This window comes from Halobacteriovorax sp. (genome assembly GCF_048381875.1).
GTDB classification, from domain to species: domain Bacteria; phylum Bdellovibrionota; class Bacteriovoracia; order Bacteriovoracales; family Bacteriovoracaceae; genus Halobacteriovorax_A; species Halobacteriovorax_A vibrionivorans.
The window spans coordinates 517,075-747,760 of sequence record NZ_JBLXBP010000003.1 but is presented as its reverse complement, the minus strand read 5'-3'; the positions used below and the strand labels follow the sequence as shown (position 1 = coordinate 747,760).

Below are 230,686 nucleotides of genomic sequence, written 5' to 3'. Positions count from 1 at the left end.
TTACAGTCTTAGAAAAGATGGAGATATTAAAGTTATAAATACGTGTCGTGTTGGTTCTCCTGATGGTGAATACAAAGAAGCTGAAGCAAGAGCTTGGGTTGTTGATGAAGAAACAAATGCAAAGTTAAAAGTACAATTCTTTTTAAGAGGGATTAAGCTTCCTATTTTTGCAGGTAATTACTGGATTCTTGAACTTGATGAAGACTATCAATATGCAATGGTTGGAGACAAGTCGAGAAAATACCTATGGATTCTTTCACGTACTAAAGAGTTAGATGAGAAAATCTATCTTGAACTAGTAGCAAAAGCGAAAGATCTACACTTTGATGTTAGTAAACTTTTAAAGACTCAACAATAAGGTTGAGATTGGATAAATTATGAAACGACAAAAACCTCTCATTGCTATAAGCTCATGCCTTTTAGGTGAAAATATTCGCTACAATGGTGGCCATTGTCGTGAGAATTGGATTTATTCAGAATTATCTAAATTTGTTGATTTTCACCCAGTCTGTCCAGAACTTGCGATGGGACTGGGTGTTCCAAGAGAAGAAATTCATCTCTTTCGCACCACTAGAAAAGATAATGAAGTAAAGCTGCGCTCAAAGTTCACAAAAGAAGAGCTTACTCAGACAGCTTATATTACATATGAGTCAATCGAAGATGATTTAAAGAACTTAGATATCGACGGCCATATATTTACGAGGAAGTCTCCTACTTGCGGCCCAGATAACGTAAAGACCATTACATTAGATGATCCAAATTATGTGAATAAATCAACTGGTTTATATGCAGGATTCATTATGGATCAATTCCCTAACCTTCCTTATATCGATAATGGAAGAATTAAAAATATTGAACTACGAGAAAACTTTGTAAAAAAGATATTTTCACACTTTCGTTTTAAACAACTAAATGGAACGATGAGGGACTTACAATTATTTCATCAGATGCATAAATATGCCATCATGGAACATAATCAAGAGAATATGAGAACTCTCGGTCGTATTGCTGCTAACCATGAAGGTTTACCAGCACAAAAAGTTTACCAAATATACTTTAAGTTATTTATGGAAACGATTTCAATTCTTCCAACTCGTAAGAATAGACTAAATGCTTGCTATCATGTCTTTGGATATTTTAAGAATGATTTAGGAGCAGGAGAAAAGAAAGCCTTGTTAAACTTAATGGAAGATTATCAAAATGGTGTTTCAAATTACCTCACAATAAACTCGTTTCTAAACGTATTAACAGAGGCACATCAAAAGGCATATTTACAAGACCAATATATCTTTGAACCGTACCCAAAAGAATTAAAGCTATTAAAAGATATTGCATAATATGAGTTCTAAGAAAGTTAATATATTCTGGTTTCGTCGAGACCTTCGATTAAAAGATAATCGCGGCCTTCTTCATGCACTACAATCACAGAAAGAAGTCCTGCCTATATTTATCTTTGATACAAATATTTTGTCGAAGTTAGAAGATGAAAATGATCTTAGAGTAAGTTTCATTCATGATGCAATAACTGACCTCAAAGAAGAATTAAACAATCTTGGAAGTGACCTACTTGTCTTAACGGGTGATCCCCTTACTGAATACAAAAAGCTTATAAAAGAATATAATATCGAAGAAGTCTATACAAATGAAGACTACGAACCATATGCGATTAAAAGAGACAAAGCAATTGCTTCTTTTTTAGAAAAAGAAAACATTAGTTTTCACCAATATAAAGATCACTGTATTTTTGCTAAAGACGATATTTTAAAAGATGATGGCAAACCATATGTAGTCTACACTCCTTACAAAAATAAATGGCTAGCAGAATTAAGGCCAAAAGACATTGCGACCCTTGAGACTCATAAATACTTTGATAATTTTAAGAACTTTAAGGCAGAAACCTTACCAACGTTAGAAGATCTTGGTTTTATCTATAATGAGAAAGCTGATGAACAAGTAAAAACGATTAAAGGTCGAATAATTGATGACTATGATAAGAACCGTGATATTCCAGCTCTCGATGCGACATCAAAACTAGGTATCCATTTAAGATTTGGAACCATATCTCCTCGTAAATGTGCACAAGTAGGATATAAGAAAAATGATACATGGTTAAGTGAACTAATCTGGCGAGAGTTTTTCATTCAAATCCTCTATCACTTCCCTCATGTCGAGAATGCTCCATTTAGAGAGAAATATAAAAGTATAAAATGGAAGAATAATAAAAAAGAATTCAAGAAGTGGTGTGAAGGAAAAACAGGTTTCCCAATAGTTGATGCTGGGATGAGAGAATTAAATGAGACAGGCTATATGCATAACCGAGTTCGTATGATTGCAGCTTCTTTTTTAGTTAAGGATCTTCTCATTGACTGGCGCTGGGGCGAGAAATACTTTGCTCGCAAATTAAATGACTTTGAACTTGCTTCTAATAATGGAAATTGGCAATGGGTGGCAGGAACTGGTTGTGATGCTGCCCCATACTTTCGAATTTTTAATCCCTATACACAGCAAAAGAAATTTGATCCAGATTTTGAATATATAAAGAAATGGATTCCAGAATACGGAACTGATAAATACCCTGATGAAATAGTCGATCACAAAATTGCATATCACGAAACCATCAGGGTATATAAAGAATGTAATTAATCAATCTTACAACTGATATTACTCATCACTTTCTTGTACTTAGGTTATAGGAAGACAAATTAAGCTAAATATAATTATCCTGACATTCTGACTTTTTATAAGTCAGACCAATTAAAATTTAATAAGTATTGGAAAATATAAAAGAAAAGGCCCAATAAATGGGCCTAAAAGTTATTTGAGAATTTCTAATTTTTAAGACATGTCTCAATCTTACGAGTTACAGTGAAGTCTGACCCGTAGTCATCGCTTAGGTTATATGTCGTTTCAATATAGTCTTTTAAACGATAATCATCTTGAACCTTTACTTCACAGCTAAGTAATTCAATACGATCATGAGCTCCTTGATAATAACGGCCATTCATATCAAAAGAAGCTTGCTCAATTTGAGCACATACTTCATTTACATTACCGACAAAGCAAAATTGTCTTTCTCTCTTTGTATCGTTTACATCATAATTGAAGCTAGAATCACTGAAACCAATAACTGTCCCTAATTGAGCATCATTAGTGATAATAAAAGTTGATTGTGGCTGATGTGCAAATACAGAAAAAGCACTCAGTAGAATAATAGATTTTAAGATATTCATATTAAGCTCCCTAATATTACAAAATATTTAGCCTATCAGTAACACAGCATGCCTAAGAATAAAATAATATAAATGAAACCCTAAAAATTTATCACGAATGTGGTATTTTCTGAATCTTCCTCAACCAGAAGTTGATATCCTGAGTTTTCAATGATTTGCTTTGTGATGGCCAAGCCTACACCAAAGCCTGAGCCGTCCTTCTTTGTAGTCTTACCCATTTCAAAGATATTCTTTAACTGATCCCTTGGAATCCCATTTCCAGAGTCTACAATCTTAATAAACCGCTGACTTGATGAAGTAATGACCTTTATCCAAGGTGTATCTGTTGTTTTTATCTCTTCAAGTGAGTTCTTTATCAAGTTAACTAAACACAAGCTTAGCTCTGTTTCATTGCCATCTATATCAAAATCATCAATCTCAAGCTCTACTTTCACCTTATCCTTATCAATCTTTTCTTGTACGAGATCAATTGCTTCCATTGTGACATCTGAGATTTTGATTCTCTCTTTGTGAGAATCATAATTCTTCTTAAAGATATTCATGTAGAGGTCAGTAACTTCCAGAATCTTTGCAATATGTTTACGGAGTTTTTCTGTATATCGGCGTTGATCTTCTAATAATTCTTTTTCTAGACGATTATTTGCCGTATTTAAGACAAAGAGATGATTTCTAATATCATGAGCAATACTAGCTGAGGCAAAGCCAAATTGGGCAACTTTAGAGAGCTTAACCATATCTTTTTCAAGGTTATACATCTTTGTAAAAGCCAAATCCTGGTAATAAATATTAAATCGCATGGATTCAAAAACGTAGCCCAGATAATAGATAGGAACGAGATAACCAATTGTTTCTGTCCCTATAGATGTATCCCATATCGATGCAAATAAAGTAACAATTAATCCCATTTTAAAAAGATACTCGTCCTTGTTTCGTCTATTTAATTCCTTCCAAACGACGATAGTAGAATAGAGAATAACGACTAATCCCATAACACCTGTTAGAACAACTAAAAGACTGGGATAGATTTGTAGATTTAATGCTTTTGTAAAAAGTGTTGATGGTGGAATTTCCCGAGGCTTAAATATCAAATCAACAGAAGTGAAGAGGTAGAGAAAACCTCCAATGACAACATAGACCGAATGGGCCACACAAAAGAACTTAGAGAACCACAGCTTTTTAAGATCATATCCAAAAAAACCCTCTATCGCCTTTAGGTAACAATAATAAGTCCAATATGCGAAGAACCAATACGTAATTAAGAGGAAATTAGAAAGTTTAGGATCTGAGACATGAGTATTTACAGCAATTAAAACGGCATAAGCTCCGGCCGAAAGACACATAAGAATAGGCCAGAAAGCCTTCACATTTAGGTGTTTCCGATAAGTATAGGCACCAATTGATGCTTGGTATAGGAAATATGAAAATGCGAAGATAGTTACATACCGAGTAACTACTATATATTCATCAACACTCATAATATAAAATATACATTATTTAGACTAATTAAACACTTAAAATATAGAAATACTTTAAAAAATTCTCTGAAGCTTAACTAATTTAACAAAAAAGGGAGCTTATACGCTCCCTTAATTACCTAAAAAATTTTACTAAATTTTATAGCTTACAAGTGAAACTAAAGTCGTATTTTTTGAATAAAAAGCAGCGAAATGTCTCTCTAATAGTGACTGAACCTCCATTTAGAGTTATTGTTTTCTTGTAACCACTTTCTCCTCCATAACTTCCACAAGCATCACCTCCTGGGCGATTAGAGTCCTCAGAAACAAGTAGCGTGTTAGCATCGACAAGCTCAGCTGAATCAGAAAAAGCATGGGCCACAGGGGTAAAATAATATCCAGTGTTTCTAAAATAAATACTTGTTGATTGAGTATCTTTTAGAATTTCAATTTGGCATTCACCTGTTCCTCTTTCATTTGTATTAGAAGATACTCGTCCTTCTTGTCCGTCAAGCTTTTCGAGGCTCTTAAGGAAACTTGAGACATTACCGGCTGCGAATAAATTAGACGAAGCCATAACTAGAATTAGGGGTAAAACAAATGATTTCATATAGTGCTCCTGAGTGATTTTTGAATTTAATAGTCAATACAAGAAACTTCATGAGATTGCACGAAGGTATGTAATTACTTTAGGACCACAACATTAAAATAAGACCTCAAAAGTAGTATTCTTAGAATCTTTTAATAGACCTAATTGAAATCCAGAACGCATAAGAAGTGCCTTTGTGATAGCAAGCCCAACCCCATGTCCACCAACACCCTTCTTAGTAGAATATCCAAAATTAAATATTTCGGAAGCAATTTCATTAGAAATTCCTTGACCACAATCAGTAACACAAATACTTCTCTTGCTTGCGTAGGCATGAACTTGGACCCATGGAGACTGATACTTATCAACACAAGAGACTTCTTCAAGGGCATTCTTTAATAAATTCACTATACTAATAGTGATCTCCGTTTCATTACAATAAATTGAAAAGTCTTCGATATCTACAATTAGCTCAACATTAGAATTTTTGTACTTTGGAGCTACGAGCTCAATGGCCTCATCAACGATCTTCTTTACAGAGACGTTATTCTTTTCATTTGCATTATTCTTATTAAAAACATTCATATAAAGATCTGTGATCTCTGAAACTTTATTAATGTGTTTATTTAAAGATTTATAATTCTGCTGTGGGTCCTCCTCCCTTCCTTTAATAAGTTTATCAATTCCTATTTTAAGAACAAATATATGATTTCTAATATCATGAGCGATACTTGCAGCAGCAAATCCAAATTGAGCAATTCGAGAGAGTCTTACAACTTCATTCTCTAGGTTGAATAATTTACGATACACCTTTCTTTGAAAATATAGATTAAAACGTACTGCTTCAAATGCATTACCGAAATAATACAGAGGAAGAATTGCACCTGAGATTTCAAGTCCCAATGCAGTATCATTTAAAACAGCGAGAAAAGTTACAATAATTCCAAGCTTTAGTAGAACTTCATTTCTTTTTAATCGATTTAATTCAATCCAAATGACAATACATGTATAGAGAACAACTAAAGCACCGAGACCTCCTAATATTTTACCATATATATTTGGAGAAACATTAAAGTGCATTGTCTGAGCAAAGAGATTGGACTTGACGTAGTTGTGCTCATCAAAAAGAAAGTTGTGATTAAAAAGCAGTGTCGATATGGCACAAACAATCTGAACACTAACTAGAAACACACAATATAGCTTCGCAAACTCAAGCTTCTTTATACGTCTTTTTAAATAAACTTCTATGGTTCTTATGTAACTGTAAAAAGACGAATAAGCACAAACCCAGAAGATCATTAAAAGAAAATCTGATAACTTTTGGTTGATGAAATGAGTATTGAAAGCAAAAACAAAGCAATATGCCGCAGTCGTCAAACACATGACCATTGGCCATAAAGCTTCTCTTTCTTTGAGCTGTGTATAATTAACTAAACTTGCAAAAAGTTGGTAGATAAAAAACGAAAACACAAAAGTCGTTAAGTAACGCGTGAATGCGATATATAGGTCTAGCTCCACCGACCTTCTCCAAAGATTAATTAATAAAGTTGATAAATAGCTTATATCGATACACTCTAATAAAGCAAAGAGTAAACTATCTTAACAAATAAATATTTTCAGACACTTATCTAATTAATTTTAAAAATTATCTCAACAATTGATAGAGAACGTCGTATTTTTACAACCTTTCTCAAGTTTTAAAGAAAAACCAGAGCGCTGCAACAATTCATTTGTTATGGCCAGCCCTACTCCATGACCTCCAGATTTCTTTCCTGTATAGCCAAACTTGAAGATTTGTTCTGCTTGCTTTTGATCGACCCCATCGCCACTATCGACTACAAGTATCTTATTTTTTTCAATATCACTTTTAAGCAAAACCCAAGGATTGTCCTTCTTTTCTTTAACCTCTTCTAAAGAGTTTTTTATAAGATTAACGAGGCAAATTACCATTTCTGCTTTATTACAAAATATTTTAAAATTTTTAGTTTCTTCTAAAAATCGAACATTAGTATTTTCAAACTTTGGTAAGATTAGTCCCCTAACATCTTTTAAAATCTCATTAAAGTCTAATTCTTCTTTTTGAGAACTAATATTATTCTTAAAAATATTCATATATAGATCGGTGATTTCTAATATACCCTCATTATACTTTTTTAAATCTTCATAAACCTTATCAGTTGTCGAATATCGTCCTTTTATTAGTTTATCAATTTTAACTTTCATTACGAAAACATGGTTCTTGATATCATGTGCAATACTAGCCGCTGCATATCCAAACTGAGCGACTTTAGATAAGTGAACTACTTCTGACTCGAGGTTGTACATCTTACGATGGGCCTTTTTAAGAAAGTGTAAATTAAACCGTAGAGCCTCAAAGGCATTAGCAAAATAATAAATAGGAATCAAGCTTCCTGAAACTTCTAAGCTTATAAAAGTATCATTCAATACAACGAGAATATTAAATATAACACCTATTCTCAGTAAGTATTCCTCAAGATTTCGTTTCGAAATTTCTCTCCAAATAACAAAACTAACATAAAAAACGCAAAGAGCTGCACTGCCTCCGACTAGGTTTCCGATCAAATTTGGTGAGATTGCGATATTCGTCGATTGATAAAAGAGGCTATCTTTTATTTGTGACTGCGGTGAAAACATAAAGCTATAATCAAAAAAAGCGTAAGAAATAAGAGAAAGAATCTGAAAGATGCCCAGAGATAGGATATACACTTTGATATATTTTATCATCTTAGTGGAGCTTCCAAAAAAAGCCTCTATAGCATGCATATAGGCGTAAAAAGCACAAAAAGCAAAAATCCAAAGACTATTTAAAATAATGTTTGAGTTTTTTATGTCTAGTACATGAGTATTTACAGTAAAGAAAAGGCAGTAAAAGGCTGAAGCAACTGACATCAAAGTATACCATAAAGTCGAGCGGTCTTTTAAATTGTAATAATTTAAAAAGCCATTTATTGAGTGGTAAACAAAGAATGAAAAGAAGAAAATCGTAGTATAACGAGTTATATTCGTATACGTTATAATATCCACAACATACCTTTTTCTAATTTAGTTAAATGTCCATTATGATAAAAACACTATCATACGACAAATAAATACTATTTCGAATGTATAACTGTAGCTTAAAACAACTGTAAATGCCTAATATTACAGGCTTAATTTTTGTATACTTTGTAAAATCCTTCTTAAGACTGTCCAATTTTTGATCTGCAATGTGAATATTACATAAATGAACATATTTTAACCGTTTTCTCTATATTAGAAGTTATGAAAACATTAAAAATAAAAGTAACAAAAAGTTTAATTCTATCAACCCTTCTCATGGGGCAATTTGCTCAAGCAGATAAGCTTAATGATGAGATTTTTTTTCAAAAAGACAAATATCAAACTGTCTATGAAAGTGATTGTGAATGGCGCTATGAAGGTTGTGTCACAGTTGATGAAAACGAGTTAGATCTTCGCTCAAATGCCAAGCATATGCTTGATGAAATCTATAGTTGTAAGAATACGATACAAGGCTGTAGTGAAGAAGAACAAAAGAATATCGATAGAATGGAAGGAATTAAGGGACGAATTGGAAACAAGGCCATTTATGGTGGAATGTCCCCACAAGAGTTCTCAAATTACCTTCGTAAATTTGATTCATCTAATAATAAGAAAGGATATTTCATACCACTAGGTTTAAGTGATAAAGAGCTCCTAATGCTAGCAGCTTCCACTTCACTTGGACTTGTTATGTTTGGCTCTGACCAAGAAACAATGGACTTTGTCCAAGATCATAAGAATGGCTTTACAGAAAAACTCGTCTACCCAACAAATAATCACGACAAAATGATTCTTGGAGGAGCAGCCGCCGGATCATACTTTTTAGGTGTTGTTATAAAAGATGGAAAACTTAAAAAGGCAGGACTCTATGTTTTAACAAGTCAAATTGCTACTCAGATTGTAACGGAAGCATTTAAGAAAGGCTTTGGGCGACAAAGACCAAATGCTGACCAAGGGCCATATGCTTTTGGAACAACTGGAAAATCATTCTTTTCAGGTCATTCTTCAGGAGCTTGGTCATTTGCAACAGTTTTTGCAGAAATTTATAAAGATAATAAAGTTGTTCCATATCTTGCCTATGGAGTTGCAGCACTAACTTCATACGGACGCCTTCATGATAGAAAACATTGGCTATCTGATGTCTTTGCCGGTGCAATTGCTGGACATCTAATAACTAAGCTTGTTATTAGAATGCATGAAGGCGATGATTCAAATGGAGGACTAATGGTCTTTCCTTCTTGGAATCGTGAAACTGGAACTTTCATGGTCAACTTTGAATGGAGACCTAGAAATAATACAAAAACTGAATTCAAATGTAAGAAGTTACCTGAGGGTAAAGATAGAATTCGTGCTTGTATATATGAAGCATTTTTAAGATCGCAATAAAATAAAATTGGAGAAATCTATGAAACTCAAATCCCTTGCACTTATTCTCTTAATGGGAGTTAGTGCACACTCTCAAGCAGCTCGTCTCTGGGCCTCAATCCCCTTTATAAGAGGAGCAGACTTGTGTGCATACAAACAAGCTTATTCTCAAACACGTTCTGAGTATATGCGTGAAATGACAGGATTAGCATCTCAGCTCATGCAATCTGGAGCAAAGGGAGATGAAGCCTTGGATCTTCTTGTTACTTTCGATGCTCTATATGACAAGAATGTGCGCCTTGCTACACAATATAAGTATATGGATGTAACTCTAGAAAATACTCTTAAGGCATATTTTGATAGCTATTATCGTAATTTTCCAGTGGTTAATCGTAAGCTAGAATTCGTCCATATGAATAATATTCGCTACATTATGGACTCTATAAATAATGGGCAACGTCCAGGATGGATTCCAAATAATGCAGGAGCTTTAGTAGACTATATGGCATATGGATCTTATTCATATGCACCTAATTGCCGTGGTGGAATTCAGGTCACACTTACTCTAGTAAGTTCTGATGGGTCGACGAAAACATATCAAGGACAAGGACAACCATCTGTTGTTATGTCTCAAATTGCCTCTACAATGTTTGAAGATTTTCAAAGAACAAAGTTTCCAGCAACGGTACAAATAGGACGTCGCAATCTTACAATTGTAGGAACACATAACGGATCAGTAGGTCAAGCGACTTCAATGAGACAAGCAGAAAGAGCTTGTGACAATATTTATGCAAGACTTCCTAATGCAAATGAACTAGAAGCTATTGATGCTTATGGTGATTGGAATGGAGGTGTTTCAATTGGACAAACGGTTTGGGCCATTAGTGGTGGAAAAGTTTATCATCCAGGTCTTATGAATCCGACACCAGTAAGAAACCCATGGTCAGTAAATACTAAGGTGTATTCTTATTATTGTGTACGCTAAATTTTAAATAACTTCTTAATATCTGCGTCGGGCCTAATCTGTCCGGCGCGATAATCCATGACCTTTTTTCTCTTCTCATTAAAATAGTGGTGTAAATGAATCAATACACCAAACTTATCATCTAGCTCCATTTTTGAAATTAAAAAGCCAGCTTTAAGTTTAGGTATAATAACAGAATTATTCGTAGCACAGTGGCGAGAATAGACCATTTGAAATCCTTCCGCTTCTAGAATTGCCAGACACTTGTCTAAAATGGCCCCATAAATACCTTGTCTTCGATATTGTGGAAGTACTGCTGAATTACACATATAAAATGTTGTACTACTTTCTTGATATCCCCAACTCCAGCCAAGGAAGTTTCCTTCTTTATCAAAGGCGGCCAAACATAACTTAAAAGGTTCTCCTAAATTTTCTTGGAGTCTTTTTACATTTGAAAGTTCTGTTTCTGACAGAATATCCCATAGTACATAACTATGATCATCTTCAAAAACATCGTTCTTATACTTATAATAGTATTTATTAAAGTCTTGCGAATTTAAGATTTGAATATCTATTTCTTTCATAGAAATAGTTTAGCTCTTAGAAATAAAAGGACAAGTTAAAAAAGAGAAGGTGGCCAAGTGTTATGGCCACCCTTCAAGAAACTAGAATCTAAAACCAATACCGATCCCTACAAGTAAAGGGTCGATATCAACTTCAGCATTCACAACACCAGATCCTGTATCAACAGTTGCATCAGCTTGTAAGTAAAGCTTTTTCACATCAAGGTTGAGATATAAATTCTGAGCAACTTTGATATCAGTTCCTAGTTGTAAGGCATATCCAAATGCATCATCATACTTTGTCGAGACCATATCTCCCGGTACCTCTCCATAAAAGATTGTATAGTTGATACCAGCACCTACATATGGTTTGAAGTCTCCAAATTCCATATGGTATTGCGCTAATAAAGTTGGAGGTAGTAAAGAAACGCTACCAAGGCTTCCTGTTCCATTGAGGTTTACATCATGAGTTGCTGTTGCAAGAATTAACTCAAGTGCAAAGTTTTGATTGAAGAAGTAAGAGAAGTCGATCTCTGGAACTGATTCATTATTAATTGCAATATTACCACCGATATTGTCTGAAACATCAGGGCTTACGCTTAAGGCCCTTACACGAACCATTGAATTTCCCTCTGCAAATGAGAGAGAACTAAACATTAGAAAAAATAAAATTGAAACGATTGATGTTTTTTTCACAAAAACTCCTTTGAAATTTCTATGAATTAAAAATATCAAAGGAGATTTTAAAATATTATGAGTTAGATCAGAGTAATAAAAAAAGCCTACAAAGTAGGCTTAATTTTATTTTAGTAGTGGAATCCCCACTTTTTCATAAAGTCATGGTCGCTTTCATCAAAGAATGGCCACCAACCTTGTGAACCTAAGTGCTCACCTGTTTCGAAATCAATAGTGTGGTTAATCCAACCAGTTGGCTCTGGGCCAACGAAACGACGAAGAACAATTCGACCATCTACAATGTAGTCTGAACGATGGTAAGTAACAGTAAAAACTGAGCCATCATCTTTCTTTCTAAAAAATCTAATAACTTCACGGTCTGTTAAGTCATCACTAAGAAGCCACATAACAGTTGTATCACCAAAGTCTTTGGCCTTATACCAACCACCAACTAGGTAATCGTGTTCCATATTTGATACCATTGAGCGAAACTCTTGGTATTCATTCATAAGAGTCTTAGCGTCTGGGTTACTATAACCAAAAACTAAAACTGGTAACATCGCCAGCATTAAAACGATTGATTTCATTAAATTCTCCTTAAAAATTAGCGAAAAACATATTCGCAATAAAAACCATCGATGACAAGAATTTGCAAGTTAAAAAAGTCAAAAAGTCGTCAATTATAGAGTAAAACTTATAGGAATATGCGTAAATAGCTGTAAATCACCTTAAAGACTGCTATACCTGCCTTATGCAAGTAAACGTTAGATACCTCGATAATTTAAAGATTGAAGCCAGTTTTGATGACTTTAAGATCATCTCAGATCAGCCTGTTCGCTACAAAGGTGACGGGACAGCTCCTGGACCTTATGACTATTTCCTGGCCTCTTCGGCCATGTGTGCTGCTTATTTTGCAAAGGTCTATTGTAAAAGCAGAGATATCCCTACAGAGGATATTCGTATAAGTCAGCAAAATATAGTGGACCCTGATAATCGTTACAAGCAATCATTTGTTATACATGCCGAGCTTCCAGCTTCAATATCTGAAAAAGATAAGAAAGGAATACTTGCTTCAATGAATCGATGTACTGTTAAGCGAGTTATTCAAAATGAAATTGATTTTAAGATAGAAGCAAAAGAAATACTTGGTAACGATGTCAAACTTGACTACGAAGTAAATGAAACCAAGACGATGATTCCAGGTAAAGATTGTTCTTTAGAAGAAACAATAAAGAATATGACAGGACTTCTAGCAAATCTGGGAATTCAAATTGAAATTGCATCATGGAGAAACCAAGTTCCTCATGTTTGGTCAGTTCACATTCGCGATGCTGACTCTCCGATGTGCTTTACAAATGGAAAAGGTGCCACAAAAGATGCGGCCCTTGCTTCTGCTCTAGGAGAATATCTAGAGCGTATTAGCACGAATTACTTCTACAGCGATTACTACCTTGGTGAAGATATCGCTAATGCAGAATTTGTTCATTACCCAAATGAGAAATGGTTTGAGATTCCAAATGATGAGTCTATTCCGACTGGATTAATGGATGAGACACTTCTTAATGCTTACGATAACGGTGGCGAGCTTAGGGCCTCAAATTTAATTGATACAAACTCAGGAAATAAAGAGCGTGGAATCTGTGCTCTACCTTTTGAGCGTCAATCTGATGGCCAAACGGTTTACATACCGGCCAATCTCATTGCGAATTTATTTGTAAGTAATGGAATGAGTGCTGGAAATACAAAATATGAAGCTCGCGTGCAATGTCTATCAGAAATTTTTGAAAGAGCTGTAAAAAATCAAATTATTACAGAAGAGATCACACTACCAGATGTTCCAAAAAATGTTTTAGAAAAATATCCTACGATACTGGAAGGTATTAATAAACTTGAAGAAGCGGGCTTTCCAATTGTTGTAAAAGATGCATCTCTTGGCGGGAAATTTCCAGTGATGTGTGTCACTTTGATGAACCCAAGAAATGGTGGTGTATTTGCATCCTTTGGAGCACATCCACGTTTTGAGGTTGCTTTAGAGAGAAGTCTTACAGAGCTACTACAAGGTCGAAGCTTTGAAGGGATGAATGACACATTCCCTCCAACATTTAATGAATTTGCTATTCGTGAACACAATAATATTGTTGATCACTTTATTGATTCAACAGGAGTTATCTCTTGGCGCTTCTTTGGTGCTAGACCACAATACGAATTTAACGAGTGGAATTTCTCAGGCTCAACTCAAGAAGAATACCAATATCTAATGGGAATCTTAGAAGAGCTAGGTAAAGAAGTTTATATAGCAGATTATAACGAGCTAGGAGCAAGTGCTTGTCGTATTCTTGTTCCAGAATACTCAGAAATTTATCAACCAGAAGATCTGATTTGGGACAACCATAATCAAGCACTAGACTTCAGAGAAGATATTTTAAATCTCCACTCTTTAAACAATGAAGACCTAAGTTCACTAATTGAGCGACTTGAAGACAGTGAGCTTGATAATTACATGCCAATTTCTGAATTAATCGGAGTTGCATTTGATGAAAGTACTGTATGGGGACAATTAGTTATTGGAGAACTCAAGGCACTTGGTTATCTTGCTCTACAAAATTATGAAGAAGCTAAGCATCTCGTCGAAATGCTTGGTACATTCAACGATAATACAATAGAAAGAAGACGCTTTTATCAGGCTCTCAATAATGCACTTGATATAGAACTGGCAGATGATCTTGAAATAGCGGATTATCTTGAAAGCTTCACTAAGATGTATGGCCCTGAATTAATGGAGCGAGTAACTAAGACATTAACCCTAGAGAATCGCTTTGATGGCCTAACTCAGACAAATTCTAGTCTTGTAGGTATTGATAAGCATCTAAAGTTAATTGAAAGTTATAAAAAGCTACAATTGGCACGCCACAACTTTTCTAAATAAATCTTTATGGTAACCTCTATTAGTTAAAACTATGGAGGTTATCACATGAGTACAAATATAAATGAAATTAAATTTAAAGATGGAAAAGGCCTAGATAAAACAATTAAGGACTTTGATGCTAAAGCATATCTTGTAGTCAATGTTGCTTCAAAATGTGGACTTACACCACAATACGAAGGGCTACAAAAACTATATTCTGAATACAAAGATAAAGGACTTGAAATTCTTGCTTTTCCAGCAAATGAGTTCTTACAACAAGAGCCAGGTACTAATGAAGAAATTCAAAACTTCTGTTCAATGGAGTACAACGTAACATTTCCAGTGAATGAAAAGATTGTTGTTAAAGGAGAAGGTCAACACCCACTCTATCAAGCTTTAACAGAAGGGAAAAAAGAAGCCGTAAGAAATGACAAACCAGACTTTGAGCAATTACTTACAAGCAAAGGTCTAATCTCAGGACAAGCTCATGATATACATTGGAACTTTGAAAAATTCCTTTTAAACGAAAATGGAGAAATTGTTGAAAGATACTTTCCTGACATTGATCCAAGAGATGAAAAAATCACTTCAAAAATCAAAGAACTTATTTAATAAGAAAGGACCTGCTTTAGGCAGGTCCTATATTTATTACCAATCTAGTGAACTTCTATCACAAGTTACAATATAGCCTGTAGTCCCAACTTGATGAGTCGGCCCAAAAATAATCTGTACTCCGTTAAAGTCTTGTTGTGAAGAAACCTGAATCCCTTGATCTTTATAATTTGTTGTAAAAGATGCTTGTGGACCAGAAGCTTTATCGACAAGAGCAACTTTAAATTCAATATTATCTACAACAGTACTCATTAGATTGTAACGACTAGAATTGTCTCTTTTTATTTCAAATTCTTCACCAAAAACAGTGTCATCTGAGTACTTTGAAACGTTACAAGTGTAATCTGGAAAATCAACATTTGAAGCAAATGCAGAATAAGAAATTAAAGTGGCAATTAAAATTAGAATGTTTTTCATATATCCCCCTAGTTAAGATGAAATTAAATCATCATTAAGATTAACTTTTATTTTTTCTTGGGGAGTAATTGTTGAGAGTCATTTATATCAAGAATTAGATTAATTAGTAGATATCAAGTATATTTTATAGAGTACTGTTAAGTTTTTGATCAAAAAAAAAGTGAGTTAATAATGAAAAAACTAGTATTTTTTGTTCCTGTAGATGACGCACAAGAAGTAAAAGAGGTCATCTTTAATGCCGGTGCTGGAACCATTGGAAACTATGACAAATGTTCATTTGAGACAGAAGGTATCGGTCAATTTCGTCCAAATAATCAAGCAAATCCCCATATTGGCGAATCCGGAATTATTGAAAAAGTAAGAGAACTTAAGGTGGAAACGATTTGTCCTGATGATAAAGTTAAAGAAGTAATTAAGGCGTTAAGAACGGCCCATCCCTATGAGGAGCCAGCAATCGACCTTTATGAACTCGTAAATTTTTAGGAGGAAATATGACTTCATTGAAAGAGAAAACATGTATACCTTGCCAAGGAGGAGTACCTCCCCTACCTCTTGAGGAAAAACTAAGCCTTAAAGAGCAAATCGACAAACGTTGGAGCTTCACCAATGATAAAACAAGGCTGACTCTTGAAGTTGATTGCGAAAAGTTTGACCAACCAATGAAAATTGCAAATGAAATCGCAAAGGTTGCAGATGAGCAATGGCACCATCCTGATCTACACGTAAGCTTTGGTAAGCTGAAAGTTGATCTTTGGACACATAAAATTGATGACTTAGTGGAAAGTGATTTTATATTTGCAGCAAAAGTAGACGATATCTTAAAGTCTAATAATCTATAAAAAATTCAAAACATCTATTATTTAGGGAGAAGTATCGCTATAAGTAAGACATGAAATCTAAAGCTTTACTCTCCCTCTTTCTAACATTGTATTGTTTAACAACTTCGGCAAAAGTATTCAATGTCATGGCCCCTTTAATCATAGGTGATCCAAATAACTTGTCGTCTGAATATTCAAAAGCTGAGTTACGAAAATTTCAAGATCAATTAAAGGAAATAAAGTCCCTAGGAGCAACAGGAGTTAGTACTGATATCTGGTGGGGACTAATAGAAAAAGAAGATAATAAATTCAATTGGCAATACTATCAAGTGTTAAGTGATCTTATTATAGACGCTGGCCTAAAGTGGGTTCCGATTCTATCATTCCATCAATGTGGTGGAAACGTTGGTGATACATGTGATGTACCAATCCCAAATTGGTTATGGCAAAAGTATGGTGCGAGTGCCATGTCTAAAAGTGAGCAAGGAAACTTTTCAAAAGAATATCTATCTGTTTGGTCTACCCACAAAGCGATCAATGAGTTTTATGAGGTCATGGACTCATTTAAAATGAACTTTTCACATAAGATGAAAGATATATATGAAATTAATGTAAGCCTTGGCCCTGCAGGTGAGCTTCGTTATCCTTCATATAATTCACACGATAATGGATCAGGTTATCCAACACGTGGAGCGCTTCAAGCCTACTCTGAGCTAGCAGTAGAAAGCTTTAGAAACTACGTTAGAAATAAGTATTCTAATATTGATACTGTAAACTTCATGTGGGGCTTTAATCTATCTTCTTTCAAAGAAGTTGCACCTCCTAATCCTTTCTTCTTTTTTCCAGCTCAAGAACAACATACTAATTATGGTAAGGACTTTTATAATTGGTATTCTAAAAGTTTACGAGAGCACGGAAAGAGAATTCTTGGAGCGGCCATTGATACCTTTAGATCAGAGGCCCATATTCAATTAGGCTTTAAAGTACCAGGAATACACTGGCGAGTTGCACCAGGTGCTGATCGATTGGCAGAGCTTAATGCAGGACTGATATCAACTGATCAAGATATCTTTAGTGATAAAACAGGTCATGGTTATAATAGAATCATCGGTATTATCAATGAGCTTAGAAGAGAGAAGGACTTTCATCAATTAAATTTTCATTTCACTTGTTTAGAAATGAATAATCTTGAAGGTCCAACAAATGCTCAAAGCTATGCGAAGGCATTAGTATTCTGGGTTGCTCAAGAAGCACAAAGACAAGGCGTACGTATCTTAGGAGAAAATGCTTTAGCAGGTACACTCTACTCCCACAAATCTTGGGATAATATTGCAGATGCACTCTACTTTGGAAACTATGATGGAGTTACTTTTTTACGAATGGGTACGATCCTAAGCAGTCAGCTAGCAAAAGATAGATTTAGACAAATGACAAAACAATAATTACAAGTACTTATATAGAAACCACTCACCAGAAAGGTAATTTTACCGCATTTAATGGTCCTTGGAGTATTTGGTAATTAAGGTAAAATAATTTAGGAACAAGTGAGGGGTTTATGAAGAGTTTAAAGATTGTAGCTTTGTTAAGCTTAATAATTTCATGTCAAAATCAAAAGAGTGAACGACAAGTTGCCTCAGTCAATGCACTTCAACCAAAAGTAGAACAAGGTGAAGTCTGGGGACAAGATGAAGTAGCAAATATGAGTCGTGTCGGTGAGATTTTCAAAGAAACACTAATCGAAGCGACAGGAAATAATAAAATCATGAAAAGGGATGCTCATCCAAAACATCATGGCTGTGTAAAGTCAGAACTTACAATTGATAATTCTAAACTACCTCAGAAACTAAGAGTTGGCCTATTTGAAGAAAATAGAAAATATCAAAGTATTATTCGCTTCTCTAATGGAGACCCTGATCCTTCAAAAGCAGATATCGAAAAAGATATTCGAGGTATGGCCGTAAAAATAATCGGCGTTCCCTATCAAAACTATCTTCAAGATATAGGTCTTGAAGGAAATAAGAATATCCACGATCTAGTTATGATGAATGCTGATAGTTTCTTTATTGCAAATCCTAAAAAGTATGAAAAATTTATGGAAGCAACACAAGGACGATTTGGTGTTATTGGATACTTACTGACTCATTGGGGATCACTTAAGAGAATAATGAAGGCACGAGTTGAAGTCTCAAATCCACTTGATATCGACTACTCTTCAGCAACACCTTACAAACTAGGTAGTACCAGCATGAAAATGAGCTTTAAATCATGTCGTAAGAACAAGGATACGATTCCAGACAATCCTAGTCATGATTACTTAGGAGAGCGCTTAGCAAGAACTCTTAAGAGTGAACAAGGTTGTTTTGACTTCTATATTCAACCAAATAAAGATCCAAAAAAGAATAATATCGAAAATGCAATGCTATCGTGGGATGAGAAGAAATCACCACAAATTAAGGTTGGACGTCTAATCGTAAATAGGCAGCATCGAGTTCGTGACGAAATGAGAATGTCAGCATGTGAGAATATGACCTTTAATCCATGGCGAGCACCACAAGTTAATCGACCATTAGGAGGCGTAAATAGAATTCGTCTTGAGGTCTATTTGAATCAGTCAAAATTAAGACATGACTATAACGGGATATAGGATTCTATATCCCCTTTTAAATCCCATCATAGAAACGTGAGACCCTTGCCATTTTTGCCCATTCAGAAAGAGTCATTTGAACGGCCATCTCGACATCTTCTTTTTCAAAGGACTCACCTTTTCTTTTCATCTCTATTAATTCACGATCAATTTTTCCCATTTCATCAATAAAGTACTGTCTTGCTTCAACGATTTGTTTCTTATCTTCTGAAGTAAGCTCTCTAAATGTCCCTCTTTGATAATCAAAGTAGCGCCCCTCTTCAAATCGATTTAGAGCGATCGATGCTGTTACAACATCAGACTTCAATCGATTTAAGAAAGGATCGCTAACAATCCCCTTAAGGTCATTGTCGATCATATCTTCATTTACACGAACGATAGGCATATTTGAACGAGTCACTTCGTTTGGTAAGCTTTCCCATTTAAACTCTTGCACTGTCGTTGTAATTTTTCTCATATGATCACCGAGAATATCCAACTTACGCGTTGAATCTCTAAGTTCAAGACCAATCTTAGTATGATTTTCTATTGGTGATTTACCGTAGAGATCTCCACGAATCCCCATTGAAAAGAATTTATGACTTTGTAATGAAATACTAGATAGAGATGACGGCAAAGTATTATTAACACTAGCACGTGCTCGTTTGGGAGCATCTGAGTCAAAATGAGCAACACTTGTTAAATAGTTCCCATGAAGTCCTTCTTCCATTCCTTTTAAGTATAAATAATCATTTGCTTGTTTTGACCATAACTGAAAACGGTCAAAATGTTTATAATCTTTAGGCATATCAAATACAACATGAGTATGAAATGAATGTCTTTCACCTGTAAATTTCGAAACTTCAGAAACTTCATCAAGAGTACGTTCTAAATTAATTTCATATTTCTTATTAGTTATTTCCCAAGTATAGCTCTTGTCAGAGGAATCATGCCCTAACTCTTGTGAATAACCACCAATGTATTTAGGCTTAAACTCTGTTCCAGTTATACGGTTTTCAGATACTGAATCTTTCTTAACATTAGTAGCTTCTTTTATTCTTTTTAATCTTTCGTCACTCGGTATCTGAAGCCATTCCTCATCACTAATGCCAGTTGTCTTAAACCATAAAGTAATATCTTCAATATTACTTTCTTTTTCAAACGAGAATGTAACGAGAGTTCCAGGTGGTCCCCTAATTGGTCTTACATTTTTAAAATATTTATTTCGGGCCATGAGGTAGCGAAGAGAATCGCTATTCTTTTCAACACCATCTTTTAACAAGAAGTCATATAAATAGAGAGCATGCGCATCTGATTTAACCCACTGATCAAACTTCTTAAACTTTTGTGCACTACTTGATGACTTAACGATATTTGAATAAAGAGATAGAACATCACTATATGCATCCCCATCATTGAGTGAAGAGACTAATGAGCGAGGATTTCTAATGTCAGAAATATCTTCCCCAAGTCTTTGTGCATATGCTTTAAATTTCTGTTGCTCGTCTTTATTAAGGCCATTGATCATTTGTCCTAATTGATTTTTTTGAGATTCATTGAGCTCTTGTGTCCCCTTTATCCTAAGTGAATTGTAATATGAATCATCTTGAAAATTAAAACGTCTTCCATTTAAACGATCTATTGCCGCAATTGTTCTTTTACGATCTACATTATTTATACTCTCGTTAATAATCTTACCTGTATCTATATCTAGATATGAAATTGATAATTCATTTCCATTATCTGATTTGATAACAGGGTTAGCGAACTTACGAATTTTATTTTCTTTAGAGCGAATAGCAACTAATTGTATTCCTTGACCGATTTGAGGAGCAGAAAGAAAATCATGTTTTTCTTCTTTTATAATCTCTTCTAACTTAGCTGATATAGCTCTTGTATTTGAGTTCTGGGCCTCTTCTGGACTTAGGGCCCTAGCGGTTTTCTTTTTCGCTAGATCTTCATCCGATACAATTGATGATTGTGGTTTTTTTGTATGTTCTGAAACGACCTCTTTAAGTCGTTTCACCATCTTTGGACCTTTAAAGATCAGCGCAACAGCAGCGGCAGGAGGCATAATTACCTCGCCAACGATCTCACATACTCTTGCCTGTCTTGCTTTTTGATTATAACAACCTAATGTATAGTAGGTATCTTTAATCATATTAGAGATGGCATCCATCCCCATCTTCATAATATCTTTAGCAACAAGAAGTGATGCATCCACATCATCGCCTGTTTCTTCATAAGCTTTATCAAATTCAATAGCTAAGTAATTCTTAAAAGAATCATAGTATTCACCGAGGGCCTCATTCTTTTCTTGTCGTAATTCAGAATCAAACACATAACCAAGGCTTCCCTTTATCATTTCAACAACAAATTCAAAAAGGTTCACGAGTGAGCGCCAAAGTCCTCGAAAACAATTATATATGAAAGAAAAATTTGTAATATCGATTTCATTTTCATCGATACTTTCACAAGTTATCTTCTCGTCTTCTTCAACATCCTTACACGCATCGCTATTTTTAACGACCTCACAAAAACTTTTAAATGTATCTTCAGACAAAGGTCCTTTAACTGAGTTTTTAGAACTACAACTAATATAGTCATAAGTATCTGTTACTGAGCCAAAAGATCTAAATTGATCAATTATGTCACTATTACTAAATGCTAGGACATTAAAACTTAGAAAAAGAATAATAATAGAAGTTAATAGTTTTCTCATTTACGACTCTCCCACTTAAGAGTCGATTGAAAAAAGCTACTTATTACTTCTTTGTTTAACTTGTCTTTATCAAGAGAAGTAATGAGACTAATAACACGTTTATCATTTAAAAAAGTGTGTCTTTCATAAAAATAATTTTTAAGACCTTTACGATCAATATAATAACCAGAAATTGTTAACTCATCATTCTGCCACTTATATTCAAAAGCATTCCAATCACTAATCCCTAAAAACTTCATTCCATTTCGCTTTTTCTTTTCAAGTGACTTAACAAATTTGTCACGCTTATCCATATTAGCTAAAAATGATTTTGATGATTTTAAAACTTGAGTTGATCCTCTAATACTTTTTGTTTGGGTACTCTTCCAAATCGTCGTATTTCCAATTTCACGCTTTGGTTGCCATATAATTTTTGAAGCAAACGTCTGAAATAGAATGAAAAATAATAATAAGAACTTAGGGAATCTCATACCTATCTCGTCGGCTATCATGAGTTAATACTTGAGGAATATTAAGGCCTTATCTCTAGAACAACATCTCGATCGAGGTCTTTTACTCGATTAAAACTGATACCACGTTTTTTTAGAATTCTCTCATATAAACGCTCATGGGCCTTTGATGTGAATATATAAATTCCATCCAGAGAATCATCTGCATCCATTGAAGTGATTAATTGGCCTAGTAATTCTTCGCTTAATTTGCGATCTCCTTTTTTATCATCAACAGTAAAACGAACCGCTTCTGCAACCTTTCGCCCAGGACGACGATCGACCTTTACCCCTGTTGCTTTTTCAAAGGGCATTAATTCATCAGCTTTTGAAGATGTTACAAAGGCCAGTCCACCTCTCATGGAATCAGCTGCCCCTTTTTCTGTACTAATAATCAAAGTGGTTCGATCTTCCATTTGTCGACTACTTTGAATGAAGTCTTTTACTTCATTTTCAGAGAGGTTTAATCTTCGCTGATAAGTATCTGAAACAAAATTCCAATAATTTGAACTCATTGTCCTAACTTCTTTATTTGAACTATTAAGATTTAGAACATAATAATCACCCTTCTCAATAGAAAGCTTATATCCTGCATCTCCAAATACTTCATTATCGATTGGCTTCTTTCCAAGATAAAAGCTAAGCTCATCCATTGTCTTAACATGGAAAAGACGGGAATTTGGATCATATTTCTTTGATAATTCAAAGGCCTGCTTAATTGGACCTAAAGATGAAAGACCACTTAGAGCTGTACTCACGGAAGTTAAGAGAATCTCTTGGCTTAGCTCCTCAGAACACTCTGTATATTTTTGATAATAAGTATGTTGCTTAGACTTTATAAAATTACTTAATAGAGATTCACATTGTTCTTTTTTCTCTGGGATTGCAACGAGATCTTTTGCAAAAAAAGTTGCACTAGAGAGTCCTGTCGTTGCTTTTGTAATTGAAGCATAGATTTCTTCTCTCATTCCCCACTTTGCTAATCCTAGGCCACGAAGCCCCCAAACACTTAATCTAAAGGCAGGGCCTGCAACAAAAGGAGCAACAAACATTCCAATCTCAAGGCCTAATTCCTTTATTTTCTGATCAGTTAAGTAACTTTTATTCCTCTCATAAAGACTGCACGCTAGACTTGGCTCTTTCATAACTTCTTTTCGCCAATCTAATGTTGATAAAATAGAGGAAGTTGTATCATCAACGACATCATTGCCATTTATAATATCAAAGAGGACTTTAATTCTCTCTTTTTGTAATTCCTCATTAACTTCTTCGTTGATAGCAAAGTCATATTGTCTTTGCTCAGGAGAAAATCGCGTATTAATCTCCCTTATTTGATCTTGAGCACCAGATAAATAATCAGAGTATGTTTTGACCAGTGCGGATTTAAGATCTCCCTCATCTTTACTTTTAATGATATTTTCAATTTCTGGCCCTGCTAAAATGGGGCGTTTAGAAAGTAGTAAAATCTTTAGCTTTTGAAGTTTTTTTAAATGCTCTTCATTTTCAATTCGCATCTTTGGACTACAGACTCTAAAGCAGATATTTAATTTATCTGAGACGATTTCAATTTGCTTGGTAATTTCTTTTAACTTTAAATAATCACTTTCAATATCTTTGAATTCATTTATATACCATTGCCTACTTTCATCCTCTTCGACAAAGTCATTACGTAAAAAGCGCAACATCCCTTTGTTATTGTCTATTTCAGCTTGAAGAAGGTCTTTTTTCTCTTCTACTTTTTCAATAATCCAATGCCAACGACGTAATGAATTTTCACTAATCTCTTTAGGAAGGATTGATTTGGGAATTTCAAGAGTTGAACAACTTGGATCTTCTAAACGAAGAGAATTACATAATTCCTCAATAGACTCTGCCCTAGTTACGATACTCGCAACAAGAGCAATAAAAATGATAACCCCCTCTAATCTCATAGGGTTCTTATCGGTTATATTGAAAATAAATCAAGAGAATATATAGAAGGATTCTTTGCGCGCCACATATTTTCGATAGCTTACATTATCTAGTTATTTATAAATCAACCTCTTCTTTGTCAGGCGAATAAGGCGATAAAGAGAAGTAAACTTCTCTTTTCCCTTACGCTGGCAAAGCTGATCATCACTTGAAGCAATTTCTACGACTGCTCTTCTAACCTGCTCATAAGAAAAATCAGTATTTTTATATTTACGATTAACTCTTTCAACAAAAGTATTAAAAAGATTTTCTTCTCGCTTATATTTATTTTCTTGAAGTTGAAGAACTTCTTCTTCTATCTTTGAATCAATATCCTGATTTGCAAATTCATGCTCTTCTACTTCAGACATCTTTAAAACAATATAAGCACCTATAATTCCCTTTTCGTTCTTTAAAAGATCGAAGAAGGCGGCCACAGTTGATATAGATAAGACAACAGGAATGGAGCCTGGAACGAAAGCAACAATAAAAGCCGCAGCAGGTTTACCAATGACTTTAGATAGCCAATAAAAACCCTTAAGTTTGTATACCCAGCCTTCATCATTTTCCACAGACTCTTTAGGATAAAATGTCTCTATTTTATCTTGGTACTGCTTTATACACTTATACTCAGTACTTGCTTGTACAGGTACACTTAGCATAAAGACGCTTAATAATATTATTGAAATAACCTTTCTCATTGAAAATAATCTAGCATATCAAATCGTATTACTTAGATATACTCGCGATTTCATGAAATTATTATGTGAAAAATATTTAGACACCAAGCTTGAGTATTTCACTAAAAAACTAAGAAACTTAAGCTAAGCCTTTGTTTTTAATTAACTTAGCTAACTACACTTCTAAACCGAAGATTAGCTCGTGGTACAAAAAATTAACTTAGATATTCTTCTTGAAAGTATCGATGGCATAGCCTACCGGTGTCGCAATGATAAATATTGGACTATGGAGTTCATTACCTCTGGTATTGAAAGAATCACTGGCTATACACAAGATGAAATCTTAAACAATGCCAAGATTTCCTTTGATGATATTACTCTTAAAGAAGATAAACTAATCGTTAGACAGACTGTTGATGAGGCCCTTGAAGCTCATAATTACTACACAACAGAATATAGAGTTAGACACAAGGATGGGAGGATTATCTACTTATGGGAGCAAGGTGTTGGCGTTTATGACGGTGATAAAATTATTGCTCTAGAAGGATATATCTGTGATATCACAGCACAAAAGCAGACAGAAATAGAACTTAAAGAAAAAGTACAACAACAGGCAATGGAGCTATTAAGAGAAAAAGAAAAGGAGATTGAGCGCACTAATTACTTAAGAATATTAGAGTTAATAAAGTCAATGGCACATGAATTAAGAAACCCTTTGAACCTCTCAATAAATTCAACTCATTTACTTCAAGAAGAAATTAAAAAGATAAGCCCAGATAATACAAAAGCACAACGCATTCTATCAATATTAGAGGGTTCAAATAATCGAATCAATGAAATTGTTGAAACCATAGAGCTGACTTTTCGATCAGCAACACACAAGAGAGGAAAGCAAGAGCTTTATGATTTAATCATACAAAGCACATCTCATTTTCATAAAAAGATAAAAAAACATGGAATTCAAATAGAGATTGATGAAGGTGTAAAAGATTATATGATATTGGCAACAAAGGAAAACTTCATACAATCATTGAAAAATATAATTAAAAACTCGATTTCTGCAGTTAAAAAAAATAATGATAAATCTCGCAAGAAAATAGAGATATATGCCAGTATAGGTTCTAAAAACAATCTGCGATTAACAATAAAAGACTTTGGTATCGGTATATCTAAAGAGTACTTAGAAATGATAACACTCCCCTTCATATCAACAATAACAAGGAGTAAAGGAAGTGGACTAGGACTTAGTGCTGCAAAATATCTTCTACAAGATGATAATCTTGAACTAAGTTTTAACAGCAAAGAAAATGCATGGACAGAAGCCTATATAAATATACCAGAGAATAGCTGGGCCAAGATATAAACTATTCGACTTTTAAAAGAAGAAGGTTACTACTTACATTCTTCATAATATCTAATGAGACACTTCCAATTGATAAGTGCTCAAACGTATAGTGCTGAGGCTTTATAATCACCAGATCAGAGTTTTCTTTTTGCACAATTTCTTCTACACGCTTAGCTGCATCTTCGTTTAGTACCATCTCCAAAGAATACGAACACTCGATATTGGCATCCTTCATAATTTTGTGTGCTTTCTGTAATTCTTTTTCTGCTTTACTGCGCAAATCAGATAATTCGCTTGTTAAAATTTCTCGAGGATAAGGCTCATTGGAAAAAAGCTCTAGACTATATCCCACAAAGTTAATTGGGACGACACAATCCATATGGACCTTTGCTTCATTACATTTAGCGATGTGAATAACTTTTGCTAAATCGTCTTCATCTAAAGGTGTATAAGGTATTAAATAAGTAAGGTGAGAATAATTTTCTACGGCCTTCTTACTTACGAGAACATCTTTTTTTACATGAAATAAAGACTTCTCTGCAAATGTATTTAAAAAGAAGCGATGAAAGACACCATGATGAGTAATTCCTATTGCCATCATCTCTAGATCAACATGCTCTGTTAGATGCTCAATTCCTTCATTGATTGTGCCTTCAAAGTTTTCAAAATCAACCTTTTCTTTTTCAATCCCTACTCTTGCTAAAGCCTTATTGGCCATATCTAGAACTGTCGCTTCAATATCTTTATTCCAAATAGGATCTTTGATATAGCGAGGCTTAACAGTAAGAGGATGAAATTGTTTATTTAACTGAGGAGTCATTGTATCGATATGATAAATTTTGGGTTTAAGACCGAGACTACTCGCAAAGGAGTATCCAGACTTAAGGTTATTATCTGAGCCTTCATAGAGATCTGAACAGATTAGCATTTCTTTCATATTTCCTCCGAAGAATATAACATACTCATTTTATTTTCATCGAAGAATTTAAGATACTTAATTTAAGTTAGCTTATAGAGTTTGATAGATATTTACGACTCGACCTTCTTGCTTATGACTGTCATTACCTTCAACAAGCTTTAGTCCATCAAGTTCATTTAATGCCGAAAGCATGATTTCATCCCAACCAGAAATAAAGAATAAATAAAACTTATGGCCATCATCAATAAGGTTCTTAAAATGTCCGATTAAATGAGGAACATTTTCAGTACCAACAGAGTCATAAAGATAATAAGCATCGTATCCGTGGAACGCTTGCGGATCCTTTAAAAAGTCACAAGTTTGAAATCTTACATTATCCAAAGAGAAGTATTTTGAGATTTCATTAGTAAACTTGACCCTTTCATCAACTAATTCTAATCCAAGATAATTTAATTCCTTCTTAACCTTCATGGCCAGGTAAAACAGAGCTCTTCCAGAGCCGGAACCAAGATCACATAGGTTGCTAATACCATCAGTTGAATTAATGAAATTTACGAGAATATCCAGATCATCATAACAGGCAGTATAGACATGGTAGTTTTCGCCGAAGATTACATTGTCATCATCGCCGTTACATTCATTACCATCTTCATAGTCTTCAGGATAAAGCTCCTCAATACCAATGACTCTTAGAAGGCGATCTAAAATGAGATCACGAAAGCTTGGATCAAACTCCCCGGCAGCGATAACTTTTTGAACAAGCTCAACAACTTCCCCAACTAATGGGAAACTCAGTCCATCAAAATATCTCTCATTAAGAATAAGTGCATCTCTTCGATTAACTTTACAGATCTTGTTAAGAAACTTTGACTGCTTTTCAAATGGTTGTGACAGTACCTTAGTCCACTTTTTTTCAGGCTTTTGAAACATAAGTACTCATACCATCTAAAATGCCTTGATGCACCATTTAAATTTGCTCTTTCTAAATCCTATCTATTATAAGGCCTTTAAATAGTTATTTAGTGTTCCTAAATTATAGGCTCCACTATAAACAAGCCAGTGATAGATATTAGTTGGAGAAATATCCGGCTCCTTATCATTTACATCATAACAATAGACCTTAAGTTTTCGCCCATTATCATCAATTACTTCTCTTTGGATTCGAGTGTAATTATTCATACTACACTCTATTTCATCTAAAGTTGCTAGGTCATGATCATTTAAGCGATAGACAGCACCCCACATAGTCTTTCCAGGGGCTTCATACATATCAGCAACGCCACCCTTTCTAACTTCAGAATAGGTTGTATAGCGCAACTCATAGCCGTCTAATCTGGCCCTTGTTACAAATGAAGAACTAGGACATCTCTTTCTAATTTGAGAAATATCCATATTAGAACCAAATCCAAAAACAAGATGCTCTCCTTCATCAGGGGCCTTACCAAAGCCTCCTCCACCAGGAGTACAAACCATAAGTCGATCCATCTTCTGAACTTTAGTTTGAAAGCATTCTTCTAACTCAATAACTTCTCCGTTCTTTCTCTCTAGAATATTCTTCCCTCTTAGGCCATCTTCCCCACCATTTATTCCAGTAGGAGAACTAAGCCTTCTTTGCGAGATCATACTTAAGTCACTGTCTTGTAGAAATAAGAGATGGCGGTAGATTCCACTTCCTCCACGGAACTCTCCAATTCCACCACTTCCTTGTCTAATTCCCATCAATTCGATACGAACAGGTAAGCGACTCTCAAAGACTTCGGGATCAGTAAGAAGAGAATTAGTCATTCCTACTTGAATAGCACTTGCACCATCTCCACTAGAACTTGCACCGGCCCCGCCACCAAGAGTTTCGTAATATTGGTATTCTTCGTTACCAAAACTTAAATTATTCATTGTCCCTTGCCCATGGGCCTTAACACCAAGAGATTCAAAAATAAGATCACAAATAACTTGAGATGTTTCGACGTTACCTGCAACAACAGCACTTTCAATACTTGGATTTAGTAAAGAGCCCTTAGGAATCTTTATGTCTAAGTATCTAGCAATTCCATCATTAAGAGGAATCTCTTCTTTTATAAGACAACGTAGAGCAAATAAAATCGATGCTTTCACTACTGGCAGTGGCGTATTAAAGTTATGATCTCCGCAAGGAGATGTTCCAGAAAAATCAATCACTAACTTATCTTCATGGTGATTTGTCATTTTAACAGTAATTGATCTCTCATTAGTTATATTTGTATTAGAAGTACCTTCTTTAAATTTTTTAAGCACTTCAATAATCTTCTTATGTGAATAAGCTAAGATCGCTTCGGCCATTGCTAGAGTTTTTGTAGCACCATAAGAATCAACTAAAGAGTGAAGCTCTGTGCGTGCTTTTTGATTTGCCGCAAATTGGGCCTTAATATCATGTATATTTTGAATTGGTATTCGAGCAGGAAATTGTCCTTCTTTTAAAATATTAGAAAGTTTCTCTTCTAAGAAGCGTCCTTTTTCAATAATTCTCTCAGGAGCAATAACAACACCTTCTTGAGACAATTTTGTGCTCTTTCCGGGCATTGATCCAGGACTTATTCCTCCGATATCAGCATGGTGTCCTCGGCTGGCCACATACATTGATAGCTTCCCTTCAAAGAAGATCGGTGTAATAGCAGTAATGTCTGGCAAATGTGTACCGCCATAATTAGGATCATTACAAATAAATCCATCACCTTCATTGATATCATCGTTAAATTTTTCAGCGATGGCCTTAACAGCATCCCCCATAGATCCTAAATGAACTGGGATATGGGGCGCATTTGCTAATAGCTCTGCCTCTTTTGTAAAAAGCGCACAAGAAAAGTCATTACGTTCTTTAATCGTTATACTATGTGCCAAGTTTTGTAGAGTATGCCCCATTTGTTCGGCTATCGATTGAAATCTTTGATAGTAAATCTCTAGCTCTACTTTGGCGTCACGCTCTGAAGTTTCATCTTGCTTTACATCTTCTTCTTTCGTAAGAATCCATTCACCATACTTATTTTTAGAACCTCTCCATCCTTCATCAAAGACCAAGCAGGTATTATTTACGCTTAGAAGAGCTGGGCCTTCAATGTCATTAAGTGCCTCATCCTTTATTAACTCTTCACTATGTCCAGAAAGCCTCTCTCCAGTTGAGACGAGACTAACAACTTCTGCCTCTCCTTCAAACTCAACACCGAAGAGCTTTTCATAGGCCTTTGAGAATTCGTTAGAGATAGCATTAAACTTTTCTGCTGATACATTAATTTCGTAATCACTACCCTTTGCACGCATCAGTAGCTCATTTGTAAAACGATCAACATTATTTAAATTTTCTTCAATCTCTTTATGTAGCTCAGTGAATTTCTCTTTAATCTCTTCTTCATTTATCTTAGAAAAGTTTTTAGTATAAGCTTTCATGACACGAAAACTTTCATTTGCTGTCCCTATTCCATAAGCTGATAAAACACTTGAAAATGGATGAACAAAAATTTTCTTAATACCAATAGCGTCTGCAACTTTACATGCCATTTGCCCCGCAGCTCCACCAAAGCTCACCATTGTGAAATCTGCTGGATCTTCACCCTTTTCAACTGAAACTTTTTTAATTGCACGTGCCATTGTTGAAGCGGCAACATCAAGAAATCCCTCTGCAACCTCTTTAGCATCCATTCCAGCTTCTTTAGCTAGCTTATTAAACTTCTCACTAACGATCTCTTCATCAAGAGCTTGATTGCGATTAGGTCCAAAAATCTTTGGAAACTTATCCGCTTCAAGTCGTCCCAAAAAGAGGTTTGCATCGGTTACAGTTAATGGTCCTCCATTTCGATAACAAGCAGGCCCTGGAAATGCCCCTGCAGACTCAGGCCCGACAGCAAATCGTCCTCCATCAAATTTTAATATTGATCCACCACCTGCTGCAACGGTATGAATATCAAGCATAGGTGCTAAAAGCTTTATTCCTAGAAAGTCTGGTTCATTATCAAGTCTGATCTCACCATCATAGATAGCAACATCAGTTGAAGTACCACCCATATCAAAAGTGATGATCTTATTGATATCTCTCTTTACACTGCTTTTGATAGCACCGATTAGACCACCAGCAGGCCCTGAAAGAAGAGTATTTTGTCCTTTTAAAGTCTTAGCATCACATAATCCACCATTTGATTGCATGTAAACAATATCAACACCGCCTAAGTCATCTTCTAACTCTTTTGTATAGATATCTAAAAGAGGAGTCAAATATGCATCCACGACAGATGTCTCAGCACGATATACATACTTTGAAATAGGGCTCGTTTGATGTGATAGACTTATATATTCAAAGCCAATATTTTTTGCGATCTGGGCAACTTTTAATTCGTGCTCGGGATTTATACATGAATGCATAAGTGCAATAGCAACTGAGCGAAGACCTTGCTCGTATAATCTCATTAATTCGAAATAGGCAATTTCCTCATCGAGTTTAGTAATGATATTTCCACTTGCATCTATTCTCTCTTTAATATTTACAACTGTTTTATAAAGAGGTTTTGCTTTTTTAATATCTAAGTCAAATAGGCGTGGACGATTTTGTCTTCTTATTTCAAGAAGATCTCTAAAGCCAAGAGTTGTAACAAGTGCACAATCAATACCGTCTCTTTCTAGGAATGCATTTGTTGCGACAGTAGTACCAAGTCTAACTTTATTAATTATTTTTGGTGAAAAATCATCTCCGAGAAGATTCTTTATACCTTGAACGACAGAAGATTTATAATGAGGAGATTTTGTGAGTAGTTTTTCCGTTTGGTAAGAGCCATTAGTATCGATGGCCACAATATCAGTGAAGGTTCCACCACAATCAATCCAAAAATCCCATTTATTATTTGTATCCATTCGTTTTAGCCTCCCGCTTTACATCATTGTGCAGAAGGCTTAACGAGATTGCAAATTACTCACTATAGACGTTGTGCTTTATGTCAGCATTGTACTTACCACTATTTAAATTAATAAGAACAAAGACCGAATCCACACCATACCCACTGTGATACTCAGACTGAATACTAATATTATACGCGGCACAATCTTTGGTTTCTAAGCAGCTTCTAATTTCCTGAATCTCAGACTTATCAAGGTCTTGCTCAAATACACGATCTAAATATGAACTAAAAGAACTCTGTGATAACTTAGAGAAGTTTGAACTAACATTTTGATATCCCGCTCTCCAAAGATACTTTCTTTCAACTTTTGCAATAAAAGAAACAATCTCTTCTTGCGCTGCCTGATCAAGAGCAGCCGAAGCAAAAACGAAGCTATTTAGCGCAATGGCCAATAATAAAAATACATTTTTCATAATTAACTCCTATTTTGTTAACCTTTTTGTTAACTACATTGACTTTTTATCAAGCAAAGACCGTTCTGAATATTAGAATAAAGACATGAGTCCTATACAATTATTATTAATCGCTATTGTTTACCAAAAGTTAACAAAGCTTTAACGAGTACCCTATTTATTCAAATCAATAGATGCGTAATAATGTCATTCATATAAACCCATAAACAATTGGAGTAACAATGAAAACAGTAGGATACGCAGCACATTCACCAACATCGGGATTAGAACCTTATGAGTTTTCAAGAAGAGAACTAAGAGGCAACGATGTTGCCATTGAAATACTTTATAGTGGAATATGTCACTCTGATCTTCACACAGTACATGGAGACTGGGGAGAGCAACCCTACCCTCTTATTCCAGGACATGAAATTATTGGGAAAGTCATAGACGTAGGCCCAGAAGTAAAAAAATATAAAGTAGGCGATAGCGTCGGTGTCGGTTGCATGGTTGATAGTTGCCAAACTTGTGACCAATGCCACAATCATGAAGAGCAATATTGTCGTGAAGGTATGACTGCAACTTATGGCTCAGAAGATCGTATAACAGGAGAAATCACACAAGGTGGTTACTCAAAGCATATTGTTGCACGTGAAGAATTTGTTCTTAAAATCTCAGATAAACTCGATATCTCAAAAGCTGCACCAATTTTATGTGCAGGTATTACAACTTACTCGCCTTTAAAAACATGGAATGTAAAAAAAGGAACTAGAGTTGGTGTAATTGGTCTTGGAGGACTTGGGCACATGGCCGTAAAACTTGCATCAGCAATGGGTGCAGAAGTTACAGTTATTAGTCGATCTACAGATAAAGAAAAAGAAGCAAAGGCAATAGGTGGAAAAGCAATCCTATCATCTCGAGATGAAAGTGCACTCGAAGCAGCTGCTTCTTCTTTTGACTTAATTATCGATACAGTTCCTGTAAAACACGACTTTGATACATACACACCTCTACTTGATATCGATGGTACTCATGTGATCGTAGGTCAGGTAGGTGAAATGGATGAGCCCGTTACTGCGCCACTTATAATGGGAAGACGTCGTATTGCAGGTTCATTAATTGGTGGGATTAAAGAAACACAAGAGGTTTTGGATTTCTGTGCTGAACATAATATTCATCCAGACTGTGAGGTTATAAAGCCAGAGCAAATAAATGAAGCGTGGGATAAACTACAAAAAGAAAATCCATCTCATCGATATGTCATCGACATGACTAATTTAAAAGTATCGTAGAATAAAAAAGGGCCATTAATTGGCCCTTTTCTATATTTAATTTCTTTCACAAGAATAAAGAGAGAATTCTCCAGACCCATCAGAGCCATACATTTCAGTGATGAAGATTTCACCTTCATTTGAACGACGATACTGATAAGTTGCTCCATTAAAATCGCAGTCTTCACAAGTATCAACATAGAAGCCTAAACCACTTTGATTCCATTCATCATTTCTAATCGTTGTTGTACGAGCACCAGGAGTTACATATGTCCACTCTTCTCCAATATCATCATTATCTTCATGATTTTGGTTCATTGTTCCATCAATTATAACTTCTGTTCCTACAATTTCTTTTAGAGAATAAGGAAGTCCACGAGAATCATCTATTGCCTGAAACTCAACACTCATATTTATATAGACACCTTCACCATATACAAGCTCACAATTTAAACTAGCTGCTGAAAACGTGTAAGTTGATAATAATACAGTCATTACTGCAATAACTGACTTCATAGAGATCTCCTTAAGGTATTTGTTTTAAATCTAAATACTTATAAAAAGGTGTCTTTAAAAGATAAAATAAGAAATGTGTAAAAAAGAAAATAAATAAGAAGTTATTACTTACTGAAATTACTTACTTTGAAGATTTTTTGAAATCGTAACCTTAGTTCCGTTACCTAATGAAGATTCAAATTTAACTTTGAAATCCAATTCACGGCATACTTTCCTAATAATAAATAGTCCTAGGCCACGTCCTGTTTCACCATGTGTTCCTATTGTGCTTTGAAATAGCTTTTCAGAATTGCGATTAATATCATTAACAAGACTTCTTTCTATGCCTACTCCACTGTCTTCACATGAAATCTTTAATAAATCTTTTTCCACAGAAGCACTAATTTTAACTTCAGAATTTGCTTTTGAAAATTTAATCGCATTTTGAAGAATATTACCTAAAACACTCGCCTTCAGTGCTTCTTTATTTGTTCTAAAATGATAATTATCTTCACACTCTAGATTGAGAGAAATATTTACATCTTTGTTATTTGCTTGGTCTTGATATTCAAAGACCAACTCTTCAAGCAAGTTCTTTAGCGAAACATCAGCTAACATAAATGAACTTGAATGATCATCTATTACGTTACGAGTATTTTCAATGATGGCCTTAACTGACTTATAGTATATATCCAGTTTCTGATTGGCTTTTTCGATATCATTTCGCTTCATCAACCTTTTTACATGCTCTATAATCTGCATCTTATTGGCAATATCATGACTAATGATACGATTTGCTAAGAGAACATCTTTATGTGCCTCACTTATCTTCTTTTCTGCCAGCTCTAATTCGAGATTCTTTTTTTCAAGTTCATTACTATGTTGAAGATTATCAAAGATAAGCGTTTGGTAATACTTATCTAGTTTAAAGATCCTTAAAATAAAAAATTGAAAAGAAGTATAAAAAGATGGTGAGCTCATTTTCTCATCAATATGATAGATTAGAATATTTCCGTTTTGACTTGTCTTCACATCCCAAGTTAGCGAGTTTGAAATAAGTCTTGGGAGTGCTAGAAATACATCTCGATACATATCAACAAAAACAGGAAATATATCTTCCTCACTATTGAAAGTTAGTTTGATATCAAAAGTTGTTCTGCCTTTTTTAATAAGCTCAATACTAACAGCATTAGTATAAAATGTTTTAAAGGAATATTTTAAAATGAAATCGCCAACAAAACGAAAGCTAATCATACGTGAAAGAATATCAAGTACATGCTTAACAAACTTATTTGTTAAACCATGCCGAGTCATCCCTTCGTAGAATTTGTCATATTTATCATTGAGTGATTCTGTAATTACTTTGTAGTCATTCCAACTCATATATTTCTTTTCATCGCTCATGACTGAGTAGTCATAGCCTAAATTCTCAAAGAATGACTTTGGATCATCATTATTTTCAATAATGTAGTTTATATATGCATGGACTGCTTTATTACTAACGTTCAAATTCCCCTCACTTAGTAATTATAGAGACATATGGCATCCTTTTGCAAAAAAGATCAATTTATAATCTTTCTTAACCTCGTTTTAATAGAAATATCTCAGTAAAAATTGTAGAAAATGATGATTAAGGAGAACATAATGAATAGCATCATAAAAATAGTCTTAGTAATGACTCTGGGGCTTGCCTCTTCAGCAAGTACAAAGATTGAAAAAATGGAGAGCTGCTTATTCATCGCCCTAAAACTCCAACCCTTTTAGGAGTTGACCTAAATGATTATCGAGAAGACTTTCCATCCGAGCCTAATGATCCTCGCTTTACAGATGATGATGAAGACGGCAAGCCTGGAGTTACAGTCAACTTAACATTTAAACCATTTGTCGATGAAGAGTTATATATCGCTAGAAAAGAGATTTTTTCATACGATATGAAGAAAATGAAAAATGGAATTTTAGCTGGATTTGTAAGAGACCGTTCTCAGCAATATATTATTGGTGCTTCTAAGGATGATCTTGTTACAGAGAGCAACCCTATTCAAAATCCAGACCTCTCAAAAAGTCCAATATACTTAATTCCTTTAAAAGAAGACCTCGACTGTGATCAACTTAAAGAAAGAAGAGATCAGTATTTCCCAAAGAGAGACCGATCTCATAAGGGCTTCTATCGTTGGTATGAGAACTAGTAAATTGATTGCTCAGAATATGTTGTAAAGAGCTCTAAGGCCTTAATACCGGCAAGAGAATTGCCTGTTTTATCAAGACATGGAGACCATGTTGAAATGGACATCTCATTTGGAATTACACCAACAATTCCACCACCGACTCCTGACTTAGCAGGTATACCAACTCGGTAAGCGAAATCACCGACTGAATTATAAAGGCCACAAGTCATCATTATGGCATTCATGCGCTTATTCTGGCTCTTTGTTAAGATTCTCTTTCCATTCCACGGATTCTCTCCATTTGAGCTAAAAAGTCTAAATGATCTTGCAAGATCAACACATGACATTTCAATTGAGCATATAGAAGTATAGGCTTCGATTACTGTAGAGACATCATTACGAATATTACCAAAGCTTTTCATAAAATAAGTAAGAGCATAATTTCGATTAGCACATTCGAGCTCAGAGTCTCTAACTTTTTCATTAATATAAATATCTTCATTTCCGCTTAATTCACGCACAAACTTTAAGACTTCATTTATAGGATCTTCGTAGAGATCAAGAAGAATATCGACCACAACAATTGCACCAGCATTGATAAATGGATTACGAGGAATACCTTCTTCATTTTCCAATAACACGAGAGAATCAAATCTTGTTCCAGAAGGCTCTCGGCCAACACGTTCCCACAACTTTCCATCAAGCTTTGAGTAGGCCAATACTAGAGTAAATACTTTTGAAATAGATTGAATAGAAAAAGACTTTTGAGAATTTCCAATTATATACTCATGTCCACTATTGGTACAAACAGACATTCCAAATTGGTTAGGATCAACTTTACCAAGTTCAGGTATATAGTCAGCAACCTTACCTCTTGTGATTAGAGGAGATATTTCTGAATAAATTCTTTCAAGGATTTGTGTGTATTTTTCTTCCATAGCGCATTCAAATTGAAATGGCCTGCTTAGTCAATTCCAGGGTAAAAACTATATACTATTAAGTAAAAATTAAGCTTAAATTAAAATTATGAATTTGTTTTGGTGCTAAGATATCTTTAGTGCAAGTTCTTGTTGGAGAATGATCACTCTGCGTACAGTACTCCGTTGCGTGTGCGGCTTAACAAAAAGGCCCTCTCTTTTATGACAGGGCCTTTTTATTTTCTAAGTGTTTCTAAATCTCTACGATAATTGGTTTATTCTGATAGATGTATTTCTCATCGAGGCTACAAGCATTGATAAACTTAATCCCATCTTGCTCCAAGACTCCATACTCTTCATGAATGTGCCCAAAGGCATGAATCTTTGGTTTAATTTCTAAGATCTTCTCTAAGAGAATATGACAGCCATCACGCTCACCGTTGTAGCAAAGGTCCATAATATTGGCCGGTGGGCCATGAGTTAGAATGATATCCACATCATTTGGAATGAGCTCCCAATGTTTTTGTATTTCTTCTCCACGCTCTCTCATAAAGGCCCAATTATGATACATAGGAGTTATGGGAGAGCCCCATATTTTTAGGCCATCAAGCTCCACTAAAGAATCATTTAAATAAATAATACCATGCTCTTTTAGAATATTTTCTGCTTCTATTTTTCTATCATCTTCAAAAGAAAAATCGTGATTACCAGCAATGACAACCTTATATTTGAAGTCTTGCATTCCGACAAAACGAGCAAAACTTTTAACATCATCAAGACTTCCCTTTCTTGTGAAATCTCCACAATGAAAAAGAATATCCCCACTTTCTAATGGAACTTTGTCATGCTGATTATGAGTATCTGAAAAAAATACGAGTTTCATAAGGTTGAAGTTTCAACTATTGTGAAAGAGCTTTCCCCGTTTTTGGATCAACCTGAACCTCATCGACAACGTGGCCTTTTTCGTAAAAATAGCGAAGAACACCTGTCTCTTTTGTAGAAGGTCGAAAAACACGCCCATCACCTGTTGTACATGCAGATTCAGTTGCATTTGGCTCACAGAATACTTCGTGTTTGATTGAAGCAGTCATATTACCAAATTCACTTTGAACTTCACTACACTTATCATCTTTTGCTGGAACAAGATTTCCATCTTCATATCGAAAGTTACACTTATTTGAAAAGTCGACTCCATCAATTGATTGTGTGACGCTATTTACTTTTCCTTCGTTATTATAAGTAAAACGAGTTTTAATTTTGCCAATATTCTGTTCTAGAAGATAGTCACCACTTCTCCAGTTAGCAATTCGAAATTTATAATCAGGATGTACCTTACCAGAGTCAGCAACACAGCTAAAAGTGGTTGTCTTATTTGTACTATTTATTTCAGTCAATTTATAGAGATAGCCACTAGGACATTTTTGTGAATTCTTATGATGATCCACTTCGTTTCTGGCCATGGCCGTCGTTGCACTTATTAGAAGGATAAATATACTGATTCTTTTCATAAGCAACTTATCGGTTAAATTAACAAAATACCTTAGTAAAAAACTCGCACTTTTAAAGTGTTGTTATTACAAGGTTTATGAGGTTTAAAAGAGTACTTATTTCAATAATTGTCATCTACTGGCTTTCAGAGCGAAAGGAATCTCTTCCAATTTCTCTTCTTGTAATTCCTGAGTCCTCTATACTTTTTCCCACATGTCTTGAAATATCTGCCAAATCACTATCAACACGTTGATATTCAAAACCGTGACAATTTACATTACGTACACCAACTGCAAACTCAGAACACTCGGTATTGGAAGACTGAGCTTCTCGACTCTTCTTCTGTTCATCTAAATAGAATTTCGCAAATTTTGCACATTCATCTGGAGAAGTATCGTCCATATTTAGACAACGATCGTAAGCTTTCATTCCATCTTCACCTAACTCTTCATGAACTTGGGCCTTAAGTGCAAACTTATGAGAAATATCCTTACAATACTTATTATTATTTGAAGACTTCAAGCAACGATCCATTCTGAAGTCAAATGCTTCACAAGCATAGTCCGTTGAGTAAGAACACTTACCTTTTCTTGGAAGTGGCCTAGGCTTGCTTGAGACTTCGTTATTAGAAGTAGAAGAAGGAATTTCTGCTCCACACTTTATTTCACCTTCAACGATACTTCCTTCAACTCGTCCATCATTATTTCGTCCACATTTTGATTCAACTAAGTTAACTCGATACTCTAATTGACACCTACTACGATCAATAGAATTGGTTTTAGACTGGCAAGCATGTTGAATCTCTCTGGCCATTTTTATTTGTGCATCAGAGATAGCTTGAACATTTAGCGATTGAAATAGAAAGAAGGCTATGCAAATTAAAAATCGTTTCATAATGTCCCCAATTAAACGCCATTATATAAAGGCTTATCATCATGCATTTTCACCACAATTTTTATTCTAACACTCTTTATCGGTTTTTTATTTAGAAAACATTAAGTATTTAAAATGACTGAGACTCAATAAGATAATAAGACTTATCATACGGGACTATAAATATTTATATGCCAAGTTTTTGGTGGTCTCTATTAGTTTCTAAAGGATACTGTTGTAACATTTTGAATTTATTAAATTGTGGAAAAAAACATGGAAGTGCAGCTAGATATACTACACTCCTTAAGAAATTTATTTTATTAGACTTATAGCTTGAACCAATTGTCTTTACATTCAAGTAGATTATCATCCTTCAGAATACACTGAGTTGGACGCTCTTCTCCGTAGGCTCCTACGTAGAAATCAACAATAGTATATGATCCAAGTTTTGAGACCTTCGCGATTTCAACATATCCATCAAAGCGTAATGCTGACTCAAGGATCTCAACTAGTTTCACTTCAGATGTTGCTAAAGACATACTTGAAGTAAGTAAACAAATCGCCATAATAATTTTTTTCATAATATTCTCTCAATCTAATGTTTTGTTTTATATAGACCTATAGATAGCAGGATCACAAGACGAAGTACTTAAACATTATGAGATGTGTAGAATTTATAAGGTTTCTTATAAACAAATGATCATACTTACTTCGCTATAGTAGTAATCAAATAAACAGTATAAACGATGTATGAAGTCAAAAGGAAGCCTCCCTCAACTCTACTGATCTTACCTTGTTTCTTAAATCCAGATCCAAATAATAATAAGGACAAGGTAAGAATAGACATAACACCTATATCACGAAAAAAGATTTCTTTTTCAATTATTATAGGATGAATTACTCCTGAAATTCCCACAACAGCAAGGGTATTAAATAGGTTTGATCCGAGAACATTTCCAAGAGCAATGTCAGACTCACCCTTTCTAGCCGCTATAATAGAAGATGCAAGTTCAGGAAGAGAAGTCCCAACTGCAACAACTGTTAAGCCGACAATAATATCTGATACTCCTAAACCATGTGCAATTCCGACTGCTCCATAGACTAAAAGTCGTGAACTTAAAATTAGAAATATAAGTCCACCAACAAGCATTAAGTAAGACTTCTTTATTGGGATATGGGTATTACTTAATTCAATTTCTATCTCCTTGGCCAAAGCATCTTTTTTATTTCTTAAGCCTTCTCTTATCGTCCATCCTATTATTCCTATAAATGTAATGAGTAATATTACCGCATCAAACCTCGATAGATTTAAATCTATTAGTACCCCAATACTTACAACAGTTATAAAGAGAAGTATCGGTAACTCTTTTTTTAGGACTTGTGAATGCACTGAAATTGGAACAATAAGAGATGTAAGCCCAAGTATTAAAGCAATATTTGCAATATTTGAACCATAAGCATTACCAATGGCGATTCCAGGATTTCCTTGAATTGATGAAAGAGCTGAAACAACCATCTCTGGGGCAGAAGTACCAAAGCCAATTATCACCATACCAATAAGGAGTGGAGACATACCATAATATCTTGCGACACTTGATGCACCTTCTACAAACTTATCAGCACTTAAAACAAGAAATACAAGACCAACGATAACAGCAATAATAAAAGTTAACACTTAAACCTCTTTAAAATAAAAGCTCCAAAACTAGTACATATAATTTTGCATGATAAGCATCTATTTGTCTGCATAAAGTGATCTAAGTGCAACATTCTATTAAAATAAGTACCCCAGTGAAAGAGAACAAGCTCAACTCTATAAGATATAACTAACTTAAGTATTGAAATTACATAAAGAGCTGTTTCAAAGTTTTCTTTAGAATGTCCTGGCTCCATGCTTTAAAGTCTAGCCATTGAGGGTGCCAATTTAATGTCTTACGAGTCCATTCATTATTGCACATCTTACTATTAGAGTTCTGACTAGAATAATCAACACCACTGGCCTGTTCACCTAAAACGATTTTTGCAAATTCACTCTTCGTCATAGGACTTCCGTCACATCCTAGGTATCTTGTACCTTTCGATCCACTTTCAAGGGCCTTTACTGATAGCTCAGCGGCATCTTGGGTGTGGATTAAGTTAAGTAGTGAGTCTTTTGATGAGCTAAGTTTCATCTTATTTTTTAAATACAGATGAGGGCCTCTGTGTTTGTCATAGAGTCCGGCCAATCTTAAAACACAACCACCTTTATCAATAACCATCTCTTCAACTGAAAATAAGCGATGCTCAGGATTTGCCTTTGAGTTTTCATTTACAACTCCTCCATTACTTTCCAAATAAACAGAAGTCGAAGAAATAAATAGAAAATTACCAGACTCATCCCAACACTTAAAAGCTTCCTCTACGAGCTCAGAGTAGTTATCTTTTGGAGGTATTGAAAATAAAATATTTGAAACTTTCGGAAGCTTTTCGCCATAACAAAGAGGAGTGATTTCTTTTGAGCTAAGCTGCGAATGTTTTCTAGTTGTATTAGTGACACCAAATACTTCTTCACCAGGAAATCTCTCTTTCCAAAGAGTTGCAACTTTCTCTCCGAGATTGCCAGCGCCAAATACCAATAAATTATTTTTCATAGAGTCACCTAAGTAAATGAAACAAAATTCTCTGCTTCATTATGCCTTTTCCTTGAGCTTGCGTAAAGAAAAGCACCTAGTCCCTTAATTCTTCTATACCAAAGGCATAAATTTGGTGTAGAAAATGAACTATGAGTTTTAATGATCACCTGGTTCTCGCCCCGATTCGTGGTGTAACCAACTACGTTTATCGCAATGCTTTGGAGCAGACATTTTCTGGCGCTGATAGTGCCATCGCTCCTTATATTGTGACAAAGCAAACAAACGAACTCAATAAGCGCCAACTTCACGATGTTCTTCCAGAAAAGAACCTTCTTCCCACCACGGCCCAAATTCTCACAAAGGAAGTTGATCAATTCCTCTATGTGGCCAATATCTATAAAGACTTTGGTGTTAAAAAAGTGAATTTAAATATGGGCTGCCCTTACCCAATGGTTGCCAATAGGACCAAAGGCTCAGGCCTTCTTCTTCATCCAGATAAAGTGGAAAAGCTTTTAACAGGAATCAAAGAAAAGTGTCCCATCGAGTTTTCAGTTAAGATTCGCCTTGGACGTGAGGATGTCTCCGAGATCAAAGAGATCATTCCCATGATCAACAAATTAGAAATCAATGACTTCACAATTCATGCTCGCTACGGAAAACAAATTTATGTTGGTGGCGTGGATCTTGATGCCTTTGAAGAGTGCTTACCTCTATTAAATACAACTCCCTGCTATAACGGAGATATCAATACAGTAGAAGATTTCAAGGCATACAAGGCCAGATTTCCTCAGATTAATCGCTGGATGGTAGGACGCGCAGGCCTTTCAAACCCGGCCCTTATGGCCCAGATCAAGGGGTCAAAATTTAATGAACAAACCTATCTGGCAAAGTTCATTGAAATGCATAAACTTATGAGCGAAGAATACCTCTCAATGGACAATGCCAAATCAGACTACCTACAAAAAATGCGAGGTCATTGGCTCTACTTCAAAGATATCTTTGAGAATGAGCACAAAGTTTATAAGAAAGTTAAAAAGGCAAAATCCATCGAGCATTATAATGACATTGTTGAATGGGCCTTTGAGCAAGATTTGAATCCCGACTTTTTGGATTAAAACATAGTCCTTAAGTAACTGACAGACATCGAAAAAACTCGCCCCCTATGTTACAAAATGATCTCTAGTTATTTGCAATAACCACGTTTAACTAACTTACCATAAGGATAGAGAATTTTTTTGTTCCAGATGCTATTTCTTTACGCGTGGTCAACGAAAAAGCACCTATCTGGATTCAAGAAAAAGAGCTTGGAACCTTGTTTATTTCTTATATTCAGCATAATTCTTTATTACTACATCAATTGTTTTTGTATCAACATTAAAAGTGCACAATTTATATGACTCTTCAAATGGAACCTCATTAATTCCTTTCTGAATAGCCTTACGATATTTACGGTTCATCAAAACTTTAAAGTCATGAAGCTCATTAATACCTATAGCATCTTTATAATTAGAAATTTCTTTACGAACGATTTTAAATATTCTCCTACCATTTTCGATACTATAAGCAACAAATTTTGAACATGACTTAGCACTATTAATTTTTCTCCTTGCTTTAATCCAATCCTCAGGACTATCGACAGTTCCATAACCGGTTTTAGTATTTTTAAAACTTTGCAAAGATTCATTTAGTAAGTCATAACCATCATAGACTTCAGTTATTGCTTTTAATAATTGCTTATGTGAAGAAAGATATTCTTTAGTCTTTTCTCTTACTTCTAAAGCAGACTGTGTATCACCGAATGAATATTGAGCATTGGTCACAATTAGAAAATTAAATAGCACAAGACGTAATAGTAGATTCATATTATCCCTCTTAAGATATAAATGAATAATAGATAGCTACACTTCGTCACTTCTTAATCTAAACTTAATATATTCACCGAAGACAACCTCAATAATTTCAAGCACATACCAGCACTGTAACAATGAAGTGAATAACAAAATGAACACCTTACAACGCGAACCTCCACCCACTCTCAAGAGAAAAAAATTCAAAAAAAATGACCATAGTGATAAACTTCTGCCCACATAAAAAAGGAATTAAAAAGTGCCTGAGTTACCCGAAGTCGAAACCATCAAATCACAACTCTCTCACGTTCTCCCAATGGAGATCGAGGAAGTCGCATACTCTGATGTGAGTGATTCCATTGTTAAGGATAAGGACTTCAATCCTAAGGGCATGACTCTTGAGCGTGTGGAGCGCCAGGGAAAGGTTCTGCGTTTTTTCTTTGAGGATCAAGATGGGAATGAGTGGCGTGCGATTTCAGGGCTGGGAATGTCGGGGTCGTGGCGAATTGCAACGGAAGAGATTACTGAAAAGCATACTCATGTAAAACTCATTGGGACAAATGCAAAAGGGCCAATTCATCTAGGCTACATTGACCCTCGCCGCTTTGGTGTCTTTCACCTCTACTCTCCACCAAATGAGGCCACATGGCTTACACGCTTAGGCCCTGATGTATCAAAAGAAGAATTCACTCTTGATTATCTTTTGATGCTAAAAAAAGAGCGTCCCAATAAAGTGTTAAAACCATTTCTCTTAGAGCAAAACTTCTTTGCCGGTGTTGGCAATTATATGGCCAGCGAAATTTGTGCAAGAGCAGGAGTTCGTCCAACGCGAAGAATGAAGACCCTAACGAAGCTTGAGCTTGAAAAAGTTTATATGGCCGTAAAGATTGTTCTCGATGATTCCATCAGCACAGGTGGTACAACTTTTTCTGGTGGCTATCAAGATGCCTTTGGTGAAAAAGGTGAAGGTGTAAAAAACCTTGTTGTCTTTTATCAAAAGGTTTGTGGCCTATGTAAAGAGACAGAAGTTAAGAAGATCACTCTTGCTCAGCGAGGAACTTACTACTGTCCAAAGTGTCAGAAATAATCAACCTTCTTGTTGCTTCTTTTTATCTAATTCTTCTTTTAATGGACAACGAAAAATCTGTTTAACAATATCACTGTAAGGCTTACTAAAGAAAGCTAAGTAGATTTCTAAAACGACCAAAACGATTGCAATAGGAAGTCCAGATGGATCCAGCACAATATGCACAAGCAATATATTGAGAATAATTGGTGCAAGAACAACAAGGGCCAATGGAACGAAGACTCCAATCATAAGAAGAGCACCACAAGTTATTTCTGTTATTTTTAAAAGCGGAAAGAAATACTTGGCAGCAACAAGACCTCCCATAAAAGTTTGAAGATCCTTAGGCATATTCTCTGGCGGTGGAAGGAGATTAAAAAGTCCCGCTATTCCAAAAAATACAAATAAAAAACCAAGAATTAATCGCGCTATAGTTGGTAACTTCGTCTTCATCGGAATCTCCTAATTATAGTTATTAAGGAATTATTTCGGTGAAGGAAGAAAAGTTGTACTTAATTTACTTAAAGATTTACGACTAATGTACTTACTCTTTTATTAGATAAGTAAGTCTTCAGGTATCTCATAACCATTTAATTGGTTTACAAGATAGAAGCGTCTAGATTTTGTAATAATACGAAAGAAGTCATTTCCAATTTCAGGATCACGTAGCTTTTTACGTAAACGACTTAAATTCACATCAATTGTATTTTCACTAGAAGAACCAAAGAGACTTTTTGATATAATTTCTCTTTCTCCATTACCGGCACGATTAATGGCCCTAAAGAGGTCCATGTCAGTGCGTCCGATGATAGAGAATAATTTATAGATTTCTAAAGTAACGAGACGATTAAAAAGAACTTCGATAAAGTCTGAGTCATTTAAACTTTTAAAAGTAAAGAGCTCTCCACCCATATGAATAATACGCTTGTTTCGATCCCCAAAGAAGTCCCCTACTAAGTAGACAAAGTTTGCATCAATATATTGAATCTCATCAATTAATTTATCTTTAAACTCTATCGACTCATCATCTAGATCGAGAATAAGTAACTCACCAACGCCATTATACTTAGGAAATTTTTTAATATACTCAATTTTAAGGCCGCTCTTTTCTTCAATCTTATCCTCTAGATATAGTTTGTTTTCATTTGCAGTGTAGGCCATTAATCTCATTGTCATCTCAAATTATTTTTTAGTTTCATTCTTTAATAAGTGTCCTGGAATCTCATAATTAGTCAGACAACTCACAATGTAAAGTCGTCCATTTTTAGTAATGATTCTAAAGAAGTCATTTCCAACATTTGGGTCCCTTAATTTTTTTCTTAAACGACTTAAGTTGACATCAATAGTACTCTCACTTGTGGAGCCAAAAATTAATTCACTTAACTTTGACTTTTCTCCATTACCCGCTCGGTGAATAAATCTAAATAATTCAACATCAGTTGGACTCACCAAGTGTAGTAATTTAAACATTTCCTTTTGATGAATTCGTCTTATGATTTCTGAAATAAAATCTTCTTCACTTAAGCTTTTCATAATAGGGCAATTGCCCCCTAGCGAAATAAATCGGCCGATATTATCCCCTTGCAGCGTGTCAGTTAAGAATAAGAACTTAACTTTTGTGTATTGAACCTCATCCAGAAGCTCATCTGTAACTTCATCGAGCTCAACAAATAGGATTTCACCAGGCCCCAGATCATAAGGAAGCTCATCTAAATACACAAAATTGGCACTACAAATGGATTCTATTGCCGATTCTCTAAAGATTTTCTTTTGATTTGGCGTATAAGCCATTAATTTTATTGCCATAATAAACCTTACGTATTTGTAAGTAAATAATATTGCCTAAACATAATATCATTATTGAGTACCAAATAACAATTCTTGGTAATCGATAAAACTGGAGGTTAATACAATGAAAGAGAAAAGAGTTTTTGAGAACATTGCAAAATTGATTAAACAAAGAAGACGCAGCTTGTCACCTAAGGTATCTCAACAAGGTTTATCTTATCGACTAGGTTACAAGAACGGTCAATTTATCAGCAATATTGAAAGAGGACTTTGTTCTGTTCCATTAAGATCACTAAATTCTATTTGTGATGTCTTAAAAGTATCAAAAGAAGAACTAAGGGAAACTCTGCTAAAAGATTATGCAGAGACGATTGATAATTACTTCGCAGAAGCTGAGGGCGAGCAGGAAGAAAGTTCTCAGAGAGTTTCTAGCGACAATGGCAAGGAAATTAAAAGAAATTTCGAATTTGCTAGTAATTACGTAGTCTAGGGTCTAGCTAGACTACGCATTTCACCCTCGTCAATCTCTCAAGCACAACGATTCTATACTAATGAGATTGGCGGGGAACTTTTCAAGTATATAAGTTTCAGGCATAATTCGTCCAGTACAGATTTTATGACTAGGAACATATATAATGAATTCACAATCCTCACCTTTACGTAAATTAATTAATCATTTTAACAATAAAAAAGGCCAAATTTATACGGCCTCAACTTTTTCTATTCTCAATAAAATTTTCGATATTGCTCCACCACTATTAATAGGTCTTGCTGTCGATACCGTTGTTAAACAAGAGGAATCTTTTTTAGCAGAGATGGGAATTAGTGATAAGATCCATCAGATCTATATCTTGGCCATTTTAACTTTTATTATTTGGGCACTAGAATCACTCTTTGAATACCTCTTAAAAGTATGGTGGCGAGGTCTGGCGCAAGAAGTTCAACACGACCTTCGAATGGAAGCCTATGATCACCTTCAAAATCTTCATATTTCTTTTTATCAAGAACAGAATTCAGGGAATTTAACGACTGTTTTAAATGATGACATTAATCAGCTAGAGAGATTTCTTGATATTGGTGCAAATGATATTATTCAAACACTAACAACAGTTGTCTCTATTGGTGCAATCTTCTTTTACTTATCACCACAAATTGCCCTACTCTCTCTTACGCCGGTACCTTTCATTTTATGGGGAAGCTTCTACTTCCAAAGAAAAGTTCAGCCACGTTATCAAAATGTAAGAAGTGAAGCGGGCCTTCTAGCAAGTATGTTAGTAAATAATATTGCAGGTATGATGACTATTAAGTCATATGTGGCCCAAAAGTTTGAATACAATCGTCTCGAAAAACAATCAAATCGCTACGCTAGAGCAAATAAAGAGGCCATTAGAGTATCCTCTTCATTTAGCCCTATAATTCGTATGGCCGTTTTATGTGGTTTTCTTTTCACTTTAACAATAGGTGCATCTCAAGTCTTTGATGGATCATTAGAAGTGGGCTCATATTCAGTGTTAATCTTTTTAGTTCAAAGGCTTCTGTGGCCTCTAACTCGCCTGGGTGAAACTTTTGATCTCTACCAACGTTCAATGGCATCCACTTCTCGTGTCATGGACCTACTTGAAACAGAGATTAAAGTCATTGATGGAAAAGAAGAATTGGAAAGCTTTGATGGTGAAGTAAGTTTTGAAAATATCAATTTCAAATATGATGAAGAAGACAACACTGGACTTAAAGATATCACTCTTAAAATTCAAGCAGGACAAACTGTTGCTCTTGTTGGTCCAACAGGCTCGGGAAAAAGTACAATGCTAAAACTTCTTCAGCGCTTCTATGATCCTCAATCAGGCCATGTTAACTTTGATGGTAGAAACCTAAAAGAGCTAAAGCAAAACTCTCTTCGCTCTCATATTGGTTTTGTTTCACAAGACACTTACCTTTTTCACGGAACTGTTCTAGACAATATTATTTACGGATCAAATGATGCAACGGAAGTCGATGCCATGAAGGCCGCAAAATTAGCGGAGGCCCATGACTTTATTGAGCTCCTTCCCCAAGGCTATCAAACAATAGTAGGAGAAAGAGGACAAAAGCTCTCAGGAGGCCAGAGGCAGCGTATTGCAATTGCGAGGGCCATCCTAAAGGATCCAAAGCTATTTATCTTTGATGAGGCCACAAGCGCTATTGATAACGAGACAGAGGCCGCCATTCAAAGATCACTTAAGACCATCACTCAAGGTCGTACAACAGTTATGGTTGCCCACCGTCTTTCGACAATTATTCATGCAGATCAAATCTGTGTATTAAATGAAGGAAGAATTGAACAACGTGGAACTCATGAGGAGCTAATTAAACAAGATGGACTCTATCGTGCGCTATGGAATGTTCAAACTGGAAATGTTTAAGAATTAAAAAGCAAAACGAAGTGATGAATAGATGGTGTCGTTAGCTCGATAAGCTGACCAATAAGAGTTCTTCTTTGGCGACTTAATAAGCTCGGCACCTAGATTCACACTTGCACTTCCTGCCCAGAAGGCATAAGTTGCTTCGGCCTTTAAAATGATATCTTCTCTTTCAAAGTCATATTTAAGATCACCCATTACATTAATGAAGTCAGTAAAATAGTAACGCCCTCTCATCCCAAGAGCACTTGCCCACTTTGCTGTATCAGAGAAGAAGTCATCTGAACCACGCTGATTATTAGTCAGAAGATTAATATAGTTTAAAGAAAACATATAATAACCTTGATTCACATTAAATGAGATTGAGGCATAACTTTCTTTTTCATAGTTTGGCTCAATAACAAAATAGTCAGACTCAAATGTCTTATCTTCTTCACGACTAAAGTCTACAACTTTAAAGTCGTTTCCAAATGTTGCTGTAGGATCATTCATATCAATTGAAGCAACCATCTGAACATCGCCTAGTTGTTGCTTATATTGAATTCCATAAAATAAATGGTGGTTTACAAGTGGAGATGCATCAACTGCAACACGATCATTATCTTGATCAAAGCGTGCCTCAGCATTCATCTGAAGACTATTTTGTGGCTTATAGATAAAGAAGGCCGAGATCTCAGCGTTTCTTTCCTCATTTGAACCAGATAACCTAAATCCAAGAGATTTATTTTTAACAACATCATTATAGATATTAGGCATATTAATATTGTAATAAATAGGAAGAAGATTTCCTTCTAGAACTGTATACTTTGGAGGAAGTCTTACCCACTCACTTCGACTCGTAATATTTCCATCTTCAACTTCAAGACTAGGATTTAATCCAGGAACAAAGAAGTAAGAGAAGAATACTGAGAAGTTAATATTCTTATTAAACTTGTGATCGTATTGAATCCCAACTAGTCCTTCTTTCTTTTCTGATAAGAGATAGAAGCCTTGATTTGGATTTAAGGTATTTAATAACCAATAGTCTTCGTTTTCATTCCATCTTAATAACTGGCGGCCTACACTGATACGATTCTCATCATCTTTAAACTCAACATAAGCTTCAGGAGCAGAGAAATTAAAAGCTGCCTCTTTACTTACATAGGCCCTAGCTGCAAATTCACCATATACTTTTGCATTCCACATCTTTGATTCATAATTCCCTTCAATTTGGGCCCAATCGTCATATTCAGACTTCTTGGCAGGATCATTTAAGCGTTGGAACTTCTCATACGAGATGCTTCCATCTAGTTGCGCTAGCGTAGATAGGCTTGAAATTGACAAGCAAAGTAATGTAAATCTTTTGATGAAATTATTCATTAAAGATTATTAAATCAGAAAAGGTTCACAAATAGAAGAACTTAAAGCCAACCTAGTAGCCATTACCCTAGGTGTTAACAGTTTGGACACTTATCCGTCAGATTATGTGTACAAACTTAACGCACATTGCAAAAACATTACAAATTATACGGTTATTCCTTTTCATTTAACTAGAAATTTTCTAGAATTTTATCGTGAACAACATGAACAAGTACATTAACACATTGAAATTACGTAATTTCTTTGCTTTTCTAGCAATTTCTTTACTCATTTCCTCATGTGGATTTATTAATGATGACCCAGTCGACGGAGCAGATATCGCTGAGTACGACGGGATTTCAGCTAGTTGTAAAATCGACACCGATAGAATTAAGAAAATTTTTGAAGTTAATATTGAAAAAGAGCTTAATTGTGTCCAAGACACCCTAAATAAGTTCAAATATGTTGAAAGTCGTGACAAGCGCTTCTTCTTTAGAGAAGACATCGTACGCTTTGCTAGAAAGTATATGAACAACCCTCCTGGCTCTGCTGACGATATTATCGAAGGGCTTGATCTACTCTTTAAATTAAACTCTCTACTTCAAAGAGATACCCCAGGACAAATGTCTCGTTCAAAAATTGATTCATTCTTTGCTATCTTAAAAGAGATTAATCGCTCTGGTGTAAAGATTGTTGATACAGTTAAAGAGATGCAAAAAGTTGAGACTTTAAAAGAGTACGAAAAACTTTCTGCTCAAATGAGACAACAATCAAATGTTCTTGCAGATAATATCAATGTAATTCTAAGAGATATTCCAGGTCCTGCACAGGCCATCGATATTCAGGATCTAATTTTAGATATCACGAAAGACCTAAAAGACTTTAAACTTGGTAAAGAAGTTATCAACTCTCTTCTATTCGCTAAGAAGCTATTTCTTGGTGGATCGAGAATCTATATTGACTCTGATGAATTCGCCCAATTATTTACTTTTCTACCAGTATTCTTAGAGAATATTGCAGATATCTTCTTCCTAAAGAAAGAATACTATAAGGATGGTTCAGCCTACTTTAATGAGCTTGCAAATAATATTGAAGAATTAAAACTCTATGTTTACGAGCACCAGAAAGAAGAGAATATCATCACTATTGATGATATCAATAATATCATCGACGAGTTCTTTACTTCAGATGATATCATCTCAAAAATTCTGGGAACAAATGAAGAGACAAATAGAAAACTAAAAGCATTACTACGTTACGCGAAACGAGATCTAATCAGAGGTAATCCAGAAGTATTCTCATACTCTGATGTAGAACTTGCCCTTAGCTTAATTAATGTGGGGATTCGCTCATTTGAGTCGGTAAATATATTAACTGACTTAGTTAAAGAAATCGAAGATAAAGACTTTGATCGCAAGGTTGTAATCAAAAAAGAATTTCGTGCAGAAATTGGAAAGCTTAGTACTAATGCTAAGAAGCTTTTAAATGAAGACATTACAATTCCTCGTGATCACCAAATGAATATTCTGCAATTTGCAGATGATATTATTGAGTTATACGAATTAGATATTAGAGATGATTTTACAAACTCTCTTCTTGCTCTAAAAGTACTAACAACAGGTGGAACAAGAGAAGTTTTACAACTACCAGAACTCTTAACGATTCTAAGTAAGACAGATCCACTTGCTGCCCTATTCTTTGATCTTATGTATCTTTCTAAGGACTATATTGAAAAAACATCTTTAGAAAAGAATAACTTCTTCTTAGCTCAAGTTCGCTCAGTTCAGGATCTTTTACTTGATGAACTAGATAGCGACAATGTTATTACAGTAACTGATATTAATAATATTATTGAACAATTCTTTAAAAAGCCTGAAGACTTAGAAAAAGGAATCGCTCTTAAGAACCTTGTTGGAAACTACAAAGATAATATCTTACGTCTTCCACCAAGTGTTGAGCACCTTTCTTTTAAAGAGCTTAAGTCGACAGTAAATGTTGTGGCCATTGTCTATCGCTACTTAGCATTCCTAGACTTTCATATTGAGAATGTTGAAATCTTTAAAAAGATGAAAGATGGAGAGGAGACGACAAGAAGTCTTGTTTCAAAAAAAGACTATGTAAATCGATTCCTTTCAATTAAGGCAGAGCTATCAAATTACCTACTTAATAAAGACTTTGTTAATCAAGATGGTTTAATCAAGTCACTTATTTTACGCCTAGACGAATCTCAGGCCCTATTTAAGAAAGAATTTAATACAGCACTCTACTCTCAAGCAATGTCTTTAAAAGGGCTTGTACTTGGTGGTAATAACTTAATCATCAATAGAGACGACTTATATCACTTAACTGAAATGTCAGAAGGTCTAGCGGAAGTATTATATGATGCTTTCTTTACAGACTTCTCTATTGAGTCTGATTCAGTTCAAAATACGGCAACTGCTCTAAAGTTAATCCGTAAGGTGAAGTCAATCCTTCACCCAGTAACTGAAAAGAGAGACTTCTTCTCAGCAAAGGATATTCTAAGTTTTGCAAATGAAGTCTTACTAGAAGTTAATCGTCGAAAAGATAAGCCTAAAGATGAGGCCGATCTTATCAATATGAATAACTTTAAGAGAACTCTAATTGAGTTCACTCAAAGAGTTTTTGATCCAGTTCCTCGATCAGAGTTAATGTATCCAATTCCATGTAAACCAAACCCTGCATATGATCCAGATAAGCAAGGTAGTTCAAAATGGATTTGTTCTGAACTTGATCCTCCGGGAAGTGAAAACTTTGATCTCATGATCTCAAGTGATGCTATTGATCGTATTTTTGAAATCATCGATGGAGCAATTGAAGCACAATTATTCTCTGATGCGACGTTTAGATTCTTCAGTGATCGTATGCAATCTCCTGACCCAGTTTATATTGATCAGAGAGAGTTCCCAACCGAATTAGAAGTACCTGAGTACAAATTAATTACGAAAAAGTCATACGTTATCCTGACTGAGGAATTTGCAAAGGTAGCAAGGGACTTCCGTTACTTTAGAAATAAAGATGGCTTCCCTACTTATCAAGCGCAAATCGTAAGAAATAAGACAGGTTTTAACTCAATCATGCTCTTTAGAAATGTCCTTCCTTACGTACTTGAAGGGTACGCTGTTGAAGGAGACACGACTAACCCAAGAGTATCGAAAGGCCTAAGAGATAACCAACTCAATAACGCTCTAGTTGGTTTAAAGGCAGCTCTTGAAGAAATGGGACTTTGGACTGACGACTTCAAAACATTTGGTGAAAATATCCTACTTCTATCAGATCTCTTCCAAGCAACTTCTGGTGGTGACCTTTATATTAACCTTGATGAAGTAAGTGAGTTTATTGAACTAATCTTTACAGCAGCAAAGATGACTTCTCTACTTGAGGATAATCTCTACGCTGAAAATGAGTGTTCACATCGTATTGATGAGAACGGGTTCAAAGTTATGGAGTCAAAGTGTATTCGTACGAAATTCTTTGATAAACTATTTGGAGAGAATGAAGAAAACCTTTCAAAATATTTCCCACGTCTAAAGGAATACGTGGATGCAAATAGTAGAGAGCACATCGTTCAATTTATTGAAGGTGTCGAAGTATTCTCAAGAAGTGTAGAAGATATCGATAAGGTATGGTGGAGAACAAAGGACTTCACACTAGTTATCGGTGCAATGTTAAATATCGAATCAACTTATATTAGATTTGATAAAAATGCTGATAATAAGCTCGACCAAGGAGATCTTGATCGTGGTTATGAACAAGCATACAAGAATGCAATTATTAGTATTGCGAAACTTAAAGGAAAATTAAAAACCTTTGGACGTACAGCATTCTTTTATCTACTAAAATACCATAAAGACCCAGGTGTTATTAATGTTGCTTGGACTCATATTTGGTTTAAGAAGTATTTCAAAAAATTCAAGGCCAAAAGGCTTGATATTAGTGAGCTACTGAAATTCCTTGTAGATAAGAGAAAACCTGAAGATCCTTCAATTATGTTTAAAGAAGAGCTAGCAGCTTGTGCGCTTGGAAGAACAGATGTTGATGAGGACGAACTCAATGAGATCTTTAAAGGGATGTCGACTGATATGCTCGTAGAGCAAATCAGACAATGCCATGCTGACTATGTCCAATCAGACGAAAGCGAAGCATTTTATGGAAATTTTTATTAATCAAACTGTTGCTATCTTAATCGACGGTAACAATATTGAAAGAAGCATTCACAGTGTCACAAATAACCAAAATACAATGGTTAACTTCGACACTCTTATCCCAAAGTTACTAGATAACCGCGGTCTTAATCGCCTAATCTATTTTAGAGAAGGTAAGAATATCTCATCAAAGCTGACAGAGAGACTACATAACCACTACTACGGTTCAGTTATTCCTTGTCACAAAAGTGCAGATATCCCGCTTACAATTAAAGCAACTCAACTTGCCTCAAAAGTCGATACAATCATCATATTATCTGGTGACTCTGACTATATAGAGCTAGTTCGCCACCTTAGATCTGAAGGTGTGCGTGTTGAGATTGCCTCAATTCCTGAAACAACATCTGGCCTTCTTGTTGAAGAGGCCGATTACTATCATGAAATCGATGAAAGTGATTGGTTTGAGCTACCTGGACAAAGTCGTCCAAATAGAAATAACAAGAGAAAGCATAAGAAATAGAACTATTTTAAGAGGTACCTGCTAATACATAGCTCACTTAGTGAGTGATCCATGTTTTTAAGGACCTCTTTTAGCTCTGAGACAGGTTTAATCACTAATTCAATATCTTCATCAGGGTCAAAGTTTTGCTCTCCATCAGGGCGGCAATTCTTGGCCAAGAAGAAGTGAGCACTATTTGTCATAAAAGCAGGGTTGACGCTAACACGGCCAAGACTCTCCCACTCGTCACTAATATAGCCAGTTTCTTCCTCGAGCTCCCTTTTAGCTGCAACAAGAGGATCTTCCCCTCGATTGATAGCGCCGGCCGGAGTCTCAATAGTGATCTCATCCATGCCAAAGCGATATTGCTCAACAAGAACGATCTTATTATCTTCAGTGATGGCCACCACATTCACCCAGTCAGCAAGGCGAATAATATCATATGGGCCACAAGCGATGGGCTTTGTCGGATGGTGAGCATCAATTGTCTCGTAAAGAAAAATATTTCCACGATGCTCTTGCTTACGTGATTTAATAATCCATTTTTCCAAACTAGAACTCCATAAGAAGAGCAGCATCGTCTTGTTTTGTGCTCTCTAGTATTTTTTCGTTAGTACGATCTCTTAGTTCAAGGTATTTAATAAAAGCTTCTTTACCGATTTTTCTCAAAAGAAGCTCGTCATATTTCTTTTGGATTTCACGATCAAAGGCCATCTCTTCTTCTGTAGGATTATAAGTATAGTTTTCTCCATACTTCGCCTCAAGCTGATCATGCATATCTTCAAAAGCAGCAATCTTGTCGCTAAAAAGTCCTTCTCTCATATTTAGATAATCTTTGTATTCACGTTCCGTTAACTGAAGCTCATTTAAGAAAAGATCCTTCACATCACTTAGCCATTGCTCTTCAAGACGATCAAATTCCTCTTCTTTTTCTTCCAGTCTTTTATCAAGCTCTTCATCCGATTGGATCAGAAGGCCTTCTCGAGAGGAACTCACTTCATCTTCCACATCCTCAACTTTTACCGGATCAGAATCTTCATTATCTAATTTTGGTGCGGCACGGTCCTCAAATTCAACGACCATGACTTCACTTTCCTTAACACCAGCAGTGTCACTTCCTGTATTAAATTTTTGAAATAATAGATAGGCCGTAGCGATAATAGCGACGACAATAATAAATGATGCGAACTTCTTCATAAACGACTCAATTAAGGTTTAATATTCTCAAATATTATATTAGCACCTAATCGCTTTGCTGTCCGCATTTGTTCTTTTGTTCTGACAGTCCAAAAGACCAGATGGTTGAAAGTGAAACGTTTGATAATTTGCAGCTGAATTTTTGAATAAGTATCAATATCTAGACCGATGTAATTTGGCCTAATAACTGGAATAAAAGTCATATTGGCCAAGATTCTCTGTTTTAGACGACTAAGCTTTGTATCACTAAAATCTCTTGTAACTAAAAGCCCCAGCGTTAAACTTGGGTAATGCTTGCGAAGCCATTTTAATGTCATTGGATTAAATGACTGAATTGCATAATCTCCATCATAGTTATGAAGCAACTTCATAACCTCAGCTTCTAAGACACCATCGTGGTCGATAACTTTAATTTCGATAACAAGAGGAACCTTTCCTTGAACAAGATCGAGGACTTCTTTTAAAGTTGGTATTTCCTCATCTCCCTTTGCCAAGCGAAGCTCTTTTAAGCTCTTTAGGGTATATTGAGATACCTTTCCGTTGCTGCCAGTCATTCGCGTCAGGGTCTCGTCATGAAAGACCATAACATGCCCATCACTTGATAAGTGAACATCAAGCTCAATAGCATAGCCGTGGTTAACCGCTTCTTGAAAAGCGGCCAGAGAGTTCTCCGGGCATTCCGGGCATTCGTGGCAGTGAAGCCCTCTGTGAGCAATATAAGTATCGAGATAAAATTCCATTATAATGTCTTTAAAAATACTCTTAAATCGGCCTTCTGCTCTTGAGTTAATAATTCATTCCCATCGCGATCAGTGAAGATACGATAGTAATGTCCAGAATTAGAAAGACCAGGTCTTGAAGTATCAAAGAAAGCTTCTGGAATACGTCTTTCATCAGGGATATCCATTCCAACAGGAAAACCATTACACTCAAAATTGAAGTCTAAGATAGGATCATCAGATGGTATCTGATAAAACGTTTTCACTCTTTGATCTGGAGGAGTCATTAACTCACATAGGTTTGGTATCGAATTATTGTGTAAATATGGATAACGTGACCAAATCCCATCAAGCGGTGGTGGTACATATCCAACTTGTGGTTCAACGACTGTTCTCATCCACTTAGAAATTTTTAATTCATTTAAGTCATCAGCAAAATACTTCATTCCTTCGTAACGAAGTGGATCTGTTCCAACATCCTTTACAGGAGTTTCTTCATGATAAATAACCTTGCGAGTTTTGATCTGCTCACTCTTAGACATTAGACCTGAAAATGGTAGAGACCAATTTTTCTGATATTCACCGTGGCACTTTTGACAACGATCCTTATAGACGTCCTCACCTCTTTTTGCCGCTTTAATATCGATGCGAGAGATATCGAAGAAGTCATCAATACGTGGTGGCTTTGTTGCAAAAGCAGCTGCCGTTAATTCACGAATAATATCAGGATTATCCTGCATCCATTTCTCTAATTCTCTTAAGTCAGTTCCGCGACCTAATTCATTCCACAAGAAATTAGTAAAGATTGGATTTCCAGAAACGATAGAACCATCAGATAACCAACGAGTCTTATATTTTAGGTTCCACCAAACAGCAGGCTTTGAATCAGCAACTGTTGTCTCTAGTGGATTAAAACGTGGAAAGATTTGAGTTAGCTTTGATTTTGTCGCATACTCATCTGTCTTACGACGAGCAAGAGATAAGGCAACTTGAGGAAGTGAAGTATCAAGCCCTAATACCATTGGAGAAGTTGCACCAACAGCACCAATATTCTTACGAGAGCGACGAAGCATTTCAACTTCACCATCAGTTGCATGAGTTACTTTTTGAAACATTTTTGATGGAATTAAAGGAAGAAGCTTTCTTGCCTTAACAAATAACTCGTTGGCCTTAACGGCCTTATTTGTTAGCCCCATTACACTTGTTCCAAATAGGCTTGCAGAGTGGCAAGTAGCACAACTAAAAGTAAGTCCTTTCCCCCACTTTGTATCCACAATACTTGCACCCATATAGTAATCAGGTCTTTCTCCATCTGGATATGGGATACGATAAATGCCAGTTGCATTCTCATCGTTATATGGGTTTAGTCCTAACCATTGAAAAAATGATTCAACACTATCTACTCCAAATTTCTTTTCACCAAGAGTCGTTAGAACAAAGTTTACAAACTTCTCATCTTTTAATTCAAAGAAATTCTCAAAAGCATCATATGGAATATAAAGACCTGTAACATCAACAGGCCATTTAAGAGCATGCTTAATACCGTGCTCTTTTATTTCTTCTAATTCTTCATTTGAAAGTTTATATAGGTTTTCTCTATTTTCGCCTTTTTCTAATCGAACATCTCTTCCCCAGTCTGGAGCGTATGCAAAACTACTGAAACATAATACGAATAATAAAAGTGCTTTCATTCTTTCCCCTAAAATAAGATTAGTTTTTTACGAGTGTAATCTTCCATTGCATAAGCAATTCCCTCGCGACCAAGACCAGAGTCTTTAATTCCACCATATGGCATTGCATCCATACGAAATCCTGGAATATTATTGAAGATTAATCCTCCAACTTTAATTTTTCGACTTGCCTCTTTCATATTTACTAAGCTGTTTGTGAAAACACCAGCTTGTAGGCCATATTTTGAATCATTTACAAGTTCAATTGCCTCAGAAAATGAGTCATAAGGCTCTAGAATCACGACCGGACCAAAGATTTCCTCGCTTACTACCTTCATATCAGGATCAGTATTCGTTAAAACCGTAGGTGCATAGATATTATGTTCTTCATCGATAACATGGCCACCACATAGAAGATCGGCTCCTTTATTGATAGCTTCTTGTACCCAGCTATGGATGCGCTCAAGTGCTGCTGCATTGATAACAGGCCCATTTGTGATGAGCTTATCACTAGGGTCTCCTGAAGCAACCATCTCAACTTCTTCCAAGAATGCTGAAACAAAGTCCTCGTAAATCTCACTTGCAATATAAACTCTTTGAGTAGAGATACAAATTTGGCCAGCATATAAGAATGCACCATTAACAATTTTGGGAATAACTTCATCAAGTTCATCCACATCATTAACGATTACGGCCGCATTGCCACCAAGTTCAAGAAGACACTTCTTCTTTCCACAATTTGCTTTTAATTCCCAACCAACTTTCGCACTTCCTGTAAAAGAGAAAACATTGATTCGATCATCTTCTAAGAATAATTGTGCTACTTCATTTTCACAGACAACGACATTTAAAATACCTTTTGGAAAACCAACTGTTGAAAGGAGCTTGGCAAAAGCTAAAAGAGTAATTGGTGTTGACGGTGAAGGTTTAACGATAACACTGCAGCCAACAGCTAGAGCTGGGGCAATTTTATGAAGAGCTAAATTTAGTGGAAAATTAAATGGTGAAACACCAAAGACAATTCCTTCTGGCTCATGTTGAATCATGGCCATCTTATCTGCACCGGGTCCATAACTTAGATCAGGTGTCTCACTAGAATGATGACGTGCTTTTTCAGCAGCTAGTTTTATTGTTTCTAAGCAGCGGCTAATTTCAGCTTGTGCATATTTAATTGGCTTACCTGCTTCTCTACAAATTAAATCAGCAAAGTAATCTGCTTCATCCTCTAGAGCATCTCTTAATTTAAAAAGAAGATTACTTCTTTGTGCACTATCGAATTCTTGATAATTTTTAAAAGCTTTCTTAGACGAATTAACGACATGATCAAATTGCTCTTGAGATAATAAGCCGATCTCCCCTAACGTTTCTTGAGTGTACTTATCTTTAACATGAAGAGAGTCATCTGCGGACAAGAACTCGTTTGCCACAAATGAAGAATGAAATTGTGAGTATTCGCGCATAAAAAAACCACCTTGTCTAAGGTGGTATTCTATCTAGATAAAATTTGATGGGTCAAATAATAAAATCTAAAAATCAAATTCACTTCCAGCATGCTGGGTGCTTAATTCGACATTAAATGAGGGGTTTTCGCGTAAGAATGATTTCTCACCACCAATAAAAAGTTTGATGGAACATAAGTAACATAATTTAACCTTTATCTCTCTTCCGTTAAATGCAGAAAAGATTTTTGCCTTAACTAGCTTACTACGCTGCGGTCCGTTTGCGAGAGACCAATTTCTTCCAGCGGCTGAACATGCATCACACATCTCTTGAATCCTCTTCTCTTAAAGTTAATTTCCATATTAATTATTGATATCTGTCTCCATATATTTTATCGTCATTTCAGAATAAAACTTAAAAAATTTATGTTAGTTATAATTCCAAATACTTAGCGCTGACACTCTGGGCCAATTGTGCCAAAGAAAACTGTCAAAAGCCTTTGACACTGGCCGTCCTAAATAATGACTGGCCAGAAAAATTTCTCTCATGATACCTTTTATAAGTTATTGAAAATCAATGAATTCGGAGACATTAATGACGACTAAGATCAGGCCATTAAACGTTAAAAACAAATTAGCAACAGCACCAACAAAACAACCAATCTATGCAACAACAATCAAAGACCAAAACGGAAAAGAGATTACATTAGCTGATCCAAGAGCAACTCGTGCCCTTGTAGCATTAATGAATCAACATGCTGTTATTGGCGGAGCCGCTTGTCACTGGGGTGGACCAGCTGCATTTGCAGAAATGATGAGTGCCCTTCACTCAATCATGTTCTCAAGTGGAACAAATTGGTTTGAAAATTATAATTTCGTAAACGATGCAGGACATGCTGAAAACGGAATCTATGCTTTAAGAGCAAATCTAGGATTTGATGGATTAAACTTTGAGAGCCTAAGAGGATTTCGTTCAATAAACTCTAAACTAACTGGACACGGTGAAGCTCACCTAAACCCAGAAGGTGTTTTCATTTCTAATGGGCCACTTGGTTCAGGACTTCCTCAAGCACAAGGGCTTGCTCTTGCAGATAAGGCCATTGGTAATGACCGTGCAACAATTTGTGTAATTTCAGATGGTGGATGCATGGAAGGAGAGGCCCGTGAAGCAATGGCAGCAATTCCAGGCCTTGCACAGAAAGGAAAAATGAATCCATTCCTAATGATTATTAGTGATAATGATACAAAGCTTGGTGGAAGAATTACAGAAGATAGCTACGATATGAAAGGTAGCTTCCTTTCACTTCAAGAACAAGGCTGGGATCTAGTACGTGTTGAAGAAGGACACGATCTAGAAAGAGTTTATCAAGCAATTGAAGAAAATATTGCAAAAGCTAAATCAAATGATGCCAAGCCTGTTGCCCTCGTTATTAAAACAATTAAAGGTTACGGTGTTAAATCTACACAAGAAGCAAAGTCAGGTGGTCACGGCTACCCTCTTGGCGCATACGATGAAAAGCTTCCTGCTTTCCTAGAAGAGATTTATAGCGGAGATAAGTGTCCTGAAGAATTTATGAATTGGGCAAATGAAATCTTATCTTCTAAGCCAGAATCGAAGTCTTCTTCTAATTCAACACCTGTTGATAAAGTTCAACCAGGTCTAGCTAATGCAATGATTAAAGCGACAAAAGAAGGACTACCAGTCTTTTCAGTAACAGCTGACCTTGCAGGCTCGACTGGAGTTGCAGCATTTCAAAAAGAATTTCCAGCAAACTACGTTGATGTAGGTATTGCTGAATCAAATATGGTTTCAACAGCAGTTGGAATGGCAAAACAAGGATTTATTCCTGTTGTTGATACATTTGCACAATTTGGTGTAACAAAAGGAAACCTTCCTTTAATTATGTCTCAACTTTCTCAAGGTGCCGTAATTTGTCTATTCTCACACACAGGTTTTCAAGATGCTGCTGATGGAGCTTCTCACCAAGCAACAACTTATTTCTCAGCTGTAGCAGGTATTCCAAATACAAGCGTTGTTGCCCTTTCATCAAAAGATGAAGCTGAAAGCCTAATGTATCAAGCGATTAAAAACTATGAAAGTGCCGTTGAAAAAGGTGAAACCCCTGAAACAACAGTATTCTTCTTTGGACGTGAAAAGCATCCAGTTTCATACACTGAAGGTTTAGACTACACTTGGGGTAAAGCTCAAGTTCTTCGCCAAGGTAAAGATGGAATTATTGTTACACACGGCCCTCTTGTTCAAGGTGCCCTCGATGCAGCAGAAGAATTATCAGCTAAAGGAAAAGATGTAACAGTTATCAATAACCCATTCATTAATAAAATTGATCTAAAAACATTCAAGGATCAACTAGCTAAGAATGGTAATAAAATGGTAACAGTAGAAGATCATCAACTGACAGCGGGAGCAGGAGCAATGTTATGCCACGCTCTTAAGCAAGAAGGACTTGAGTTTGAAATCAAGTCTCTTGGTAATGATGGCCACTTTGGTCAGTCTTCTTATACGGCCAAAGAGCTTTATGCAAAGTTTGGTTTTGATAAAGAAGCAATTATTAATCAATTCTCATAATCATCTACATTTGAAGGCTTCAATAGTGAAGCCTTCTTTTTTTCTTAAGAATTTCTTTTCTCATTCAATTTAGATTTGCATCCGAATATTCTTCTACATTAATAGAAGGAGAATGTATGCAAAGTAAACATCTTTTAACTCCCTTACTCTTAACCCTAATCATAATTGGATGTTCAAGAGGAGGATCATACGACTTTAACAAAGAATCAAAAGGTGCCAGCAGTTTCACAAAGGAATCAAATCAAGCATTGTATTCAGAGCTTGACTTCAATGATCAGTCAGACTTTGAAGATGCAAAAAGAGGTTTCATTGCGACTGTTCAGAGTCCCATTATGTCAAAAGATGGAACAAAGGTTGTCTATGAGCCTAAAAAATTCTCACATCTAACAAAAGGTGACGCCCCTGAAACAGTAAACCCAAGTCTTTGGAGACAATCACAACTTAATTCAATCAATGGCCTATTTAAAATTAATGAATACATCTACCAAGTTCGAGGAATTGATCTTGCAAACGTATCTTTTGTTAAAGGAAGAAAAGGATGGATTGTCATTGACCCTCTTACTGCAACAGAGACATCAAGAGCAGCACTTGAGCTTATTAATAAACACGTTGAAAGAAGACCTGTTACGGCCGTTATATTCACACATTCTCATCTTGACCACTTTGGAGGAGTCTATGGTGTGGCCAATAAGAAAGATCTTAACAGTGGAAAAGTAAAAGTATATGCGCCCGTTGGCTTTACTCATGAGTCTGTTAGCGAAAATGTTATTGCTGGAGCGGCCATGAGTAGAAGAGCTGAATACATGTATGCCAGAACACTAGACTTTAATATTCAAGGCCCCATAGGAACAGGTCTAGGAAATTTTGTTGCAAACGGTGAATACGCAATAGCTAGACCGACAAAGGTAATTGATAAAGATATGAGATTAGTTGTGGATGGAGTTCCTATTGAATTTATCTACACTCCAGGAGCAGAAGCACCAACAGAGATGATGGCCTACTTCCCAAGAAGTAATGCGCTTTGTGGTGCAGAAATCATCACTCATACAATGCATAATATTCAAACATTAAGAGGCGCACAAGTACGTGATAGTTTAGCGTGGTCAAAACATATCCAACATGCGCTTGAAAAATATGGAAAAGCTGACGTTCTCTTTAGCTCACATCATTGGCCAACATTTGGTAATGAGAATGTCGTCTCTTTTATGTCAACTCAAAGAGATTTATATAAATTTATTCACGATCAAACTGTAAATCGACTTAATCAAGGAATGACTGGAACAGAGCTTGCCGATAGTATTAAATTAAATCCTAATATCGCAAAAGAATTTGGAAATCGTGGCTACTACGGAAGCTTAAGCCATAATACAAGAGCTGTTTATGATAAGTACTTAGGCTTCTTTAATGGTAACCCGGCTGAATTAAATCCCCTTCCACAAGTTGAATCAGCAAAGAAAACAATTGCCTATATGGGTGGAGATGCAAAAGTACTAGACTTAGCGGTACGAGACTTTAAAAAAGGTGAATATCGATATGTAGCAGAAGTACTAAATAAACTTGTGTATGCACAGCCTGAGAATGTTAAAGCAAAACAACTCTTAGCAGATACTTATGAACAGCTTGCCTATCAGGCGGAGAATGCCACTTGGAGAAACTTTTATGCACAAGGAGCATATGAATTAAGAAATGGCGTTGGATCTCCTGCTTCGGCCACTGCCTCACCTGCTATTCTAGCTGAAATGGATACGGAATTACTTCTTGATTACTTGGCCGTTCGAGTAAATGGTGAGAAAGCCAAGAATAAAGATATTTCAATCGAATTAAATGTAACAGATAAGAAGCAGCGATACTATATTTCCCTTAGAAATAGTGTCTTAACATATTCAAGCAAAGCACCTAGTAAAAAACAGAGAGAGCTTGCTTCTAGTAGTGATAATAAGATTGAAATTAAACATGCTCAACTTGTTGAACTAGCAATGGGTGCAGCTACATTTAAGCAACTAAATAAGAGAGATGACGTATCTTTCAATGGTGATCAAAACGCTTTAAATGAATTAAGTAGTAGTTTAGATATATTCCCTAAAACATTTAATATCGTTACACCATAAAAATAAAAAAAGCCTCTGTTATGATGACAGAGGCTTTACATATTCACTTACCATTTTATCTTCTAAGTCTTTATAGCAGAACTCATCAGGGCCAATTGGCGAAAGAACAATTACCCTCACCTTTCGGCGTTTAAGTAAATTCCATCTGATTCCTTTAAAAACACCTTTACCAGAAAAAGAATAAAAGCTTCCCCATAGACCTTTTATAACAATTGGAACAACCGTAGCATTAGTTTGTTCAACAACTTTCTTAATACCTGGCTGATAACGACGAGGTTTACCATCGCGAGTAATCCATCCCTCAGGAAAGAAGCCAACACAGCGCTCTTCTTGAAGAGTCTTATCGAGCTTAGAATACGCCTTATCTAATAGCTCAGGGTTTTCTTTACGTGTTGCAATTGGAATAAGATGACCCTGCATAAAGAATTGCTTTAGTCCCGGTATGAAATAATATCTGTGATCAATTACCCAACGTATAGGCCTTGGAGAAAGACTCATAACCACTCCCCAATCCACGAATGATGTATGGTTTGCAGCAATGACGACTTTACCATCTTTAGGGATATTTTCTTCACCTTCAACTTCGATGTCATATAAAACATTCGTTAGCATATGAAAGAAGAAGCGCCACATCTCTTCATGAAAGAAGTAATATGTAATGGCCGCATAGATGAGATTAACACCGCCAAGGATAGCAAGATTATCAAGAGCTGTTGCTCCTGATTTCTTCAGTAAAATAATTGATACAGCTGCTACAACCATAAAGATAGCATTCCATATATTATTGGCCGCAATCGTTCTTGCTAAGCGCTCAAGAGGAGCACTATGTTGCATGAATGTTAGTTGAGAAATATAGAAGTTTCCGCCAAAGATCGTAATTAAAAGCAAATCAATTATTGCTCTAATGGCCATTGGCTGCGTAAAAAATTCAGCTGGTGGCATTAATGCGCCAGTAACAGACATTGGCCACTGAGTAGAAATATAATAAAGGTCAAATACAGCTAGTGACATACCAAAGGCTGCGATTGGAACCATTCCAACCTCGATTCTCTTACCAGATAACTTCGAGCATATCCATGAGCCAAGTCCCATCCCGACTGTAAAAGTTGCCATAAAAATAGAAGCAACCATCTCACTACCAAAGAAAACATTTTTAATGATAGCTGGCATTACTGATAGAACGAATGAACCTAAGAACCAAAACCATGAAACTCCCATCATTGCACGAAAAGAATTCTTATCTTTCATCGAGTCGGCCAGGAGCTTAAAAGTTGGCTTAATAAACGTATAATCGATTTTTACATCTTCATTAATATCATTAATTTTATTTTGAAATCTTGCTGTAATAATCCCCAAGATTGCAAATCCTAGGATTGCTAAAGAAGCGACATTTGTAGCATCAGGAGCGGCAGCTGCAAGTCCCCCAATAATTGTACCGATAAGAATCGCAATAAATGTCCCACCACCAATAAGGGCAGTTCCAGTTGTTAATTCATCGTCTTTTAATATTGTTCTTAACGATGAAAATTTAACGGGAGAAAAGAATGATGATTGAGCACCCATTAAAAAGAGAGTCAACATCAATAGGCCATAACTTTCTGTTATAAAACCAATTGATCCCACAACCATAAATGCTAATTCAGTAAACTTAGTTACTTTAATAACTTGTGCTTTATCGTAATGGTCAGAGATCTGACCTGATGTTGCAGAAAATAAAACATATGGAAGAATAAATGCACCACCAGCAAAAGCAACTAATGACTCGGCACCTAAACCAAATAACGAAACATTCTTATATGTAATTAAAATAATTAACGCATTCTTAAATACATTATCGTTTGCGGCCCCCAGGAACATCGTCCAGAACAAGGGCCAAAACTTTCTCTCTTTATATAGCATTGCTAATGACATGGATTTTTCCTTAAATAATTCTTAACAATATTGTACTATTATTTACTGATACGGCATGACGCAAATACCCGAAAGGAATAAATATGAAATTATATCATTACATCCATTGTCCATTCTGTGTAAGAGTACGTATGGCACTCGGATTCTTCGATCTAGACTATGAGTCGGTGGTTTTAGACTACAATGATGAAGAGACACCACTTAAGCTTACAAATAAAAAGATGCTACCAATAATGGAAATTGATGGCGAAATAATGAACGAATCCTTAGACATAATTAAGGCTTTAGCGCAAAAAAGTGAAAAAGATCTTCATTTAGACAAATTGGATACTGAAAGTTATGAGCAACTTGAGCAATATCTCGATGCGCTTGGAAAAGATGTTCACAACCTCTGCATGCCATATTGGGCGTGGTCAAAAGAGTTCACTCCAGAAGCTCGCGAGTACTTTATAAATAAGAAATCAGCTAAGCGTGGACCTTTTAATACTCTTGCTCAAAACAAGCAGCTCTTTCTAAAAGGTTTAGAACTAAATCTCGGACAACTTCCAAGTAAGTTATTACCATTTTATGAAAGTGATAAATTTACCATTCTAGATATTCTACTGGCTTCGCATATCTGGGGAATGTATATCTTTCCAGAATATCAATTTCCTCCGCAGATCCATATTTATCTACAAAAGGTAAAGGAGCTAACAAGCTTCAACTATCACGAAGACTTTTGGAAATAGAGCTAAGATTTATCACCAAGAAATACCCAAATAGGTCCAATAAGAAGGAATTGAAGATCTTCAAAGAATGAAGGCTTCTTTCCTTCAATCTTATGACCGATAAATTGCCCTATCCATGCCACAACAAAAATTAAAACCCAAGTTATTAAGAAGTAGCTTCCTAAGAAACTCTCCAAGTAGAAATGATTTAAGAACATAAACGGAAGGACAAGACCTAAGGCAACACTAATTGCTTTAAAGCTTTTTAAAGTTAAATAAAAGAAACTTGCCAATATGACAAAGAGCCAGGACCAGTTAAAAGCACCGAAACTTTCAGGAGTAGGAATGGCCCACAACAATCCCAGTAATGACCAAGTGATCAAAGGTACACAGACCTCATGAATTCGTTGGTTAGTACGATTTTGATGGGATTGGCCATATAGTGATAACCAGGTTTCTAAACTCCTCATAACAAAGCTCTCCGATACAAAAAAGGGAGACCTAACCGTCTCCCTATATAATAACATAAGATGATTAAGTTATTTTATGAAGCTGCTTCTTCTTTTTCAGGAGCTTCTTCAGCTGCTGCTTCTGCATCAGCGTGAGTTTCAACAACCATTTCAGTTTCTTCAACTTCTGGCTCAACTTCAACTCTTGGCATTGAACAAGTAACAACTGTATCTGTTACATCGTGTACCCAAGTAAGACCTTTTGGTAGTGTGAAGTGCTCAAGAGTCCAGTTTTCATCAAGCTCAAGTCCTGATAGATCAAACTCAAGGTACTCTGGCATATCTTTTGGAAGACCTTCAACCTCAACTTCGTGGAAGTTAATGTTAACAAGACCACCCTGCTTGATACCAGCAGCTTCACCAATGAAGTGAATTGGAAGAGAAAGTGAAACTTTATCTTTTGCAGATACTTTATGGAATGAGCAATGAACAAAATCTGTTCCTAGATGCCCTCTTTGTACGTGACTAAGAGTTACAAGGTGTTTCTTCCCTGCAAATTCTACTTCAAAAACTTTCCCTGAATTATGAAGAAATTTCGCTAGGTCAACTTTAGGTACTTTAAAGTTAGCACCATCAAAATCTTTTCCAAAGATTACGCCTGGAATATATCCTTCTTTTCTCATTTGAGCTGTTGAAGCTCCTACATCTCTTTTTTCAACTTTTAGAATATCAGTTGTTGACACATTTTCCTCCTGTGTTCCGTGGATTCAGTAGATACTATTCTATCGACCGTTCATAAAAAAAAATTAGAATAAACTTGAATAAAAACGAACAATCTCCTATTTTTTCCCTATGAAAACACTAAAACACACCCCAATACTTGACTCTTTCTATATACCTTCAAGCGATATTGCTCCAACCAGTGCACAAAAAGTCATGATCCTCATGCATGGCCTTGGCGACTCACTTGAGTCTTATAAAATATTTGCTAAAGAAGTGAATGTGACTGGGCTAAGCTATCTTCTATTGAATGCTCCTAAGAAATACTATTTTGGCTACAGTTGGTATGACATTCCACCTAAGGATCCAATCCCTGGAATCGAAAATAGTGTCTCTATTATAAAAAGCCTAATCCATGACTTGGTTAAACAAAATGAACAACTTGATTATGAAGACATTTTCCTTGCTGGTTTTTCACAGGGAGGTTGCGTAAGCCTTGAAACCGCTTACCAGCTTGAGCACAAATTAGGTGGAATAGTTCTTATGTCCCCAAGGATTTATCCCGAAAGACTTCCCCAGGGCCTCAGCAAATGCCTAAGAGAAACTGATATTTTCTGTGCTCATGGTACTAATGATCCAGTCATAGATATCAATCAAACGAAGGCCGGAATTGATCATATCAACAAGCTTGGTGCAAGTTCAGAGTTTTATCAATATGAAATGGAGCATGATATCGACATCGATGAAATCATGCAATTGAGACTCTGGCTCAACGAACGTCTTTAATATTAACTACTTACCATTGGCCATTTTCAAAGCCTCTATTATTAGGTAAGATAGAGAAAATTATAAAAAAAGGAATCTTGTATGAGCGATAACCCATTTAATATCTTAGGAAAAGAATCGACACCAATTAATCAAGGTGAGGCCGTTTCAAATGTAGATAAGAACTCAGAGCTTAATGAGCAAATTAAATCATTAATTAATTCTGCAGATCTATTTCTTTTTATGAAAGGTACTCCTGACATGCCAATGTGTGGTTTCTCTGCAAATACTATTGCAATGCTAAACTCAGTTGGTAAGCCTTATAAGACTTTTAATATTCTAGAAGATATGGATATTAGAGAAGGATTAAAGGCCTATTCAAATTGGCCAACATACCCACAATTATACTACAAGGGTGAATTAGTTGGTGGTAATGACATCATTACAGAAATGTTTCAATCTGGACAACTTCAAGAAGTTTTAAAATAAGAAATTACTCACTAGGCTTAGTTGTATCTAAGCCTAGTGTTATTGAAAATGTTGTATAATTAAAGTCTTTTTCAAAATCTAAAATCATTCCATTTTCCAAAGCAAGCTTCTTTGAAATACTCAGGCCAAGCCCTGTTCCACTTCCGACATCTTTAGTGGTAAAAAATGGTGTAAAGATATCTTTTACAACTTCATTCTTTATTCCATTACCACCATCTTGAATATAAATGACATATTGATTTAAAATTGTTTTTTCTATCCAAATTTTAATCCAACAATTTTCTAAAGAGTTGAACTTTTGAACTGCTTGATAAGAGTTCATCAATAAGTTTAAAATAATCTGGTAAAACTCATTCTTCTTACATTCAATTTCAAGTTCTTTAAAATTATTTTTATAATCAATATAGATTTCGCGACCAGTTTGAGCTTGAAAGAGGCCTAGTGTATCGTTAATTAAATCATCAAGATAATGAGTCTGTTTAGAAATAGAGTTTGATGAACGAGAATAAATCTTTAAACTATTTGCTATATTTTCGATTCGATCAACTTGCTTAACAATACTATCTAGCTTTTTTAAATGAGAAGGATCGATATCATTTCTTTGACTACCAAGGCGATCTAATAATTGTTCAGCTTGAATTCTAATAATACAAAGTGGATTATTTATTTCATGGGCAATCCCAGCAGACATCTGTCCAAGAGAGCGCCATCTTTCAAACTCTTCAAATTGCTTTTCTTGAATCTTGAGTGCTAATCGATTTGAGTGTTCTTGATGAACATCTCGAATCTGTAGCATATAGCGCCCAACACCCTGAATAATCATATACGTTACACTAATACGACAATAGCGTTTTTGATTTCTATTACTTTTTCGTATTGGATGAGTGACTTTAAGGGCCACTCCATTTAGTCGTTTGGCCTGTTCAAATGTATTTAGAAAAAAGAGATAATCATCATCTCTTTCCATAATTTCAGAAAAGCTTTTACCGATATCACCATTCTTTGATGATTTATTTATATCTAAAATATATAATTCATCATTTAAGATATAAAGGTCATCATCTGTTGCAGTATAGAAGTTCTTAAATAGTGATGAAATAAAGTTTTCTGTTCCTGCATTTAAGTTACGACTAAAAACCTCTATATACTCTATCAAATTACCATCTGCTGAATATGATGGTTGTAGCCACATCTCCCACTTATCAATTTCTTCTAATCGATTTCGCGTTTCAGTGAAAAAGTGCACGATTTCACCTTTGCGTGCTTCGGCTATTTGTTTTTCGAAGAATTTTCGCTTTGCTGGAATAATAGTCTCAAGAATTGAGTCTCCAACAACAATTCCATAGCCCATATAGACTTCACTTAAATGTATATAAGTTCCATCAAAGTCGATGTGGCTGTAGAAAACATCTGAATGGAATAACTCTTTTGATAAGTTATTACTAATCTCTTTCACTTGGCGTCTCGTAAGCTTAAATACTAAATCAACAACTTCAAAAAAACAGGAATTCCCCTATAGTTAAATATAGGAGAATTCACTATTATTATTTATTTTCTGTATTACATAGATGATACAGATGATTGCTCATCACCTGAAGAACTTGCACTATGACTGTCGTCATTACTTGATGCAGATTTTTCATATGTATCAGGTATTAATGACCACTTTCCTCCACCTTCAGAGCGGATAATATAACCATAGTCGTGTAGTTTACGTCTTAAGTTATATAAGTGAACATCAACTGTTTTAGGGTGAACCGTTGTATCTCCCCATACATTATCTAAAATGTCATCACGGCTTACGATGCGATGTGGAGAATTAATAAATAGACCCAGTAGTTGTTTTTGCTTACTTGTTAAATGCTCAACTTCTTTTCCATCAAGAAGCATCGATTTATGTGCAATTGGTTGAACCATGCGACGTGGACTACCGTTAAAGACATTTTCAATCTTCACGATTAGTTCATTCTTTTTAAATGGTTTTGTTAAGTAATCTAGTGCGCCTTCCATAAAGCAGAATCTTAGAGCATCGATATCATCAATACTAGAAACGATGATAAATGGTATTACCATTAAACGTCGATCTTTAGAATGGTTTAAGTAAGTCATAAAGTTCCCATCATCTAACATTAAATCAGCAATGATTAATGCTGGGTTCTTTTCCGTTTCACTTAAAGCCTTTTGAAAATCTTCAATAGAAGTAAAAAACTTTAAGTTGTTGTAGCGATGAACTAAAGTTTGTTCATATACAAAACGACATCCCTCATCATCCTCTAAAATCCAAATTTCCTTGTCTGTTGCCATTGTCATAATTTTAACCTCACCGATAAATTGTTTTCCCCATCGAGCACATCGTATTCCCAACCCTTGGCCACAAAGTTTTCGACACCGATGTATCTTCTCAATGTTTTTTCGTTTTCGTCACCTAAGTTTAAGATGGAATCGAGGTCCTGTCTTAAGTATTTGTTTAAATCTGACTTAAGAAATATTAATTTTCTTAACCCGTCTTTAATTTCTAAGGTGATATGAATCGAATCTCTTCCCTCTTTTTTTGCTAATGTAGAAAATAGGTGGGCAAAAGCGAACAGTCCTTCACTTAAAGTGTTAGCATTCTTTGCTTCAATACTGCCATCACCAACAATAGACCAAGTTAAATCCGCAAAATGCTTCTTTAAATAAATTCGGCCTTGGCCAAATGCACGTGAAGCAATTTTACTTATTTGAACTTCTTCTTCTAAAAAATATGGAGTCGATTGCTTAAGCAAATCGAGATCTGATTGAAATCTTTCAAGACCTTGATTAAGTCTTTTAACGAATGGATTTTCTGGGTCTTGCTTTTGTAAAATCTCATCGATACAGAATCTAATGAGATGCATATGTCCAGAGTAGTCATGGGCCAAAACTCTTAGCGTTTCATTAAAGGCTTCACCTTTACTAATTTCTTTTGTCATAATACCTGCGTTGTTACTGTCTTTAATATATTTTGTTTACATACCAATAAAAATTACTTATTCAAAGTGAAATTTCACGCGGCACAATAACTATATGAAATTACAGTAGATTAGTAGGTATATTTTATAGATAAATTGGACAATGGCCGAAAGTTATTCTAATTTCGGCCCATGACAAACAAATTTATGAACAATGGCGAAGATAAGGTCTTTGCCAATAAAATTGAGAAGATCTCTGATTTTGAATTTAACCAAAATGTTGCATCAGTATTTGATGACATGGTGTCTCGTAGTATTCCAAATTACCATGAAATTCATAAGATCATTATTGATCTGACTCGTCGTTACTATAAGAGTGGAAAAGTCTTTGACCTAGGATGCTCAACAGGAACAACAATGCTTTTAATGGCAGACCACTTTAGACAAAATGATCGTCCCCTTCCAGAGTTTATCGGGATTGATACATCTAAGCCAATGCTAGAGAAAGCTTCACAAAAGCTTAATGCCCACGGACTTCAAAATAATGTCGAACTAAAAGAAGAATCTATCACAGAGACAAAGATTGAAGATGCAGGCATGGTTATCATGAATTACACTCTTCAATTTCTTCCAATGGAAGAAAGACTTGAGGTCATAAAAAATATCTATAATGGACTAAATGAGAATGGATGCTTCATTCTGGCAGAGAAAATTATTTGCCAAGATGAGCAGATCGATAATTTACTCATTGACCTCTACTATGACTTCAAAAGAAGAAATGGATATAGTGAAATGGAGATTTCTCAAAAACGAGAGGCCCTTGAAAATGTTTTAAAGCCTTTAACTCCACAACAACAGATGAAGATGTTAAATGATGCTGGCTTTGAGAAGTCTGAGATGATTTTTAGATGGTATAACTTTTCTTGTTATCTTTGTATCAAGTAGAATTAAGTAGAGAAAATGGACAATTTAGAATATTTAGAAAAATTTGGTAATCGTGTTGATATAGAGTCTTTAAGAGAGCTAAAGAAAGCAAAGCTTCATGAGTTTCGTACAAAGTACCAAAAAGAATACAAAGCAATTTTTGATCGAATTCCTTCACTCAAGCTTAACTCGACTGAGACAATTGAAACGGCCAAAGAGCTAATTCCTTGGCGCAAAGGACCATTTCAAATTGGTGAATTAGATATTGATGCTGAATGGAGATCTGATAAGAAATGGGAGCGTCTCAAGGAATCTCTTCCTGATTTAAAAGACAAGGTTGTTCTCGATGTTGGCTGTAACAATGGCTACTATATGTTTGAGATGGCCAAACAAGATCCAAAACTTGTAATTGGAATCGATCCCGTTATGCATAACCAGGCCCAATTTGATTTTATTAATCACTTTAAAGGGCATGATAATTTAAAATTTGAATTATTTGGTATTGAAGATCTTCCTAACTTTCGATCTTTCTACGATGTGATCTTTTCTATGGGTGTTCTTTATCATCACCGTCATCCTCTTGAGCAATTAATCTCAATAAGAGAGGCCCTCGTACCTGGTGGCGAAATGATTATGGAGACAATTGGTATACCTGGTGAAGACTCGACTTGCCTCTTTCCTGAAGATCGTTATTCAAAAATGAGAAATGTATGGTTCCTACCAACCCTAGCTTGTTTAAAGAATTGGATTAATCGAACAGGCTTTATAGATATTGAAGTCGTATCAGTGTCTACAACTAATTTTGAAGAGCAAAGGAAGACTCCTTGGTGTCCTCCGCCACATCAATCACTTGAAGATTTTTTAGATGATAATGATAAGAGTAAAACAGTAGAAGGATATCCAGCACCAGTGAGGTTCTGTATCAAGGCCAAGAAGAAGCCTACTTCACCTATTAAAACATTTTAATAAAAAGATATGATCAATCAAAGCAAGAGAATTATCTATTTAAGTTTTGGAATTGCATTCGTAGCCTTAGCTATAATTGGAGTCTTTTTACCTTTAATTCCAACAACACCATTCTTGCTACTAAGTGCCTACTGCTTTTCTCGAAGCAGTGAAAAGTATTACCAATGGTTACTTAATCATAAAATATTTGGTGAGATTATTACTGATTGGAATAAGTATGGCGTCGTATCAATTAAGAGTAAGATTATTGCAATCTCAATGATTATTACACTCTTTAGTTATTCACTTATATATGTTGATGTTGCCCCAACAATAAAAGTCATTATTTCACTTATTGGGCTATCTATCATTACCTTCCTACTTACTAGACCGAGTCATCGTAAATAATCTATAACTTATATTTTTGACCATTTTCAAAGATGTAACATTCTCCGTGAACATATATTTCTTCATCTGTTACAACAAGACCGCTACCATCTGGACAAGCATATATAGGAAATCGAGATAAAATTGAGTGTCTCTTCAATTCAATATCATATCGTTTAGATTTTCTATAGTGAGGAAAGAACTCGAAGTCCACTAAATTCATGGCCTTAAAGTTTCGTACATTATCTTCATTATCATCACGATCCCACGGAGGAAAGGATGCCGTCATTATATTTGGAGTTGTCATGATTGCACCGGCAGAAAGACCTGTTAGAATTCCACCATTATTTGCATATTCAATTAAACGATTAAAAATACCACTTCGTCTAAGATGCTTGATAAAGTAAAAGGTATTACCTCCTCCAAGATGAATGACATCACTTGAAAGAGCTTCTTGCATTAGTGTTGAATCAAATTCGTGGTCAACAGGAAAGTGAATAAACCTTTTAAAACCGATTTTCTTATATGCTTTAATTAAGTCGACGAAATCTAGTTCCGACTCATATGAACCGGCGGGGATAAAAGTAATACTTGGCTCTTCACTTTCACACATTTCAAAAATATGCTCATCGATTTCCTCATTATCACAGAAGTCCCCTCCACCATATAAACCAATTTTCATTTCTTAGATGCCTTCTCTATAATCTCTTACAATTTGTAGGAATTCAGTAACGATAGGTTTTAATTCTTTTTTGGTATTAGAGTTTCGCTCATGTTTTGGAACAATATTATCAGGATCAAATGTTTGATGTTCCCTAAAATCAACCATAGCTGAAAACATCGTATTAGGATCAAACTTTTTTTGTTTTTGTACAATTGATTCTACAATACGGGCAATACTATCTCCTGTAACTCGATCGAACTTATTAATGATTGAAGAACGCATTAGGACTTCAAGAAGGATATCTTTTTCATCCTTATTCTCTTTTCTCGCAATTGTTTTTATAAGAGACATATAATTCTTTTGGAAGCTATCAATTTTAGCTCCCCTGTATGAATTGATTACAAGGTCTTCTTGAGTCGCATATGTAGATTTGGCAATATCAACAAACTCTTGTCTTCCAATAGTCTCTCCGCGACTTAAAATAATTTGAGGTAATTCCCTTAGAATATCACGCATACAAAAAATTGCATCCCAACAAACGCCATCACTTACTTCATATAGTCCATAGGTTGACTTAGTCCTTTCAAAGTATGAAAAGTCCTTTGAAAAGCTTTCTATTATGTAATTATACTTCTTTATTAAGAACTCATGATACTTAGGAGCAATACCTACTTTGGATAAGAGATTAATCTTTTTTTGTTCGTCAAATAAATTGTCAAAGTTACGAAGAAAGGTTGATTGATAGAAATCACTTATTGGACGTTTTTCTTTATTCTCTAAGTAGTCAACAATTTGAATAAATGTTTGTACGATATACTTTGCTTTATCTTTTTGTTCTTTTATTGTTGTTGAAAACCTCTGAACATCATCAAAGCGATACTCGTGATGAAATAGGCCAAATTGTCTAATTGATCCATAGTCAATAATTCCACCATTCATTAGAATATTGTCACCGTCCCAATCAAGCCAACAGAATATATAATCATCCTCAAAGTTTGCTGCTAGTCTTGCAAAAACTTCAGTCTGTTTTTTTAAAAAGTATTTATATCGCCTACTCTCTGTTTTAGGGACGTTTTTCCAAGTACCATTTGTTTCTTGGCGATCAATATAGTAATTAACAATATCCTTAAGGGCATCATAATTACTTTGTTTTAAGTGATTAAACATATGAGAAGGTCGAATCAAGTTTTGATTTGCCCTTACATTTATTGAAATATTCTCTTCAAACTTAATAATGGCCAAGCATCTTTCTGTTTCATAGTTATTCTTATTCATAACTTCTGAAAACATTAAGGTTGCAAGCCCTTCATCAAACTCAGAATATCCACAACCATATGATATTGTTGGATCCCCTGTTTGAAAGAATTTGTTTTGTATATGAGTAGCAGGAGAAAGGCTCGTTGCTCCTGTTCCTTGACTTGAAATATCCCAAACCTTTCCCTTATTTTTTACAACACCATTCCAAACAGACCTTCCATCACCTGATGTTTTTCCCTGTTTATTAGGATGTTGTAATTGTAGGTAGCGTGTTGCCATGTATTTATTTGGCAAAATATCCTCTTCAGGGAACTCTATCTCATTTTCAATATCGTATTCATTAATAATAACGATTGAAAATGTCTCTAAAATCTTCTCTTCTAACTCAGGTGTTACCTCTTCAGGATGAGACATTGGAATTAGGCCCATTTCCTTAGCAAGGTCAAAATTAAAGAAAGCTAGCTTACCGCCGTGTCTGCGTCTTGCTTGATATGTAATAAAAGCGTCCTTACAAGATTTCTGTAAAGGATGCTTCCCATTAATTTGGTTAAATTTAGAATAATTTAATTTTGGTTTACTTTTAAAGTTTAATGAACCCATGGATAAATTATATCTCAGAAAATGAAGCGAATTCTTCAAAACGAAGAATTTGCTATTGCTGAACGTATAATACCCGAGCTCTTAACTACAAAATAAAGTTTAAGGGAGGACGTAAGCCTTCTTAATCACAATATTTGTGTTTGGTAAATTCTGAAATGGTCCATTCTTTCCAGTTTTTGTCTTCTTGATTCGATTAACAACGGCCATTCCACTTATGACTTTACCAAATACTGCGTATCCATATTGAGAAGGTGATTTTCCTGTATGATCAAGGAAAGTATTGTCTTTAACATTGATAAAGAATTGAGAAGTCGCCGAATTAATTACCGATGTACGTGCCATTGCAATTGTTCCAAGTACATTACTTAGGCCATTAGTCGCTTCATTCTCAATTGGCTTATTTGTTTTCTTCTTTTTAAGATTTGTATCATATCCCCCACCTTGAATCATAAAACCATCAATCACTCGATGAAAGATCGTTTCATTATAGAAGTCAGAGTTTACGTATTCGAGAAAGTTTTTTACAGTTTTTGGAGCTTTCTTATCGTAAAGTTTTAAAGTGATATCTCCAAAATTAGTCTTTAAGATTACTTTTGTATTTGCAAATACAAATGAGCTTAAAAGAAGAATTGTAAATAACTTAATTATGTTTTTCATTTTTCATCCTTAAAAAATTCTTTGAACTTTAAAAATTCTTTGTGTTGATTATAGTCTAAAAATTCTTTTTTTGCGAGGGACTCGAAATTGTGATCACCCCAATAAAAATCATCGTTAACCTCAAATGTAGGAACACCAAAAATTTTTCTTTCATACGCAGAGTTTATTAATTTCTTAAGTTCTTTTTTTAACTCTTTAGAATTTTCTAATTCTTCGTACTCAGCTTCTAGTAAGCAATCTTTAGTTATAAATGCTTTAAACCCATCGTAGTCTTCATAATCAAGTCCATCTCTCCAACCGTATTGAAAAGTCTTAACTATAAATTCTCTTTGTTTAACTTTATCTTCTTTTAAACCTAATGCCATCCTCAAGTATGGTAGAGAATTAAATGGCAAGGTTCTCGGAGAAGTCAACTCTACTTCTTGTCTATCTGCAGATCTTAAGGCTTCTTTGAAAAGATAAAGTGCTTTATTTTTCACTTGAGCTGGAGCTGATAATTCATTCAAAGCAAATAAACGTCCCACCATAACAGGCATAAACTCGATATCATAACGATCATCTAATTGGCCGTTACATATTTTCATCATACTCAGGTATGAATATGGTGATGTAAAATCAAAATAAAAATTCAATTTCTTCATAAGATACTCTCTAAAGCATAAATATATTCAAATTGTACATTTTCAAATTGATTCTATCAAAGAAAGATTAGCTGATTTTTTACAGATAGAACTTAAACAAATTCTTTTCAATAAGTATTATTAAGGCCTATAATATCTATATGTTTTTTCGCTATCAAAAATTGATTATTCTCTTTAGTTTTCTAATGATAGTTCCTTCTATTTGCGCAGCGAATGATTCAATCTATGAAATTACAAATAATACAGCTGACCTTTTAAAAAATGATAAGGTTAACATTACAAAAGCAATCTCAATAAGACGTAGTTCTAATAAAGAATTTCAAAATACTGACTTCCATACTAATAGAGCAAGCTCAATTAATATTGAATACACCAAAGACTATATCTGGTTTAAGATAACCCTTAAAAATGACAGTAGTAGTCTATTTAAAGGGGCCGTCCACTTTACATCTAGCTTTATTGATACGAGTAATCTTTTTCTTCTAAATGATGGAGTTTTAACAAAAACTCAAACATGGGAAGAATCCACATTTCGCTTATTCAATTCTTTCTACGTAAATATTCCTAGTGGAGAACAAAAGTCTTACGTTGTTAAACTAAAATCTATTCATCGATTAGACTCTGAAGTAAACCTATACAGTTTAAATAATTTCTTTAAAACAGAATATGCCCATATCATATTAAATACACTCTACTTTGGGATAATCCTATCCTTACTAATTTATAACTTTGTACTATTTTTTCTTGTACGCGAAACGGACTATTTCATATACTCAAGTTTCTTATTCTTTGTATCCTTAACAGTAATGACACTCACGGGATATCTTCAAAATATACTAGGTTTATATCTTCTAAAAAGTATTCTCGGTGTATTTAGTACATCTGCCGCATTTTTTACTTTCACCTTCGCTTATAAGCTTTTAGATTTTGAAAAAATAAATCAAAAACTTTTTCGATGCTTAAAGATCATCTCTACAATAATATGGATTATATGCTGCACACTCATTAGCCTTAATGAAGTATGGATTGGGACGATTCCAGTTGGAACAGTCATTGACTTATACATTCTGTATGTCTGTATAACTGTTCTTGGAACGACAATTTATATTAACTTTAAAAGTCCAAGCTCAGAGTCAAAGGTTTATTTACTTTCATGGCTTATTTTATATGCAAGTGCATTTGCTTATTTTGCATCCTCATATGGACTCATTGAATATAACTTCTACACACAACACTCCATTCTTTTTGGAAATATTATCGAGACTTTTGTGTTATCTATTGCACTAGGGTTAAAAATTAATCGAATCAAAAAAGAAAATGAAATTAATAAGATCAAAAATCTTGATCAACAAAAGTATATTCGACTGCTCAGAGTACTTTCTCATGATATTGCCAACTCACTATTTGTGATCTCTGGTTATGCTAGTCGATACTTAAGAAGAGGCCATGTCGATGATAAAAAAGCTTGGCCAAAGATCTATTCAGCGACAAACCATATAAAAGATATTCTCGATAATGTTAAGTCAGAACAAGCCTTAATAAATAACAAACCAGAGATGAAGGCTTTTGCGCTCAAGGAATTAATAAATAATATTGAGACAATATTTCGACCTCAATGTGATAGAAAAAATATAAAGCTTAAAATTAACCAAGATAATATAAATCAGGTTATCGTTTCTAACCTTCCAATTCTCACTCATCAAATTATTGGAAACGTCATCTCTAATGCAATTAAGTTCACACCAGAAGGTGGTTTCATAAAAATAGATTCAAAACTTAAGAACGATCACTTAGTCATTGATATTATTGACAATGGTATTGGTATCAAAAAAGAAAAAATTCAAAAAATAAAAAACCATCATGATACAGGTATAAGTATTGGTACACTTGGAGAGAAAGGATCAGGGTTTGGATACTTTATTATTCGCTCTTATTCTGAACTCTTAAACATAACCTTCATCATTGAAAACCAAAATCCTGGAACTCTTGTCTCTTTTAAAGTTCCTATTTAAAGAAGAATAATTCTCCTCTATTATTGTAATAAACACGTTTTAGAAATACACTAATAGTATAGATATAATTTAATGAGAAGAGATGAAGTTTATACCATTACAAATTACAACTATTAGTCCATCCAAGACGATCACTTTTGATCTCTATATTTATTTTAAAGAGACTTACTTAAAGTATCAGGAAGCCGGAACTCTGATTCCAACAGATAAATTAGAAAAGTTAACGAAACAGAAAGTGGCTAAATTCTATATCGATGATAAAGATATCCATATGTATCAAACATATATTCAAGAACTCATGAATGAAAAACTTGAAGATAAAGATCTTGATTTAGAGCAAAAAGTTGCTGTGGTTGAAGGAGCATGTCTAACCGCCGTAGAGCAATCATTTCAAAACCCAGATAGTGAAAAAAGTTATGAAATGACTGAAGTGGCAGCTCAAAAACTTAAGAAAATTTTAGAAACTGGTCCAGATGCTTTAAAAGAATTTTTTGAGAAGAAAACTATTGATACAGATCTTGTAATCGCACACTCTATAAATGTTGCAAGCTTGGCAACGAGATTAGCAATTCGAATGGGATGTAGTGACAAAGAAATTTCTAATATCTCGACTGCTGCTCTTTTACACGATGTAGGTTTAACAAGACTAAACAAACAAGATCAAGAGTTGTTCAAAAAACATAAAGAAGATATGAATGATGATGAGCAAAGAATATATGGCCTACATGTAAAGGACGCCATTAGTGCTCTAAAAGATCGACCTTGGGTTAAAAAAGGTGTTCTTGAGTTAATCGTCAATCACGAAGAAGTACTAACAGGGAAAGGGCCAAATAAGCTTAAGAATTTAACTTTACCGATTATGATTCTATCCCTAGTTAATACATATGATAAGCATGTAACAATATCTGGAATGAATCCAAGAGATGCTCTCATGGAAATAACAGTGAAACATATTGATGATTTCGAACATGATATTATTAATAAATTTAAGGACATTCTCATTGATGAAGGCGTTATTTAATATTTTTTTTCTTCTTAGCTTTACTGCCCTATTCTTTTCATGTGATGGAAAGAAAGTAAGCGAAGAAAGTTGCGATATCGAATCGATGAAGTGCTATCGAGGCTACCCTCACTCTTGTAAGTTTATTGAAAAGTGTAGCGAAGTTGATCATAAGTTTACAAAGAAGCTATGTTCCAAGGCCTTCAATGAATTCTTTAAAGGTGGAAATCAAAAAGTACTTTTAAAGAAATATACAAATAAAATTCTCCATTGCTTTAATGATCGAGAATTTGAGAATTTTAAAATTGATAAGAGTCTAAGACCTAAAGAGTGAATCTCTTAATCTTTTTAGAAAAGATCGATGTGTATGGATTCTCTTTCTAGATTTATTTAGATCACGTGAATTATCCATATTAAGAAATTCTTTTTCACGATTTTCAATATACATTTCAAGCTCTAGCTCTTTTTGAGCACTAGTAAAGCTCTTTCTAAGTTCACGGGCCATAGCTTCATTTTTCATAGCAACCTCACTTGCCTTTTTAACAGCAAGAGATGCTACTGTACTCTTTTGGGCCTGAGACTTTGCCTCCCATGGCCTTAATTGGTTCTGACGATTATTTTTTTCAGTGGCTTCATTATGATTCTTTAGAAGATCATTATTAATAGGAGAAGTCTTTCTTACCTCTCCTACTTTTTGAGTTGCTACTTTATTTTTAGCGGCTAAATCGCCTAGGCCAATTGCCATAGTTTAAACCCCATGTCCAAGTGACGCCCCAAGGTTGCCAAGATTGCTATTTGCAATCCCACCCATAACACGCGCTTGATGCTTCAATGATTCAGACTGATTTGATCGACGTGAATGCGACTTTTCAATTGCTTTATGAATTTGCTTAAATAGCTCAATCGTATCTTTTGCAATCGGTTTTCCACTTGCGTGTTCTGCAATTGAAAGGTTTAAGGCCATTGCTTCTTCTGCGCTAACTGATTCCTTGATTCCAATTGTCGTACAGCCTTCAACATTGGCGTAGTACCAATTAAGGATATCGTTACTTAGTTTTTTATTAGAAGAATATTTTGTTGGAACAAAAATAGATTCAAAATCTAATCTCATTTCATCTTTAAATTCTTTTAAGAAGTGTGAGAAAACTCTAAAGTTTCTAAAGTTATTAATCTTACACTCCAGAGGAGAAATTAGCGCATCACATGCTACAAGAGCATTTGTAGTTAACTTATTCCAATTTGGAGAACAGTCCATAATCACAAGGTCAAAATGTTCTTTTAAAGGATCAATAACACGTTCTTTTAACCAAAACTCACGTCGGTTAATATTATTTAAAGAATCATTTAAAGCAACTAACTCAGGTGTTTCTGGAATGATAAAGAGATTAGGTAGACCAACCTGAACAATCACATCTTCTAAAGTGGCTTCACCACTAAAGTAATCACAGAGTCCTTTTGTTTGATCTAAACGCTGAATCAGTTCACCAAGGTCTTCACCATCATCAACCTCAGAGTCATAACCTAAAGACGTTGTGACATCTCCCTGAATATCAAGACCGACAACACAAACTCTTTGTCCGTGTAATGCAGCTGTACGAGCAAGGTTTAAAGCAAGAGTTGATTTTAAAACTCCACCCTTTGTCGTAAAAACACAAACTGAAGTCGACTTTTCAAACTTTTTGAAATATCCAACCTCTTCACCTATTTGTGGAAGTAACCCAGTTGGCCAACCTTTTCTAAAGATTGCGCCACTACGGTACTTGCGGGAGCTTGGAATTTTATTTTGCGATTCTAAGTCTTGAATCGTAAATTTTAAATTTGGGTCACCATATATATCGGCCACTTTTTTAAGTGGGTAGAAATTATCCATTATTAAGTCTCCTCCATAAGTACTTTACTATTAATTTTACGCATTTACGGTATCTCATGTCAAAATATTCCGCTTTATAAGTACTAGCTCTATACTTGAAAAGAGAAGCTGTGCTATGATTTCAATGTGGAAGCAGTATCGTTAGAACATATTTACGATTTTAAAGGACATAAGGCCCTAATTCGTGAAGTTTCGGCTTCTGACAAGAAACTCATCCTTGAAGGCATCAAGGAAATGCAACCTAAATCTATTTACCATCGCTTTTTTGCTGCTAAGAAAGGCCTAACAGGCAAAGAACTTATAAGCCTGACTGAATATGATAAGAGGTTTCACTACGCAATTGGTGCAATCACAGCAACATCACCTATTCATCCTATGGGAATCGCTCGCTTTGATATTTTCCGAGAAAATCAAGAAGAAGCTGAATTCGCTATAACTATTATTGATAAATTTCAAGGAATGGGAGTTGGAAAAGAACTTCTTTCTCTACTTATAGTTGAAGCTAAAAAACGTGGCGTTAAGATTCTTAAGGGCGAGATGTTAACGACAAATAGTAATATGATTGGCCTTGCTCAATCCATGACAAAGTCTCATGGTTGTGAACTAAAACTTTCAAGTGCACATCAAGGGATTCAAACGCTAAGCCTTATCCTCCCTTAATATCTATTATTTATTACTTCTACCTTTTAGGAACTCTTTCCCACCCATATACATACGAAGTTTTTCTGGAATATAAACAGATCCATCTTCTTGTTGGTGGTTTTCAATAAATGGTACCAAGATTCTTGGAGTCGCAACCATTGTATTATTTAGAGTATAAACATGCTTTACGTTTCCATCAGCATCTCTATAACGAGTATTTGTTCTTCTTGATTGCCAGTCGTGAAGTGCAGAACATGAGTGAGTCTCACGATACTTCTCTTCACTTGGTACCCAGCATTCAATATCGAACATACGATACTTCCCTGCTCCCATATCTCCAGTACAAACTTCTAGAATTTGGTAAGGTAGCTCTAGATGCTTACAAAATTCTTCAGCTGTTTCAAGAAGGGCGTTGTGCCATTTTTCAGACTCAGCCTCTTCTCCTTTACAGATAATAAATTGTTCTGTTTTTTGGAATTGGTGAACACGGATTAAACCTTTTACATCCTTTCCATAACTTCCGGCCTCTCCTCTAAAACATGGCGAAAATCCAGCATAGAGAATTGGTAGGTCTGCTTCGCTTAGGATTTCTCCACCGTGAAGACTATTTAGTTGAACTTCAGCAGTTCCCGATAAGTAAATATCATGATCTGGAATATAGTAAGCGTCTTCTCTTCCTGTTGGAAAGTGACCTGTTCCATAGAGAGCATCTTCCCTTGCCATTGAAGGTGAAGACACAAGAGTGAATCCCTTCTCAATTAGCATATCAAGTGCCATACGGTGCATGGCCATCTCTAGAAGAACCATATCATTTCTTAAAGAGTAAGAGCGAGACCCGCAAACTTTTGCGATATTTTTAAACTCTGCCCATTCGTTCATCTCTAAAATATCAACGTGGTGTCTAGGTGTGAATGAGAAGTTTGGCTTCTCTCCTTCAACTCGAGAAATAACATTTTCAGTATCGTCTTTTCCAATTGGCGCATCTTTAGATGGAGGCATTGGAGTTAAGTACATTAACGTCTTAAATTTTTCTTCAAGTTCACTTATTTCAGGATTCATTTCCTTAAGCTGAGCGGCAATTTCTTTACCTTCAGCAATAAGTTTTGGTCTGTCTTCATTGGATGCTTTAGGAATTAGCTTTGAGTGAGCATTTCTCTTCTCTTGCAATTCTTGTTGTTTAGTTTTTAGTTCAGAGAGTTTTCCATCAATTGTTAATAATTCATCAAGATCAAGGCCAACACCTTTATTAGCAATAACCTCTTTTACTAGATCAACGTTTTCTCTGATAAATTTTATATCTAACACTATGCACTCCGGATGTTTTTTATGGTTGTTAGAATAACCCAAAAAGACTAAAATTAACACTCTAAATTGCTTTATAATCAGGGAGTTACTCATGGCATCATGTCGTTATTGTGGAAAAGAAATTACATGGATGAAAGATGGACGTAAAAATGTTCCAGTTGAGGGGGACGGTGCCGTTCACAGGTGTGATAATATGATTAATGCTCGTAAGAGTTTTAGAAAAATTACACCAACAGAAGTTGATCCTGAACTTCTAAAGCAATATGAAAATGCTATTAACGAGAAGGCAAAGAAATAATTCCTATTCCAATTAGGATCATCACTGCACAATAGAATTGCCCTACTGAGAATAAATCGAAGAAGAGACCAATTTGAGAGTCCGGTGTTCGAAAGAACTCAACGATAAAACGAGAAATTCCATAGATAATCAGAAATAGGCCAGAGTTTAGTCCTGGCCTTTTTAAATTCTTCTTACAAGCAAAGAGAATAATAAATAGGACAAGACCTTCTAGGAGAGCTTCATAAAGTTGTGAAGGATGGCGTGGACTCATATCATAGAGCTTTGGAAATATCACCGCCCAAGAGACATCAGTAACTCTCCCGGCCAGTTCTCCATTAATGAAATTTGCAATACGGCCAAGCATAATTCCAATACCTACACCAGTTACTACAATGTCTGTTAACTCTAGAAACTTCAGGCCGTGTTTCTTAGCGTAATAGAAAGTCCATAGAGCAGCACCTAGCAAGGCTCCATGAAAGCTCATTCCTCCCTGCCAAAAATAAAAAACTCTTTTTAAGTCAGCTGCATAATAGGAGAAGTTATAAAAGAGAATATAGAATATCTTCCCTCCGGCCAGCATGACGAGGAAGCCTACAAAGAGATAGTTTAAGTAATGAGTAAAACTAATATTGAGTTTTTCTTTTGTGATTAAATATTTTCCAAAATAGAGTGTCCAGAAGTAGCCAAGGAAATAGGCCAGCCAATACCATGCAATTTTTATTCCTAGAAAATCAATAGCGATTGGATTCAGATTGTGGACGTAATATTGCATTAATTGGCCGATAAATTAGTTATTAACTTTTCACATTCAATAACTAAATTATCCATATGTTTGTCTTCAATGGCAAATCGCTGTTTATCTTGGTTGAAACGCTCTTGTTTTGAAAGGTCTTTTCTTGCTTGATGAGTATCAAAGTGTTTGATCTCTTCATACATTGAAAAGATAACAGGAAAGTCTGTGTTTTCAACGAAGTCAACGCGATCAATTAGCATTCTAATTCTGATACAAGCTTCACTGGCTTCACACTGCTTTTGCACAAAGGCACGTGCAATTGTAATAAGGCTATCGCGAACAAAAGCCTGACGTTCTTTTTCTCTTGCTTCCATCTTATCGTGTTCAGCAATTCTCTTTCGAGTTTCCTCTTTTAATTTTATGTAAAAGAAGCCCACTCCAATCGAAAGTATAAAGATCAGAACAGATAGAATAATAAAAGCGATTGTGAATTGGTCTTGAGTCATTTCAAACATGAGCTTTTTATACTGCGAATTCCTACATATGTGAAGGTTTTGGTGGATAAGTTCCCACAGGAGCTTCATTGTACCACTGCTTAACTTGTTGAATTATCGTTGCCTGGTCTTGTGGCAGGCTTCCTCCAATAGGATACATATTAGAAACATGGTTAATTCGAAGTAAAATCTCACGACTTGCCTGAATTCCACTTAAAATATCGTGCATTTCACCGAGAATTTCTTTTGTCGTAAGCATCTCAAAGCCTCGTGTCACCATTCGATGATATGGCGTTCCTTCAACGGCCATAGTTGTGAGAAACGAGAGATAATCAGGAGAAATTTTAGACAGAACTTTAGCCGTCTCTACCACATGCGTTTGGGTATGCTTCTTTCCACCAAGCCCTAGCATAGCAATAACTGATAACTTCATACCAGCGGCCATTACTTTCAATGAGCCATCAATCATATCTTGGGCCGTATTGCCTTTTACGGTCATATGAAGAACTTTATCGCACCCACTCTCCATTCCGAGGTAGCAGATCCCAAGTCCAGCTTCCTTAAGAAAACGTAGCTCCTCATCTGTTTTATCCAGCATATTTTGAGCTGTGGCATAAACGCCCACTCGTATATCCCCAAATTCTTCCCTAATTGCCAGTAAACTCTTATAGATATCCTCTGTAGGAGCACCAAGAGCGTCGCCATCACATAAAAATACTTTAGACGGACGCATTTCAAAGCGGCGATAATAGGCACCGGCCTTGCGAATATCCTCCACGACCTCGGACGGGTTTCGCTCTTTATAGGTTTTTGAACGGTACATATTGCAATAAGTACATTTATTATTGGAGCAGCCAATGGTTTGTTGTATAAGAAGGGAGCGACCTTCAGAAGGTGGCCTAAAAACAGGTTCATCATATTGAATTGGAAAGTCGTAGTACATAAGATTAAATTACAATATTTGGCCATCAATTGGAAGCTAATGAAAGAATATATCATCGACTCCTATAGTGAAAAATTCATCGTGACTCTAAATGAAGAGAGTTCAGCGCAGTTTAATATCCTTTGTGATACGCGCTCAATTGCTCATCACCTTGCCCTTTCACTAAATCTAGGAACAATGCAAACTCCCCTCGAAAATCCAGACCTCTTTACTTTCATCGGTATGGTAAGAGGACTAAAAACCTATAGTCTTTCACTCGTCTCACCTAATTTGAGAGTCGATGAAGATGCGGATATTAACGATTGTTGCCAAAGTGGATGCAGCGGCTGCCCTTTTTATAATGGATAAGAAATAGATATGACTAATAAGTTTACCGTAACGGCCAAGGCCCATACAGATATGAGTGCAGTTGATCTTCTCGCATCAAAATGTGAAAAATCAAATATTGAATTATCAAAGATAAAAATTAAAAATCTTATGAAACAAGGTGCTTGTTGGATAAAGTCAGCAAAGCCAGAGCGTATTCGCAAGGCCAAGTATGAAGTAAAGCGTGGTCAAACCATCAAACTCTTTGTTGATCTCAATATTCAAGAACAAGATATGAGTGAGCTTAAATGCCTTCACGAAACTCATCACTATGGTGTTTACTACAAACCAGTTGGCGTTCTATGCCAAGGGACGAAGTATGGTGATAGTTACACAATTTTAAGAGAGCTTCATAAGCGCATGGGACGCGAGCCTTTTCTCATTCACCGCCTCGATAAAGAAACTTCAGGTGTCATGATTATTGCTTACACAAAGAAAGGAGCAAGAGCATTTTCTCAACAAATTAAAGATCATAAGATTGAAAAGACTTATCAAGCTGAAGTAAAAGGCCATCCTCCAGAGTCAAAGAGACTTGAAAGTGTTATCGATGGAAAAGAGGCCATCTTAGAATATACTGTTAAAAAGAAGCTAGAGAAAACTTCCATTGTTGAAGTAAAACTTATTACGGGACGCAAGCACCAGATTCGTATTCAATTTACTGAACTTGGTTTTCCAGTCATGGGAGATCCACGCTATGGGAAAGGAAACGGAAACGATATCGGACTGCAATTAGTTGCTAGTAAGTTAAGTTTTGATGATCCGTGGAGAAGTGGAAACTTTGTGACAGTAGAAATACCTAAGGAAAAGCAATTACTTTAGCTTCTTGTCACCTTTTTCAATCATTGACTTAGAGCTAATATGCTTCACCTTGAGATTTAATTCTTTCTCAATTGATTTTTCAACTAACTCTTTCTTATAGTCAGCAATAGGATTCTTACTTCTTCTCGTAATGGGAATTAAGTAGTGATCCTTTTCAAAAAATGCATATTTTATAGTTCCAGCCTTCATATGAGGCTAAAGTAGCATAGATCCCAGATCCATGCACACTTTTATTATGATAACTGCGTCAAGTTTTTGTAAAGTCGTTATTGAACCTTAAACTCTAAATCAACCTTATCGTGAATGACCTTGTCTCCTAACGTGCCGAGTAAAGTTGAACGGTACATAATTCCAAACTTTGTTCGATCAAAGCTGAAACTTCCACTGGCAAGCTTACCATTATAGGTCATATCAAAAGTTATAGGCTGAATCTTATTCTTTATTTTGAAGTTTCCCTTCACACGATATTTATTATCTCCAATCTTTTTTATATTTGAAGTCTCCATTGTCGCTGTTGGATATTTTGAAATCTCAAAGAAGTCGCCTGTTCTTAAGTGATTTTGCAGCTTCTCTTTCCATTCACCTTCTAAATCACGAACATCGATTGTACTCATATCAACAGTAAAGGAAGCTTTTATCGGCTCTCCTTTATCATTAGTTTGGATATTACCATCCTTAAATTTGATATGGCCCCAATGCTCTCCACCGACTTTAGTAGCGTGCCATTTAATGAAGCTCTTTTTAGTATTAATATCTCCTGCAAATGCAAGTATCGAGAGAATAATACAAAAGCCTATAATTAAGAATTTCATGATCCGCTCCCAAGAGAAATATATTCACAATATTTTATGGGAGCTTTTAATTACAGCGAAGACAAGAATTGGTTAAGTTTTTCCTAAGCTGGTAAAAGGAAAGAATTGGCCACATCAATTGATAGGGATAGTTGCTGTCCTACTTGGAAGCTACTTGCCTCATCAACTTGTACACGTAGAATTTTAGAATTTGTCGATGCCACTTCTAAAATATCAAATTCACCAAAACGGCGAATGACTTTAATACGTCCCTTTATGTCACCATCAGGAGTTACTTTCAAATGTTTAGGACGAAAAGCAAGGTAAGCAAATTGATTAGAAATACCAATATCATCAATGACCTCAAATTGACCGAAGTCATTTTTAAGAGTTAAACTCTTATCCGCTCGCCCAATAACAGGACCAGCAACGAGATTGACGAGCCCGCCAAAACGAGCAGCATCGATAGTAAGAGGTCTTCGGTAAAAATCGTAAGGGTTATTATATACCTGAAGTTTAGCTCCACTTAAGTACATCAAACGATCACTTAAAGAGTAAGCTTCTTTCAAATTATGGGTAATGAAGATTAAGGAAATCTCATTTTCTTTAAATATTTCAAATATTTCATGACATAAAGTCGCTTTTAAAAACTCATCAATATTTGAAAATGGCTCATCTAAGAGAAGTACATCTGGCGAGATAACCATTGAACGAGCAAATAAAAGCCTTTGTAATTGTCCCGCAGATAATTCATCTAAACGTTTATGGTCCTTATATTCAAGGCCAAAAATCTCAATCATATCTCTAACTCGATTAGAGTCCGCTTCAGGATTATCTAATAAGAGATGATCTTCAATATTTTCGAATACTGTCTTATCCCAATTAAGGCCATCAACACCAGAAACAATCTCAATTTTTAGGTCATGACTTTTTTTTACCTCTCCAGAAAGCGGAGTTAACCTATCGCAGAGGATATTAAATAAAGTAGTCTTTCCTGTCCCCGAAGGACCTAAAAGAGTTAAAACCTCTCCTTTATTTAAATCAAAAGAGATTTTATCAAATTGGCAGATCGACTTACGATCAAAATTATATGTTAAATCATTAACTTCTAGTATTTTCATGATGTCCTATGCTTAGCTTAGATTCTCGTATCTCATACAATCTGTAAATAATAGACTCAACTCAATCTTAAGAAAAATTAAATCATGATCATTTACTAGAGATACGATGCGCTAGCTAGATAGTAACAACAAATGGGAATTGAAAATGGTCATAAATTATCGATTTGACACACAAGCAATTAAAGAGTCCTTTTATCGTATCGAGCCTAACCTAACGAATTTCTGGCGTACATTCTTTGATAATGTCTTCATTATCGAGCCAGATATGCAAAAGCTTTTTCGTCATGTTGATTTTGAAAACCTCAATGCCCTTGCATCTCGTGCCATGACTATTGCGGTGAAAAATCTGAACCAACCTAGTTATTTGAAATACTATCTGCGAGGTCTTGGAGAATACCAATTTAAAGTTGATATTTCAGAAGTCTATTTTCCTGTTTTTGAGCAAGCTTTTCTCGAAGCTCTAGAGACATATCATTTAAATAATTGGAATCAAGAATTAGAAAATAATTGGAGAGAGTTCTTTCACTTTGCCTTTGACTTAATTTCAGACGGAATGACTGATGCAACTCTACGCAGAGAATTTGAAGAATTTATGGAGGCCCAAGAAAAACTCGATAATTATAAAAAAGCAGCTTAATTTACTTAATCTTTTTATAGTTTCGAAACTCACCTATCATATGGCCGGTATATTCTTCTACCATTAAACGAATCCAATTCTTAAAATTAGCAAAGATACGTGGGTCATTTAATTGTTCAAATGTTACATCATTATGATTTTTTTCAATCCAAGACTTGAGCAATGCAGGGTGTGTTCCTTCAAATTTTCTAAGCCCAAAGATTCGATCGTATGTATACTCTTCAGATTCATGATCTTTTCCAAAATAAAGTTTTTCAAATGCACGCTTTTTATCAGACATCGCATTCTCTCTTCTGGCCCATCCATAGTGGAAAATACGTGCACCAGTCTCTATTGCACTCGGCTTTCTGCCATCTGAAAAACGAAACCCTTGAGCATCAAGATAGCTCTCAAGCCCTATTCCAAGCCTAACAGTTCTCACTTCTTTACGATATGAATGAGGATCAAATTTATAAAGATCAGTATTTCCAAAAAAATGAGTATAATTGTAAAGAAGTCCTTCGATTTCTTTACGATCAACCATTTTTCTAATTCCTTCTTCAATTAGAGGAAGGTCATCTTCATGAATGGCCTCATCACCTTGGATATATTGGCCGATTGAGCCCTTACAAGCTTCCATTGCAATATTTGTTTGTTGAGAAAGAATAAGTCCACGACTCATTATTGATGGGTCCCACCATGACTTGATAAACTTATATCGCTCTCCTGTAAGATTATCTCTTAGGTATTCATAAGTTCCGTCATCTTTGTCACACTCAGGAGTTTCAAAACCAACATTAATAACCACCTCATCACAGAGTGGATCTATACTTTGAACACTTTCTAAAATTGGATATTCAAGAGTGAGCCCGTGCTTGATAAAGCTAAAGCCAGAAACCATATTATCTTTAATCACAAAACCTTCTTATTTAATTAATTCTAAAGATGAATTGATTACGAGAAAATCATCACCATCTTGCCATCTTTCTTCTACTTTAATTGTTTGATTATCAATTTTTGTAAAAAGTAATTGAAAGCCATCTTCTATTGAAAATATTTCTATCTCATTATCACTAATGCGACCAGAGATTTCACCTTTATAAATTAGGTCCCTTCCTTGAATCGTAAAGACAGAATATGGATACTCAGCGCTTAATCCACTACAGTTATATCCACCATCTTGAATTTTAAATTTTTCTTGAGAAAGAGAAAGTCGAAAATACACATTTTCACATGGGCTTGAAGCAGAGGTTGTCTTTGCAAAGCCTTCACCACTCCAACGGCCGTTAAAGTCGGCGTAAGATGTTGTTATCAATAAAGTACAAATAATTATCTTTTGAATCATTTTCATTCCTTAATTATGGGCCGACTAACTTCTATAGTCAAAGCGGGAAATATTAAATACAATTTATCCATGGCAAAATACTTTCAATTATTTCTATTCACCACCCTTCTTGGTTGCTCAAGCCCAGGACTCTATCTAGGAAAAGAAGAAGGGAGTATTTATAAAACTAGTGAACTTCGTCGATCACCAAGTGACAAAAAAAATGTTCGTATTCAAGGTACAATATTTAAATCTCTAAAAAATGACTTCTATTTAATACAAGATAGCTTCGGATTATTACTAGTAAAAATGAACCCAAGCTTACTTGGGGAAGATACTAGCTATAATCGCGACACAATCTTTTTAATAAGTGGTGAAACAGAGACAGAAACATCCCACTTTCATATAAAAGTTGAAGAAATAAAAAGAGTTAAATAACGGTACTATTTCTTATTATTGTTCTGAACGGCAGATATCATCGCCATATCTCGTACAATCACCACTTGTATCACGTCTTTCACAACGTTTAATACAAGTCGCATCATAACCACAATAATCCTGTCCGTAACGCATGCAATCCCCATCAAAGTTTCTTCTAGTACAATGAGGGACACATCTCCATTCACGATCTTGTGGTGGCCTTCCATCTACAGAGCAAAAGTATCTCTGGCCATCAATAGTTACAGTTACTTCTGCAAAGACGAAGCCTGCAGAAAGAATAAAAAATAGAGCTAGTATTAGTTTTTTCATATCTCTATTTGAGCGCATTAGAAACAATATGTTTAGACGGGCCGCATATAAAGTTATGAATGACACTTTAACTCAGTCATTTTATATTGAGCAAAAAGGAGATCAAAATGGTTTCAGATATTTTTGACGCAAGTGCTTGGAAAGAAGTTGAAGGTTTCGACTTCAAAGATATTACTTATCATCGTGCTGTCGACCAAGGGACAGTGAGAATTGCTTTCAATCGCCCAGAATGCCGCAACGCATTTAGACCACAAACAGTGGATGAGCTCTACCGAGCTCTTGATCACGCAAGAATGTGGAGTGATGTAGGTGTTGTACTGATTACTGGAAACGGACCTTCACCAAAAGATGGTGGATGGGCGTTCTGCTCAGGTGGAGACCAGAGAATCAGAGGTAAAGATGGTTATAAATATGTTGATGGTGATGGAACTCCTGATCCGGCCAAATTAGGTAGACTTCACATCCTTGAAGTACAAAGACTCATCCGTTTTATGCCTAAGGTTGTAGTGGCCGTAGTCCCTGGATGGGCAGTAGGTGGTGGACACTCACTTCATGTTGTTTGTGATATGACAATTGCTTCTAAAGAACATGCAATCTTTAAACAAACTGATCCAGATGTTGCTTCTTTTGATTCAGGTTATGGATCTGCTTATCTTGCACGTCAGTGTGGACAAAAGCGTGCACGAGAAATTTTCTTCTGTGGATTTAACTACAGTGCTGAAGAAGCATTCCAAATGGGAATGGTAAATAAAGTCGTTCCACATGCTGAACTTGAAAAAGTTTCACTTGAATGGGCAAAAGAGATGAATTCGAAATCTCCAACAGCAATGCGTATGCTTAAGTTTGGATTCAATCTTCTTGATGATGGTTTAGTTGGTCAGCAACTCTTTGCCGGTGAGGCAACAAGACTTGCCTACGGAACAGAAGAGGCAAAAGAAGGCCGCGATGCTTTCGTTGAAAAACGTGATCAGGACTTCTCTAGGTTTCCTTGGCATTATTAAGTTATATAAAACGAGGGCCTCCGTGCCCTCTTATTTCTCTAATTCCATGAGAACATAATTGAACGATATTCTTTAGAACGATTTAGTCCCATATCAACAGCCACAATTCCAATTTGGTAAACACCTTTTAAATCAAAAACTCTTTGTGTTTTATTAATATCGGATAATTCAAACAGAAACATTTCATCAATTAAATCAATATTACTTTTAATAAGATCAATTTTATAAAGTCTTACTTCATACCATTGAATGCCTTTTAACCAATCATGTTTAATATAATCACTACAATTGTCATCGACTTCAGAAATTTTAAATTCCGGTAACATTTTTTTAAATAAAGGTGAATAGTCGACATCTAAAACCTCAATCGGTTGCGGTGGAGTAAAGTCAAAATAAAACCCTTTCGACTCAACAATGACAGTACGATCTTTATTAGGATTTTGTACTTTTAAAAATAGCTGGACTTGACTACACTCTTCGTAACCTAATTTTACTAAATCACGTCCTCTTATAACAATATTTCTCGTCCCTCTCGGTATTTCTTTCCACTGAGCTTGTATATAACTATCTCGAGAATAAATGCCATAGTCAGTCTCATCACCAACATCTCCAGGCCCATAATTCCAATATAAAATTACATCATGATAAAGAGAGCCCCATAGAGGAGAAGGTGCTTCAATATATAATCGAGAAGGATAATTTGGGAAAATATTATAATTGATCGTAAAGAGTTGTTTCTCACTCTTTAAGTCTTCAAAAACATCTTCTTCGTATACTTCAAATACATCCTTACCCCATAAGCGACTAGATTCAAAAATAAATTGGACCTCTCCTCCAACACAGTCACTCTTCATGGTCTTACCATCTCTTGTATTGGTAATAACGACTCGTCCCTTTCTCAAACAATTACCAGTAAGTGAGATCGTAGGAGTCTCAAAGAATAAGTCTTTTTTTAATCGATTAATATCTGAAGTATCCACAAAGTTAAAATCAGTATAGAAATTATTAGTCTTGTATTTTATATAAAAGTCTCTACATTCTGCATATATCCTCTCCTCTCCTTTTAAACTGAACTCATTACTTTTAACATAAAAGCTCCCATCAAAGTTCAATGGAATTGTTTCACCACTGTTTAATATATTTGGATTTTTCGCTGTATAAAGCCTAACACTTCCTTTGAAATAGGTTTTCCCACAAGTCCCACTTACAACCAGTTTATTACGTTCACGTATATCGTAAGTACCCGTGGGAGAATAAAATCTTGGATTAGTTTCAAATAATTGATTATAGACAATGGCAATTTTTGCATTTGAGCGGGCCCCGTTAGTTTTAAGTCCCTCAACGACAACTATTCTAAACGACCTATTCTTCCCCTGCCCTACCAAGTACTTATCAAAGACGTATTTAAACCTTTTATTTTCACAAGCAACTTGCTCTCCTTCGATACTTATAAAATCAAATTCACCACAGCTACCACTTATCGATGCTTCTTCATCACCAAGTGGTATCATTTGTTCATCTAAAGTAATCGAGTTCATAATATTTTGGTATTCAACATTTATCCTTATCGGCGAGGAACTATTTCCATAAGGGTCTACTTGATACAAAGAGAAGATGATCTGACTTTCATCTGCGATACTATCTTTTAAATACACTGAAGAAATAAACACACCATTAGCACAACCAACAGTTCGAAGAACGCTATCAAGATAAGAGCTTCTTATAAAAACTTTTGCACCTGGCTCGCATCGACCTGAAAAAAAGATACTATTTCCATAACGATAGCCAGGAACTGGAGATGTTAAAATGACACGACTTGGATTTTTTGTATCAACAAAAGGGACAAGTACATCAATACTTTGATTTAAATGCCTAACCTGAACCCACATTCGTCCTTCAATATCATCTTGAAAGAAGAGCTTCTTCTCATAAAGCCCATCTTCACAATCTACTGTTTTTGAATCTCCTCTTACTAAGAACTCTGAAGAGAAAGAGACTTTTGCACCGTTTTCACACCCTCCTGATATAGTGATTCGCTTACCATTATTTCTAAGAGTTGTGATCTTTGCACTAAAGGTATGCGCTTCTCCAAGAAAGAGCTCATCAATTGAGCTTATATCTCGACGAACATCACGACAGGAGTGAATTAATAGGCTTACAAATAATAATATAAATAGCGTCAAAGACAGTTTCACAATAACTGTTTCGACGCTCTATCTAAATATTATAAGTTAAAATTGGTTAAACAATGCAGTAAGGATAAGAAGGAGGATTAAGTTGCCAAAGAATATTGCATCTCTAAAACTCATCGTCATATTTAATGCTTTAACGATTTCACTTTTTGATGGAGATTTTTTAAACTTTGATTGAAGCTGTTTAAATAGGCCTCCTTCAACGCGCTTTTTAAAATAATCATCTTTAAAGAATGCAATCCTTAACCCGATAATTAAACAAATAAAATAAAGCCACAAGTTTGAAATACCTAGCTCATCAGCAAAGTAATAAACGATAAGCATCGGTATTTGAACAACAATTAAATAGACAAGTATTGTCGTTAAGTTATTTTTTAAAGCGATAGCAACCATCAGATAAGCCTCTTAATTACTTCTAGGAAAAGTACCCAAGTTTTTTCAACTGAAGAAATTGAAACTTGCTCATCAGGAGAATGTGCACCTGTAATATTAGGTCCAAAACTAATCATATCCACATCAGGCATTGCTTTTGATAAAATACCACATTCTAGCCCAGCATGGATTGAAGAGATTTTTGGCTCACTTCCTCTTAAATCTTTATATACTTCATTTGTAATGGTTAGAATTTTTGAGTCTGGATTAGGCTTCCAACCAGGATAAGCTCCTTCAAGCTTTGCTTTTGCTTGAAGATCTTTTTGTGCATCAATCATTTCTTGAGCAAATGCATCTCTTGCACTTTCATTAGAGCTTCTAATTAGATTTGCCATCGCAAAGTTTCCATCTTCTAGCGTAATAACCCCAAGATTTGTTGATGTTTCAACAACACCCTTAAAGTTTTGATCCCAGGCTTTCACGCCATGGAAACAATTCTTTATTGCTGCGACAATTTTATTTGAATCTTCTATCGATAGGCCTTTTTTACTTTCAGCTTCAATTTTATTAACTTCAAAATTTATATTTGCTTCAATGCTAGAGTGTTTAAGATATAACTCTTCAAGCTTACCTCTTAACTTAGCGACTTCTTCTTCAGTGGCACTAAACTCAATAAATGCCTCACGAGCAATTGCATTTCGAAGTGTTCCACCTTTTATTGAAATAAGATTTAACTCAACGCTTTCCAAGGCTTGAGGAATTAATTTATTGGCACTTAATCTTTCAGTATGAATATCAATTCCAGAGTGTCCACCTTTAAGACCTTTTATAACCAATTGGTAAAGCTCAGTCTTTACTTCTTGTGTAGAGAATTCTTTTTCAAAGATAAGATCAACTCCACCAGCACAACCGATGATTAACTCATCTTCTTCCTCAGTATCAAGGTTTAGCATCACTTTACCTTCAAAGTGGTGCCCTTTTAGTCCGATCGCTCCGTGCATTCCTGCTTCTTCACAAGCCGTAAAGACACATTCTAAAGGAGGGTGTGGAAGATCTTTACTCTCAAGTAATCCCATAGCAAAAGCACAACCAATACCATTGTCAGCACCTAAAGTTGTTCCATTTGCATGTATCCAATCTCCATCGATAATTGTTGTAATTGGATCATTTTTAAAATCATGTGGGTTCCCCTCATTTTTTTGAGCAACCATATCAAGATGTCCCTGAAGAATAACAGGAGCTGATTTCTCTCCTCCATGTTGTCCAGCTTTTTTGATAATTACATTATTTACATCGTCGCGGTATGTTTCTAGGCCAAGGCTTTTTCCAAAGAGCATAAGAAGAGTTTGAACAGCTTCTTCATGATAACTTGGTCTTGGAGTATCTAATAATTTTTGAAAATTTGACCAAACTAATTTTGGCTCAATATGATCGACACGTGATTGATTCATAAACCTTCCTCATTCAAGTTTTGTTCAATCTACTATGAAGTTCAATTTTAGAAAAGTAGAATCTAGCTTAAGCGGCCTCTTCCCCATCTCCACTTTCTTGATCTTGCCTAATATCTTCTCCAAGTTGAGGGAAACGAGGATGTTTCTGTGCTTCTTCTAATAGATAGACATCAATAATATGAGGTTTCCAACTTAGATAAATACCATCTAAGGGATCTAGGCCCATGTTGTCATTGAATAATGGACTTCCTTTTACATCTAAATGAAAGATATCCAATGAGCCCTCTTTTTCAAAATAATCACTGAGATTTGAGCCACGGGATAAATAAATCTTTCGAACTGTAGCATCCTTTCCCGTACCTTCTGTATTTAGGATCATATTATAGTGGTGGTATTCAATGGCCAAGCTTATCAAGTTGTATTTGAGATCAGGCTTGTCTTCAAAAGACTTTGTATTACCAGTACTTAAATTATGGATTAATTTAACATTCTCAAGGATCGTACCACCATATTCTTGGGCGGCCCGCGATCGAGATTTGGAAATTGTAATAGAAGATCTCTTCTTATAACGAAGAAAATCAAATTCAATACCGGCCAAAAAGCCAGTGCTCATAACATCATTAAGAAGTAAGCTATAGCCAGAGTCTGAAGACATATTGACCATATTAGATAATTTAGATGCACTAATCGTTAGGTACCTCTTGTGTCCGAAAACGTTCTTTATTTCAATTAAGGCCTTTGTCCCAGCATAGATTTCAATCCAATTGATATTCTTTAGAGTATGCATGTGAAGGCTTCCAAAAATTCCCGTATCAGGACCCCCTCTTATGACTTCACAATCCAAAGACTGTCTTAATGCCTTTGCAAATTGTAAGGTGTAGGAGTTGTGAACATTGATAAACTCTAATAATTTTTCGTTAAAGAAGATTTGTTCACACAACTTTTCAATTTCTAATTCAAACTCTTGTTTTTTCATAATGAAATTATCGACCATGAAAAGATATGCAATGAGTTAAAAAAACTTAATTTACGCAGCACGCCGTAACCTCTGAAGCCACTAGCAATATGCCCATAAAAGTGATAAAAAACATTAATAATTCATATAATGTTTAAGAAAGAATTTAACTCTAAATTAAAAAAGTCGAGGATCTATGTCTAATTTTCTAGAAGAGTATCACGCACATGTTGAGGAAAGGGCCAAAGAAGGTATTCCTCCATTAGCACTTACTAAAGAACAAGCAACAGAAGTTGTAAAACTTCTTGAAACTGAGCCAACACAAGAGCTTTTAGATCTATTAAAAGATCGCATCAACCCAGGTGTTGATCCAGCAGCTCAAGTAAAAGCAAGTTTCCTTATTGGAATTACAAAGGGTGCACATACATGTTCACTTATTTCAAAAGAATATGCTGTTGAATTACTAGGAACGATGGTTGGTGGTTTCAACCTTCAAGGTCTAGTTGATATTGTTGCAGGCAGTGACGAAGCGCTTGCAAAGCTTGCAGCAAAAGAACTTAAAAACCTTCCACTTGCTGTAAACGTATTTGAAGATGTTAAGAAATTAGCAGATGGTGGTAATGCAATTGCTAAAGAGATTATTGAATCTTGGGCAAATGCTGAGTGGTTCACTAATAAGCCACAAATTGAAGAATCAATTAAAACTGTCGTTTACAAAGTAGACGGTGAAATCAATACAGATGACTTCTCACCTGCTCCATTTGCATTCACAAGAGCGGATATCCCACTTCACGCAAATGTTATGGGTGGATCTCTTTTCCCTGAAGGACCAAAGCAAATTGCAGACCTTAAAGAAAAGTTTAAGCTTCCTGTTACTTTCGTAGGTGACGTTGTTGGAACTGGTTCTTCAAGAAAGTCTGCTTGTAACTCACTTATCTGGTGTATTGGTGAAGATATTCCATACGTTCCAAATAAGAGACGTGGTGGTGTAATTATCGGTTCAACAATTGCTCCAATCTTCTTTAACACTGCTGAAGACTCAGGTGCTCTTCCAATTCAAGGAATTGATGTATCGGCACTTACTACAGGAACAATTATTGAAGTTCGCCCACTAGAAGGAAGAATTCTAGATGAAAAAGGTGAAGAGCTAGCAAAATACGATATCAGCCCTGAGACAATTCTTGATGAATATAGAGCTGGTGGACGTGTTCCATTAATCATCGGTAAAATGCTAACTGATCAAGCAAGAGCGGCCCTAGGTCAAAATACAGCTAACGAATCAGGAATTTTTGCAAAACCACATACAACTGAAGCTAAAGATGGACAAGGTTATACTCTTGCTCAAAAAATGGTTGGGAAAGCATGTGGAGTTGAAGGAATCCTTCCAGGAACTTCATGTCTTCCAAAAATGACAACAGTTGGTTCACAAGACACAACAGGGCCAATGACAAGAGATGAGATGACTGAACTTGCATGTCTTAAATTCAATGCAGACCTAGTTATGCAATCTTTCTGTCACACAGCTGCTTACCCAAAACCAAGTGATGTTATTACTCATGCTACTCTTCCAACTTATATTCAAGACAGAGAAGGTGTTGCACTTAGACCGGGTGACGGAATTATTCACTCTTGGCTAAATCGTCTTCTAATCCCAGACACAGTTGGTACTGGTGGCGATTCACATACAAGATTCCCTCTTGGGATTTCATTCCCTGCTGGTTCAGGACTTGTAGCATTTGCTGCTGCTCTTGGTGTTATGCCACTTGATATGCCAGAGTCTGTTCTAGTTAAATTCAAAGGAAAATTACAACCAGGTATCACTCTACGAGACGTTGTAAATATGATTCCTTATCAAGCAATTCAAGATGGTCTACTTACAGTAGAAAAGAAGAATAAGAAAAATATCTTTGCTGGACGTATCCTTGAAATGGAAGGTCTTCCAGATCTAAAACTTGAGCAAGCATTCGAACTTACAGATGCAACTGCAGAAAGAAGTGCTGCTGGTTCAACGATCAAGCTAGGTCGTGAAACAGTTGTTGAATACCTAAGATCAAACGTTGCTCTTATGGAATCAATGATTGCAAATGGTTTTGGGCACAAAGGTACAATCGAGAGAAGAATTAAAGAAGTTAATGATTGGATTGAAAATGGTGAGCTAATGGAAGCGGATGCAAACGCTGAATACGCTGCTGTTATTGAAATCGATCTTGATGAAATGAAAGAGCCAATCGTTGCTTGTCCAAATGACCCAGATGACGTTAAGAAAATGAGTGACGTTGCAGGTGATAAAATTGATGAAGTTTTCATCGGTTCTTGTATGACAAATATTGGACACTTTAGAGCTGCTGCAACAGTTCTTGATGGCCAAGGTCAAGCTGATGCAAGACTATGGGTGTGTCCTCCAACGAAAATGGATAAAGACCAACTGACTAAAGAAGGTTACTACTCAAAATTTGCTGCTGCTGGTGCAAGACTTGAAATGCCAGGTTGTTCACTATGTATGGGTAACCAAGCACGAGTTAAAGATGGTGTAACAGTATTCTCTACTTCAACACGTAACTTTAACAACAGACTTGGTAAAGGTGCTCAGGTTTATCTAGGTTCAGCAGAACTTGCTGCAATCTGTGCAAAACTTGGATACATTCCAAAGCAGGATGAGTATCTCTCAATGATGGAACCACTTCAAGGTAAGGACGATTCAATTTATCGTTACCTAAACTTTGATCAAATGGAAAACTTTTCAATTGATGAAGCTTAATCGCTTACTTTGATAAAAACAAAGGGAGCTTAACTGGCTCCCTTTTTTATTTCGTATTTTCTTTTATGCATATTCTTGCTTTTGGACTCAATTCACAAAGAGCTTCTCTTAACATTTTATTTTCTTCTTCAAGCTTCTTTGTGCGCGCTTCAATTGAAGCAATATCTCTTTTATTTGTATCAGTAATACCAACTAACTCTTTTACTGCTTCAATAAGTGGTGCTACAAGCTTTGCATAGGCAACACTTAAATATCCCTTCTCATCTTCTGTTACGGCTTCTGGAAAAACCTTTCTCACATCTTGGGCAATAACACCGATATCACGGCCCTTCTTAAACTGCTTCTTAGGAAAGTCCTTTTGGCGCCATTCATAGTATACACCATTTAATGATTTAAACTGATCAAGAATTGATAATTCATCAGAGATCTTAATAATATTCTTCTTATAGCGTCGATCAGAACCAGTATTAAATGTACCAGAACCCCTTACAGCTCCATTTACATCAAGTGCAAAAGAACCACTTGGAGAAGTTGTACGTATACCTACGTTTGTATTTGTAGCATTGATATGTAAAACATCAGTAAATGTTCCGTCCCCTACTGAGAAGTTAATATTACCAGCAAAGGGATTAAACCTCATTCCATTAGATGTATCTGGCCCAGTATAAAATAAGAATACATCTGACCAAGAAGCATCAGGAAAGCCTTCGCCCGAGAAATCATAAAATGAATTAAGTAAACTCATACCGGCTTCACCGCCATCAGCAAAGAAGTTAAATTGAGCTTCCGATGAAATACCAACATTTGAATCTCTCACCTTAACTTCAACATTTGCTTCATAAATATCTAAGTCTGATTGAGGTAAATTTGTACCGATCCCTACATTCCCACCAAGGTTCACGAAGAGACCTTCATCTAAACCTGAATACGAAATATAGTTATTTCCCATTGCTAAATTACTTGTTGCTGTATGGTCACCAAGATTATCTCCAGCAGCAGTTACATCACTTGGGATCCATTGTGAACTGATTGAATCCCACAAAAGGGCCTGACCGTCAGTAGGAGCTGCAGCATTTACATTTCTTCCCTGTATTGTCGTATCATCAGTTGGAATATTGAATAAGTTTGCAGCACTTAATGCTGGAAGAGACCCATCGGCTTCAAGTCTTACTAGCTCATTAGCTCCATTTGCAGTATTAATATCGACACTGTAAGAAGTTGAATTATCAACAACTGCAAAGTCACTTGTAAAGTTAAGGCCTTTAAGCTGAAGATCAACTCCATTTTTTTGATAAAATAATGAATAAGTACCACCAGCTGAACTTAACGTATTTGCTTCACCAGTACCGGTGATTCCTGTTAACTGAGAACCATCAATAGCAGGTAAACGTCCAAGTCCATCAAGTCTTACTAAGTCATTTGCAGAGTTTGAAGTATTAACGCCAATTTGCACATCATTTGCATTACTCGTTAAGCTAATATCAGCGCTTCCGGTTAAACCTTTAAACTCTAGATCACTTCCGGTCTTTTGTTTAAAAATTGCTGTTCCACCGACACTTGATGCTGTATTTGTTTCACCTGAGCCACCAGCAGAAACTGTTTGAGGCTCCCATTGTGTCGCTGTATTATTCCAAGTTAGAACTTGCCCATCAGTTGGTGCCGTCGAGGCAACATTGCGAGATTGCAGGGTTGTATCAGAAGTTGTGATTCCTGTTAATTGCGATCCATCGATTGCAGGAAGTCTTCCAAAGCCATCAAGGCGTAAAATTTCATTGGCCCCATTTGCCGTTGTTAAACCAATTTGAACATCATTTGTATTTCCTGTTAATGAAATATCACTCGTACTTGTTAATCCTTTAAAAACTAAATTCGATGATACCTTTGATTGAAATAAAGATTCACCACCGGCACTTGAAGCTGTATTGGCCTCTCCGCCTCCTCCGCCGGTTACAATAGTCGTTGGCTCCCAACGGGAATTAGAGTCATTCCAAAGTAAGGCCTGACCATTTGTTGGAGTGGCACTTGAAACAGAAAAGGATTGGATAGTTGTTGCATTACCACTTCCACCAGGAAGATTTGTCAGCAGTGAACCATCTAAAGCAGGTAGTCTTCCCGAAGCATCAAGACGTAAGAGTTGGTTAGCTCCATTTGACGTATTAATAGATAGGTCCACAGTATTTGTACTTGAAGTAATATTGAAATCACTTGAACCAAGTAACCCTTTTAGAACAAGATCAATTCCTGATTTCTGTTTAAAGATTGATTCTCCACCAGCACTTGAAACAGTATTTGCCTCTCCTGAACCGCCACCGATAAGTGGAGTTTGAGGCTCCCATCGCGTGGTCGAATTATTCCAAGTAAGAACCTGGCCATCAGTAGGGGCTGTCGTAGCAATATCTCGAGACTGTAAGGTTAAAGCATCGCCAGATCCACCAGAAACACCAACTAGTTGAGATCCATCAATTGCAGGTAATCTTCCAAAAGCATCTAGTCTTAGTAATTGACCTGCACCATTTGAAGTATTTACACCTATCTCAATATCATTTGCATTTGAAGTTAATTGAATATCTGTTGTATTTGTTAGACCTTTAAAGATTAGATCAGTACCAATTTTATTTTGAAAGATCGATTCACCACCGGCACTCGTCGCTGTATTGACTTCACCACCTGCACCGCCTGAGGTAATCGTTGTTGGCTCCCATTGTGAACTTACTGAGTTCCATAAAAGGGCTTGCCCATTTGAAGGTGCCGTAGCTGAAACATTTCGTGACTGTATCGTATTGTCACTTCCACCTGATGCGACAATTCCAGTAAGTTGAGAACCATCAATAGCAGGAAGACGACCTGACGAATCAAGTCTTAATAATTGGTTTGCACCATTGCTAGTATTTATTTGAAAGTCTACAGTATTAGTACTGCCGTTAATTGCAAAATCAGATGATCCTTGCAACCCTTTAAGTTCTAAATTTTCACCAGACTTCTGTTTAAAAATTGAGACTCCACCTGCGCTTGAAATAGTATTTGTTTCACCACTTCCACCACTAGAGATTCCAGTAAGCTGAGAACCATCGATGGCCGGTAGTCTTCCAAATGAATCTAATCTTAAAAGCTGATTAGCACCATTGGCCGTACTTATTTGTAAATCAAGACTATTAGTTTGATTATCGACAACAATATCGTTTGAGCCGTTTAAACCTTTAAATTGTAGCTGACTCCCTACTTTTTGCTTAAAGATCGAAGTACCACCTGTTGAATAAACAGTATTGGACTCTCCAGAACCTCCAGATCCACCTGATACAGTAGTTGGGACCCATGAAGAATTAGCAGAACTCCAAACGAGGGCCTGACCATCAGTTGGAGCGATATCTAAAATTGTGCGATTATGAATTGAAGTTGCATTAGCTGATGAGCCACCATTATCTGTACCGACGACCCAATTGACACCATTGAACTTGAGAACGGAACCTGTCACGGCCCCACTTGTATCGGTATCACTTAGATTATCAATACCTAATGATACAGCTCCTAATTTACCATTAACAGAAGTAACACTTGAGGTGGGCTGATTAGCAGGAACCCACTGACCTGTAATTGCATTATACTGAAGAGTTTGACCATGAGATGCACCCATATCAGGAAGAGAAGCACTTATACTGTAAGTACTTGCACCATGAGCTCCTTCTAAAGTCATTGTTAAAATTTGATTTAATGGAATAAGTGTATTTGATAATGCTTCTGCTATTAACTCTTTATTAGACTTTACACCAATTTCAAAGCTTGAAACATTTCCATCTTTATCTGTAATACGAACGTGACTAATATCGTCTAAGTTCTGGCCATCAATTCTCAATTGAGAACCATTTATTTGAATATTTTGTACGTAGAGATTGTCACGATTATTATCGCGACTTTGAATCTTTGGTACACACGATACCAAAGTAAATGTGACAATGAGTCCAAGAATGTGAAATTGCTTAAGTAAGTTCATCATTTCAGTTCTTTATCGAATGGTTCACTTAATAATCTTAATTGATTTTCACGAGAGGCAGATTATTCCTGTAACTTATTTAATAAGCTATTGAATACACAAGTGTACTAGTCAGAATTCTCTATAGTTAAGAGACTCAAATGCCAATAAAAGAAGGCTTTTGGTAACTACTTATCAAATGATTGACGAAAGTATGAACGTGGGAACTTAAGTAGTTCTAATTTAGGGATATTAAAGTCGCCTATTTTGGTGTCGGAAAGGGTTACGGCGTAGAATTCATTCTTTCCTTCTTTGCCAATTACAAATACATCAACATCTTGTCCATTCATTGAAAGCTTATGTTCACCAAATTTTCGATACTCTCCAAAATTAGTTTTTTGGTCTTCAAAAGGAATTGTCTCTGGACCAAGTGGAAGACGAAAGCGATAGCTAGAAACAAGGTTTCCGGCAACAATCATGGCATTACCACGATTTAGCTTTGTGGTGGCCTTATTTAAAAAGTAATCCATAATATATGCAATAAGATCAACATCTTTTAAATTTAAGTCATAAATCTTCTGCTCATTTCCTTCTAGTCGTGACTGCCTATTTAAGATAACTTGTGAAACAAAGACGTTCCCAGAAGGATGAAGGATGCGAACAGTATCTCCGGACTTTTTAGAGATATCCCAGGCCCACTCAGTTGTAGGAAATAATGGAGTTAAAGTAATCTTCTTATTCATAAGTGCATCCTAATCACAATCTTCAAGATAGTAAAGATCTTCAAGCGTTTCTCTCTTCCTAATTACCCTTGCATTACCATCTTCAACTAAAATCTCACATGCTCTTGGCCTTGAATTATAATTACTAGACATCGTGAACCCATAAGCACCACAAGATCGAATGGCCAAAAGTTCTCCTTCTTTAAGATCAAGTTCGCGATCTTTTGCAAGATAATCTCCAGTCTCACAAACAGGGCCGACGATATCATATTGATGGGCATCTCCTTTAATATCTAAATTGACTTTGATAACCTCTTGCCAAGCCTGATATAGAGCAGGTCTCATAAGATCATTCATTGCCGCATCAATAATGGCAAAATGCTTACCTTCATTCTCCTTTATATACTCAAGTCTAGAAACGAGAATCCCTGCGTTTGCAGCAATTGCTCGACCTGGTTCAAAGATCAGTTCAAGCTCTGGGTAGTCTTCCAAACTCTTAATGACTTCACCAAGATACTCAGAAGGATGAGGAGGAAGTTCATCTTTATATTTAACACCTAGGCCACCTCCTAAATCGAGATGCTTAAGTGAAATCCCTTTATCCTTTAAATTATTAATTAACTCTTTTAAACGCTCTAATGCTTCTAAGAATGGTACTATAGAAGTAAGCTGTGAGCCGATATGACAGTCTATCCCCTCAACTGAAATATTATTCATCTCATTTGCCATCTCATAAACCTGCGGTGCTTTTTGAAAAGAGATTCCAAATTTATTTTCTTTTAATCCTGTTGCAATATACGGATGCGTCTTGGCATCAACATCTGGATTAACACGAATCGATACAGGAGCAATAACATTTAGCTCCCCTGCCACTTCATTGATTCGTTTAAGTTCAGAAATCGATTCAACATTAAAACATTTAATTTTCTTATTTAAAGCATAGATTATTTCATCTCGGCTTTTTCCAACTCCTGAAAAAACTGTCTTAGAGGCATCTCCACCGGCCCTAAGAACTCTTTCTAACTCACCTCTTGAAACGATATCAAAACCGCTGCCAAGAGCGGCTAATTCTTTTAAAATATTTATATTTGAATTGGCCTTAACCGCATAACAGACTAAATGTTTGTGATCCTTTAAAGGGCCACTAAAGGCATTAAAATGTCTTTTAAAAGTTTTTAAAGAATAGATATAAAGAGGTGTACCATACTCTTGGACAAGTTCTTCGACTCTTATATCTTCGACGTATAATTCACGCCCCTTATAATTGAAAAAATCCATTCTAATCCTTATTATTTAAATTACATTCGAATAATATTCCTAAACCATTATTAAAGCAGATTTTAAGAAACCCTGCTCCTCGCTCTTTTTCTTTGAAGCCAAATTTTTCATGCATTCTTATTGAAGTTTTATTATTTGCATTGGCCACATAATAAGCTTTAGAAGCAACTTGTCTTATATGGTCTAAGCGCTTTCTTGTTAAAAGAGCACCAATATTTTGACCTCTAAATTGTGGGTCTATTGTTACTCCCATTAGATACCAACCGACAGGTGAAGGATAAGAATAATTTTTAATCATTAATTCACTATAATATATCGATCGTCCGTAGCCTACGATCTGATCAACTACTTGCGCGACTATAATATGAAAGCCAGAACGATTTCCACCGTGTGCAAGCTCTGAGCGCGTGCGTTTTAGAAAGTAGTTATAATCAAGACTTGGGTCATTATTATTCTCATTGATTATCCTCGCAATAGAAGCAGCATCTTCACTTCTCGCATAACGAGTTGTCACATCATTTGATAAAGGACGTGACTTATAATCCACAACAAATGGAGTATAAGAGTTATACTCTTTTTGTTGCATCTTCTGTGCTTTCATTGTTTTTGAAATAAAGTTCTTAAGCATATCACTTATCATTATAACGCATTAAGAAAGTTGCTGGTAACTTTAAAACAATTAACCAAGTTTTTATTCCCCTTGAATTTGAAGTGTGATTAAATGAACCAAACTATTTGTATTTACAATTAACCGACTAAAAAACTCATGAAAAAAAAAGTCCTTATTGGTTTTCTCCTATTCATTACATCCCTTTTTCTCATTATAGGAGTCTTACTCTTTCGAATTGACTGGACGACAAAAATTGCGATTAAACTAGCAGGTGGAGAGGTCGAAAAAGTCGAAAAAATTAGAATTGGGCATTGGGAAATTACCAATCTCTCCTTTCCAATCGATAAAGATAATAAACTTATCATTGCCCATACAGAAATTGACTTACTAGCTGTAAAAGAATCATCTTCAATTTTTCTACGCTATACTCAGGCCTTAAACTCTAAAATCAATATAAAAAGTAAGGGCGTCGAAGTCAGTGGTTTCAAGTTAAATCAGATTCAATTCTCAATAGAAAAGAAGTTTGGCGATACTTTAAAAATTGAAAATATTCATATAAGCGATTTTGGAAAACAAAATAAAGGTGAAGTCGCCATAAACCTTGTCAATTATGAAGACATAAAAATTAACTATAATAAGTTGAATCTTGACCACCTTATTAAATTCTTCGATGCCTCACTAGGACTGTCTGGATATATTAATATCGATGCAAAAATAGAGGGTAAGAATATAGATGCTCGAGTATATGGATCAAATTTAAATCTAAAAGGATTTCGAGTGGATGATGTTATCTCAAACTTTCTCGATACTAGAAGCATTGGCCTTATTGATGCGGCAGCCTTTGTGGCGCTTGGCCCTATTGGCCTACTTTATACAAGTGCGGCCAGCCTGGGGCAAACACTGGGAGGCTTTCGTGGCGGAGATACACCTTTAAAGCAAATCAATGTGGATGTTAAACTTAGAGGCGATGTGGCCACGATGAATGATGTGGCAGTTGCCACAGCAGAAAATCTCATTGTTATTGAAGGTGGAGCGGATTTAAAAGCAGAGGTATTTAAGGAGCTGGTTGTCTCAATATTGGATGAAGACTATTGTCCAGAGCTTCAACAGGCAATCGGTGGCACATTTAGTAAGCCAGAAATATCCAAAACAAAGGCCTTTCTTGATACTGCATCAGCTCTAGTTGAAAGCTTAACTAGCTCTACGTTTCAAGTGGTAGGTGTAGACACCTGCAAAAGAACATATCAAGGTCTCGTCAAGCATCCCGATGATAATTAAAAACAATTGGAGACAATTGAACATAATCATTTAATAAAAGCGTAGCTAATAATCTTTATATGACGAGTTGCACATAATGAGAAAAATCATGGATGAAAAAGCTCCTCTAAGGTATATTACATAGATAAGTATCAACCTTAAACAGGACAAAGACTATTAGCGTTATATCGGTTCTTATATTCTTATTTCTCTTTGGCATTGCCTCAATGGGATATGTGTACGCTTATCGCGGAAGCGAAAGGTATGAAAGTTTAACTTTTTATCTAAGAAAGGGATGGCCTATTTTTGCTCCCCTAAATTGCTTGCTCTATATGTTTACTAAAAAGAAAGCAGCTAAGCCTATTATGGACCTTGCTGACTTTCCTGAATTAAAACAAGTTCAAGATAATTGGGAGACAATTCGCAAAGAAGCAGTTGCCCTTCGTGAAAATGGCTACTTTGATAAGGTAAAAGATCCTACATCAGATGGACATTACGATATTGGATTTCGTACTTTTTACAAGTATGGATGGTCAAAATTTTATCTCACTTGGTATGGAACAACACTTAACTCAGCAAAGAACCTATGTCCTCAAACAGTTGAACTTGTTTCTAAAGTGCCAGGAGTTAATGGTGCAATGTTTTCAATCCTACCAGTAGGTTCAAAGCTAACCAAACACCTCGATCCCGTTGCAACATCACTGCGCTATCACCTTGGGCTCAAGACTCCAAATGATGATAAGTGCTATATCAATATTGATGGTACAGATTATTCATGGAGAGACGGAGAGGCCCTATTATTTGATGAAACCTATCTTCACTTTGCTTTTAATAACTCTGAAGATGAAAGAATCATTCTTATGCTTGAAGTCGATCGTCCAACTCACATATTTGGAAAGATTATAAACTTTGTCTTTAAACAGATTATGAGAATTACACTTGTGCCAAATATCCCAGGTGACCAAAGAGGAATAGTTAATCGTATCTTTGGTGCTGTCACGCCAGCGCTTTTAAAAGTAAGAACATTAAAACAAACAAATATCGTCTTATATAAAGTGATAAAGCATACAGTAAACTTAACACTTGTGGCCTTGGCCTTTGGACTCGTTTACTTAATTCTTAATTTTATACAGTCTCTTTTTTAGAAAAACTCGATTCAACATAAGCGGCGACGTAATCTTCAAATTCTACGTCGTCGAGTTTTTCAAACTCAACTTGCCTTTGAACAGAAGCACTCTTTTCTTCCTCTAGCTTGCCTTGAAAGATACTTTCATTACAACTTTCAAAGAGTCCACGACGATGTGAGATCGATAGCTCACGCATTGAAGAAATAAATCCCTTCTCACATGCAAGATCATACACTCTTTGAGATAGTGTATTTCTAGGATTTAACATTGAACGGTGAAAATCAATGGATTTAATAAGATCTTCTTTACGATGGCCATCATCAATGGAGTTCATTGTCTCTTCCATCATATTAAAGAATTCTTCAAGATAGTTACGGTAACTAACTTCTTGTCCATTATTTAAAATCGTCAGATTATCCTTACGGCCTTCTTTTATAATTCTTTGATTATTGTCTTCAATTTCATTATAGATTTCACGTGTACACTTTTGCGATTCAGAGAATAGGCATGTCAGAAGAAAAGCATCTAAGAAGTTTGCCTGCTCTTCAGAAATTCCATTTTCCGCAAAGGGATTGATATCCAAAAGTCTAACTTCAATATATTCAATTCCTTCACTTCTTAAAGAGGCCAAGGCACTTTTACCAGGAGGAGCAATTCTCTTTGGACGAATAATTGAATAAAACTCATTTTCAATTTGGAGAATATTTGTACTAATTTGTTGAAGTTCACCATTCTCATTTCTTAAACCAATTTCTTCAAATGGTTTGTAACTTACCTTCAGTGCATTTTCTAAACTATCACAATAGCTATCAAGCCCATTGTAGCAGATACGAATTCCATCTTGCGAAGATCCTGTATAACCAAGTCCCCCCATTCTTAGGCAGGTACCAAACTCAGTAGCATATGTTTTTCCGAAAGCTTCATCTTCATGTATAACTTTTAGATTGTGTTTCTTTCCCTTTAGAAAAGATTCATGTACTGCTACAGAGTTGCCAAATAAATAGAGTAGTACATTGGAGTACTTTCTAAAGTTACGGCACAAATTTAGGTATTCTTTATTAATAAACTTTTGTAGAGGCAGCTCACTTCCAAGAAGCTCATGCCAATTCTTCCAAAATTCATCAGTCATTGAAAAGTTATAATGAACTCCTGCAATTGATTGCATCGATCTTCCATAACGTAAAGAAAGGCCAGAGCGATAAAGAGTTTTTAAACGTCCCGAATTACTCTCACCATAATATGCAAGTTTAATATCCTTATCATCAGGCAGGATACATGGCATCGAAGATGGCCAGATCCCCTCTTTATCATCTTGCTTTAAAACATAAGTTTGAAGATTTCCAAGAGTATTAATTGTTTCTTGTGAGCTATGGGAAACAGGTGTGATGAATTCTAATAAACTTTCTGCAAAGTCTGTCGTAATCCACTTATGAAGTAATTTAGATCCAAACTTAGGGTCATGGTCAGTTTGTGCAAGTTTTGCATCCTTAAGGTTTACTCTTAGACCTTCTTTTTCAATTCCTTTATTAACACTTAGAATTGACTGACTTCCATATTTTTTTTGATACTTCTGTAAGGTATCAATATTACTTCTAACCATAACGTTTCCTTGTAGCGAATATACTACGCTTAGATAAGAAAGCTTTCAAGTCAAGCTTGTGTCAATTTAAGTATCCAATACTTACAGGCAGCTCATAATTAATTCCAAAAGCAAAATCCTCATTCTTTGTTTGCCCAAGCATCAGAGCGAAGTTGCGCACAGTTCCAGAGTAATGTTTAAATAGTGCTGGATAAAGGTTTAGTCGTACACGAAAGTCTTCAGAGCCATTGAGAAGAAGTGACGCAGCCTGTCGTCCGAGAGTCTCTAAATAATAACCATAAACGAAGCGTCCTTTTCTCTCTAGAGGATTCGTTAAAGCAAGTCCTGCAACAACTGAATGGGAAAGATCACCAACATCAAAAGTAATCCCCCCCATATTCATCATTCCTAGATATAGAAGAGGTCTCATATTTTTATAATGAAGTATTTTTGGTCGAAACACATAATTTAGGCCAACATTGAAAAAGTCTTCATGTTCGATATCGTAAACGGGCATAAAGTGCCAAGTACTCATACCTGCTTCATTGATCATAAAGTTCATAAAATCATCATTTAGCCCAAGAAAGAAACCTGCGACATCAAAGAAATAGAGATCTGCGATATGATCATAAGCAGAGACTTCAGGTTGATCTGTTTCGTTTGCTTCATTACCAAAGTGCATCGCATAGGTTACGAAGAATGAAAAAGTTTTTGCCCACTTTATTTCATAATAATCAGCGTATTCAAGAAGCTTCTTGGTTTCGTAGGCACCACCAAAAGTATGCAAGAATATATTTGGAAGTACCCTATCGCTTAAAAATTCTTCTTTGAAGAACTCACCGAAGCTTCCCTCTTTTCTAATCTCATGAAAGGGATCCTTTACTTCATTCCATACTTCTTTGTGCTTTTTCCAATAGTTTTCTTGGTTAAACCAATATGGGTTTTGAATAACGTCGAAGGAACCATTGATATACAGCTGAACCGGAGACCATATCGTATCCACGTCTTTATTAAATATCAGATACTTAGAATTTTGAGCAAATGCATTTAAGAAAACAAACGTAAGAAAAATATATTTAAAAACCTTAATCATTTAAAAACCTTAGCTCGTATTTGTGGCCAGAATGAGTATAAATTTATATAAGAAGTCATCGTGAAAAGACTATTTATATACCTTCTCCCATTTCTACTACTTCTAGGAAGTAATTCTTTAGCACAAGAAAGTTACTTCTACAAAGATCGTGAACACACCAAACAAGAAGTTTTTGAAGACCTCAGTTTTGTTTTTGGACTTTCATTAATCGCCTACCCTTTAACACAATGGGATACTGTAAAAAATGAAGGTTCTTTAGAAGTTTATCGTAAGAACTTTGGTCGTATCGTCTTTGATCGAGATGAACCTTTTTGGAACTATATGGTTCACCCTTATACTGGTTCACAAATGTTCCTATACTACCGAGCAAGAAGCTATAGCTACTCAGACTCACTGGCCTTAACTTTTGTCTCTAGTACCGTTTTTGAATTCTTCATTGAAGTGTATACAGAGCCAGCTTCTGTGCAGGATCTATATCAAACACCTGTACTTGGGGCCGTTATGGGATATGGTTTTGAAAAGCTTTCCATGGAACTGCTAAATAACGGTGGAAGTGTCTCAATTTTTTTTGGTCACTTAATTAATCCAATGACCCTTTTCTCTTCAATATTTGAAGGACGTGGAATAAAAGCTTCAGCAATGTTTGCTCCAAGCTTTGATAAGAAATCCATAGGATATTTTATACATGCAAGTTTTTAAGAGATTTCTTATATTTCTTTTAATCATCTCAGGCATAACAATATCTGCTAAGCCTTATGAGTACTATTTAAGAACAGGTTTAACACTTGAGAAAATGCTATTTAACGAGCTTGATGATGACCAGTTTGAAAATCGTTACAATATCGAAGATCGTGATGAATCGACTGCTTTTGGAATATATACCCAATTTTCATATCGCTATGAAAGAGTTGAAATTGGTGTTGAGTCCCATACAACATTTGGCCGCGCAAAAGATCTTCAATTTGGTTACGAAGGAAATATTCTAAGTGGTTCGGGAAATTTTCGTTCTTTTACAATTACACCAACATTAAGATTTAATACTCCTGATCTAGAAATTGAACATCTAAACTTTATCGGCTTTAGAAAGTTTAAAGCATACGTTAAATTTGGACCTAGCTGGAAATTAAGTTCACTAAGCCTCGATGGTTTTAATATAGACTCAAATGATAGAGACCTTAAGCTAAACTATGACTCATTTGGTGGTGCACTCGCTGTAGGAATTGAGCAAATTAAAGAAATTGGTCACTACCCATTCTTTCTTGAAGTCTCTGTTGCTGGCCATAGATCATATAAAGTAACACTAATAGATCGAACTGATCCAACAAAAGTAGAGATCGTCAAAGAAAGTAGTGCTCGAAATGATATTAACTCCTTTTCAATCTTCTATAAGGTTGGAGTAACTTTATTCTAATTATGAAACTTGAAGCGACTAAAGAAGACATCGAAAAAATTGAAAGCTTTTTAAAACGAGAAGCCCGTGGAGTGCTTGAAATATCAGCTCGAACCAAAGAAGGTGCACCAGCATCTCTAAAAGTTTCCCCTGTCGTAGACAAAGTCCCATTTCCAACAATTTATTGGCTTGTTGACCCTATTGTTTACAAGAAGATAAGTCATCTAGAGGGACAAGGATTTACAAAAGAGCTACAAAATAAAATCAATAATAGTGAAGAGCTACAAGAGAAAGTGAAGTCTATTCATGAGTCTTATCGAGAAGAAAGAATTGAATTATTCAAAGAATTAAATCTTGAATTACCAGAAAATATGATGCCAATGATTACTGAAAATGGGATCGGTGGACTTAGAGACTTTCATCATTTGAGATGCCTCCACATGTTCTATGCATATCACTTAGTAAGGCCACATATTATTGGCGATATGATAGATGAAAAGCTACGCTCTTTTGCGATTTGAAGAAATATGATGATAAGAGAAGACCACACTCCAAATAACAGAAACAGCGATATGTAGATAAGCTGAATACTCTCTAAAGACTTGTCCATCAACAACTTGAATTAAATATCCAGTTAAGCTCATCAAAACAAGAAGAACCAAAAGAAAAATTCCAGAAGTTCGAGACTTCTTATATCCACTTTCAATACGCTTCCAAACATGATTAGAGAAAATCATTCCAACGGCAAAGATAAGAAAAGGAACTGTTAAAACATGAACTTTTTGGAAAATAATTGTAAGAGGGTGAGTTTCGGGTCCCCATTCCCCTTCTATTGCTAAAAAATACTTTGCAATGAAGTAGATAATACTTGTTATGAGAACAAGATAATTGATTGTGAATATTGTATTTCTTTCTGCTCTGGTCATGATTACTTACTTAAGTATATCACCTTGTAAGTATAGTGATAACCACACTAGAAATTTTGTACTCTTAGACGAGAGAGTTGCTCCCGATACAATATCAATACTATCTGGAAGAGTTGACTTAAATTTCTTAAGCCAGCTGTCTTTTACTCGATACTCTGAAGGCTCTTCAAATTTAACAACCTTTAAACTCTCTAGCTTCTTATCCTCAATATGAATATGAACAAGCTGTCTCTTTGTTCTCACAATATCTGAGAATACGAAATCAAAGGAACTCTTCTGATTGCATACTCTTTGATAAAATGAATAGAATTTCCTCACATCTCTAGTGGGAAACTTTGACTTAATCATCTTATATTCTTTCTCAGTTAAGAACTTCGATTTTTCAACAAAATGACATTTGGGAAATTTACGTGCAAGGGTGTCTTTTAGGCCGGCCTCGGCGCTATAGGAAAAAAGTAAAGTGAGGAGAAGAACTCTCCCCACTTCAAAAAATATAGAATTATTTAGTATTCCCATCCAATTCCAAAATTGAAAGCCTCAGACTCACCAACGTTTGAAGCATTCTCATACTTTGTGTAGTCAGCTTTGAATGATACTTTATCAAGTGGCTTATACATAACACCTGCTGTTAGGTTTGTTCTATCATTGGCCTTATCAGCAACACCTACAGTAGCGTCAACATCATCTTGAGTATTATAACTCTCATATCTTACATATGGCATAATTGTATAAGTTTTACTATGTGTAATATTGTATCCAAGATCTACATAATAACCTTGCATTACGTCAGCAACAACATTTCCTGACTTAGCAGAGAATTCTTTACCATCAAGTGTTGAATAAACATATAATGCTTTCACCATTAGGCCTTTGTAGTTATATGCTAAGTGAACATCATAAATATTGTGTTCACCTTGAGCGTCACCATTCGTTGTCCCTACATATACAGAAGTACCTAGATCAAGACCAAAATCAAATCCATAATCTAGTCTTAAAATATGTGACCAGTGACCAGCAACTGCCTTAGCACCTTTTTGACGGCCATCACGAACACCATCAGCATCAAAACCTGAAGCATCAGCGTTACTCCACCCTTCTAAAGAGTTCATAATATAGTATTTATAGTCTAAGTTCTTCCAAGTACCATAAACACCAAAACCGTTTTCACGCATTGTTGTTGGGATAATATTTTTTTCAATTTCTGGACGATTAACACCAATAAAACGAGTTGGCTCGTGCTCTAAGTTAACAAGACCAAGTGGTGATAGAAGTAGACCGGCCTTGAAGTTTAATAGTTCAGAATGAGCATAACGAATCTCTGCGAATTCAGTATAGATTTCATCAGCGTGCTCAATTTCAATTTCAGTCATGAATGACCACTTGTCACTAAACTTATACCCTACATATAGAACGTTTCTTAAAGTGTCCCATTGAGCATTTGAGTCTGAGTTATCTTTGAAAACGATTTCCCCATAACCACCAAGGCTTACTCTTGATGAAAGACCTTGAGACTGAATGTCTTGTACTTCTTTCGTTAAAATATTAATTTTTCTTTCTAGCTCTTGAGTTGTTGCTGCATTTGCAAACGACGCACCAAGCAAAAGAGTTACTAAAAACTTCTTCATTGTTTCTCCTGTGTTTGAATTACCAAACAGATATTAAGGATAGTTAACAAAAAGTCAAGACACTCAACAAGACAATAATATTTATGGCTTAGAAGCTCCCCGCTCTAAAAAGAGAACAAAGAAGAAACCAAAAAGAATGAGACCAATTGCAATGAAGTCCTCTACACCAAGAGTTGTTGGAAAAAAGGCCCGTTCGGCCAAGATCTTCGTTTTTCCACGAATAACGACTGATTGAGTAACTTCGCGCCAAGGCCATACTTTAGATAGAGTTCCAAAAAGTATTCCCACTAAAAATGCCATGGTACGTTCACGAAAGTTATTCATAAAGTAATTTAGGACCTTAGAGAAGCTTAGAAGACCTGTTAAACAGCCAATGGCAAAAACACCAATAATAACAAAAGCACCATCAGCAAAAGGATTCTTCAAAGCACCTGTAACGTATTCATACTTACCTAAGATAAGCAGAATAAAAGAGCCAGAGATACCAGGAAGGATCATGGCCGTAATTCCAATAAGTCCGCAAAGAAAGATAAACCAATGATCTGTAGGAGTTGTCACAGGAACAAGCTGAGTAATAAAGAAGCCAAGTATGCCTCCCAATAAAACCATTAAGAGATTCATTGAATTTTTTCGATCTTTTAGATCTCTAGCAATAACAATTATCGAAGATGAAATAAGACCCAGAAATAAGCCCCAAGTTGGAACTGGATGGTGATTGATAAGATAGTGCATTAGTCTAGCTAGGGAGAACATGGCACCAAGAATACCAACTGCAAGTGGAATCAAGAACCTTAGATCAATTCTTTGGGAAACACTTTTAAAATTTAGAGTAAGAGCATCTTTAATAAGGTCTTTATTTATCGCTGCTATTGTTGAAAGCAACTTATCATAGATTCCCGTAATAAATGCAATTGTTCCCCCAGAAACACCTGGGATTAAGTCGGCAATGCCCATAAGAAAGCCCTTGCAAAAAACAAGGGCCATATCTTTATTTATCATTTTGTTACTCGTTGTTAGATTCTTCGTCTTCTTTAGCAAATGGAGTCGTATCCCAATCTACTGAGTGCTTACATTCAGGACATTGAAGTTGTTTCCCCCAACGCTTTGTTTCCTTCACACCCATGACACCAAATCCACATGCTGGACAGTCATAAACTTTTGGCTCATTCCATAATGCAGTTTCACAGTCTGGATAATTCGTACAACCATAGAAGATTTTCCCGTAACGAGACTTCTTCTCTGCAAATTTTCCAACCTTACACTTTGGACAAGTTACATCAATAGTATATGGAAGCGTTGTTTCACACTTTGGATATTCTTCACATCTAACGAAACGGCCGTACTTACCTTTTTTAACTTCAAGGCGCTTTCCACACTCAGGGCATGGATCACGGAACCAATCTTTTGGAAGAATTTCAATAGTTCCATCAAGGTGCTTTTTAAAGTCAAAAGTTGAAGTACAATCTGGATAGTTTCGACAAGCTAAGAACTGACCATTACGTCCCCATTTAATAAGATACTCACCATCTTCACATTTCTTACAGTGAATTCCTGTTGGGATCTCTTGCTTTTTAAGGTTCTTCATTTCCTCTTTGGCTTTTTCAAGAGTTTTTTCAAAACCTTGCCAAAATTCTTTTAGAACCTTCTTCCACTTAATCTCACCTTCTTCAATTTTATCCAGAAGCTTTTCAACGTTTGCAGTGAAAGCAACGTCCATAACATCTGGGAAGGATTCAATAAGCATTTTACATACAACTGTTCCAAGCTCTGTTGACATGAAACGGTTTTCTACCTTTTCCACGTAACCACGATCTTGAATATTTGAAATAATCGAAGCATAAGTCGAAGGACGACCAATACCTTTTTCTTCTAATGTCTTAACAAGTGAAGCTTCATTATATCTTGGAGGTGGAGAAGTCCAATGTTCAACTTCATTAGGTCCATTCTTGGCCTTCATCTTCTCACCGACATCAATTAATGGAAGTTCACCTGTTGCTTTTGCTGTATCATCTTCATCGTCATTTCCACCGCGACGTGATGCCTTCTCAGCCGCTGCTTCCATATAAACAGTTCTAAAACCAGCAAATTTAATAATTGAACCATTGGCCTTAAAGAAGTGACCTTCACATTCATAAGTTACAGCGGTCTGATCGATGATGGCCTGACTCATTTGAGATGAAATAAATTTATTCCAAATAAGCTCATAAAGCTTTTGCTCATCTGGCTCAAGATCTCCCCTAAGTTGATTAGGAGTATATTCTAAAGAAGTAGGTCTTATGGCCTCGTGGGCATCTTGAACCTTGCTACTTCCCTTTTTCTTATATTCAATAGGCTCTGGTGATAAGTACTTTTCACCGTATTGATCCTTAACATATTCACGTAAGGCATTTAATGATTCTGGCTCAGTTCTAACAGAGTCCGTTCTCATATATGTAATAAGACCGACAGTTCCAAAGTCCGTTGTTGCAATCCCTTCATAAAGTCTTTGCGCAACCATCATTGTTCTCTTGGCCGTAAAACCTAATTTATTGGCCGCTTCCTGTTGAAGCTTAGAAGTTGTAAAAGGTGGAGTTGGATTCTGTTTTCTTTCACGTTTTTTAACGTCAATTACTTCAAAGTCCTTACCTTTTACATCAGATACGATCTTCTTTGTGAATTCTTCATCAGTAAGCTCAGTCTTCTTCTTTGCTGTCTCACCATAGTATTTAATTTCAAAAAGCTTTCCATCTTTTTCCATATCACCGTGGATTGAAAACCACTGTTCAGGAATAAAGGCTTTAATTTCATCTTCTCTTTCGACAATAATTCTTAGTGCAACAGATTGAACTCGACCAGCTGAAATCCCTCGCTGAACCTTGTCCCAAAGAATCGGAGAAATTTTATAACCCACTAGACGATCAAGAACACGACGAGTTTTTTGAGCATCGTACATATTGACGTTTAGCTCTGTCGGGTTTTCTACCGCTTCAGTTACCGCTTTCTTAGTTACGGCATTGAAGATAACTCTTCTAATTTTTTTTCGCTTTCCAATTTCTTCTGAAAGGTGGAATGCAATGGCCTCTCCCTCACGGTCCAAGTCGGGTGCGAGAAAGATTTCATTAGCGTATTTGGCAAGTTCTTGGATTCTTTCAATCTTTGCTTGTTTCCCACTAATTGGAACAAGATCAATTTGAAAGTTATCCTTGATATCAACACCTAGTTTTGACTTAGGAAGGTCTTTGATATGTCCATTTGACGCAACGACCTGAAACCCTCGTCCTAGATATTTTTTGATTGTTTTAGCTTTAGATGGTGACTCCACTATAACCAGTTTATAGTCTTTGTCCTTTAAAGATGATCCAGAAGTTTTCTTTTTCGCTTTCTTAGCAGTTTTCTTGGCCGTTTTCTTCTTTGTAGTTTTTTTGGCCGTCTTCTTCTTTGCTGTCTTTTTCTTAGCTGTTTTCTTTTTGCTTGTTGCTTTTTTTGCTGCTTTTTTCGAGGCCTTCTTAGAGGCAGCTTTTGTTGCAGCTTCACTCACAACGTCTGTTTGTGACATGTTCACTTACTCCTAGTAATTAAAACAAGGCGCGTTATTAAAACGCGCCTCAAATATCTTAACATATTTTTTGCTAGCATAGATTAATTTGAATCACTATTCAATAGTTCTTCAATTTCTTCGATGTCGTATGGAGTCAATCCATAAGGATTTTCCTTACTGTTCAGATCTTCATCCATATACTTGCGTCCCTCTTTTGCTTCGATCTCATTCATTGACTCGAGTGCATTAGGATCTTTTGTCTTAACACCTTTTTCAATTAAGTTAAGATCTTGACGCTCTAGGTAAGTATCTTCATCAATCTTTTGTTCATTCAATTTAGTCTCTGCATCAATTAATTCTTGTTCAAGCTTTTCTAATTCCTTTAGATCACGGGCCTGTTCTTTAATAATTGATTTCTCTCTTTCTTGACGCTCTAATTCTTCAAGCTCATCTTCTTCAATACGAATTTCATCAACTTGTTTTAATAAGTCTTCACCAAGATTATCTAAATTTAATTCAACATCAAGCTCCTCAAGAGCAAGGTTCTCTTTTTCACCTAAGGCCTTTTCACGTGAACTAGTTCTAAGCTGATCTGCCATTTTTGCAGTTGCTTCAGATTTAGTCAGGGCAATATTACCAAGTCCCATTTCATCATTTGAATATGAAATGACTGCAGTTGCAAAATTATCCGTTACAGTAATAATTGTTGCCTCACCTTTTATATAAGTTGGTTGAGAACTAATTTTCTTTCCTGTTCCCTGATCTCTAAAAGAATATATCTCAAAGATATTTCCTAACTCCACACCATCAACACGACCACGATCAAGATAAATGACATCACCTAGAGCTAAGCCTCTTTCTTGAACCTTAAATGCTCCAATAATTGCTGCTTCAATACGACGTGAATTATATGTTTGAAAGATTTTTGCAATTTTTGGCGTATAGACAGTGATTCGTGCTCCACGTTCAATAACATCCACAATTTGGAAAGTATCAACTTCCCACTTATTATCTTCAAGTTCTCTTGTAGCCTTCACTTGTCCAACAATAGAATAACGAAGACCTTCTCGATCAGAAATTTCATGAGAAACTTTTCCTTGTGGTTGATAAATCGAAAATTGATCTCCAGGTCTTACTTGGACTGACTTATCAAATTGTACATAGGCCTTACCTTTATCATGAATCAATACAGCTTCATCTTTCTTATCTGATATATAACCGAGATCTTGAATATGATTTGTTGAAAGAAATGTATTTAAGTAAAATCCTTGAGAGACATTAATTTCTTGTCTTTCAATAGATGAGATTCCATTCTCATCATATTCCTCAGTTGGCTCTTCTATAAGAACTTTTGTAACAGGAGGAGCATACTTCTTATAATCAGTATTAAGCTCAATCTCAGTCATCGAAAGAACATCTTGATACGTCGATTCAGTTAATGACTGAAAGAATGCACCTTTATCGATTAATTTTCTTCTCTCAACTAACCAGTCAGACTTTATATCCTCACCATAATTTGAAAAGGCGCCAGAGCTTGCAACCTTTACACCTGCAACCTTAGTATCCTCAGGTGTTTGAGAATCAAAACTACCAAAAGAAACTTTTGGAAATGATTCTTCACTACCTGTTGAGAAAACAAGTATTTGTCCTGGTTCAATTTCATGAGGGTTTGTAATCTGTGGGTTCATTGACCAAATTTTAGAATAATAGAATCCTGATCCAAAAAGGTTCTTTGAAATTTTCCAAAGCCAATCACCTTCTTGGACAACATACTTATCTACTTTTGCGGCCGTCGCTAACTCATTCCACTCATCTGCTGGAATTTTCTTCTCAACAAATTTAGCTAGCTCAAGAAGTTCTTTTTCTTCTTTACCAACATTAAATAAATTCTTATCTAGAGAGACCTTTTTATCAGAGGTATTTATCTTATTGGCCTTACTAGGCTCTACAACCTCAACATCTGACTTTACATCTTCGGCCAAAATATCAATTTCATCAATTGAATCAGCACCGGATGCATTATTCTCATTAATTTTCTTTTTGTTTTCTTCTGTTAAAAATTCCTCACCAGGAAGATTAACTTTTTGATTATTTTTTAAAGACTTTAATTCATCTTCTAAAACTTCATCTGAAACATCTGTTTGTTGAGGTTGATCGGCCTCTTCTTCAAGTAGCATTAGGAGATCTTTGTCATCTAATAATTCGAGATCTTGAAGATCGTCTTGAGCATATGAAAGATTAACTTTCAATATGATAGCTACGATACAAAATAGAAATTTTAGATTTCTCTTTTTCAAATCTACCCTTATGCTTCGCCAAAGAAGTCATGAAGAATTGAATGATATTTTTCATTCTTCTTTTTTAACTTTAATTTATCAGTACATGCAATTAAGCGCCCTAAACTTTTAATAACAAGGCCAGAAAAAGCATGTTGCCTTAAAATCTCTTCATATAACTGCATTGCTAAATCGAATTCATTTTGAGAAAAAAGCATCTCTGCTAAATAAAATTTTGCTCTTACTTTTATTTGGCCATGTTTTGAACTTTCTAAATCCTTTAGGATAGTAAGAGCTTGATCTAATCGATTCTGGGCCAAAAGACCTTCGGCTTGCTTTAATAAATTTAATTCTTTTTGTAATTGAAGATCATCATTTTGTTGGTTTTGCTTCTTTGCCGCAACTTCATTTGCAAAAACATCAACCGTTTCTGCTAACTCGTTTCGACGTGCTTTTTCAAGATCATCAATCATCTCAAGTTGCACCTCTTCTTGCGAAGCTGATGGTTTAGAACTCGATTTGTATTGCTCGGCCAAACTTGGAGCTTTAGTTTCTTTTAATAGCTTGTCATACTTTTCAAGAAGTTGATCATACTGAGCCTTTGGCACCATCTGACTCTTTGCTTGTTGAGTATCAGCTGTCCCCTCTTCCTCAAACAATGTTTTTCTCTTTCCCATCCATGAACAAGATGTAGTTGAAAGAGATAAAATAAAAATAGAAACTAGTGGCAATCTCATCCTGAAATCTTTCACTATGTGTCCTCCATGACTTAATAAAAGAGTGGCCTTTAATAATATTTTAGGTTACAAAGCGTTTAAGTCAATGAAATTTCGTGGATAGGCAAAGTCTTCCAACGATAAAAACAAAGTAGTCGAGTATTTTATGAGTGAAATATTTAAAACAATAGTACGAGTTCCAAAGAAAGAATCAGCCTATTTTTATTTTCAACTAGAGGCCAACGAAGGACTATGTTTTTACTCAACTATTGAAGGCGATAAACACGAAGGTCACCGTGATATTATTGTTCAAGCACACCCTAGCCTTAAAGAAGAAGTTGTCCAACTACTTAATAAACTTGGAAAAGAAATCGAGCTTGAGTTTATTGACTAAAATCTGAACAGTTTTAACAAATTTTCAAGTATTCTAATAAAATTTAATGAAAGTGATATAACTCGCAAAGCTTTATAAATATAAAGGAGAGATTATGTCCCCATCCCCTAAACTAAAGAAGGCCATTAGTACTTCTTTATGCATTCTGGCCTGCCTACAGATGGCATCTTGTAAGGTTGTTACAAACAAAGGTATAAACAATCATTTTGAAGATTTTAAAGCAACACTTCAGGTTGCACCTAAATCATCACTAAATGATGGAAAATTAGTCATGGCAAATGATCTTCAGTTTAAAGCTGAAAGAATTGCTCATCTTATCAATAAAGCTCCAAAACTTGAAACATGGACAAATTCGAAGCGCACTTTTGGCGCAAATGATCGCACACGTCGAGTAAGAACCGTTGAAAAATACGAAGAAAGTAAGGCCAAGATCAAAAAGTGGATGTCTGATGTTAAGAAGCTTACGATGGATATTCATGCTATTACCTATGAAGCAGGAAAGAATTCATACAAAAAAAATCAATTTAATAGACTTGAGAATTCTCCTGAGCAGATTGCACAAAATGAAGTCCTTGCTCTTTATTCTCTAACATACCTAAGAAACCTAAGTGAAGGCTATGCTAAGCGATCTATTAATTATATCGAAAAACTTTCAAGTAAAAATATGAAGCGATTTAGTGAAAATGATGAAGAATTCAAACTAGAAGTTCTTCAGCAGCATATGGCCTATATCGGTATGATGAAAATTATTGATAAAGATGCTGAGAAAACACTAAAGAAACTTAAGGCCATGAGAGACCATAATATTCTTCCAGAGGCAATTAGTGAAAATATTAATAATCTCTTAAACTCTGGAAAACAAGAAAACTCTGAAAAGATACAGAAATTCAATGAGTATAAAAAAGAGGCCTTAACAAAAGAGCAGCAAGAAGAGTTTGATAAGGCCCTAGCCTCTTTTGATTCAACATTTGGTAAGAAGTCATTACTCTTTGATCCGGCAAATCCAGATCACCCACTAATGCACTTATTTGTTATTGCTTCAAATCTCTCATGGGGTCTGATCAATACGATGATTGGTGGAGCATTTGTTGCAACGAAAGTTCTACTTGTTCCAGTTAGCCGTGGTGTAAACCTTTTCCTAAGTTTCTTAGAAACAGTAACACCATATCGCTACATGAGAATGATTAACTTCGATCTTCCACGCTTAGCAATTTCAGCTTCTAAAATGCAAATCTATGCTGATGTTTGTGGGCTTGGATATATACCAAGTAAAATGTCTGCTGGTCTTTTTGAGTTAGACTTCTGTACTGGCCATAGGTTCGCTTCAGGGCATGAAGCAGGACACGCGAAACAATCAGCTTTACTTGGACCTTTTTACTTCCCTGCTGCAATCCTATCATATGCACTTGTTGGTGGTCATGGTGGATTTATTGAAGCTTGGGCAGATATTTGGGCAGCTCACTATCACTAGGATATAAAGGGCATAAATGAAGATTAAAAAATCACTAAATTATAAGAAGACTCCATTAAGGTATATAAACTATGCCTTAATGAGTTTTTTTATATTTATTGCATCCTCTAATTATTCAATTGCACTTGATTCTTTTGATAGAATCTCTAAAGAAGTTTATAAAAATATTAACTTAAGACTAAAATATAAAATAGACTCAAAAATACTTGAGATGGAAGTAATAAGAAATAACGACTTCTTCCTTTTTCTAGATCAAGACTTAGATGGAACTCCAGACAGTATTGACAATGATATTGATGGGGATGGAGTTGATAATATTGCAGATGAGTTTCCAACATTATCAACTGAACAAGGTGAAGACCAAGATAAAGATGGAATTGCAGACTTCATAGACTTTAACTACAGTTTAAATATTGATGAACAAGAAAGAGATTATGCAGCAATTATTCAACGAGATGTATTTGTTACATATAATATTCTTATTATTCCCGCTGCCAAGACAAACCTGAAGGAATTGACCGCCATAAAAGAGCTGCTTCAATTAGAGTTAACTTCGACTACTGATAATCTAAAGTTCATTGTGCTTGAAACACAAAGTAAAGATCAATTTATGACCCGTGGCCTTTATGAAAAAGAATGGAAACAATTGATTCTCTACAAGAACCATTTAAAAGATTTTAATGAATTTAGTCTAACTCTTACACATGAGTACTTCCACTTTATCGCTCAAGAAATGCCTGAGCTCTACAATCACTTTGTAAATGAGGTCGGATGGAATAATAAAGATGGCGAACTAACTTATCAGCATAATTGTGATCAACAAGAAACTTCATATAATCTAGTTGAAGCAACTCTTATTAATACAGATAAAAATCCTTTGATGAAGTACGATAACTTTCCTTCTGACTACTCCACAGTCTCACCTACTGAAATGTTTGCTGAAGTTGGTACAGCTGTTCTACTAGAAAGAAAAAGACATGAGAGAAGCTTTCAGAAGAGATTTTATAAATTTGAGCGCTTCAAGTCTGCGCAAGCTTATTATGAAATGGCACGTCTTCTAAACATTCCGTAACCCACTTAAATCACGAACTAAATAAAATCGTCTAAATTTTAGTTATAGGTAGAAATACTACATACTAAACAGTTTAATACTTAGTTTAGGTCAGAAACGAAAAGTGGGATATGTCGATTCATCCAATTGTTACTTCAAATTATGCTGGGGTTCAATTTGAGTTTCGTGGAAGAAGAAAAGAAGATAATTCTGCTCGTAACTTTATGAAAAGATGTAGAGATCACTATGAAGATCAATACACTAAAAACGGTGTAACAAGAGAATGTACATATCAATATTTCTTAAGTGTTTATGGTAAATAAAATAAGAAAGGGCCAATCATGGCCCTTTTTTTTATTCTAATATTTTAATTCAAATACAATTGGAAAGTGATCTGAGAACCCTGCTTTTTGTTTTTTCTTAGCAAGGTGATCATAACGATTTGGAGGCGTTTCAATTTTCTTTTGTTCATAAAGCTTAAATCCACGATCTCTCATTTCTTCAATATCTTCCTCTACTACAGTTGCAGGTTGAGGCTCTCTGATAAAGTCAGGTGCATAAATCTGATAAGATCCAAGAACTAAACTAATAGGGGCCTTCTCATCTAACATCGTTTTTGGAACAAAGACTCTATCAAGGTGATTCCACTGCCCACCTCTTTTGTAAAAATATGTCCCCGGAGGAAGCTTTTTCTTACTACTAAGTGATTTATCAGCTCTGAAAGTCTTTTCGACATCAACGATTGTTTTATCTTTTAAAAGAACATCCCTCATTGGGTGCTTATTATCAGCAGCTTTTAACTCTGGAATTGTATTGAAGTCACCCACAGCAACAACAGAAGCCTTAGTATTCTTCTTTAGGATTTCATCAATACGCATCTTCAATGTCTTAGCAGCTACAACTCTAGCGTGATCAGGATTACCTAAACTTGGCCAGTGATTAGCAAAGATATAAAGATCCTTTCCCTTTAGTTTAAATTGAGTTTCAAAAATATTTCTAGAAGGTCTCTTCTTAAAATATTCATCTTTTAAAACATGCTCTTTACTTCCAACATATTTTAAATCCGATGATTCATTAAAAAGAACAGCAAGATCAACTCCACGGTAATCAGGAGAATTAGATGTGTAGTACTTCTTATATCCTAAGACCTTTGCAAGTTGGCCAATAACATTTGCATTTTCAATTTCCGAAAGAACAAGAATTCCTGGAAGTTTCTTTCTCTCTTTTAAGATAACATCTTTAATTTGAGAGAGTTTCATATCAACTTTTTCCTGAGTCCAGTCAGCATCAAAACATTCATTACGGCGATATTTTGATTTAACTTTTGCACAGGCTTCTTTCTTCCCTTTTGTATTCTTTGGAAGATAGGCCCAGTCGTTCTTGCCTTCATCTTTTTGAGCATCAAAAAGATTCTCAACGTTATAAGACATAATCTCTATTGTTGAAGCAAAGCTTGAGCTTACAAGTAAGAATAAAATTAAAATTTTCATACAATTCCCAGTGTCTATAGATTTTCTTTAATCCAATCAAGGACATCGTCATGATGTGACTTTGTTTTAACTTTATCCATTACATATTTCAGACGACCGTCTTTGCCAATGATAAAAGTTGTTCTCATCACACCCATGTATTCTTTACCCATAAATTTCTTAAGGCCCCAAACACCATACTTATCCATAATCTTGTGATCAGGATCTGAAAGAAGGTCAAAATTAAGTTTTTGTTTTTCTATAAAGCGTACAAGCCTTTTAGGCTCATCTGGAGATACTCCTAGAACAACAGTATCAGCATTTGCAAATTTCTTCTTATAATCTCTAATTCCACAAGCCTGAGTCGTACAACCAGGTGTCATGGCCTTTGGGTAGAAGTAAAGAACAACATTTTTCTCACCCTTAAAGTCTTTTAAGCTTACTTTTTCTTCGTCTTGATTTTTAAGTGTAAATGCTGGCGCCATATTTCCAATTTTTGGAAAACTCATATCAACTCTCCTATTTAATTTTTACCATTTATCTCGTTTGTTTCTCAATTTCTTAATCTCTTCTACATCTTTCGTCATCAAAAACAAATTCACTTTCCGCTCAGTTGCAAAATTTGTTCGAAACTTAACACTTCCTTCTTTGTGAACTTGTTCAAGAAGCTCTTTTGCGTCTTCATTTTCAGGTTCAATGCTAAGAGTGAAGCGTAAGTTATTTTCGATATAGTCATGACCAGGCCATAGAATCACTTGATCTTCAACCTTCTCATTCAAATCTAAGATTGTTTCTACAAATACATCGAGGTTTCCACCATTTTTACAATTTCCAATTCCGGCATTGAAAACAGTATCCATTGTGATTATTTCAACCTGCTTACCCGATTCATAAAATAGAAAACATAGATGATCCATCGTATGGCCTGGAGTTTCGATAACTTCCATCTCTCCAAGTGCAGTGGATATCTTCTCACCGTCTTCTAGAATGCGATCTATTTTCTTGTAGCTATCTTTATGTCCCCAGATTTGAGCACCATGTTGTTGAACTAACTCATCAACACCAGCAACGTGATCATGATGGCCATGGGACAAAAGAACAACAGCTAAAACGCGGTTGTTTTCCACCAACCACTCATTTACTAACTTTGGATAAATTGGATCCACAACAGCAACTTCCCCATTGCCTAGCTCGACAATGTAATTGTAGTTTCGAAGCGGAGAATCCGTATAAATTTGATGAACATTCATAGGCAAATACCTTTTTTTTTGTCATGATATATAGGTCATAACAATTATAGAAGTTAAAAAAAGGAAGCATATGGTCAATCTTTCGATGGCATCAAAAATATTCATTTCTGCAGTATGTCTAAAAGGACTTGTTGAAGCATATCTTGATAAAAGAAATATTAAGCATATTGGTAAAAACTTTAATCAGGTACCAGAAGAGTTTGCAGATAAGATCACTTTAGAAGATCACCAAAAAGCTGCCCGCTATTCAATGGAGAAGTTAAACAAAGGTCAATTATTTAATTTTATTGGCTATATTATCCTGATCGGTTGGACATTACTTGGTGGATTAGATGCTCTTAATAAAACGATTACGTCATTTGAATTATCTCCCCTACTAACCGGAACGGTTTTTTTATTGGCCTTTAGTTTCATTAATTCGATCCTGTCACTGCCAGAATCTCTTTATACGACTTTTGTTATTGAAGAGAAGTATGGATTTAATAAGACGACAATAAAGACATTCATCACAGATATGCTAAAAGGATCAATTCTTGGCCTCATTATAGGAACTCCACTTATCTATGGGATCCTATGGATTATGGAATCTCTTGGTGAGTATTGGTGGGCCTATGCTTGGGCATTCCTATCAATTTTTCAACTTCTACTAATGTGGATCTACCCAACCTTTATTGCTCCAATTTTTAATAAATTTACTGAACTAGAAGATGGTGAAATAAAAGATAGAATTCTTGCACTACTAAAAAGAGTCGACTTTGAAAGTAAGGGACTATTTGTTATGGATGCTTCACGTAGAAGTGGCCATGGAAATGCATACTTCACAGGCTTTGGTAAGAATAAGAGAATTGTCTTCTTTGATACTTTAATTAATAGCTTAAATGCTACTGAAGTTGAGGCAGTATTGGCCCACGAGCTAGGACACTTTAAGCGTAAGCACATACTGAAAATGATGATTAAAGCATTTGTCTTCAGCTTTCTTGGCCTCTTTATACTAGGTCAACTTATGCAAACAACTTGGTTTTTTGAAATGCATGGAGTTCATTCAAGTGAAACTTACATGGCACTAACTCTATTTATACTTGTTAGTGGTGTTTACACTTTCTTTATTACTCCAATCTCTTCTTGGGCATCAAGAAAATATGAATTTGAAGCAGATGAGTTTGCTTCTCAAAATTCAAACCCTCAAGAGCTTATTAATGCTCTTGTAAAGATGTATAAGGACAATGCTAGTACATTAACACCAGATCCTCTCTACAGTGCTTTCTATCACTCTCACCCACCAGCACTAACTAGAGTTAAGTTCTTAGAAACTTTTATTAAATAAGTATTTTATAAAGGGGTAAGTTTGACACCGATCAGGCTTACCTCACTTCAATTTAAATCTAGTTTTCTGTAAGATTCCCTCTGTTTTCTGACATATACAAAATTAAATTACTCATTGCATTTAACTATTTGTCTTTATTTTATTAGCCAAATATTCTTAAGATAATTGTTTTATTCATTGAGGTTTAATATGAAGATTTTTATTGCTCTTACAGTACTCTCTTGCCTAGTTTTTTCAACGACGACTTATGCAAGTCAATTAAAGAGTATTCCAGTTGAGGATCAAGGTCCAGGTAAAGATGGAAAGGGTTCAAAGCAAAATGATGGTAAAGATAAGAAAGAGACTTCAAAGAAAGTAAACTAATCTATTTTTAGATTACTTAACTGATTTTGCCTTATCTAAAATCTTTTCAATATTTGAAAAGTCCTTCACAACCTTTTTCATCTGAAGAAGATACTTCTTTGATTGAGGGCTTTGTTTATGGATAGCATGAATATACTTATTTAATTCAGCTTCTAGAATACGGGCCTCTGAAACAAAGAGTGCAATAAGTTTAACTTGTGCCTCTAAAACATCCACCTCGTTATTTGCTTTTGCTAAATTTAGAATTTGAGTATGAGTAACCTCTCCAACAGGTTGAGCTCCACTATTAATATTGGTAAGACTTCCCGTCGAGTCCTCAGGACTCTCACCTAACTTTGAAAGATCAACATCTTGAATCTGTCTAGTAATTGAAAACTCAAGAACATTTGCCGCAGCTTCTTCGGCCACGTTATTTGTTTCTTCTTGTATTTCAGAATCTAATTTCTTTGCTGTAGACAAAATTTACCTCACAAAAATCCTTATTTAATTATCGGGTTAATTTTAGCAGAACTTTAACTTGATTTTAGTTAGAATCCACCTAAAATTAATGACTTAACTCAAGTTTTCAAAGATTATTTAACTTAATGTCAAAATGGATATTGAAATGCTTGAAATCACATAAGCACAAAAAATTAAGTTAACCATATAAACTAAGGCCTTTTCAATAAAACGAATCGAGTTTAGTTTCTTATGATTGATAAAATCGCCAAAATTACGGGCCTGTTTAGTTTTTACAATAATTAAACTTTCAATTTTCGCTGACACTTAATAATTTTGACCATACAATCCTGTAAGTTAAAACCATAGGAAATTGATAAAAATGAAATCGCCAATTGCTATTATCGACTGCTCTATTGAGAATCCTTCATACAATTGTATGAACCAAATAATACAAAAATTTAATAGGCCCTTTACTTACCACTGGGTTTCAAAATTTGGCTGTGAATCTCTTGATAAGATAGAAGAAGCAAGTGGATATATCATCTTTGGTTCTGATTCAAATGTATATCAACGACTTAAGTGGCAGATTGATCTTGCTAAAAGAATGAAATCAAAAATGGAAAATGGAATTCCTGTTTTAGGAATTTGCTTCGGCCACCAACTTATTGCAGACATATTTGGAGCACAGGTTGATATGGTAACACCTGATAATAAATTATTTGAAGGAACAAGAGAGCTTGAGATACTTGAAGATCAATTTGGATTTATTAAAGGTGAGAAATTTGAGTTATTTATTACACATCATTACGAAGTAAAAGAGCTTCCTGAAAACTTTGTTCACTTGGCCCAGTCTAAAGATTGTATTTATGATGGCATTGCACATAAGGATCTGCCCTTCTTTAGTTTTCAAGGACATCCTGAAGCTTCTCAAGACTTTATTAATCATCATATTGAGCAGGAACTCTCTGCTGAGAAATTAAAAGCTGGTTTTGATGGTGGTCATAAAGTATTTAAAAACTTTATTGAATATATCGACAAGCTTTAAAAAATTAAACTTTTAACCAAGTCCCTTAAGTAATTAAAGTATGGAACTCGATACTTTTCGATTTCTTGATATTGTTCGTGACGTGCGCCTTCAATTGTTCTTACTGTAAAGCTTGGATCTACTTCTTTTAAATATTTTTCAAGTTCTGGCACACTGATAAGAGTATCACCCGTTCCATATGAAATATACTTCTCAACTTTATCGTTAATACGTCTTGAAAAGATTTTCTTACTACTAGCGACCATTTCTAGTAATAATTTCGTATGGAGTTTCTTATGATTTAAAGGGTCATTATTAAACTCTTCAATAACTTGATTTCGATGAGATAAAGTATTGAGATCAACTAGTCCACCAAGTGGTACTGACATTTTGATATTAGCTAATTTATTAAAAAACCCAGATTTCACTTTATTGACAAATTTTCCAAGTGGGCCACCTACTCCCACAGGAGGTGCATTAACGATCATCGCCCTAAGGTTTTCAATATCATCACCCAAATAGTTTTGAACAAAGCCGCAAGTAATAAGGGCCCCCATCGAATGACCATAAAGTATATAACCTTCCATTTTATAATTTGTTTTTAAGTATTGAATAATGTCTTTAAGATCTTCCATGAACTGATCAAAAGGATCAATATAGGCTTTTTCACCACCACTACGGCCATGCCCCCTTAGATCGTATTGGAAAACATTGACATCAAAACCAAAGACTTCTTTAAGGTATTTATGACGACCTAAGTGCTCACCTATCCCATGACTAGCAATCAACCAATACTTAGCACCGTGCTCGACAACTTCCGTATAGAGTTTGACACCATCACGCATTGGAATAGCTCTTTTGATCGGTTCCATATTTTACCCTTTATTGTTTTTTATTTAGCTCTTATAATTATACTTAAATTTAAGGAAAAGTAATGTTTTGTCCAAAGTGTTTAAGCAATAGTGTACATTTAAAAGAAAAAGGCGTCATGAATATTTTAGTTAACGGCCGCCAAAAAGATACAGGTCGTTTTCTATTTAATCTTGATAGAAAAGATGAGATCTTACAAAATATCTCAGATAAGATTCATGAGCATTTTCAATGGATGGCCAGTTTCAATAATAAAAAGCCTGTCCAAACTGTTCACGTTGTAACGACTGATGCAAAATGTGACAACGGCTGTGCAATACCTCTTTCGCATAAGTTTTCACTAACAGACCATATTATTTCTACGAAAGGCTTAAAAGACCTTATAGCCAAACACGCAAAAGAGTCTGAATTAGAATTAGAACTTGATATCTAATACTCAAGATTTAAAAAGTATCCACCATGCTTTCGCATATTTACACAACCTGTATCTAAAATTAGATATTGTCCTTTAATCCCCATTAAAGTTCCTTCAATGACAGGATTTTTATCAAAACCAAGAGACTTAACTTTAGTTGGATATTCCACTACAGGATAATTTATATGTGTTACTTCTTCTTCTAAATCATCAAGACCAAAGTCATCGATTAAATCCGCAAAGTCATCATAGATTTGATCTCTAATCATTTCTAAGTCTTCGTCTGCAACCTCATTCATTAGCATCTTTCGCCAATTTGTTTTATCAGAAAAACTTTTTGCAATTTCGACTTCAATTTCACCAGATGTCTTTCGGTCTGGAACCTGTAAAATCGGCAGAGCATAACTAGCTCCTTGATCTATCCAACGAGTAGGAATTTGAGTGTGTCGAGTTATACCGACTTTGACATGACTAGATACGGCCAGATAAACATAGTGAGGGATCATACAATGCTTTTCCCCCCATTCTGGTTCACGACATGTTCCCCTGTGATAATGACACTTTTCAGGCTTCACAATACATGAGTCACATTGAGCAAGAGTGATCATTTCTTTATAAGAATAACCTTGAGAATATGACTTCTTTATTAATTCACCAGAGTAAATTGAATTAATCTGACCATCAAAACTTAGTTTGATCTTCTTTTCAATTAGAGCATTCATATCAACAAGCTCATCTCCCATTGGAAGATGGTATTGAACGACATCCCCTAGCTCTGATTTCATTTTTCTAATATTTCCACTAATCATATTATTCTCTTCCTTCTTCTAAGAAGCGTTGCAATTTATTTAAAATAGGCATCGGAATTTCATGGCCACCTTCAAAATGATGAAATTCATATTGATCAACTTTTTCCAAATAGGTTTTAAGTTTTTCACTTAAAAAATACGGTAAAACAGGATCACCTGTACCATGAGATTGGAAAATAGGAATATGTCTTATATGTTTAGTATTTTCAGCGATGTGTGTTTCATCAAATAATGTGGAAGAGAGTAAAAAGAGGCGATCCACAAGAGCAGGCTCTTTGTATGCAATTGCTAAACTCATCATTGAGCCTTGTGAGAATCCACCTAAGTATAATTCTTCACTATTCTTTTTAATTTCTTTTATAAGATGGATTAATCGGTCTCGCATATCTTCAATTCCATCTGGTACCACTTGAGAGAAGAAGTCCTCTACTCTTTGGGCCATCATTGCCTGTTGCAGTCCCATCATATCAATTGGAAACCATGCACTTCCTTTCATCCCCATGCCAATATCAACTTTTAAAGGCCCATCAACAAAGTACCAGTTTAGCTCTTCTTTTGGATCTAGGTATTGATATAAAGGAGCGAGGTCCTGAAAGCTAGCACCATAACCATGCAGTACAACGACGGACTTCTTTGTGCTTCCTTCATGTAATAGAATATCAAAATCATTAATTCGAGTTACTCTCATTTCTTTGTCTCTACTTTTGATTTACGGTTTGGATATACGTGGCGACAGATTGGGCACTCTAGGCCAAAACATGACCTTGCCTTACAATACTCTCGGCCATAGAAAATAATTTGAAGATGAAGTTTATTCCAAAGCTCTCTAGGAAAAAGCTTCTTACAATCTTCTTCTGTTTGAACGACATTCTTTCCTTTTGTCAGACCCCATCTTTGAGCTAGTCTATGAATATGAGTATCAACAGGAAAAGCTGGGACATCAAAAGCTTGTGCCATAACAACAGATGCAGTTTTATGACCTACACCAGGTAGCTTTTCAAGCTCTTCAAAGCTAGCAGGTACTTCACCACCATGCTCACTTACAAGAATTCTTGAAAGGTCGTATATCGCCTTAGATTTTCTCGGTGAAAGTCCACAAGGCTTGATGATCTCTTTAATTTCATCTTGAGATAATTTCATCATATCTCTAGCATTATCAGCTTTAGCAAAAAGGGCCGGAGTCACTTGATTAACTCTTTCATCAGTACATTGCGCAGATAAAAGAACTGCAATGAGCAAAGTGAACTCATTCGTATGATCAAGTGGTACAGGTGTCTCAGGATAAAGCTCTTCTAAGGCCTCTACAATATAGTCTGCTCTTTCTTGTTTTAACATTTTCTATTCCTATTAATTTGATCACAAAAATTTAGCAAATTATGAATGAAAATGCTAAAATAACGCATAATGAGATACGTATTCATCAAATTAATCCGTTTTTATCAAATGGCAATCTCTCCATTTCTCGGTAGTAATTGTCGCTATACACCGACATGTTCACAATATGGAATAGAGGCTTATCAAAAACTGCCACTCCATATCGCAACTTGGAAGACAATAAAGCGTGTCGCAACTTGTCATCCATGGTCAAAGGGAGGTTACGATCCCGTACTTCCAGAATGCAGTCACAAGGATAAACATTAATGATCAAGATATTACTTCTGGCCTTGGCCCTTAATACTAGTGCAAACACGATCAAGGAACTAGAAAAAGAATTTCTACAAAAAGGCGACACGCTGAGCTATTACATTGCAGATGAAAATGGAAAAGTAATTTCATCTAATGAAAATCAAAATTTAATACCGGCCTCTATTTTTAAGATTTTCTCGGCATATTATATTCTCGATAAACTTGGAACAGATTTTCATTTTAGTACGTCGATTAGCTATCGTGGCGATATTGAAAATGGCACTTTAAAGGGAGATCTCATTTTAAATACTTCTGGAGACCCATACCTATTAACACCACAAATCTTTGACTTGATTGAATCTGTTGCACAAGAAGGAATAAAAAAAGTAGATGGTAACCTTGTGGTGGTTAACAATTTCGTAAATATTGAACGCATTGGAACCGTAGGTCTAGATGATCAACCATACAATCAAAGTATTTCAGGCTTTAATCTAAATTTTAATCGTTTTAAATCAATTGGACGCTCAACACAGAAATCAATTTTCCCAAAACATGATGGCTTTCAAACAATAAGTTCACAGAAATCACTTGGCCCAGGTGTTGGCTTTAAAAATCAGAATAAGAAGTCTCAAGATATCGAAAAATGGCAATATACGAAAACAAAAGATTACTTTGTTGAAGTACCCATAAGAAACTCTTTAGCATTTAATGCTTACTATTTTAAAAAGCAACTCGAGCAAAGAGGTATAAGCATTTCAGGAATTAAGATTACAAATAAAGAACAAAGCGAGACAAAAAGACTTAATACAATAAAGTCACCATCTTCTCTTGATCTTGTTAAGTTGGCCATGGAGTACTCTAATAACCTTTTCATTGAGACTTTAACTTTGAAGGCAACAAATAAGGAAAACTTAGCAGATGCTGCAAAGAAAATGATTAAAGATCTTAAAATTAAAACAAAAGGTAAAATCGAAAACAGTTCAGGACTGACAACAGAAACAAGAATAACACCAAAAGAAATCGTAGACTTTATCCAAGAGAATGCAAATCAAAAATTTGGTAGTCATTACTTCATCAACTTACTTTCAATCACAGGGCATAGCGGTTCTCTCCATCGTAAATATCTTAACGATGATGGCTTTGAGAAATTCCGCTATAAAACAGGCAGCATCGATTATGTCTATAATATCTGTGGCCAAAGTTTTGAAAAAACAAAGAGAACATTTTGTATAATGATTAATAATTTGCAAAAAAGAAAGTTAGTCGATGGCAAGAATACCAATAGGACAGAAAGACTCAGAGAAGAAGCTAAAGGTTGGCGTAGAGCTAAAGAACGATTTAGCGAGCTTCTCTTACTTCAAATGTAGAACTTCTCTTAAGTATCTACTTTTTTTCAATAATGGAAATAATTTTTCGATCTCATCTATTGAAATTCGTCAACAGGAGCGTATGGGAGCTTAGAAAACGATAGGCACTTATTTAAGACTAGAAGATACCATCCAAATTCCAACACCAATCAGGAGGATACCAAAGAAGTATTGCGCTGTTTTGCCACCTAAAATATGTGATAAACGATTACCTAAAAAGAACCACGCTAAGTGTGCACTGGCCCCGCCTATAAATAAAATCACACTAAATAATGAAAGGAAAAGTGTTCCTTCATCTATGAAGGGTGAATATACACTTATCGTAAATACTAAAAATTTAGGATTTAAGGCCTGAAAGATAACACCTTCAATAAATGATGGACCTTTTAAACTTTCATCTTCTTCTTGATTATCTTCAATTGAGATTTTTTTAATACTCGTTAAGCTCTTATAGGCCATATAGAATAAATAGAGTGCTCCAAAAACAGGAAGATATGTCATGAGCGTCTTGTGCTTCATGATAAAGTCAGTCGCTCCATAAAGACAAATTAGTAGGCCAGAGATCGTTGAAAGCCATAGTCCTAAGATGAAAGGCAGCGTCTTTTTGAAACTAAAGGTGCCGCCAAGTCCAGCAAGGGTTATGTTGGCAGGCCCCGGTGAGTACACAAGAGGTGCAACAATAAAAATAAAACTAGTGAGAATTTTGCTTATCATAAGGGCTTACGTATCCATTGGGTCGACATCAATTTTAACTGAAAAAGAATAATCGATTTTATTTTGAGATCTAAAAACTTGCAACACTTGGTTTAACTCTCCTCCATTTTTACACATAAGAGTCATACTCCAAGTAAATAAATTTGCACGTCGTTCAATCATTGCTGGAGTCGGTCCCCAAACCTGCGCATCGATTCCCATCTTATCTATTAGCATACGTAGTCTATTAATTTCATGAGTTAGATCAGAAATAATTTTTTCACGATTTCGACCTGAAACATGGATATTTGCCATCTTCGTATATGGTGGAAAAAGACCAAATTCTCGAGTATTTAATTCATAATCATAGAAGCCATTGAAGCTATGTGCCTTAATAAAATCAAACATTGTATTATCAGGAAGCATCGTTTGAATCGCAACCTTAGCATGATTTGAATAACGTCCCGCTCTTCCAAGAATTTGAACAATCATCTGATATGCTTTTTCCATGGCCCTAAAGTCTGGAAAGTTTAACATTGAATCTGTTCCAAGTATTAGAACGAGATTTACTTTTTTAAAATTGTGACCTTTCGATAGCATTTGTGTACCGACAAAGATGTCAATTTCACCTTTATGAAAACGCTCCAATTTATCTTCTAGCTTTTCAAGATTTGTTATTTCGTCACGATCAAAGCGCTCTATTTTCTTTTGAGGATAAAAGTCTTGAAGAACTTCTTGTAACCTCTCTGTTCCAAAGCCTTTTTGGAGAAGGTTCATATTTCCACACTCAGGACAAATTTCAGGACGAGGAATCTGATAATCAGAATGGGAGCTAGAAAGAATATTTTTATTTTTAAAGTATCTAAGCGGAACCCCTGTATTTGGATCTTCGAATTTATAACCACAACTACGACATTGGAGGTAATTTGAAAAACCAAGGCGATTTACAAAGACAAGGACTTGTTCATCACGATCTAAAGCTTCGCTAATCATATCCATCGACTTCTTCTCAAAAGGCCAAATCGATAGAGCATCCATATCTTTTTTCTGTCCATGAGAGCGTGAATCTAATAATTCGATTTCAGGAAAGCCGCCTGCGACCCTCTTTTCTAACTTAAAGTAATTATCTGATTTAAGTTGGGTGAACGTATAATAATTTTCTAAGCTTGGAGTGGCACTACCAAGAACAACTGGTGCATTAAAGAGCTGAGCCTTTTTAATGGCCACATCTCTTCCGTTATAAGGACAACGATCTGTTTGTTTAAATGAGCTGTCATGCTCTTCATCAACAATAACAAGGCCTAAATTTTCAACAGGAAGAAAAACACTTGAGCGTACCCCCATTAGAAGAACAGGACGATCGGACTTCTTTAAAAACTTCCAAATTGAATTCTTATGTGAAGGAGTTACTCCTGAATGATATGGAAGTACAGGGCAGTCTAGATACTTTTTAAAAGTCTCCATAAACTGAGGAGTTAAATTAATTTCAGGAAGAAGAAAGAGAACACTCTTTCCTTTCTTTAATACTTCTTTAATTAGATGAAGATAAATAAGCGTCTTACCAGAGCCCGTTACTCCATGAATAAGGAAGCGATCAAAGCCAGATTCAAGCCTTGCACTTATACTTTCATAAATTGGTTTCTGGTCAGGACTTAATACATGTTCAAAGTCTTGATTAAGTCCAAACTCTGTCTCTACTTCTCGTGGTCTCTTTAAAATCTTAGGTAAACAATCCCAAACAAGCTGTCCAAGATTATAGTGATAATAGCGAGACATCCAAGAATAAAGCTTCATTTCACTTTTTGATAAGCTAAACTCTGGAGCTAATACTTCATTAACAGGTTTTAATTTGTATTTTGCAAGAGTTGCTTCAAGGTCTTCATTAGAGATATTAAATTCTGTCACGACACCTTTGGCCTTTCGTCTCCCCAAAGGTACTTCCACAAGAGAGCCGACAGGAATCTCCTCTCCTAAGGTTTTATAGGTTAAGATACTTGGAAGCTTTGGATAGTTGACCGCGACTTGGCAATAATGTTGAGCGTTCAGCTTGTTAACGTCTTGCATAAGAATAATTTTTAAAAAGTAAGTGTAAAAGCTACACTAAAACCATACAATAAGTATATGATTACATGGAATGTTGATCCAGAAATATTTAGGATTGGACCTGTCGCGGTTCGTTATTACTCACTTATGTTTATCCTTGGCTTCTTTATTGGCGAGCGATACTGTCGTCGCTATCTAATTAAAGAGAAAGGGTTTACAACAGATCAAGTTAGCTCTCTCTTAAATTATATGATAGCTGGTTGTATTATCGGGGCCAGACTAGGCCACTGCTTATTCTATGAGCCTGGCTACTACTTAAGTAATCCTCTCGAAATCCTCTATGTTTGGAAAGGCGGACTTGCCAGCCACGGTGGTTTCCTAGGTGTTATTATCTCTATCTATATCTTTAAGAAAAGAGTAAAGGATGTTCCACTACTTTGGCTTCTTGATCTTGTCGCTGCACCTTCATTAATGACAGGTGGTTTTATTCGCCTTGGAAATCTCTTTAACTCAGAAATCCTTGGCCATCCATCTAGTCTTCCATGGGCATTTAAATTTGTCCGTGCTGACAATATTGCACGCCATCCAGCTCAATTATACGAGGCCTTAGGCTTCTTTGCTATCTCAGGTGTTATTTACTTCCTCTATTCAAAGTTTCATAAGAAATGGCAAGCGGGACGCTTCCTTGGACTTATTTTTATTGGTGGGTTCACTTGGCGATTTATTGTTGAATTTTTTAAAGAGAATCAAGTTGCCTTTGAACAAGGGATGATTCTAAATATGGGACAACTTTTGAGTATACCTCTAATTATCGCAGGTATAATTCTTGTCTTCTATAAACCAGTTGAAAAAAAATAAAAAAGGAAGCTAGAAGCTTCCTTTTTTTAATTCTTATTGTTGGCAATAAGATAAATCTAATTCATCTAATGTGTCATACATTCTCGACTTACCAAAGAATGATCCCCATAGATCAATTCCTGTCATTCTATCAAGGGCCGCATCAGCAAGATCTAAGTTCTTATTATAGGCAAATGAGTTTGCAATCGCTCCTACAAGTGAACCTTTTTGACCTTCAAGAGGAAGTCCGTAGCAGTCCATATCATTTTTAATATAATCGTATAGATCAACCATACGCTCTTGGCCCATTGAGTTTGCAGAGTAATATTTTAATACCCCACCTTCAACAACCGTAAACTTTTCAATTAATCGATCAACTGTTTCTTGAGAAAGCTCCTCACAAAGTCTCTTCTTCTTGCTTTTAGAATCTCCGTTTTGAAGTTCAACAATCACTTCATTCGTTGCCTTAACAAAGCAATTAACAAATTCTTTTGAATTAATTTGTGCAAATGATGAAGCTGAAACAATCATCAAAGTAGCTGAAATCATAAGTTTTTTCATGGGTTCTCTCCTCTTGTCATATGTATTTATATTTAAAAAATATCACAAGAAGAGAGTCTAGATTAAAAATTTGGAAGTATTACATACGGTGTTCAAGCTTTAAACACGAACAGACCAAGTGACCTCGTCACCACTTTCTTGGATATCAATTCCAAGAGCATTTAACTCATCACGAGCGGAATCAGCGGCATCCCAGTCCTTAGCAGCACGAGCATCAGCACGTTTAGCAAGAAGCTCTTCAACCTTTTCTATGGCAATCCCCTTTCTTCTGATTTGAACTTCTTTAATCTCATTTAAGAACTGCTCAGGATCCATTGCAAATAAAGCACTCATACGGCCATACTTTGCTATCCATTCAGAAAAGACAATTGCAGTTGGAGCAGAATTGACATCCTTTGCCTTCTTTTCAAGATTAAGGGCATTGAAAGTTTTAACGGCTTCATAAATTGCTGACATCATCTCACTAGTATTGAAATCATCATTACAAGCCTTTTCAATTTTCTTATCAAGACGTGACAATTCTTCTGCTAACTTCTTATTAACTTTAGCTGAATCATTTGTCGCAAAAGTTGCTGCATGCTTTGCAACTTGAAGTGCGCGATAAACTCTAATTGATCCACTAAAAGCCTGATCAATTTTTTCATCTGTCACATCAAGCATTGAGCGATAGTGAGTTGAAAGCATAATATATTTTAAAACTTCTGGATGATACTCATCCATGAATGCGCGAGCAGTGATGATATTGCCTAGGGACTTACTCATCTTCTCTCCACTCATATTGATGAAGTTATTATGCATCCAATAATTTACATACTTACATGAATTACATCCAACACCTTGAGCAATCTCGTTTTCATGGTGTGGGAAAATTAAATCGATTCCACCACCGTGGATATCAATTGATTTACCAAGGATAGATTTGATCATGGCAGAACACTCAATGTGCCAACCTGGGCGACCTTTTCCCCATGGAGAATCCCATGATGGTTCACCTTTTTTGGCAGGCTTCCAAAGAACAAAATCCTTTGGGTCTTTTTTGCGCTCGTCGACTTCGACTCGCTCTCCCGAATTTAATTCGTCTAGATTTACGCCCGATAACTCTCCATATGAATCTAGTTTTGTTGTCTCGTAGAAAACTTCTCCGTCAACAACATAGGCCATACCATTATCGATTATGCCTTGAACGTACTCAATAATTTGAGGAATATAATCTGTAACCTTCGGGTTATGAGTATGAGGACGTAGTCCTAGACGGCCAAAGTCTTCTTGGAAATATTTAATATAGCGCTCAGAGATTTCTAGTGAGTCAACACCTTCCTCATTAGCCTTATTAATGATCTTGTCATCAACATCAGTGTAATTATAAACGAAGTTTACATCGTAACCGATATGCTCCATCCAATTGCGGGCAAAATTAAAGAAGATTGGCCCTCTAAAGTTTCCAATATGAAGCGGCCCGTAAACCGTTGGACCACAAAGGTAGAGCTTAACTTTGCCTTCTTCTAACGGCTTAAAAGTTTCTTTCTTCTTTGTTAAAGTATTGTAAACTACTAGTGACACTATCAACTCCTCTATTTTTATGCAGATAGAATAACCGAAAAAGGGAAAACTGTCATGGAATTCGACTTAATCATCAAAAACGGAACTCTACACTCATCACAAAAAAGCTGGCAAGAAGATATCGGAATAAAGGACGCTAAGATAGTTAAATTAGCTAAATTTAGTGATGAAGAGCTTTCAAAAGCAGATAAAGTCATTGACGCGCAGGGACTCGATATCCTACCGGGACTTATCGACTCACAGGTCCACTTTCGCGAACCTGGTCTCACTCACAAAGAAGATATCGCTCACGGCTCAAAAGCTGCTGTCTTAGGTGGTATTTGTACCTTCTTTGAAATGCCAAATACAAAGCCGGCAACAACAACAGTTGAAGCAACGCAGGTCAAAGTTGATATCGCCCGCGAGACTTCATATGCCAACTTCGGCTTCTTCATTGGAGCAAGTGGAAAGAACCTTGATGAGCTTATCAAATCACAAGACATGGTTGGGTGCTCTGGGGTAAAGATCTTCCTAGGAAGCTCAACTGGGGACCTACTCCTTTATGATACAGATAAATTAGTTGAGATCTTTAAAACTCTTGATTGTCATATTTCAGTTCATAGTGAAAGTGAAGAAAGACTTCACGCTAACGTTGCCATTCGTGACAATGCCAATGGAGATGTTCACGCACATTATAAGTGGCGTGATGCCCAGACTGCTTTAGAGTCAACAAAAATGATTATCGAGGTGGCCAAGAAAGCTGGTCGCAAGGTTCATATTCTCCACCTCACAACAAAAGATGAAATTGAATTTTTAAAAGATCAAAAAGAGCATTGTACAATTGAGGTCACTCCTCAACACCTGACTCTCTTTGCACCAGATATTTATGACAAGATCGGAACACTAGCGCAAATGAATCCACCAATTCGCACAAAGGACCACACTGATGGACTTTGGGAAGGTTTAAAGAGCGGTGTGATTGATGTCTTTGGAAGTGACCACGCTCCTCACACTCTTGAAGAGAAGGATCAACCGTATCCAAAATCACCTTCAGGAATGCCAGGTGTGCAAACGATTCTTCCAGTTATGCTAACTCATGTTGAAGCAGGAAGGCTAAGCTTAGAAGATATCATCACTTACCTAGCAGAAAATCCTGCTAAGCTCTTCAAACTTAACAAGGGCTTTATTAAAGAGGGAATGGATGGAGATCTCACAATCCTTGATATGAATAAGAAGTTCACAATTAAGAATGAAGATCAGGCTTCTAAGGTTGGATGGACTCCTTTTGATGGAATGGAAGTTAAAGGTTGCCCAACTTATACGATCGTTAGTGGTCAAGTTGCCATGGATCACGGCAAGGCCATGAAGGTTCAGGCCCAGCCGATCGTTCGAGGGAAGTAGGATGCGCTACCGAAGTAAACTCGACTTTCTGACGTCTCTAATTATACTTTTGCCGGTAATTGGTTCAATCTTTCGTCTTGCTTCATTATTTCTAGCCTCACAAGCAATCAATTGGAACGAGATTAGCTTCATCCTTATTTATCTAGGTATTCTCGTATTTTTATATCTGAGTATCTACTATGAAATACAAAAAAATGATTTAGTTATATCCAATCTCTATTTCAAGAGTCATATTCCAATATCTTCAATCAAGAAAATTTCAAAAACAAGAACCTTTATGGCGGCACCGGCCCTATCGATAGATCGTATGAAGATTGAATCCCATAAGAAATCTGTGGTTATCTCTCCAAAAAATCGCAAAGAATTTCTCGCTAAACTTAGTGAGACTAATCCACAAATCAAAATTGAAGTTTAAAAACTAAATCTTAACAATTTATCACTACCGTCTTGACTCCGTACCATGGTACAGAGTGTATATTATGAAAATGAAATCGCAACTGACCATAGGAAAACTAGCCGATGCCTCCGGTGTTAATCTTGAAACCATTCGCTTTTATGAGCGAAAAGGAATTCTTGATCAACCAAAGAAGCAAGGTGCCTTCAGGTACTACCCTAATGAATACATCACAAGAATTAAATTTATCAAACGATCGCAAGAGCTTGGCTTCACATTAAGTGAAACAAAGGAGCTCTTAGATCTTAAGATAAAGAATCATGCTAAATGCAGTGACGTTCTCTCCAAAACAGAAGCTAAAATTAATGAAATAAATGAAAAAATAAAAGACTTAAAGAAGATGAAGAAGTCCCTTGAAGGTCTCGCCACCTGCTGCGTTGATGAAAGTCAGTCTCTAAGTGACTGCCCTATTCTCGACTCTTTTTATACTCGGAAGGAAAGAAGCTCATGAAAAAGAATATTTTATTTCTATGCACAGGAAACTCCTGTCGTTCCCAAATGGCCGAAGGCTGGGGCAAGGCCCTAAAGTCTGACAAGTATAACTTCTACTCAGCTGGAACAAAGAAGCATGGACTTAGTCCCTATGCTATTAAAGTGATGAAAGAAGCTGGTGTTGATATTTCAAATCACACATCAAATACAACTGACGAACTAGACGCGAAGATGGATATCGTTATCACTGTTTGTAGTGACGCTAATGAGAATTGTCCTTACTTTCCAGGTGGCAAGATCATTCATATCGGCTTTGATGATCCTCCTCGCCTCACAAAAGACCTTAATGATGAAGAAGAGATTCTAACTGTCTACCGCAGAGTTAGAGACGAAATAAAGTTAATGATAACTAACTTAGAAGAGAGAATATAAGATGGGATTTTTTGAACGCTATTTAAGTATTTGGGTAACAATCTGTATCGTAGCAGGAATCATTTTGGGAAAAGTTCTTGGCACATCAATCACAGTCTTAAGTGACATGAATATTGCCACTGTAAATATTCCGGTGGCCATTCTTGTATGGCTTATGATTTTTCCAATGATGGTGCAAATTGATTTCAACTCTATTGCAGACGTTGGAAAAAATCCCAAAGGCCTAAGCTTAACAATTGTCATCAACTGGCTTATTAAGCCTTTTACTATGGCCTTCTTTGCATGGTTATTCTTCTCAAAAATTTATGCTGCTTACTTAAGCCCAGAGCTTGCACAAGAATATATTGCGGGAGCAATTCTCTTGGGTGCTGCTCCTTGTACCGCCATGGTCTTTGTTTGGTCTTACTTAACAAAAGGTGACCCTGAGTACACACTTGTTCAAGTAGCCATTAATGACTTAATTCTTCTTGTTGCTTTCATTCCTATCGTTCAATTCTTACTTGGAGTCACAAGTATCGCGATTCCATACGATACACTCATAAGTTCAGTCGTGATCTTTGTCGTAATTCCTCTACTTGCAGGCTATATCGCAAATAAAGTCTTAATTAAGAAATTTGGAATGAAGTGGTTTCAAGAGGTCTTTATGGCACGCCTTAAACCAGTTTCAATTGTTGCCCTTTTAACAACCCTTGTTCTTCTCTTTGCCTTTCAAGGGGAAAAAATCTTAGCAAACCCGCTTCACATTCTTCTGATAGCAATTCCTCTTACAATTCAGACTTACTTTATCTTCTTTGTGAGTTGGGGAATTGGTCGCAAGATGTGCTTACCACACAGTATCTTATCCCCTGGTTCAATGATTGGTGCCAGTAACTTCTTCGAACTTGCCGTGGCCGTTGCCATTGCCCTTTTTGGATTAAATTCAGGAGCGGCACTAACAACAGTTGTTGGAGTTCTTATTGAAGTACCAGTCATGTTGAGTTTAGTAAAAATCGCAAATAAGTGGAGATATTAATGAATTACTTAGATACCGAAGAATTTAATTTAAAGACAGAAAACACAAAACGATCTAAGCATAAACCAAGAATCCTTATGCTCTACGGATCATTAAGAGAGCGCTCATACTCAAGACTTCTTGCTGAAGAGGCTGGCCGTATTCTTGAGTATATGGGAGCGGAAGTTAAGTTCTTCAATCCCGATGGACTTCCTACATATGACTATGATCGCTCAGTTGATCATCCGAAAGTAAAAGAACTAAGAGAGCTTAGTCTTTGGTCAGAGGGACAAGTTTGGACCTCTCCAGAACTTCACGGAAATATGTCAGGACTTCTTAAAACTCAAATTGATTGGATTCCTTTATCAATTGGTGCCGTTCGCCCAACACAAGGAAGAACTCTAGCTGTCATGCAAGTTAGTGGTGGCTCTCAAAGCTTTAATGCCGTCAATAATATGCGAGTGCTTGGGCGCTGGATGCGTATGATAACAATTCCAAACCAATCATCAGTGGCAAAGGCCTATCAAGAATTTGAAGAAGATGGTTCAATGAAAGAATCTAGCTTTCGTGATCGCGTCGTCGATGTAATGGAAGAGCTTATGCGCTTTACTTACCTAACTCGTGATCACGCCGATTTCTTAGTTGATCGCTACAGTGAACGTAAGCAGTAGCTTAATTAAGGATATGAAGTGTTTCCTCTGTTCCATATGTGCAGTTTTCACATGTCACCTCTTCATGAATATAGAGGTTATCGTGATCGGCTAAATGAGTCACAGTGAATTTGGCCCCACATTTAGGGCAACATTCAATTTGCTTTTTTACGTCTTCAATTTCGCCAAAGTAGCGTACGAAATTTTCGACTTTTACGGACCTTTCCTTCATATCAAGCTCCTCGTCACCTTCTATTTTACCGTATTTACTGAAATTTCGCATATTAAATGAGGTTATTTCATAAAAAACAACAACTTATGTTCATTAACTAATTGGTAATACACTGTATAGCCTTATAATTACTACGGAGTTCGTTTGCCAAAAGTCCTTGAACACGTTAAAACGTGCTATTATTAATAAAACGTAAGGTTGGACCACACCTACCTCTGCATAAGGAACAAAAGGACACACTATGAAAAACATCGAAGCGCTTAGAAATAGCAGCGAAGATATCCTAAACTGCCAGATCAAAGATGATACTGGACTTAATGATTTCCAAAAAACGGCGAATGACGTGCATATCGCAATCCCAAAAGTTGGGATTGAGAGATTTCGTATTCCACTAAATTTTGAACACAGAGATGGAAGTGTGCGCTCAACTGACGCACAAGCTTCAATGTTTGTTTTCTTAGAAGCACACAAGACAGGTGCAAACATGTCTCGCTTCTGTAACATCCTTCAAGCAGAAGGACTTGAGAATAACGTTAATAACGAATTCTTCGCAACAGTACTTAGAAGATACCGTACAGATCTTCGTGACTATGATACTGAACCATTGATTCCACAGGCCCACCTAACGCTAGACTTTAACTATCCAGTTAAGCAACAGTCACTAAAATCAGGAAACTGGGGTTGGCAATACTACAATGTATCAATGGAAGGAATTGAAGGTCGTGATGGTATTCCATACATCAATTTAACACTTAAGTATGAATACTCATCGACATGCCCATGTTCTCTTTCAATGTCTAAGCAATATGAAGAGCAATACAGAAATGGTGAAACAACTGAAGGAAGTGGTATCGCTTCTGCTCACTCACAAAGATCAGTTGCTACGATTACTGTTAAATACAAAGCAGAGTCGAAATTTCATGTTGAGGACTTAATTGAACTAATGAGAATCGCACTTCCTACAGAGACTCAATCTCTTGTTAAGAGACTTGATGAGCAGGCATTTGCAATCTTAAACGGTGATAATCCAATGTTTGTTGAGCACTCTACAAGAAGAATTTCAGAGGTTCTAAACTCTGAAAAAGAAATCCTCGACTGGCAGGCCAAGGTTGAGCACCTAGAAAGCTTACACAGCCATAATGCTGTCGGATATATCAGAAAAGAACACCCAAAAGCATAAGAAATAGAAGGCCTCTAAATAAGAGGCCTTTATTTTATCAAAAAATATTATATTTTTTAAATTTCTATATTGACAACTAAGGGTGAAATCCTTATTCTAACTCCACTTCAAATCGGAGGGCGATTAGCTCAGCTGGGAGAGCGCTACCCTTACAAGGTAGATGTCGGCAGTTCGATCCTGTCATCGCCCACCACTTTTTTTCAGTGGAAAACCTCCAAAGAAATTCAAAATAAATTATTCTGAACTCTAAAGAGTTCTTTTTTTTTGTTTGCAGCATTTGCAGGAGCAAATGATGCAATTCAACCCAGCGAGTCCCACGATGGGACGAGTCGGGTACCGCAATTCTTGAAGATTATTATTTTAAATTGGTGACATATAAATGCTCATGACAGTGAATTTCGAACTCTTTACTGCCATTGTCCAAGAAAAAATCAATATACTTTGTGATTTTTAGACATCTCTTTTCACTAAAAATATAACCTCCACATCAAAACAACTTAATTAATTAAAGGCTTCAACAAATTGAATGTCTAATAAACCGGAGGAATTTATGAAAAAAATTATCGCACTTGCTGCTGCACTACTAAGCGTTTCAACTTTTGCACTATCTACAAACGATTCATGGGATACAATCAAGTCTGAAGTATCTGCTGATTGGGATCTTTCATTTGCTGGAACAACTGTATTTGTTGGTCGTCCAGTTAGCGCATTTGACGTATGTCTAGACGGTGACCAATTTGTTACAACTAGAGAATTCCCAATTTATGAAATCATTAAAGTTGGAAAAACTCACCCAGAAGCTGACGAAGATGGGTATGCATCAGTAATCGTTGGATACGAAATCCTTTCTTTCCCAACAACTTACACTTCATATAAAGAAGTTTGTAGAAACGATGACAAAAACTGTAAGAGAGTTCCTTACACAGTTAACCAAGACCTAACTAAGAACGTATCTGTAAAAGAAGTTGTTAGAAGAAACGTTGGTTCAAATGATCGTACAATTGAAAAGACACTTTTCAAGAAAGAATACGTAATCCCAGCTTGTAACTAATAAATTCAATAGCTTAAGCGTATTCCCTAAGGCGCTTAAGCTATACTTTTTATAGCATGAGTAGATCTAACAATCTGTTCATGCTATTCCAAGTTCTATGGATAAAACCAACTCCCCACATATCGGCCAAGAACCTCTTGGGCTTATCGATCAAGTTGTTAAGGATTTGACTGATAATCTCAAAAGCTATCGCAATATTAAAATTGGCGTAAGACTTATCTCTGATAAAAGTGGAGTTAGTGAAAGGACAATTTATCGATTACTGGCCAAGGAAAATAAGCCTACATACCAAACACTTCTAAAGCTTTACCGAGCTATTTATAACACTAATAATGACACACTTTTATTATCTCTAGTTCCTGAAGTGATAAAGAACGAGATTAATAAGTGTAATCCAAATAGAGCAAGTGAAGGTATTCAGTTTCACGAGAATATTGAAACTCAAATGTTATATGATCGAACTTTTGCTGAGATTTATATCTTAGCGGCATGTTCACCAATAACCAATGAGCTAATTCAATATCGCTACGGAATGAGTGGAATGCTAACTTTAGAAAAGATGCTTGATATGAAAGCGCTCCGACAGACAAAGGCGGGGCTGTATACCCTTGGAGAGAATCAAACGAATTTCAGCGCAAAAACACTTAAGCGCTTAGGAATGTCACTAATTGAAAAGTATAGTAAACCACAAAACGCAGAAGACTATGGAAATAATATCATCGGCTTCTACGCAGAAGGATTGAGTGATGAAGCTTATAACCGTTGGCTTGAAGTCGACGCTAAGGCTTTTGAAGAAAAGATTAAAATTGCAAATGAGAGTAAATCAAAAGGAACAAAGAGATCTTTTACATTTATGGTAACAGATACTTTGAATGAGAAATAATATGAAAGAACTAATAATAATTTTAGCATCCCTTTCTATCTATGCAGGCGTAGGAGGAGTTTCAGGTGGACCAAAGCCAACGAAAGATGACTTTGCAAAACTAGGACCAAATACATCATGGGATAAGATTCTAAATGCTAAAAAACTAAGTGATGACATCAAAATTGAAGGAACAACTGTCTTTGTCTCAAGACCAGTAAGTGCATTTGATACATGTCTTGATGGAGATATTCTCAGAACAACAAGAGAATTTCCTAAGTACGAGAGAATTAAAGTTGGCAAAACACATTATGGAGCAGATGAAGACGGATATAAATATGTCAAAGTTGGAACTGAAAAGTTAAGCTTCCCTATCACCTACACTACATGGGATAGAGTTTGTGCAAACAATGGCAAGAGATGTCGAGAAGTAACGAAAGAAGTTACAACTGAAACCATAAAAAAGGTGAAAGTAAAAAAAGTAAAAGTCTATAAAAGCAATAGTGATAGGCCTAGAGAAGTAATTCAGGACTCTTTTAATAAAGAATTTATCATTCCTTATTGTCAGTAAGAAATATAAATAATAGTAAGAAAGGGCCGCAATTAGCGGCCTTTTTTGCTTATTCTGTCCATTTGTCCGAAGATTTGTCCTTTTTTATGACAATGTCCTAGAAAGTTTCCCGTTTCAAACAGAAAAATTGTCACTTTAATTCAATCAAATTAATTTCATCTCATCAAAACAACTAAATAAGAAACAAATTGTTTAAACAACATTTCAAACAATTTAATAACAAACCGGAGGAATTTATGAAAAAATTAATCGCACTTGCTGCTGCATTACTAAGCGTTTCATCTTTTGCACTATCTGCAAACGACACTTGGGATCACATTAGAGAAGAAGTTAAAAATGATGTAAACCTAGTTATGTCTTCAGGGTACTCAGTATTCATGGGAACAACTAGAACTACAGCTTTCAACGTATGTGTTAACGGTGAAAACTTCAATACAACTAAGCCATTCCCAATCTACAAGTACGTTAGAACTAACAGAGGTGGAGATAATGATAACTTCAAAAAAGTAATCGTTGGTTACGAAATTCTTTCTTTCCCAATCTCAAGAGTTGTAACTAAAGAAATTTGTTACGGAAAAAACGACAACAGATGTAAAACTTATACAGAAGTTGAAACTCAATCAGTTGTTAGAGACATCACAATTTCTAAGTTAGTTCGTCGTGGTGGAGATCGTGATGACAAGCTAGTAGAGCTTTTCACAAAATCATACGAAATCCCAGCTTGTAACTAATTACGAGTAAGGATCTAGGCAAGTGCCTTTTCCCTAAGGGGCACTTGCTGCTATAAAAAGGCCAAGACACGTTCTTGGCCTTTGTAATTTTTACTACTTAAATGTTTTTAATTACGAAACTGGCACAATTACCGTATAAATTGAAGCATAATGAGAGAAATGACTACAAATGATATCAACAACTTAAAAGATACAACGACCCTTGATCTAAAAGGACAAGTTGCACTCGATATCACGACACATCTCAAACAATTTCGTGATGAATCAATAGGTCTAAGAAAACTATCAGAGAAATCTGGAATCCATCAAAGAACATTAAAACGATTATTGGCCCAAGAAAACCGACCTGGTTATCAAACACTAGTAAGACTTTATAGCTGTCTAGCTGAAAGTCCTAATGGCGGCCTTATGTTAAAGAATATTCCAGAAAGAGTTGCAAAGGAAATTGAAAAAAGATCTCCTATTTCAACCAAGGGTAATCTTCAATATAGTGAAGAAGCAAATCAAGAGATGCTCTATGATAAAGTTTTTGCAGAGATTTACTGTCTTGCATCAATGTCACCAATTACAAGTGAATATATTCAATATCGCTATGGTATGAGCGGCGTTGAAACAGCAGATAAAATGCTAGACCTTGGAGTTTTAAAACTTACAAAAAAGAATACATACACAATTGGTGATAAACAGATAGAGTTTTCACCTAAACTTGTAAAAAGGCTTGGTTTAAACTTAGTTGAAAAATATTCGAAAACAGAAGATGTTGATCTTGCTGAAAAAAACCTAATCGCATTTTATGCAGAAGGCTTAAGTCCCGAAGGTTATCGAAAGTGGCTAAAAATTGACCAAGAAGCTTTTTATAAAAAAATTAATGTGACTAAGGAAGAAGGAATGCTTGGTGAAATCAAGACATTCACTTTTATGGCCACAGACACAATGAGAAAGGATTAAAATGAAGAATCTAGTATTTATAATATTAATTGGACTTAGCCTAAATACCGTCGCAGGAACTGGCGGAATTAATGGATTCCTAGAACTTAAAAATGACCGCATTGACGCAGGAACTGGCGGTGTAGTTGGTGGAGTTGACGATCTCGATGAACTAAAAGATAAGAACTGGAATATCATCAGAGATCGTGTAAGAAATGACTATAACCTTGATCTTCAAGGTGATATTGCCTTTGTTGGTAAAATAGTATCGGTATTTAACGTTTGTATTGAAAACGATAAACTAAGATCAATTAAGAAAATGCCTGTATACAAAAGAGTATGGCTTGGTGGAAGTAGAGAAAATGATCGATTTAAAGATGTTTTAGCTGGATCAAAATACTATTCATATCCGATTGAGTCTGAAAGTGAAGAAAGAAGGTGTTATGGCCGTAAAGATAATCGCTGTAAAGTTATAAAGAAAGTACGTAGACAAAGCCTAAGTCCAAGTATTACTTTAAGAAAAGATATTACGCGAAATAATAGAAACGGTGATAGAAAATACGTCGAAATCTTCACTAAGAAATACGACATCCCATATTGTAATTAGAAAAATAAATCCTAGGCGCTTATATACTAACGCCTAGGTCTTTTCTATTATCAACAACTACTAAACGAATTGAGTTATCACTAATCTTAAAACGGATGCCATCTGTAAACTTCCCTTTTATATTATCTTTAAGAAGTTCTTTAGTAAGCTCTTCATCACATCTTAGGTTTCCAGTTACTGTAACTGAAAGATCCCCAGATTGAATTAGAGTGATTTTAACAAATTCAATTCGAGAAAATACAAATGGTAAAGATTCGATATAAGAGATTAAACCTTTTTGATATTTGGCCGTCTTGATTCTATCAACAGCATTCTCATTGATATATAGACTTGCATCAAATTCTATTTTTGATAGAGCTATCTCTAAATCACTTTGAACTTCTTCAACCTTTATTTGTTTTTGAGTATTTTCCACCTCTGCCATAATAGGAGCGGCTTGTTCTTTAACAGATTTGATCTCAAAGCGACTTTGAGCTCTCTGGGCCTTTAAACTTCTGGCCTGACCTCTTAACATCTCTAGAGAGTTAACGATTGTCTTTGTCTTATTTTTTTCTTCTTGGAATTCGTCATTAATTAAAGAACATTCCTTTCTTAATTCATTAATTTCAATAGAAACACCTTCTAGAAGTTGACGTGTTGCTTTGTTTTCTTCTCTTTGTTTATTAAGACGTCCTAAAAGCTCATCTCTTTGAATGAGAAGCTCACCTTTTTGTCTTGTGGCCTTATCAATTCCCTCTTCTAATGTTTCCTTATTTAGAAGAACAAGATTCAATTCATCTTCAGTCTTTTGAGAAGCGGCCAATGCTTCATTAAGCTTTTTCTTCTTTTGCTTAAACTCTTTCTCGACTATTTTCTTTTCGTCTAATTCAACATTTAAAAGCTCAAGCTTTTCTTGATGCTTATTTTCAACTTCACTTAATTCAATACTGCTTTTTTCAATTTCTGTATTAAGTTTTACGATTTCTTTTTTTGCTTCTCTAGTATCAACAGCAAGTTTTTTGATTTCTTGATTAAGTTGTACCTTTCTCGTAAGGTTTGACTCTAATTGATTTTCGGCTTCCTCGATTTCTGCTTCGATTGTCGCCATTGCAGCTCTAATATTGTAACAATCATTTTCAATCTTAGTTAATTCTTCATTACTAATAACTTGTTGATTGTTTAAGTCTTTATGCTTTGCTAGAAGCGTATCTCTTTTTAAAGTAAATTCTTGTAAATTACTTTCTTGATTTCTTTTTACACTATCAAGTTCATCTAGCTTTTGTTCTGTTGAGTTAATCATCTTTTCAATAACTTCAACTTCTGTTTTTAAAACCTGCTCTTTACTTCTCTTGTCCTCAACTTCTACTTCCAGCAGCTTCAGTTGCCCATCAAGATTTCTCTTATGTGTCAGATGTCTCTCATATGTATCGCTTTCTCTTTGGATTGCTACATCTAATTTAGAAATTTCTGTTTCTATAGATTCTTTTGCTTTCGATTTTTTATTCTTTATTCTCTCAACTCGCTTTGTATTGGACTTAAGCGATGATAGAGTATTTTCTTTACGTGAAAATACATCTTTTAAATCGACAACTTTATTCTCTAGTTGCGAGATAATCTCGATATTTTCACTCGTTACTTCTTTATTATTGCTAATCTCTTCTTCTACTTGAGAGATTTTTCTTTCAAAATGAGCAACTTTCTCTTCAACACCTTCCAATTGTTGTACTGTTTGATCTAACTTAGTACACAATTCATCTGCAATTCTATTAAGCTTTGTATTTTCTTGGGCCAATTCTTCAATCTCTTGCCCCTTAGTTTCAATTCGCCCTTCACCAATCTCAATACGTCCCTTTAAACTTCCAATTTGTAAAAGGATTTCATTATTTGATTTAGTGATTTTCTCTTCATCTGCTAGAAGAATATTCATTAAATTATCTTGTTCTTGAATTTCTTCATTAAGAACATCTCTATTTCTCTTAGACTTTTCAACTTTAAGATTTAGAAGATCGATACTTTTTTCTAATTTAAGAGCTGTTTGAGAAAGACTCTCTTTTTCAGATAACAAACGACGTTTTTCGACATCAAGATCAAAAATTTCTTGTCTCAATTCTACTTCACGGCCTTTCTCTTCGTTAATCTCTAGTCTTAAATTCTTAATCTCATTAGATTCGTCTTGTATCTTTCTTTCGAGAGCTTCAATTTGTTTTTCACGATTTAAACAATTTGCAGTAGCCTGATTCTTCTTTGTTTCAAGCTCTTTAAGCGAAATTGTTAATCTTTCACTTTCACTATTTAGAGCACGAATTCTTTTTTCACTGTCAATACTTTCTGCAAGAATTAATTCATATTCTCTCTTTGTTTTCTTATAAGTTCGATCTAGCTCATCAAGTTCTAAGAGAGAGCTTCCCTCTCTTTCCCTTAATGATGTAATCTTTGTTTCTAACTCTTTTTGCTGAACTAGGTTTTCTTCAATTAATTTCTTGAAGCGTCCTGATTCTGACTTTAGCAGTTCCAAGTCAGACTCTAGCTCAAGCTTCTTTTTTTCTTGTGAATCTAGGTGGTAATTTAACTCTTTAAGTTGTGACTTCTCACTTTCTTCTTGAGTTTTAAGCTCCGAAGCCTCTGATTCGAGTCGATTAATTCGGGCTTTAATCTTGAGTATGCTCTGCTTAACAGTTTCTTGCTTTGAATTAACATCTTGCAACTCACTTACTTGATGAGCAAGTTTCTTTTCAAGTTCATTTTTGTGCTCATACGACGCCTCTAGGTCGTACTTCATTCTTTCATAAAGAGTTGCCTCTTCATTCTTCTTGGCCTTAACTTTCTGGCTCTTCTCGATTAATGAAGAGATTTCACTATCAAGTTTAATTCTTTCAGTATTTAATAATTCAATTTGATCTTCTACTTTTTGAATTTCGATATTATCGCTTTCTATTTGTGAAAGCATTTTCTTAATTCTTTTCTTAGTATCCTTAATCTGGTTGCTTACACCTTCTTTCACTTCTGCATTACAAATTTTATTGCCACTAAGAACGTCTAGCTTACTCTTTAAAGTACCCTCTTCACCTTTTAATGTTGCAAGTTCAAGCTTGATCTTATTAATACTTTCTAATTTATCACCATGTGTTTTCGAAAGACCTGTTACCTCTTCCTTTAAACTCGTAATACTTTTTATAACAAGCTGCTTTTGATCGATTAATTCTTTTAGTGATGACTCTTGAGACTTATTTAGAGACTTAATCTTATCTATTCTTTGTTCAAGAATTTCTTTATCCGCTATCTCATCTGTTAGATCAGACTGTAGTCGACGTAAATTATTTTCTGTTTTTTGAAGCTTTATACGCTGTACTTCAATATCTCTTTTTAGTGAATTATTTTCACTAATTGCTTCCTCAAGTAATCGTTGATCTTCAACAATTTTCTCAGCTGCCTGAGCAGTTATTGCTTTGATTTCTTCAGGGTTTTCTTTTACTTTTTTATTCTTTAAATTAAATAGATTCATAGGGTCCTCACTGCCCTATATTTTCTCACTAAATTGTCTTTAAATAAGCATGTGGCAAGATTTGCATTGGCGCGGTGCTAAGTCATTTATCACCAATTTTTTTAATCATATATTCAATAGTTTTGTGTCACAACCTGAGCTTTTTAGTCTATCTTTAACTCTTGTCTTCCCCTCTTTCTAAGTGCATATTAATAAGATGATTTTTCTCTTATATTTGGCCGTTGGCGCTTTTGTTGGAACACTTTCAGGTTTATTTGGAATCGGTGGCGGTGTAATTATTGTCCCAACTCTCTTACTCATTTTTAAAGAACAAGGATTTTCATCAGATATTACGATGTTTATGGCCCTTGGTACTTCTCTAGCAACAATTGTTGTAACAGCAGCTTCTTCAACACTAAGACATTATAATATGGGTAACCTAATCGTTGAGGTTTCTAAGAAGCTTATCCCACCTATTTTAGTCGGTATTTGTGTCGGTGCATATTTAGTAAATCAGGTAAAAGCTTCAACTCTTGAGGCTTTGTTTATCACTTATCTTTATTTAGTTTCATTAAAAATGATTTTGTACAAAGTAAAAGTTGATGAACCAAAAGAGACATCTAAATTTCTCTATGGAATAACTGGATTTATCATTGGCCTTAAATCATCAATTCTTGGGATTGGGGGTGGAACAATTAGTGTCCCTTTTTTAACATGGCGTGGTTATCCTATGAAAAATGCTGTAGGAACATCCGCATCAATTGGTATTCCAATCGCGCTCACTGGTAGCGCATTTTACATCTATAACGGTTTTGATAAGCTAACTCCAGAATACTCTCTTGGTTATGTCTACTTACCAGCATTTTTTGGAATTTCAATTGCAAGCTTCTTTTTCACAAAGCTTGGAGCAAAGATTTCAAGTGTGGCCAATCAAGTGCTTATGAAAAAGATTTTTGCTATTATGCTTATCCTTATAGCGATAAAGAAGACGACTAGTTTTATCTCTTAAACGTTTAGGCTCTTATCAATTACTTGTTTTAAGCTAATGAAAGACTCTGTCGATTGAATCTCTTTAATCATCTGAATCTTTCCAATAAGAAATTCATGAAAGTGATTTATATCCTTAACCATGATTTTTACAATTAATGCATAATCACCTGTCGTATAATAGGCTTCAACAATTTCATCCATTTTCTCAAGCTTATCAATTACTTTGTGAATATCTCGTGCATTAACTAAGTGAAGTCCAAGAAGAACCACAACACCATGACCAAGTTTAGCATAATCAACCTTTATAGAGCTTCCTATGATAATGCCAGCTTCCTTAAGCTTTTCCACTCTTTGATGAATAGTTCCACCTGAAACCCCTATTTTTCTGGCCATTTCAAGGAAGGGCATGCGGGCATCTTTTTCCAAAAGCTTAATTATCTTCTTATCAGTACTATCAATTTCGTATTTTTCGGCCATTTTGCCCCTCAAATATACTATATCCTCATTAGATTACTCTATTTATTAAATAATTAATAGTTTGAGATGTTAATAATTGAGAAATTGATAAAAATTACCGATTATTAATAAAAATATGGAGGTTTTCATGTGTGGATTTAGTGTTTTTACCGGAATAGTTGATAAAGAAGAGTTTGAAGTTAAGTTCGATTTAATCGCACACCGCGGTCCAGATCAAAGAGCAATTCACTCTTTGAAAGATGGCCTAATGGGATTTCACCGACTTGCCATTATGGACCTGACAGATGCTGGTTCTCAGCCTTTTATCTCAAAAGCTAAAACACACCTTGTTTGTAATGGAGAAATTTATAATCATCGTCTTTTAAAGACAGACTATATCGAACGCTATGACTTTCAGTCAGACTCTGATTGTGAAGTGATCATCCCTATTTTTGAAGAATATGGTATTGAGAAGTTACTTCTATCACTCGATGGTGAATTTGCTTTTGTTATTGAACAAGATGGTAAATTCTTTGCAGGACGAGACCCTATTGGTATCCGTCCCCTCTTTTATGGTTATAGTGTTGAGGACGGAAAGATTGCCTTTGCCTCTGAAGTAAAGGCCCTACAAGAGCTATGTAGTGATATTAAACCATTTCCACCAGGCCACTATTACGCTGATGGTAAATTTGTTTCATATTTTGATGTGAGAGAAATTAAAACAAGAAAAGAAGAAGATCTTGAAGCCGTTTATAAGGGAATCCATGATCACCTTGTAGAAGGTGTTAAAAAACGTCTTGATGCAGATGCTCCAGTTGGTTTTCTACTCTCAGGTGGACTTGATTCATCACTAGTTTGCGCTATAGCTGCAAAGTTAAGTGATAAACCAATTAAAACATTTGCTGTGGGTATTGATACAAACCCAATTGATTTAAAATATGCGCGAATTGTTTCAGACTTTCTAGGAAGCGAGCATCATGAAGTTATCTTTACAAAAGAAGAAGCGTTTGCCCATCTCTCAGAGCTAGTTCATAAGCTTGAAACATGGGATATCACAACGATTAGGGCCTCAATGGGGATGTCTCTGGTTTGTAAGTACATTCGTGAGAAAACTGATGTGAAGGTTGTCCTAACAGGCGAAGTTAGCGATGAGCTCTTTGGCTATAAGTATACAGACTTTGCACCAAGTGCACTTGAATTTCAAAAAGAAGCACAAAAGCGTGTTCATGAATTATATCTCTATGATGTTCTAAGAGCTGATCGCTCGATTAGTTCTCATTCACTTGAAGCGCGAGTACCTTTTAGTGATAAGGCCTTTATTGAATATGTTATGGGTATTGCACCAGAGCAAAAGATGAATTGGTCTGGTGAGGGTAAATACCTTCTTAGAAAAGCTTTTGATCATAGTGAATACCTACCGGATGAGATTCTTTGGCGTGAAAAAGCGGCATTCTCAGATGCTGTAGGACACGATATGGTTGATTGGCTAAAGGCACTTGCTGAAGATAAGTACAGCGATTCAGACGTTGCTCAGGCTCGTGAGAAATATGAGTATGGTACACCTTTTACAAAAGAGTCGTTAATGTATCGAGAAATCTTTGAAACACATTTTCCAGATAAAGCACATTTAATTAAAGATTTTTGGATGCCAAATAAAGAATGGGAAAACTGTCAGGTAGATGATCCCTCGGCCCGTGTTCTTCCGAATTACGGTGACTCAGGAAAATAAGATTAAAAAAGGGCCAATTTAATTGGCCCTTCTTTTAACAAGTATTAATTTTTTAGGAGGATAATAGCTTAGTTAGCTACTTCCATCCCGCTCCCAGAATCGATAACCTTCAGTCCTACATGTGACATGAACTTCTCTGGCTCTGTTAATTGTAGAGCAACCTTAAGAACATCTTCAACATGAGTTACTGGATGAACAGATAGTCCTTGCTTGATTTCCGGTGGGATCTCAAGAAGATCTTTTCTATTCTTCTCAGGAATAACAACTGTTTTTACTCCTGCTTGTTTTGCTGCCAGCATCTTCTCTTTTAGGCCACCAATAGGAAGAACACGTCCTCTAATTGTTACCTCACCTGTCATGGCAACATCTTGCCTTACAGGAATTCCAGAGATCGCTGATGTAATGGCCGTAACCATTGTGATACCTGCTGATGGACCGTCTTTTGGAGTCGCTCCCTCAGGTGCATGGATATGAATATCATGTGTTTCAAACCATTCTTTATCAATTCCAAGACGACCTGCAATTGAACGAACATAGCTCATTGCTGCTTTTGCCGACTCAGTCATAACCTCTCCAAGTTTACCAGTGATTTGGATACCACCTTTACCTGGAACTGCAATAACTTCGATATGGAGCATACAACCACCAACTGAAGTATAAGCAAGACCATTTACTAGTCCTACTTCTGGCTGCTCTTCGATTACATTATCATCGAATTTAACAGGACCAAGGAACTTCTTAAGTTGTTTAGAAGTGATTGTGAACTTCTTACCTTTTTCAATATCTTTTGTAACAACATCAGTTGCAATCTTTCTTGCAATTGTGTTGAATTGTCTCTCTAAACCACGAACACCAGCTTCTTTAGTGTAACCACGAACAACGTCCATGATTGTATTTTCACTCATTGAGTATTCGTAAGCATCAAGTCCATTATCTTTCCATGCACGTGGTGCAAGGTACTTCTTAGCGATCTGAGTTTTCTCAATCGGAGTATAACCAGCTAGGTTAATAATCTCCATTCTATCTCTAAGTGGACCTGGAATTTGTCCAAGATCATTTGCTGTCATAACAAACATAACTTTTGATAGATCATATTCTACTTCAATATAGTGATCACCAAAGTTCTTATTCTGAGCTGGATCTAGAACTTCAAGCATTGCTGCCGCTGGATCCCCTCTCATATCAGATGTCATTTTATCAATTTCATCTAGTAGAATAACTGGGTTTGATGTTCCTGCTTTCTTAACAGCGCTGATGATCTTACCTGGCATAGCACCTACATATGTACGACGGTGACCACGAATTTCAGATTCATCTCTAACACCACCAAGTGAAACTCTTTCAAACTTACGTCCAAGAGATTCAGCAAGTGACTGACAAATCGATGTTTTACCAACACCTGGAGGACCTGCTAGACAAAGGATTGTTCCCTTACCTTCAGAACCAACAAGACTTCTTACTGCAAGATACTCAAGAATTCTCTCTTTTACATCTTTCATTCCGAAGTGGTGATCATCAAGAACTTCTCTTGCATGTTCAACATCATTATTATCTTCTGTGTACTCTCCCCATGGTAGAGAAAGCATCCAGTCAATGTAGTTTCTAACAACTGCAGATTCTGCAGACATTGGAGACATTGACTTAAGTTTCTTAATTTCTTTTGTAACACGCTTAACAGCTTCTTCAGGCATTTTCTTCTTTGCCAGACGCTCTTCCATTTCTTGAACTTCAGACTTCTCATCTTTTTGTCCAAGCTCTTTTTGAATCGCATTCATCTGCTCATTAAGGTAGTACTCTTTTTGAGACTTTTCCATTTGCGACTTAACGCGAGTTCTTATTCTTCTCTCTACGTTAATAATCTCAATTTCACCTTGCATCTTCTCTAATAGAAGTTGAAGACGTTGCTCAATATCCACAGCTTCAAGAATCTCTTGCTTTTCTGGGATCTTCATCGATAAGTGAGCAACAATAATATCAGCTAATCTTGATGGATCAGTGATTGATGAAATACTCATAAGTAATTCAGGTGGAATTCTCTTATTAAGTTTCACATATTGTTCAAATACGTTTTTGATTGAACGTACTGTCGCTTCGATCTTAACTTGTTCTGGAACTTCTGGAACGCATTTAGAAACGTCGGCCCAATAACCTTCACTTCTTGCTTCAAACTCATCGATCGTTGCTCTATACTTCCCTTCGATAAGTACCTTAACTGTATTATCTGGTAGGCGAAGCATCTGAATAATATTTACAACAGTTCCTACATTGTAAACATCTTCACGATCTGGATTTAAAATACTAGCATCTTTTTGTGTGACGAGAAAAAGCTCATTACCATTTTTTGAAGCTTCCTCTAGAGCATTGATTGACTTCTCTCTTCCTACAAATAGTGGAACAACCATATGTGGAAAAATAATCATGTCTCTTAGTGGAAGTAGTGGTAAGTTCTTCGACTCAGTTGACTTCTTGTCTGACATAGCACCTCCTGCACTATTAATACTTGTCATAATTTCATTCTGGGAAAGGATAGGAAAAAGACCTCATGTCTAAATTCTGTTCCTTTAATAAATTGTATCAATATCCCCTCACGTTTTGGAAAGTTTTTTTCGCCGGAATCTTATGCCCCTCAATAAATTCACAGTGTATTAATAGTCTAACCTATCGTTTTTAAAGGTATTTTCCTTACCTGAGCGGTGAACACTGTTTAGCTAAAATATTCTAACATTTAGGCTGTATGAATTTTTTATAATCGTAAATTGAACATCTCTAGAAATAATATCTTTGAACTTTACATTCTTCTCGAAAATTCTTGAGATAAGATTTCGTAAGAGTGTCTCAAGAAATAAGCAAAAAAAAAGGCCAGACATTAAGTCTGGCCCCTATGGAGTAAGTTAAGAAATATCTTAACTAATTAGAAGTTTGCAATAAGTCTTGCATAACCTGCATCAACCTTAGTGTCAGTATCCGTTCCTGCTCCAACGACATTTTGTACATAAGTTGTATCTACTTGTTGAGTCATGTAACCAAGAATTAGTCTTAGGTCAGAATCAATATCATATGATCCATATACATGGTGTCCTGTTGAATCTGGAGTTTGATAGAAACCGATAGCATCAACATCTGATAATCCTACAGTAAATGCATATTCATCAGCTTGTAAGAACTCGTATCCTAGCTTGAATTTTCCAAACGAATAACGTGCATCTAGCATAAAAACATTTCCATCATTTTTCTTATTTGTTCCTACTGCTGTAAAAATACCACCAAATGTACCAAGAGTTCCTCTTGAATCTACTGAAGTATGCTTATAAGTAAATCCTAAATCAAGACCTGTACCAGCGACACCGTTTGCCTCTAAGTAAACAACAAAGGCATTATAATCAAAGTATAGGTTTGAAACAGTATTAACCTGATTAGGTGTTCCTGCTCCACCTGTCGTAAAGCTTGCTGTTGCATCGAAGAAGAAGTCGTTAAAGCCAACATATTGACCGATGAAATTGAAACGATCTGCCCAACCAAGGTTTAATTTTTCATAGTCAACCATTACTGAGTACATATCCTCAGTAGAAGAAACTTGTACGCCATCAGAATCATTGAAACCAGATTGTCCTGATCCACCAAGAGCTCTTTGGTTAAGTGGAGTATAGATAGCTCTTACTGCCATTGATCCACCAAATAGTTTTGTTCCATAAGTTAGCGCCATACCATCAAGTTGTGCACCATATGCTAGTTGAGGGTAAGAACCAGATCTAGCTGTTCCTTTTTGTAGGTGGAAAGAAGGTCCTTCAATCGTTGGAAGACGACCAATAGAGAACGTAAATTGATTATTAATTTTATAATTAATAAACGCTCTTTCTACATAAAGAGCTGCACCATCTTTATTACGACCAGCTCCACCGGCCGCTGCAATAGATGAATCAGCATTAACTCTCTTTGTAAAATCATTGAAGTATTTTGACATTGAAAGTCGACCATAGAAGTCTAGCCTATCACTTCTCTTTGAGTGAATATCAAGTCTGGCCCATAGAGAATACTGATCTTCGTTGTAATGACTATCAGTTGATTTGTCTTCTTCATTGAAGTAGTCATAACGTGACTCAAGTTCACCTGAAAATGACCATGTATTAAGGTCACGAGCAAATTCTAGATCCTCTACTCTGTCTTCTAGAGATGCACCGTATGCAGTTGATGAAAGAACTGCAAGTGCGATAATTGATTTTTTCATTGTATTTAATTTCATTTTTTAGTCTCCTTAAATTAATTATCCACCGATTGATGAAGATGCATCTTTACACTGAAGTGTACATCCGCTTCCTACGTCTACAGTTGCACCAGAACAAGTCTTAAACTTAATAACGGTTCCAGAGCGACCTGGTGTGGCCATCTTTTCTGCTTCTGCTTTTGATTTTTTACACTGCTTTACAACAGCATTGATGAAGTCATCTTTTGCACCCGCGAATGCAAAAGGAGACATTAGTGAAACTCCTAATAAAATAGGAAATATCCTAGAAATTCTCATGGCTCCTCCTTGATATGAGAACATAGTTAAATGCTTAAACTACTAATAAAAATTATTTTAATGAGGTAGACGATAAAAATAAAGAGGCAATCTGCACTTTTCTAAAGAAAATCTAAAGTAAATCTATCTAAATATTTAAATTCACTTAAACTATACAGCTTAACGATTAAAAAACCATTTAAGTCGGGAATATAAGGCACCGTAATAACTACGATGCCTTCTTTTGATTTGATTCTTTTGGAAAGTTTACGACTTTTGCATCTTTAGTTTTTTTTACCTTTGATGTCGATGTATTATTCTTTGTTCTTCCACCAATTATCTCATTTTGGAGTATTGATAGAACATTTTGAAGATTATTTGTTTCATTATTTAAATCTTCCGCATATTGAAGCATCTTTGATGCAATTTCTTGATTATCAGAAGAGGCTTCTTGCATCTGATTCATTGCTTGGGAAATATTTGTAACGCCTGTTTCTTGTTCAGATGTCGCTGCTGATATTTCTTGAGACATTGAAGATACATTCATTACACCATGAACAATCTCTTCAAGGGCCCCTGTACACTCTTCTGAAACTTTAATTCCATCATCAATTTTGACACGAGACTGCTCAATCATCGATTCTACAGACTCTTTATTTTCTTTTACGATTTTTTCAACATGGGCAACAGACTTTGTAAGGATTGCATTAATCTCTTCAGATGCAGTTCCAGACATTGCAGCAAGATTTCCAACTTCTTCTGCAACAACAGCAAAGCCCTTACCATGCTCACCTGCTCTGGCCGCTTCAACTGAAGCATTGAATGAAAGAAGCTTTGTTTGAAAAACAATGTCATTAATAACTTGTGTTTTCTCATTAATCTCATTGATCAGATTAACAATCTCTGAGATTTTTTCACTTCCGTCATTTGTCGTTCTAAGGACGTCATCATTTGCTTGTTTAATATTATTCATTGAAGACTTAACTTCCTCTACTTTATGTTTTCCATCCTGTGCAACTCTTTCATTATCCGTTGAAACATCAACTGACGTCGCTGCATTTTGTGCATTCATTTTTACCATGCTTGATAATTCATCAAGAGTTGATGCAGTCTCATGTATTGCCTGCGCTTGATTTGAAGTCAGCTCACTTACACGATGAGAAACCCCATTTAAGTTTTCAACAAATTTAACCGTTGATTTTGCAGAGTTTTCTAAGCTTGCAACAACTCCAAGAAGTTGCTTATAAAGATTTCTTACTGTTGCAAAAGAGATAGCAACACAAAGGATTAGAACACCAGCTAATGTGAAGTAGAATAAATTTTGAAGTGTTATAATTTCACCATAGGCTTGTTTTTCTGTCATACCTATAACCAACTTCCACTTCATCATATCAAGGAAGCGGCGATGGTGAATTTCACCAAATGAGTAAAGATATGTTTCCTTACTGTCCCCTAGAATATGAGGATGAAGAATAGTATCTATCTTACCTTCCTTCATCTTAACTGCCATCTCATCATCTGAAACAATCAATGTTTTTGCTAAATTATAATTTTCAAAGTCATGAAGATTCTTGTCTTTCTTTGCAAGTTCTTTGTCATAAGAAGTGATGACTTTTCCTTCGCTATTAATTAAGTGAATCTCAAAAGAGTCCATTCCATTTGAGTTTAAAGTATGAAAAAGGTTCTTCATTTCACTTTCAAACCAGCGGCTTCCCACAAATGCACCTAAAACGGCAATTGGGTCACCATATTCATCTTCAATACGAGTTGAGAAGTATTGCCCCATTCTCTTTTCGCCATACACTTTCGATATCATTTCACTCTCGTGAACTTTTCCAGCAAAAGCACCAAAGATTTTCTTATCGTAATTTTCTGTGTACTCACCTTTTGATGTTTTTTGAAACCAATTATCATTTTTAAAGTTATAAGACTTAAGAAATTCTGTGTTCAGTTTTTCCCCAGCGGCCGTAATTTCGGAATGAGCAATTAGTTTCCCATCTAAACCAATTAGAAATAACATATCTGTATCAGGGTAGAGAGTGACAAGCTCATTTAAAAGAAACGTTGATGCTCCAGGATCTTTATCTTTAAGATCTTTGTTTCGAGCAAAAGATTGAACGTTATTATAATTAGTGAAGAATTGTTCAGAAATTGAATTTGTTAAATTATTATAATAAAGAGCAAATCCATCTCGCTTACTTGCCTTTTGATCTTCAATTCCTTTTTGAAAAGGGACAAAAACCGCAAATGATATAAATAAAACCATTCCAATTGAAATGAAATAAAGTTTTTCTTTTAGGCCTATGGCCATAAACTTTGTTAATTTTGTTAACACATTCCCTCTAAACATCTCTTATCCCCTAAACATAAAATAGATCTAAATAATTTTTCGGTTAGCTAAGTGTCAACCTTTAGAAATTCTTTAAGTTTCTTAACTAATTTATTAACAATAAAGCGATAAGTGACTGAATTTATGGAAATTAAATAAAGATAGTTACGAAACAGAATTCACATCTAAGATGAAAATAAAAAGGCACGAACTATGTCGTGCCTTATTATTAAGAAAATGTATTCAATTTAATTAAGCAGATTCAATATCTTTCTTGGCCTCAAGAGCTGAGTTCGCAGTTGATGAGAATTCCTTGCGCGGTCCTTCTTCAACTCTTGGAGACTCAATTCCTCTAATAGAGGCTTCAGTGATAATAACTTTATTAGCTTTATCATTTGCTGGTACATCATACATAACTTCAAGCATTGTTTGCTCAATGATTGCTCTTAGACCACGAGCACCTGTTTTTCTCTCAAGTGCAGTCTTAGCAATTGCATGAAGTGCTGCTTCTTCAAATTCAAGTTCGATACCATCAAATTCAAAAAGCTTTTGATATTGTTTTGTTACTGCATTTCTTGGTTCAGTAAGAATTGAAACAAGTGCTGCTTCATCAAGCTCTTCAAGTAGAGCATTAACAGGAAGACGTCCAATGAATTCAGGAATTAATCCAAACTTCGTTAGATCTTCTGCTTCAATTCCACCTAGCTTTTGAATTACAGACTCTTCAGCGTCAACAGTTTGCTTAGCAACTAGACCCATTGGTCTCTTAGTCATACGCTTTTCAATGATCTTATCAAGTCCAACAAATGCTCCAGCAACTACAAAGAGAATATTCTTTGTGTTTACCTGGATAAACTCTTGTTGAGGGTGCTTACGGCCACCTTTTGGTGGAACTGAAGCAACTGTACCTTCAACTAGCTTAAGTAGTGCCTGTTGAACACCCTCACCAGATACGTCTCTAGTGATTGATGGGTTTTCAGACTTTCTTGCAATTTTATCAATCTCATCAATATAAACAATTCCACGCTCAGCTCTTTCAACATCGTAGTCACATGCCTGAAGAAGGTTAAGAATAATATTCTCAACGTCCTCACCTACGTAACCAGCTTCAGTTAGAGATGTTGCATCAGCAATAGCAAATGGAACATTTAGAAACTTTGCTAGTGATTGTGCAATAAGAGTCTTACCTGAACCAGTTGGCCCAGCAAGTAAGATATTCGACTTTGCTAATTCAACAGCATCATCTTTTCTCTTAGAATCACCGTGGGCAATTCTTTTATAGTGGTTATGAACTGCAACTGAAATAATCTTCTTAGCACGATCCTGTCCAATTACATACTCATCAAGGTGCTTCTTGATTTCGTGTGGCTTTGGAACATTATCAAGAGCTGCTTTTGATACAGACTTAACTGTATCCTCGTAGATAATTTCATTACATAGCTCGATACATTCGTCGCATATATAAACACCTGGTCCTGCAATTAACTTCTTTACCTCTTTTTGAGATTTTCCGCAGAAGTTACAAGACAGAGCGCTGTTATATGATCCTTCTTTTTTACTCATTAAAGTTCCTTTCGTTTATATACAGTATTCAACTATAGTTCTATTTCTTGTTTGATTCAATAACGCTATCGATAATTCCTAGCTCAATTGCATCAGTTGGCGACAAGTAATTATCACGATCAGTTGCAGCAACAATTTTTTCCATCGTCATATCAACAGATGAGTGCTTAATGTAAATATTATTTAACTGATCTTTTAATGTTTGAATTTCATTTGCTTGAATCTGAATATCAGAACACTGACCTTGTGCACCACCTAATGGTTGGTGAATCATGATTCTTGAGTGAGGAAGACTATAACGGTGTCCTTTTTCCCCTGCTGTTAGAAGCAGTGATCCCATCGATGCAGCAAGACCAACACAGTAAGTATAAACTGGGCATGATACGTGTTGCATAATATCGTAGATACCTAGGCCTGCATAAACGCTTCCACCTGGTGAATTAATATAGAAGTGAATTGGATCTTCTGGGTTACTTTGCTCAAGGAACATAATCTGAGCAATTAATAAGTTGGCAACAGTGTCATTAACCTGCGTTCCTAGAAAAACAATTCGATCAAGTAATAGTCTTGAGTAAATATCGTATTGTCTCTCTCCTCTTGCTGTTTGTTCAATAACAATTGGATTAGGAATATGTGCCTTTGGATCTGTCATTTTTTCTCCCTAGAAAATGAATTTTTCGATTTCATTCAACATTTCGGTGAGCCGAGTCATTTTCTTTAGATAAAAGTGCAAGTTAAGTAATAATTAATACGTCCCTAAGCAATGGAAATTATTTAAGCTTCACCGCCAAAAGTATCAAAATTAACATAACAGGTCTTGAACTTCTCATAAGGCTACGGTTAAATCGATTCAAGAAAAAATGAATAAATTTTTAAGTACTTAAACACACAGGAGAAAGTAATGACTGAAACAGTTTATCCAACTTCGCTAGTTTCAAAAGCGGCACCAGAATTCAAAGGAAATGCAGTAGTAAATGGAGAAATCAAAGAGATCTCTCTTTCTGACTTCAAAGGAAAGTGGAAAGTTCTTTTCTTCTACCCACTAGATTTCACATTTGTTTGCCCAACAGAAATCACTGCATTCTCAGATAAGATTCAACTTTTTAAAGACCTTAACTGTGAAGTTATCGCTTGTTCAGTTGATTCAGCTTTCTCTCACCTAGCTTGGACGAAGCAATCAAGAAATGAAGGTGGACTTGGTGACATTAATTTCCCAATTCTAGAAGACCTTACAAAAGAAGTTTCTAGATCATATGGAGCGCTAATGCCATCTGGTGATGTTGCATTTAGAGCAACTTATATCATCGATGACAACAATATTGTTCAACACGTTTCAATCAACAATCTATCAGTTGGTAGAAATGTAGAAGAAGTTGCAAGACTTGTAGATGGTTACCAATTTACAGCTAAGCACGGTGAAGTTTGTCCTGCAGGTTGGACAAAAGGTGCTGATACAATGAAGCCAGATCCACAAGGGTCACAAGAATACTTTAATAAGCTATAGTCTTATTCAATAATAGAACCCGACTCCAACACCGAGTCGGGTTATCTTTAATTCTCTCGAATCATCTTGTAATTCATGTCTTTTTACAAAAATGTGGTACCACATATTCTCACTATATTTTTGTGAATAATCGATTAAATAACGTTGTCCTTTTAGGCCTGTCTTTGAACTAAATGATTGAGATGCACTCATTTTAAATACAAATGGTGTGAAAAACTTTTGTGCAAAGGCCAAGCCTAATGTCCCATAAGTTATTTTCTGAGTAACTGATTTTAACTCCTTTCCACTTCCTAAGAAATCAGGTGTGTTATAGAGATAGAAGACTTCATGATCAAGCCCTCCAAAGAATCCCGTTACATTACGATATGTATAAGATTTATGAGCATGGAAGCTAAAACCAGTTTCAGGATCTAGTTTCGTATTATTTGAGAAAGTACTTCCTCCTTCTTCCTTAATATCGGATGGTACAATATAAGATAGACTTCCCGTTGCAAGCAGAGATAGCTTTTCAATTGAACTAGGGAAAAATGCAAAACCGGCCGTAATTGTCATTGGCGAATTCTGCTCAGTAGAAATCATAATATTAGAAACTTTTTCTTTTTGAATCCCCAGTGAAGCGGCCGTTTGTATAAAATAGTTGAACTCATCACCATTAGACTTTAGAAAGTAATCTAAGTTTTTTCCGTGGACCTGATTTATATTTAGGCCAATAAAGAATATTACAAGTGATCTAAAATACTTCACAAAAGCATAGTAACAAAAGACTTAAAATTTTTAAGCTAGGAAAAAACAGCTGATAAATTAATGCGATTTAATAGAATTTAGGATATTCTTTTAAGTGTTTATTTACAGGAGAAATAATGGAATTTATCGATCAAATCATGCTCTATATAAATACTAATGTAAGCTTAGCTCCATATATTATCTTTGGGCTACTACTACTTGCTGGTTTTAATATCCCAATATCTGAAGATGTGATGTTATTTACTTCGGCGATTTTAGCTGCAAAAAATCCAGAGTATCTCTACCCTCTTTTCTTTGCTGTTTTTCTAGGAGCATATTTTTCTGATTTAATTTGTTACGGATTCATTGGACGCTATCTTGGTCCAAAGATCTTTGGAATAAAGTTCTTTGCTTCGATGGTAACGCAAGAAAGGCTTGATACAGTGAATGCCTTCTTTAAGAAGTATGGTGTCTTCACATTAATCTTTGGTCGATTTGTACCATTTGGTTTTAGAAATGCTCTATTTCTATCAGCAGGGCTTGGTAAAATGAATGCATGGAAATTTGCCCTTTCGGACTTAATTGCCGCAACGATTTCTTGTGTCGTCTACTTCACGGTTTATTACAAGTTTGGAGAAGCGGCCATTGAATATATCAAAAAATCTAATTATGTGATTGGCTCGGTTGCCCTTGCCATCATTCTCGGTTTCGCCATTAAAAAATGGAAAAAGAAACGTGTAACTAATTAAAATCACAAATTATAGAAAAAATTACAAGGCCTGAGGATATTTATTGTCAGCTCAGGCTTGTTACTCCATAATCCCGCTTGTTCACAAAAAATGTGAAAAAAGTTGAACGGTATTTATTTTTTTGGAGTACAAGCGAAATGTTAAATTCTATCCCACAAGAGAAAGTAGTAAATTTCAATGCGTTTAAAGCTGAAAAAGCAATGAGATGTGAAAATACTGTTCAAAGAGATTATTTTTCGAAACTTGATTTTTCTGCACTTATTAATGAAACACATAGTCTCGTTAGTGAAATTAATCAAGAAAATGCAATCAATGACGAACTTCTAGTAAAAGTAGATCAGCTTACAGCAGAATTTAAAAGCCGAATTCTTGATAATGAAACACCTATTGATAAATATTTATTAGCAACAATTAAAGACTTAAAGTTTTCAATCAAGGCAAAACTATAAGCTTTGTTTGAAACCTATATCCTTCTCGTTTTATTAAGGCCCAGTAATCTGGGCCTTATTATTCTAAATTATAATGATTCTAGTGATTGGTAATCGTGTAAGACTTTTGCTCGAAGAAGTGGAATCTTTAGTGATGAGTCGTAGCCGAGTAAAGCAGCAGTCTTTCTAAGTTGAACAATATTCCCCTTCTTCTTTGATGAGTTCTCAAATTGCGTTAAGAGGTAAATCATATTTTTTGAAAAAGTTTGAACGTAGGCTTTAATCAAGGCCATATTTCCAGAACTCACTTCACTGAACTTCGCACCAATTGAGGGTAGAAGAATTTTTTCAACTTCTGACAGTCCTTCAAAAGAGCGAACAACATCAACTTCACATCGCAATACTTCAATATCAAAAGCACTGTGATCAATACTTAATAGTTTCTGTGTGCTAAGTTTTGAAAATTCAGGATATTGAATAAGAGATATCATTGTATGGAAGCGCGACTTTTCAGGGACGCGCCCCATATCAGAAATTAACATTCCACCTTCAGAAATATTAGAACACTTTGCCTTTAGTACATAATCGTCACAAAGATAGAGCATCTCTTGATTAACAGGCGCTCTTAAATATTGACGATTTGAACGTGACACTGGTTTCTAACTCCTAAAGTAGCTTCGAAGCTGTTTCAGAAAGCGCAGAACGCTCACCAACAGTCAGCTGCGTATGAGAAATAATATCTTCCGTCTTTAGCCTTTCAACAACATAGCTAAGCCCGTTGTTTACCTCATCAAGGTATGGACTATCAATTTGGTACGGGTCACCTGTTAGGATGATCTTCGTTCCTTCACCGGCACGAGTAACAATTGTCTTAACTTCGTGTGGTGAAAGGTTCTGGGCCTCATCAACAATTAAGTATTGTCCAGGAATTGAACGACCTCGAATATATGTCAGTGGTTCAATGTGAAGAAGTCCGTGATCCATTAGATCAACATATGACGAACTTGTTCCAGCTCTTCTTTGATCAAAGAGGAAGTCCATATTATCAAAAATCGGTTGCATCCAAGGACCTAGCTTATCATTTACGTCACCTGGTAAATAACCAAGGTCTCTTCCCATTGGTTGAATTGGACGAGAAACAAGTAGTCTTGAATACTTTTCTTGATTAATCGTCATTTCAAGACCTGCTGCAATGGCAAGAAGAGTCTTACCTGTACCGGCCTTCCCAACAAGTGAGACTAATTTAATATCATCATTTAGTAGAGCATCAAGAGCAAATTGTTGCTCCATATTCTTTGGATAAATACCCCAGATCCCTTCTCTCATTGGGATTAGAGGAACAATTCCTAGCTTGCTTTTAGAAAAACGTCCTAGAAGTCTTCTACGATCATTTCCTTCTTCATGAACAATTAAATACTCATTTGGAAAAATTTCTAATTCTTCCCAGTTTTCTAATTGTAGGAAGCGATTCTTTTCATATTCTTCTAACTTATCTTTAGGTAGAGGTAGATAACGATAACCGCTATAGATCTCCTCTATCTTCATATCTTTCATCCCGTAATCTTCAGCTGTGATTCCCAGGATATCTGATTTAATTCTTAAGTTGATATCTTTTGTAATTAACGTAACATCATCACCTTGCTCTTTTAGAAAGATTGCAGAGGCCAAAATTAAGTTGTCATTAATTGATAAATCAATCGTTTCTTCTTGATTATCAACAGCTCGATCAACTGAAATGATTAATGTTCCGCCATTATCTAATTCAACACCATCTACAAGAGAACCTTTTTGACGAAGTTCATCGATGATACGAGAAAAGTAACGTGCGTTACGGCCATTCTCATTTTGGTCTTTCTTAAAACGATCAACTTCTTCAACTACAACAAGTGGAATAAAGACGTCGTTTGGACCAAATTTATTAATAGCATTAGGATCAAATAGTAATACGTTAGTATCAAGAACAAAGGTTTTTCTAGTCAAAATGCCCTCCATGACATTAAGAATTGATGGGAGGAATCCTCTCTTACCTAAATTTTAAGTTATCGCCGAAAGGGATGTCAAAGAAAAAGGGGAATTGGGAACGCGCAGCAAAGTGCTAAGAGTATTGTAATTAAAAGATATCCATTGAAACATCAAAAAGAGATAGGAAAACAAATAGCCTATCACCTTCTGTTTGCTTGTAATCAGCACCGATCTCAACGCTATTGTAACCAAGTGTAAGTGTGACTGGCCACATTCTAAGCTCAGCACCATAATTTAGATAACCTTCACCGACTCCTGCAAAAAAGCCAAAGAATGGAATATTGACTTGAGCACCTAGATGCATCATACGACCAAAGTCGAGTCCCTGATTTAATGGTTTGATATCTAAGGCAAGAGCATAATCAAAAACCTTAAAGTCTTGCTTAAAGGCAAAACCAGAATTAATGGCCATGTTAATCTTTGGAACGCCATTGTCTCCGTATTCTTTTTCAAAGTGAGTATCTGCAATATCGAGAATTGCTAGTGATGCTACAAACTCAGTATTTCCCCAACCATTGGCATACTCAATTCCGATATCATGACCTGTACCTGCTCCTTTTGAGTATCCGAAAGTATTTTTAATATCTTCGATAGAAGCGAAACCAGCTTCAACTTTACTGATTATATTTGTAGAGAATAAATCAAATTTATCTTTTGTACCTTCACGACTTAAATATTTAAAAGAATAACCAATTGAGAGTCTCTCACCTGTCATAATTTTCTGGTTTTGTTTATTTCGACTTCCACCAATTAAATTAAAAGCAAATCCTGTGATAAAGCCACGGTCATAACTGTAATCAACATCAAATGCAGGGTTTACACGATTCTTTAAAACAATATTGGCACGGTTTTGTGTGAAGTAAGAAAACGAAAAGTGATGTGCTTTGATCGTTGAAAAATTCGATAACTCTAAATAAAGAGGAAATCCTAAGAGTCGATCAGCAATGGCATCCGCATCATTTGGTAAATTAGAAAAACGATCGAGATCATCAAGGGCATTAGGTCCAGCAACAGTTAAGTTTACAGGAGACAAATCAATATCGTAATTACCACCAAGACTTGCTGGATTATAAAAAATTGTAAAAGTATCTTGGTTTGCTAATCCCATCCAAGCATTTCCCATTAGTCTTGCTTTTGGAGATTGACCTAATTGGAATTTCTCAAAGGCCTGCGTTGATATCGTCGATAACCCTAAGCAAATAATAAATATGAGCCTTGTGAAGTTTTTCAATGATTACCTTGAGTGTAGCGTTTCAAAAAATGAGGCCATATAAAAGCCAACTTGCTCTTCACTTCCTGTGAATTCAGTTACACATTCATCTGTATTTTTAACTGTAATTAAATTATTAGAAAGACCATATGTAGCAACGGGACCAGCTGTAAAAGCATCTTGAATAGTCGAGACATCACTTAAGAGAGTAACGAGGTCGGCATCACTGACATTACCGATGGTAAGATTAGAGAGAACATCAATAAGGTTATTAAAATCTGTCATAAGGCCACATGCGCGATCCAGCTTAATACTTCCGTCGCCATTTTTAAGCTCAGCACTCCCCTCGTCTGCAGTGTCATCACAGACTCCCATGCTTCCAGAAATTGAAGATACATATGAATCTAGGTCTGCATCTCCCATATCAGCATATTGATAAAGACAGACATTCGTTCCAACAGTACCTGCACCCTTTGCACCAGTTGCATCTGAATTACCATAGAAGGCCATATTCATACCGTTTTTAACAAAGAGTAAATACATCAAAAGGGAATTGATATCGGCGGCACCATATGAACCAAATGTTTGAATCCTTAGAGTTGCTGAAGGATTTTTTGTAACGGGCCCAACACCACCTGAATAAACAAGAGTGTCCACGGCCTTAGTGATATAGTAATAGTCGAGGCTATCGATATTAGTCATCTCTTGAGCAATAGTGAAGCTCGATAAACCACTTAAGATTTCGGCCCCTGCTACAATTTTTATAATTTCATTTGCAAAGAAACCTGTGACAGTAAATCCTGCTTTACATGCATAAGAAGAGGCCAAGAGTTTATAATAAGTAGCATCCCCACTCTGCTCTTTCATTGAAAGCATTGCGCTTAAAGCCTTATCACAATTTCCTGAAGTAAGATGATCTTCAACATAGAGATAGTCTCTTTGAAGTTCGAGTTCATCATCGACTCCACAAGAAGAGACTGAAAGTAGAAATAAGAGATAAGTAGCTAGAACGATTAGTTTATTCACAGCTTAATTATCTCTTAAGAATAGCTTTAATTGGTAGTGGGAACGAGATACCGAAGTATCAGCACTATTCCCGAGTCAAGAACTCGGACAATGCAATAATTGCGTCCCTAAAGTCATCTTTTGGTAGTACAAGTGACATTCTGGCACAATTTGGTAGACCGAAATCACCACTTGGCACCATCGCCACACCTTTTTCCTCAAGTAATTGTTCACAAATCTGAACAGAATAATCAGTTTGATCGTCTTCACTTTTTTTAAATTTTTCAATAATTGGTGCGCTTGAAAAATCCATTAGAAAATAAAAAGCTGATGTCACCTGATACCAACATTTCTCCAGTTGATTTTCTCTAAGAACTTCTCTAAGAATTAATGAATTTTCTCGAAGATGCTTCTTTACAGGAGAGAGGTATTCATCAATTTGATTTAAATTATAACGCAGTAATGCTCTTTGAATTAATGAACAAGAACCAGACGCAGTATGCCCCTGAATCTTTTTAATAGCACTAATAATATCTTCATGAGCAATACAATAACCAAGTCTTAAGCCTGTTGAAGCTAAGCTTTTAGATATCCCGTCCACGATTATTGTACGAGATAAGAGTTCGCGATCGTATTGATAAAAATAAGTAGGTCTTGGATCGTAGTAATTTAATTCGTAGTAAATCTCATCTGAAATAACATAAGTATTTTCAAAAGGCTTAATAATCTCTGCGAAGCTTTTCATCCATTTTTCATTATAAAAAACGCCAGATGGATTATTTGGACTATTTAAAATGATGGCCTTTGTTTTATCACTTAATAGTTCTTTGAGCTTTTCAAGGTCTGGCTCAAAAGCATTATAAATAGAAGCCTCTACCACCTTGATGACTCCCCTATTCAACTTAATCATTTGAGGATAAGAGATCCAATAAGGAGCGAAAACAATAACTTCATCTCCAGGATTTACAAGGGCAGCAAAGATATTTGCCAGAACATGCTTTCCACCATTTCCAACAGTAGCAGCAAAGCGATGATCGTAGTCTTCAAAACTAATTGATCTCGATGTTTCCACATAATCAATTAACTTCTCAAGTAACTCACCATCACCAGCAACAGGGCTATATTGAAAACTTTTTAAAAAGTCCAACTCTCCACGAATCGCTTCTACTAGCTCTTTAGGTGGACGATATGGAAGTTGCCCCGCTGTTAAGTTATAAACTTTTTGCCCTTCCTTTGCTAAAGCAACGGCCTTTGCATTAAGTTTTAAAGTAATACTTTCGTTGATATCTTCAGAACGTTTTGAGACATTTGTCATTAAACTTTTCCTTTTTTATTAATCCAATTAAAAATAGTATCAGGTACAAATTCTTTAATGAGTTTACCATGTTTATGGATCTCTTTTACTAAAGAACTTGATACGTAATAATTATCTCTTTCCGTGATAAAGAAAACTGTTTCGATTTCAGGATAGAGTCTCTTATTCATTGATGCCATTTGAAATTCAGCTTCAAAATCACCTGTTGGTCTTAGACCACGAATTATTGAGCTGATTTCATTTTCTTTAGCATAGTCAACAATAAGGCCTTCCCACTTATCAGCTTTTACTCTTGGCTCATCTTTAAAAGTCTCCTCTAACATCGCAACTCTTTCGTCTGCAGTGAAGAAAGGCTTCTTGTTTCGATTGTGGGCAACAAGGATAATGACTTCGTCAAAAACACTTAATGACCTCATTAAGATATCTTTGTGTCCATTTGTAAAAGGATCAAACGTACCTGGATAAATTGCTCTTTTCATTGAGTTCCTATTTCTTTTAATTTATATGACTTAATTTTATATGGTAGCTAGCTACATTGCAATTCTTGCAATATAACTCGTTCCCTGCTTGTAAACTTTAGAGAAAGTAAAGGAATGCTTCTTGAGATCATCCTCCACTACTCCTTTTTGACGATCTGACTCCAACCATACTTCACCTTGAAAATCAGATTCTCTTAAAATCTTTAAAATCTCGAAGTAGATGGCCTTCATTTCATAAGGTGGATCGATGAAGAGATGTACTTCATCATATAAGTCAGTCTTAATTGATGTGACGATATTCTTAATATATACCTGAGCTTTTTGCTTGATAACTTCTATATTTGAAGTATCAACTTTCTTATTCATTGAAGCTTTGTTCTTTTTAATAACTGAAATTGCTTTTGGATTATCTTCTACTAAGATCACTCTTTGTGCTCCACGAGAGCAAGCTTCAAAGCCCATAGCTCCACTTCCAGCAAAAAGATCAATAAATAGGCAATTTGTTAAATCTTGGTGTGCATCAAAAAACTTACGTCTTAGCATAACTGTTGTTGCACGTGTAATTGAAACAGGGGGAACAAAAAGGGCATGCCCTTTCGCATGCCCACCCAATATATTTATGGCCATTGAAAACCTTTTTTAAGTCTTAAGCGACATCCTTCTTATCAGTTGGAAGTGGAATATTAAAGTTTACTCCACCTTCAATAAAGGCCTTACAACCTTCTTCTGTAATTGAGATATCAACTCCATTCATCGTTAATTTAAAGCAACCATCTTGTACACTAAGTGTCGCTTGAGAGCCAGCAATTGTTAGATTAACGTTGAAATTCATATTACCCGCTGCACTGAAAGCCACTTCACCTGTTCCAGCTGCTGGAGTTGCAACTGTTGTCGGCTGTACTTCAACCACTTCTTCAGGCTTTTTCATAGCAACAACATTTTCTTCATGAGCTTCTGGTTCAACCTCTTCTTCCATCTCAAGTGCAGGTCCTGCTGAAGCATCAATATCTTCAAGATCTTTCATAATGGCATCCATCTCTGCTTCATCAAAGCCTTCTCCAAATGCTTCAGCAATTGAAGGAGTTGGATTGGCCTCGTCTTCAGATGAAGCTTCCATAAGATCTGTTTCTGAAATAATTTCTGTTTTTTCTTCTGGAGCTGGAGTTGCTTCAGCACTAATTTCTTCAAACTCCTCTGCGGCAGGAAAATCTTCAACATGAAGTTCTTCTTCTACAGGAGCTTGTGTTGCAGCTTCTAGTTCATCGAGAGGGTTAACTTCTTCAGCAACAGGTTCAGCTTCAGCAGCTGGCACTTCTTCTTTAACTTGATCTTCCTCTGCTAATGGCCCACTTGTTGTAAGCTCAGCATCAAGACTAGCAAACTCTGCCATGATGTCATCTAACTCGTTTTCTGAAAAACCTTTCTCTGCACTTTTTGCAGCTGCATTTTGTGAACTATTTCCACTCATATGAACTCCATTTACTGAATCATTGTCACTGACTCTCTTCGTCATAGATGACAGAAACTTTAAGAAATATCGCATACATAGTTTCAAGTACTTACAAAGCTTTTCTTAACGGAAAATTGTTTTTTTACATGACAAGATGAGTGGCCATCGTTATATTTTACTACCGATTTTAAGGACGCAACACATGACTTTCCCTTAACAGTTTAGAAAGTTAACTTTCCGATGGATAAGTTAAGGAGTTAGTCTGGCTTAAAATTTGGTTTTACTGGGAATAAAAAAAAATTTGGAATCAACAACACTGTGAAGAACGAATCATTTTCGGCTAAGAATTGGCTGATAAATAATATTGCTGAGACCCAAGGTCCAAGCGTAGCTCAAAAGGAAAGTTTTCCTTCAGAGCAGCCTAGTGGTGCAGCCAGCACTGCTCAGTCTTCACTTCCAAGCATCAATGCCGGTGAATTTCTTGTTTCAGAGCATATCCTACCAAAATGGAGAGGCGAAAGCTTACTCACTAAAGGAAGTGTAAAATTCAAAAAGATTGTTTTTGAATTATTTGATGAAGCAAAAGCACAGGTTAAATCATTTCGTTCACGTAATAGAAGTCTTAGACAGTCTCTTTACCAAGAATTCGTAGATTACACTAAGTATAATAAAGTTCATCCAGAGGGTATTTCAGACTTCAATCAGTTCTGGGAGAACCTCGATAATAAGAATGCTCCTAGTTATGAGCTAACTCAAGAGTTTCTTAAGGTCTACTGCCTACGCTCTATTAGCGTTTATATTTTAAAAGTGCGCTTTATCAGCCAACTGAGTGCATTCTATTCTAAAACATTAACTAAGAAAGAAATCTTAAATCCAAACTCAACTTTAAGTAAGATCTTTAAGGTATCAAGCTCTAGAGAGTTATCAAGTCGTGCCCTTGGGACGAATGAATATAGCTGGTTTAGGCCAAATGAAAACTTTGGAGACAGCATTGTTGAGCTCAATTCAATCTTTAAAGACTTAAACCCAATAGAGTTTTTTAAGGTTTTAAATCACGAAATTCCAAATGAATTAGAAGTTGTTCTATTTAACAACGAAACAGATAAGTATTCACATGCTTTCAGTAACCGAAACTTTGGTTTAATGATTAATAATCTTCTTGTTAATTTTCCAAAGTGGATTGAAAACCACAATGGTTACTTTAGCTTCAATGATGCTCCACATTGCCTAAGTTCTCTCTTTACTGGAGACTTTTTAAACTCACTGACAATCTCTCACTGGATTGCTCAGGAGAATAACTCAAATGAAATGTGGCAAGAAGTTATTTGCCCAGAATTCCGTGGTGATAACTACGTTACTGGCCAATACCTAAAGATCTTCCAAGAAATTCAGTATATGACTTTCCTTGTTTACTTAGCACCGAAACAGCAAAAGGATCCTATTTCTCTTATTGTTTCTTTATTTAAACAGAAGTCTAATAAGTCGAGAGTCTCTGCTAGCGGACAATTCTCTCTGCTCGATTCAACAGAAGTTGAACAAAGTATCTACGACAGAATTCTTGTAAACCTTGTTAATATTCCAAAGAAGAACCCACACCACTTTCTAATTACAAATATTATGCAAAATGGTGAGCATCTATCTAATAGTGGATATATGTATGTTTTCTCAAATCAAAAGCTATTTGTTCCTTCTCATGCAAATAAGAACGAGGCCCTGTTAAAGCAATACAAATTACGCATGCGTATCAATTTTGAAGGGCTAAAAGGTAAAGGAGAAATTCCTCGCTACCTATATATCTTCTCTAAGAGAATTGTTGAAAACAAACTTGATATCTTTGGAAACCCAGATGTTAACTCAGCACTTTTAAAAGAGTCTTGTCTGACAGTTAACATGAACGGTGACCTAACTCACTTCTCGAAATTCGACTTCTTCGTTGAAGAATTAGATAAATTATTTGCAAATAAGAAATCAATTGATGCTCCACTATTTTCTAATGAAACAAAATGTGGATTATCATTTGAATTCCATCAAGATGCGATTCTTAACGGAAAGCTATTAAGTAATAATAGTGAGAGTGACAAGATTACTCACCCTCAATATTTTAAGAACTTAACTAAGAGTTGTATCCCATTTGATCAATTCTTCAGTGTTGAATCGTTATCAAATTACCGATCAAACTCAAGAGATGAAGAAGGTTATGACCTACTTGGCTTCAATATGAATCCTCAAGAGCGCTACCCTTACCTACTAATTGTAGACTTCACTAATGAGAATGACATAAAACTTGAGCTAACTTCAATTGACTCTTTAAAAGCAAAAGTTGAAGAATATGGTTATGCTTACTTCCAGTATTTCGGTCTTCTACCAAAGATCTCAAACTTAAATATCAACTTATTTAGGGAGTTCTTTAAAACTACAATTGGTAAGCAAATTACTCAGCTGACTTTTAATGGTGGACTAAAGAAAACAAAAGCGAAACTCAATGCAATGCTGATTCCAAAATTCCTAGAACGCACTGAGTTTCTACCGGACTATCATATTGAATCACTTCAAGACATTACTCTTTCAAGAGATTCAATTATAAGCTTAAGCTTCGCTACATATAAACAGCTCTTTAGTAACAAGATTGATACGATCAATCTTCTATCGAAAAAATGGCCATGGCATACAAGCTGTATCCTTTCTCACTTAAAGATTATCATTGGAAATTACAGTGATCAGATCTCAAGTGGAAAGATTCAAGCAAATTATGACTTTACGAATCCATCACTGATTCAAAGAATTGTTGAATTACCAAAGTTTCAAATTTACCCAAATAATCAAGATGTATACCTTGAAACACTTATGAGTGACAGAAGCCAGGTACACTTACCTCTGACAAGTGCAATTCTGGAAAAAAGTGAACATACTACTTTCTTAAAGCTAGTTTCAAATGACGTTGAAATCATCAAGTTGCATGGTGATCAACAACTTCTCAAGTTCATTCAATTCATTCTTTCAAGTGCCAAAGGTACTGCAATCTCAACAATACTTCAGTCTCTTGAAGTACCAAGTGCACAAGAATTAAATGCTGTCTTAAGTGCTCAGGACCAAGTGGCCAAGGAAGTGAACGAGACATATCAACTCATTAGCACGACTCTAAATAATATAATTATTGGTCAAATAAATAACTAGTGATATCATAGACTTATGCAACTTAGGGTCGATGAAACTCATTGGAATATCTATCGATATTTTAAAAATAAAGCTAACTCTCTTGAAGGAGAGCCCTCAAAGCTATTAAAGAAGTATCGAACTGATCAACAACGCTATGCTCGCCGTGAGTTTGAGTCATCTACAATCAATCAACTCTACCAATCAATTGATACTTCAGACATTATTTATCTGGGAGACTTTCACACCTTTGATCAGAGTACACGTAACCTTGAGAGAATCATTCGTATCCTAGCAAAGAATGATTACCAATTTGCTATTGGTGTGGAGTTTATCCATATCAATCATCAATTCTTTATCGATTCGTTTCTAAGGGGTGCTATTACGGAATTAGAGTTTCTCGAGTCTATTAACTATAAGAACTCTTGGCGCTTTCCATGGACCTATTACAAGATCTTTTTTGAAATTGCTAAGAAACATAATATTCCAATTATCGCCCTTAATACAAAAGGAAATCTCAACCAAAGAGACAACCAAGCGGCCAAGACTATTACCCGATACCACAAAGAAAATCCTGATCATAAGCTTCTCATCTTATTTGGAGAGCTACATATCGTACCAAATAAACTTCCTCAAAAAGTTTTTGATCTCAATAAAAAGAACGTCGTTCAAACTATTATTCATCAAAATACTGACGAGGTTTACTGGCAACTTGTTAAGAAAGGAAAGCTTAGATCAGATCAAATTGTAAAATATAACTTAAGAGAGTTTGTTCTCGTTAACTCTCCTCCATGGCTAAAGTATGAGTCGCAAATCTATTGGTATGAGCACTTAGCTGATGATCCCAATTTTGATATTCACGAATATATCATCGAAACAGGAACACTTAAGTTTTCAGATAATATCGTTGATAACTTCGCCTACTTTTGTCATGAAATCAACAATACTCTCGATCTCGATATTGCAATCGGAGAGCTTGAAGATTTTCGTATCTTTGATCAACAAAACCTTAAAAGAGTTAAAACAACAATTTCAAAGGTAAAATCAAAGAAGGCCCAGTCTTTTTACAAAAAGCTTATTGAACACGGTAAAACGTTCAAACTTCCAGGAAAAAAGGCCTATTATTGCTCTAGCTATTCTGTTAATCGTATCTCTTACTTAGCTGGTATTCATATTTATCAGGCAAAGCTTAAAGTACCTGATAAGGAAATCTTAGAGTTCTTTAATAAACGCGATCGTACCGGACTATTTGTTTATTTAATCCATAATTACATCAGTGCCTACTTCTGCTCTAAGCTTTTTAATCCATATAGAAAATGTAATATGTATAAAGACTTTCAGTACATGTCTCGCGCCAATCGAAATATCAAAAAGAGTGATCAGCAAGTATTTAAAGCCTGTAAAAAGCTTTGCAATAAGAAAGTAATTATTAATGATGAGCTTAAAGGGCTAGATATTTATCAACTTCATAAAACAGCAAGAAAAGTCTCTCATATGCTTGCAGATATTATCTTTGACTATTTCTTTGCTACAAAGAGACCAGAGTACAAAGAGGTATTTCACTTGGTAGTCACTGATGACTACTCAAATGAAAATTACCTCAGTATCTTAAATGAAATTGGAAAATTAGTTTCGATTAAAAGTCTTAAAAAACGCGAGTTCTAAAACTACATCAGGCGTTGCATAATTTCGCGCTTTGTACCTTTTTCAATGCGAGTAACCTTTTTATTAGACTCTTCACTCTTAGGCTCTTCTTTCTTTTCTTGAAGCGCAACTTGATTGATATCTTTCGTCTTAAAAATAAGCTTATACTTTCGTCCAACTGGCTGAAGATCATCATTGTAAAGGTTTGCTAGTTCAAGACGCCCAGAGATGTCTTTTAAAAGTTCTCTTACAATTTGCACAGAAGTTTCAAGCTCTACCCCACTCTTATTATCACCATAAGATGAAATACTTAAGTAGTAGATAGCTCCTAGAGTTTTCCCTTGAACTTCAACTTTTTGAAGAGTTTTTTCTTCACTCTCCTCAGCAGCTTTTAAAGTATTTTTGGCAGCATCTGTAAGGATACTGTATTGGATTTGTTCAATTGTTTCACGCTCACCAAGAATTTCTCTCTCTTGAGTATCGATTGAAAACTCAATTCCTTGGTCTTTGAATTGATCTTGGACTTTACAAGCGATAAAGCGATTAACAGATGAGATTTCACAACTTTTAACCATTGGAACATTTGACTCATCAAGATTCTTCTCACTTTCTTGAGCGTTACTATCTTCACTCATTGACCAAATTTCATCGGCCACTTCTTTTGCATCTGTATCGTCATTAGAAAGAAGCATTCCAAAAGTCTTATTTTCATTAGCTGATATTGTAGACTTTCTCTTCTCTTTTCTAAAGCTCTGCTTTTGTGCAGAATAAAGCTTTGAGCAATGTTTCATTTCATTAAGCTCTAACGCATTCATTATTACACTTTCGATTTCATCAAAATTCTCATCTTGATTAAGCATTAGTAAACTTAAAGCTTCATCTTCTAATTCCTTACGGCGTCTTAGAACAATTTTTCTAAATACTGCTTCCCAAACAAAAGTAAAGAGGAAAACGGCCGCTATAAGAGCAAGTGATAATTTAATATTTGATAAAGAAGAAGAAATTGTTTCAACATGATTTTCAATCAAAATTGATCCTGCATCAGCAGCATCTTCAAATTGAGAGTATTTTTCATCAATATTCTTTGAGAAGTTCTGATCTGTTACAGAAAACCCTTTCCCTGTACTTCTTAGACTCTCATGGAACCAGTGAACATTTGAACTTACTGTATTGAACTTCTTTATAATAGCTGAAGAGAACTTACCGTACTCATTCATTAAATCTGTAACTTGGGCAAAGCACTCCCCTGTTTGAGAAGTAAAATTGCTGTCCATGTAAGTTGAATTCATGTCACCTGCAACCGCTGCTGTATACGTTTGCTGAACACGAGTACTACATATTTGAATTCCATTTTGGATTGTTGATACCAACTTATATTTGTTTGAAACACCGCTTAGCATATAAGCAATGGTCAATATTGATATCGAAGATACGGTCAAGATTGCGACTCTTGCCTTTGAAAATTTGTATTTAACAGGTTTACTCATCCATAAGTCCTTAAAATTACGTAAATCATTTACAGCAGTGGCTTTACCACACTTTAATTCTACCTATTCATTAGTCCAGATGAAAGAGTAGACAATTTTTACCAGTTTTAAGGGAAATTTTTGTCCCCAACGGACTAAAATGCTAGAATATTATGAGAAATCATTAAGATTTCACTGGAGAAATATGATCAACCTTTATGTTGCTACTCTATTTTCGCTCTTGCTGCATGCTATTTTGCTAGGCTATGTCATCAATGATGATAGCGATCAGAAGTTAGTGCAAGAAAGGCCCTTAAAAGTTAAGTTCAAACAGGTTGATGTAAGAAAGCTTGGTGTGAAAAAGGCCCAAGATAATAATAACCTCTTCGGTCAACTCGCCTACAGTAAGAACGATTTCAAAAAAGTTGATCAGCAAGTAAAAAGCTCTCGTGCAGCAATTTCTAAGAAGAAAGAAAAAGAAGTTCTTGAATTGCAAAAAAGAGGCTCAATTCAAAGAAATCAATATATTCAAAAGAAGATCTCACAAGAGAGCTTTAAAAGTGCAAATTGGTCTAAGCAGCTTGATACTATTCAAGATGCCTCAGTAACTTTTCTCCCTCCAAAGGGCATAAGCCCTGATGAACTCAATGAGTTTGAGAAAGTTTTTTACGCATTCTATAAACGTGTAGCAACTCAATACATTAACTCTGTACAAATCTCAGTTCGAGATCGAATCAACGAGAGGCCTTATGTTGAAAACTCTCTTCGTAATGCGAGTGCTCAAAAACTTAAGGCCGTCGTTCGCTACGATGAGTTGGGAAATGCAGAGATTGTAAAGATCCTAGAGTCTTCAGAAGACGATGATATTCATAAAATCTTTGAAAATGCTTTAGGTAAAATGAATAAGATTCCTAATATTGTAAAAGACCTAAAAGATGAAGATGGAAAGTATTATGCGATCTTCTCTTTATCAGTAAATACACGCCGCTAGGATTAAAGAAGCTACAACAAAAAACTGTATCTTTCGAGGTATTCCAAAAATTAAAAATACAAAAAAATCCTTCACAGAAAGAGAGTAAGTTCTTTTTGGTAATGTCATCTGTGAATCATCACTTGTGATAGTCGGAATAATTTCTTCAAGCTCTGCTTCTAAGTCCTGAGATATTTCCTCATCCGCCGCAAAACCTGCAAAATCCTTTAATATTAATTCTTTTTGTAAATCAAATTGAGCTATTTTTAAACGGCAGTCTTCACAATTAGATAAATGCTCTTCATTGTGAACAAAGTCTGAACTTTCAAAATAAGTCATCTTTTTAGCAAAGAAACACTGTGATCGAGCTTTATTTAAATTAGTTAAGTGGGCGTCCATTATCTCTCTCTTGTGCCGTAGCAAAGTTCATTTGTATATGATCAATATAGGCCAGGACTTCTTGATGTGAAATATTTAAAACCATTGCGATATTATCGACACTCTCCCCTCGAATTTCGAAAAGATAAATACAGGCTTTTTTCTTTACATGATTAAGGAGTTTCCCTTTTGTCTTTGTCTGCTGTGACCTTTTAGTTGCAAGTGAAATTAAACGTAAGAGAAATTGCCTCTCAAAATAATCATTATCAATCTTATACAGGAAGCTTTCATCTTCTTCACTGGCCCCTGTTGCAACATCAATAATTAATTGCATGGCCTGAAGCTGATCTTCAATTAGGTAGTTTGCTACCTGATAATATTGATCCACTAATTTACGTATAATTTCTTTTCTAACTAACACAATTTAATTTTAGCAATCTTTAGGAAAAATGCCATAGCAATTTTCGCTACTTATATGGAGATTAAAGTATATTCAATGAATTACCGATAAAATAGTGAGGAAATGTAAGAACGAGGATAACATGAAAAAGTTTACTTTTATCACTGCAATCGCGTTACTAACCTTAGTTAGTTGCGTCCAGCCTACAAATAAAAGAGCTGATTACAACTCAAGCACAGGTAATGGCTGGGGTGGATCTGGAGGCTCAGACAATGGTTGGAATAACGGTGGCACAGACTGGGGAGACGACTCAGGTTCGGGTGATAATGGAAATAATGAAGATACAACTCCAGGTGATGGTTATGGAGATGGTAATGAAGGTGGAGTGGCCGATGGTGGTCAGACACAAGATTTCTATACAATCGAAGGAATTACTCTTCACGGTAACTCTCGTGTAAATGGATCAAATGCTTGGTGGTCTTCAACAAGCCTTGGTGATGGACAACTTATTCTCTATACTGATTCTCGTTTAAATATTCGTGTTCGTCCAAGACAAGCTCCTGCCCAAGGAACAATGGACTCTTATGGGGTAAAATGTCATTACAACCCTCAACCATATGAAAAACTTAAAATTAAATTATGTATTAGAAGTGAAAGCGGTACGTGTAGTTACCGAACTGTTACTTTCGGCGATATTGCCACTGATAAAGTTTCAAAAGTTAAAGAATTTTCAGGAAGCTATATTCCAAATACAGCAGGACCTGTTGTTATTGACGTTCTTGACGTTCAATGGGATTGGTCATGCCAATACTATCTAAATCAAGGCTATAGCAGTGATGATCCAGCGATTGCTGGATATTGCCAGATGTCTTCTGTTTGGCAAAATGATTGTGTTTCTTTTGATCTTCAGTTCTCAACTGATTACACAAAAGACTTTCCACCATCTGCACCTAGAATGTAATTCTAAATTTCTTAAAATAAATCAAGTGCGAGGTTTCTTTTCATAGCAGAAGAAACCTCCACCATTAGACCTGGACATGTCACATTAACTTCAGATAAACGATTTCCTAAAATATCAAAGGCGACTAAGTCTACTCCGTCATTCATAAGCTTCTTACAAACTTCTTCACACTCGTTTTTAACTTTTGGATCTAAGTCCACAGCAGAATACTTAGCACCTTGTGCAATATTGGCCAGGTACTCACCTTCTTGTGGAACCTTCAAGATTGTTCCAATCTCTTTTGCACGATAGAATATTGAGCGAATTTCGCCAGCGTAAACTGACTCATCAAATTGTTGCACAACAACTGGGCCTTTAAACTCATCGCATTTGGCCTTAAATTTAGCCTCTAGCTCGTTTACACTGATTTTTTCAACACCTATTCCCTGATAAAGATCAAGAGGCTTTAAAATCAATTCTCGTACGCCTTGCGCGCTAATTTTTTCAACGAAGCTCTTCACTCCATTTAATGACGTTCCAACATAGCTCTCAAGACTATTTTCTAATAAGTAAGCTTCTAGCTTTTCATTATGTTTCATAATTCCAATTGGATTATTTTTAACCTGAACAGCGGTCTTACTTTCTAAAAAGTCGAGCATCCATAAATATCGCTGATAGCGTGAATCATATGGTGGATCAATTCGCATATGAAGTATTACTTCATGAGATAGAGTTACCTTCTCTTTCTCATTTACTTGGAAGTTTTCAATGTAGAAGTTTTCATTGATGTCACCAGTGATTTTATAACAATCAAAGCTAACCTGACCTACATTTTTAATGTAGAAGTCATCTTCAAATAAAACAAAGACTTCGTTTCCTTTTTCTTGTGCCGTTAAGGCCATAAGAATAGTGGAATCTTTTTTTGTGACTAATTTCTCAATTGGATCGATAAAGAATATATGCTTCATAATTAGAAGATAGCATTTATTTCATTATTTGGAATTATTTTTAAATAGATACTCTTCAAAACTTAACTCAGTATCGATATCTTCAAACTTTTGATACTTTGCTTCAATATCGGCCAATAGCTTTCTAAGATCACCTTGAAATTTTTGAGCGTAGTCTTCAATATAGGATTGGCTCTTTTCATAAGTCATAAATGCTGCAAGAGATGCACTATTCCACTTCATTTTCTTTGGCCAGCACTTCTTGGCGTTAAGCCCTTGGCATAGCTCTTCTAGCTCACGAGGCATCGTCTCATTTAGGTATTGGTCTTTCTTGGCCTGCCAATCTTCACTGCTACGAAGAATTTCTTTAAGTTTCTTAGCGTGTTCAGTAATTGAAGCCTTAAGTTTTGAATTCAGTTTCAGATTCTTTAAGTATTCATCTAGCTTTGGGTCATCTTTGTAATACTCAATAAGCATCTGTTTACCAAAGTAATTAGCGAGATTCTCATTGAGGTCCACTTCATTCTTAACAAAGAAGATTGTATGAAATAGTTCATGAAAAATAGTTTCAGTTAAACTATATCTTCCATACTCAAAGAATGAAGATAGTATTGGGTCATCAAAGTTTCCTAAGGTTGAGTATGCCAGCACATCTCTCACATAGGTTTCGTAACCCGATTCTTCCAACTCACGTGCAAATTCTCTAGCTGAGCTTTCTTTGAAAAACCCCAGATAAGGAAAACATCCATAAAAAGCAAAACATTCTTTGCGAGGCTTAACTTCATTTGGCCTTGAAGCTATAACTAAATAAGTTACGGCACGAGTTTTAAGTAGAGTTGTTTGTGAATAGATCTCTGTTGGCTTTTTATCCCAGTAATTATAAAAATACTTTTTGTAAGTTTCGATTTTCTTGATTTTTTCTTTATACTCAGGCTTTACTTTGGGATCCAAAAGAACGTCTTTATTATCTCGTGCGCTCCATAAGATATCAACTTGTCCTATCCCCTGCTCTGTTAAATAGCTTATTTTTGCACATGATATAAAAGAGGTCGTAATCGTAAGAAGCAGTCCAAGTCTTAAAAAATCCATGAGATCCCAGCGTTATATGAGAGTTGATCTCGTGCTTCTTCAAATTCAAAGGCACGAAATACAGTTTTAACAGACCCTTTTAATGAAATGAATCGTGTTAATCTAAATTTTAACGCAAAGGCAGCAAACATGGCACTGTATTTTGTCTTATCTTCCTGAGATTCAATTAGGTAGTCAGTGGATGTATCAAGATCTGTAACAAGTGTTCTTGATTTTAAAGTATATTCTTGATGACTCCAGCCAAGAGATAAAAGAGGTTGTATAAAAGACTTTCGACTTGAAAAAGCCTGCCTTATCCCTATTCCATAACTACGAGTTTCAATATTAGTTGTCTCATTTTGAATTACAAGGCCTGAACTAACACCACTATTGTCATACTTTCCATAGATTTCATTCTCAGAATGGGCGATATTAAATTCTATTCCTGTATAAGTTAGAAAATAAAAAGTTAAAGAGCCTGCATAAGTTCTTGTTCGATCAAAGGATTCTCTATTTGAGCCCAAAATATTCTTATTATAATTGAAATCGAGATCAAGCTCAGTCATTCCAAAGGAAAGTGAAGTTATAAAGCTTAAAATAAAATACTTAATTAACGTCTTTTTAATCATAAAATATCCTCTTAGATATCTTACAACTTTAAAGCTCACTAATAGTCATTTAGGCAAAGAACTCCAAACCCTTGTTATTTCGGGCTATTGTAAGCGTCTTCCTAAGTCTTGAAGAAGTTCACCCTGACATGAAAGAGCTGTTGTACTGATACATTTCACATCAACCCAGTGCCATTTTAGATTAAGATCTTCTGGTCCCTTGAAGTGAATCACGCGATTACAATTCGTTCTCCCCTTCCACTTAGTCTCACCTTTCATTGTATTTGCCCCTTCTACAAGAACACGATACGTCTTTCCAACCATTGTAGAGCGGATCTTTTCCTGGATAGAAAGTTGGAAAGCCTGAACTTCATGCAATCGAGATTTTCTAATTTCTTGTGTTAAGAAGTCTTCCATCTTAGCTGCACGAGTCTTACTTCTTTGAGAGTAGACATAAGAATAGATGAAATCAAATTGAGCTTTCTCAAGTAGATCTAGTGTTTCTTTATGTTCTTCATCTGTTTCATTTACAAATCCACAAATAATATCAGTAGAAAGAACGATTTCTGGCTGGGCCTTACGAAGCTTCTCTAATAGACCAAGGTAATGTTCTTTCGTGTACTCACGATTCATTCTTTGAAGTACGGTATTTGAACCTGATTGAACAGGCAGGTGTAAGTGTTTTGATAATTTCTTTGCTTCACCATGAGCAGCGATAAGATCATCACTTACATCATATGGGTGTGAAGTCGTATATCTTAGAATTTCTAGCCCATTAATTTGATCTAATTCCATAATTAGATCAGATATACGCTCACCATTTTCTTTTCCAAACGAGTTTACGTTCTGACCAAGAAGCATAACCTCTTGAATTCCTTGATATTCAACGAGTCTTCTTACGTCCTCAACAATTTCGGCCTGCTTTCTAGAACGTTCGCGACCACGTGTATAAGGAACGATACAATAAGTACAATATTTGTCACAGCCTTTGATAATATTAACAAATGCCTGTGGTGTTCCGTGATTAATCTTTGTTTCAATTGAAAAATTAGAAGAGCGGTCCCAAGTATTAACGGAAAACTTATTATCTCCTGCATAAGTTCGGTAAACCATATCGTTAATTGTATCAATAGTGTCTGGGCCAAAAGCAAAATTCAGGTGTTTGAATTTTTTTACAAGATCCTTTCCTTCAGTTTGGGCAACACAACCGCCTACTCCAACAACTAATTCTTCACCTTTCTTCTTTTTTAAGTGTTTCAACTCACCTAATTGTGAATAAAACTTATTATTTGCAAGTTCTCTTACTGCACACGTATTAAAAAGTACTAAACTTGCTTCATCTAGATCTTCAGTATGTGAAAAATTGAGATTTTTTAAATGAGCAAGAATTCTTTCAGTGTCATGATAATTCATCTGACAACCGTAAGTTTTCATCCAAACTTTACGAGGTGGAAAATCCACATCACCTAATCGAATGATACGATCTCCAGTATTTTCGTCTAAGAATGATGTTGCTATGTGATTTTGCTTACTTACACCTAAACCACTTGGAGAATTTAATTCGTTAGTCTGATTTTCCATAAAAACCTCATTTGCCCAGAGACGCCGCTAGTAGTACGGGCCAAAAGTCCTGAACATTAGTATATAAATAGCTGAAATTACGATAAAACCTAGCGAAAAGCTATGAGATGATATCCCATAAACTACTGAAATCATTAGAATTTTATTACCGAATCAGCTATAAAATCTGGCGATAATATGGTCTTTTTTTAGATGTTTTTGAGTGAAATGTAAATGAGATAAGTAAAATTGACCCAGAAATGCAAAGGCCCGCTATAAATAGCGGGCCCTTTATGAATTAAGAATAAATGTTCTTATTTCTTTTTTGCAACTTTTTTCTTAGTAGCTTTCTTCTTAGTCGTTTTCTTCGCTACTTTTTTCTTTGTTGCTTTCTTTTTTGTAGCTTTTTTAGCAGCTTTCTTCTTAGTTGCTTTCTTTGCTACTTTTTTCTTAGTAGTTTTTTTCTTTGCTACTTTCTTCTTTGTTGCTTTTTTCTTAGTAGCTTTCTTCTTAGTTGCTTTTTTCTTAGCTACTTTCTTCTTAGTAGCTTTTTTCTTAGCAACTTTCTTCTTAGTTGCTTTTTTCTTAGCTACTTTCTTCTTAGTTGCTTTCTTTGCTACTTTTTTCTTTGTTGCTTTTTTCTTAGTTACTTTTTTCTTTGTAGCTTTTTTCTTAGTAACTTTCTTTTTTGTAGCTTTTTTCTTTGCTACTTTTTTCTTTGTAGCCTTTTTAGCTACTTTCTTTTTTGTAGCTTTTTTAGCTACTTTTTTCTTAGTTGTCTTTTTAGTAGTTTTCTTTTTAACTGCCATTGACATCCTCCTGGTTTTTTCAATACTTATATTTATGGTAAACATTATTTTATTTGTGTGCAAACAAAAAATAACATTTTGATTAGCATAAGTATCTTTTTTATTTCCCTATGTTCTTTTTTAACTTCGGATTAATTTGGAAATTACTTTAAATTATTTTTAAAGAAAACAGCGAAACAAGCCGACAGCACGGCTTTTTCAAAAAACATAAAAACTTGAAAAACAAGTTATAGACGTTAGTTACAACTTTGAGTTTACAAAAAAATTAACTGAAATTTTTTTTCATTTTTTTTTCAAAAAAGAAGCAAAAACTGCCCTTTCAGGGCAGTTTCGCAATTTTTAAAAGTATGTATTTGGGAAGTATTTAATGAATAAAAAGATTAAAAAAGAAGTTTTAGCTCATCATCTTCAACTGTAACTTCAATCTTTCCACCTTGAGTAAGTTTACCGAATAAAACCTCTGTTGAAATTGGCTTCTTAAGCTTCTGATCAATGATTCGAGCAATTGGTCTTGCCCCCATTTTTTCATCAAAACCGTTTTCAGCAAGCCAGATTTTTGCTTTTTCTGTTAAAACGATCTCAATATTCTTAGCTGCTAACTTCATTTCTAGTTGAGAAACGAATTTTTCAACAATCTTAACAATGTACTCAGTAGAAAGTTTATCAAAATGGACAATTCCATCTAAACGGTTACGAAATTCAGGGCTAAAAAAGTTCTTTATGGTCTGATCTCGCTTACCTGTATTCTTTGCAGAAGTCTTGGCAAGACCGATTGCTCCACTGTCCATTTCCTTGGCCCCAGCGTTCGTAGTCATGATTATCACTGTGTTTGTGAAGTCAGTCGTTCTTCCTTGGGAGTCTGTTAATGACCCATGATCCATAACCTGAAGAAGGATATTATAGATATCAACATGTGCTTTCTCTATTTCATCAAGAAGTAACACAGAATGTGGGTTTTTCTTAACAGCATCCGTTAAAAGTCCACCTTGATCATGGCCAACATAACCTGGAGGCGAACCAATTAGCTTACTGACTGAATGTTTTTCCATATATTCAGACATATCGAAGCGTTCTAGATGACAACCTAACTGATTTGCTAGTTGTTTTGCTAATTCAGTCTTACCAACACCAGTAGGTCCAGCAAAAAGGAAGCTTGAAATAGGCTTTCCTTCATCTCCTAAACCTGATTTTGCCATGTAAATTGCTTGTGATACTTCATCAACAGCATGATCTTGGCCAAAAATAAGCATTTTAAGGTTCTTATTTAGGTCTTTTAGCTTATCTTTTTCAGTTGTTTCAACTGTAAGCTTAGGGATATTTGCCATTTTTGCGACAACATCTTCGATATCTTTCTTAGTAATTGAAGATTTCTTCTTCTTTTCAGGACGAATTTGATTTAAAGCACCTGCTTCATCGATAGCATCGATTGATTTATCAGGGTTCTTCCTATCCATTAAGTAACGAGAAGTTAGAGCAACTGCTTCTTTTATGACATTATCAGAGATCTTTACACCATGATAAGTTTCAAACTTCGGCTTTAATCCCTTTAAAATTGCAATTGTGTCTTCATTTGATGGTTCATCAATATCAATTTTTTGGAATCTTCTATTAAAAGCAGGGTCTTTTTCAATGAATTTACGATGTTCGGCATATGTAGTTGACCCGATTACACGTACAACTCCACGACTTAAAGCAGGCTTTAATAAGTTTGATGCATCCATACTTCCGCCAGATGTTGCCCCGGCACCCATAACCGTATGCATTTCATCGATAAAAAGAATCGCTTTTTTGCCATCTTTATCTAGCTTTTCAAGGTCTTTAATAACACCTTTTACTCTTTGCTCGAAATCACCTCTAAATTTTGCACCAGCAACGAGTGCTGCCATATCTAAATTAAAGATTGTTGTTCCCTTTAACACTTCTGGAACATCTTCTTCAACAATTCTCTGAGCTAGGCCTTCAACAATGGCGGTCTTACCAACACCTGCTTCACCAACAAGAAGAGGGTTATTCTTACGTCGACGACATAGAATTTGAACAATTCTCAATGCCTCTTCTTCTCTTCCAACTAAAGGATCAATTCTGTTCTCACGTGCTTGCTCATTTAAATTAATTGTAAACTTTGCAAGAAATGAGTCTCCTTTCTTAGATCTTGATGAGACATCCTCACCTTCAACATATTCAATTCGAGGAATTTCTTCTCCACCTTCTTCATCATCTGAGCTCAATCCATGAGAAATCGCTTTCACGACATCAAATCTTTCAATTCCCTGCTTCTGAAGAGAGTAAAGAGCGAAGCTTTCTTTCTCTTGGAATAGTGAAACAAGAAGATTTACTCCTAAGATCTGGCTTTTCCCACTTGATTGAACATGGATAGCAGCTCTTTGAATAACTCTCTGTAGAGACATGGAGATCTCTGGTTGATATGTGATCCCATTTTCTCGTGCTAATTCTCTCAGTTCATCATTAACAAATTGTTGTTTTGATAAAGAATCGATTTGATCTTCCGTTAGAATACTAAAGTTTGATTCATCGTGAATAAACTCATTGAGTTCACTCTCCATTTCATCAAGATTACCACCACAATATTCGATGATCTCTCTCACATTTTCATCAGATAATAAGGAGAGAAGAACATTTTCTAATGTCAGATATTCATGCCTAAGAGTATTCGCCCTTTGGATCGATTCGTTAATGATGGTTTCAAGTTTTTTTGACATCATTTTCTTTGCTCCTGTGCCTATTCAGGCTCAACGGTACATAATAGTGGATGGCCTTCTTTCTTGGCCTCCGAGAGCACCTTGTTCATCTTAGTCTCGGCCACTTCATAGGAATATGTGCCGCAAACTCCGCGGCCATTATTGTGAACATCAAGCATAATCTTCATCGCCTCTTCTTGGCTTCGATTGAATATATGCATCAATATCCAAATAACAAATTCCATCGTCGTATAATCATCATTATGAAGTACGACATGATATTTTGATGGCTTTTTTACTCTAACTTTATCAGCTACAGCAATATCCCCATCCTCTTCAGTACTAAAGATGGGAGTAAAAATACTCATGTCAATATTAGCGTCTTTTTTAAAATTCAAATTATCTTCTCCACTTCATCAATGATTTTTCTTTCTTTTCTATTATCGCTTATGTGTGCTAATCTTTTCAAGGAGTATACGACTGAAAAATCACTAAAAAAGGTCACTTATGAACTTCTTCGACTTCTTTAAACAAAATAAGAAAACAGATTCAATTAATGATATTCACGACTTCCTCAATAGCACTTTTCCTCACATGGATGAAGAGCGCCTCGTCATTCTCTCTTGTTTCGCTGGACTACTTGCTCGTATTGCCTATACAGATTTCAATGTTTGCCAACGCGAAAAAAGCGAAATGGAAAAAATACTACGAGATGTAACAAATCTAACAGAAGACGAAGCAAAACACGTCACTGAATATTCAATAAAAATGATGAAACAACTTTCTGGTCTCGATACTAGAAGTTATTGTACACCACTTGTGGATATTCTCTCACAAAATGAAAGATATAAAGTATTAAAAGCCTTATTTGCAATTGCTGCTGCCGATGGTGAAGTTGATCGCGTTGAAAGTAACGAGATAAGCTATATTGCAAACTCTCTAGTTCTCGAAAAAAAATATTTCCTTAGCGCACAAGCTGACGTCAAAGAGTATTTAAAAACTTTGCAAGTTTAAATCTATTCTCTACACTTATATAAGTTACTAGAATAATTAAACAAGGAAGTTAAATGAAAGAGATGAATAATTCTTCAACGGAAGAATTTAAGGGGAATTTTAATTTTGCTAGCATCTTAGATAAGAACGAAAAGAAGATTGCAAAGAGCCCTATTTCTAATCTTCTTCAATCCACGACTCAAACTGTTATAGATCGTGAAGAAGAAAATACGGACAATTCTAATGGAAAAGATCAATTATATAAGAAAATAGAAGAATTAGAACGCAGATTTGAAACAAAAGAAGTAAATGAGAAATTTGAAAGACTAGAATCACTTCTTCAATCAATTATCATTAACCAAAAAAGTGTCAAAGAACAAATTGAGTACAAACCTCAAGAAGAGATCCTTCCAACGGCAAGAGACAACAAAAGTATTATCATTGCCAGTGGAATCTTATCAATTGCCATTATCCTTGGGGCGTTTATTTATACTCCTTCAAAAGAGATTCAGCCTGCGCCAAAACAAGCAATCAAAGAAGTCATAATTAAAAAAGAGTTCTTCACACCTATTAAATATTTAAACCTTAGAAGTATTCCAAGTACCAAGGGAACAAAGCTTCAAGTAGTAGCGCCAAATACTCGTGTTGAAGTCCTAAAAACTGATGGCGATTGGGTTCAAATTGAATACCGCGATTATTTAAAAAACACTCTTCATACAGGTTGGGTTTACGATCAAAAGAATTTAAAATCTATATAATTTCAACAAGATACAGGGGCTTAACGGCCCCTACCCTTGACACTACCCCAACTGCTCCCATCTTTATGTTACACAATTAATAAATGAGGTAACATGTTTCCAATATTGCTATTATTATTTACTGTGGTTCCGGCCATTGAGATCTACCTACTATTTTCGATCGGTGGACAGATTGGTGGTGCCAATACATTTCTTGTTGTTGTACTAACAGGGATCATAGGTGCAGCACTAGCAAAGTCTCAAGGCGCAGCTCTTTTAGCAAAAATCCAAGGTGAGCTTTCTCAAGGTCGAGTTCCAGCTTCAAGCTTTATTCACGGGCTACTTGTTTTTGGTGGTGGGCTACTTCTTTTAACTCCAGGTTTTTTAACAGATATTCTAGGCCTATCGATGGTTCTTCCTCTTACAAGACATCTTTGGGCCATGTATATGAGAAAGTTCTTTCTTAAATCAATTCAAACAGGAAATATGCAATTTTACTCCTTCAAAAATGGCGGTGGATTCTCATCTTATAGTGGAAATGCTTACAATACTCGAGCTCGCTTTGAGGAACAGTTTGAAAAGGCCCAGGATAATCGTGAAGAAAGTCATGGAGCACGTCAAGTTGACGCAAACACCTTTGAAGTTGACTACGAAAAGAAGTAAGATTTCCTTATGACAGATAAATTAATTGTAGACCTAAATGATATTAAAGAGGCCCGTCTTAATATAGAAAATCGAATTATTAAGACACCTTTAACCTATTCAACAACTTTAAGTGAGAAGTTCAATTGTGAAGTTTATTTAAAACTAGAAAACTTACAATTAACTGGAGCATATAAAGTTAGAGGAGCACTTAATCGCCTCTCAAAACTTTCAGAAGAAGAAAGAGAAAAAGGAGTCATTGCATCTTCAGCAGGAAATCATGCTCAAGGGGTTGCTCTTGCGGCGAAACAGCTCGGTATAAAAGCGACAATTGTAATGCCGGAATCGACTCCACTTGCAAAGATACAAGGAACAAAGAAGTTTGGTGCTGAAGTAATTCTTCACGGTAATTTCTATGATGATGCCTATCAAAAAGCTTTAGAGATCCAAAGAGAAAATGGCCAAGTCTTTATTCATCCATTTAATGATAAAGATATTATTGCGGGACAAGGAACAATTGGGCTTGAGATCTTAGATGAACTAAGTGATGCCGATATTATTGCCGTTCCAATTGGTGGCGGAGGATTAATTTCAGGGATCGCCACTGCAATTAAAGAAAGTGGTTCAAAGTGTCACGTTGTTGGAGTTGAAGCATCTGAAATGCCGGCCATGAAACAATCTCAAGAAAAAGGCCACATCACAACAATTGAAAAGAAGAAAACGATTGCCGATGGAATCGCTGTAACAACTGTTCTTGATAATACCTTTGATATAGTAAAAAAATATGTTGATGAGATAGTAACAGTCAAAGAAACTGAAATTTCTCATGCTATCGTTACCTTATTAGAATACGAGAAGATATTAACAGAAGGCGCTGGAGCCGCATCAGTGGCATCTCTCCTCTATGATCAATTAAGTGATATTAAAGGAAAAAAAGTTGTTCTAGTGGTTAGTGGTGGAAATATAGACTTAAATATTCTTGATCGAATTATTGAAAGAGGACTTGTAACATCTGGACGCTCTTGTTCAATTGTTGTTAATGTTCCCGATACACCTGGTACAATTGCACATATCGCAAGTATCATTGGTGGCAAAGAAGCTAATATTTTAGAAATTCACCACAATAGGGCCTTCACAACAAGTGTTCTTGGAGAAACAGAAGTTGAATTTACACTTGAAACGAGAGGACATTTGCATATCCGTGAAATTGTTGATGAACTGACGTCAAAAGGTTTCAGTGCAAAGCGTGTATAAAAGGATGGCCTGTGACAGAATTTAACTTTCTAAAAACAACAAGAGAAAATGAAGAGCACCTAGAAAAGAGCTCATTTGTAAAAAATGATATTCGTTTTGATATTCTTGATACAGGAATTATTAAGGCAACTCCTAAGCTTTCTTCAAGAAAAGATGCTTTTATTATTTCCTGTGGGATTCACGGCAATGAAACGGCTCCAATTGAATTTACAAATGAAATTCTCAATAAACTGGTTGCAGGCTCTTTAAACTTAGTGGCTCCAACCCTATTTATATTTGGTAACCCAAAGGCCATGAATATAGGTAAAAGATTTAGTGAATACAACCTCAACCGATGCTTTAACGGTGCATATAAGGACTTAGATGAATACTATGAAAAGTCACGAGCAGAAGTTATTGAAAAGGTCTGTTTTGATTTTTATAAAGAGGTAAAAGAAAAAGACCTTTTTCACTTCGACCTTCACTGCGCTCTGAAAAAGAGTATGATTGAAAGATTTGCTCTTGTCCCTAAAAACGAAGAGCGTAGACGTGACGATGAATTCAACCTAATTTTAGCTAATATGGGAATCGAAGCGTCGCTCTTTTCACACAAAGAATCAACCGTATTTAGCTCATTTTCATTTACTAACTTTAATGCATTTAGTGCAACTGTAGAGCTTGGCAAAGTTTATCCTTTTGGACAAAACCCACCTGGAAAGTTTCAAGCGGCACAAGAGACTATCGAAAAACTATTAAGTGGACATGAGTTAGAAAAGAAGAAAGCACCAAAGGCATTTACAATCTTTGAATCAATTAATAAAGAATTTGAAGACTTCAAATTTACTTTTGAGGAAGAAGAAAGTGCTAATTTCACCCCTTTTAAAAAAGGTGAGCATATATTTACACAAAATGCACAACCTTACCTTTGCCCGGAAGAAAATTTACGAATGATTTTTCCCAATTCAAAGGTGATACTAGGACAAAGAGCATTATTACTAATCAAGGAACTTGAATAACTGATCAGGAGAAAATATGAGTGACTTTTTAATCGTTGCTGCAAGTGACGGAATGAATTTAAAAATGGCAGAGACACTAGAAAGCCTGTCTAAAGATACGGATGAATCATTTGAAGTTGTAAAATTAAGTGACTTCAACCTTCCTCTTTATACGACTCAAGAAGAGGGAAATGGAATTCCAGAAGATGGGAAAAAGCTAACTGAGAAATTTATTGCTGCAAAGGGATTTGTTTTTCTGACACCAGAATATAATGGCTCTGTTTCACCATCTTTTATCAATGCAATCGCATGGGTTTCTCGTTCGGGTGGAGAATCTTGGAGAGAAGCGTTTGTTAATAAGCCAGCTTTAATCGGAACTCACTCCGGAGGTGGCGGCCAATACGTTCTAGGAGCTATGTTAAATCAACTTTCATATATTGGTATGAATGTCCTAGGTCGTAAATTACTTACAAATTATGGCAAGCCATTAAATGAAGACGCTGCAAAAGGCGCACTAGAAGAATTAGTAAAAATTGCAAAATAAGAATTGAAAAAGGCTCCTTTTTGGAGCCTTTTTTATTTTTGACATGATTTTAATAGAACGAGTTTTTCAGGTGGTTCAATGACCATTGCACATCCCCCAACCTTCTGAGACTTAGAAGTTGTATTTAACATAAAAGTTATTCTATCTTTAATAACACTACTATTACCTTTTGTATCAACCACATTTACCTGATAAGAAGCACGATATTGAAAAATCTCTTTATCAATTAACTCGACCTTCTCTATTTTGATATTCGATTTTGAATCTAGAATATATTCTAAGTTTTTAGGATCATCATAATCAGGATCATGATTGAAACGATATTCTTTAAACTCTTCTTTTAAACACTGTTTTTTTGTACCTGTAATAAGACGAATTCCACTCATTTCGATAGAAATTAAATCCTTTGCAACTGTCTTTGGATCTTTATTCTTTGGACAAAGATCACTTGCACTTACAGATATAAATAAAAAGGCCGCTATGAGTATTTTAGTAACCATCATTTAGCCTCCTTTCTCCAAAGCACTGATTAATACATTCTTCACCCTTGAGTTTACCATAGTCTTCATAATAACAGGCAGGGTTGCCAGAATCATGACGAAGAATACTAAAACGTCCACTTCTCATCTTTTGTGAAGAAGCTCTTCCCTGCACTAGTCTCGTACAGGCCGTTCTTGCTTGTGCCAGCAAATTATTGAACATTGTTGAACGCTTAGTTGCATGAATCCTAGCTGAGACTCTTGCTGGCCCATAATTATTTAGGGCACCACTGTGAATATATGTAAAATCAAAATCATTAATCGTTATCGAATTACAGCTATTTGATTCTGCGGCACCGCGAATCCCAAGAGGGTCAGGCCCTGCTGTATCCACCATAAGAACATGGCTTCCCTTTAAATTTATAATATCACCTGACTGAATCGAATATGGAAGATCAAACTCCACAGGCTTTACACACGAATCTGAATTATCTGAAGCGTAATGAAGAGATGTCGTCGTCAGTGAATTAAAGTCACGATCTGATTTATTAAACTTTAATCCTTCCGCTGCAAATGCGGCCGAAATAAACTCAGAACAATCGATACCAGAAGCTTGAACATTATTTTTTGCAACACCTTGACCTCTTGTAAAGAGATTGATTTCACGACTTCTTAGTCCCTTTCTTGAACCATAGCCATAAACAGGAGGCCTCTGAGTTGTATCAATACATTTTTCCGAAGGAAATTCAGGGTCTTTATCCAGCTGACTTAATATTCCATGAGAATTAACCATTGCTTGCCTATTAGTAATAACTCTCTGCTTAAAGTCACTTCCATCAGTCAAGGTTGCAGGACGAGTAGAGACACCACTAAGCCTTGGTGTCGTTTCATCCATAACAAAATCAATTGCATCACAACTTTGATATATCGTTGCTAAGACTCGTCTGGCACCCATCGAGCCTCGCGTATACATAGTGCCATATGCATAATCCTTATCTGCTTCATCGATATTACACTGTCCGGTAAACGACAAGCTTTCATTAATATAGTTATTAACTTCACTAGATGAAGGAAAATTTGTATAATCATCAGTAAGATCTTCCATCGCCTCTTGTGATGATCTGTCTTTAATTGGCCTTCCATCCGGACCAATGACATCATCAACAGCATCAAGAATATCTGATTCTTTATAGATACGTTCGGCCATCATCTGAGATTGACCATTTTGAATTTGGTCACCAGTCATCTGACATGACGTACTCACGGCCAAAATTATGAATATAGAAATAATGTGTTTTAAACTCATCTAAGTTCTCTCATCTCGGTAACTTATCGGTAAATTTCACCATAACTTTAAATGTAATATCAATAACTTATTAACTTTACTCAATAGTATTCATGGGATGTAAGAACTTGTTACAAATTACTCATGACGCTACCCTGTACTTTTTACACATAACGTTGATAGAAGGATGCACGCACAAAAATAAGGAAAGAAAATGAATTTTAACTTCAATGTATTGCTCACTCTTACTCTACTTCTATCATCTGTTAACACTCTTGCTATCGATAAGGTTGTTTACGGTGAAGATAATCGACTAGATCAATATGAAGTTATGAATCAAACAAAGCTAGATCTTCAAAGATCAACTCTAGCAATGATTCCAAAAAACAAATTAAAGAAACAAAAAAATCAAGACTCAGATACATACAAGGCCATCGACTCTAAAATCAACCTTTGTGAAGGCGAAAGATTTAATAAACAAGTCGACGTTGCAGACTGTTCAGGCTTTCTAATTGAAAAAGATGGAAGACAATATGTTGCAACGGCAGGTCACTGTGCAACTTCAGTAACAGATTGCTACGACAATTACTGGGTTTTTGATTATTCAAAAAAAGATCCTCGCGACGATGCTAGAACAATTGAAGCAAAGAATGTTTATTCTTGTAAGAGAATTGTTGTACAAAAGCTGAGCCGATACACTGGTGAAGACTTCGCCCTAATTGAATTAGATAGAAGAGTTGAAGATCGTGCACCACTTGAATACCGAACGAAGAAATCTGAAAACATTAGAAAAGGTGAAAAAGTATTTGTTATTGGACACCCATCAGGTCTGCCTTCAAAAGTAGCTGCAGGAGCCTATGTACGTGATGATAGCGACTTCTATAGCTTCGAAACAAACCTAGATACATTCTCTGGGAACTCAGGTTCAGCAGTATTCAACGAAGAAACAGGAATCGTTGAAGGAATCCTAGTTCGTGGAGACGAAGACTACAAATACAATGCTCGTAAAGATTGTTACGAAGCAAATGTTTGTAAAATGGGTAGCTGTGGCGGTGAAGAAGTATTCAGAATGAATAGAATTCTCTACCTAGGAAGATAAAACTATAAAGAAAACTTACCTTCCAAGCAAGAGTTCACACGTTCTTTTGCTTGGTTGAGATCCTCATTAAAAACTGCTCCAACTTCAATCGATAGATTCTCAAGTAGCATTTCAAGATATTTCGACTCTGCTGCGCCTTTGTCACTAATTTGAAGTAGCTGTTGAATATTAGTTACAAAAGTATCGATATCTTGTTTTTGAATATTAGACTTAAAGAAGTTAATACGATCCTTTTTAGAGTCAAACTCTAAAGGCTTACTCTCTTCAGTAATACGATCAAGAGTTTTACTTAATTCATTTTCAGAACTTAAAGGGCGAAAAGCATCTTCTTTTACCGTTGGAATCATTGTAGTTGAGCGACCTTCAGTAGACTCAATAATATAAAACTCTGCACCACTCATATCTTTAATTTCTGTTATAACACCAACACCAAAGTTTATTGATACTACTTCTTGTCCGATTTCTAATTTTGGCATAATTCCCCTTTCGTTAGATAATTATTATATCACACTTGAATTCGATTTTCTCTAAGGCATTTGATTCGTAACGAGACACGTCAAATGACACCATTAGCTTTCTAGATAATGAGTAAAGTGATATAAGCCTTTTAATATACATAAGTACAAGGGGTATTAAGAGTGAATAATAATTCTTTTCAACAGGCAATATTAGAAGGTATTCCTAAGGTTTTACCAAAATATAAGAAATATGAAGAAGATATTAACCACGCACCTAAGCGCAAGAAAATACTTAATCAAGAAGAAGAGAAGCTTGCCCTTAAAAATGCACTACGCTACTTCCCAAGTGATTTACATGCTGAACTAATTCCAGAGTTTAAGGAAGAGCTTGAAAAGTACGGTCGTATCTATATGTATCGCTATCGCCCTGATTATAAAATTCATGCGCGATCGATTGATGAGTACCCTCACAAGTCAAAACAAGCAGCGGCCATCATGCTAATGCTTTCAAATAACTTAGACTATGCTGTAGCTCAACACCCTCATGAGCTAATCACTTATGGTGGAAACGGTGCCGTTTTTCAAAACTGGGCCCAGTATCTTTTAACAATGCAATATCTTGCGACAATGACAGATGAGCAAACACTCGTTCTCTACTCTGGTCATCCAGCAGGATTATTTCCATCCCACAAAGATGCACCAAGAGTTGTTGTGACTAATGGAATGATGATTCCAAATTACTCAAAGCCAGATGACTGGGAAAAATTCAATGCACTTGGAGTAACTCAATACGGACAAATGACAGCAGGTTCATTTATGTATATTGGGCCACAAGGAATTGTTCACGGAACAACTATCACTGTTTTAAATGCTCTAAGAAAAATTTCTAAAGAGGCCGTTACTGAAACAGCTGGTAAAGTTTTTGTTACTGCAGGACTTGGTGGAATGTCTGGAGCGCAACCGAAAGCCGCGGTTATCGCAGGTTGTATCGGTGTTGTTGCGGAAGTCAATCCAAAGGCCGTAAAGACTCGCCATGAGCAAGGATGGGTTGATGAAGTTTTCACTGATCTTGATGAGCTAATGGCAAGAATTAAAAAAGCACAAGATAATAAAGAAGCTGTCTCCCTTGCTTACCAGGGAAATATCATTAACCTTTGGGAGAAGATTGCTGACAGTGATCTTCATATTGATATTGGCTCTGACCAAACTTCTCTTCATAATCCTTGGGCCGGAGGTTACTACCCTGCTGATCTTTCATTTGAAGAATCAAATGAGATGATGGCAAATAACCCAGAACAATTTAAAGTTGAAGTTAGGAAGAGTTTAATAAGACACGTAAACGCGGTTAATAAACTTGCAGATAAAGGAATGTACTTCTTTGACTACGGAAATGCATTCTTACTTGAAGCATCTCGCGCAGGTGCTGATATTATGAAAGAAGGATCTACTGAAGACTTCAAGTACCCTTCATACGTTCAAGATATCATGGGCCCAATGTGCTTTGACTATGGCTTTGGTCCATTTAGATGGGTTTGTACTTCTAGCACTCAAGAGGATCTTGATTTAACAGATCAACTTGCAACAGAAGTTCTTGAAAGACTAATGCAAGAGTCACCAAAAGAGATTACACAACAGATGCAAGATAATATTACTTGGATTAAAGGTGCTAAAGAGAACGACCTTGTGGTTGGCTCAAAAGCACGTATCCTTTATGCTGATAGCGATGGAAGAATTGAAATTGCTCTTGCCTTTAATAAGGCCCTTCGTGAAGGAAAGCTTAAGGCACCAGTAGTTCTAGGTCGTGACCACCACGATGTTTCAGGAACAGACTCTCCTTTTAGAGAGACATCAAATATTTATGACGGTTCTCGCTTCACAGCTGATATGGCCGTACAAAACTTCGTTGGTGACTCATTTAGAGGAGCAACTTGGATCTCTCTTCACAACGGCGGAGGTGTCGGTTGGGGTGAAGTTATGAACGGTGGTTTTGGAATGGTTCTCGATGGAAGCGAAGATTGTGATCGCCGTATTAAGTCAATGCTATTTTGGGATGTGAATAACGGAATTAACCGTAGAAGCTGGGCCCGTAATGAAGGTGCAACTTTTGCAATTAAGAGAGCGATGGAAAAAGAGCCTCTTTTAAAAGTCACTCTACCAAATCTCGTTGATGATAAGTTATTATAATAAAAAAGAGAGCTCCCATAAGGGAGCTCTACTTTTATTCTATGCCACAGCTCGATAGTTAAGGCTAAAGGGGTAATATATCTCCTGGGCATCTTTATTAATTATATCTTCGACCAAAGATATAAATTCAAATTCATCTAATCCATTTAAGGAAGCAGCAGTCCAAATTGGTGTTAATTTCTCTGAGAATAAATCGGCATTAAAATCACCATCAATCGTCGTTTCTAAATAGATACCTTGAACTTCATTTCTTGCTTCATTTAAAAATGTTTGCTTAAAATTATCTTTTTGCATTAAACGTCCCCTGAAAAAATAAGTAGCGTGTACTTCATTTCTACAAATCTATTTTGCTACAATTTTTAAATACTAATAATTTTTTTGGATACTCGTTTAATTTCAAGTACTTCTGAAGATGAACAATAAATGATCTTTGCTTTTGTCAAAAAAATTTCGTCACTTTTTCATGGCACCAAACAATTTCAGTTTAAGCCCTTTCAAAACTAACGATATCGTTAGGCTTTTGTCGCTCTTTTCCCATTGTTTTCTATTTCAATTCAATTTATATTGGCCCCATGAAAGGTATAATTCTTCTAAGTATTGCATGTGCGATTTGGGGTATGGGCTTTGCCGGAACTCGCTTTACTCTTGTTGACTATTCACCAGTATGGTCAAATTCTCTACGCTATATTTTTGCCGGTCTTTTCGCTTTATTAATCCTTCTCTTTAGAGGTGATTTTAAAAAGTTATCAAATAACAAAGATGAAGTTATCGGTGGATTAGTTTGCTCAGCGCTACTAATGACTGCTCTTCAACTGCAAACAGTTGGGATTGCACTAACAACAATGGCCAAATCAGGCTTCTTTACAGTCTTTTATGCCGTTATTACGCCAATTATTGCGGTTATCTTTCTTGGACAACGTGTTCGTAAAACCTTCTGGCTCCTTCTCATGACTTCAATGCTTGGGATTATGATGATGAATGGTATGGACTTTAATAATTTTAATATTGGTGATGGTTTTGTCATCGTATCAGCAGTCTTTTTCTCTCTTCATATTATAGCAACAGATCGCTATGCAAATAACGTGGATGCAATTCGTTTTAACTTTCTCCAATGTATCTTCATGGGGATTATGGGATTAGTTTTTGCTCTAATTTATGAAGGAGCAACAAGTCTTGAAGTTCTCTACTCTGCAAAGGCGCTAAGCTTCCCTTCTGCACTATGGGGATTCTTAATCGTCTCTATCTTTTCATCACTAATTGCTTTTTCTCTACAAATAGTTGCACAAAAAACAATCCCTGCTCATATTGTAGGTTTAGTCTTTTTAAGTGAATCAATTTTTGCGGCCTTATTTGGCTACCTATTCTTTAAAGAGACCCTGGACCCTACGGCCATGTTAGGAGCTTTTGTCATTGTAATCTCAGTAGCTCTTGTACCGCGTTTCACTAATATTAAAAAAGAAGATGATAATTCAGATGGTGTTTTTGATGAAATAGAAAATACCGGGGTATCGTCTGTTGTCAACGATACCCGAGTATTATGAAAGTAAAATACAGCAATTAAGCTGCAAGCGGTATATCGTCAGTGAATGGGAAAACGACGTTATCAAAGTGAGTTGGAATAATTTCAGAAACTAAAGTTGAAAACTCATCTTCAGTTAGTCCATTTATTTGGGCATCGGACCAAATAATCACTAATTTCTCATTAAAGACGTCACAGTTGAACTCGCCTTTAATTTTTGATTGAGAGACGATTGATTTAATTTCATCTCTTGCATGGGCAATAAAAGTCTCTCTAAAGTTTTCAATATTCATTTATAAACTCCTCTTCCTTCACTCATGATTGTTGAGCTATTAACTATTATGCGCAAGAAATGTCGAATTCTGAGATAATCTTTACTTTTATGTGATTACAGTACTCTATCTACTGCAACTGGGGATGAGTCGTAGTTAATTTATTTATTGAACATGATCGCGATTGCCTAGAACTTGCGCCACTGTCAATAAAAACATGAGCTTATATTCTCAACAATTTTAGATGAGACAAGATGTTAAGCCCTTCTTCTTCAAGTATTTTTGATGATATTCTTCTGCCTTTACGTAATTTTTAAATGCTTCTAATTTAGTTACAACAGGATTTGGGAAGCGATTACTTTCATCAAGGTCGTTTATGGCCTTTTCACCTTGAACTCTCTGATCCTCATCCAAATAGAAGATTACACTTCGATATTGGCTACCCACATCTACTCCCTGACGATTAAGTGTCGTTGGATTATGGTTTTTAAAGAAGACATCCAAGAGATTCTCAAATTTGATGACATTAGGATTGTAGGTAATTTTAATGACTTCAGCATGGCCAGTTGTATCAGTACACACTTCTTCATATGTTGTTTGATCCGACTTACCACCAGCATAGCCAACTTCTGTTTCAACTACTCCAGCTAACGTTCGGAAGGTCTCTTCAACACCCCAAAAACACCCTGCGCCAAAAACAGCTATTTGATTTTCATTTGATGTCTCATTGCTCATTGCAAACCTCCGATTTATTTCGTAATTTATCCCAAGTATGAGCAAGAAAACAAGAAAATTCTTAGAAAAGAAATTAGAGAAAGAGCTAGAGATAGCCAAAGAAAAAGCTGTTCACGGACAACATAAAATTATTATTGTCTTGGACCACTTAAAGGGTGGCTTCAACATAGGAAAGATCCTTAGGTCATGTGAAATATACAGTATTTATGAAGTCCATATTGTTGGAACGAAGTTCTTCGATGTCACAATTGCAAAGGGCGCTCTTAAAAGAGTGAAAACATTCTTTTTCGATGAGATTGAAGAATCAATTGAGCGAATAAATGAACTTGGTTACACTCCTCTCACCCTAGATTCAAAAGCAGAAACATTTCTAAATAAATGCGACCTTCCACAGAAGTCAGCATTTATCTTTGGTCACGAAGAATTTGGGCCACTGAAAGATATGCCAGGAATAAAAAGGTTAAAAATAAAACAATACGGTCTAACTGAATCTTTAAATGTTTCAATAGCGGCAAGTATTGTTATGTACGAATACACAAATCAACACGCAAGCGAGTAATTAAATATGATTGAAACAAATGGCCTCACAAAGAAATTTGTAAGTTACAAGAAAGAAGAAGGTTTTAAAGGTAGTGTAAAATCTTTCTTTAACAGAAGCCCCATTACAAAATATGCAGTAAAAGACTTCAGCTTCAAAGTCGAAAAGGGTGAGATCAAAGGTCTCTTAGGTCCAAACGGTGCCGGTAAAACAACTCTTATGAAAATGTTAACTGGAATCATCGTTCCCTCTGATGGAGAGGTTTCAATTGCAGGTTATAAGCCGTGGCAAAGAGATAAAGAATTCCGTAAGAAAATAGCCCTTGTTATGGGACAAAAGTCGCAACTATGGTGGGATATTCCGGCCATGGACTCATTTAAGTTACTTCAAAAATATTATGAAATACCAGATGATATGTTTAAGAAAAAACTTGGCTATATGGGAGAGCTTCTCGATGTAACGGAACTTTTTCATATTCACGTAAGAAAGCTTTCTCTCGGTGAGCGTATGAAGCTTGAACTAATGGCCTCTCTTTTACATGAACCAGAAGTTTTATTTCTCGATGAACCAACTATTGGACTTGATCTTGTGGCCCAAGAAAATATGAGAAACTTCTTAAAAGAGTATCACGCAAAAAATGACCTATCGATTATTTTAACATCGCATTATATGGCCGATGTACAAGCTCTTTGTAAGGACCTTGTTCTTATTTCAAAGGGGCAAAAAGCATACGATGGGCCTCTAATGAATTTGGAGAGAATTCTTGGTGACAAGAAGTCTGTTTACTTTAGCTTTGATAAATCAATTGATAGCAATGAAGAGTTTTGGACTAAGCTAGATTGTGATTTCTTTGATCACAATACAAGTGTTGAATTGAGAGTAGATAAAGAGGAGCTATCACAATTATCCGCTGCAATTCTTTCTAAATATCCAGTTATCGATTTTCATACAGAAAAGCTTCCTATTGAAAAAGTAATGAAAAAGATTATGGCGAATCCGGAGATCTTAAGTAATGTCTAATCTTATTAAGTGGTGGCAAACAATTAAAATTTCCGTAGTGAAGTATACGGCATATCGCCTAAACTTCTTTTTACAAATTATTGGACCTGCTATTGTCTTCCTATTTATTAAATACAATCTTTGGACGGCAATTTTTGAAAGTACAGGTCTTGATACTATTAAAGGCTATACTCTTAGTGCAATGTTAACTTACCACGTATGGGCCTTTGTTGTCTCACAACTTGCACAAGGCCACACTGCTCTAAACCTAGCACTTGATATTAGAATGGGAAGAATATCAACTTATCTCATCTACCCTTTTAACTTCTGGGAGTTCCACACGGCATCATTCATTGGATTTCAAATGATTCAATTATGTGTCACAGGTTTTGCAATATTCTTCTTTTCTCTTGTTGGAATCCTACCAAATATAGACTTTATAACTCTTTTAAATGGAGTTGCCGTTTGCCTCTTTGTAAGTCTATTCTGGTTTTCTCTACAATACCTAACTGGGGTTATGGCCTTCTGGCTTGAAGAGACATGGATCTTAAGGGTTATGCTTCAAATGATCACAGTATTTTTATCCGGAGCAATTATTCCTTTAGAACTCTATCCAGACTTCTTTAGAGAAATTCTCATGTACACACCATTCCCTTATCTAACCTACTACCCGATAAAAGTCTTTATGGGAGAGCCAGTTAGTTACTCAACGTTCTTTAGCGTATTAAGTCCTTGGCTTATAGGTGTTAGCGTAATCTGTACATTAGTCTGGAAACGTGGAATTAAACTTTATACGGCAGCGGGGATGTAATGAGTTTTAAAAACGAATGTAAGCACTACTTAAGCGTTTATTCAAAGTTTGTCTCGACAAGTACTTCAGTAGCAATGAGTTTTCGTACTAGCTTTGTTCTCATGATCTTTATGGATCTCTTTTTCTTTGCTTCAGCATATTTCACACTAGACTTTATCTTTGATCACGTTGATCAAGTGAAAGGCTGGAACAGAAATGAGTTCATGTTATTTTTGACATATATGCTTTTAATGGATTGCTTTCATATGATTATCTTTAGTCAAAACTTTTGGCGCTTTAGTGATGATCTAAAATCTGGTCAGCTCGACTATACAATCCTGCGACCTCTCAACTCAATTTTCAGTGTCTTCTTTCGCTATGTACGCCCGTCATCTCTTCCGACATTGATTCCAGCGATCTCTATATTTTGCTACTATGCTAATGCCAACGGCTTTACTTTAATACAATGGCTTCTTGTGCCCCCATTACTTATCCTATCATTAACACTACTAGCAGTTATTGAATTCGTTATAAGTTGTGCAATGTTTTGGCTTGTAGAGGGTGTTGGAATAAATTTCTTTAGAATGCAGATGCAACAATTATCTCGTTGGCCAGATCTAATCTATGGAACAATGACAAAGAGAGTTTTTTCTTTCTTTATTCCAATTCTGCTAATTGGCTCTGCACCAGTACGCTTCCTACTAGATATGAGTAAGTGGCACTACCTTCTGTTCATGGTAGGAGCAACGATAACCTTTTGGTTTGTTTTAAAGATTCTTTGGGAAAAAGGCCTACAAGTCTATGATTCAGCCTCTTCGTGACAAAGGAAGAGTACTCATAAACTTGAGGCCAGATTATTTCAGGCAGCTTTGGGGGCCGCTTCATCGCCAAGTATGGCAGTTTCAATTTCATCAATTGATTTATTAACGTGAACAACTTCATTTAAAAGTTTTCCAGCAACTTTAGACGCTTCCTCAGCAATACCTGTATTAGATCTTGAAGACAGATCAATACTTGAGATAGAACTTTGAAGCTCTTCAATACCTTTTGCTTGTTCAAAAGTAGCCGTTGAAATCTCGTTGATGGCCTTTGTTACATCATCAACACTTTCAACAATACTCTCTAGAATATCACCACATTCTCCCGCAACCTTAGTTCCAGAGTTAACACTATCTCTAACTTTTGAAACAAGTGAGTTAAGTGTTTCATTAGATTCAGTAATCATACGATTAACTTCCTTCACACTTGAACTAACCATTTCAGAGATATCAACAGAAGCGTGTCCACTCATCTCAGCAAGCTTACCGACTTCTTCGGCAACCACTGAGAAACCTTTACCAGACTCTCCTGCCCTTGCAGCTTCTACTGATGCATTAAAAGAAAGAAGTTTTGTTTGAAAAACAATATCATTAATAACCTGTGTTCTTTCTTCAATTTTTTCAATTAGACTAATAATCTGCTGCATCTTTTCTGTATTTGAACCCAACTCCTCAACCATCTCGACAATATCGCTATCTATTCCATTCATTGAATCAATCATTTTCTTAACGATCTTCTGTCCAAAAGCAGCTTTCTCTAAACTCTCTTTTGCAAGTTCGGTCGACTCTTGAGCATTATTTGAAGTCACCTTTATCATAGAACTTACTTGCTCGATTGCCGCAGAAGACTCTTGTAGAGAAAGGTCTTGGTTTCGAGAAGAGGATGTTAGATTATTTGACGTAAGTGAAATATTATTTGCACTTTTAGTCATAAAGTTTGAGCTCTTTGTTAAACGCTCAAGAGTTTCTCTAATGCGTAAAGAAATCTTATTAGCGTAAATAACACCGGCACTAAGACCTAGAATCACTCCAACAATAGATACAACGAGAAGTGTATAATTAAGAGAGCTTACAGTCTGATTAAATGCGGCCGCAGACGTTACGACTTCTTGAGAAATCTCTTTAGTGTAAAGATCCAGGGCGACTTGATAGCTTTCAGCGGCCTCTGGACAATGTACATGAAAGATCTTTAATAATTCTTTTCTCGCTTTAACACTTCCGTCTTTTGCCAACTCAATAGCTCTAGCACCAACCGCTTTAAAATTAATCCACTCTTTTTCAAGATTATTAAAGATCTCTTTTTCTTTTTCATCGTGGACTTTTGACTTTAGTTTCTTGGCGGCATTATCGTATTTTGCAATCATCTCAAGAGTGGAGTTGATCGCAGCCTCATTTTCTGAAGCGGTATTATTCTCAAGTCCTAATGTACGAACAGCAATTCTTGTTTTCTGATAACTAACATCCATTTCGTTGAGAAGAATACTGCGTGGAATAATATCGCGACTAAATTCATGAGACTCATCGCTCAATTTTGAGATTCCAAAATAGGAAACAGTACTGATCGAAATACTAACAATTGATAAAAAGACACATAGTAAAATTAATTTAAACTTAAAACTTTTGTTCATTTATCACCCCTAGTTAACGCAACTATCGGGCAATAAGATCAGTGACTTAAGCTTTGTTTCTATAGTTAACCTTAATTCAACTGTTAACCCCTAAAAAATGAACTGTTAACCCTGCAAGTTTAGCTGTTAACCTTCTAAGTTAAATAATGGCCTTTTATAAATAAAAAAATCTAGTGAGATTCTATCTTGTCACAGGCCCCTTGATGCTTAATTGGAATCCCCTTGCATCGAGCATTACATGAGCTACCATAAGTTTTTCCATCAACACCACAAACAGGTTTCCAAATCATAGGACATACACAAGTAGATGGTTTAGGCGGAGAAACATGAGAAGGCTTATTTTTCTTTTTTTCAACAACTTCACAAGCACCATTCTTTATATCAGTTGCTCCTGAAGACTCTGCCATACAAGCATTTGTATAAGTAACTCCATTGGCACAAACCGGAAGGTAATCTTTTGAACAAAGAAGAGCATATATTTGAAACTGAGATAAAATTAAAAAAAGAGATATTATTTTCATAAATAAATTATAACACAAAGGCTTCAAATGGCCTTAATCTTGGAATTTCATGCGCATCATGTTAATAATAGTGCCCTAAACGACTAGAAAAAGGATAAGTACATGGAAAACTTTATTGATCAAATTATCAAAAATTTAAGTGCCAATGGTTTCCCTCAAAAGAAGGTTTCTCTACCAACAGAGAAAATGTATGAAATCGCAGATTCAAAAGGTCTTAGTCTAAATAAAGTTCTCGATGAACTTCGTGAAAAAAAGATGATCGGTAGTGAAATTGGCCCAGAAAAAATCATCTTCTCAATGGAGAAGTTTGAGAATCAAGAAGATATGTATGCAAAGGCACAAGAGATGATGTCTCAAATGTCACCTGAAGAAATGCAGAAGATGCAAGAGATGGTTCAAAATATGACACCAGAACAGCGTGAACAAATGATGGAACAGGCCCGAAAGATGGGGATGCTCTAATAAAGTCATTCTTTAGCCTCCCACTTTCACAACTAGAGTCCTTTGTAATTGAGCATGGGTTTACAAAAGTCCATGCTCAAACAATTTATACTCAAGTTTATAAACACAGTAAGAAGTCGTTTCACGAAATTGAAGGCTTACCAAAGAAGCTCTACCCTCTTTTAGAAGAAAACTTTATTTTTGATTTTCTTGAAATAGCAAAAGTTCAAGAGTCTATTGATGATAAGACCATTAAGTTACTTTTTAAGCTTAGCGATGGACGCACAGTTGAAACCGTTTGTGTCCCCTTTCAAAAGAAGTACACTCTATGCCTATCTTCTCAAGTTGGTTGCTCAATGAAGTGCTCATTCTGTTTTACAGGAACACAGGGACTTACTCGCTCCCTTAAAGAAAAAGAGATCATTCTTCAATATATTCAAGCGTATAACTTCATTAAAGAAAAGTTTAATGGCCATCAAGCGGCTCCTAATATTGTCTTTATGGGCCAAGGTGAACCACTTCATAATATTGAAGAAGTAGCACAGGCAATTTCAATCCTGAGGATAAATGAAGGTATGGGCCTAGGTCCAAGACAAATCACTCTTTCAACAGCAGGCTATTTACCAGGGATAAAACGCTTTAAGGAATTAGGTAGTATCAACTTTGCTCTTAGCTTCCACTCACCATTTAATGATGAAAGAAGTGAACTTATTCCATTAAATAAGGCCTACCCTATTGAAAAACTAATTGAGGAATTAAAAGGCCTTAAACTTATGAAGCGACAATACCTTACTTTCGAGTACCTTGTTATCAAGGACTTAAATCATAGTAAGAAGCACTTAGAAAAGATTGCAGAGCTTTTAAAAGGAATGCCTGTTATCTTCAATCTCATTCCATTTAATGAATTTCCTGGTGCCCCTTATAAAAGACCACTGATGGAATCTGTTGAAGAATTTAAGGTTGGCCTAATGGAGCTTGGTTTTCATGCAAAAATAAGAACGACTAAAGGAGATGACATCCTGGCGGCATGTGGCCAGCTTACATCTGAAGAGCTAGAGGAAGCGCTCTGCTAAGCCAGCTTCAGGAATAGGACAGACATCAAGTTCTTCCCCAATCACATAACGATTCTTTGCTATAAACTGATAAATTCCATCACGAATGAAACGCGGGATAAAACGAAAGAGTTTAAAATATGTATGACCCAGCGTCACCATGATATTAATGGCCGCATCAGACTTCGTTGAAATCTTACCATCTTGATAGAAAACGACAGTTGATAAATTCTTAACGAAATCTTGTTCTAGATAATTTAGCGCCTTCTCATCTTGGAGATGACAGAATTTGATCCGTTTCTTGCGATCAATTCGATAAATAAATTTGATGATGCCATTACAAATCAAGCACTTACCATCGAGAAAGACGATATTCATGGTTTATATCTTACACTAAAGTCATTCAATAATCTAAATTGTAAAAATTATATTGAGACACATACTGATACATAGTTCATCTTTCTTATGCTAGATTTTGGCCAACATTAATCAAATATTTGAGAGAGAATTTATGAAGAACGCCCTACTTCTAACAACACTTGTATTTACCTTAGCTGGTCTCACTTCTTGTGGTGATCGCTCTTCCCTATACGACAACACTGGCCCAACATTAAATAGCCAAGGCCTTGGTGGAGTTTCAATTGCATCAGCTCTAAATGAAGCACCTTTTGTATGTGATCGATATTCAAAAGATGGATGTATAGATGAAGTCTTACTGATGGGTAAATTAAATCGTGGGCGACTTCAAACATGTGCATCGTTCTTTGTTGGTGATAACTTAGTTGCTACAGCAAAGAAATGTCTTCCAAGACAAGAAAGAGATCAATCATTTGGAGACTGGATGGCATCTGCATGTAAGCAAATTGCTTTCAAGGATTTAAAAGGTTTCACTTACACATGTGACTCAATTGAGAACCAAAGATATTCTGAAATTGTTCTAGTTAATACAAAACAAAAAAGTAATGTTGGATTCCTAGAAACAACATTTGATGGTGTTAAGTTTGGAGATAAGAATAAAACTTTTGAAATAACTTCATTCTCAAGAGGTGGAACAACAAATTACGCACTCTCAGAAGGAAAGTACACTCGAGCAAAGAAAGAATGTAAAGGTATTACAAATTCACTACTTACTACAATTAACGGAACAAAAGATTCTAAGAACTTTGTTCTTTCTAATTGTGCAATCGACTGGAACTCAACTGGTGCTCCAGTAATTGTAGATGGTAAAGTAGCTGGTATGCTTCATGGAAAGATTGAAGGTGATGCTGATTTCGGTGCAAAAGTAAGTGAAAGAGACGGTGTTGCTCTTGCTGAAAACTTTGCATGTCAAACAAAGTTCAACCCTTCAACTCCAGCTGACTGTAACCTACACCATGATACTCACAAGCGAAATGCTCTAACTAACTTGATTCAAGAAGCGCTTGTAAATAATGGTTCAACTTTTGAATCTTCATCAAAAGATATCACAATTTTTAGAAAAGATGGAGATCTATTAGTTCTTGAAACTCAAAAGCCAGCTCTATGTGCTTCAGTTGGAGACACAGGTAGCTTCCAAGCATGTAAGGTTAAACTTCCAATGAAGAATAAGTTCTTATCGATCATTGATATTGAAAATGTTGCTCTTGATTGTGAAAATCCTGTAGCAATAAATTGGAAAGCTGTTAATTATAATGATGAGCTAACAAGAGCACTAAGCTTTGATGATTTAAGTCTAAATGGTTATCACACTGATTTAAACTTTAAGAAATTAAATTCATGTCTATAAGTAAAAAGGCCGTCAATAAGACGGCCTTTTTTATTTAAAGTGTATTTTGTAAAAACTCTCTCATCATCTCCCAAGATTCTTTATCCGCTTTTTCATTATAAGCTAACGGTAAGTTAAACTTCTTTCCTTTTTCTGTCGCAGCAGGATTAGTAAAGGCATGAGTGGCACCTGGAAGGTTCACAAACTTCATGGAAAGTTTCGAATCTCTAATAACATTCTTAAAGCTCTTTATATCTTCTTTTGAAACAAGTGGGTCATCGGCACCATTAATTACAAGTAATTTAGCTGTTGATCCCTTTTTTACTGTCTTTATTCCACCTAGAGATCCATGAAATGAAACCACTGCTTTTAGATCTGCTCCTTGAGTTGCATTAAAAAGAACTACTGCCCCACCAAAGCAATATCCAATTGCACCTATTCTTTCAGGGTCGACACTTTCTTGCTTCTTTAAAAGTTCTACCGCAGCATTAAACTTTGCCTTTAACAATTTAGGGTTGCTAAAAGCCTGCTTTGAGAATTTCATCGCATCTTTTGGATGCTCAGCAGTTTTTCCATCACCATACATATCAAGAGCAATAGCATTATAGCCAAGATCAGCTAATTGATCGGCCCTCTTTCTGGCATAATCATTATGCCCCCACCATTCATGAACAACAACAATACCAGGGCGCTTATCATCAGCGCTTCCATTAAGTGCCATATAACCTTTGAAATTCTGTTCTCCTACTTGGTAGTCAACATCTTTCGTTGTGACTGATGAACAGCTTACAAAGCTGAATAAGAACAAAATAGGTAGTAAAATTCGCATTATTCCTCCTTAAAGATTGACTGGCCCAATGCAATTGGTTAATTATGCATTATGACAAAAGATAGCTTATATAATTTAACTTTAGAAATTTTCCCATATGATGAAGCAAAAATCATGGGAAAGTGGGTCTATAAAAAGTTAAATTTCAACCCTGATACATGGGAGCATGCGCCAAGAGTGGTACGTGAAAAAGCTAAGGAATATGACCTTTCTTTACTCAAAGTATTATGGCAAGGCCTGTCAAAAGATGGGACGAGAAAGTTTCTCCTAGGTCTTAAAGATAAGAATTCAATTGAAGCTGTTTTGATCGAAAGTGAAAATGACAAGCGACTACGATCAACTCTTTGTATCTCATCACAAGTTGGCTGTGCAATTGGCTGCACCTTTTGTCATACTGCCACCCAGGGCCTTACAAGACATCTGACGACAGCTGAAATTGTCGGTCAATACTTAACTGTATCAAGCTGGATGCGCGAGAATGTAGATAAAGATTATCAAATCTCAAATATTGTTTTTATGGGCCAAGGTGAGCCTCTTCATAATTTTGAAAATGTTAAAAAGGCCTGCTACCTCTTAACTGATCCTTTAGGAATTGCCCTTAGTAAGCACAAGGTAACTATCTCAACATCAGGATTAGTACCCAAGATTAAGCAATGGGAAGAGCTACCGGATGTGAATGTTGCCATTTCACTACATGCAATTAGAAATAACCTACGCTCTGAGCTTATGCCAATTAATAAGCGCTACCAAGTTGATGGCCTACTTGAGGCATTGAAAACAATTCCTGTTAAAAACTCTCGACGTATCATGTACGAGTACTTACTCATTAAAGATCTAAATGATACTCAAGAAGATATTGATGGCCTCATTGAAAATCTGCCTAAAAAAGAATCAAAAATTAATATTATCCCTTTTAATGAGTACCCAGAAAGTAAGTTCAAGAGACCAAGTGATGAACACATTGAATGGTTTCAAAGATCACTACAAGCAGCGGGACTAACCTGTACGGTACGAGAAACAAAGGGCGATGATATTTTAGCAGCTTGTGGACAATTAAAGACTCAGTACGAAAAGCTCAATCTTCCTAACTCAAACTAATTAACTAGTTTCGTTATTAACTTTTTATAGCTTATCCCAGCTGACTCTGCAGCCATCGCAAACTCATCTTTCATCGCGATATTTGGATTTGGATTGGCCTCAATAATATATGGGATCCCATTTTCATCAACACGTAAATCAATCCTAGCATAGCCATTTAACTCAAGAACTTTATATGTTCGCTTACAGATTTTTATTATTCGCTCTTTAACTTCTTTAGGAATATCTGCTAACTCAATATCGATACCTTTTGATTTGCGATACTTCATATTCCATTTGGCCTTCTCTGAATAGAGTTCAAGTTCAGGCTTATCAACTTTGTTAAAACGAAGTTCAAGAATTGGTAGAATCGTTAATCGTTTATTACCGATAACTCCCACAAAGAATTCACGACCTTCGATAAATTCTTCAACAATGACCTCTTCTTCGTATTTATCCATGAGATACTTAATACGTTCAAGTGCCTTCTCTTCACTTTTTACAATTGAAGCTCCACTAATTCCTAATGAAGCATCTTGGTATAAGCACTTAACGATTAGTGGGAACTTCAACTTCTTAGAAAGCTTCGTTTTTTTACGATTTTTAAAGACTTGAAATTGTGGTGTTTTTATTCGGTGATATGAAAGAAGCTTCTTGGCCATTGCCTTGTCACGTGCAATCATTAAGCCTCTTGGATTATTACCTGTATACTTAACCTTAAGTAGCTCTAAGTAGGAAACCACATTTTGATCAAAGAGAACGTTACCATTGAATTCCTCAAGTAGATTAAAAACAATATTTGGTTTGAATTCATCGATGGCCTCTCTAAGAGGCATTAAGTCAGAATAAAGACCTACGACTTTTACGTTATGACCAAGATTCTTTAAAGTCTTAATAACATTGTATTCAGTAATCCAAGGCTTATATTCAAACTCTTCCCGTGCTTCCTCCTCCTTAGAAATATCTTGAGGTGGAATTAGATCTGAATGGACAAGTACGAGAACTTTCTTTTTACTCACATGATAATCCTGTCGCGGCCCTCAGTGAAAAACTTTTTAGTATGACTTAGCAAAAGTTTTTCTAAGTTTTGAGTTCCTCTTTCATTTGGAATATATAGCTTCTTAACTGAAGTGATATTCTCCAAATCTTTAACAACAGAATCTATTTTATATTGATATGTATTAGTCTTCAAGGCGATGTTTCTAATTAACTTCTGGCGATTATTTTTTAGAACAACTCTTAAATCTGTTCCAGTTGTTGAATTATCATTTAAGTATGACTCAATATGCTTAAGACTTCGTCTCGTTAAAGACTGCTTACGTAGTCTCTTCTTCTTAAGCTGAAGATACTCTGCTACAGTTAAGGTGCTCTCCTCTATCGAGTCGACTTCTTTATAACAAACGACATTTGGCTTCTTACCGCGTAAACTCTTCATTTGAGAATCAACGTATTTAAGCTTTGTTAGAGCTGGCCAGTTTTCATATATATTTCTCCAATTTGATCTTGGAGTTAGCCAGGTTGCAAATGTTTCTGCAAAGTCTTCCTCAGGATGGGCCTGAGCATAATGATCTTCTAAGTGATATACATAATTCTTAGAGAAAACTTTAGGAGTATATGAATTTGGATAACGTTTATCATGATCACCAAAGATACTCTTTCTTCTTTGCTCGTCTTTTAAAAAGTAGGCATTATCCATAACATGCCCACATTCGTGTCGCATAAGCTTCATAAACCAGTCACGAGTTTCACCTTCGACATGACCGATGTACTGTCTTTCTAATGCTATTAAACGTGGGTGCATTAGAGTAAATGGTATCGCAATTCCAGAGATAGAATCAGGACAAAACCAATCATCACTAAGCCAAACCTTTGGTCGAACTAATAAATTCTTATTTTCTAATTCCTGATTTAGCTGATCTAAACAATTTGAAAAAATACTCTTATCAAATGAGATATCGAGTTCCCATAATTGGGCCCCCAATATATCTCTTTGATTAGAATTTTCTAAATTTAGTTTCTTCATTTGCTCTTCCAGTTAAGGGCCGATTATAGCTGTAACTGGAAGAAATTAAAGAAGAAAAGCCTTGGCATGAATTATTTATAAGTCATTAATACAGACTTGGCCGTTACGATTAATCTTGAGCTTAAAGTCGACTCCCTCGATCTTTGCTCGAATATGAGAGAGATGCGTATTTATCGTTTTATTGGTCACAACGACAGGTCCCCACGCTCCCATTACTAATTCTTCTAATTTGTAAATTCTCTTTCCCCCTGAGATTAAAAAGTAGAGAACCTTATACTCTGTTTTTGTTAAAGCTACCTCATTATCTCCAACATAAACCTTCTCCTCTTTGTGGTTAATCCTCAGGTTTCTAAATCCTACCCAATCATTCTGGATAATAAATGTCATATTTTTAACTCCTCCCCCTTCAATAAATTAGGTTAATGGGAGGCGAAAAAATTAACAACTTATAGATAGGAAATGTCTAAACAATTATCCTAATCATAGAAATATTATTTCCTACAGATATGAAAAATGGCTATAAATTCAATACATTACAGATCGTGTAAGCAAATTTGGTTGTTGCGATTTATACGAATCCTGAAATCAACACCTTTTGTTTTATGTCTTAGGTGCGTGAGGTGGGTATTGACAGTTTTATTTGCCACATCTACATCTCCCCATATAAATTTAACTAGTTGCTCCCTCGGATAGACTCTTTTGCCACCATCGAGAAGAAAAAATAGGATCTTACACTCGGTTTTTGTCAGCTCTACCTTTCTTTCATCAACATAGGCCACTCGATTTTTTGGGTCCAAGGACAGATTTCGAAAAGATAGGGTCTGATTATTTGAATTATTAAGTGGTTCCATATTCATTTCTCCTCCAGAACAATCATTGAGAAAATTTTATTCCATTGAACATGTCCATGTTTGTGAGGTAAAAATAAACCTATAGGGATTATTCACATATTAATTGGACTTAAGAGTAATTGATGAAAAATAAGAAAGTACTATTTTGGAGCGGTGGTTTAACCTCTCTTGCAACATTAAAGAAACTATTAGAATCACATAAAAAGGATGAAATTATTCTTCTTTGTCTTCTTAATAAAGAAGGTAATGAATTAGGTCATACAGGAATCCCCGAAGAAGTACTCCAGCTACAAGCTCGATACTTAGGTTTAAAATTAGTACGACTCTATCAAGATGAGTTAAGTAAAAAGGTCTTAGAGAAATTTGTCCAACAGGGATTTGAATTCTATTGTGGGTCTCGAGATGGCCACTTCATTGAAACAACCCCTCTACTGAATTCCCTAAAAATTGAAACTCCTCTTAAAGGTATTGCATATACTGAGTTAATGGAACAAGACCAGTCGAGAACAATTCTAACTTCAGTACAAAACGAAGAAGATCAAAGATTACTAGGTAAAGAAATAAGTGATATTTCACAATATCTACAACAGAGTAATCAGCAACTAGATACTTTTGTGATTTACGATCCACTCTTTCGAATCCGCATTCCATTTTCAAAAAATATTGTTGTTGAAAAAGATGGTTATTTTATCTGTAAGATAAGAAGCGTTTAGTATTCAAGAAGTTTTCTCTTAACTTGAATTTATTTTAACATTACCTCCATACTTGCTTGCCTCTTGGGTCATATAATCAATGGTGATCACTTTTGGAGGTTTTATGAAGTCAGAAAGTAAAAGAAGGAAGTTTCTCTTTGTTGGTGCTCGAATTGTTATGGGAACGGTTCTACTTCTAGGAGGAGTTACTCCAGGTCTAGGACTATTAACAGAGTCACAATTTACACCTGAGGCCCTTTCCTTTATTAATTCTCTGCAAGAAACTGGTTATCTTTACTACATGATTAAATCACTCGAAATTGTACTTGGGACAATGTTCCTATTAAATTTGTTCATTCCATTATCGGCCGTAATTGCAGCACCACTTGTAATTAATATCTTATTTTTTGAGTTATTCTTATGTAACTCATTTTTAATAGCGCCGATATTACTAATTGCCTGTGAGACAATCGTGTATCTAGAGCATCGTAAATTATTTAATTGGTTATTTAAGTATCAAGTTCATACACATACAAATGATTTAGATGCACCAGATATGATTATTCTCTCAGACTTAAAAGAGAAAGATCCTAAAACTTATAAAAATGTCGTCAATTCTCAGTACTATCACAATATATAATTTCTATCTTACGGCCCATTGTCTTCAAGCTCTTCTTGACAGACAATGAGCCTCCTGTGAAAATTCATGAATTGAAAAATTCAACAAGGTGAACTCTGTGAAATTCAGAGACTGTCCCGCAACGGTTAAAGTCCGATCCCTGTTTTTTAACTTTATATCTCGGAGGAAGATCATAAAAACGCCACTTATTCTATTATCTATAGTTTCATTACCAATTCATGCTGACATTTTTATCAAGGCCTCAAAGCTTGAAACATTAAAAGAAAAAATAACTAGCGATGTGACTGTCATTACCGCCCAAGAAATTGAAGACTCTGGAGCAACGACCTTGCAAGAGCTTTTACAAGGTAGGTCATCGGTATTCATACCCCAAACAGGAGGACTTGGATCAATCGCAAGTTTTAACTTAAGAGGACTACCAACAGGTTTTTCTAAAGTTATTATCGATAATATCGAGCTTGTTGATCCAACTGATATAAATAACTCTTTTCAAGTGAATAATCTTTTACTCGAAAATATCGAAAGCATTGAGATCTTAAAAGGAAGTCAGTCGATACTCTATGGATCAAACGCTGTTGGTGGTGTTCTAAAGATTAATACAAAGAAAGGACATAAGAACAATTCATTAAATCTTGAATACGGAAGTTTAAATACAGTTAAAGCTGGCCTTCAGAGCAGCGGCAACTCTGATAAGCTCAATTATGGATTAAGTGCGAGTTACCTCTCAAGTGATGGCTACTCTGCTGTCAATGAAGATAGAATCGAAAATGCAGAAGATGATTCTTTTAAAAACTTAAACCTCAATCTTAATTTAAGCTATCTTTTAAACGAGCAATTAGAGTTTAATTATCAAGGTCAACTTCTTGACTCAGAAGTAGAAATTGATGGTTTTGAATCCTCTCCACCGTATGGTCCAATCGATGTCGTTGAAAACGATCTTAATGAATACCTTCAATCAAATCATTACCTAGGGTTTAATTATTTTTCTGAAGATGAAAAAATAACGATAACTCCAAGTATTCGTTATTCTCATATTAAGAGAGAAGACCCTACGAATAGCTTTACGCCAATATATAAAGGTAATGAGACTCAGGCTAAACTTGATATTAAGTATAAGCACACTCTAAACCTAAGCCTACTTTCTGGAGTTGAGTACACAAAGCAAGAAGACGAAGTTGAGAATTCTCAAAGTGAATTATACTCAGTTTACACTGCAGCAAACTTAAGTCTTGAGAAATGGTTTTACGATCTTGGACTGCGATTTGATGACTTCTCATCAATACAGTCTAACAACTCAAACGTAATAGGTAGCGCAGGTGCAGGTTATCGAATTAATAATGAGATCTCTTTAAAGGCACATATTTCACAAGGATTTAAACTTCCTACACTTTATCAACTGGCCAACCAAGTTGATGATTTAAAACCAACAGATAGTATAAATACAGAGTTTATCTTTAGCTACAATACGATAATGTCTCAACTTGAGGCCGCTATATTTAACTATGATCTTAAAAATCAAATTGATTACGATACTACTACTTTTGGTTATGACAATATAGCAAAATCTCAAATTCAAGGGATTGAATTAAATCATTCAATAGAATTTAAAAATAGTTTTAATATAAAGACATCTCTAACTTTTCAACGTGCAAAGAATGAAACAGATGATTCTGATTTATTAAGAACACCAAAACAATTAGGAAGTTTAGTTTTTGGTTATCAAATAAGTAAAAATCAAAGACTGATTAATAATTGGCAATACGTTGGAAAGAGAAAAGATGTTGGTGGAGAGCTACCGTCCTATGTTGTAGGTAATTTCACTTATCATTATAAAAACTTTTCTTTTAAAGTTTTAAATATTCTTGATAAGGATTACGAAAACGTCGAGTACTACGGAACGATGCCTAGAAGCTATTATCTCTCTTATAAACTCTCATTTTGATGATATCTTTTAACAAGACTCATCGCGATGAAAAATGAAACCATAGAGCCAATATTTAAGAGATAAAAGAGGTAGAAAGCGTTGCCAGCACCAAAGCGATCGGCGATTGCACCAAAGATAAAGTGCATAATTGCAATACCTACTCCAATATAACTCATGGTACTACCAAGAACGACATGATTCTTTTTTGGAAATGAATTGGAAATCCAATCGACAATGACAGGGAAACAAAACGACATAAACAGCCCTGTCATTGCATAAAATATTTGATGTATCTCACCTAAGCTAAAACAAATTAATGTCGAAACTAAAGAGATAATAATTAACTTTTTCGATTCTAATTCAATCCTAAAAAATGCGAATCCTAATCGCCCAATCATAAGGAAGAGAAAGAAATAAGAAAGATAATTATTTGCTACGTATTCACTAAATCCATGGGCCTCAACAAGATAATACTTTATTCTAGAAGAAACCATAATCTCCGAGGCTACGTAACAACCGGCAAAAAGGCCAATTAAGAGATTCATGAAAAATGCATCCTTCATTGTACCGTGGTTTTCTTTTATATCTTGATGATGACTATCATGAGTAAAAAATGAATAAATCAAAACAATAGCACAAGGAATTGCTAAAAATTTAAAGTAGTGAATCCAACTAAGATTAACATAAAGAAATAGTGATAATAATTGAGGGGCAAGGAGTGAAGAAAGCCCATAAGCTCCATGTAGCCCCGATAAGAATCGCCTTTTTTGAAAAGGTGGTGCTCCAGAATCAACCATAAAATTCATCGTGATACCAGTAATTCCAAATCCAAAACCAGCTAAGGCACCAAAGACTAAACTTAAGTCGAAGTTTTGAAAGTCTCCTCCTGCACCAATACCATATGTTCCTATTGCCATCATGATCATAGCAACTCGAGTTGAGACAACAGGCCCTAGCCTAGGTAGCCAAAGAGAAGTTGAAAGGTATGCTAGAACAGAGGTAATAGACATTAGAGAAAAGATTAATGAGCCCTTATCAGGCCCAATTGAAAAGAAGCGAAGTAGTTCTGGATAAACGGCCCCACGTCCATTATCGATAAAGCTTAGAGCGACTAAGGACATATAGCCTAGAATTACGTATCCAAAATTTTTCAAACTTCTTCCTCTATAGTCTCTTACTTAAGCAATAAGAGACTTATCTTTATATAGTAACCATAATTGGTGGATTGCACGTGTCGCTGCTAAATGTAGACGTTTACGAGCAGTGTTATCAATTGGATAATTTTCCTTATCGCAATCTGGAATGATGACATAATCAAATTCTAATCCTCGGATTTGTTCTACTGTTGTGACTTCAATCCCAGGCTTCAGTGAGAAGTTCTCATCTAAAACAAGTCGAACACTTCCGACCTCTTCAATTTCTCGATACAGTTCTCGCGCCACACTCTCCTTAGCACAAATAATGGCAACAGAGGCTTTCGGTTCGCGATTCATTAGTTCAATAAGAGCACTACTCACTAGCATCGCCGCATGTTCCAAATGTTGAACGGATGTTTCAACAATTGGTCCACCATCTCGCTTTGAATCAGGTAATTGCTTAGGGGCAAGTGGACCTAATACATGATGAGCGAAAGAGACGATCTCTTTTGGTGAACGATAAGAAACATTGAGCTCTTCAACTTGAATATCATCGACATCTAATTCAAGGTTATGACATACATCGTGCCATGAAGTGAATTCAAAAGTGCGATCAATCTGCTGAACACTATCTCCAGCGATTGTGAAATTTCCATCACGATGTTTAATTTGACCAAGTAGCTTAAGTTCACTTTGTGAAAGTTCTTGTGCTTCATCTAAAAAGATATGCTTATAGAATTTAAATTCACGGCCAAAATACTTTAAATGTCCAAATTGTTTTACAATTAAATAATTATAAAGTGATAGATCGTACTTATCCACAAATCCGGTAACTTCACTATCTCGAGACTCTTTACTAACGTAATCACTATCAGAGTCCATTAACTGAATTTGTTTTGCAGTATAGAATTTTAAGTCCTTAAGCATATGTGACGTTACTTGACGATTAGTCATCTCAGGAAGTTTTTCCATTAGACTATAGTCTGAAAAGATATTTAATAACTCTTCTCGTACATTTTTAAAGCTCTTTAATAACTTTCTTAATTCTACTTTTAAGATCGAATCATGAGTCTTCTCACTAACTCTCTTAAGTTTTAAATAAAGAGGGCCATCTTGATTATCGAAGAATTCAAGGTCATGACCTTTAAGTTTTGCTCGAATTCCTTCTTCTTTCTTTTCAAGATATTCATCAATTAAACTAAGAAGCTTTGGATTTCTTTTAACAGTGGCAATTGAATCCATCGGATTATATTCAATCTTCTTTGGTATATTTCTTATATTTTGAAAAATAATCTTTTTAATAAGATCATCAAGAGTAGAGACTCTTACATTTTCAAGATTAGACTCAATTAGAAGCTTCTTTGAAAGCTTAACAAGTCCTTGGTTTGGAACAATAACCATTACATCTTGTTGGCGAATTCCATCTTCACGACAAAGTTTTGCAATCCTATAAAGAGCAACTGTAGTCTTACCACTACCTGCTCCCCCCGTAATTAGAAGTGGCTTATTCACACTTTGATTAACAAGGTCGTATTGAGTTTTATCTAGGAGTGAGATTACTTCTGGCCCATCAAATCCAGTACGCCCACTACCAAGGGACTGATTTGCACTCCCTTCTCCTCCAGCAAGTTTTTTAACTGTTTCATTTAGGGACATCCATTTATTATCACGATAAACAAATGAGTCCCCTTCTCGGTCAACTCGTACCAGTTGTCCATCTCTAACAGTTAAGATGGCCTTCTCTAAAATACGTCCTTCGATAACTCGATCATCGAGATCAAAGTCAAAGTCATCACCTTGTCCATATTGATAGAAGATTCTCGCCATTGGTGATTTCTTCCAGTCAATAATCTTAAACTTTAGCTCTTTATGTGAAAATGGTACGTGTCCAATAAGGAAGTCTTTTAACTTTCCATTTTGCTCAATTTTAAAGTGA

Annotated in this window: 228 protein-coding genes, 1 tRNA gene, 1 pseudogene and 1 riboswitch (2 of these 231 running past the window's edge); of the genes and pseudogenes, 98 read left to right on the top strand and 132 right to left on the bottom strand. The window is 35.6% G+C overall.

The features are described from left to right. The 3 genes in view from ACN5L8_RS12065 to ACN5L8_RS12055 are tightly spaced (at most 19 nt apart) and all read left to right on the top strand, a layout consistent with a single transcriptional unit that may run on beyond the window. Positions 1–358: the 3' portion of a lipocalin family protein gene (locus ACN5L8_RS12065; protein ID WP_114705207.1), read on the top strand. Its footprint begins 176 nt before the window's first position; 358 of the gene's 534 nt are visible here — the last part of the coding sequence; its start codon lies off the left edge, out of view; its stop codon occupies positions 356–358. Between the two features lie 19 nt (positions 359–377). Continuing rightward, on the top strand, positions 378–1,337 hold the full coding sequence (locus ACN5L8_RS12060) for a DUF523 and DUF1722 domain-containing protein (protein ID WP_120405162.1): 960 nt from the start codon (positions 378–380) through the stop codon (positions 1,335–1,337). A 1-nt stretch (position 1,338) separates the two neighbouring features. Further along, the gene (locus tag ACN5L8_RS12055; protein ID WP_120405163.1) at positions 1,339–2,643 is read left to right on the top strand and encodes a cryptochrome/photolyase family protein; all 1,305 of its coding nucleotides are present in this window, start codon (positions 1,339–1,341) and stop codon (positions 2,641–2,643) included. 185 nt (positions 2,644–2,828) lie between these two features. On the opposite strand, the gene ACN5L8_RS12050 is transcribed toward ACN5L8_RS12055, so the two are convergent. The 5 genes from ACN5L8_RS12050 to ACN5L8_RS12030 all read right to left on the bottom strand — a co-directional run bounded on the left by ACN5L8_RS12050 (position 2,829) and on the right by ACN5L8_RS12030 (position 7,928). Continuing rightward, entirely contained in the window at positions 2,829–3,230 is a 402-nt protein-coding gene (locus ACN5L8_RS12050) for a hypothetical protein (RefSeq protein WP_120405164.1), read from the bottom strand. Positions 3,231–3,310: 80 nt separating this feature from the next. Further along, positions 3,311–4,705 (bottom strand): sensor histidine kinase, encoded by a 1,395-nt coding sequence (locus tag ACN5L8_RS12045; RefSeq protein ID WP_120405165.1) that lies wholly within the window; start codon positions 4,703–4,705, stop codon positions 3,311–3,313. Positions 4,706–4,844: 139 nt separating this feature from the next. Continuing rightward, positions 4,845–5,294 carry a hypothetical protein gene (locus ACN5L8_RS12040; RefSeq protein WP_419173132.1) on the bottom strand — a complete coding sequence of 150 codons (450 nt, stop codon included), beginning with the start codon at positions 5,292–5,294 and terminating at the stop codon, positions 4,845–4,847. 93 nt (positions 5,295–5,387) lie between these two features. After that, positions 5,388–6,791, bottom strand: a complete 1,404-nt coding sequence (locus tag ACN5L8_RS12035; RefSeq protein WP_419173131.1) for an ATP-binding protein — start codon at positions 6,789–6,791, stop codon at positions 5,388–5,390. Between the two features lie 132 nt (positions 6,792–6,923). Next, entirely contained in the window at positions 6,924–7,928 is a 1,005-nt protein-coding gene (locus ACN5L8_RS12030) for a sensor histidine kinase (RefSeq protein WP_419173130.1), read from the bottom strand. A 627-nt stretch (positions 7,929–8,555) separates the two neighbouring features. Between ACN5L8_RS12030 and ACN5L8_RS12025 the strand changes: the two genes are divergently transcribed. Then, a complete protein-coding gene (locus ACN5L8_RS12025; RefSeq protein ID WP_419173129.1) occupies positions 8,556–9,719 on the top strand; it encodes a phosphatase PAP2 family protein in 1,164 nt (387 codons plus the stop codon). A 19-nt stretch (positions 9,720–9,738) separates the two neighbouring features. Continuing rightward, the gene (locus tag ACN5L8_RS12020; protein WP_419173128.1) at positions 9,739–10,683 is read left to right on the top strand and encodes a hypothetical protein; all 945 of its coding nucleotides are present in this window, start codon (positions 9,739–9,741) and stop codon (positions 10,681–10,683) included. On the opposite strand, the gene ACN5L8_RS12015 is transcribed toward ACN5L8_RS12020, so the two are convergent. From ACN5L8_RS12015 to ACN5L8_RS12005, 3 genes are all read right to left on the bottom strand, one after another. Beyond that, on the bottom strand, positions 10,680–11,246 hold the full coding sequence (locus tag ACN5L8_RS12015) for a GNAT family N-acetyltransferase (RefSeq protein ID WP_114705217.1): 567 nt from the start codon (positions 11,244–11,246) through the stop codon (positions 10,680–10,682). The two genes, ACN5L8_RS12020 and ACN5L8_RS12015, sit on opposite strands and share 4 nt — an antisense overlap. Before the next feature lie 81 nt (positions 11,247–11,327). Further along, complete coding sequence (locus ACN5L8_RS12010; protein WP_419173127.1) at positions 11,328–11,921, bottom strand: OmpW/AlkL family protein; 594 nt, start codon at positions 11,919–11,921, stop codon at positions 11,328–11,330. Positions 11,922–12,031: 110 nt separating this feature from the next. Continuing rightward, entirely contained in the window at positions 12,032–12,487 is a 456-nt protein-coding gene (locus ACN5L8_RS12005) for a hypothetical protein (RefSeq protein WP_419173126.1), read from the bottom strand. A 164-nt stretch (positions 12,488–12,651) separates the two neighbouring features. Here ACN5L8_RS12005 and ACN5L8_RS12000 point away from each other — a divergent pair, with 164 nt between their 5' ends. Together ACN5L8_RS12000 and ACN5L8_RS11995 are read left to right on the top strand one after the other, a co-directional pair. Further along, positions 12,652–14,826, top strand: a complete 2,175-nt coding sequence (locus ACN5L8_RS12000) for an OsmC domain/YcaO domain-containing protein (protein ID WP_419173125.1) — start codon at positions 12,652–12,654, stop codon at positions 14,824–14,826. Between the two features lie 45 nt (positions 14,827–14,871). After that, positions 14,872–15,417 carry a glutathione peroxidase gene (locus tag ACN5L8_RS11995; protein WP_114705222.1) on the top strand — a complete coding sequence of 182 codons (546 nt, stop codon included), beginning with the start codon at positions 14,872–14,874 and terminating at the stop codon, positions 15,415–15,417. Between the two features lie 36 nt (positions 15,418–15,453). On the opposite strand, the gene ACN5L8_RS11990 is transcribed toward ACN5L8_RS11995, so the two are convergent. Next, positions 15,454–15,834: a hypothetical protein gene (locus ACN5L8_RS11990; protein ID WP_412473593.1), complete on the bottom strand. Its 381-nt coding sequence runs from the start codon at positions 15,832–15,834 to the stop codon at positions 15,454–15,456. Between the two features lie 171 nt (positions 15,835–16,005). Between ACN5L8_RS11990 and ACN5L8_RS11985 the strand changes: the two genes are divergently transcribed. The 4 genes from ACN5L8_RS11985 to ACN5L8_RS11970 all read left to right on the top strand — a co-directional run bounded on the left by ACN5L8_RS11985 (position 16,006) and on the right by ACN5L8_RS11970 (position 19,296). Further along, positions 16,006–16,317 (top strand): NGG1p interacting factor NIF3, encoded by a 312-nt coding sequence (locus ACN5L8_RS11985; RefSeq protein ID WP_412473594.1) that lies wholly within the window; start codon positions 16,006–16,008, stop codon positions 16,315–16,317. Between the two features lie 8 nt (positions 16,318–16,325). Then, positions 16,326–16,673, top strand: a complete 348-nt coding sequence (locus ACN5L8_RS11980; protein WP_419168285.1) for a 4a-hydroxytetrahydrobiopterin dehydratase — start codon at positions 16,326–16,328, stop codon at positions 16,671–16,673. A gap of 50 nt (positions 16,674–16,723) precedes the next feature. Continuing rightward, positions 16,724–18,094, top strand: coding sequence for a family 14 glycosylhydrolase (locus ACN5L8_RS11975; protein ID WP_419173124.1), 1,371 nt, complete (start codon positions 16,724–16,726; stop codon positions 18,092–18,094). Between the two features lie 113 nt (positions 18,095–18,207). Beyond that, a complete protein-coding gene (locus tag ACN5L8_RS11970) occupies positions 18,208–19,296 on the top strand; it encodes a catalase (RefSeq protein ID WP_419173123.1) in 1,089 nt (362 codons plus the stop codon). A gap of 16 nt (positions 19,297–19,312) precedes the next feature. Here the strand turns inward: ACN5L8_RS11970 and ACN5L8_RS11965 are convergent, their stop codons facing one another. The 4 genes from ACN5L8_RS11965 to ACN5L8_RS11950 all read right to left on the bottom strand — a co-directional run bounded on the left by ACN5L8_RS11965 (position 19,313) and on the right by ACN5L8_RS11950 (position 25,136). Further along, the gene (locus tag ACN5L8_RS11965) at positions 19,313–21,997 is read right to left on the bottom strand and encodes a hypothetical protein (protein WP_419173122.1); all 2,685 of its coding nucleotides are present in this window, start codon (positions 21,995–21,997) and stop codon (positions 19,313–19,315) included. Continuing rightward, on the bottom strand, positions 21,994–22,467 hold the full coding sequence (locus ACN5L8_RS11960) for a hypothetical protein (RefSeq protein ID WP_419173121.1): 474 nt from the start codon (positions 22,465–22,467) through the stop codon (positions 21,994–21,996). The genes ACN5L8_RS11965 and ACN5L8_RS11960 overlap by 4 nt, the downstream gene beginning before the upstream one ends. A gap of 41 nt (positions 22,468–22,508) precedes the next feature. Beyond that, on the bottom strand, positions 22,509–24,416 hold the full coding sequence (locus ACN5L8_RS11955) for a hypothetical protein (RefSeq protein ID WP_419173120.1): 1,908 nt from the start codon (positions 24,414–24,416) through the stop codon (positions 22,509–22,511). A gap of 93 nt (positions 24,417–24,509) precedes the next feature. After that, the gene (locus tag ACN5L8_RS11950) at positions 24,510–25,136 is read right to left on the bottom strand and encodes a hypothetical protein (protein WP_419173119.1); all 627 of its coding nucleotides are present in this window, start codon (positions 25,134–25,136) and stop codon (positions 24,510–24,512) included. Positions 25,137–25,317: 181 nt separating this feature from the next. On the opposite strand from ACN5L8_RS11950, the gene ACN5L8_RS11945 reads away from it, so the two are divergent. Further along, positions 25,318–26,478, top strand: coding sequence for a PAS domain-containing protein (locus ACN5L8_RS11945; RefSeq protein WP_419173118.1), 1,161 nt, complete (start codon positions 25,318–25,320; stop codon positions 26,476–26,478). 1 nt (position 26,479) lies between these two features. On the opposite strand, the gene ACN5L8_RS11940 is transcribed toward ACN5L8_RS11945, so the two are convergent. The 4 genes from ACN5L8_RS11940 to ACN5L8_RS11925 form a co-directional block, all read right to left on the bottom strand. Further along, positions 26,480–27,397, bottom strand: coding sequence for a hypothetical protein (locus tag ACN5L8_RS11940; protein WP_419173117.1), 918 nt, complete (start codon positions 27,395–27,397; stop codon positions 26,480–26,482). Between the two features lie 72 nt (positions 27,398–27,469). Then, on the bottom strand, positions 27,470–28,309 hold the full coding sequence (locus ACN5L8_RS11935) for a methyltransferase domain-containing protein (protein WP_419173116.1): 840 nt from the start codon (positions 28,307–28,309) through the stop codon (positions 27,470–27,472). A gap of 66 nt (positions 28,310–28,375) precedes the next feature. Next, positions 28,376–32,251, bottom strand: a complete 3,876-nt coding sequence (locus ACN5L8_RS11930; RefSeq protein ID WP_419173115.1) for a hydantoinase B/oxoprolinase family protein — start codon at positions 32,249–32,251, stop codon at positions 28,376–28,378. A gap of 55 nt (positions 32,252–32,306) precedes the next feature. Next, the gene (locus tag ACN5L8_RS11925; protein WP_419173114.1) at positions 32,307–32,708 is read right to left on the bottom strand and encodes a hypothetical protein; all 402 of its coding nucleotides are present in this window, start codon (positions 32,706–32,708) and stop codon (positions 32,307–32,309) included. A gap of 221 nt (positions 32,709–32,929) precedes the next feature. On the opposite strand from ACN5L8_RS11925, the gene ACN5L8_RS11920 reads away from it, so the two are divergent. Continuing rightward, a complete protein-coding gene (locus ACN5L8_RS11920) occupies positions 32,930–33,979 on the top strand; it encodes an NAD(P)-dependent alcohol dehydrogenase (RefSeq protein WP_419173113.1) in 1,050 nt (349 codons plus the stop codon). Between the two features lie 36 nt (positions 33,980–34,015). Here the strand turns inward: ACN5L8_RS11920 and ACN5L8_RS11915 are convergent, their stop codons facing one another. Both ACN5L8_RS11915 and ACN5L8_RS11910 read right to left on the bottom strand, forming a co-directional pair. Continuing rightward, entirely contained in the window at positions 34,016–34,474 is a 459-nt protein-coding gene (locus tag ACN5L8_RS11915; protein ID WP_419173112.1) for a hypothetical protein, read from the bottom strand. 117 nt (positions 34,475–34,591) lie between these two features. After that, the gene (locus ACN5L8_RS11910) at positions 34,592–35,962 is read right to left on the bottom strand and encodes a sensor histidine kinase (RefSeq protein WP_419173111.1); all 1,371 of its coding nucleotides are present in this window, start codon (positions 35,960–35,962) and stop codon (positions 34,592–34,594) included. 422 nt (positions 35,963–36,384) lie between these two features. Here ACN5L8_RS11910 and ACN5L8_RS11905 point away from each other — a divergent pair, with 422 nt between their 5' ends. Beyond that, on the top strand, positions 36,385–36,639 hold the full coding sequence (locus tag ACN5L8_RS11905) for a hypothetical protein (RefSeq protein ID WP_419173110.1): 255 nt from the start codon (positions 36,385–36,387) through the stop codon (positions 36,637–36,639). On the opposite strand, the gene ACN5L8_RS11900 is transcribed toward ACN5L8_RS11905, so the two are convergent. The 7 genes from ACN5L8_RS11900 to ACN5L8_RS11870 all read right to left on the bottom strand — a co-directional run bounded on the left by ACN5L8_RS11900 (position 36,636) and on the right by ACN5L8_RS11870 (position 42,526). Then, a complete protein-coding gene (locus tag ACN5L8_RS11900; protein ID WP_120405187.1) occupies positions 36,636–37,556 on the bottom strand; it encodes a glutaminase in 921 nt (306 codons plus the stop codon). The genes ACN5L8_RS11905 and ACN5L8_RS11900 overlap by 4 nt on opposite strands. A gap of 232 nt (positions 37,557–37,788) precedes the next feature. Further along, entirely contained in the window at positions 37,789–38,418 is a 630-nt protein-coding gene (locus ACN5L8_RS11895) for a metallophosphatase domain-containing protein (RefSeq protein WP_114705243.1), read from the bottom strand. 16 nt (positions 38,419–38,434) lie between these two features. Continuing rightward, entirely contained in the window at positions 38,435–39,043 is a 609-nt protein-coding gene (locus ACN5L8_RS11890) for a hypothetical protein (RefSeq protein ID WP_419173109.1), read from the bottom strand. A gap of 115 nt (positions 39,044–39,158) precedes the next feature. Next, positions 39,159–39,917 carry a hypothetical protein gene (locus ACN5L8_RS11885; RefSeq protein WP_412473609.1) on the bottom strand — a complete coding sequence of 253 codons (759 nt, stop codon included), beginning with the start codon at positions 39,915–39,917 and terminating at the stop codon, positions 39,159–39,161. Between the two features lie 305 nt (positions 39,918–40,222). Further along, the gene (locus ACN5L8_RS11880) at positions 40,223–40,477 is read right to left on the bottom strand and encodes a hypothetical protein (RefSeq protein ID WP_120405190.1); all 255 of its coding nucleotides are present in this window, start codon (positions 40,475–40,477) and stop codon (positions 40,223–40,225) included. A 125-nt stretch (positions 40,478–40,602) separates the two neighbouring features. Beyond that, positions 40,603–41,571 (bottom strand): calcium/sodium antiporter, encoded by a 969-nt coding sequence (locus tag ACN5L8_RS11875; RefSeq protein WP_419173108.1) that lies wholly within the window; start codon positions 41,569–41,571, stop codon positions 40,603–40,605. A 169-nt stretch (positions 41,572–41,740) separates the two neighbouring features. Then, entirely contained in the window at positions 41,741–42,526 is a 786-nt protein-coding gene (locus tag ACN5L8_RS11870; protein ID WP_419173107.1) for a hypothetical protein, read from the bottom strand. A gap of 131 nt (positions 42,527–42,657) precedes the next feature. Between ACN5L8_RS11870 and ACN5L8_RS11865 the strand changes: the two genes are divergently transcribed. Next, positions 42,658–43,623, top strand: a complete 966-nt coding sequence (locus ACN5L8_RS11865; protein ID WP_419173106.1) for a tRNA-dihydrouridine synthase family protein — start codon at positions 42,658–42,660, stop codon at positions 43,621–43,623. Positions 43,624–43,824: 201 nt separating this feature from the next. On the opposite strand, the gene ACN5L8_RS11860 is transcribed toward ACN5L8_RS11865, so the two are convergent. Beyond that, complete coding sequence (locus tag ACN5L8_RS11860; RefSeq protein WP_419173105.1) at positions 43,825–44,370, bottom strand: hypothetical protein; 546 nt, start codon at positions 44,368–44,370, stop codon at positions 43,825–43,827. Between the two features lie 244 nt (positions 44,371–44,614). On the opposite strand from ACN5L8_RS11860, the gene ACN5L8_RS11855 reads away from it, so the two are divergent. After that, positions 44,615–45,442 carry an Fpg/Nei family DNA glycosylase gene (locus ACN5L8_RS11855; protein ID WP_334678195.1) on the top strand — a complete coding sequence of 276 codons (828 nt, stop codon included), beginning with the start codon at positions 44,615–44,617 and terminating at the stop codon, positions 45,440–45,442. On the opposite strand, the gene ACN5L8_RS11850 is transcribed toward ACN5L8_RS11855, so the two are convergent. From ACN5L8_RS11850 to ACN5L8_RS11840, 3 genes are all read right to left on the bottom strand, one after another. Next, complete coding sequence (locus ACN5L8_RS11850) at positions 45,443–45,874, bottom strand: DoxX family protein (RefSeq protein ID WP_120405201.1); 432 nt, start codon at positions 45,872–45,874, stop codon at positions 45,443–45,445. 102 nt (positions 45,875–45,976) lie between these two features. Further along, positions 45,977–46,582, bottom strand: coding sequence for a hypothetical protein (locus ACN5L8_RS11845; RefSeq protein ID WP_419173104.1), 606 nt, complete (start codon positions 46,580–46,582; stop codon positions 45,977–45,979). 21 nt (positions 46,583–46,603) lie between these two features. After that, the gene (locus ACN5L8_RS11840) at positions 46,604–47,227 is read right to left on the bottom strand and encodes a hypothetical protein (protein WP_419173103.1); all 624 of its coding nucleotides are present in this window, start codon (positions 47,225–47,227) and stop codon (positions 46,604–46,606) included. A gap of 106 nt (positions 47,228–47,333) precedes the next feature. On the opposite strand from ACN5L8_RS11840, the gene ACN5L8_RS11835 reads away from it, so the two are divergent. Together ACN5L8_RS11835 and ACN5L8_RS11830 are read left to right on the top strand one after the other, a co-directional pair. Then, complete coding sequence (locus tag ACN5L8_RS11835) at positions 47,334–47,699, top strand: helix-turn-helix domain-containing protein (RefSeq protein WP_114705256.1); 366 nt, start codon at positions 47,334–47,336, stop codon at positions 47,697–47,699. 145 nt (positions 47,700–47,844) lie between these two features. After that, positions 47,845–49,611 (top strand): ABC transporter ATP-binding protein, encoded by a 1,767-nt coding sequence (locus ACN5L8_RS11830; protein ID WP_120405204.1) that lies wholly within the window; start codon positions 47,845–47,847, stop codon positions 49,609–49,611. Between the two features lie 3 nt (positions 49,612–49,614). On the opposite strand, the gene ACN5L8_RS11825 is transcribed toward ACN5L8_RS11830, so the two are convergent. After that, positions 49,615–50,967, bottom strand: a complete 1,353-nt coding sequence (locus ACN5L8_RS11825; RefSeq protein WP_162929658.1) for a hypothetical protein — start codon at positions 50,965–50,967, stop codon at positions 49,615–49,617. 224 nt (positions 50,968–51,191) lie between these two features. Between ACN5L8_RS11825 and ACN5L8_RS11820 the strand changes: the two genes are divergently transcribed. Both ACN5L8_RS11820 and ACN5L8_RS11815 read left to right on the top strand, forming a co-directional pair. Next, positions 51,192–55,130, top strand: coding sequence for a hypothetical protein (locus ACN5L8_RS11820; protein WP_419173102.1), 3,939 nt, complete (start codon positions 51,192–51,194; stop codon positions 55,128–55,130). Continuing rightward, complete coding sequence (locus ACN5L8_RS11815; RefSeq protein ID WP_158536717.1) at positions 55,114–55,629, top strand: NYN domain-containing protein; 516 nt, start codon at positions 55,114–55,116, stop codon at positions 55,627–55,629. The genes ACN5L8_RS11820 and ACN5L8_RS11815 overlap by 17 nt, the downstream gene beginning before the upstream one ends. A gap of 2 nt (positions 55,630–55,631) precedes the next feature. Here the strand turns inward: ACN5L8_RS11815 and ACN5L8_RS11810 are convergent, their stop codons facing one another. The 6 genes from ACN5L8_RS11810 to ACN5L8_RS11785 form a co-directional block, all read right to left on the bottom strand. Next, on the bottom strand, positions 55,632–56,159 hold the full coding sequence (locus ACN5L8_RS11810) for an NUDIX hydrolase (RefSeq protein ID WP_334678189.1): 528 nt from the start codon (positions 56,157–56,159) through the stop codon (positions 55,632–55,634). A gap of 1 nt (position 56,160) precedes the next feature. Then, positions 56,161–56,805, bottom strand: a complete 645-nt coding sequence (locus tag ACN5L8_RS11805; RefSeq protein ID WP_114705262.1) for a hypothetical protein — start codon at positions 56,803–56,805, stop codon at positions 56,161–56,163. A gap of 11 nt (positions 56,806–56,816) precedes the next feature. After that, the gene (locus ACN5L8_RS11800) at positions 56,817–57,545 is read right to left on the bottom strand and encodes a glycerophosphodiester phosphodiesterase family protein (protein WP_114705263.1); all 729 of its coding nucleotides are present in this window, start codon (positions 57,543–57,545) and stop codon (positions 56,817–56,819) included. Then, entirely contained in the window at positions 57,545–59,215 is a 1,671-nt protein-coding gene (locus ACN5L8_RS11795; protein ID WP_419173101.1) for a hypothetical protein, read from the bottom strand. The genes ACN5L8_RS11800 and ACN5L8_RS11795 overlap by 1 nt, the downstream gene beginning before the upstream one ends. Positions 59,216–59,223: 8 nt before the next feature. After that, complete coding sequence (locus tag ACN5L8_RS11790; RefSeq protein ID WP_114705265.1) at positions 59,224–60,654, bottom strand: aldehyde dehydrogenase family protein; 1,431 nt, start codon at positions 60,652–60,654, stop codon at positions 59,224–59,226. A 66-nt stretch (positions 60,655–60,720) separates the two neighbouring features. Continuing rightward, positions 60,721–60,960 (bottom strand): hypothetical protein, encoded by a 240-nt coding sequence (locus ACN5L8_RS11785; RefSeq protein ID WP_419173100.1) that lies wholly within the window; start codon positions 60,958–60,960, stop codon positions 60,721–60,723. 268 nt (positions 60,961–61,228) lie between these two features. On the opposite strand from ACN5L8_RS11785, the gene ACN5L8_RS11780 reads away from it, so the two are divergent. Continuing rightward, positions 61,229–63,220 (top strand): transketolase C-terminal domain-containing protein, encoded by a 1,992-nt coding sequence (locus tag ACN5L8_RS11780; RefSeq protein WP_419173099.1) that lies wholly within the window; start codon positions 61,229–61,231, stop codon positions 63,218–63,220. A gap of 116 nt (positions 63,221–63,336) precedes the next feature. Next, positions 63,337–65,328, top strand: a complete 1,992-nt coding sequence (locus ACN5L8_RS11775; protein WP_419173098.1) for an alkyl/aryl-sulfatase — start codon at positions 63,337–63,339, stop codon at positions 65,326–65,328. A gap of 18 nt (positions 65,329–65,346) precedes the next feature. Here the strand turns inward: ACN5L8_RS11775 and ACN5L8_RS11770 are convergent, their stop codons facing one another. Further along, complete coding sequence (locus ACN5L8_RS11770) at positions 65,347–67,239, bottom strand: MFS transporter (protein WP_114705268.1); 1,893 nt, start codon at positions 67,237–67,239, stop codon at positions 65,347–65,349. 83 nt (positions 67,240–67,322) lie between these two features. On the opposite strand from ACN5L8_RS11770, the gene grxB reads away from it, so the two are divergent. Continuing rightward, entirely contained in the window at positions 67,323–67,967 is a 645-nt protein-coding gene (gene grxB / locus ACN5L8_RS11765) for a glutaredoxin 2 (protein ID WP_334678185.1), read from the top strand. A gap of 2 nt (positions 67,968–67,969) precedes the next feature. On the opposite strand, the gene ACN5L8_RS11760 is transcribed toward grxB, so the two are convergent. Continuing rightward, complete coding sequence (locus ACN5L8_RS11760; RefSeq protein ID WP_114705270.1) at positions 67,970–68,416, bottom strand: DUF962 domain-containing protein; 447 nt, start codon at positions 68,414–68,416, stop codon at positions 67,970–67,972. A gap of 74 nt (positions 68,417–68,490) precedes the next feature. Then, positions 68,491–69,138, bottom strand: a complete 648-nt coding sequence (locus ACN5L8_RS11755) for a 50S ribosomal protein L25 (RefSeq protein ID WP_114705271.1) — start codon at positions 69,136–69,138, stop codon at positions 68,491–68,493. Between the two features lie 109 nt (positions 69,139–69,247). Here ACN5L8_RS11755 and ACN5L8_RS11750 point away from each other — a divergent pair, with 109 nt between their 5' ends. Together ACN5L8_RS11750 and grxD are read left to right on the top strand one after the other, a co-directional pair. After that, positions 69,248–69,901 (top strand): alpha/beta hydrolase, encoded by a 654-nt coding sequence (locus ACN5L8_RS11750; RefSeq protein ID WP_114705272.1) that lies wholly within the window; start codon positions 69,248–69,250, stop codon positions 69,899–69,901. Between the two features lie 81 nt (positions 69,902–69,982). After that, positions 69,983–70,369, top strand: coding sequence for a Grx4 family monothiol glutaredoxin (gene grxD, locus ACN5L8_RS11745; RefSeq protein WP_114705273.1), 387 nt, complete (start codon positions 69,983–69,985; stop codon positions 70,367–70,369). 4 nt (positions 70,370–70,373) lie between these two features. On the opposite strand, the gene ACN5L8_RS11740 is transcribed toward grxD, so the two are convergent. The 3 genes from ACN5L8_RS11740 to ACN5L8_RS11730 all read right to left on the bottom strand — a co-directional run bounded on the left by ACN5L8_RS11740 (position 70,374) and on the right by ACN5L8_RS11730 (position 73,320). Beyond that, positions 70,374–71,825, bottom strand: a complete 1,452-nt coding sequence (locus tag ACN5L8_RS11740; protein WP_419173097.1) for a sensor histidine kinase — start codon at positions 71,823–71,825, stop codon at positions 70,374–70,376. 104 nt (positions 71,826–71,929) lie between these two features. Continuing rightward, entirely contained in the window at positions 71,930–72,673 is a 744-nt protein-coding gene (locus ACN5L8_RS11735) for a response regulator transcription factor (RefSeq protein WP_158536721.1), read from the bottom strand. Positions 72,674–72,675: 2 nt separating this feature from the next. Beyond that, a complete protein-coding gene (locus tag ACN5L8_RS11730; RefSeq protein WP_419173096.1) occupies positions 72,676–73,320 on the bottom strand; it encodes a hypothetical protein in 645 nt (214 codons plus the stop codon). 171 nt (positions 73,321–73,491) lie between these two features. Between ACN5L8_RS11730 and cmoA the strand changes: the two genes are divergently transcribed. The 3 genes from cmoA to ACN5L8_RS11715 are packed head-to-tail and all read left to right on the top strand — an operon-like array spanning position 73,492 to position 75,576. Beyond that, a complete protein-coding gene (gene cmoA / locus ACN5L8_RS11725) occupies positions 73,492–74,244 on the top strand; it encodes a carboxy-S-adenosyl-L-methionine synthase CmoA (protein WP_419168235.1) in 753 nt (250 codons plus the stop codon). A 15-nt stretch (positions 74,245–74,259) separates the two neighbouring features. Further along, positions 74,260–75,189, top strand: a complete 930-nt coding sequence (cmoB, locus tag ACN5L8_RS11720) for a tRNA 5-methoxyuridine(34)/uridine 5-oxyacetic acid(34) synthase CmoB (RefSeq protein ID WP_419173095.1) — start codon at positions 74,260–74,262, stop codon at positions 75,187–75,189. Positions 75,190–75,198: 9 nt separating this feature from the next. Beyond that, the gene (locus ACN5L8_RS11715; RefSeq protein ID WP_419168233.1) at positions 75,199–75,576 is read left to right on the top strand and encodes a YbaN family protein; all 378 of its coding nucleotides are present in this window, start codon (positions 75,199–75,201) and stop codon (positions 75,574–75,576) included. A gap of 1 nt (position 75,577) precedes the next feature. Here the strand turns inward: ACN5L8_RS11715 and ACN5L8_RS11710 are convergent, their stop codons facing one another. From ACN5L8_RS11710 to ACN5L8_RS11695, 4 genes are all read right to left on the bottom strand, one after another. Next, complete coding sequence (locus ACN5L8_RS11710) at positions 75,578–76,237, bottom strand: Type 1 glutamine amidotransferase-like domain-containing protein (RefSeq protein ID WP_114705280.1); 660 nt, start codon at positions 76,235–76,237, stop codon at positions 75,578–75,580. A gap of 3 nt (positions 76,238–76,240) precedes the next feature. Beyond that, entirely contained in the window at positions 76,241–78,076 is a 1,836-nt protein-coding gene (locus ACN5L8_RS11705) for a hypothetical protein (protein ID WP_419173094.1), read from the bottom strand. A gap of 99 nt (positions 78,077–78,175) precedes the next feature. Then, positions 78,176–78,733, bottom strand: a complete 558-nt coding sequence (locus ACN5L8_RS11700; RefSeq protein ID WP_334678182.1) for a peptidylprolyl isomerase — start codon at positions 78,731–78,733, stop codon at positions 78,176–78,178. After that, a complete protein-coding gene (locus tag ACN5L8_RS11695; protein ID WP_419173093.1) occupies positions 78,730–79,374 on the bottom strand; it encodes a DsbA family protein in 645 nt (214 codons plus the stop codon). The genes ACN5L8_RS11700 and ACN5L8_RS11695 overlap by 4 nt, the downstream gene beginning before the upstream one ends. A 140-nt stretch (positions 79,375–79,514) precedes the next feature. On the opposite strand from ACN5L8_RS11695, the gene ACN5L8_RS11690 reads away from it, so the two are divergent. The 3 genes from ACN5L8_RS11690 (at position 79,515) to ACN5L8_RS11680 (ending at position 82,720) form a co-directional block, all read left to right on the top strand. Beyond that, complete coding sequence (locus tag ACN5L8_RS11690; RefSeq protein ID WP_419173092.1) at positions 79,515–81,386, top strand: 7TM diverse intracellular signaling domain-containing protein; 1,872 nt, start codon at positions 79,515–79,517, stop codon at positions 81,384–81,386. Positions 81,387–81,468: 82 nt separating this feature from the next. Next, entirely contained in the window at positions 81,469–82,407 is a 939-nt protein-coding gene (locus ACN5L8_RS11685; RefSeq protein ID WP_419173091.1) for an HD-GYP domain-containing protein, read from the top strand. Further along, positions 82,391–82,720 (top strand): hypothetical protein, encoded by a 330-nt coding sequence (locus ACN5L8_RS11680; RefSeq protein WP_120405222.1) that lies wholly within the window; start codon positions 82,391–82,393, stop codon positions 82,718–82,720. The genes ACN5L8_RS11685 and ACN5L8_RS11680 overlap by 17 nt, the downstream gene beginning before the upstream one ends. Here ACN5L8_RS11680 and ACN5L8_RS11675 read toward each other — a convergent pair. Continuing rightward, entirely contained in the window at positions 82,703–83,131 is a 429-nt protein-coding gene (locus ACN5L8_RS11675; RefSeq protein WP_114705287.1) for a hypothetical protein, read from the bottom strand. The two genes, ACN5L8_RS11680 and ACN5L8_RS11675, sit on opposite strands and share 18 nt — an antisense overlap. 3 nt (positions 83,132–83,134) lie before the next feature. Then, complete coding sequence (locus ACN5L8_RS11670; RefSeq protein ID WP_419173090.1) at positions 83,135–84,256, bottom strand: ParA family protein; 1,122 nt, start codon at positions 84,254–84,256, stop codon at positions 83,135–83,137. A gap of 126 nt (positions 84,257–84,382) precedes the next feature. On the opposite strand from ACN5L8_RS11670, the gene ACN5L8_RS11665 reads away from it, so the two are divergent. Beyond that, positions 84,383–84,916 carry an N-acetyltransferase family protein gene (locus ACN5L8_RS11665; protein ID WP_419173089.1) on the top strand — a complete coding sequence of 178 codons (534 nt, stop codon included), beginning with the start codon at positions 84,383–84,385 and terminating at the stop codon, positions 84,914–84,916. Between the two features lie 6 nt (positions 84,917–84,922). On the opposite strand, the gene serS is transcribed toward ACN5L8_RS11665, so the two are convergent. Then, positions 84,923–86,203: a serine--tRNA ligase gene (gene serS / locus ACN5L8_RS11660; RefSeq protein ID WP_114705290.1), complete on the bottom strand. Its 1,281-nt coding sequence runs from the start codon at positions 86,201–86,203 to the stop codon at positions 84,923–84,925. Between the two features lie 91 nt (positions 86,204–86,294). On the opposite strand from serS, the gene ACN5L8_RS11655 reads away from it, so the two are divergent. Further along, positions 86,295–86,501: a hypothetical protein gene (locus ACN5L8_RS11655; protein WP_114705291.1), complete on the top strand. Its 207-nt coding sequence runs from the start codon at positions 86,295–86,297 to the stop codon at positions 86,499–86,501. Here the strand turns inward: ACN5L8_RS11655 and lgt (ACN5L8_RS11650) are convergent. From lgt (ACN5L8_RS11650) to ACN5L8_RS11640, 3 genes are read right to left on the bottom strand one after another with little or no spacing between them, the layout of a single operon-like run. Further along, positions 86,479–87,255, bottom strand: a complete 777-nt coding sequence (lgt, locus tag ACN5L8_RS11650; RefSeq protein WP_419173088.1) for a prolipoprotein diacylglyceryl transferase — start codon at positions 87,253–87,255, stop codon at positions 86,479–86,481. The genes ACN5L8_RS11655 and lgt (ACN5L8_RS11650) overlap by 23 nt on opposite strands. Then, positions 87,255–87,731 carry a DUF2489 domain-containing protein gene (locus tag ACN5L8_RS11645; RefSeq protein WP_158536723.1) on the bottom strand — a complete coding sequence of 159 codons (477 nt, stop codon included), beginning with the start codon at positions 87,729–87,731 and terminating at the stop codon, positions 87,255–87,257. The genes lgt (ACN5L8_RS11650) and ACN5L8_RS11645 overlap by 1 nt, the downstream gene beginning before the upstream one ends. Before the next feature lie 22 nt (positions 87,732–87,753). Beyond that, the gene (locus ACN5L8_RS11640) at positions 87,754–88,653 is read right to left on the bottom strand and encodes a radical SAM protein (RefSeq protein WP_419168229.1); all 900 of its coding nucleotides are present in this window, start codon (positions 88,651–88,653) and stop codon (positions 87,754–87,756) included. A gap of 39 nt (positions 88,654–88,692) precedes the next feature. Between ACN5L8_RS11640 and ACN5L8_RS11635 the strand changes: the two genes are divergently transcribed. Continuing rightward, a complete protein-coding gene (locus ACN5L8_RS11635; RefSeq protein WP_114705295.1) occupies positions 88,693–89,001 on the top strand; it encodes a hypothetical protein in 309 nt (102 codons plus the stop codon). Between the two features lie 9 nt (positions 89,002–89,010). Further along, complete coding sequence (locus ACN5L8_RS11630; protein ID WP_419173087.1) at positions 89,011–89,838, top strand: RluA family pseudouridine synthase; 828 nt, start codon at positions 89,011–89,013, stop codon at positions 89,836–89,838. Here ACN5L8_RS11630 and ACN5L8_RS11625 read toward each other — a convergent pair. From ACN5L8_RS11625 to ACN5L8_RS11615, 3 genes are all read right to left on the bottom strand, one after another. After that, positions 89,830–90,027 carry a hypothetical protein gene (locus tag ACN5L8_RS11625; protein WP_334678173.1) on the bottom strand — a complete coding sequence of 66 codons (198 nt, stop codon included), beginning with the start codon at positions 90,025–90,027 and terminating at the stop codon, positions 89,830–89,832. The two genes, ACN5L8_RS11630 and ACN5L8_RS11625, sit on opposite strands and share 9 nt — an antisense overlap. A gap of 77 nt (positions 90,028–90,104) precedes the next feature. Then, positions 90,105–90,650, bottom strand: coding sequence for a YceI family protein (locus ACN5L8_RS11620; protein WP_334678172.1), 546 nt, complete (start codon positions 90,648–90,650; stop codon positions 90,105–90,107). 83 nt (positions 90,651–90,733) lie between these two features. Beyond that, on the bottom strand, positions 90,734–91,750 hold the full coding sequence (locus tag ACN5L8_RS11615; protein WP_419173086.1) for an ABC transporter ATP-binding protein: 1,017 nt from the start codon (positions 91,748–91,750) through the stop codon (positions 90,734–90,736). Between the two features lie 145 nt (positions 91,751–91,895). Between ACN5L8_RS11615 and ACN5L8_RS11610 the strand changes: the two genes are divergently transcribed. Beyond that, positions 91,896–92,387 (top strand): globin domain-containing protein, encoded by a 492-nt coding sequence (locus ACN5L8_RS11610; protein WP_114705300.1) that lies wholly within the window; start codon positions 91,896–91,898, stop codon positions 92,385–92,387. 1 nt (position 92,388) lies between these two features. Here the strand turns inward: ACN5L8_RS11610 and ACN5L8_RS11605 are convergent, their stop codons facing one another. Beyond that, a complete protein-coding gene (locus ACN5L8_RS11605) occupies positions 92,389–93,282 on the bottom strand; it encodes a hypothetical protein (protein WP_419168226.1) in 894 nt (297 codons plus the stop codon). A 9-nt stretch (positions 93,283–93,291) separates the two neighbouring features. Then, the gene (locus ACN5L8_RS11600; RefSeq protein WP_419168225.1) at positions 93,292–93,711 is read right to left on the bottom strand and encodes a hypothetical protein; all 420 of its coding nucleotides are present in this window, start codon (positions 93,709–93,711) and stop codon (positions 93,292–93,294) included. 69 nt (positions 93,712–93,780) lie between these two features. On the opposite strand from ACN5L8_RS11600, the gene ACN5L8_RS11595 reads away from it, so the two are divergent. Continuing rightward, entirely contained in the window at positions 93,781–94,128 is a 348-nt protein-coding gene (locus tag ACN5L8_RS11595) for a hypothetical protein (RefSeq protein ID WP_114705303.1), read from the top strand. A 15-nt stretch (positions 94,129–94,143) separates the two neighbouring features. Here ACN5L8_RS11595 and ACN5L8_RS11590 read toward each other — a convergent pair whose 3' ends face one another. Next, on the bottom strand, positions 94,144–94,440 hold the full coding sequence (locus tag ACN5L8_RS11590) for a hypothetical protein (RefSeq protein WP_419168224.1): 297 nt from the start codon (positions 94,438–94,440) through the stop codon (positions 94,144–94,146). A gap of 107 nt (positions 94,441–94,547) precedes the next feature. On the opposite strand from ACN5L8_RS11590, the gene ACN5L8_RS11585 reads away from it, so the two are divergent. After that, positions 94,548–95,441: a 1,4-dihydroxy-2-naphthoyl-CoA synthase gene (locus tag ACN5L8_RS11585; protein WP_419168223.1), complete on the top strand. Its 894-nt coding sequence runs from the start codon at positions 94,548–94,550 to the stop codon at positions 95,439–95,441. A 38-nt stretch (positions 95,442–95,479) separates the two neighbouring features. Here ACN5L8_RS11585 and ACN5L8_RS11580 read toward each other — a convergent pair whose 3' ends face one another. The 4 genes from ACN5L8_RS11580 to ACN5L8_RS11565 all read right to left on the bottom strand — a co-directional run bounded on the left by ACN5L8_RS11580 (position 95,480) and on the right by ACN5L8_RS11565 (position 100,432). Beyond that, positions 95,480–97,624, bottom strand: a complete 2,145-nt coding sequence (locus tag ACN5L8_RS11580; protein ID WP_419173085.1) for a hypothetical protein — start codon at positions 97,622–97,624, stop codon at positions 95,480–95,482. Positions 97,625–97,672: 48 nt separating this feature from the next. After that, positions 97,673–98,026, bottom strand: coding sequence for a hypothetical protein (locus ACN5L8_RS11575; protein ID WP_114705307.1), 354 nt, complete (start codon positions 98,024–98,026; stop codon positions 97,673–97,675). Beyond that, positions 98,026–99,456 (bottom strand): beta-Ala-His dipeptidase, encoded by a 1,431-nt coding sequence (gene pepD / locus ACN5L8_RS11570; protein ID WP_419173084.1) that lies wholly within the window; start codon positions 99,454–99,456, stop codon positions 98,026–98,028. Before pepD ends, ACN5L8_RS11575 begins: the two co-directional genes overlap by 1 nt. A gap of 67 nt (positions 99,457–99,523) precedes the next feature. Continuing rightward, positions 99,524–100,432 (bottom strand): hypothetical protein, encoded by a 909-nt coding sequence (locus ACN5L8_RS11565; protein ID WP_419168220.1) that lies wholly within the window; start codon positions 100,430–100,432, stop codon positions 99,524–99,526. Between the two features lie 175 nt (positions 100,433–100,607). Between ACN5L8_RS11565 and acnB the strand changes: the two genes are divergently transcribed. After that, the gene (acnB, locus tag ACN5L8_RS11560) at positions 100,608–103,169 is read left to right on the top strand and encodes a bifunctional aconitate hydratase 2/2-methylisocitrate dehydratase (protein ID WP_419168219.1); all 2,562 of its coding nucleotides are present in this window, start codon (positions 100,608–100,610) and stop codon (positions 103,167–103,169) included. A gap of 46 nt (positions 103,170–103,215) precedes the next feature. Here the strand turns inward: acnB and ACN5L8_RS11555 are convergent, their stop codons facing one another. The 4 genes from ACN5L8_RS11555 to ACN5L8_RS11540 all read right to left on the bottom strand — a co-directional run bounded on the left by ACN5L8_RS11555 (position 103,216) and on the right by ACN5L8_RS11540 (position 109,764). Further along, a complete protein-coding gene (locus tag ACN5L8_RS11555) occupies positions 103,216–107,160 on the bottom strand; it encodes a tail fiber domain-containing protein (RefSeq protein WP_419173083.1) in 3,945 nt (1,314 codons plus the stop codon). 164 nt (positions 107,161–107,324) lie between these two features. Then, on the bottom strand, positions 107,325–107,879 hold the full coding sequence (locus tag ACN5L8_RS11550) for a hypothetical protein (RefSeq protein WP_114705312.1): 555 nt from the start codon (positions 107,877–107,879) through the stop codon (positions 107,325–107,327). A 9-nt stretch (positions 107,880–107,888) separates the two neighbouring features. Next, entirely contained in the window at positions 107,889–109,136 is a 1,248-nt protein-coding gene (gene lysA, locus ACN5L8_RS11545) for a diaminopimelate decarboxylase (protein ID WP_419173082.1), read from the bottom strand. Position 109,137: 1 nt separating this feature from the next. Next, complete coding sequence (locus ACN5L8_RS11540) at positions 109,138–109,764, bottom strand: N-acetyltransferase family protein (RefSeq protein WP_419173081.1); 627 nt, start codon at positions 109,762–109,764, stop codon at positions 109,138–109,140. A 138-nt stretch (positions 109,765–109,902) separates the two neighbouring features. Here ACN5L8_RS11540 and ACN5L8_RS11535 point away from each other — a divergent pair, with 138 nt between their 5' ends. After that, positions 109,903–111,024, top strand: a complete 1,122-nt coding sequence (locus ACN5L8_RS11535; protein ID WP_419168216.1) for a hypothetical protein — start codon at positions 109,903–109,905, stop codon at positions 111,022–111,024. A 311-nt stretch (positions 111,025–111,335) separates the two neighbouring features. Further along, on the top strand, positions 111,336–112,148 hold the full coding sequence (locus tag ACN5L8_RS11530; RefSeq protein WP_419168215.1) for an aspartyl/asparaginyl beta-hydroxylase domain-containing protein: 813 nt from the start codon (positions 111,336–111,338) through the stop codon (positions 112,146–112,148). On the opposite strand, the gene gshA is transcribed toward ACN5L8_RS11530, so the two are convergent. Next, positions 112,129–113,730: a glutamate--cysteine ligase gene (gene gshA, locus ACN5L8_RS11525; RefSeq protein WP_419173080.1), complete on the bottom strand. Its 1,602-nt coding sequence runs from the start codon at positions 113,728–113,730 to the stop codon at positions 112,129–112,131. The two genes, ACN5L8_RS11530 and gshA, sit on opposite strands and share 20 nt — an antisense overlap. A gap of 61 nt (positions 113,731–113,791) precedes the next feature. After that, positions 113,792–114,802 carry a hypothetical protein gene (locus tag ACN5L8_RS11520; protein WP_419173079.1) on the bottom strand — a complete coding sequence of 337 codons (1,011 nt, stop codon included), beginning with the start codon at positions 114,800–114,802 and terminating at the stop codon, positions 113,792–113,794. A 60-nt stretch (positions 114,803–114,862) separates the two neighbouring features. On the opposite strand from ACN5L8_RS11520, the gene ACN5L8_RS11515 reads away from it, so the two are divergent. From ACN5L8_RS11515 to ACN5L8_RS11505, 3 genes are read left to right on the top strand one after another with little or no spacing between them, the layout of a single operon-like run. Then, positions 114,863–115,501, top strand: a complete 639-nt coding sequence (locus ACN5L8_RS11515; protein WP_419173078.1) for a DUF3943 domain-containing protein — start codon at positions 114,863–114,865, stop codon at positions 115,499–115,501. Continuing rightward, positions 115,488–116,213: a hypothetical protein gene (locus tag ACN5L8_RS11510; protein WP_419173077.1), complete on the top strand. Its 726-nt coding sequence runs from the start codon at positions 115,488–115,490 to the stop codon at positions 116,211–116,213. The genes ACN5L8_RS11515 and ACN5L8_RS11510 overlap by 14 nt, the downstream gene beginning before the upstream one ends. 2 nt (positions 116,214–116,215) lie before the next feature. Beyond that, a complete protein-coding gene (locus ACN5L8_RS11505; RefSeq protein ID WP_419173076.1) occupies positions 116,216–116,713 on the top strand; it encodes a DUF501 domain-containing protein in 498 nt (165 codons plus the stop codon). On the opposite strand, the gene ACN5L8_RS11500 is transcribed toward ACN5L8_RS11505, so the two are convergent. From ACN5L8_RS11500 to ACN5L8_RS11470, 7 genes are all read right to left on the bottom strand, one after another. After that, the gene (locus tag ACN5L8_RS11500; RefSeq protein WP_334678161.1) at positions 116,693–117,118 is read right to left on the bottom strand and encodes a hypothetical protein; all 426 of its coding nucleotides are present in this window, start codon (positions 117,116–117,118) and stop codon (positions 116,693–116,695) included. The two genes, ACN5L8_RS11505 and ACN5L8_RS11500, sit on opposite strands and share 21 nt — an antisense overlap. Before the next feature lie 6 nt (positions 117,119–117,124). Continuing rightward, positions 117,125–117,466, bottom strand: a complete 342-nt coding sequence (locus ACN5L8_RS11495) for an FMN-binding protein (RefSeq protein WP_133296848.1) — start codon at positions 117,464–117,466, stop codon at positions 117,125–117,127. A gap of 155 nt (positions 117,467–117,621) precedes the next feature. Next, on the bottom strand, positions 117,622–118,743 hold the full coding sequence (locus ACN5L8_RS11490) for a hypothetical protein (protein WP_114705324.1): 1,122 nt from the start codon (positions 118,741–118,743) through the stop codon (positions 117,622–117,624). A gap of 81 nt (positions 118,744–118,824) precedes the next feature. Next, complete coding sequence (locus ACN5L8_RS11485) at positions 118,825–119,742, bottom strand: DUF368 domain-containing protein (protein WP_419173075.1); 918 nt, start codon at positions 119,740–119,742, stop codon at positions 118,825–118,827. Positions 119,743–119,746: 4 nt separating this feature from the next. Continuing rightward, positions 119,747–122,278, bottom strand: a complete 2,532-nt coding sequence (gene topA, locus ACN5L8_RS11480; protein ID WP_419168211.1) for a type I DNA topoisomerase — start codon at positions 122,276–122,278, stop codon at positions 119,747–119,749. An 83-nt stretch (positions 122,279–122,361) separates the two neighbouring features. Beyond that, positions 122,362–124,557, bottom strand: coding sequence for a LysM peptidoglycan-binding domain-containing protein (locus tag ACN5L8_RS11475; RefSeq protein ID WP_419173074.1), 2,196 nt, complete (start codon positions 124,555–124,557; stop codon positions 122,362–122,364). An 8-nt stretch (positions 124,558–124,565) separates the two neighbouring features. Beyond that, positions 124,566–125,288 carry a tetratricopeptide repeat protein gene (locus tag ACN5L8_RS11470; protein ID WP_158536727.1) on the bottom strand — a complete coding sequence of 241 codons (723 nt, stop codon included), beginning with the start codon at positions 125,286–125,288 and terminating at the stop codon, positions 124,566–124,568. A gap of 130 nt (positions 125,289–125,418) precedes the next feature. On the opposite strand from ACN5L8_RS11470, the gene ACN5L8_RS11465 reads away from it, so the two are divergent. The 4 genes from ACN5L8_RS11465 to ACN5L8_RS11450 all read left to right on the top strand — a co-directional run bounded on the left by ACN5L8_RS11465 (position 125,419) and on the right by ACN5L8_RS11450 (position 128,491). Continuing rightward, the gene (locus ACN5L8_RS11465; protein WP_114705329.1) at positions 125,419–125,646 is read left to right on the top strand and encodes a DUF4911 domain-containing protein; all 228 of its coding nucleotides are present in this window, start codon (positions 125,419–125,421) and stop codon (positions 125,644–125,646) included. A gap of 94 nt (positions 125,647–125,740) precedes the next feature. Next, positions 125,741–127,117, top strand: coding sequence for a hypothetical protein (locus tag ACN5L8_RS11460; protein WP_334678157.1), 1,377 nt, complete (start codon positions 125,741–125,743; stop codon positions 127,115–127,117). A gap of 79 nt (positions 127,118–127,196) precedes the next feature. Beyond that, complete coding sequence (locus tag ACN5L8_RS11455) at positions 127,197–128,189, top strand: hypothetical protein (RefSeq protein WP_419173073.1); 993 nt, start codon at positions 127,197–127,199, stop codon at positions 128,187–128,189. Between the two features lie 110 nt (positions 128,190–128,299). Continuing rightward, positions 128,300–128,491, top strand: coding sequence for a hypothetical protein (locus ACN5L8_RS11450; protein ID WP_419173072.1), 192 nt, complete (start codon positions 128,300–128,302; stop codon positions 128,489–128,491). Between the two features lie 36 nt (positions 128,492–128,527). Here the strand turns inward: ACN5L8_RS11450 and ACN5L8_RS11445 are convergent, their stop codons facing one another. The 3 genes from ACN5L8_RS11445 to ACN5L8_RS11435 are packed head-to-tail and all read right to left on the bottom strand — an operon-like array spanning position 128,528 to position 130,887. After that, entirely contained in the window at positions 128,528–129,658 is a 1,131-nt protein-coding gene (locus ACN5L8_RS11445) for a hypothetical protein (RefSeq protein ID WP_419173071.1), read from the bottom strand. A 14-nt stretch (positions 129,659–129,672) separates the two neighbouring features. Then, positions 129,673–130,146 (bottom strand): thioredoxin-dependent thiol peroxidase, encoded by a 474-nt coding sequence (gene bcp / locus ACN5L8_RS11440; RefSeq protein WP_114705334.1) that lies wholly within the window; start codon positions 130,144–130,146, stop codon positions 129,673–129,675. 21 nt (positions 130,147–130,167) lie between these two features. Continuing rightward, positions 130,168–130,887 (bottom strand): hydroxyacylglutathione hydrolase C-terminal domain-containing protein, encoded by a 720-nt coding sequence (locus ACN5L8_RS11435; protein WP_114705335.1) that lies wholly within the window; start codon positions 130,885–130,887, stop codon positions 130,168–130,170. A 70-nt stretch (positions 130,888–130,957) separates the two neighbouring features. On the opposite strand from ACN5L8_RS11435, the gene ACN5L8_RS11430 reads away from it, so the two are divergent. Beyond that, positions 130,958–132,211 carry a M48 family metallopeptidase gene (locus ACN5L8_RS11430; RefSeq protein ID WP_412473664.1) on the top strand — a complete coding sequence of 418 codons (1,254 nt, stop codon included), beginning with the start codon at positions 130,958–130,960 and terminating at the stop codon, positions 132,209–132,211. A gap of 189 nt (positions 132,212–132,400) precedes the next feature. Continuing rightward, entirely contained in the window at positions 132,401–132,574 is a 174-nt protein-coding gene (locus ACN5L8_RS11425; protein ID WP_158536729.1) for a hypothetical protein, read from the top strand. A gap of 12 nt (positions 132,575–132,586) precedes the next feature. Here ACN5L8_RS11425 and ACN5L8_RS11420 read toward each other — a convergent pair whose 3' ends face one another. Next, complete coding sequence (locus tag ACN5L8_RS11420; RefSeq protein WP_114705337.1) at positions 132,587–133,033, bottom strand: hypothetical protein; 447 nt, start codon at positions 133,031–133,033, stop codon at positions 132,587–132,589. Between the two features lie 361 nt (positions 133,034–133,394). Here ACN5L8_RS11420 and ACN5L8_RS11415 point away from each other — a divergent pair, with 361 nt between their 5' ends. Beyond that, positions 133,395–134,060 (top strand): type 1 glutamine amidotransferase, encoded by a 666-nt coding sequence (locus tag ACN5L8_RS11415; protein ID WP_419173070.1) that lies wholly within the window; start codon positions 133,395–133,397, stop codon positions 134,058–134,060. Here the strand turns inward: ACN5L8_RS11415 and ACN5L8_RS11410 are convergent. Further along, positions 134,057–134,911 (bottom strand): alpha/beta fold hydrolase, encoded by an 855-nt coding sequence (locus ACN5L8_RS11410; protein WP_419173069.1) that lies wholly within the window; start codon positions 134,909–134,911, stop codon positions 134,057–134,059. The two genes, ACN5L8_RS11415 and ACN5L8_RS11410, sit on opposite strands and share 4 nt — an antisense overlap. Positions 134,912–135,027: 116 nt before the next feature. Here ACN5L8_RS11410 and ACN5L8_RS11405 point away from each other — a divergent pair, with 116 nt between their 5' ends. After that, complete coding sequence (locus ACN5L8_RS11405) at positions 135,028–135,342, top strand: hypothetical protein (RefSeq protein ID WP_419168204.1); 315 nt, start codon at positions 135,028–135,030, stop codon at positions 135,340–135,342. On the opposite strand, the gene ACN5L8_RS11400 is transcribed toward ACN5L8_RS11405, so the two are convergent. The 3 genes from ACN5L8_RS11400 to nth are packed head-to-tail and all read right to left on the bottom strand — an operon-like array spanning position 135,339 to position 137,468. Then, positions 135,339–136,130: a DUF2797 domain-containing protein gene (locus tag ACN5L8_RS11400; RefSeq protein WP_114706225.1), complete on the bottom strand. Its 792-nt coding sequence runs from the start codon at positions 136,128–136,130 to the stop codon at positions 135,339–135,341. The genes ACN5L8_RS11405 and ACN5L8_RS11400 overlap by 4 nt on opposite strands. Positions 136,131–136,134: 4 nt before the next feature. After that, positions 136,135–136,821 carry an alpha/beta hydrolase gene (locus ACN5L8_RS11395; protein WP_114705341.1) on the bottom strand — a complete coding sequence of 229 codons (687 nt, stop codon included), beginning with the start codon at positions 136,819–136,821 and terminating at the stop codon, positions 136,135–136,137. Continuing rightward, positions 136,818–137,468, bottom strand: a complete 651-nt coding sequence (gene nth, locus ACN5L8_RS11390; protein ID WP_334678151.1) for an endonuclease III — start codon at positions 137,466–137,468, stop codon at positions 136,818–136,820. Before nth ends, ACN5L8_RS11395 begins: the two co-directional genes overlap by 4 nt. Before the next feature lie 66 nt (positions 137,469–137,534). On the opposite strand from nth, the gene yidD reads away from it, so the two are divergent. Together yidD and ACN5L8_RS11380 are read left to right on the top strand one after the other, a co-directional pair. Beyond that, a complete protein-coding gene (gene yidD / locus ACN5L8_RS11385; RefSeq protein ID WP_419168581.1) occupies positions 137,535–137,774 on the top strand; it encodes a membrane protein insertion efficiency factor YidD in 240 nt (79 codons plus the stop codon). Beyond that, positions 137,774–139,126 carry a D-alanyl-D-alanine carboxypeptidase gene (locus tag ACN5L8_RS11380; RefSeq protein ID WP_419168203.1) on the top strand — a complete coding sequence of 451 codons (1,353 nt, stop codon included), beginning with the start codon at positions 137,774–137,776 and terminating at the stop codon, positions 139,124–139,126. Before yidD ends, ACN5L8_RS11380 begins: the two co-directional genes overlap by 1 nt. Positions 139,127–139,234: 108 nt before the next feature. On the opposite strand, the gene ACN5L8_RS11375 is transcribed toward ACN5L8_RS11380, so the two are convergent. Together ACN5L8_RS11375 and priA are read right to left on the bottom strand one after the other, a co-directional pair. Further along, a complete protein-coding gene (locus ACN5L8_RS11375; protein ID WP_419168202.1) occupies positions 139,235–139,840 on the bottom strand; it encodes a LysE family translocator in 606 nt (201 codons plus the stop codon). Between the two features lie 6 nt (positions 139,841–139,846). Next, a complete protein-coding gene (priA, locus tag ACN5L8_RS11370) occupies positions 139,847–141,883 on the bottom strand; it encodes a replication restart helicase PriA (protein WP_419168201.1) in 2,037 nt (678 codons plus the stop codon). 57 nt (positions 141,884–141,940) lie between these two features. Between priA and lgt (ACN5L8_RS11365) the strand changes: the two genes are divergently transcribed. Continuing rightward, positions 141,941–142,720 carry a prolipoprotein diacylglyceryl transferase gene (gene lgt / locus ACN5L8_RS11365; protein WP_334678144.1) on the top strand — a complete coding sequence of 260 codons (780 nt, stop codon included), beginning with the start codon at positions 141,941–141,943 and terminating at the stop codon, positions 142,718–142,720. A gap of 33 nt (positions 142,721–142,753) precedes the next feature. Here the strand turns inward: lgt (ACN5L8_RS11365) and ACN5L8_RS11360 are convergent, their stop codons facing one another. Both ACN5L8_RS11360 and cysS read right to left on the bottom strand, forming a co-directional pair. Continuing rightward, positions 142,754–143,260, bottom strand: coding sequence for a hypothetical protein (locus tag ACN5L8_RS11360; protein ID WP_419173068.1), 507 nt, complete (start codon positions 143,258–143,260; stop codon positions 142,754–142,756). Between the two features lie 99 nt (positions 143,261–143,359). Beyond that, complete coding sequence (cysS, locus tag ACN5L8_RS11355) at positions 143,360–144,820, bottom strand: cysteine--tRNA ligase (protein ID WP_419173067.1); 1,461 nt, start codon at positions 144,818–144,820, stop codon at positions 143,360–143,362. Between the two features lie 54 nt (positions 144,821–144,874). On the opposite strand from cysS, the gene ACN5L8_RS11350 reads away from it, so the two are divergent. From ACN5L8_RS11350 to arsH, 6 genes are all read left to right on the top strand, one after another. After that, positions 144,875–146,200, top strand: a complete 1,326-nt coding sequence (locus ACN5L8_RS11350) for a dihydroorotase (RefSeq protein ID WP_419173066.1) — start codon at positions 144,875–144,877, stop codon at positions 146,198–146,200. Between the two features lies 1 nt (position 146,201). Continuing rightward, entirely contained in the window at positions 146,202–146,615 is a 414-nt protein-coding gene (locus tag ACN5L8_RS11345) for a PH domain-containing protein (protein ID WP_419173065.1), read from the top strand. Between the two features lie 70 nt (positions 146,616–146,685). Beyond that, positions 146,686–147,105 carry a MerR family DNA-binding protein gene (locus ACN5L8_RS11340; protein ID WP_419173064.1) on the top strand — a complete coding sequence of 140 codons (420 nt, stop codon included), beginning with the start codon at positions 146,686–146,688 and terminating at the stop codon, positions 147,103–147,105. Beyond that, on the top strand, positions 147,102–147,518 hold the full coding sequence (locus ACN5L8_RS11335) for an arsenate reductase ArsC (RefSeq protein ID WP_419173063.1): 417 nt from the start codon (positions 147,102–147,104) through the stop codon (positions 147,516–147,518). Before ACN5L8_RS11340 ends, ACN5L8_RS11335 begins: the two co-directional genes overlap by 4 nt. A 1-nt stretch (position 147,519) precedes the next feature. After that, entirely contained in the window at positions 147,520–148,530 is a 1,011-nt protein-coding gene (gene arsB, locus ACN5L8_RS11330; RefSeq protein WP_419173062.1) for an ACR3 family arsenite efflux transporter, read from the top strand. After that, a complete protein-coding gene (gene arsH / locus ACN5L8_RS11325) occupies positions 148,530–149,180 on the top strand; it encodes an arsenical resistance protein ArsH (RefSeq protein WP_419173061.1) in 651 nt (216 codons plus the stop codon). The genes arsB and arsH overlap by 1 nt, the downstream gene beginning before the upstream one ends. A gap of 1 nt (position 149,181) precedes the next feature. Here the strand turns inward: arsH and ACN5L8_RS11320 are convergent, their stop codons facing one another. Beyond that, a complete protein-coding gene (locus ACN5L8_RS11320; RefSeq protein ID WP_162929668.1) occupies positions 149,182–149,442 on the bottom strand; it encodes a hypothetical protein in 261 nt (86 codons plus the stop codon). A 190-nt stretch (positions 149,443–149,632) separates the two neighbouring features. On the opposite strand from ACN5L8_RS11320, the gene folE2 reads away from it, so the two are divergent. From folE2 to ACN5L8_RS11280, 8 genes are all read left to right on the top strand, one after another. Next, positions 149,633–150,571 carry a GTP cyclohydrolase FolE2 gene (gene folE2, locus ACN5L8_RS11315; protein ID WP_419173060.1) on the top strand — a complete coding sequence of 313 codons (939 nt, stop codon included), beginning with the start codon at positions 149,633–149,635 and terminating at the stop codon, positions 150,569–150,571. Between the two features lie 117 nt (positions 150,572–150,688). After that, a tRNA-Val gene (locus ACN5L8_RS11310) sits at positions 150,689–150,764 on the top strand. 357 nt (positions 150,765–151,121) lie between these two features. Further along, positions 151,122–151,622 (top strand): hypothetical protein, encoded by a 501-nt coding sequence (locus ACN5L8_RS11305; protein ID WP_419173059.1) that lies wholly within the window; start codon positions 151,122–151,124, stop codon positions 151,620–151,622. A 97-nt stretch (positions 151,623–151,719) separates the two neighbouring features. After that, positions 151,720–152,505: a hypothetical protein gene (locus tag ACN5L8_RS11300; protein WP_334678133.1), complete on the top strand. Its 786-nt coding sequence runs from the start codon at positions 151,720–151,722 to the stop codon at positions 152,503–152,505. Between the two features lies 1 nt (position 152,506). After that, the gene (locus tag ACN5L8_RS11295; protein WP_162929669.1) at positions 152,507–153,055 is read left to right on the top strand and encodes a hypothetical protein; all 549 of its coding nucleotides are present in this window, start codon (positions 152,507–152,509) and stop codon (positions 153,053–153,055) included. A 236-nt stretch (positions 153,056–153,291) separates the two neighbouring features. After that, positions 153,292–153,786 (top strand): hypothetical protein, encoded by a 495-nt coding sequence (locus ACN5L8_RS11290; protein ID WP_334678131.1) that lies wholly within the window; start codon positions 153,292–153,294, stop codon positions 153,784–153,786. Between the two features lie 159 nt (positions 153,787–153,945). Further along, positions 153,946–154,734: a hypothetical protein gene (locus ACN5L8_RS11285; RefSeq protein WP_133296853.1), complete on the top strand. Its 789-nt coding sequence runs from the start codon at positions 153,946–153,948 to the stop codon at positions 154,732–154,734. Between the two features lies 1 nt (position 154,735). After that, complete coding sequence (locus ACN5L8_RS11280) at positions 154,736–155,320, top strand: hypothetical protein (protein ID WP_114705364.1); 585 nt, start codon at positions 154,736–154,738, stop codon at positions 155,318–155,320. Positions 155,321–155,339: 19 nt separating this feature from the next. Here the strand turns inward: ACN5L8_RS11280 and ACN5L8_RS11275 are convergent, their stop codons facing one another. Beyond that, on the bottom strand, positions 155,340–158,801 hold the full coding sequence (locus ACN5L8_RS11275; protein ID WP_419173058.1) for a hypothetical protein: 3,462 nt from the start codon (positions 158,799–158,801) through the stop codon (positions 155,340–155,342). 196 nt (positions 158,802–158,997) lie between these two features. Here ACN5L8_RS11275 and ACN5L8_RS11270 point away from each other — a divergent pair, with 196 nt between their 5' ends. Next, entirely contained in the window at positions 158,998–159,789 is a 792-nt protein-coding gene (locus tag ACN5L8_RS11270) for a sulfite exporter TauE/SafE family protein (protein ID WP_114705366.1), read from the top strand. On the opposite strand, the gene ACN5L8_RS11265 is transcribed toward ACN5L8_RS11270, so the two are convergent. Continuing rightward, the gene (locus tag ACN5L8_RS11265) at positions 159,786–160,247 is read right to left on the bottom strand and encodes an Lrp/AsnC ligand binding domain-containing protein (protein WP_114705367.1); all 462 of its coding nucleotides are present in this window, start codon (positions 160,245–160,247) and stop codon (positions 159,786–159,788) included. The genes ACN5L8_RS11270 and ACN5L8_RS11265 overlap by 4 nt on opposite strands. Before the next feature lie 127 nt (positions 160,248–160,374). On the opposite strand from ACN5L8_RS11265, the gene asnB reads away from it, so the two are divergent. Next, positions 160,375–161,955, top strand: coding sequence for an asparagine synthase B (gene asnB / locus ACN5L8_RS11260; RefSeq protein ID WP_419173057.1), 1,581 nt, complete (start codon positions 160,375–160,377; stop codon positions 161,953–161,955). A gap of 68 nt (positions 161,956–162,023) precedes the next feature. Here the strand turns inward: asnB and lon are convergent, their stop codons facing one another. From lon to ACN5L8_RS11230, 6 genes are all read right to left on the bottom strand, one after another. After that, the gene (gene lon / locus ACN5L8_RS11255) at positions 162,024–164,432 is read right to left on the bottom strand and encodes an endopeptidase La (protein WP_120405263.1); all 2,409 of its coding nucleotides are present in this window, start codon (positions 164,430–164,432) and stop codon (positions 162,024–162,026) included. Between the two features lie 434 nt (positions 164,433–164,866). Then, the gene (locus ACN5L8_RS11250) at positions 164,867–166,195 is read right to left on the bottom strand and encodes a DUF3373 family protein (RefSeq protein ID WP_419173056.1); all 1,329 of its coding nucleotides are present in this window, start codon (positions 166,193–166,195) and stop codon (positions 164,867–164,869) included. A 21-nt stretch (positions 166,196–166,216) separates the two neighbouring features. Continuing rightward, positions 166,217–166,474, bottom strand: coding sequence for a hypothetical protein (locus ACN5L8_RS11245; RefSeq protein WP_114705371.1), 258 nt, complete (start codon positions 166,472–166,474; stop codon positions 166,217–166,219). Between the two features lie 208 nt (positions 166,475–166,682). Beyond that, positions 166,683–168,788: a methyl-accepting chemotaxis protein gene (locus ACN5L8_RS11240; RefSeq protein WP_419173055.1), complete on the bottom strand. Its 2,106-nt coding sequence runs from the start codon at positions 168,786–168,788 to the stop codon at positions 166,683–166,685. Positions 168,789–169,034: 246 nt separating this feature from the next. Continuing rightward, the gene (clpX, locus tag ACN5L8_RS11235) at positions 169,035–170,345 is read right to left on the bottom strand and encodes an ATP-dependent Clp protease ATP-binding subunit ClpX (protein ID WP_114705373.1); all 1,311 of its coding nucleotides are present in this window, start codon (positions 170,343–170,345) and stop codon (positions 169,035–169,037) included. Positions 170,346–170,385: 40 nt separating this feature from the next. Next, on the bottom strand, positions 170,386–170,997 hold the full coding sequence (locus ACN5L8_RS11230) for an ATP-dependent Clp protease proteolytic subunit (protein ID WP_114705374.1): 612 nt from the start codon (positions 170,995–170,997) through the stop codon (positions 170,386–170,388). Between the two features lie 249 nt (positions 170,998–171,246). Here ACN5L8_RS11230 and ACN5L8_RS11225 point away from each other — a divergent pair, with 249 nt between their 5' ends. Next, entirely contained in the window at positions 171,247–171,849 is a 603-nt protein-coding gene (locus ACN5L8_RS11225) for a peroxiredoxin (protein ID WP_114705375.1), read from the top strand. 6 nt (positions 171,850–171,855) lie between these two features. On the opposite strand, the gene ACN5L8_RS11220 is transcribed toward ACN5L8_RS11225, so the two are convergent. Beyond that, on the bottom strand, positions 171,856–172,593 hold the full coding sequence (locus ACN5L8_RS11220) for a hypothetical protein (protein ID WP_334678124.1): 738 nt from the start codon (positions 172,591–172,593) through the stop codon (positions 171,856–171,858). Between the two features lie 116 nt (positions 172,594–172,709). Between ACN5L8_RS11220 and ACN5L8_RS11215 the strand changes: the two genes are divergently transcribed. Both ACN5L8_RS11215 and ACN5L8_RS11210 read left to right on the top strand, forming a co-directional pair. Next, positions 172,710–173,321, top strand: a complete 612-nt coding sequence (locus tag ACN5L8_RS11215) for a DedA family protein (RefSeq protein ID WP_334678123.1) — start codon at positions 172,710–172,712, stop codon at positions 173,319–173,321. Between the two features lie 137 nt (positions 173,322–173,458). Then, positions 173,459–173,770, top strand: a complete 312-nt coding sequence (locus ACN5L8_RS11210) for a hypothetical protein (RefSeq protein ID WP_114705377.1) — start codon at positions 173,459–173,461, stop codon at positions 173,768–173,770. Positions 173,771–173,838: 68 nt separating this feature from the next. Here ACN5L8_RS11210 and ACN5L8_RS11205 read toward each other — a convergent pair whose 3' ends face one another. The 8 genes from ACN5L8_RS11205 to ACN5L8_RS11170 form a co-directional block, all read right to left on the bottom strand. Further along, positions 173,839–174,402: a PilZ domain-containing protein gene (locus ACN5L8_RS11205; protein ID WP_114705378.1), complete on the bottom strand. Its 564-nt coding sequence runs from the start codon at positions 174,400–174,402 to the stop codon at positions 173,839–173,841. A gap of 13 nt (positions 174,403–174,415) precedes the next feature. Next, entirely contained in the window at positions 174,416–175,741 is a 1,326-nt protein-coding gene (locus tag ACN5L8_RS11200) for a PhoH family protein (protein ID WP_412473686.1), read from the bottom strand. Between the two features lie 118 nt (positions 175,742–175,859). Then, the gene (locus ACN5L8_RS11195) at positions 175,860–177,002 is read right to left on the bottom strand and encodes a hypothetical protein (protein ID WP_419173054.1); all 1,143 of its coding nucleotides are present in this window, start codon (positions 177,000–177,002) and stop codon (positions 175,860–175,862) included. 3 nt (positions 177,003–177,005) lie between these two features. Beyond that, positions 177,006–178,007 (bottom strand): hypothetical protein, encoded by a 1,002-nt coding sequence (locus ACN5L8_RS11190; protein WP_419173053.1) that lies wholly within the window; start codon positions 178,005–178,007, stop codon positions 177,006–177,008. A 64-nt stretch (positions 178,008–178,071) separates the two neighbouring features. Beyond that, on the bottom strand, positions 178,072–179,301 hold the full coding sequence (locus ACN5L8_RS11185) for a pyridoxal phosphate-dependent aminotransferase (protein ID WP_419173052.1): 1,230 nt from the start codon (positions 179,299–179,301) through the stop codon (positions 178,072–178,074). Continuing rightward, positions 179,301–179,780 (bottom strand): pantetheine-phosphate adenylyltransferase, encoded by a 480-nt coding sequence (gene coaD, locus ACN5L8_RS11180; RefSeq protein ID WP_114705383.1) that lies wholly within the window; start codon positions 179,778–179,780, stop codon positions 179,301–179,303. Before coaD ends, ACN5L8_RS11185 begins: the two co-directional genes overlap by 1 nt. Before the next feature lie 51 nt (positions 179,781–179,831). Continuing rightward, a complete protein-coding gene (locus tag ACN5L8_RS11175) occupies positions 179,832–180,407 on the bottom strand; it encodes an RsmD family RNA methyltransferase (protein ID WP_114705384.1) in 576 nt (191 codons plus the stop codon). 19 nt (positions 180,408–180,426) lie between these two features. Continuing rightward, positions 180,427–181,293 (bottom strand): hypothetical protein, encoded by an 867-nt coding sequence (locus tag ACN5L8_RS11170; RefSeq protein WP_419173051.1) that lies wholly within the window; start codon positions 181,291–181,293, stop codon positions 180,427–180,429. Between the two features lie 255 nt (positions 181,294–181,548). Here ACN5L8_RS11170 and ACN5L8_RS11165 point away from each other — a divergent pair, with 255 nt between their 5' ends. Then, complete coding sequence (locus tag ACN5L8_RS11165) at positions 181,549–184,404, top strand: hypothetical protein (protein WP_412473689.1); 2,856 nt, start codon at positions 181,549–181,551, stop codon at positions 184,402–184,404. A 15-nt stretch (positions 184,405–184,419) separates the two neighbouring features. Continuing rightward, positions 184,420–186,048, top strand: coding sequence for a ChaN family lipoprotein (locus ACN5L8_RS11160; protein WP_334678119.1), 1,629 nt, complete (start codon positions 184,420–184,422; stop codon positions 186,046–186,048). Between the two features lie 2 nt (positions 186,049–186,050). Here ACN5L8_RS11160 and ACN5L8_RS11155 read toward each other — a convergent pair whose 3' ends face one another. Further along, on the bottom strand, positions 186,051–187,514 hold the full coding sequence (locus ACN5L8_RS11155) for a hypothetical protein (protein WP_412473690.1): 1,464 nt from the start codon (positions 187,512–187,514) through the stop codon (positions 186,051–186,053). A gap of 184 nt (positions 187,515–187,698) precedes the next feature. On the opposite strand from ACN5L8_RS11155, the gene ACN5L8_RS11150 reads away from it, so the two are divergent. Then, positions 187,699–188,484 (top strand): hypothetical protein, encoded by a 786-nt coding sequence (locus ACN5L8_RS11150; RefSeq protein ID WP_412473691.1) that lies wholly within the window; start codon positions 187,699–187,701, stop codon positions 188,482–188,484. Here the strand turns inward: ACN5L8_RS11150 and ACN5L8_RS11145 are convergent. Beyond that, positions 188,464–188,862: a hypothetical protein gene (locus ACN5L8_RS11145; protein ID WP_419168181.1), complete on the bottom strand. Its 399-nt coding sequence runs from the start codon at positions 188,860–188,862 to the stop codon at positions 188,464–188,466. The two genes, ACN5L8_RS11150 and ACN5L8_RS11145, sit on opposite strands and share 21 nt — an antisense overlap. Then, positions 188,843–189,262: a hypothetical protein gene (locus ACN5L8_RS11140; protein WP_133296857.1), complete on the bottom strand. Its 420-nt coding sequence runs from the start codon at positions 189,260–189,262 to the stop codon at positions 188,843–188,845. Before ACN5L8_RS11140 ends, ACN5L8_RS11145 begins: the two co-directional genes overlap by 20 nt. Positions 189,263–189,383: 121 nt before the next feature. Here ACN5L8_RS11140 and ACN5L8_RS11135 point away from each other — a divergent pair, with 121 nt between their 5' ends. Beyond that, positions 189,384–190,202: a hypothetical protein gene (locus ACN5L8_RS11135; RefSeq protein ID WP_114705392.1), complete on the top strand. Its 819-nt coding sequence runs from the start codon at positions 189,384–189,386 to the stop codon at positions 190,200–190,202. 11 nt (positions 190,203–190,213) lie between these two features. Here ACN5L8_RS11135 and ACN5L8_RS11130 read toward each other — a convergent pair whose 3' ends face one another. The 7 genes and pseudogenes from ACN5L8_RS11130 to clpS all read right to left on the bottom strand — a co-directional run bounded on the left by ACN5L8_RS11130 (position 190,214) and on the right by clpS (position 198,270). Beyond that, positions 190,214–191,149: a hypothetical protein gene (locus ACN5L8_RS11130; protein ID WP_334678116.1), complete on the bottom strand. Its 936-nt coding sequence runs from the start codon at positions 191,147–191,149 to the stop codon at positions 190,214–190,216. Between the two features lie 24 nt (positions 191,150–191,173). Continuing rightward, positions 191,174–192,217 carry an aminopeptidase gene (locus ACN5L8_RS11125; RefSeq protein WP_419168180.1) on the bottom strand — a complete coding sequence of 348 codons (1,044 nt, stop codon included), beginning with the start codon at positions 192,215–192,217 and terminating at the stop codon, positions 191,174–191,176. Continuing rightward, positions 192,205–192,825: a hypothetical protein gene (locus ACN5L8_RS11120; protein ID WP_114705395.1), complete on the bottom strand. Its 621-nt coding sequence runs from the start codon at positions 192,823–192,825 to the stop codon at positions 192,205–192,207. Before ACN5L8_RS11120 ends, ACN5L8_RS11125 begins: the two co-directional genes overlap by 13 nt. An 84-nt stretch (positions 192,826–192,909) precedes the next feature. Continuing rightward, positions 192,910–194,385, bottom strand: a complete 1,476-nt coding sequence (miaB, locus tag ACN5L8_RS11115; RefSeq protein ID WP_114705396.1) for a tRNA (N6-isopentenyl adenosine(37)-C2)-methylthiotransferase MiaB — start codon at positions 194,383–194,385, stop codon at positions 192,910–192,912. A 674-nt stretch (positions 194,386–195,059) separates the two neighbouring features. After that, positions 195,060–195,137 (bottom strand): annotated as a pseudogene (locus tag ACN5L8_RS11110) (histone protein); the annotation flags it as partial. Positions 195,138–195,553: 416 nt separating this feature from the next. Next, positions 195,554–197,896 (bottom strand): ATP-dependent Clp protease ATP-binding subunit ClpA, encoded by a 2,343-nt coding sequence (gene clpA, locus ACN5L8_RS11105; protein WP_114705398.1) that lies wholly within the window; start codon positions 197,894–197,896, stop codon positions 195,554–195,556. 17 nt (positions 197,897–197,913) lie between these two features. Then, positions 197,914–198,270, bottom strand: a complete 357-nt coding sequence (gene clpS, locus ACN5L8_RS11100) for an ATP-dependent Clp protease adapter ClpS (protein WP_240406482.1) — start codon at positions 198,268–198,270, stop codon at positions 197,914–197,916. 109 nt (positions 198,271–198,379) lie between these two features. Between clpS and ACN5L8_RS11095 the strand changes: the two genes are divergently transcribed. The 6 genes from ACN5L8_RS11095 (at position 198,380) to ACN5L8_RS11070 (ending at position 203,016) form a co-directional block, all read left to right on the top strand. Beyond that, complete coding sequence (locus ACN5L8_RS11095) at positions 198,380–198,886, top strand: TerB family tellurite resistance protein (RefSeq protein WP_114705399.1); 507 nt, start codon at positions 198,380–198,382, stop codon at positions 198,884–198,886. Between the two features lie 53 nt (positions 198,887–198,939). Then, entirely contained in the window at positions 198,940–199,623 is a 684-nt protein-coding gene (locus ACN5L8_RS11090) for an SH3 domain-containing protein (protein WP_419168179.1), read from the top strand. 93 nt (positions 199,624–199,716) lie between these two features. Then, on the top strand, positions 199,717–200,265 hold the full coding sequence (locus ACN5L8_RS11085; protein ID WP_114705401.1) for an FxsA family protein: 549 nt from the start codon (positions 199,717–199,719) through the stop codon (positions 200,263–200,265). A gap of 9 nt (positions 200,266–200,274) precedes the next feature. Continuing rightward, entirely contained in the window at positions 200,275–201,498 is a 1,224-nt protein-coding gene (gene ilvA, locus ACN5L8_RS11080) for a threonine ammonia-lyase (RefSeq protein WP_419173050.1), read from the top strand. 11 nt (positions 201,499–201,509) lie between these two features. Continuing rightward, complete coding sequence (locus ACN5L8_RS11075; protein WP_419173049.1) at positions 201,510–202,493, top strand: succinylglutamate desuccinylase; 984 nt, start codon at positions 201,510–201,512, stop codon at positions 202,491–202,493. Between the two features lie 16 nt (positions 202,494–202,509). After that, positions 202,510–203,016, top strand: coding sequence for an NADPH-dependent FMN reductase (locus ACN5L8_RS11070; RefSeq protein ID WP_419173048.1), 507 nt, complete (start codon positions 202,510–202,512; stop codon positions 203,014–203,016). A gap of 32 nt (positions 203,017–203,048) precedes the next feature. Here ACN5L8_RS11070 and ACN5L8_RS11065 read toward each other — a convergent pair whose 3' ends face one another. After that, positions 203,049–203,519 (bottom strand): hypothetical protein, encoded by a 471-nt coding sequence (locus ACN5L8_RS11065; RefSeq protein ID WP_419173047.1) that lies wholly within the window; start codon positions 203,517–203,519, stop codon positions 203,049–203,051. Then, the gene (locus ACN5L8_RS11060) at positions 203,506–204,801 is read right to left on the bottom strand and encodes a hypothetical protein (protein ID WP_133296858.1); all 1,296 of its coding nucleotides are present in this window, start codon (positions 204,799–204,801) and stop codon (positions 203,506–203,508) included. Before ACN5L8_RS11060 ends, ACN5L8_RS11065 begins: the two co-directional genes overlap by 14 nt. A gap of 193 nt (positions 204,802–204,994) precedes the next feature. Between ACN5L8_RS11060 and ACN5L8_RS11055 the strand changes: the two genes are divergently transcribed. Continuing rightward, complete coding sequence (locus ACN5L8_RS11055) at positions 204,995–205,879, top strand: trypsin-like serine peptidase (protein ID WP_114705406.1); 885 nt, start codon at positions 204,995–204,997, stop codon at positions 205,877–205,879. Positions 205,880–205,881: 2 nt separating this feature from the next. On the opposite strand, the gene ACN5L8_RS11050 is transcribed toward ACN5L8_RS11055, so the two are convergent. Beyond that, positions 205,882–206,355, bottom strand: a complete 474-nt coding sequence (locus ACN5L8_RS11050) for a CarD family transcriptional regulator (protein WP_114705407.1) — start codon at positions 206,353–206,355, stop codon at positions 205,882–205,884. Between the two features lie 162 nt (positions 206,356–206,517). On the opposite strand from ACN5L8_RS11050, the gene ACN5L8_RS11045 reads away from it, so the two are divergent. Then, a complete protein-coding gene (locus tag ACN5L8_RS11045) occupies positions 206,518–208,521 on the top strand; it encodes a urocanate hydratase (protein ID WP_114705408.1) in 2,004 nt (667 codons plus the stop codon). A gap of 39 nt (positions 208,522–208,560) precedes the next feature. Here ACN5L8_RS11045 and ACN5L8_RS11040 read toward each other — a convergent pair whose 3' ends face one another. Next, positions 208,561–208,815 (bottom strand): hypothetical protein, encoded by a 255-nt coding sequence (locus tag ACN5L8_RS11040; RefSeq protein ID WP_114705409.1) that lies wholly within the window; start codon positions 208,813–208,815, stop codon positions 208,561–208,563. Positions 208,816–209,093: 278 nt separating this feature from the next. Between ACN5L8_RS11040 and ACN5L8_RS11035 the strand changes: the two genes are divergently transcribed. Beyond that, positions 209,094–210,062, top strand: a complete 969-nt coding sequence (locus ACN5L8_RS11035; protein ID WP_114705410.1) for a DMT family transporter — start codon at positions 209,094–209,096, stop codon at positions 210,060–210,062. 16 nt (positions 210,063–210,078) lie between these two features. Here ACN5L8_RS11035 and ACN5L8_RS11030 read toward each other — a convergent pair whose 3' ends face one another. Both ACN5L8_RS11030 and msrA read right to left on the bottom strand, forming a co-directional pair. After that, the gene (locus tag ACN5L8_RS11030) at positions 210,079–210,333 is read right to left on the bottom strand and encodes a hypothetical protein (RefSeq protein WP_334678107.1); all 255 of its coding nucleotides are present in this window, start codon (positions 210,331–210,333) and stop codon (positions 210,079–210,081) included. A 219-nt stretch (positions 210,334–210,552) separates the two neighbouring features. Next, positions 210,553–211,047, bottom strand: a complete 495-nt coding sequence (gene msrA / locus ACN5L8_RS11025) for a peptide-methionine (S)-S-oxide reductase MsrA (RefSeq protein ID WP_419173046.1) — start codon at positions 211,045–211,047, stop codon at positions 210,553–210,555. Positions 211,048–211,084: 37 nt separating this feature from the next. On the opposite strand from msrA, the gene ACN5L8_RS11020 reads away from it, so the two are divergent. From ACN5L8_RS11020 to ACN5L8_RS11005, 4 genes are read left to right on the top strand one after another with little or no spacing between them, the layout of a single operon-like run. Next, positions 211,085–211,606 (top strand): TrmH family RNA methyltransferase, encoded by a 522-nt coding sequence (locus tag ACN5L8_RS11020; protein WP_334678106.1) that lies wholly within the window; start codon positions 211,085–211,087, stop codon positions 211,604–211,606. Positions 211,607–211,612: 6 nt separating this feature from the next. Next, entirely contained in the window at positions 211,613–212,605 is a 993-nt protein-coding gene (locus ACN5L8_RS11015) for an ABC transporter ATP-binding protein (RefSeq protein ID WP_419173045.1), read from the top strand. Beyond that, on the top strand, positions 212,598–213,395 hold the full coding sequence (locus tag ACN5L8_RS11010; RefSeq protein ID WP_419173044.1) for an ABC transporter permease: 798 nt from the start codon (positions 212,598–212,600) through the stop codon (positions 213,393–213,395). The genes ACN5L8_RS11015 and ACN5L8_RS11010 overlap by 8 nt, the downstream gene beginning before the upstream one ends. Continuing rightward, on the top strand, positions 213,395–214,195 hold the full coding sequence (locus tag ACN5L8_RS11005; RefSeq protein ID WP_419173043.1) for an ABC transporter permease: 801 nt from the start codon (positions 213,395–213,397) through the stop codon (positions 214,193–214,195). Before ACN5L8_RS11010 ends, ACN5L8_RS11005 begins: the two co-directional genes overlap by 1 nt. Positions 214,196–214,233: 38 nt before the next feature. Here the strand turns inward: ACN5L8_RS11005 and ACN5L8_RS11000 are convergent, their stop codons facing one another. After that, positions 214,234–215,820 (bottom strand): HAMP domain-containing methyl-accepting chemotaxis protein, encoded by a 1,587-nt coding sequence (locus ACN5L8_RS11000; RefSeq protein WP_419173042.1) that lies wholly within the window; start codon positions 215,818–215,820, stop codon positions 214,234–214,236. 170 nt (positions 215,821–215,990) lie between these two features. Then, the gene (locus ACN5L8_RS10995) at positions 215,991–216,341 is read right to left on the bottom strand and encodes a Kazal-type serine protease inhibitor family protein (RefSeq protein ID WP_419173041.1); all 351 of its coding nucleotides are present in this window, start codon (positions 216,339–216,341) and stop codon (positions 215,991–215,993) included. A 102-nt stretch (positions 216,342–216,443) separates the two neighbouring features. On the opposite strand from ACN5L8_RS10995, the gene ACN5L8_RS10990 reads away from it, so the two are divergent. Next, positions 216,444–216,803, top strand: coding sequence for a hypothetical protein (locus tag ACN5L8_RS10990; protein WP_114705419.1), 360 nt, complete (start codon positions 216,444–216,446; stop codon positions 216,801–216,803). Continuing rightward, complete coding sequence (gene rlmN, locus ACN5L8_RS10985; protein WP_419173184.1) at positions 216,803–217,855, top strand: 23S rRNA (adenine(2503)-C(2))-methyltransferase RlmN; 1,053 nt, start codon at positions 216,803–216,805, stop codon at positions 217,853–217,855. Before ACN5L8_RS10990 ends, rlmN (ACN5L8_RS10985) begins: the two co-directional genes overlap by 1 nt. On the opposite strand, the gene ACN5L8_RS10980 is transcribed toward rlmN (ACN5L8_RS10985), so the two are convergent. Continuing rightward, entirely contained in the window at positions 217,835–218,212 is a 378-nt protein-coding gene (locus ACN5L8_RS10980) for a thiol-disulfide oxidoreductase DCC family protein (protein WP_419173040.1), read from the bottom strand. The genes rlmN (ACN5L8_RS10985) and ACN5L8_RS10980 overlap by 21 nt on opposite strands. A 133-nt stretch (positions 218,213–218,345) precedes the next feature. Between ACN5L8_RS10980 and ACN5L8_RS10975 the strand changes: the two genes are divergently transcribed. Then, positions 218,346–219,599 carry a hypothetical protein gene (locus ACN5L8_RS10975; protein WP_419173039.1) on the top strand — a complete coding sequence of 418 codons (1,254 nt, stop codon included), beginning with the start codon at positions 218,346–218,348 and terminating at the stop codon, positions 219,597–219,599. 34 nt (positions 219,600–219,633) lie between these two features. Here ACN5L8_RS10975 and ACN5L8_RS10970 read toward each other — a convergent pair whose 3' ends face one another. Beyond that, the gene (locus ACN5L8_RS10970; protein WP_114705423.1) at positions 219,634–220,407 is read right to left on the bottom strand and encodes a dienelactone hydrolase family protein; all 774 of its coding nucleotides are present in this window, start codon (positions 220,405–220,407) and stop codon (positions 219,634–219,636) included. 51 nt (positions 220,408–220,458) lie between these two features. Here ACN5L8_RS10970 and rlmN (ACN5L8_RS10965) point away from each other — a divergent pair, with 51 nt between their 5' ends. Then, on the top strand, positions 220,459–221,505 hold the full coding sequence (gene rlmN, locus ACN5L8_RS10965; RefSeq protein ID WP_419173038.1) for a 23S rRNA (adenine(2503)-C(2))-methyltransferase RlmN: 1,047 nt from the start codon (positions 220,459–220,461) through the stop codon (positions 221,503–221,505). On the opposite strand, the gene ACN5L8_RS10960 is transcribed toward rlmN (ACN5L8_RS10965), so the two are convergent. From ACN5L8_RS10960 to ACN5L8_RS10945, 4 genes are all read right to left on the bottom strand, one after another. Next, complete coding sequence (locus ACN5L8_RS10960; protein WP_419173037.1) at positions 221,502–222,503, bottom strand: D-alanine--D-alanine ligase family protein; 1,002 nt, start codon at positions 222,501–222,503, stop codon at positions 221,502–221,504. The two genes, rlmN (ACN5L8_RS10965) and ACN5L8_RS10960, sit on opposite strands and share 4 nt — an antisense overlap. Further along, positions 222,500–223,507 (bottom strand): putative zinc-binding metallopeptidase, encoded by a 1,008-nt coding sequence (locus tag ACN5L8_RS10955; protein ID WP_334678100.1) that lies wholly within the window; start codon positions 223,505–223,507, stop codon positions 222,500–222,502. Before ACN5L8_RS10955 ends, ACN5L8_RS10960 begins: the two co-directional genes overlap by 4 nt. Before the next feature lie 75 nt (positions 223,508–223,582). After that, entirely contained in the window at positions 223,583–223,894 is a 312-nt protein-coding gene (locus ACN5L8_RS10950) for a winged helix-turn-helix domain-containing protein (RefSeq protein ID WP_114705427.1), read from the bottom strand. Positions 223,895–224,040: 146 nt separating this feature from the next. Beyond that, on the bottom strand, positions 224,041–224,358 hold the full coding sequence (locus ACN5L8_RS10945; protein WP_158536734.1) for a winged helix-turn-helix domain-containing protein: 318 nt from the start codon (positions 224,356–224,358) through the stop codon (positions 224,041–224,043). Positions 224,359–224,480: 122 nt separating this feature from the next. Between ACN5L8_RS10945 and ACN5L8_RS10940 the strand changes: the two genes are divergently transcribed. From ACN5L8_RS10940 to ACN5L8_RS10930, 3 genes are all read left to right on the top strand, one after another. After that, a complete protein-coding gene (locus ACN5L8_RS10940; protein WP_419173036.1) occupies positions 224,481–225,071 on the top strand; it encodes a hypothetical protein in 591 nt (196 codons plus the stop codon). Positions 225,072–225,174: 103 nt separating this feature from the next. Further along, a complete protein-coding gene (locus tag ACN5L8_RS10935; RefSeq protein ID WP_114705430.1) occupies positions 225,175–225,690 on the top strand; it encodes a hypothetical protein in 516 nt (171 codons plus the stop codon). Between the two features lie 71 nt (positions 225,691–225,761). Further along, a riboswitch (adenosylcobalamin-variant (AdoCbl-variant) riboswitch) is annotated at positions 225,762–225,890 on the top strand. Beyond that, positions 225,860–227,632: a TonB-dependent receptor plug domain-containing protein gene (locus ACN5L8_RS10930; protein WP_419173183.1), complete on the top strand. Its 1,773-nt coding sequence runs from the start codon at positions 225,860–225,862 to the stop codon at positions 227,630–227,632. It overlaps the preceding riboswitch by 31 nt. On the opposite strand, the gene ACN5L8_RS10925 is transcribed toward ACN5L8_RS10930, so the two are convergent. Then, complete coding sequence (locus ACN5L8_RS10925; protein WP_419173035.1) at positions 227,614–228,768, bottom strand: MFS transporter; 1,155 nt, start codon at positions 228,766–228,768, stop codon at positions 227,614–227,616. The genes ACN5L8_RS10930 and ACN5L8_RS10925 overlap by 19 nt on opposite strands. A gap of 24 nt (positions 228,769–228,792) precedes the next feature. Beyond that, positions 228,793–230,686, bottom strand: the 3' portion of a protein-coding gene (locus tag ACN5L8_RS10920) for a UvrD-helicase domain-containing protein (RefSeq protein WP_419173034.1). Its footprint extends 266 nt past the window's final position; only the last 1,894 of its 2,160 coding nucleotides appear in the window; its start codon lies off the right edge, out of view; the stop codon is at positions 228,793–228,795.

What these genes read in the sequence shown, in the direction of transcription:
- ACN5L8_RS12060 (WP_120405162.1), top strand. Translation starts at nt 378, where the DNA reads ATGAAACGACAAAAACCTCTCATTGCTATAAGCTCATGCCTTTTAGGT.
- ACN5L8_RS12055 (WP_120405163.1), top strand. Translation starts at nt 1,339, where the DNA reads ATGAGTTCTAAGAAAGTTAATATATTCTGGTTTCGTCGAGACCTTCGA.
- ACN5L8_RS12050 (WP_120405164.1), bottom strand. Translation starts at nt 3,230, where the DNA reads ATGAATATCTTAAAATCTATTATTCTACTGAGTGCTTTTTCTGTATTT.
- ACN5L8_RS12045 (WP_120405165.1), bottom strand. Translation starts at nt 4,705, where the DNA reads ATGAGTGTTGATGAATATATAGTAGTTACTCGGTATGTAACTATCTTC.
- ACN5L8_RS12040 (WP_419173132.1), bottom strand. Translation starts at nt 5,294, where the DNA reads ATGAAATCATTTGTTTTACCCCTAATTCTAGTTATGGCTTCGTCTAAT.
- ACN5L8_RS12030 (WP_419173130.1), bottom strand. Translation starts at nt 7,928, where the DNA reads ATGTTTTCACCGCAGTCACAAATAAAAGATAGCCTCTTTTATCAATCG.
- ACN5L8_RS12025 (WP_419173129.1), top strand. Translation starts at nt 8,556, where the DNA reads ATGAAAACATTAAAAATAAAAGTAACAAAAAGTTTAATTCTATCAACC.
- ACN5L8_RS12020 (WP_419173128.1), top strand. Translation starts at nt 9,739, where the DNA reads ATGAAACTCAAATCCCTTGCACTTATTCTCTTAATGGGAGTTAGTGCA.
- ACN5L8_RS12015 (WP_114705217.1), bottom strand. Translation starts at nt 11,246, where the DNA reads ATGAAAGAAATAGATATTCAAATCTTAAATTCGCAAGACTTTAATAAA.
- ACN5L8_RS12005 (WP_419173126.1), bottom strand. Translation starts at nt 12,487, where the DNA reads ATGAAATCAATCGTTTTAATGCTGGCGATGTTACCAGTTTTAGTTTTT.
- ACN5L8_RS12000 (WP_419173125.1), top strand. Translation starts at nt 12,652, where the DNA reads ATGCAAGTAAACGTTAGATACCTCGATAATTTAAAGATTGAAGCCAGT.
- ACN5L8_RS11995 (WP_114705222.1), top strand. Translation starts at nt 14,872, where the DNA reads ATGAGTACAAATATAAATGAAATTAAATTTAAAGATGGAAAAGGCCTA.
- ACN5L8_RS11990 (WP_412473593.1), bottom strand. Translation starts at nt 15,834, where the DNA reads ATGAAAAACATTCTAATTTTAATTGCCACTTTAATTTCTTATTCTGCA.
- ACN5L8_RS11985 (WP_412473594.1), top strand. Translation starts at nt 16,006, where the DNA reads ATGAAAAAACTAGTATTTTTTGTTCCTGTAGATGACGCACAAGAAGTA.
- ACN5L8_RS11980 (WP_419168285.1), top strand. Translation starts at nt 16,326, where the DNA reads ATGACTTCATTGAAAGAGAAAACATGTATACCTTGCCAAGGAGGAGTA.
- ACN5L8_RS11975 (WP_419173124.1), top strand. Translation starts at nt 16,724, where the DNA reads ATGAAATCTAAAGCTTTACTCTCCCTCTTTCTAACATTGTATTGTTTA.
- ACN5L8_RS11970 (WP_419173123.1), top strand. Translation starts at nt 18,208, where the DNA reads ATGAAGAGTTTAAAGATTGTAGCTTTGTTAAGCTTAATAATTTCATGT.
- ACN5L8_RS11965 (WP_419173122.1), bottom strand. Translation starts at nt 21,997, where the DNA reads ATGAGAAAACTATTAACTTCTATTATTATTCTTTTTCTAAGTTTTAAT.
- ACN5L8_RS11960 (WP_419173121.1), bottom strand. Translation starts at nt 22,467, where the DNA reads ATGAGATTCCCTAAGTTCTTATTATTATTTTTCATTCTATTTCAGACG.
- ACN5L8_RS11955 (WP_419173120.1), bottom strand. Translation starts at nt 24,416, where the DNA reads ATGAGATTAGAGGGGGTTATCATTTTTATTGCTCTTGTTGCGAGTATC.
- ACN5L8_RS11950 (WP_419173119.1), bottom strand. Translation starts at nt 25,136, where the DNA reads ATGAGAAAGGTTATTTCAATAATATTATTAAGCGTCTTTATGCTAAGT.
- ACN5L8_RS11940 (WP_419173117.1), bottom strand. Translation starts at nt 27,397, where the DNA reads ATGAAAGAAATGCTAATCTGTTCAGATCTCTATGAAGGCTCAGATAAT.
- ACN5L8_RS11935 (WP_419173116.1), bottom strand. Translation starts at nt 28,309, where the DNA reads ATGTTTCAAAAGCCTGAAAAAAAGTGGACTAAGGTACTGTCACAACCA.
- ACN5L8_RS11930 (WP_419173115.1), bottom strand. Translation starts at nt 32,251, where the DNA reads ATGGATACAAATAATAAATGGGATTTTTGGATTGATTGTGGTGGAACC.
- ACN5L8_RS11925 (WP_419173114.1), bottom strand. Translation starts at nt 32,708, where the DNA reads ATGAAAAATGTATTTTTATTATTGGCCATTGCGCTAAATAGCTTCGTT.
- ACN5L8_RS11920 (WP_419173113.1), top strand. Translation starts at nt 32,930, where the DNA reads ATGAAAACAGTAGGATACGCAGCACATTCACCAACATCGGGATTAGAA.
- ACN5L8_RS11915 (WP_419173112.1), bottom strand. Translation starts at nt 34,474, where the DNA reads ATGAAGTCAGTTATTGCAGTAATGACTGTATTATTATCAACTTACACG.
- ACN5L8_RS11905 (WP_419173110.1), top strand. Translation starts at nt 36,385, where the DNA reads ATGAAGAAAATGAAAAATGGAATTTTAGCTGGATTTGTAAGAGACCGT.
- ACN5L8_RS11900 (WP_120405187.1), bottom strand. Translation starts at nt 37,556, where the DNA reads ATGGAAGAAAAATACACACAAATCCTTGAAAGAATTTATTCAGAAATA.
- ACN5L8_RS11895 (WP_114705243.1), bottom strand. Translation starts at nt 38,418, where the DNA reads ATGAAACTCGTATTTTTTTCAGATACTCATAATCAGCATGACAAAGTT.
- ACN5L8_RS11890 (WP_419173109.1), bottom strand. Translation starts at nt 39,043, where the DNA reads ATGAAAAGAATCAGTATATTTATCCTTCTAATAAGTGCAACGACGGCC.
- ACN5L8_RS11885 (WP_412473609.1), bottom strand. Translation starts at nt 39,917, where the DNA reads ATGAAACGATTTTTAATTTGCATAGCCTTCTTTCTATTTCAATCGCTA.
- ACN5L8_RS11880 (WP_120405190.1), bottom strand. Translation starts at nt 40,477, where the DNA reads ATGAAAAAAATTATTATGGCGATTTGTTTACTTACTTCAAGTATGTCT.
- ACN5L8_RS11870 (WP_419173107.1), bottom strand. Translation starts at nt 42,526, where the DNA reads ATGAAAAATAATTTATTGGTATTTGGCGCTGGCAATCTCGGAGAGAAA.
- ACN5L8_RS11865 (WP_419173106.1), top strand. Translation starts at nt 42,658, where the DNA reads ATGAGTTTTAATGATCACCTGGTTCTCGCCCCGATTCGTGGTGTAACC.
- ACN5L8_RS11860 (WP_419173105.1), bottom strand. Translation starts at nt 44,370, where the DNA reads ATGAATCTACTATTACGTCTTGTGCTATTTAATTTTCTAATTGTGACC.
- ACN5L8_RS11850 (WP_120405201.1), bottom strand. Translation starts at nt 45,874, where the DNA reads ATGAAGACGAAGTTACCAACTATAGCGCGATTAATTCTTGGTTTTTTA.
- ACN5L8_RS11845 (WP_419173104.1), bottom strand. Translation starts at nt 46,582, where the DNA reads ATGGCCTACACTGCAAATGAAAACAAACTATATCTAGAGGATAAGATT.
- ACN5L8_RS11840 (WP_419173103.1), bottom strand. Translation starts at nt 47,227, where the DNA reads ATGGCAATAAAATTAATGGCTTATACGCCAAATCAAAAGAAAATCTTT.
- ACN5L8_RS11835 (WP_114705256.1), top strand. Translation starts at nt 47,334, where the DNA reads ATGAAAGAGAAAAGAGTTTTTGAGAACATTGCAAAATTGATTAAACAA.
- ACN5L8_RS11830 (WP_120405204.1), top strand. Translation starts at nt 47,845, where the DNA reads ATGAATTCACAATCCTCACCTTTACGTAAATTAATTAATCATTTTAAC.
- ACN5L8_RS11825 (WP_162929658.1), bottom strand. Translation starts at nt 50,967, where the DNA reads ATGAATAATTTCATCAAAAGATTTACATTACTTTGCTTGTCAATTTCA.
- ACN5L8_RS11815 (WP_158536717.1), top strand. Translation starts at nt 55,114, where the DNA reads ATGGAAATTTTTATTAATCAAACTGTTGCTATCTTAATCGACGGTAAC.
- ACN5L8_RS11805 (WP_114705262.1), bottom strand. Translation starts at nt 56,805, where the DNA reads ATGAAGAAGTTCGCATCATTTATTATTGTCGTCGCTATTATCGCTACG.
- ACN5L8_RS11800 (WP_114705263.1), bottom strand. Translation starts at nt 57,545, where the DNA reads ATGGAATTTTATCTCGATACTTATATTGCTCACAGAGGGCTTCACTGC.
- ACN5L8_RS11795 (WP_419173101.1), bottom strand. Translation starts at nt 59,215, where the DNA reads ATGAAAGCACTTTTATTATTCGTATTATGTTTCAGTAGTTTTGCATAC.
- ACN5L8_RS11790 (WP_114705265.1), bottom strand. Translation starts at nt 60,654, where the DNA reads ATGCGCGAATACTCACAATTTCATTCTTCATTTGTGGCAAACGAGTTC.
- ACN5L8_RS11785 (WP_419173100.1), bottom strand. Translation starts at nt 60,960, where the DNA reads ATGTGTGATGCATGTTCAGCCGCTGGAAGAAATTGGTCTCTCGCAAAC.
- ACN5L8_RS11780 (WP_419173099.1), top strand. Translation starts at nt 61,229, where the DNA reads ATGACGACTAAGATCAGGCCATTAAACGTTAAAAACAAATTAGCAACA.
- ACN5L8_RS11775 (WP_419173098.1), top strand. Translation starts at nt 63,337, where the DNA reads ATGCAAAGTAAACATCTTTTAACTCCCTTACTCTTAACCCTAATCATA.
- ACN5L8_RS11770 (WP_114705268.1), bottom strand. Translation starts at nt 67,239, where the DNA reads ATGTCATTAGCAATGCTATATAAAGAGAGAAAGTTTTGGCCCTTGTTC.
- grxB (WP_334678185.1), top strand. Translation starts at nt 67,323, where the DNA reads ATGAAATTATATCATTACATCCATTGTCCATTCTGTGTAAGAGTACGT.
- ACN5L8_RS11760 (WP_114705270.1), bottom strand. Translation starts at nt 68,416, where the DNA reads ATGAGGAGTTTAGAAACCTGGTTATCACTATATGGCCAATCCCATCAA.
- ACN5L8_RS11750 (WP_114705272.1), top strand. Translation starts at nt 69,248, where the DNA reads ATGAAAACACTAAAACACACCCCAATACTTGACTCTTTCTATATACCT.
- grxD (WP_114705273.1), top strand. Translation starts at nt 69,983, where the DNA reads ATGAGCGATAACCCATTTAATATCTTAGGAAAAGAATCGACACCAATT.
- ACN5L8_RS11735 (WP_158536721.1), bottom strand. Translation starts at nt 72,673, where the DNA reads ATGGCAACAGACAAGGAAATTTGGATTTTAGAGGATGATGAGGGATGT.
- ACN5L8_RS11730 (WP_419173096.1), bottom strand. Translation starts at nt 73,320, where the DNA reads ATGACAAAAGAAATTAGTAAAGGTGAAGCCTTTAATGAAACGCTAAGA.
- cmoA (WP_419168235.1), top strand. Translation starts at nt 73,492, where the DNA reads ATGACAAACAAATTTATGAACAATGGCGAAGATAAGGTCTTTGCCAAT.
- cmoB (WP_419173095.1), top strand. Translation starts at nt 74,260, where the DNA reads ATGGACAATTTAGAATATTTAGAAAAATTTGGTAATCGTGTTGATATA.
- ACN5L8_RS11715 (WP_419168233.1), top strand. Translation starts at nt 75,199, where the DNA reads ATGATCAATCAAAGCAAGAGAATTATCTATTTAAGTTTTGGAATTGCA.
- ACN5L8_RS11710 (WP_114705280.1), bottom strand. Translation starts at nt 76,237, where the DNA reads ATGAAAATTGGTTTATATGGTGGAGGGGACTTCTGTGATAATGAGGAA.
- ACN5L8_RS11705 (WP_419173094.1), bottom strand. Translation starts at nt 78,076, where the DNA reads ATGGGTTCATTAAACTTTAAAAGTAAACCAAAATTAAATTATTCTAAA.
- ACN5L8_RS11700 (WP_334678182.1), bottom strand. Translation starts at nt 78,733, where the DNA reads ATGAAAAACATAATTAAGTTATTTACAATTCTTCTTTTAAGCTCATTT.
- ACN5L8_RS11695 (WP_419173093.1), bottom strand. Translation starts at nt 79,374, where the DNA reads ATGAAGAAATTGAATTTTTATTTTGATTTTACATCACCATATTCATAC.
- ACN5L8_RS11690 (WP_419173092.1), top strand. Translation starts at nt 79,515, where the DNA reads ATGTTTTTTCGCTATCAAAAATTGATTATTCTCTTTAGTTTTCTAATG.
- ACN5L8_RS11685 (WP_419173091.1), top strand. Translation starts at nt 81,469, where the DNA reads ATGAAGTTTATACCATTACAAATTACAACTATTAGTCCATCCAAGACG.
- ACN5L8_RS11680 (WP_120405222.1), top strand. Translation starts at nt 82,391, where the DNA reads ATGAAGGCGTTATTTAATATTTTTTTTCTTCTTAGCTTTACTGCCCTA.
- ACN5L8_RS11675 (WP_114705287.1), bottom strand. Translation starts at nt 83,131, where the DNA reads ATGGCAATTGGCCTAGGCGATTTAGCCGCTAAAAATAAAGTAGCAACT.
- ACN5L8_RS11670 (WP_419173090.1), bottom strand. Translation starts at nt 84,256, where the DNA reads ATGGATAATTTCTACCCACTTAAAAAAGTGGCCGATATATATGGTGAC.
- ACN5L8_RS11655 (WP_114705291.1), top strand. Translation starts at nt 86,295, where the DNA reads ATGGCATCATGTCGTTATTGTGGAAAAGAAATTACATGGATGAAAGAT.
- lgt (WP_419173088.1), bottom strand. Translation starts at nt 87,255, where the DNA reads ATGCAATATTACGTCCACAATCTGAATCCAATCGCTATTGATTTTCTA.
- ACN5L8_RS11645 (WP_158536723.1), bottom strand. Translation starts at nt 87,731, where the DNA reads ATGTTTGAAATGACTCAAGACCAATTCACAATCGCTTTTATTATTCTA.
- ACN5L8_RS11640 (WP_419168229.1), bottom strand. Translation starts at nt 88,653, where the DNA reads ATGTACTACGACTTTCCAATTCAATATGATGAACCTGTTTTTAGGCCA.
- ACN5L8_RS11635 (WP_114705295.1), top strand. Translation starts at nt 88,693, where the DNA reads ATGAAAGAATATATCATCGACTCCTATAGTGAAAAATTCATCGTGACT.
- ACN5L8_RS11630 (WP_419173087.1), top strand. Translation starts at nt 89,011, where the DNA reads ATGACTAATAAGTTTACCGTAACGGCCAAGGCCCATACAGATATGAGT.
- ACN5L8_RS11625 (WP_334678173.1), bottom strand. Translation starts at nt 90,027, where the DNA reads ATGAAGGCTGGAACTATAAAATATGCATTTTTTGAAAAGGATCACTAC.
- ACN5L8_RS11620 (WP_334678172.1), bottom strand. Translation starts at nt 90,650, where the DNA reads ATGAAATTCTTAATTATAGGCTTTTGTATTATTCTCTCGATACTTGCA.
- ACN5L8_RS11615 (WP_419173086.1), bottom strand. Translation starts at nt 91,750, where the DNA reads ATGAAAATACTAGAAGTTAATGATTTAACATATAATTTTGATCGTAAG.
- ACN5L8_RS11610 (WP_114705300.1), top strand. Translation starts at nt 91,896, where the DNA reads ATGGTCATAAATTATCGATTTGACACACAAGCAATTAAAGAGTCCTTT.
- ACN5L8_RS11600 (WP_419168225.1), bottom strand. Translation starts at nt 93,711, where the DNA reads ATGATTCAAAAGATAATTATTTGTACTTTATTGATAACAACATCTTAC.
- ACN5L8_RS11595 (WP_114705303.1), top strand. Translation starts at nt 93,781, where the DNA reads ATGGCAAAATACTTTCAATTATTTCTATTCACCACCCTTCTTGGTTGC.
- ACN5L8_RS11590 (WP_419168224.1), bottom strand. Translation starts at nt 94,440, where the DNA reads ATGAAAAAACTAATACTAGCTCTATTTTTTATTCTTTCTGCAGGCTTC.
- ACN5L8_RS11585 (WP_419168223.1), top strand. Translation starts at nt 94,548, where the DNA reads ATGGTTTCAGATATTTTTGACGCAAGTGCTTGGAAAGAAGTTGAAGGT.
- ACN5L8_RS11575 (WP_114705307.1), bottom strand. Translation starts at nt 98,026, where the DNA reads ATGGTTGCTATCGCTTTAAAAAATAACTTAACGACAATACTTGTCTAT.
- pepD (WP_419173084.1), bottom strand. Translation starts at nt 99,456, where the DNA reads ATGAATCAATCACGTGTCGATCATATTGAGCCAAAATTAGTTTGGTCA.
- ACN5L8_RS11565 (WP_419168220.1), bottom strand. Translation starts at nt 100,432, where the DNA reads ATGAAAAAACAAGAGTTTGAATTAGAAATTGAAAAGTTGTGTGAACAA.
- acnB (WP_419168219.1), top strand. Translation starts at nt 100,608, where the DNA reads ATGTCTAATTTTCTAGAAGAGTATCACGCACATGTTGAGGAAAGGGCC.
- ACN5L8_RS11555 (WP_419173083.1), bottom strand. Translation starts at nt 107,160, where the DNA reads ATGATGAACTTACTTAAGCAATTTCACATTCTTGGACTCATTGTCACA.
- ACN5L8_RS11550 (WP_114705312.1), bottom strand. Translation starts at nt 107,879, where the DNA reads ATGAATAAGAAGATTACTTTAACTCCATTATTTCCTACAACTGAGTGG.
- lysA (WP_419173082.1), bottom strand. Translation starts at nt 109,136, where the DNA reads ATGGATTTTTTCAATTATAAGGGGCGTGAATTATACGTCGAAGATATA.
- ACN5L8_RS11540 (WP_419173081.1), bottom strand. Translation starts at nt 109,764, where the DNA reads ATGCTTAAGAACTTTATTTCAAAAACAATGAAAGCACAGAAGATGCAA.
- ACN5L8_RS11535 (WP_419168216.1), top strand. Translation starts at nt 109,903, where the DNA reads ATGAAAAAAAAAGTCCTTATTGGTTTTCTCCTATTCATTACATCCCTT.
- ACN5L8_RS11530 (WP_419168215.1), top strand. Translation starts at nt 111,336, where the DNA reads ATGTTTACTAAAAAGAAAGCAGCTAAGCCTATTATGGACCTTGCTGAC.
- gshA (WP_419173080.1), bottom strand. Translation starts at nt 113,730, where the DNA reads ATGGTTAGAAGTAATATTGATACCTTACAGAAGTATCAAAAAAAATAT.
- ACN5L8_RS11520 (WP_419173079.1), bottom strand. Translation starts at nt 114,802, where the DNA reads ATGATTAAGGTTTTTAAATATATTTTTCTTACGTTTGTTTTCTTAAAT.
- ACN5L8_RS11510 (WP_419173077.1), top strand. Translation starts at nt 115,488, where the DNA reads ATGCAAGTTTTTAAGAGATTTCTTATATTTCTTTTAATCATCTCAGGC.
- ACN5L8_RS11505 (WP_419173076.1), top strand. Translation starts at nt 116,216, where the DNA reads ATGAAACTTGAAGCGACTAAAGAAGACATCGAAAAAATTGAAAGCTTT.
- ACN5L8_RS11500 (WP_334678161.1), bottom strand. Translation starts at nt 117,118, where the DNA reads ATGACCAGAGCAGAAAGAAATACAATATTCACAATCAATTATCTTGTT.
- ACN5L8_RS11495 (WP_133296848.1), bottom strand. Translation starts at nt 117,466, where the DNA reads ATGATTAAGTCAAAGTTTCCCACTAGAGATGTGAGGAAATTCTATTCA.
- ACN5L8_RS11490 (WP_114705324.1), bottom strand. Translation starts at nt 118,743, where the DNA reads ATGAAGAAGTTTTTAGTAACTCTTTTGCTTGGTGCGTCGTTTGCAAAT.
- ACN5L8_RS11485 (WP_419173075.1), bottom strand. Translation starts at nt 119,742, where the DNA reads ATGATAAATAAAGATATGGCCCTTGTTTTTTGCAAGGGCTTTCTTATG.
- topA (WP_419168211.1), bottom strand. Translation starts at nt 122,278, where the DNA reads ATGTCACAAACAGACGTTGTGAGTGAAGCTGCAACAAAAGCTGCCTCT.
- ACN5L8_RS11465 (WP_114705329.1), top strand. Translation starts at nt 125,419, where the DNA reads ATGAGTGAAATATTTAAAACAATAGTACGAGTTCCAAAGAAAGAATCA.
- ACN5L8_RS11460 (WP_334678157.1), top strand. Translation starts at nt 125,741, where the DNA reads ATGTCCCCATCCCCTAAACTAAAGAAGGCCATTAGTACTTCTTTATGC.
- ACN5L8_RS11455 (WP_419173073.1), top strand. Translation starts at nt 127,197, where the DNA reads ATGAGTTTTTTTATATTTATTGCATCCTCTAATTATTCAATTGCACTT.
- ACN5L8_RS11450 (WP_419173072.1), top strand. Translation starts at nt 128,300, where the DNA reads ATGTCGATTCATCCAATTGTTACTTCAAATTATGCTGGGGTTCAATTT.
- ACN5L8_RS11445 (WP_419173071.1), bottom strand. Translation starts at nt 129,658, where the DNA reads ATGAAAATTTTAATTTTATTCTTACTTGTAAGCTCAAGCTTTGCTTCA.
- bcp (WP_114705334.1), bottom strand. Translation starts at nt 130,146, where the DNA reads ATGAGTTTTCCAAAAATTGGAAATATGGCGCCAGCATTTACACTTAAA.
- ACN5L8_RS11435 (WP_114705335.1), bottom strand. Translation starts at nt 130,887, where the DNA reads ATGAATGTTCATCAAATTTATACGGATTCTCCGCTTCGAAACTACAAT.
- ACN5L8_RS11430 (WP_412473664.1), top strand. Translation starts at nt 130,958, where the DNA reads ATGGTCAATCTTTCGATGGCATCAAAAATATTCATTTCTGCAGTATGT.
- ACN5L8_RS11425 (WP_158536729.1), top strand. Translation starts at nt 132,401, where the DNA reads ATGAAGATTTTTATTGCTCTTACAGTACTCTCTTGCCTAGTTTTTTCA.
- ACN5L8_RS11415 (WP_419173070.1), top strand. Translation starts at nt 133,395, where the DNA reads ATGAAATCGCCAATTGCTATTATCGACTGCTCTATTGAGAATCCTTCA.
- ACN5L8_RS11410 (WP_419173069.1), bottom strand. Translation starts at nt 134,911, where the DNA reads ATGGAACCGATCAAAAGAGCTATTCCAATGCGTGATGGTGTCAAACTC.
- ACN5L8_RS11405 (WP_419168204.1), top strand. Translation starts at nt 135,028, where the DNA reads ATGAATATTTTAGTTAACGGCCGCCAAAAAGATACAGGTCGTTTTCTA.
- ACN5L8_RS11395 (WP_114705341.1), bottom strand. Translation starts at nt 136,821, where the DNA reads ATGAGAGTAACTCGAATTAATGATTTTGATATTCTATTACATGAAGGA.
- nth (WP_334678151.1), bottom strand. Translation starts at nt 137,468, where the DNA reads ATGTTAAAACAAGAAAGAGCAGACTATATTGTAGAGGCCTTAGAAGAG.
- ACN5L8_RS11380 (WP_419168203.1), top strand. Translation starts at nt 137,774, where the DNA reads ATGATCAAGATATTACTTCTGGCCTTGGCCCTTAATACTAGTGCAAAC.
- ACN5L8_RS11375 (WP_419168202.1), bottom strand. Translation starts at nt 139,840, where the DNA reads ATGATAAGCAAAATTCTCACTAGTTTTATTTTTATTGTTGCACCTCTT.
- priA (WP_419168201.1), bottom strand. Translation starts at nt 141,883, where the DNA reads ATGCAAGACGTTAACAAGCTGAACGCTCAACATTATTGCCAAGTCGCG.
- lgt (WP_334678144.1), top strand. Translation starts at nt 141,941, where the DNA reads ATGATTACATGGAATGTTGATCCAGAAATATTTAGGATTGGACCTGTC.
- ACN5L8_RS11360 (WP_419173068.1), bottom strand. Translation starts at nt 143,260, where the DNA reads ATGAAAAAACTTATGATTTCAGCTACTTTGATGATTGTTTCAGCTTCA.
- ACN5L8_RS11350 (WP_419173066.1), top strand. Translation starts at nt 144,875, where the DNA reads ATGGAATTCGACTTAATCATCAAAAACGGAACTCTACACTCATCACAA.
- ACN5L8_RS11345 (WP_419173065.1), top strand. Translation starts at nt 146,202, where the DNA reads ATGCGCTACCGAAGTAAACTCGACTTTCTGACGTCTCTAATTATACTT.
- ACN5L8_RS11340 (WP_419173064.1), top strand. Translation starts at nt 146,686, where the DNA reads ATGAAATCGCAACTGACCATAGGAAAACTAGCCGATGCCTCCGGTGTT.
- ACN5L8_RS11335 (WP_419173063.1), top strand. Translation starts at nt 147,102, where the DNA reads ATGAAAAAGAATATTTTATTTCTATGCACAGGAAACTCCTGTCGTTCC.
- arsB (WP_419173062.1), top strand. Translation starts at nt 147,520, where the DNA reads ATGGGATTTTTTGAACGCTATTTAAGTATTTGGGTAACAATCTGTATC.
- arsH (WP_419173061.1), top strand. Translation starts at nt 148,530, where the DNA reads ATGAATTACTTAGATACCGAAGAATTTAATTTAAAGACAGAAAACACA.
- ACN5L8_RS11320 (WP_162929668.1), bottom strand. Translation starts at nt 149,442, where the DNA reads ATGCGAAATTTCAGTAAATACGGTAAAATAGAAGGTGACGAGGAGCTT.
- folE2 (WP_419173060.1), top strand. Translation starts at nt 149,633, where the DNA reads ATGAAAAACATCGAAGCGCTTAGAAATAGCAGCGAAGATATCCTAAAC.
- ACN5L8_RS11305 (WP_419173059.1), top strand. Translation starts at nt 151,122, where the DNA reads ATGAAAAAAATTATCGCACTTGCTGCTGCACTACTAAGCGTTTCAACT.
- ACN5L8_RS11300 (WP_334678133.1), top strand. Translation starts at nt 151,720, where the DNA reads ATGGATAAAACCAACTCCCCACATATCGGCCAAGAACCTCTTGGGCTT.
- ACN5L8_RS11295 (WP_162929669.1), top strand. Translation starts at nt 152,507, where the DNA reads ATGAAAGAACTAATAATAATTTTAGCATCCCTTTCTATCTATGCAGGC.
- ACN5L8_RS11290 (WP_334678131.1), top strand. Translation starts at nt 153,292, where the DNA reads ATGAAAAAATTAATCGCACTTGCTGCTGCATTACTAAGCGTTTCATCT.
- ACN5L8_RS11285 (WP_133296853.1), top strand. Translation starts at nt 153,946, where the DNA reads ATGACTACAAATGATATCAACAACTTAAAAGATACAACGACCCTTGAT.
- ACN5L8_RS11280 (WP_114705364.1), top strand. Translation starts at nt 154,736, where the DNA reads ATGAAGAATCTAGTATTTATAATATTAATTGGACTTAGCCTAAATACC.
- ACN5L8_RS11275 (WP_419173058.1), bottom strand. Translation starts at nt 158,801, where the DNA reads ATGAATCTATTTAATTTAAAGAATAAAAAAGTAAAAGAAAACCCTGAA.
- ACN5L8_RS11270 (WP_114705366.1), top strand. Translation starts at nt 158,998, where the DNA reads ATGATTTTTCTCTTATATTTGGCCGTTGGCGCTTTTGTTGGAACACTT.
- ACN5L8_RS11265 (WP_114705367.1), bottom strand. Translation starts at nt 160,247, where the DNA reads ATGGCCGAAAAATACGAAATTGATAGTACTGATAAGAAGATAATTAAG.
- asnB (WP_419173057.1), top strand. Translation starts at nt 160,375, where the DNA reads ATGTGTGGATTTAGTGTTTTTACCGGAATAGTTGATAAAGAAGAGTTT.
- lon (WP_120405263.1), bottom strand. Translation starts at nt 164,432, where the DNA reads ATGTCAGACAAGAAGTCAACTGAGTCGAAGAACTTACCACTACTTCCA.
- ACN5L8_RS11250 (WP_419173056.1), bottom strand. Translation starts at nt 166,195, where the DNA reads ATGAAATTAAATACAATGAAAAAATCAATTATCGCACTTGCAGTTCTT.
- ACN5L8_RS11245 (WP_114705371.1), bottom strand. Translation starts at nt 166,474, where the DNA reads ATGAGAATTTCTAGGATATTTCCTATTTTATTAGGAGTTTCACTAATG.
- clpX (WP_114705373.1), bottom strand. Translation starts at nt 170,345, where the DNA reads ATGAGTAAAAAAGAAGGATCATATAACAGCGCTCTGTCTTGTAACTTC.
- ACN5L8_RS11230 (WP_114705374.1), bottom strand. Translation starts at nt 170,997, where the DNA reads ATGACAGATCCAAAGGCACATATTCCTAATCCAATTGTTATTGAACAA.
- ACN5L8_RS11225 (WP_114705375.1), top strand. Translation starts at nt 171,247, where the DNA reads ATGACTGAAACAGTTTATCCAACTTCGCTAGTTTCAAAAGCGGCACCA.
- ACN5L8_RS11215 (WP_334678123.1), top strand. Translation starts at nt 172,710, where the DNA reads ATGGAATTTATCGATCAAATCATGCTCTATATAAATACTAATGTAAGC.
- ACN5L8_RS11210 (WP_114705377.1), top strand. Translation starts at nt 173,459, where the DNA reads ATGTTAAATTCTATCCCACAAGAGAAAGTAGTAAATTTCAATGCGTTT.
- ACN5L8_RS11200 (WP_412473686.1), bottom strand. Translation starts at nt 175,741, where the DNA reads ATGGAGGGCATTTTGACTAGAAAAACCTTTGTTCTTGATACTAACGTA.
- ACN5L8_RS11185 (WP_419173052.1), bottom strand. Translation starts at nt 179,301, where the DNA reads ATGACAAATGTCTCAAAACGTTCTGAAGATATCAACGAAAGTATTACT.
- coaD (WP_114705383.1), bottom strand. Translation starts at nt 179,780, where the DNA reads ATGAAAAGAGCAATTTATCCAGGTACGTTTGATCCTTTTACAAATGGA.
- ACN5L8_RS11175 (WP_114705384.1), bottom strand. Translation starts at nt 180,407, where the DNA reads ATGGCCATAAATATATTGGGTGGGCATGCGAAAGGGCATGCCCTTTTT.
- ACN5L8_RS11170 (WP_419173051.1), bottom strand. Translation starts at nt 181,293, where the DNA reads ATGACGAAGAGAGTCAGTGACAATGATTCAGTAAATGGAGTTCATATG.
- ACN5L8_RS11160 (WP_334678119.1), top strand. Translation starts at nt 184,420, where the DNA reads ATGCAACTTAGGGTCGATGAAACTCATTGGAATATCTATCGATATTTT.
- ACN5L8_RS11155 (WP_412473690.1), bottom strand. Translation starts at nt 187,514, where the DNA reads ATGAGTAAACCTGTTAAATACAAATTTTCAAAGGCAAGAGTCGCAATC.
- ACN5L8_RS11150 (WP_412473691.1), top strand. Translation starts at nt 187,699, where the DNA reads ATGATCAACCTTTATGTTGCTACTCTATTTTCGCTCTTGCTGCATGCT.
- ACN5L8_RS11145 (WP_419168181.1), bottom strand. Translation starts at nt 188,862, where the DNA reads ATGGACGCCCACTTAACTAATTTAAATAAAGCTCGATCACAGTGTTTC.
- ACN5L8_RS11135 (WP_114705392.1), top strand. Translation starts at nt 189,384, where the DNA reads ATGAAAAAGTTTACTTTTATCACTGCAATCGCGTTACTAACCTTAGTT.
- ACN5L8_RS11130 (WP_334678116.1), bottom strand. Translation starts at nt 191,149, where the DNA reads ATGAAGCATATATTCTTTATCGATCCAATTGAGAAATTAGTCACAAAA.
- ACN5L8_RS11125 (WP_419168180.1), bottom strand. Translation starts at nt 192,217, where the DNA reads ATGGATTTTTTAAGACTTGGACTGCTTCTTACGATTACGACCTCTTTT.
- ACN5L8_RS11120 (WP_114705395.1), bottom strand. Translation starts at nt 192,825, where the DNA reads ATGATTAAAAAGACGTTAATTAAGTATTTTATTTTAAGCTTTATAACT.
- miaB (WP_114705396.1), bottom strand. Translation starts at nt 194,385, where the DNA reads ATGGAAAATCAGACTAACGAATTAAATTCTCCAAGTGGTTTAGGTGTA.
- clpA (WP_114705398.1), bottom strand. Translation starts at nt 197,896, where the DNA reads ATGATGTCAAAAAAACTTGAAACCATCATTAACGAATCGATCCAAAGG.
- ACN5L8_RS11095 (WP_114705399.1), top strand. Translation starts at nt 198,380, where the DNA reads ATGAACTTCTTCGACTTCTTTAAACAAAATAAGAAAACAGATTCAATT.
- ACN5L8_RS11090 (WP_419168179.1), top strand. Translation starts at nt 198,940, where the DNA reads ATGAAAGAGATGAATAATTCTTCAACGGAAGAATTTAAGGGGAATTTT.
- ACN5L8_RS11085 (WP_114705401.1), top strand. Translation starts at nt 199,717, where the DNA reads ATGTTTCCAATATTGCTATTATTATTTACTGTGGTTCCGGCCATTGAG.
- ilvA (WP_419173050.1), top strand. Translation starts at nt 200,275, where the DNA reads ATGACAGATAAATTAATTGTAGACCTAAATGATATTAAAGAGGCCCGT.
- ACN5L8_RS11070 (WP_419173048.1), top strand. Translation starts at nt 202,510, where the DNA reads ATGAGTGACTTTTTAATCGTTGCTGCAAGTGACGGAATGAATTTAAAA.
- ACN5L8_RS11065 (WP_419173047.1), bottom strand. Translation starts at nt 203,519, where the DNA reads ATGATGGTTACTAAAATACTCATAGCGGCCTTTTTATTTATATCTGTA.
- ACN5L8_RS11060 (WP_133296858.1), bottom strand. Translation starts at nt 204,801, where the DNA reads ATGAGTTTAAAACACATTATTTCTATATTCATAATTTTGGCCGTGAGT.
- ACN5L8_RS11055 (WP_114705406.1), top strand. Translation starts at nt 204,995, where the DNA reads ATGAATTTTAACTTCAATGTATTGCTCACTCTTACTCTACTTCTATCA.
- ACN5L8_RS11050 (WP_114705407.1), bottom strand. Translation starts at nt 206,355, where the DNA reads ATGCCAAAATTAGAAATCGGACAAGAAGTAGTATCAATAAACTTTGGT.
- ACN5L8_RS11040 (WP_114705409.1), bottom strand. Translation starts at nt 208,815, where the DNA reads ATGCAAAAAGATAATTTTAAGCAAACATTTTTAAATGAAGCAAGAAAT.
- ACN5L8_RS11035 (WP_114705410.1), top strand. Translation starts at nt 209,094, where the DNA reads ATGAAAGGTATAATTCTTCTAAGTATTGCATGTGCGATTTGGGGTATG.
- ACN5L8_RS11030 (WP_334678107.1), bottom strand. Translation starts at nt 210,333, where the DNA reads ATGAATATTGAAAACTTTAGAGAGACTTTTATTGCCCATGCAAGAGAT.
- msrA (WP_419173046.1), bottom strand. Translation starts at nt 211,047, where the DNA reads ATGAGCAATGAGACATCAAATGAAAATCAAATAGCTGTTTTTGGCGCA.
- ACN5L8_RS11020 (WP_334678106.1), top strand. Translation starts at nt 211,085, where the DNA reads ATGAGCAAGAAAACAAGAAAATTCTTAGAAAAGAAATTAGAGAAAGAG.
- ACN5L8_RS11015 (WP_419173045.1), top strand. Translation starts at nt 211,613, where the DNA reads ATGATTGAAACAAATGGCCTCACAAAGAAATTTGTAAGTTACAAGAAA.
- ACN5L8_RS11010 (WP_419173044.1), top strand. Translation starts at nt 212,598, where the DNA reads ATGTCTAATCTTATTAAGTGGTGGCAAACAATTAAAATTTCCGTAGTG.
- ACN5L8_RS11005 (WP_419173043.1), top strand. Translation starts at nt 213,395, where the DNA reads ATGAGTTTTAAAAACGAATGTAAGCACTACTTAAGCGTTTATTCAAAG.
- ACN5L8_RS11000 (WP_419173042.1), bottom strand. Translation starts at nt 215,820, where the DNA reads ATGAACAAAAGTTTTAAGTTTAAATTAATTTTACTATGTGTCTTTTTA.
- ACN5L8_RS10995 (WP_419173041.1), bottom strand. Translation starts at nt 216,341, where the DNA reads ATGAAAATAATATCTCTTTTTTTAATTTTATCTCAGTTTCAAATATAT.
- ACN5L8_RS10990 (WP_114705419.1), top strand. Translation starts at nt 216,444, where the DNA reads ATGGAAAACTTTATTGATCAAATTATCAAAAATTTAAGTGCCAATGGT.
- ACN5L8_RS10980 (WP_419173040.1), bottom strand. Translation starts at nt 218,212, where the DNA reads ATGAATATCGTCTTTCTCGATGGTAAGTGCTTGATTTGTAATGGCATC.
- ACN5L8_RS10975 (WP_419173039.1), top strand. Translation starts at nt 218,346, where the DNA reads ATGAAGAACGCCCTACTTCTAACAACACTTGTATTTACCTTAGCTGGT.
- ACN5L8_RS10970 (WP_114705423.1), bottom strand. Translation starts at nt 220,407, where the DNA reads ATGCGAATTTTACTACCTATTTTGTTCTTATTCAGCTTTGTAAGCTGT.
- rlmN (WP_419173038.1), top strand. Translation starts at nt 220,459, where the DNA reads ATGACAAAAGATAGCTTATATAATTTAACTTTAGAAATTTTCCCATAT.
- ACN5L8_RS10955 (WP_334678100.1), bottom strand. Translation starts at nt 223,507, where the DNA reads ATGAAGAAACTAAATTTAGAAAATTCTAATCAAAGAGATATATTGGGG.
- ACN5L8_RS10950 (WP_114705427.1), bottom strand. Translation starts at nt 223,894, where the DNA reads ATGACATTTATTATCCAGAATGATTGGGTAGGATTTAGAAACCTGAGG.
- ACN5L8_RS10945 (WP_158536734.1), bottom strand. Translation starts at nt 224,358, where the DNA reads ATGGAACCACTTAATAATTCAAATAATCAGACCCTATCTTTTCGAAAT.
- ACN5L8_RS10940 (WP_419173036.1), top strand. Translation starts at nt 224,481, where the DNA reads ATGAAAAATAAGAAAGTACTATTTTGGAGCGGTGGTTTAACCTCTCTT.
- ACN5L8_RS10935 (WP_114705430.1), top strand. Translation starts at nt 225,175, where the DNA reads ATGAAGTCAGAAAGTAAAAGAAGGAAGTTTCTCTTTGTTGGTGCTCGA.